This window comes from Ralstonia sp. OTU4908 (assembly GCF_038440115.1).
In the GTDB taxonomy this organism is placed as follows: domain Bacteria; phylum Pseudomonadota; class Gammaproteobacteria; order Burkholderiales; family Burkholderiaceae; genus Ralstonia; species Ralstonia pickettii.
Map to the genome: position 1 here is coordinate 1 of NZ_JASATD010000007.1, position 195,458 is coordinate 195,458.

Sequence of the window (195,458 nt, forward strand, 5' to 3'; positions counted from 1 at the left end):
GAAAAAGCGGCTTAGCGTCCGATATCGTGCGCCACGGCGCCGAGTTCGTCGTTCAGCGCGCGTTGCTCGTCTCCGGACAAGCCGCCGCGATGCTGGCTGGCCATGTCGTTGGCTTCCTGGCGGATGCGGCGCAGGCGGTCCCGCAGGCCGTCAGCGCGGTACGGATCGATGTAGCCCTCGGATTGGCGAACGTCGACACGATGGAATTCTTCCGCCAGGCGGCCCTGCACTTGATCAAAGCGCGCGCGCGGGTCCACCGGTGCAGGCGCCGGAACCGGAACCGGCTCACGCACCACCACCGTTCGCGTGGGCTGCGTCGGCGCCACGACACAACCGGCCAGAGAGGCCGCCAGTACAGCGCACAGGGTCAGACGCGGAAGAATCGACATGTTTGGGCTCGTATCGTTGTTGTAGAAACGCGCAGTCGCGCGAGAACTGGCGCTTATCTTACGAACCGCTTGCCGCAAAGCTGTGACGATTGGTAACAGCAGATTACCGCCGCGACAACTCCGGTGGCTCGACTGGCGGCGGTGGCTCATCGGGCGATGGTAGATCGGGTGGGATCCCCGGCGGTGAAGGCTCATCGGGTGGGGGAACAGTATGTGCGGGCAGCACGCAATTGACGGACATGGTTTCCCTCCGGGCAAAACGCATTGACAATCTAGTACGCGATTCCCATGCCAACAAGCCACCTTGCCCAGCCTATGCACGACCTGCCCACCGCCAGCTTCCAGGACCGCACGCTCATCCGCATTGGTGAGCCCCACGCCGAAGGCTCCATGCTGCTGCTCGCGCCGGAAGCCGGCGGCCGGCTGGTGCGCTGGCGCCATCGCGGCGAAGACATTCTCTTCTGGCCCGAACCGGCCGATTGGACAAATCCAGCCAAGGTGCGTGGCGGCAATCCGCTGTTATTCCCCTTTATCGGCCGACATTTCGTCGACGGCGAAGTCGGCCGCTGGCGCGACGCGCGCGGGCAACTTCACGAGCTGCCGCAACACGGCTTTGCACGCGACTTGCCGTTCGAGGTGGAAGACGCAAGCGACGCGCACATCGTCCTGCTGCTGCGCGACAGCCCCCAGACGCGTCAAGGCTATCCGTTCGCCTTTGAGTTTCGCGTGACGTACCGGCTGATTCACGATGGGCTGGAGGCGACCTTCTCCGTCAAGCATCTGGATGAAGGCGACACGCATGCCACGATGCCGTTCTACGCTGGTCATCATTTCTACCTGGCGTTACCGCATGCGTTGCGCGGCGCGACCGAACTCTTGATGCCGCCGTCGCGGCTGTCGCGACAGCTGGCCGATGGGAGTCTCGACCGACCCGAGCCCGGCCGCGGGAACTACCAGCTCGACGACCCGGCGCTGCAAGACCGCTATCACCTGCTCGATGACGCTGGCGCTGCAACGCTGGTCATTCCGCCGCACCCGGAAGCACCGCTCGGCCGTCGCATTCGTTTCGAAGTCGACGGCGCGCCGGTGCCCTGGCACGCCATCACCACGTGGGCGGAAAACGCCACGTCGGACTTCTACTGCGTCGAACCATGGATGGGCCTGCCGAATGCGATCCACCACGGTGAAGGCCTGCACCTGCTCGCCCCGGGCGAGGCGCGGCAAGCAACTTGCCGTCTGCGGATCGCCCGGTAGCCTACGCGCTCAGGCCTTCTCGTAGGCCTGCACCGCATCCAACACGCGCGCGGAATACACCAAGGCTGCCCCGGCATTGAGCGAGATCGCCACACTCAGCGCGTCGGCAATCTCCTCGTGCGTTGCGCCATGCTTGATGGCCTCCGCCGTGTGCACGGTGATACAGCCGTCGCAGCGGGTGGTCACCGCCACGGCCAGCGCAATCAGCTCACGCGTCTTCGCGTCAAGGCTACCCGTCGTGGCAGCCGACAACGTCTTGTAGCCCTTGACGGTATCCGGCGTGATCTGACCAATCTCGCCAATGCGCCCCAGCAATTCCTTCCGATACTCGACCCAGTTCAGCATGATGTGCTCCGGTGGTGTGGCGCTGGCCCGATGCCCGCGCCGTTGGAAAGAGTATTGTCTTGATGCGTGATTCGTTGAATACTTGATCAACGCAATTTCTGTCGAAATCGTCTCATGGACGCGCTCAGTCAATTCATTCAGCTCACCCGGCCGCAGGCCAGCCTCGATTTGCGCTGCCTGTTCCAGGGGCGATTCTCGATCCCGCACGCTCCGGAGCCGAATGGGCAGGCGCTGTTCCACCTCGTGCTGTCAGGTTGTTGCCGGGTCGACACCGGCGGCCGCACGCTCACGCTGCGCGAAGGCGATTTCATCCTGTTTCCGCGTGGTGAAGCACACACAATTCACGACCCGGTCAGCAAAGAGGCGCCCACCGCCAAGCCACGCACATCGCACGACGGCATGCTGCCGCTTCGTCAAACCGGCCGGGGCGCGGCTGACGTCGATCTGCTTTGCGGTCGCTTCGTTCACGAGCACGGCTCGACCACGCTGCTTGTACGCACCCTGCCCGATCCGTTGCATGTGTCATTGACTGATAGTGCGTCATTTACGGCGCTGCAAGCACTCATTGGGCTAATGCGCGACGAAGCCGAAACGCGCGCACCGGGCGCGCTGGCGATCGTCACCTCACTGAGCCAGGCTTTGCTGACGATGGCCCTGCGCGCCTATGGTCAGCGAGAAAACGCGAGCCCAGGCACGTTGACGCTGCTGTCGGACGCGCGCCTCGGCCCGTCCATACAGGCCATGCTCAGCGCGCCCGAACGTGCGTGGACCATCGACGCCCTCGCCGATCTGGCGGCCATGTCACGCGCTACCTACGCGCGACACTTCAAGGCCCGGGCGGACATGACGGTATGGGATTTCCTCACGCGTGTGCGCATGACGCTGGCCTGCGAAACGTTGGTCCATACACGGCTCAGCGTGGGCGAAGTTGGCACACGTGTGGGCTATCAATCGGAGGCGGCGTTCGGCAAGGCGTTCAAGCAGCAATTGAGGATGACGCCGGCGCGGTATCGAAGGGGATTGGTTAGTCATCCATAGAGGCCCCGCAACCATTAGCGCTCAAGCTTTCGATGCGTGCACTTCTTCGCACTGCTTTCCGGTAGGAAAAATCATCCGCGATGAGATCAACGAACGGCTTAACGTGGCTCACAGCGAGTTCGGCAAGAACGGCCCGCACGTTCTTCTTGTTCTCGAGCACGTTCGTGACGCGACTCCTAATGTGGACGCTCGGATTACAGAGACTACAGCGCACTCTAGCGCGGGGGGTTTCTATGCCACAGCGATGTGCGAGACGACCGCACCGCGCCCGATCGAACCGCGAGCGAACTACTAGTCATCGGCGCCACGCCTCTGTTATACTTTCAAGCTTCGGGGCGTAGCGCAGCCTGGTAGCGTACCTGCATGGGGTGCAGGTGGTCGGAGGTTCAAATCCTCTCGCCCCGACCAAAACAAAAGCCCGCGTAACGGATCACGTTACGCGGGCTTTTTCGTTTCTTTTTTTGCTTCCTGTCTACGCGCTAGTTGCCTGCAATTACGGCTTGTCGGTACGCAGTACTTCCAACACAGCGGACAGCGCGCGCCGCAAGTTCTGCACATCGACCGAACCTGTCACAGCGGCTGACATCGGCGCCGCAACTTCCGTCTCCGGCTCATCAGCTTCGACTTGCGAGGCCGCACTTACGCCATGTCGCAACTCATCCAACCGATTCCGCGCGCCATTGATCGTGAAGCCTTGCTCATACAGCAGCTCGCGAATGCGCCGGATCAGCAGGACTTCATGATGCTGGTAGTAGCGTCGGTTGCCGCGTCGCTTGACTGGCTTGAGCTGCGTGAACTCCTGCTCCCAATAGCGCAGCACATGCGGCTTGACGGCGCACAGGTCGCTCACCTCACCAATGGTGAAGTAGCGTTTGGCAGGAATCGGCGGCAGGTTGACCCGCTCCGTGTGTTTGTCGGCGGCCATACAGGGCTGGACTACAGGGCTGGCGAAAGAAACGGATTGAAAAGACGGCTGAGCGAATTCACGCAGCAGAATTACGCGACGTCGACCGGCAGCGGCTCGACGCGCTCTTCAACGAGCGCCTTGAGCTTCTGGCTAGCGTGGAACGTCACGACGCGGCGCGCAGTGATGGGGATGATTTCCCCCGTCTTCGGATTTCGGCCCGGGCGCTGCGGCTTGTCGCGCAACTGGAAATTACCGAAGCCAGACAGCTTGACACTGTCACCCTGCTCGAGCGCCTCGCGAATCACGTCAAAAAACGCTTCAACCATGTCCTTCGACTCGCGCTTGTTCAAGCCGACCTGCTCGAACAGCATCTCGGCAAGCTCGGCCTTCGTAAGCGTCGGCACGTCCTGAGCGCGCGCATCACGTGCGTCGGCCAATGCCGCCGAAGAAGAACCGAGCGAGTCGCCCAAGGATGCCGCCAACGCAGGCGCGTGTTGATCGTTCATAGGATTCGCTTAGCGTATTCGATCCGAATGCCGAGGTTCGTTCGAGCTGTCTCTAGCGCAGTGCGGACGTCTGAAACGTCAGGCACGCAGGCGCGCGCCGAATGCATCGCCGGCCGCTCGAATCAGTTGCTGTGTGGCGGCCTCGACAATGTCGTCCTGAAGGGTGCTGTCAGTATCTTGCAACGTAATTCTGAAGGCAAGGCTTTTCTCCTGCGCCCCAATGGCAGCCGTGGCGGCCTTCGGACGGAATTCATCGAACAGCACAACGCCTTGCAGATAGCGTTCCCAAGGCGTGCCAACAGCCGTCTTTTCGAAGATATCGACAAGGTCTTGCACCGCCACATCCTGACGTACGACGAGCGCAATGTCGCGCGTCACTGCTGGCACACGGGGCACTTCGCGATACTTCGGCAGACCGACAGCGGTGATGGCATCAAGCTCCAGCTCCCACACCACCGGCGCAGTCGGCAGGTCGTATTTTTGCAGCCAACGCGGATGCAGTTCACCGATCCAGCCGATGGCACGGCCATTCAGCACCACGCGTGCGGAGCGGCCCGGGTGGAGCGCGGGGTGCTCCGCGCGCTCGAAACGCGCCTGCAACGGCCACAGCAGCGATTCGACGTCACCCTTTACATCGAAGAAATCAACAGGGCGTGTCTGCACGCCCCACTGCTCTTCCTTGGCCGGACCATATGCAATGCCACCGGCCATCATCGGCTGTGCGTACCCGGCGATCGACAGACCACCATCGGCGACAGTCGCATCGCGGTGGAACACACGACCCACCTCGAACATGCGTACCCGCGAAGCCTTGCGGTTCAGGTTGTAGCGCACCTTGTCCAGCAAGCCGCCGATGAGCGTGCTGCGCATCACCGAGTACTGGCTGGCAATCGGATTCAGCAACGGAATCGGGTTGGTGTTGCCGGCAAAGTCGGCTTCCCATTCGGTCTCGACAAAGGCGAAGTTGACGACCTCGTGGTAATCACGTGCAGCAACGGCATGACGCACGTCGTGCATCGTGCGGTGCGCCTCGTCAGTCGGGCGCATCGCGTTCTCAGCCACGGGGGGCTTGGCGGGAATCCGCTCGAAACCGTAGATGCGGGCGACTTCTTCAATCAGGTCTTCTTCGATTTCAAGGTCGAAGCGATACGATGGCGGCTCGACGATGAACACATCGCCGTCCACGCTGAACGTGAGGCCGAGGCGCTTGAACACGTCCTCCACAACGTCGTGCGACAGCGGAATACCCAGGACGCGCGCGGCACGTGCGACACGCATGCGCACAGGCTCGCGCTTGGGCAGATTGACGATCTGGTCATCGATCGGTCCAGCCTGGCCGCCACAGATTTCGAGGATCAGCGCGCTGATGCGTTCGATGTGTTCAACGGTGGTCGCGTAATCAACGCCGCGCTCGAAGCGGTGGCCCGCATCGGTCGAGAAGTTGTAGCGGCGCGCACGGCCCTGGATGGCTTCCGGCCACCAGAATGCGGCTTCAACATAGATGTTCTGTGTATCGAGCGTGACGGCCGTCTTGTCGCCGCCCATGATGCCGGCGAGGCTTTCGATGGCCTGCTCGTCCGAGATCACGCCGACCTTTTCGTCGACCGTGATGGTGTCGCCGTTGAGCAGCTTCAGCTGTTCGCCAGCCTTGCCCCAGCGCACCGTCAGGCCGCCGTGGATCTTGTCCAGGTCGAACACGTGCGACGGACGGCCCAGCTCCAGCATCACGTAGTTCGAGATATCCACCAGCGCCGACACGCTGCGCATGCCCGCGCGCTCGATGCGCGACACCATCCAGGCCGGCGTCTTCGCGTGCGCGTTCACACCGCGGATGATGCGGCCCGAGAAGCGACCACACAGGTCCGGTGCTTCCACCTTGACCGGCAACTTGTCGGCCAGCGTTACCGCCACGGGTGCCATCGACGGCACGGTAATGGGGGCGCCCGTCAGCGCGGACACTTCACGCGCCACGCCATGGATCGACAGGCAGTCGGCCTTGTTGGGTGTGAGCTTGATGACGAAGATCTGGTCGTCCAGATCGAGCACCTTGCGGATGTCTTCGCCCACCGGCGTGTCTTCCGGCAGGATCAGCAGACCGCCGTGGTCTTCCGACAGCTTCAGCTCGCGCGCCGAACACAGCATGCCGTAGCTCTCCACGCCACGCAGCTTGCCGATCTTGATCTTGAACGGCTTGCCGTCCTCGCCCGGGGGCAGCTCGGCGCCGACCAGCGCGCACGGCACCTTGATGCCTGCCGACACGTTCGGCGCGCCGCAGACAATCTGCAGCAATTCGCCCGTGCCCGCATCGACCTTGCACACGTTGAGGCGATCGGCGTCCGGGTGTTTGTTCACCTCGACCACATGGCCGACGACGATCTGCGAGAACGGCGGCGCGACGGGGTCGACCTCCTCCACCTCGAGGCCAGCCATCGTCAGGCGATGGGAAAGCTCATCCGTGGTGATCGACGGATTGACGAAACTGCGAAGCCAGGATTCCGGAAATTGCATGGCGCGACAGGAAAGAGAATTCGATTAACGGGGCGATGAAGTACCAGTGCGAGCGCTCGGCGCTTACGCGAACTGGCGCAGGAAACGCACATCGCCCTCGAAGAACAGGCGCAGGTCATTGATGCCATAGCGCAGCATCGTCAGGCGCTCCAGGCCGGAGCCGAACGCGAAGCCGATGTAGCGCTCGGGGTCGAGGCCCATGTTGCGCACCACCGTCGGGTGCACTTGGCCGGATCCGGAAATCTCCAGCCATTTACCGTTGCCGAACGCCATATCGATCTCGGCCGACGGTTCGGTGAACGGGAAATAGGACGGGCGGAAACGCACCTGGATGTCGTCGCGCTCGAAGAAATTGCGCAGGAAATCGGTATAGACGCCCTTCAGGTCGGCAAAGCTGATGTTGTCTGCAATCCATAGGCCTTCGACCTGATGGAACATCGGCGAGTGCGTGGCATCGCTGTCGACACGATACGTGCGGCCCGGGGCGATAACCTTGATCGGCGGGATGCGGTCGAGGTGCTTGTACTTCTCCACGTGCATGCGGGCATAGCGCACCTGCATCGGGCTCGTGTGCGTGCGCAGGAGCAAGAGCTTGTCTTCGCTGTCGCGACCGTCGATGTAGAACGTATCCTGCATCGAGCGTGCCGGATGGTTGTCCGGGTTGTTCAGCGCCGTGAAGTTCATCCAGTCGGATTCGATTTCGGGGCCGTCAGCGACATCGAAGCCGATCGAACCGAAGATCTTGGCGACGCGCTCCCAGGTGTTCATCACAGGGTGCAGACTGCCCTCTGCCACGTCGCGCCCGGGCAGCGTCACGTCGATCGCCTCTGCGGCCAGGCGGGCATTCATCAGCGCATCGGCCAGCGCCTGGCGGCGGGCGTTGAGCGCTTCTTCTACCCGGCTCTTGGCTTGGTTGATGCGCGCGCCTTCGGACTTGCGGGTTTCCGGATCGAGCTTACCCAAGCCTTTGAGCAAGTCGGTCAGCACGCCGGACTTACCGAGAAAGCGGGCCTTCTCGTTTTCCAACGAGGCGTTGTCCTGCACAGCGGCAAACGCGTTTTGGGCATCGACGACGACTTGATCCAGATCCAGTGACATGGGAAGGCGAGCGAAAAAATTCTGGGGATTCGGGTCCGCGAAAATGCGCGGAATAAAAAACGGGGCTCGGTGAGAGCCCCGTCAGGGTGATCAGCCGGCAAATTTACTGGGCAATTCCAGCAACCTGCCCGGCTAATCCAATTCAGGCGACGTTGGCTTTCACCTGATTCACGATGGCAGCAAAAGCCACCTTATCGTGAATGGCCATGTCCGACAGCACCTTGCGGTCCAGCTCGATGGACGCCTTCTTGAGGCCGTTCATGAACTTGCTGTAGGTCAGACCATGCTCGCGTGCGCCAGCGTTGATACGTGCAATCCAGAGCGCACGGAACACGCGCTTCTTGTTGCGACGATCGCGGTAGGCGTACTGACCAGCACGCATGACCGCCTGCTTGGCGATGCGATAGACGTTATTGCGGCGGCCGCGGTAACCCTTGGCTGCGCTGATAACCTTCTTATGACGGGCCCGCGCTGTGACCCCACGTTTTACTCGAGGCATGAAATGCTCCTTTCGTAGTTAGTTAGGGTTAGGCGTACGGCATCATTGCGCGAACGGACTTCAGGTTCGTCTCATGGACGCCCTCGGTACCGCGCAGGTGACGCTTGTTCTTGGTGGTCTTCTTGGTCAGGATGTGACGCTTGAAGGCTTGGCCACGTTTGATCGTGCCACCAGGACGGGCAGTAAAGCGCTTGGAAGCGCTTTTCTTCGTCTTCATCTTCGGCATGGAACAACTCCGCTTTTGACATGAAGCCAGGTGGACGGCTGGCGCCGACACTTGCAAGACCCGGGCTCACTTGTTGTATCGCGGCAGGCTTTGAAACCTGCCGCGTCTTCCGACGTTTCCGTCTGGAACCTGCTCAGCGCAGCCGGAATCGCCCGGCCGCCGCTGCATTACTTTTTCTTCTTGGGCGCCAACATCATCACTGCCTGGCGACCTTCCATCTTCGGCATCTGCTCAACCTGACCGAATTCCTCCAGGTCAGACTTGATACGCTCCAGCACGCGCATGCCGAGTTCCTGGTGGGCCATTTCGCGGCCCCGGAAACGCAAGGTCACCTTGACCCGGTCGCCATCCTCAAGGAAGCGCGTTGCGTTGCGCAGCTTGACGCCGTAGTCGTTGTCGTCGGTGCCAGGGCGGAACTTGACTTCCTTCACCTGGATCACCTTCTGCTTCAGCTTGGCGTCATGGGCCTTTTTCTGCTCCTGATACTTGAACTTGCCATAGTCCATCAGGCGGCAAACGGGCGGCTGCGCAGTCGGCGCGATCTCGACCAGGTCGACGTCCTTTTCTTCTGCCAGACGCAGCGCGTCGAACAGCTTGACGATGCCGAGCGCTTCTCCCTCAACCCCGGTCAGCCGGACTTCCGGTGCGCTGATCTCGCGGTTGATGCGGTGAGATTTCTCAGTAGCGATGTTGATGTCCTCAAAGAATCAAAAAAACAGGCCGTGCCCAGCTCATGACTTGTTGGCGAGATCGTTCTGCAGTCGCTCAACGAACGCCGACAGCGGCATAGAGCCTAGATCGACGTTGCCACGGGCACGCACGGCCACCTGATTTTCATCCCGCTCTTTGTCGCCAACCACAATCTGGTATGGGACCTTCTGAACAGAATGCTCGCGGATTTTATACCCAATCTTCTCATTCCGCAAATCGACGACCGCCCTAAATCCTTGTTTTTGCAGGGATTGCACAACGGATTGCGCGTATTCGGCGTGCGAATCGGTGATACTGAGCACCGCAACCTGCACCGGCGAAAGCCACGTGGGCAGCGCTCCGGCATATTGCTCGATCAAGATACCGATAAAGCGCTCGAGGCTGCCAACGATGGCCCGGTGCAGCATGATCGGTCGATGGCGCGCGCCATCTTCGCCGACAAATTCAGCATCCAGGCGCTCCGGCAGGTTCGGGTCGACTTGGATCGTGCCGCATTGCCACTGACGGCCAAGTGCATCTTTAAGCACATACTCGATCTTGGGACCGTAGAACGCCCCCTCACCCGGCAGGTACTCAAACTCGCAACCCGACGCACGCAAGCCCTCAGCCAACGCAGCCTCGGCGCGGTCCCAGCTTTCTTCCGTGCCGATGCGCTTGTCCGGACGCGTCGACAGCTTGTAAAGAATTTCGGTGAAGCCGAAATCCTTGTAGACCTTCTGCAGCAACGTCGTAAACGCCGTCACCTCGGCCTGGATCATGTCTTCCGTACAGAAGATATGGCCGTCGTCCTGCGTGAAGCCGCGCACGCGCATGATGCCGTGCAGGCCACCCGAAGGCTCGTTGCGGTGGCACGCCCCGAATTCGCCAAAGCGGAGCGGCAGATCGCGGTAGCTCTTGATGCCCTGCTTGTAGATGAGGATGTGGCCGGGGCAGTTCATCGGCTTCAGCGCGTACTCACGCTTTTCCGATTCCGTGATGAACATGTTCTCGCGGTATTTGTCCCAGTGGCCGGTCTTCTCCCACAGCGTCTTGTCGAGAATCTGCGGCCCCTTCACCTCCTGGTAGCCGTTCTCGCGATACACGCGGCGCATGTACTGCTCGATCTCCTGCCAAAGGGTCCAACCCTTCGGATGCCAGAACACCGTGCCGGGCGAATACTCGTCGATGTGGAACAGGTCGAGCTCGCGGCCGAGCTTGCGGTGGTCGCGCTTCTCGGCCTCTTCCAGCATGTGCAGATAGGCTTCCTGGTCTTCCTTCTTCGCCCAGGCCGTGCCATAGATGCGTTGGAGCATCTCGTTATTGTGGTCGCCGCGCCAATACGCGCCCGCCACCTTCATCAGCTTGAAAACCTTCAGCTTGCCCGTGGACGGCACGTGCGGGCCGCGGCACAGGTCGACAAAGTTGCCCTCGCGATACAGACCAATCTCCTGATCCTCCGGAATGGAGGCGATGATCTCAGCCTTGTATTTCTCGCCCATGCCCTCGAACAGCTTGACGGCTTCGTCGCGGCTCAGCACTTCACGCGTGACTTTTTCGTCCTTCTTGGCGAGCTCCGTCATCTTCTTTTCGATGGCGACGAGGTCTTCCGGCGTGAAGGGGCGCTTGTAGGCGAAGTCGTAATAGAAGCCGTTTTCGATGACCGGGCCGATGGTGACCTGTGCGTCCGGAAACAGTTCCTTGACCGCGTAAGCCAGCAAGTGGGCCGTGGAGTGGCGGATCACGTCGACGCCGTCGGCATCCTTGTCGGTGATGATGGCGAGCTTGGCATCCCGGTCGATCGTGAAGCTCGTATCAACCATCTGACCGTCCACGCGGCCCGCCAGGGCTGCCTTGGCCAAGCCTGCACCGATGCTCTGCGCCACTTCAGCCACCGTGACCGGGCCGGGAAACTCGCGCCGGGAACCGTCCGGCAGGGTGATTGCGATCATGCTTGCTCCTGTGGAGTCACCGTCGCGCTTGTCGTCCACGCGAAGGCTGTCATTCTGTCGTGCGCCACGCCGGATCGACGAGGCAGTTTGTCGAATTAGATGCTTCGAAGCGTTTTCAGCTTGATCGCCACGCGTGACACGAAATCGCGGACGAAAAAAAACGCGGCCAAGGCCGCGTTTTCATTTGCGCTATCTCCCGCTTGGGCAGACCGCAAAGGGCGAAAACCGCACCTTGACTACTGTCGCTCCGAAGCGGTTGTAGTTCGCAGTGCCTGAATCATATTTCGCCTTGTGTTCAGTGGTACGGGACAAACCCGGGAATTACGAGGATGACGGCTTGGACACCCTACCCGACGCGTCCTGCTAAATGCGTTGGTAGGCTCGATTGGACTCGAACCAACGACCCCCACCATGTCAAGGTGGTGCTCTAACCAGCTGAGCTACGAGCCTGCCGAAGAACACGACTATACCGTCACTTCCTTCGGGCTGTCAATACCCCTTGCACTTCTTCGATCAAAGTCAGCGCGCGTTGCAGTTGCGTCGCCTCTGACACCTCCGCAGTGAACTGCATCTTTGCGACGCCCTTGCTCGACAGCGTACGCACGCCGGTCACATTGATCTTTTCGCGCGAGAGGATTTCCGAGATGTCGCGCAACAAGCCCTGCCGGTCCAGCGCCTCGACCTGGATATCGATCGGATAGACCGAATCGCTGCGTTGGCCCCACTCAGTCTGGATCACGCGCCCCGGCGCGCGGGCGGCCAGTTGCTGGAACGTCGCGCAACTCTGACGGTGGATCGAGACGCCGCGGCCACGCGTGACAAAGCCGACGATGGCGTCCGGTGGCGCCGGCTTGCAGCAGCGCGACATCTGCGTGAGCAGCGAATCGACGCCCACCACCAATACGCCGCTCTTCGCGCCACGGGCCACGCTGGTGGCGCGGCTCTTCTTGGTGATGGCGGCCTCGTCGTCGATGGGCACAGGCGGCGACGCCCCATCCGAACGCAATACAGCCTCGATGCGACGCAGGCTCAGCTCGTCCTTGGCGACCACGGCGTAAAGATCTTCCGACGTCTTGTAGCCGAGCTTCGCGGCCAGCTCTTCAAGGTTAACGGCGGTCTTTCCTTCGCGCTGCAATGTCTTGTCGATGAGCGCACGGCCTTGCGCGAGCGTCTCTTCCAGCTCCATCGCATTGAACCACGCGCGCACCTTCGTGCGTGCTCGCGGGCTGACGAGATAGTGCAACTCGGTGTTGAGCCAATCGCGCGACGGGCCACCCTGCTTGACGGTGACGATCTCGACAGTCTGGCCGTTCCTGAGCGGTGTGTTCAGCGGCACCATCGTGCCGTCTACGCGCGCGCCGCGGCAACGGTGGCCAAGATCACTGTGCAGGTAGTAAGCGAAGTCGACCGGCGTCGCGCCTTGCGGCAGGGCGATCACGCGCGCCTGCGGCGTCAGCACGTAAATGTGGTCATCCAGCTCGGTGTGCTTGAGTTGCTCCCAAGGCGAATCCTCGTGCGCGACGGTGTGCTCGGCATCGTCCTTCCAGGCGAGCAGTTGGCGCAGCCAGGCGATCTTCTCGTCGTAGCGCTCGCTGGCGGAGAACTGGCCGGCGTAGCCCTTGTTGCCCGCCTCCTTGTAGCGCCAGTGCGCCGCCACGCCGTACTCGGCAAAGTGGTGCATTTCACGTGTGCGGATCTGCACCTCGAGCGCGCGGCCGTCGTCGCCGATCACCACCGTGTGCAGCGACATGTAGCCATTGGCCTTCGGACGCGAGATGTAGTCGTCGAATTCCTTCGGGATCGGTTGCCACATGTGGTGCACGAAACCGAGCACCGTGTAGCAATCCTTGATGCCGTCGACGATGACGCGAAAGGCGCGCACGTCGTACAGATCGGCAAAGTCGAGCTCCTTGCCGCGCATCTTTTTCCAGATGCTGTAGATGTGCTTAGGCCGGCCGCTCACCTCCGCCTGGATGCCGGCGTCGTGCAAGGTCTTTTGGAGTTGCTCGATGGCCTGGCCGATGAACTTCTCGCGCTCGATGCGCTTTTCATCCAGCAGGCGCGCGATGCGCTTGTAGGTATCGGGATCCTCGAAGCGGAAACCGAGGTCTTCAAGCTCCCACTTCAGTTGCCAGATGCCCAACCGGTTAGCGAGCGGCGCATAGATATCCAGCGTCTCGCGCGCCATGCCCTCCGGCGCCGAGCGCTTCGTCTGCGCCAACCAGCGCAGCGACTGCAACCGCGACGCCAGCCGGATCAGCACGACGCGAATGTCCTGCGCGAACGCGAGCAACATCTTGCGCAACGCCTCGACTTGCGCGCGGCGCGCCTCGGCTTCGTTCTTGCGCGTGATGCTGGCATCGGTCGGACTGACGAGGCCGGCAATGGCCCCAATGCGCAGCAGTTGCCGCACATCGTGCACGAGCTTGACGACCTCGGCCCCGAACGCGGGCTCAAGCGCTTTTTCGTTGTCCATTGCCAGCGTCGGCAACAGAAACAGCGCAGCCGCCTGCAACGACGGCGTATCGACGCGCAGCCCTTCAAGGATGGCGACCGTGCCGCGCGCGTGCGACTCCAGCGGCTCGCCGGTCAGCGTGACGCTGTCTGCGGCATTCGCCACGAGGTATTCGATCGCCCGAGCGACCTGCTCTGCCGTCGATCCGGACCCCTCGGCCGGCCGTTCGGTCTTGTTCTCCATGATGCGTCCTGCTGGCGTCTCGCCTGTTGCGTGACGGGCTCAGCTTTTCTGCGCGGCCGTCACGACGATTTCGATGCGGTACTTCGGATTGGCCAGCGCGGCCTCAACGGTGGCGCGCGGCGGCGAGTCCTTGGAACCGGCGGCAACCCACTGGTCCCACACCTTGTTCATCTCGCCAATCTCGCTGATATCTTTCAGGAAGATCTGGCACATCAGGATGCGCGTCTTGTCGCTGCGATTGGCGGCCAGCACGCGATCTATGATGGCGAGCACTTCCGCCGTCTGCTCGGCAATGCCGGCGTCGAGCGTGGTCTCCGGCACTTGGCCTGCCACGTACACGACACCGTTGTAGACGGCTGCGTCGGAATAGCGATGTTCGACGTTGTAACGCTTCAGTTCAGTGCTCATCTTGCAAATCGAATGGAGTCGGACAAACGGTCATTGACCGAGGAAGAACTTGCGGGCGATCGCCACCTGATCGGGCTGGATGAAGGTCGGCGCATGGCCTACGTCGGGAATTTCCACCGTGTTCACGTGTTGGCCGCGTTGCATCATGGCCTCGACGGTCTCGCGCGTCAGCAAATCGGAATGCGCGCCGCGTACCACCAGCACCTCACCGGGAATCGCCTCAAACAGTTTCCACAGCGTGGCCTCGCCGGCCGCGACCATTTCGGGCGTGGTGTTCTTGAAGGGCTCCGCCAGCCGCGGATCGTAATGCAGGATCCACTCGCCGCCCTGGGGCTTCAGGATCGCGGTATTCAGCTCCCGCCATTGCTCCGGCGTGTGGGGACCGAATGAAGCGCTGATCGTCTTGAGGTATGCCAGCCCTTCATCAAACGTCTTGAAGCGAACGTTCAACCCGAGGTAAGCGCCGATGCGCGTCAACGACGATTCCGTCACGCGCGGGCCCACATCGTTGAGCAACAGCTTGCGGATCGGCGATTTCGGCAAGCCCGCTAAGCCAATGCCGATCAGGCCGCCCATCGAGGTTCCAAACCAGTCGACGGACTCGGCATTCAGCCGCGCGAGCAGTGTGACCATGTCGGACGCGTACTGAGACAGCACATAGCCCTTCGGGTCGGCCAGCCAATCAGAGCGCCCCCGGCCCACCACATCGGGGCAGATGACGCGATAGTCGTTGCACAGCGCCTGTGCCAGCACGTCGAAATCACGCCCCGTGCGCGAGAGGCCATGCACGCAAACCAGCACGCGCGGATTCTGCGCGTCGCCCCACTCGTGATACGCCATCCGGTGCAAGCCGGACGGGCTCAGACACTGCACGAAGGCAAGACGCGGCGAGACTGGCATGTACAACTCCTACACGTGAATGACGGAGACAGCGAAGCTTGATTGTACGCGGGCCTGCAGGCATGCGGCGGCGCAGCAGACATTCACGCCGGCCAAAAACAAAAAAGCCTCGCCGCAGCGAGGCTTCTTCAGAAGCAGATCGGCTTACTGCGCGACCCAGCCGCCATCCATGTTCCACGCCACGCCGCGCACCTGCTCAGCCGCATCGCTGCACAGGAAGACTGCCAGCGCGCCGAGTTGATCGGGCGTAACGAACTCACGCGAAGGCTGCTTTTCCATCAGCAGATCTGTCTTGGCTTCGAGCGCGGACAGGCCGTCCTTCTCGGCGCGCGCATCGATCTGCTTCTGCACCAGCGGCGTCAGCACCCAGCCCGGGCAGATCGCGTTGGACGTGATGCCCGTCTGTGCGGTCTCCAGCGCCACCGATTTGGTGAAGCCGACGATACCGTGTTTGGCCGCCACGTACGCCGATTTCTGCGCCGATGCCACCAACCCATGCACCGATGCGACGTTGATGATGCGGCCCCAGTTCTTGCGCTTCATGCCCGGCACAGCAAGCCGCGTCGTGTGGAAAGCCGAGGTGAGGTTGATCGCGATGATGGCGTCCCAGCGTTCGGTCGGGAAATCCTCGACATTGGCCACATACTGGATGCCGGCGTTGTTGACGAGGATGTCCACGCCGCCAAACTCTGCGTCGGCATAGGCGAACATCGCTTCGATCTCGGCTGGCTTGCTCATGTCGGCGCCGTGATATCCGATGCGGATGGCATTTTTGCCCGCGGCGGCGATCTGCGCCTTGGGTGCTTCCACATCGCCAAAGCCGTTCATGATGATATTGGCGCCCTGCGCGGCCAGCGAGCAGGCGATACCCAGACCGATCCCGCTGGTCGAGCCCGTGACGAGGGCGGTTTTTCCTTGCAGCATGCGTGTCTCCAAAGGTCAGCGATTACAGCAGGTTGACGCCAGTCTTAGCCTGGATCTCTTCGCGCGACACGCCCGGCGCGGTTTCGATCAGCTTCAGTCCCTGCTCGGTCACGTCGATCACGCCGAGGTCCGTAATGATGCGATCCACCACGCCCACACCCGTCAGCGGCAGCGTGCACTTGGGCAAAATCTTCAGGTCTTCGGTGCCGTCCTTCTTCTTGGCGGTGTGCTCCATCAGCACGATCACGCGCTTGACGCCGGCCACGAGGTCCATCGCGCCGCCCATGCCCTTGACCATCTTGCCGGGGATCATCCAGTTGGCGAGGTCGCCCGTCTCGCTCACCTGCATCGCGCCAAGAATCGACAGGTTGATCTTGCCGCCGCGAATCATCGCAAAGCTCTGGTCGCTGCCGAAGATGGCGCTGCCGGGCAGCGTGGTCACCGTTTGCTTGCCCGCGTTGATCAGGTCGGCGTCCACCTCATCCTCCGTCGGGAACGGACCGATGCCCAGCATGCCGTTCTCGCTTTGCAGCCAGACTTCCTTGTCGCCGGTGTGGTTCGCAACCAGCGTCGGGATGCCGATGCCGAGGTTGACGTAGAACCCGTCTTGCAACTCCTGGGCAGCGCGCGCCGCCATTTGGTCTTGTGTCCAGGCCATGTCGGTCTCCTTAGTTGGCTGCTCGGATGGTGCGCTTTTCGATGCGCTTCTCGGGCGTGGCATTGAGCACGATGCGGTGCACATAGATGCCGGGCAGATGGATGTCGTCGGGTGCAAGCTCGCCCACCTCGACGATCTCTTCGACCTCAACGATGCAGATCTTGCCCGCCGTGGCCGCAGCCGGATTGAAGTTGCGTGCGGTCAGGTTGAAACGCAGGTTGCCGGACTTGTCAGCCACCTGGGCTTTCACCAGCGCCACGTCGGGCACCAGCGAGCGCTCCATGACGTACGTCTCGCCGTCAAACTCGCGCAGCTCCTTGCCTTCGGCGACAAGCGTGCCGACACCGGTCTTGGTAAAGAACGCCGGGATGCCGGCGCCGCCGGCGCGCAGCTTTTCGGCCAGCGTGCCTTGCGGGGTGAATTCCAACTCGAGTTCACCCGCCAGATACTGGCGCTCGAACTCCTTGTTTTCGCCCACGTAGGACGAAATCATCTTTTTGATCTGGCGGGTTTCCAGCAGCAAGCCCAGGCCGAAACCGTCGACGCCGGCATTGTTGGAAATGCACGTGAGATTCTTGACGCCCGAATCGCGCAGCGCGGCAATCAGCGCTTCCGGAATGCCGCACAGGCCGAAGCCGCCCACGGCGATGGTCTGGCCGTCTTTGACGACGCCCGCGAGCGCCTCGCTGGCGCTGGCGAAGATTTTGTTCATGCGTGCTCCTTCCTTGGTAGTCCAACGAATCCAGCTGGTTTTGACCGCACGCACACTTGGGGTTTGTGCGGTGCAGCGCCGGAAAATTGTAACGGTACAATTTGGCGAGAATACGCAAGCGTCGCGCGACGCAGCAATACGTACGAATACATATGCCCGCCCTCGACTACCAGACTGCGTTCCAGCTTGCCCCTGTGGGCATGGTGATGTCCCGCGAGCGGGTGATGCTCGACGTCAACGACGAAGCCGCTCGCATCTTCGGTCACCCGCGTACGACCATGATGGGGCAATCGTTCGAACTGCTCTATCCGACGCATGACGAATACGAACGCACCGGCGCACGCATCATCCCCGTCATGAATGCGCGCGGCAGCTATTCCGACGAGCGCATCATGAAGCGCGCCAACGGCGAATTGTTTTGGTGCCACGTCACCGGCCGTGCGCTGGATCGTGCGAAACCGCTGGGCGAAGGAATCTGGACGTTCGAAGATCTCTCAGCACATCGCCCCGTCACAGCGGCGCTCACGCCGCGCGAACGCGATATCGCTGCGCAGTTGGTCGAAGGCAAGACCAGCAAGCAGATCGGCAAACAGTTGGAAATCAGCCCGCGCACGGTGGAAATCTACCGCGCGCGGCTGATGAAGAAGTACGCCGCCAACACCTCGCTCGAACTTGTGCAGCGGCTGATGGGGCATTAAGGCTGCTGAAGCGTTACACCATGCCGTCGTCGGCGTTGATGACCGCGCCGTTGATAAAGTCCGACTGATCCGACGCCAGCAGCAGAATCAGCCCATCGAGGTCTTCCGGCTTGCCAACGCGCTTGCGCGGCAACATCTGCACAAGCTTTTGACCCGGCTCGGTTTCCCAGTGGTGATGATTGATTTCGGTGTCGATGTAGCCCGGGCAGATCGCGTTCGTATTGATGCCGTAACGGCCCCACTCCAGCGCCATGGCCTTGGTCATGTGCACCACGGCGGCTTTGCTCATGCAATACACGCCAATCTGCGACAGCACCTTCAGCCCCGCCACAGATGCAATGTTGACGATGCGCGATTGCGGCAGCGGTGAACCGTTTTTCTCCGCACCCTTTGCGCGCGCAATCATGCGCTTGGCCGTTTCCTGCGCTACGAAGAACGCGCCACGCGTGTTGGTATCGAACACGAAATCGAAGTCGTCCGGGGTGACGTCCACCATGCGCTGCGTGGTCGAGACTCCCGAATTGTTGACCAGGATGTCGATCGTGCCGGCCTCGGTTTCAGCGTGCGCGATAGCGGCGCGGATGCTGTCGGGATCCGTCACGTCCAGGCGGACGACGTGGGCGCTGCCGCCCTTGGATTCGATGTCGGCGCGCAGCTCCTTCAGGCGCTCTACACGGCGGGAGGCCAGGACGACCTTTGCACCCGCGGCGGCCAGCGTGTGGGCAAAACGTGCGCCCAGGCCGCTCGATGCGCCGGTGATCAGCGCGACTTTGCCTTCCAGATTGATCGACAGACCCATGATGCGTGTTCCCCGTGTGTTGGTTTGGCAGGCGCCCGGCTGCTCGGAAGCAATATCGGCATGTGATTTGAGCGCAGCTTAGCAAAAAATCGAACGATCGTTCAGAAATTTCCCTTGCCGCATCCGGGCGTGTCCCGGACAATGCGGAAAATTCTAATGCAGCAATCCGTCATACCAATAAGCAAACGCCCCTAACTGTCCCCAAAGCAGCGAAGAGACACTTATGAACCAGCAGCAGCTCCTCGAACAATACGGCCCGCGAGAGTCCATGGAGTATGACGTCGTTATCGTCGGCGGCGGCCCTGCCGGCCTGGCGACAGCGATTCGCATCAAGCAACTGGCCGCCGAGACGGGAAAGGACGTGTCCGTCGTCGTGCTGGAAAAAGGTTCCGAGCCCGGTGCACACATTCTTTCGGGCGCGGTGATGGATCCGCGCGCGATCACTGAATTGCTTCCCAACTGGAAGGCGGACGGCGCCCCGCTCAACCAGCCGGTCACCGGCGACGACGTGCTCTTCCTGAGCGAAACCGACTCCAAGCGCACGCCCGACTGGCTCGTACCGCGCAATTTCCACAACGACGGCTGCTACGTCATCTCGCTGTCGAACGTGGTGAAGTGGATGGCCACGCAGGCCGAAGCGCTGGGCGTGGAAATTTTCCCGGGCTTTGCTGCAGCCGAAGTACTGTATGACGACAAGGGGGCCGTGCGCGGCGTGGCCACCGGCAACATGGGCATCGGCAAGGACGGCGAGCCTACGGAGAACTTCCAGCTGGGCATGGAGCTGCTCGGCAAGTACACCATCTTCGCAGAAGGCGCGCGCGGCCATCTGGGCCGCCAGTTGCTGGAGAAATTCAAGCTCAACGCCGGCAAAGATCCGCAGACCTTCGCCATCGGCATCAAGGAACTCTGGGAAATCGATCCGGCCAAGGCCAAACCCGGCCTCGTGGTCCACACCGCCGGCTGGCCGATGGAAGACGACACCTTCGGCGGCGGCTTCCTGTATCACCTGGAAGACAACAAGGTCACGCTTGGCTTCGTGATTGGGCTGGACTACAAGAACCCTTGGATGAGCCCCTTCGAAGAGATGCAGCGCTGGAAGGCTCACCCCGCCATCCGCGCGCACATCGAAGGCGGCAAGCGCATCGGCTACGGCGCACGCGCCATCAACAACGGCACGCCGCAGGCGCTGCCGAAAACCGTGTTTCCGGGCGGAGCCCTGGTCGGTTGCGATGCTGGCTACCTGAACGCGGCGCGTATCAAGGGCAGCCACGCGGCCATCAAGAGCGGCATGCTTTGCGGCGACGCCGTGTTCGAAGCTGTGACGGCCGGCCGTTCCGCTGATGAGCTTTCCGCATATCCTGCGGCCTTCGAACAGAGCTGGCTGAAGGAAGAACTGGATCAGTCGCGCAACTTCAAGCTCTGGTTCAAGAAGAGCCCGACACTGGGCAAGATCATGACCGGCATCGAACAGTGGCTGCTGCCCAAGATTGGCGTCAGCAATCCGCCCTGGACGCTGCACGGCACGAAGTCGGATAACCAGTCGCTCAAGCCGGCATCGGAATGCCCGAAGATCGAGTATCCGAAGCCGGACGGCAAGATCACGTTCGATCGCCTGTCGTCGGTGTTCATCTCGAACACGAACCACGAAGAGAACCAGCCGGCCCACCTGACGCTGAAAGATCCGACCGTTCCGACACGCATCAACCTGACGCAGTTTGCCGGCCCCGAGCAGCGCTACTGCCCGGCCGGCGTGTACGAATTCGTCAAGAACGACGAAGGCACCGAACGCCTGCAGATCAACGCGCAGAACTGCGTGCACTGCAAGACCTGCGACATCAAGGACCCGACGCAGAACATCGTGTGGGTCACGCCGGAAGGTGGTGGCGGGCCAAACTACGTCGGCATGTAAGTGCCGGGCAGTCGCCCAACAAAAAAGACGGCTTGAAGCCGTCTTTTTTGTTGCCTGCGCGAATCAATTCAGGACGCTTTTGCCGCGATGGCCGGCGTCTCGACCGACACGTCGCCGCATTGCGCACGATGGCGCAGCGCGTGGTCGATCAGCACCAGCGCGAGCAGCGCCTCGGCGATCGGCGTGGCACGGATGCCAACGCACGGGTCATGGCGGCCGAACGTTTCGACCACAGCCGGATCACCCGCCTTGTCGATCGAACGACGCGGCGTGCGAATGCTCGACGTCGGCTTGATCGCCAGCGACACGGAGATGTCCTGCCCCGTGGAAATCCCGCCCAAGATGCCGCCGGCGTTGTTGCCGACAAAGCCCTCAGGCGTCAGCTCATCACCATGCTCGGAGCCGCGCTGGCTGACCGCGTGGAAGCCTGCACCGATCTCAACGCCCTTGACTGCGTTCAGACCCATCATGGCGTGGGCAATGTCTGCATCCAGGCGATCGAACAGCGGCTCGCCCCAGCCGACGGGCACGCCCGTGGCCACCACTTCAATGCGCGCGCCGACGGAATCGCCGTCTTTGCGCAGTGCATCCATGTAGGTTTCCAGTTCGGGAACGATCTCTGCATTTGGCGCGAAGAACGGGTTGTTCGGAACTTCGTTCCAGTCCATGAACGGGATCTGGATATCGCCCAGTTGCGACATGAAGCCGTGGATTTCGATGCCGAACTTCTCGCGCAGCCATTTCTTGGCGACTGCACCTGCGGCCACCGTCGGCGCAGTCAGGCGTGCGGAAGAACGGCCGCCGCCACGCGGGTCGCGGATGCCGTATTTGTGCCAGTACGTGTAATCGGCATGGCCGGGACGGAATGTCTCGGCGATGTTGCTGTAATCCTTGCTGCGCTGGTCGGTATTGCGGATCAGCAGGCAGATCGGGGTGCCCGTGGTTTTCCCTTCGTACACGCCTGAGAGGATCTCGACGAGGTCTTCCTCCTTGCGCTGCGTCACGTGGCGCGAGGTGCCGGGCTTGCGCCGATCCAGATCGGGCTGGATGTCTTCTGCAGACAGCGTCATGCCGGGCGGGCAGCCGTCGATGACAGCGCCGATGGCCGGGCCATGCGACTCGCCGAAGGTGGTGACGGAAAACAGCAGGCCCAGGGTATTGCCAGACATGATCGTGCTCAGGAAAGCGCCGCGACTGCCGCGGCGCGAAACATCAGGAAAACGCTATTGTAAGGCCGATCTATCGGCCCTTTGGTCAGCCGCCGATACCGAGCAGTTCGACCTCGAAGTTCAGCGTCGAATTGGGCGGAATGGTGCCGGGAACGCCGCGCTCGCCGTAAGCGCTGGCCGCCGGGCACGTCAGCTTCGCCTTACCGCCCACCTGCATTTTCTGCACGCCTTCGGTCCAGCAGGGAATCACGCGATTCAGCGGGAAGGAGATCGGCTGGCCGCGCTTGTAGGAGCTGTCGAATTCTTTGCCGTCACTCAGGGTGCCGCGGTAGTGCACCTTGACCGTGTCGCTGGCCTTGGGCGACGGGCCGGTGCCCTTGGTCAGCGTCTGGACGATCACACCGGAGGGCAGCGTCTCGGAAGCCGGCGATGCGGCTTGCGCGCTAACGGCAGCCAGGGCAAGCAACGAAGCACACAGCAGCGGGGAAACGTGTTTCATGGGAGGTCACGGGAGAGTTGGAGGTCAGAAAAATACATGAAGGCCGATTGCGGGCCGACCGGCAGTGTATCGAAGTCCGGGGGCCGGCCACGCGCTAGAGCCGCTCGCCGCGCAGCGCCAGCACGGCGGCCTGCATCGTTTCCGGCGACACGGCATGCGCCGGCACAGGCGTGCCGATGCACAGCTCCAGCTTGTTGAGGAAACCGCGACGGAACGGGCGCGACATTGCCGCCCCGCCCTTGCGGGAGAAAAAGCTGCCCCAAAGGCCGCGCAGCGCCATCGGCACCACCGGTACGGGCGTGCGTTCGGTGATGCGGCGCATGCCGTCCTTGAACGGGTTCATCTCGCCCGTGGCAGTGATCTTGCCTTCGGGGAAGATGCAGACGACCTCGCCTTCCGCCAGTGCCGCGGCAATCGTGTCATAGGCGCGCTTGAGCATCTCCGGGTCTTCATGCATCGGCGCAATCGGAATCGCCTTGACCGTGCGGAAGAACCACGACAGCAGCGGCACCTTGAAGATGCGGTGGTCCATCACAAAACGCACGGGCCGGCGCACGAACGCGCCCACCACCACGGCATCGACAAAGCTCACGTGGTTGCAGACCAGCAGGCACGGACCTTCATCGGGAATCTGCTCCGAGCCCTCCACCTTCACGCGGTAAACGGTATGGATCAGCAGCCACATCACGAACCGGATCAGGAATTCCGGCACCAGCGTGTAGATGTAGATCGCCACCACGGCGTTGAGGATGCCGGTGACCAGAAACAACTGCGGGATCGTGAACCCGGCACGCGTGAGCACCATCGCCAGCACGGCAGAAGCGATCATGAACAGCGCGTTGAGGATGTTGTTGGCGGCAATGATGCGCGCACGATGCGTCGGTTCGCAGCGGCTCTGGATCAGCGCGTACAAGGGCACGCTGTAGAAGCCGCCGAACATCGCCAGCAGGAACAGATCGGCCAGCACGCGCCAATGGCGATGGTTCTGCAGGAACCCGGAAATGCCCGTCAGCACGTCGTGCGCGACCAATGCCTCGGCATGCGAAGCAAAGTACAGGTCCACCGCGAAGACCGTCATGCCGATCGAGCCAAACGGCACCAGGCCGATCTCCACCGTGCGGCCCGAGAGCTTTTCGCACAGCACCGAGCCCAAGCCGATGCCGACCGAAAACACGGCCAGCAGCAGCGTCACGACATTCTGGTCGCCGCCGAGCACGTTGCGCGCGAAGGCAAAAAACGACGTCAGGAACGTCGCGCCCACGAACCAGAGCCACGAGATACCCAGCAGGCTGAGAAACACCGCGCGCTGGTTGCTCGCCAGCTTCAGGTTGCGCCAGGTCTCGGAGATCGGGTTCCAATTGATGCGCAGGTCCGGCTGCGACGCCGGCGAGACGGGCACACCGCGCGCGGTCAGCCACCCGGCCACGGCAATGACAATGCACGCAATACCAGTAAAAAGCGGGCCGATCAGCTCGCCGTTGCGGGTGTAATTGGCCAGTTCGCCGCCGCCAATGGTGCCGATCAGGATGGCGACAAAGGTGCCCATTTCCACCAGCCCGTTGCCGCCCACCAATTCAGCTGATTGCAGATGCTGGGGCAGATATGCGTACTTCACGGGCCCAAACAGCGTCGAGTGCACGCCCATCAAGAACGTGCAGAGGTACAGCAGTTCAACGTGGCGCAGCGCGAAACCTGCACAGCCGATCACCATGATGGCGATTTCCAATGTCTTCACCAGACGGATCAGGCGCGCCTTGTCCATGCGGTCGGCAATCTGCCCGCTGGTGGCAGACAGCAGCACAAACGGCGCGATGAAGATCGCTGAAATCAGGAACGCTGCGGACGCCGGGTCCGCATTGCCGAACAGCGCAGCGTGGTACGTGACCAACGAGGAAAACGCCACCTTGAAAACGTTGTCGTTCATTGCGCCCAGGAACTGGGTCCAGAAGAACGGTGCAAAACGACGCTGCTTCAGCAGGGAAAACTGGCTCGATTGGCTCATCGGCAGGAGGCTATTGGTTCAACAAAAAACCCGCTCGCAACGGCGGGCGGGTTTCAGGAATGCGGTGAAGAGATCGCGTAGATCAGTCTTCGTTGGCCTTTTCTTCCGGCCAGTCACGAATGTACGCCTTGAGCATCTTGTTTTCGAAACTTTGGTCTTCGAGCACCGCTTTGGCGACGTCGTAGAACGAGATCACGCCCATCAACGTGCGGCTGTCGAGCACCGGCAGGTAGCGCACATGGTGCTCCAGCATGATACGGCGTACTTCGTTGACTTCGGTTTCAGGCGTGCACGTGACAGGATGATCGTCCATCACCTTACGGATGGTGGTGCCGTCGCCCACGGAACCGTGGTTTTTGGCGACCACCTTGATGATTTCCCGGAAGGTCAGCATGCCGACCAGTTCGCCGTACTCCATGACCACGAGCGAGCCGATGTCTTTTTCCGCCATCGTCTGCACGGCCACCTGGAGCTTGGTTTCAGGTGCCACGGTGTAGAGCGTGTTGCCCTTCACGTGGAGGATATCGCTGACTTTCATATTGCGTCTCCCAGAGTTCGGGGTGCCGGTCTGCCGGGGAGCGACCGCGCGCGGGTTGTGGTTATGGTTATGTTTCGATCCTAGCCCAAACCCGATCGCTTCGACAAGCATGCAGCGCAGAAAAAACCTGTCAAAAACGGCGCCCGCTCGGCGTTTGCCCGGAATGCGCTGCAACAGGGAGCAGTGCTAGCATGCCCCGTCCAAACCTGTTCCCGCGCCCTCTCCGGGTGCTTGAATCCATGTCCAAAGCCCGCTTCGACACGCTGGCCCTGCATGCCGGCGCCGCGCCCGACCCGGCTACCGGCGCGCGCGCCACGCCGATTCACCTGAGCACGTCCTTTGTGTTCCGCGACAGCGAACATGCGGCGTCATTGTTCAATATGGAACGCGCGGGCCACGTGTATTCGCGCATCTCCAACCCGACCGTCGCCGTTTTCGAGGAGCGCATGGCCGCGCTGGAAAACGGCGTAGGCGCCATCGCCACGGCTTCGGGCCAGGCGGCGCTGCATCTGGCCATCGTCACGCTGATGGGCGCCGGCTCGCATATCGTCGCGTCTTCGGCGCTGTATGGCGGCTCGCACAACTTGCTGCACTACACGCTGCGCCGCTTCGGTATCGAGACAACCTTCGTCAAACCCGGCGACATTGATGGCTGGCGCGCTGCCATCCGCCCGAACACACGGCTGCTGTTTGGCGAGACACTCGGCAACCCGGGGCTGGACGTGCTCGACATCCCGACCATTGCATCGATTGCGCATGATGCGGGCGTGCCCCTGCTGGTCGACTCGACCTTCACCACGCCTTGGCTGCTGCAGCCGTTCGCGCATGGCGCAGATCTCGTCTATCACTCGGCCACCAAGTTCCTGGGCGGGCATGGCACGACCATCGGCGGCGTGCTTGTCGACGGGGGCACATTCGACTACGTCGCCGCCGGTAAGCACCCCGAACTGACCGAGCCGTACGCTGGCTTCCACGACATGGTGTTTGCAGAGGAAAGCACCGTCGCACCGTTCCTGCTGCGCGCGCGCCGCGAAGGCCTGCGCGACTTCGGTGCGTGCATGAACCCGATGGCCGCGTGGCAACTGCTGCAAGGCATCGAGACCCTGCCGCTACGCATGGCCCGACATGTGGACAACGCCCGCCGCATCGTCGCCTTCCTGGCAAGTCATCCGATGGTGGCATCGGTCGCCTACCCGGAGCTGGAATCGCACCCCGATCACGCGCTAGCCAAGCGCCTGCTGCCGCGGGGCTGCGGTGCAGTGTTCAGTTTTGATCTGCGCGGCGACCGGCGTGCCGGCCAGCAGTTCATCGAATCGCTCGGCCTGTTCTCGCACCTTGCCAACGTGGGCGATGCGCGCTCGCTGGTCATCCACCCCGCATCGACGACGCACTTCCGTATGGACGCCGACGCGCTGGCCGCGGCCGGCATCAGCGAAGGCACGATCCGCCTGTCCATCGGGCTGGAAGACGCAGACGACCTGATCGACGATCTCAAGCGCGGCCTGAAAGCCGCAGAGCGCGCGATGTCCGCCGCGCCCGGCAAAGCGGACGCCAACGCAACGGGAGCCCGCTGATGGAATGGACCGTACAGGGCGAGCGCGCCTACGCCTACACCGGCGGCAAGCCGTTCAACGCAGAACTGCCGTGCGTCGTATTTGTGCATGGCGCGCAGAACGATCATTCCGTCTGGGGCCTGCAGACGCGCTGGTTTGCGCACCACGGTTTCAGTGTGCTGGCGGTGGACCTGCCTGGGCACGGCCGCAGCGGCGGCGCACCGCTTGAGACCGTGGAAGCCATGGCTGACTGGGTGATGGCGCTGGTGCACGCGGCCGGCGTCACGCAGCCGGTGATTGTGGTCGGCCACAGCATGGGTTCGCTGATCGCGCTCGAGTGCGCGGCACGGTACGCAGATCGCGTACGCCGCATCGCGCTGGTGGCAACGGCTTGGCCGATGAAGGTGTCGGATGCATTGCTGGATGCCGCGCTCAACAACACGGCGGGCGCCATTGAAATGGTGAATACGTGGTCGCATTCGAGCCTCGCCAACAAGCCCTCGTCGCCCGGGCCGGGTTTCTGGATGCATGGCGGCAGTCAGCGGCTGATGGAACGGGTGGCGCGCGGTACCGAGGCGCCCGTGTTTCACATGGATTTTGCGGCCTGCAACGCCTATGCACGCGGCGCCGAAGCGATGGCGTCCGTGAAGTGCCCATCACTCGTCATCGTGGGCGAAAAAGACCAGATGACGCCAGCGAAAGCTGGACGTCACGTGGCAGCCGGATTGGCCGGCAGCCGTGTCGTGGGGCTGCCAGGCGGGCACGCGATCATGGGAGAATGCCCTGACGGCACACTCGACGCGCTGATCGCCTTTGCGCGTGAACGAGACGCAGTCGCCGCATAAGTCGCCCCCTGGAGACGCATCATGGGCACCACCGACACCCGCAGCTTCGGCAGCTTCGCCGAGTTCTATCCGTACTACCTGAGCGAGCACCAGGATCGCACCTGCCGGCGCCTTCACTTTGCCGGCTCGACGGTGGCGCTGGTGTGCCTGATCCTCCTGGTGTTCACGGGCAACCTGTGGTGGTTGCTGGGGGCGGCCGTGAGCGGTTACGCGTTCGCGTGGGTCGGACACTTCGGGTTCGAGAAGAACCGGCCCGCCACCTTCCGCCACCCCTTCTACAGCTTGATGGGTGATTGGGTGATGTACCGCGACATCTGGACGGGCAAGATCCCGTTCTGAGACGTCAGACGCTGGCGTTGGCAGCTGCGGGCATCGCAGAAGCCGGCGCCGGTGCCGCAGCGGCCTGCGTGGCCGCCACCACGCCGCGTTCACCCGTCGCGAAAATGCTCTCCAACGTGGCGTCGAGCGCCGGATTCTGCAATTGGCTGACCAGCGCGTGCGTGTCTCCCAAATGGCGAGCCAGCGCGGTGCGCGGCAAACGTGGCAGATTCAGCACGAGCTTTTCATAGAGCGGCCGCAAGGTGGTCGTGTGCGCATCGCATAGCAGCGCCCAGTGGGCCTCCCCGCGATCCTGCTGCAGTTTGCCGATGAGGTGCAGCGCTTTAAGCTTCGTCAGCAGGTCAACCAGATAATCGGCTTCCAACTGCAGGCGCCGGCCAATATCGCGCTCGGCAACCGTACGCGGCGCCTGTTCTCGCGCGCGATACAGCAGCAACAGAACACCCAGCGCATCAAAGAACTCGCTGCCCGGAAATGTGCGCCGCTGCCAGTAGCCCTGCCGGATGATCGGCAGCGTCGAGGCGATGGTCGCACCGAGCAGCGTCACCAGCCAGCTCACATAGATCCACGTGAGGAAGATCGGCAGCGTGGCAAACGCGCCGTAGACGGCCGTGTAGGTCGGGATATGCGCGACGTAAGCGCCAAAGACGCGTTTGGCGATTTCAAATGCCCCGGCGGCAATCAGGCCGGCAATGAACGCATCGCGCCGTTCCACGTTGGTATTCGGCACGAATACGTAGAGCATCGCAAATGCAATCGCCGACAGCAGGATCGGGACTAGGCTGACGATCACGCCCAGACCAAACGGCAGCTTGTGCACATAGCCCGCCGAAATCGACACGAGATACGAACTGACCGACAGGCTTGCGCCAATCAGCACGGGCGCGAATGTCATCAGTGCCCAGAACACCAGAACGCGCTGCGCCAGCGGCCGACGATGACGCACGCGCCAGATGGCGTTCAATGCGTTCTCGACGGTGAGCAATGTCATTACCGACGTCACGACCAGGCCGATCAGGCCCGCTGCCGTCAGCCCCTTGGCGTTGCTGGAAAACTGGTTGAGATACGTCAGGATCGGCCGACTGATGCTGCCGGGCACGAGGTTGCTGAACATGTAGCCTTCGATGTCCGCCCGGAAGCTCTTGAACATCGGGAAGGCCGTGAACAGCGCAAACGCCACCGTCAGAATCGGAACCAGCGACAGCACCGTCGTGAAGGTCAGACTACCAGCCACTTGCGGCAGGTGGTCTTCACCGGCACGGCGCAAGGCATAACGCGCCAGCGCACGCAGCTTGGCGGCATTCCATTTGCGAAGCGCACGGGTGTGAAAAAGCATGAAAAATGAGGCGGGAGGCGGGGTTGGGGGGCGCAACTATAATACCGCGACGCTCTCCACGCTTTGTTATGAAAGATATCCTGGTCCTGTACTACAGCCGTCACGGCAGCACGCGCGCGTTGGCCGAAGCCATCGCGCAAGGCATTGAAAGCATCGACGGCGCTCAGGCACGTGTGCGCACGGTGCCTGCCGTCTCCACCGTCTGTGAAGCCACGCAGCCCGACGTGCCCGACAGCGGCCCACCGTATGTGGAAATCAGCGACCTGGAGGAATGCGTGGGCCTGGCTTTGGGCTCCCCCACGCGCTTTGGCAACATGGCTGCGCCACTCAAGTACTTCCTGGATGGCACCACGCCGCAATGGCTGGCGGGCGCCCTGGCCGGCAAGCCGGCCTGCGTGTTCACCTCCACGGGCAGCATGCATGGCGGGCAGGAAACTACCCTGCTCTCGATGATGCTGCCGCTGCTGCACCATGGCATGGTCGTGCTCGGCCTGCCGTATCAGCACAGCGAACTGCTTTCCACCGAGGCGGGTGGCACGCCATACGGGCCGTCGCACGTGGCGCACCGCGGCGATACCGCACCGCTGACCGCCCATGAACGCACGCTCGCCACCGCCATGGGCCGGCGGCTGGCACAGACTGCGCTGAAGCTCGCCGCATGAACCCCACCGACAACGCCGTCACCGAATCCCGAACGCTGGCTCTGCTGAGTGCAGGCAGCCTCATCGCATTGATCGTCCTGTGTGCCGCATGGGAGCTGTGGCTCGCGCCCGTGCGCCCGGGCGGCTCGTGGCTGGTGCTCAAGGCGCTGCTGCTGGCATGGCCGCTGCCTGGCGTGCTGCGCAAGAACCGCTACACGATGCAATGGGCGTCGATGTTCATCCTGCTGTTCTTTACCGAAGGCATCGTGCGGGCAACATCGGACGTTGGGCTTTCGCGCTCGCTGGCGTGGGGCGAGGTGGCCCTCAGCGTGGTGTTCTTCACGGCAACCATCTTCTATCTGCGCCCGTTCAAGCGTGCAGCCAAAGCCCGCGCCAGCCAAAGCACCTGACCCGCCATGACTCACGATGCCTTCCTGCAAGCCTGCGTTGATGCGATCGGTGCCACGCATGTCCTGACTGCACCTGAAGACCAGGCGCCTTATCTTACGGACTGGCGCAAGCGCTTTTCGGGGCGCGCACGCGCAGTGTTGCGCCCGGGGAGCGCAGACGAGGTGGCGGCGCTCGTGCGCGTGTGCGGCGAACACGGCGTGCCCATCGTCCCGCAAGGCGGCAACACCGGCCTGTGCGGCGGCGCCACGCCCGACATGAAAGGCGACGCGGTGGTGATCTCGTTGCAGCGCATGCAGCGCGTGCGCGCCGTCGACCCGATCAACAACACCATCACCGTAGATGCCGGCTGCATCCTGGCCAACGTGCAGCAGGCCGCCGCGGATGCCGACCGCCTCTTCCCGCTGAGTCTGGCTGCAGAAGGCAGTTGCACAATCGGCGGCAATCTTGCGACCAATGCTGGCGGCACCGCGGTCCTGCGCTACGGCAACGCGCGCGAATTGTGCCTCGGCATCGAAGCGGTGCTGCCCAACGGCGAACTGTGGAACGGCCTGCGCGGCCTTCGCAAGGACAACACCGGCTACGACCTGCGTGACCTGCTGATCGGCGCGGAAGGCACGCTCGGCATCATCACCGGGGCGATGCTGAAACTGTTTCCGCAGCCTCGCGCCAAGGTGACGTCGCTGGCGGCGCTGCAATCGCCGCGGCAGGCGTTGGCGTTTCTATCGCTGGCGCAGGGCCATGCAGGCACGTTGCTGACCGGCTTCGAGCTGATGTCGGCGTTTTGCCTGGAACTGGTGCGCAAGCATTACCCGCAGTTGCGCGTGCCGTTCACGCAGGCGTATCCGCAATACGTGCTGTTGGAATTGTCCGACCTGGAGAGCGAAGAGCACGCGCGCACGCTGTTTGAATCGCTGATGGAAGACGCGCTCGCACGCGGCGTGATCGACGATGCGGCAGTGGCCGAGTCGGTGGCCCAGTCGCGCGATTTCTGGAGCCTGCGCGAACACATTCCGCTGGCGCAGGCCGATGAAGGCAAGAACATCAAGCACGATATTGGCGTGCCAATCTCGCGCATTGCAGACTTCATCGACGTGACCGACTGCGCCCTGGCCACGGCCTACCCCGACATCCGCATGGTGACGTTCGGCCATCTTGGCGACGGCAACCTGCACTACAACGTGTCGCCGCCGGAAGGCCATGCGCACGATGCTTTCCTGGCCAACCAGGACGGCATCAACCGCATCGTGCACGACAGCGTGCATGCGCACGGCGGCTCCATCTCAGCCGAACACGGCATCGGCCAGCTCAAGCGCGACGACAACGCGCGCTACAAGAGCCCCGTTGAAATGGCGGCCATGCGCGCGATCAAGCAGGCGCTGGACCCGCGCGGCCTGATGAATCCGGGGAAGGTGTTGTAGGGCGATCCGGCCTTGCTTCAGCCGAATAGCTTGAACGTGTAGTTCGCCACCGCGAAGAGGACCGTGGCGGCCAGCAGCCACAGCAGCATGCGCGGTACGCCGCTGGGCGGCAGACGATGCTCGTTGGCGTTGGAACGATCGCCGATACGCCCGCTCTGGGCGCTACGAATGTATGTGGTGCGCGACGACCCTGCCGGGCGTCGTGGATGACGCATGCTCATTGTTGTTTCCTCCCTGCCCCATGGCTAGCGCCTCGCCCGGCTCCCTGCAGCCACAGCGAAACACAGCAGACCCATGGATCGCTCCATGGCTGCCCAAACAAGACTCCCTGATTTCCCGTCTAGTCGGAACCCAAAAGGCTTCGACACGCCCGTTTGGCGTGCATAGGCACGGCGTTCCGCGTCATTGCGCGGAATTTCGAATGAAACGTTATTGTTGTGTGGCACTACCCGACGCCACGAAATGTATCAAAAATCCCCCCAATTGGGGGGTACGCATTTTGGGTATGTGTCCTTTCGGATGATGCGCAGGAACGACGCTTGCGGAACAGGTCAGGGCAAACCCGGAATTCGACTCACATACGGAGGCAGCCCATGCCAGCTTCGCCTGATCTGACCAAGCGCGCCCACATCACGCCGCCGCAACCGGCCGAACAGCCACCGCACCCGCCGCCGGAAATGCCGCCCCCCGACGAACCGGCGCATGACCCAGTGCACGACCCCGAACCCCAAACGTCCCCAATCGAACTGCCCCCCGGCGAGCTACCGCCGGAAATCCCGCCCCAGCATTAGCGCGACGCAACATCCCATCTGTTAGAATCGCGGCCTCCCAGGCAACCGGAGGCCGCGCGTTTTTGGTATGCCTGGGCAGCCTGCACCTCTGCATTTCTGCCCATAGCTCAGTTGGATAGAGCATCGGCCTTCTAAGCCGACGGTCGGGGGTTCGAATCCCTCTGGGCAGGCCAATAATCCTTATGGATCAAGCACTTAGTTTGAGCGTCACTGCGACGGTTGAACGAGTGAGCACGAGGAAGTGTGCTCAAAGTGTGCTCGGATTTTACCCTTGGCACGTGTCCCACGATCCTGAAAGATCATCGCCGGACACGCCCTATCATTCGTCAGTGCATCTTCCTGATCCAACCCAGTTCACTGTCTGGCGGCGCAGCCATGCCCTACCTACACTGGGCCAATAGGTTATGCGACCACGTCAACACGCGAGCGGAAACCCTTGGTTGTCAGTTGGCACAGCACCTTCTCCAAGAGTAACAAGGGAGAAAACCCGTGAAGACGTTCCTGCGCATACTTGCCACCGCGTTCTCGGCCTCTCTCGGGTTGGTCGCTGGCGTTGCTCCACAAAAGCTTGTCCACCTGTATGGGCGGCTTGTCGGTATGGCGCTTGTGTCGGTCGCCTTCGCTGGATGTACAAGCGTGGCACCCCGCAGTTGGGAACTCCCTTCCGACGTAAAGGTACTGACGACGAACGGCTATGCGATGGCTTACGTGGAGCGGGGACAGGGTGCGCCTTTAGTCTTGGTGCATGGGACCCTCGGCGACTATCGCAATTGGGAGCCGGTGATGCCCATGCTATCGAGCCATTTCCGAACCATTTCGGTCAGTCTGAGGCACGCCTACCCGGAACCTTGGAATGGTCAAGGCAATGACGCTGCAATCGCACAACACGCCGCTGATCTTGCAGCTTTCATTCGGGCACTCGGCATCGGCCCGGTGCACTTGCTTGGGCACTCACGCGGCGGGGCTGTGGTGCTGCTGACCGCGTCAGCCCATCCTGAACTTGTGCGTAGCGTAATCTTGGCTGACCCTGCGCCATTTGTGACGTTGCTACCGGATCGACCGGAAGTACAGGCTGCTGAAGAGAAACGAACGGCAATATCCCAATCAATGCTGGAACGTTTTCAGAAGGGAGATTTGGACGGCGGTGCAGCGTTGTGGATCAATGCCGTTGGTGGTCCGGGAGCTTGGGCCGCAGCCTCTGCAACTTCACAGGGCATCTGGCGTTCGAACGCTTGGACGGCAAAAACACTGGTGGATGACGACCGACAGCCCTTTCACTGCAATGACGCAGCGCGTATCACTGCACCGGTTCTGCTCATCACCGGTGACAGAAGCCCACCGATCTATGGCTACATGCAGGAAGGACTGCGGCCATGCCTGAAGCAAGTCACCAATGCGGTGATCGCAAACGCTGGTCACGGCATGTTTCGCGCCAACCCTAAAGCATTCAGCGAACGCGTAGCTGAATTCGTGGCCGACCACTGAACCCACAGGTCTGGACATTGGCACTCAGTGCCGCGAAGCGGCGCACAGATCACGTCTCCATTGTCACCCGTTGACCCATGATGATGGTCGCAGGATACTGTATATCCATACAGTATTTGCGCATCATGGAAACGCCCCCGCCAACCCACATCGTCCACAAGTACCGCTATCTGGATGCCAGGACCGGTCAGTGGAGAATGACGCGGCACCACATGAGCGCCGAACAGGCGGCAAAGTTCTTCGACCCTGACAGGGACCCCGATTTCAAAGTCGAGCAATGGGAACCGGTGGAGTGCACACGCGAAGATCGTCGCACTGGCTATCCGATGCATGGGCCTGGGATTCAGTGCAACCCGCCGAAGAGCACAGCTTCTCCGCCAAGCAGGCTGAAGGTGGACGAGATTCGTGCGATATGGGAACGAAACAAGTGTGAGGACGTGAGGCGCCTGATGTGGGAGATTTGGTATCTCCGAAGCACCGTTGAATACGCCAGATACGTTGCTGAATGGTGCGAATGCGCCGACATCGAACCGCCGTTTGACAGGCGCTTCACAGCGCTTCGCATTGCACTGACCAGCCACCCATCCCCGGCGCCGCTGGAATGGACCAGTGCAGAATTGGTGATCATGAAACGCAACGCCCGTGCACGGCGCTGATCTATCATGGCCGCACCACTTCGGGGACCACCATGTGTTACTCCGCCCGTATTGAAGCCGACTACCGGCGCTTCGTGAAGGAGTACGGCGCCATCATGTCGCTGGATGACTTCTCGCGGATGATCATGGAGTACTTCCGCAATCCCAAGATGCGCGTCCCGAAGGCCATGACGGCCCCGTTTTTGGAATCACCGGAGACGGACGAGGAACGAAAGATTGCCGAGGTGCTGCGAGCACGAATGGCCGCTGACGAAATCGAGCTTCTGCAAGAACTGGCTAAGCAGACGGAGCGCTTGGACAAGGCCAAACAGGCGCTCGCCATAAAGGCGACCAAGAAGGCTGCCGAAGATGTGCGTATAGCAACCAACAAGATCGAAGCGGCAAAGGGCAAGCTAGAAGACCTGAAGAACACCGAACTGAAGCCGCGTGATTCGCGCATCTATCCGGGCTGGTACGCACCGGTCATGGTGATGGAGAACGGTCGGCGCACGGTCAAGCCAATGCGGTACGGATGCAGGCCCGCAGGTAAGCCAGCCTTCTATGACACCAAGTATCCGGGCACGTACAACGCACGGCGAGATAACCTGCGTGGGTTCTGGAAGGAACAGTACGGCCACACTCATGGCCTGATTCTCGTTGATGCCTTTTATGAGAACGTCGCTCGTGAAGATGGAACGAACGTGGTGATGGAGTTCCGGCCTGACCCGCCACAAACACTGCTGGTTGCTTGCTTGTGGTCGCATTGGACCGAACCCGGACAGAAGGACCTGCTCTCGTTTGCGGCCATCACAGACGACCCGCCACCGGAAATTATGGAAGCAGGACATGACCGATGCATCGTGCCGATCAAGGCTGAGAACATTGATGCATGGCTTACGCCCAATCCGAAGAAATTAGGCGCGATGGATGCGATTCTTGAAGACCGGGCCGCGCCTTTCTACTTGCACAAGTTCGCGGAGTGATTGCGCGTGCGTGGACCGCCATAAGGACGTTATGGCACTGCCGTCAGTTCGATTGATTTCGGACCCACCATCCGCAAGCTCAAAGTGCAGACTGCCATCCCGTAGTCGCCAACACCCAACAGGGGCGAATCCAATCTCGAACAGGCGATTCATTGGCTCTCCATTGGCACGACCATCGATGCATCGATAGCAAGTGGCCCAATAATACAAAAACCGCCTTGAATGGCGGCTTCAGCGTTGATAGCAGACTGTCAGTTCAGCAGCACGCCTCTGGCTGGCCCTGAGTCCACATTAGCAGGCACGGCAGCCGGACGACCAAAATCAATCAGCGCGTCGTCGTTGTGGGCATGCACAACGTATTCCAGCAACGACCCAAACCGGTTGACCACGGACATGAAGGCTGCGGCTACCAGACCTCCGGTGAACGGGAGTGAGTAGCTGACGGATAAGTCTTCATCTTGGTCGATGGTGAAAACCGGTAGGAATACGCCTTCGTTGAGACGCCGTGCCAGTTCCCGCCTGTCTTCAAGGGTCGCATCTCGCCGCAAGGGAAGATAGGTCATCAACTGGATGAACTTGCGATTCTCGATGATGGCAATGCGGAATCCAAGGCCTTGCGGCGACCTTAGCCGAATGCCGTCCGCGTCCACCATGTACGGCACCAAGCCGCTATCGCGGATGTGGGCTGCAAGGTTGTCGATGGTGATGTCGGATTCGTTGAAGATTTTCGTCAATAGGCCCTCCGGTTTGTATGGCAAGTCGTGACAAAAAAGGATGCCGGGCGGGCATCCTTGATTGTTGTGTGTGACGCGGTGATCGGTATGGTCAAACTGCGTGTTCTCGATGAGAGGCGAGGTCCTCTGCCATCAAGCGCCCAAGGAGAATCCCTGCACTCAGCGCCATTCCCAAGGAAACGTAACCTTCCGGCACCCCGGCGTGGTTCCACTCCGTTGTTTTCCCCGTGCAAGGGATGAAGCGATATTCACTTTCCCATCTGTTGTCGGTTCGCCGCGCCGTGCGTACTTCTACTGTTCCATTCTTCGCTTTCACTGTGGTTTGCACTGCGTTCTCCTAAGCCCCCTCAGGATAGGCCGCTATTGTGGTAGCAGTCCCTGCACGCACCATATGCTCAGATGAGGTGCACGTCTAGTGACCTATGGGTGCCTTTCCATCAAGACCCGCACCCAGCACGGGTCTTGATTTCTGCTGTGGAAACTCACGCACGTAGCTTGGCGCCATAGGTGCTCACTCCGGGACGACATCCACGCCAGCGCCGTCCCGGCGTCAATCATCAATCCCCGCCAGTGACGCAGTTGCACTCGATGGTCGCGCCCTTGGCACTTGTCAGTGACCGTTGAATGCCAGCCGGACAGGTCTTGTTCTTCGGAAACTTGATGGTCTTCGCCAAATCGGGGTTCTTCGCCTTGAAGTCGGCAACCGGGACATCCAGACGCACAGACACCACGCTGGAAGCACCACCATCAGCCGTATCCACGGCAGCCACCTTGATGCCGCGGAAGGCCACGTTGCCCGCACGAATCTGACCGTCGAGGTCTGCCGGTGCGGCAAATGGCGTGCAGGACTTCATCCAAGATTCGATGACCGGATTGTCCTTGGCCTGGACGGTGACCGGTTGTGAACCGCCTTGGGCTGCTGGCGTCGCCGGACCTGCCTTGATGTCGGCGGACTGGACGCAGGATGCATGCATACCAGTGACCACTGGCGCTTCGCACACATCATCCACGCGCTTCCGGTACAGATCGACCAGACATTGCTCAGTGGTGCACTTGTTGCGCTGACCGATCCATGCGCGCTGTTCCTTCTTCAACGACGCACCGCCATCACCTAAATCGGTCGCCAGCATGGCGTCATAGTTCTCCTTCAGTGCGTCGTCCAGCTTGCCAAGCAACGGACTGGCACAGATGGTCTTTTCCACGAAGGTCAATGCCTTCTTACAGTCGAATGAGGTGGCATGTGCCAGCGGCGACACGACAAGCGCGGCCAAAATCAAATGGCGAATGATCATAGGGTTCCCCGTTTTCAGTAGTCGAATGATGAAAAACCGCCGATGACGGCGGTTGGTATTGATCTTGGGTTGGTGCCTTACATCGCGGACAGGGCTTGGATGCGGGCTTCCGTCGTCTTCAGAAGACAGGCCGCGTCATCACAAACGTTCCGTTCCTTCAACCAATCGCGTTGCTGCTGCTTCAGTGCTGCGGGATCGGTCGATTTCGCCAGTGCAGCGCGGTACGATGACGCGAGGCGACGATCTGCTTCACCGGTCGCAGGCGTGGAACACGTCAAACGTTCGATCTTCGATTCGGCCCGTGAGCAGTCAAAGGACGCGACGATGGCAGCCTGTACGGGTTGCGCAGCCTGTGTCACAGGTACCGGCGCTGCTTCAGCTTGGACCACGGGTTTCACAGGTTCCTCAACCGACGTCGGTACAGCTTGCCCAGACGGCACAAGAACACTGGCGATGCCTTGCGGCAGAGGGCACTGCTTGGTCAAGGCATCCGACAACGCGATGAAGTTGGGGTACTTCGCCGGGTCCAAGGACTTGGTTTGCACGATGTAGCTGATGCGCTGAAAGTCGTCTTGGCCCCAGACCTGCTCAAACTGTGTCAGCCTGCACCGGCACAGGCCAACGTCCGACTGCTTGCCGCACTCCTGCGCAACGGCATCCTTGTACGCCTTATCCCACTTCACGCCATTCCGTTTCGACGCGGACACATCGGCGACGGTGTATGCCAAGGCACCATACGCCATGCCATACATACGGAAGTTGGTGGATGCCTCTTCGGCGTTCACGAAGACGATTTCAACAATCGGCCCGGTCTTCCTTTCCTCTTTGTCCGCTGGGGTCGAAACCTTGTAGCTGATCTCTTCATTGAACACCTGTCCTGTTTTGCGGATAGCCTCGCCCATCAGCGTGCCATCACCGAGCACCGCCCTCGCCTTCGCCAAATCCGCATCCGGGAAGGTGATGACAAGTTTGCCTTTGCACTTCACGAACTTCGATGCCGTGTTGCGGCCCGTTTCGGTGATCATCTCGACCCGGAAATTGATCCGCTTGCGCTCAATCGCCATCGTCAGATCGGGGATGTCTGCCCCCGCCAACTGTTCGGCATAGGTGTCGATGATCGTTTTCTTCACGTCCGGCGACGCGCAGTCCAGCTTGTTGCCACCGAACAAGGCTGCGACACCCGACAACGGCCCGCCAGTTGAAGCCTGACCGCCAGCCCTGTCGGCTGCATCACTGGCCCCTTGTGTGGCAACCAGAAGCCCGAAGACGGCGACGACGTACAGGACCGCTACACCGAGGGCCGCTAGTACCGGCCTCACCAACGACTTCTTCTCATAGGTCTTCCCAAAGCTGTCCTTCACATAGCCGATCTGCTTGCGCCCCGAAAACAGGTACCAGATGAAGAAGTAGATCAGTCCACCGATGTTGGCGAATCCACGACCGGCGTCAGTGTCACCACCAGTCTTGGCCTCAAAGCAGACCGCAACGGCCACCGCTGCCAGAACGAACAGGCTGACGTAGAACCATGCCTTCGAAGCTGAGGCCCGTTCTGGCTGACCGAGAGAACGCCAGTTCATCGACTGCATGAGGCTGCCGAACGCAGGTGTGAGTACGAAGCTAAGACTGGCGACAGTTGATGGATTCCAGATCGGTTGATTTTGGTTGTTCTGCATATTGGTCCCTTCCCATGTTGCGTGTTCTTCTGGATTGATGCGCCCGCCATACTACCAAATCGGTAGCATTCGAGACGAGCCAAAACCCGACGATCTTCGTCTTCAGTCACTTGAAGGCAAGCATGTCGGTATTTGCCCAACGGCTCAAAGCCGCACGCCTACGAACCGGACTATCTCAGGAACGTCTTGGCATCGAAGCTGGACTTGACCCGATGTCGGCCAGCACACGGATGAACCGTTATGAACAAGGGAAGCGCGTACCCGACGCACCGCTTGTCGAACGGATCGCCGCCGTGTTGGGCGTACCTGCTGCGTACCTTCATTCAAGCGACGACGACGAAGCGGAACTGCTTCTGAAGTTTCATCGCCTGAACAAAAAGCAACGCGCCAAGGTCATTGCCGTTGTAGATGAACTGTCCGGGTAGTTGCGGACGACGCAGGGTTATGAAGCGGCCTCGACGGCAGCATCTTCTTTGACCTGCCGTGCCAACCGCGACAACGTGGACCGGGAGCATCCCGTGGCGGCCACAATCGTGTTCCAGCTATCACCACGTTGCAGCATCTGCATGATGGCGGCGTTCCGCTGAACATCAGGTTTGCGGCCCTTATAGCCACCTTCAGCTTTCAGTTTCTCGATCCCCTGCGCCTGACGGCGACGCCGGTCGTCATAGTCTTTCCGTGCGATGGCGGCCAGCATGTCCAGCATCATGGCGTTCAGCGCATCCATCATCCGACCGGTGATGTCGTCGGTGTCGGTCGTCAGCATCCATGAAGTCGGCAGATCGAGCGCCACGACCCGTATGCGCCGTGATTGGAGTTCGAACTTCAGTTTGGCCCAATCATCCGCATTGAGTCGCGAGAGGCGGTCCACCTGTTCAATGAGGACCCGGTCGCCTTCGTGGCAGTCCGCCAGCAACCGAAACAGTTCAGGACGTTGAAGCGATGCTCCCGATTCGTTCTCGACGTAGAAGGCTGCGATCTGAAGTCCGCGTTCCTTCGCGAACTCGATCAGTTCATTCTTAGCCCGACTGGCATCTTGTTCTTTGGTGGAAGCGCGAAGGTAGGCACGGACGAACATGAACCACCCCCTTTCAGTTTGATTAGGATGGTTCGCATAATATAGGTTCGATTTGGGTTGTGTCAAGCCACATATCGAACCAATACCAAACCGGTTCGCCTGACCTATACCCAGTGAGAACTGGATCGCCACTGGGCGCTCACGCGTCGCAAAAAAGCAACAGCAAGAATATGTAGAATCTTGTTGCGACATTAACCCTTACAACAGCACGCGCCTACACCGCTTATCCGGTGGAGAGGGTGCTTCACGCCATTCGATCAAAATGAGAATAACTTTCGGCTCTCCGCATAAATCCATAAAATCCTTCCCCACCATCGATCTGCCAGATTTTGTCGTATTGACGGGAGTGAACGGCGCTGGAAAAAGCCATTTCCTACAGGCGCTTGAATCCGGGTTTCTTCGCATCGAAGAAATTCCGCACAATCCCCACACAAGGAATATCCGTCGATTCGACTGGTCCAACATGGTCCCCAACGACAGCGGATCATTTGCCGGATTCCAAGCAAAGCAGGAACGGTCACAACTGTGGACTCAATTTTCGTCCATTGCCACACCCCTACTGCAACAGATACAGCAGATTTGCGGTCAATATCCCGTGCTGTCCAAATTTACCGCGAAGCAACTAACCTTACTCACGCCAGAAAAATTAAACGCAGAAGGATTTACGGAATCCGAATCAGCGACAATAATCCAGCAGATTCAAAATCTAGCAAACAACGTAGATCAGACTCTAACCCAACAATTCACGCAACACGACCCACAAAATCGGTCACGACTTTTGTCTGGAATTCGGGCCTCGACCCCACTTCGATTGGCGGCATTTGAAGAGGAAGATTTTTATGAAAACTTTCCTCCAACATGGCAACCAGTAGATATGTTCCAGCAGTCATTCGCGCGACTATTTGCAGAATACCAAGAGAATAAAACAAGAAATAAATTCAAGAAATTCCTAAATTCGGAAGGCGAAAGCCATCGCGTGCTAAGCGAACAGGAATTTTTGACGCGATATGGAGTTGCCCCATGGGATTTTGTTAACAACATTCTTGAAATTGCAAAGCTTAATTTCAGAATTAACGCACCGGACAAATTTGATGATCGGCCATATGAACCCAATCTCATTGACCAAATCACTGGCGTTCGGGTTAAGTTCAATGACCTATCTTCAGGCGAAAAAATCCTGATGTCCTTCGCCCTATGCTTATATTACGCGAAAGACAATAGGCAGATTGTGGAATATCCACAGGTGCTGCTGTTTGATGAAATTGACGCGCCGTTACATCCGTCGATGACTCAATCGCTTCTGCGCACAATCGAGACCGTGCTAATAGGTCAGCACAAAATCAAGGTAATCCTCACCACGCACTCGCCCTCAACCGTAGCATTAGCACCCGAAGAATCGCTGTATGCAATGCGAAAAGGTGAAATCAGTCGTCTAGCAAAGACAACAAAGGACAGCGCCCTCTCCATCTTGATGGAAGGCGTACCGTCGCTGAGTATGAACTATGAGAATCGCCGTCAGGTATTTACGGAAAGTCATTACGATGCTGAGTTTTACGAAGGAATATACGACAAACTAAAACCGCATCTAAAACCTGAAATTTCCTTGGCATTCATTGCAGCCGGCGGCGCAAAAAATGGTGGGTGCGCCCACGTTCGCGATGTTGTGAATAAATTGCATGACGCCGGGAACAAAACCGTTTTTGGAATAATCGATTGGGATTCGACAAATTCCAGCACCGATAGAGTTAAGGTATTGGGCGAAGGATTACGATATAGCATAGAAAATTACATACTCGATCCAATTTTAGTGGCTGCACTCCTTTTCAGAGAGCGATTTGTATCGAGAGATGATCTGAACCTCACCGAAGAAGAAACGCATTTGGATTTTGCCCGGTTCGATGACAGCAAGTTGCAGGGCATAGCCAATTTTGTCGTAGGCAAAGTACAACAAAAACTATCGGCCGAAACAGCAGCCGATAGTATGGAGTGTCGCTACGTCGGCGGGAAATCAATTCAAGTTCCGCGATGGTACACAGCCATGCAAGGTCATGATTTGGAAGGTTTATTGAAGACGGTTTTTGGTGATCTAAATCGCTTCCATCGTGAAGGTGATCTGAAGAGAGCCATTATTGAGAAAGTGCTCGACGATCTTCGATCATTGATACCTGACTGTTTTCTCAAAACATTCTCATCGATACAGGCCACGTAGACCGAGATTTTTCCTAACCGTGGCGTGAGGCGTGGCGTTCGCCAGCGTGCGGGCACTTGGTCATGGAAGTCATCGGTGACAGATGAAGAAGGAGATCAAGGAGATAGAGGAGACAAAAGTCACTGGTCAAACATAATTTTTGTTCAAACCAGTTCTCTAGTGACCGATTTCTTCTCCTTTATCTCCTTCATCTCCTCATCAATCAGGACGACCCGTGACCCGCCACGTGCGACCGTTCTTGTTGTCGCTGACCACCGTCAGTCGCATGCCATCGCAAATGCGTTCCTTACGGTTTGCAAGGACCTTGCCCACACCGCCCGACGTAATCTTTGGGCTTGTTGAAACGGCCATCACCGCTTCATTCAGCTTGCCTTCATTCGATTCCGATAGGGAACCCCGCTGGCAGACCGATGCCACTTCGCTTGCGGTAAATACGCGATTCTCGAAGCACCCATACAGCCCCTGAAGAAGATTGCGCAGGGTCTCTTTCGTCGGGTCTTCGGCTTGATTCTTCTTGATCAATTCCATCACGTCGCCAAACTGACCCGGCGCGATGGTCTGATCCACATACACCACCGTCTGGCGGACCCAATCGTCCCACAATTCGAACGACGCCATGCGTCCCGGCGCGGGGCGGCTCACATTCGCGGACAAGTAGTATCGAATCAGCGTCAGTGCCGCCGCGATCATCTTCTGGCGATTCACCAAGCAGTACGAAAGCGGTTCCACGCTGAAAGAACGGTCGAACGGCGTTTCGCTTTGCGGGTCGATACGGCAAGGCACTACGCGGCGTGGCATATCACCGGCCAGCATCATGTTGTTGCCGGTCAGCAGGACCAAAGCACCTGTCGGAACACTTGGCGATTCCGACTTACCGAGCTTGCGGTCTTGCATGAACTCGCTGGTCAGCATGCTAGCCAGTGCAACACTGTCGAAATTGCCAAGGATATTGTCCAGCACGATTGTTCGCTGGCCTGCCAGCAGCGCCGAAAACAAGCGCTTTCGCATCTCACCATCATCACTGCCGGTGATGTGAGGGTAAAGCACAGGTGGGCTACCTGTCGCGAGAGACGCGGCACATTGCGCCAGCAATGTCTTGCCGCTGCCCTGCACTGGTGCGTCATACCCAAATGCCGGTGCGGTGGGCAATGATGCACGAACGGCTGCCGTCAGCAACGCCGCGAGATGAGCAGCCTTTGCAAGGTTGTCCACAAACGGAAAGTTCGTGAACGGGAACCACAGCGTCTCTAGTGCCTTGCGGGCTTGTGCCTCAGTTGGGGCCATCGGTACCGGGATGGCAGCATCTTCTTCGATGTTCAAAAACAAACCGCTGGTGGCGTCGTAGCCGGGATTCGACAGGACCGTGCCATCTTTACGCAGTGTTGGCGCCGTGATGATTGCATGCAATGGCTTGAAGTTGCGCTCATTGGGCAAAGCCAGCACTGTCTTGCAGATCGAATACGGTGGATCTTCCAATACGTCGTAGGCCGGACCGTTTGCAGCAGCCTTCGTATGGCAGAACTGGACTACACCAGCAATCCAGTAACGAATACTTTCCTGATTGAAGCCGATCATCTTGCCATCATGGACCTTCACCACAGATGTTCCGAAATCGAAGATTTCTGGACTGGTCCTCATGACCTGCAAAAGGCTATCAACCGCGTCGCGGGTGCGTCCTTGGTACATTTCAATTCGCACCACTTTGCTGGACAACGTGAAAGTCGCCCCGCCGTGGGCGAAGCTGTGCAGACGCGGTTGACCTGACAGGAACAGCTTACCGACTGGACGGCGACCGTCATAATCTGGTTCCAGTGGGTCTAGCGTCAGCATCAGATGATATTTCTCTGGGTCTTCGAGAATTTCATCGACGGACACCGACGACTCATTACCCTGATCATCAACGACAATGATCGGCCACGCGCCCATCAAGCGACGGTGATCATGGTCAACGGCAAGGTCCACCATCTTGGTGATCGCGTCCTGCGTCAGCGCAGGATTCGTGATCTTGATGCTTTCAGCACGGTCCTGCTTCCATGCTTCTCGCTTGCGGGCCGATTCTGCCGCAACAGCATTACGTGCCACAGACTTGTGATGGTCGGCGGCCTTAACAATCTCGTCAGGCGGATCGAGAACGGCCAAGGGACTATTGACCAAACGCTGCGCACCTTGAATGAGAAGCGGAACACCACGGTGCTGCTCCAAAGGTTCATCGCATAACGCACCACCAGCGAAATCAATTCGATTGGTTTGCCACACACTGGCGTCAAACAGGCCACGTTCAAGGACCTGCCCACTGGATGACACCTCATAGCGGCCATGGCCGGATGCCCAAAGGTGCGTAAGCAGTGCCTTTCCCGTGCGCGGAATGTCCGTGGCATTTGCCAGCATGAAGTAGATGCGCTGGCCTTTAATGCCCGCTAGTTGTTCACCCGTCTCCATGTTGTAGATTTCAGATGACGTGCTGGGCATCCAAAGTGCATCAGATTGCGCCAGCATCGGGCAGGCCGCATACAGGGCAGCAAACAGTTCCTCTCGCGTCAGTGCAGTCCCACTCTTTGGCGCGTCATAGTCCAACATCAGGATGCCGGGACCAGTCGGCCAAGTGAACGCTTCTTCCGTTCGCGGTGTGGAGATCGCAGGGCAGCCAGCACGCTCATGCGCGGCCTTGGTGACGAGGCACTCGGCACCATCAGGCGGCAAACCATAGGCGACGCATTGGTTCGGGTTCAAGCCATGCAGTAGATCGCCGAACCCTTCGAGAGAGGCAAAAGTACGTACTAATAAGTCCGCTTCGGAGAGTTGTGCGCTGGTGCACTTCTGAAGCTGGTTATCACCCGACAAGGAGAAGTGCTTTGTTACCGGATCGTATGCTGTGATCAGCGTAACGGCGGCTTGCGAGGTCTGACTGACTGCGCCAATGTAGTCAGGCGCGTGACCGTCCTGTGATACTAGGGATGTAGATTGGGTGCTGCGTTGGTTTTCGTGTTTAAAGGCTAGAGCCATGATTGCTAATGCGGTACTACCGCCTATCGACTTCAGCAATCCCGAACACAGACGTGACAATTCAAGGGCAATGGCGCGACACGGCCTGCCACATGATTGGCGATGTATTGGAACGCTGAAGAGGTCTTCAATACGTTCCCGGACATGGCTACATCGGGCGGCAGGAAGCCACCGGCATGCGCACAGGCGCAACGCAAGCCACATCAGGAACAACGGATTCAAATCATGTAGAGACGCGTACCGTGAACCGGTTGCCGCGTTGTGAGCATTCGATACGACTGAATGTCACATCAGAGATGTCCTATAAGGACATTCAATGTTCGGCGGGCAGAGGCACTACCGAACATGAAACGACATTCTATCAAATTTTTGCCGTTCCCGTCAACATATTTCTTGACGATTAGCGTTTTCTATGCGCAATTCTTTGATTGTGTCTCTCCGCGCCAACGGGTCATCGGCGCAACGATGCCTATGGACGTGCCCACTACGGCGCCACCAAGGCTTCGAATAGGTGTCCCGCGCACTGATTGGTAGATCTGCGCTGACCGATCAGTCGTCATAGGCAATCGAACACCACTGTCCGAGACCACATATAGGTACCGCTACAGCAATGCGGACCGCGTGGTCCACTGTCAGCCCACCCCCACGCGAGTGACCACCACCATCTGGACACCAATGCGGCCAGTGGGGAAGGGACAATTGGTGTCACCAATCGTGCAATTGGTATCTCTGGCCCCCATTGAACCAGTGTCAGGCGACGGGACAAATATCCAATTGGTGCTGCACACACCATTACAGGACCATGCCGGACACTGATTCGGTCCGATCCACTATCAGTGGTGCGACGTGACGGTGTCGGTCACAGCAGATCGTTGTCGCCCGCACTATCACCCATACCGTACCGCTATGCCGGTTGTGGCATTGACGGTGCGACCTTGTCACGGCCTGTTGCCTTGGCGTTGTACAGGGCCTCATCGGCGGCACGGATGACGGCTGTTACCGTCCGGCTTGAAACGATCCGGTTTCCTTGAACTGGTGCGCACGTATACCTACGCTATTTTTCCTGCCCGCGACACGCAGGTCGTCACGTCAATCGCTATGTGACACAAAGAAACCAATAAACGAACCGGAGACGACCGTGCTGAGTGCCCGTCAATTTGCGGTTTTGCTTGTGCTCACCGATAACGCGGAACCTGATGAACTGGACCGTGCGAATGTTGAGGCGTTGGTCGAACGTCAACTGACCCGATTTGAAGGTCGCGAATCCAGTCCGGAGGAAGGTGCGAGTATCGAAGCTTCCGGTCCCATCCATGCGCACGGACGAAAAGTATCCTCAACGGCACACTGAATCAGTGTCCTCCCTTCCGCCGCAACGACTTGCGAACGGTCGTGATAGTGATTCTTGGTGCGCGATCAAGCCACCCGGAAACGTTTGGTTAATCGGGAAACCTCGCACAAACCTTCTGCCCAACCCCATCAAGTGTGGACGGCGAGGTCGTTGATGGTCATTTGCACGCAGTGTCATCAGTGTCACTTTTCATCATCCACCGGCATAATTCCGCGTTTGCAGAATTATCTCGTTCGGGGATGGTGTGGAAGTCGATCAGGCGCATCACAACAGCGGTGTTGAGACTTGGAACGTCCAGCTTGCTGGCCATGAGCCATACGCGTTCATACGCCTGAAGCGTGCGTTCGCGTCCGACGATGCACGCCATCGGGTCGTGATGGTCGATGCCAAGAAGCTGCTCACTTGTGCAGACCGCGATACCACCGACTATGTGCTGTCACCCGTGCAGGAATGGTATCCGGGCAAGGTCCGTGGCATCCGTGAGTTCCTCGACCCAAGCCAGTCAAGAATTCCAGAGATGCCATACGTCAGCATCAAGACGCGCAGCAGACACATGCTGTTCAGCTTGATCGGCTTGGACAAAGAAGGTGTCGTTTCCTTCAGGAACGGCCAGCACCGTGCGCGTTATATGGCGTTTGCTGGTGCCACCAGCTTTCCGGTTGAGGTGTATGAAACGGAAGCGGCGTTGCTGGAACGATACTGCGGTGCGTGATGGGAGTTGATCAATCATGCCGATTCACTTCCCAACGACACTACTGATCGAAGAAGGCCGTGATGCAGGCGGTGCGGCACTGCGCCTTGAATGCGAAAGCATTACCGTCGCGACGGGTGGCATCACAGCCGATGGTGTCGAAGTGCGGCAGTTGCTGGCCTTGAACTGGACTCCGCGCCACCTGTCCTTCGAATCGGACGGCCAAGCCTATAGCTTCGACATCAAGGGTGTCGCGGTCATACGACCAAGCCACGCGATTTTCCCGTTTGCCTGATCTCGCCACCACGCAAGGTTGATGGCGTCAGCGCATCAGGCGACCACGTCAGCATTACCCTCTGAACTTCTGCACCAACGCAGCCGGGCGCAAAACTTGCTCATGATAATGACACACACCACCAGTGCACTGCACGGGCACATCATGAGACATCACATTCAACATTCGCATCGTGCGTATGGCACTGTCAGACCCCATTACGGCAGCCGCTACTACCTTGGCGTTGCTGCCTGCCTTATCGCCATTGGCCTGCTGTACCTTGCGTGGTCCCTGTGGTTGGTTCGGCAGTAGTCACGACCAATCCCATCGCTGCATCTCAATGGCGTCACAACATCGCGCTATGTTGGTGCAAGGATCGAATAGACGAGGTCAGGCATGAAGCAACGTCAAATGCTGGATGCTGTGACGGACAAACTCACACAACTGACGAATGCCTATCCCGGCAAGCGCATTCTCGTCATCGGCGAAAACGATACCGCTGTCCTCAAACGCTATGAACTCGGAAAGAGTGGCGTTGAAATGACCGTGTTACCCATCCACGGCGGTGAGCATGCAGTTACGATCCTGTGGAATCCGTCACGGCATATGCTGATGGTGGAAGAGGACGAAGCCGGGACCGACACGGAAGTGGTCTAATTCGCACCGCCCTGTGCATCTTCATGACACGCCACGAAGACCATTGCGCGGTTGTGTTGGCCGGTTCAGAAGGCGAAGCTTGCGGGCGCCACCTTATGCGCATCCACAAGATACCCTTCATCGCCTCATGCCTGCGTTTGCACGAATTCGCTGGTCTTCAATGACAGTAGCCTGTCTGCATCCGCCTGTGCCAAGTCGCGATTTGACCGTGCCTGATCGCACTGGTACGTCTCGATGTGCTCTTTGTTGTGGTCAGTGACCGTCAGCAGCGTGACGACACCATTGAAGCGTTCTGACCAGCCGTTATTCGAGCGGACGGTGAATGCCTTTGCGCGAACAATGTTCTTTTCCATGTGCTTCCCCGTTCGTCATATGTGTTGACGTTAGAAGCATGTTGCGCCGCGCATCACCAATGCGAAGCCCTACGAAAGTGGGGTGTTGTGGATGACACGTAAGAACTGAATGCCAACCAACACAGATGCGGTGCGACACCTTCTGGTCCACATCAACCGAGCTTCTTCGCCAAATCCTCTGCCCGAAGGTGCGTATATCGCTGAAGCATTGCTAGGGTCTTATGACCGGTGATACTGGCGACCTCCATGAGACCGAGTCCGTGTTCAAAGAAACGACTTGTCGCTTCGTGACGCAGGTCGTGCAGACGAATGCCAACAAGCCAACGCGGGTCCTCTTGTTGGTCCTGCATTTGGCACGTGGCTTCGTACTGCTTACGTGCGCGGTGCACAGATCGGCTGAAAGCCCGCGTAAAGGCATCGGGTGTGATGGTGAAGGGGGTCACATGTCCAGCAGCCCTGCGGGCTTGTAGTACCGCCACAGCCACGCTGGACAGTGGCACGGTACGTGGCGTGTCCGTCTTGGTTACGGGTAGATGTGCTGTACGCCGTTCGAGATTGATGTGCTCCCACCTCAGAGAGGCAACTTCGCTTCGACGCATGCCGGTGGCAACAGCAAGACGGATGAAGTCCCGTAGTTCCTTGGACTCAGTCGCATCGATGATCGCCTGCATTTCGTCTGGGTGCACTCGGCGATCCCGACCCTGCGGCGCACGTGGCTTGATGACCTTCGGCACGCCGCCGGGCAGCACAATGCCCCACTCTCTCGTGGCAAGCGTCAATACCCGGTTCAACAGATTCAGTTCGTGGATGACCGTCTGGGCGGAAACGACGCGAAGCCGGGCGTCGCGATAGGCGACAAGATGCGGCGAAACGAGAACGGATAGCTTGTACGCACCGATTCGCTTCGTCAGCGTCTTCACCCGGCCCTTGTCACTTTTGCCACTGCGCTTTGTTGGCGATACGTCTCGCAGGTAGCGTGCAAGCAGGTCAGCCACCGTGGTCCGTTCCGCTTCGTCTCGGTTGACGAACACGCCGCGTTCGATTTCCGATTCGATCATGCGGCCCCATGCAGCAGCATCAGCGCGGGTTTCAAATGTCTTTGTGCGTGGTGGAAATCCATGTTTACGAACTTGGCATTTCCACTTGCCACGGTACTTCGAAATTGCTGCCATCGCGTCTACCTCACGGTAGTCGCAGTGTGCTCAAAGTGTGCTCAGATTCATTGAGTGTCCCGCAAACCCTTGCTGCATAAGGGAACAGCGGCCAAAGCATGATCGCTTCTAAGCCGACGGTCGGGGGTTCGAATCCCTCTGGGCAGGCCAGCAAGAACAAAGGGTTGCGAACATTTTTCCAGCAACCCTTTTTCGCGTAGCCCATGCGTGTAGGCATCTTGTAGGCATTTTGCATGGATACGATGCCAGGCCTATCCATCTGTGCGCAGACATACCAAACCTCGTTGCCCCCCCGGCGCCGTGACATTAAACGACGCACCTGAGAACACGAGGAAGACACCCATTCACGACCGAGGCCGTTTCCCCTCCCTCAGATTGGAGCTCGTATCCAAAGCCCGGTCCTCGTGCACTTCTTGGGACATGAAAGACTCAGACAAGTAAAGCCCCATGCTCAAGGCCCGCGACGTAATGCTGCATGAGGCCGACGACGCGTCGCACGTAGGGGTCATCCGACTGTAACAGCCGCCGCATCAAGCCGGAATTCTTGTGAAGTAGTTCCGGCTTGGAGAAGCGATCGAACGAGTGATCGAGATTCGCCGGGGCCAACGGTTCGAGACGCGCACCTAGTCGTTGTTTCGCACGGAGGTACTCGTCCAACCCAACGGGGTCGTAGTCAGCGCAGTGCAGAAGCCGAGTCGCACCACTTGATTCCAGCCAGGCGAGCATCCGATCAGACGCACGACCGTTGTAGAGCACCACTGCGTCTACGCCGGCCGCTGGCCCGTCATAGCGCAGGAACAGTTGCGGCCCCTCGACCACGGCCACGCACCCTGCCAAGGTCGGTACTCCCGCGGCGCCCAGGACTACGGAGACGCAACCTAACTGGGACGTTTGCTGCGCCGCGCCTACCGGGGCGCCGGCCACTGTCAGCGCCTCATCCTTGTAGATTTGGGCGTGCATGAACTCGAAGTCTAGGCCTCCTTTCGCTCTCGTATCCCGGAACTGAGCTAGGGCCTGAGTCCGTGCGCCCAACTCTGGCGATGCGGCTACCACCAGGCCGCTCGGGTATCGGTTGTTGGCAAACGCCTGGACCGCCCTGTGATTCGAGGCAGTCCAAACGTTACCGCCACCGCTGCGGATTTGCCGAATGGCTCCGGCATCGATCAGCGGGGTCAAGATCCTCAAGCTGGCCTGGGACAAACCACTTGCCGGCACCCAGGCGCCGGCAAGCAATGTCGCTAGAGCCTTAGCAACCGGATCAAGCGGCTTCAAGATCGTCCCCTTGCAGCTCCCGCCGGCGGACACGATTCTTGGGCTCGATCACCGCACGGCCTTCCTTGGCCCATTGCACGTAGTAGAGGGTTTGAGTCACGGCTACCGCCATCGTGCTGGCGAGCACAGGTACGAAACCGAGAGACAGTGCGGTTTGGGCGAGGCCCTTCAGGTTAATCTCATCCACCATATTGCATTCATCGATGTAGAAAGGTACGGAGTACTTCCGATCCTTCTTCATCATGTCGCGCATCAGCACCATATTGACCAACGCTTTGATCATCATCGTGGTGCCCGTCGACTCGATGGCGTCGAGTTTGGCGAAGTGCTTGGTCTTGCCGTTGGCGTACTCGACTATGAACTCGATACCGAACAGTTCCTGTAGCGTTATCTAGGCAGGCGAGCCAGGTATGCCCCACCTCACAGCACCAGTGCAATTTCTCACGACTATTGCTGTAGCTATCAGACAGGCACTGCCCACCGCGCTTCCCCGAGCAAGTCCATCCTCGGCTTGAGATCGACGGGGACGTTGACCCTGGCGTTCGGGCCAATGCGCTCGCAACGCTGGTCGATCCGCAAGGGCTGTTAGCCGACGTGCGTGAAATTGCCCTGGGCAACAATGCCATGCGTCTTCAGATACGCGATATCGAGCGTGCGCTGGGCAAGTCACGCCCAGCCGATGCGCTTGCACCGGCATCAGTGCATCGGCAACTAGAAGCCCTACATAGCCAAGGAGCCCCTGAGATTGAGGCCATGCAGGAAGCCTGCGCGCTGGCGCAGTCCATTCAGCTGTGGTCCGAAACTTCACTGCCCAATCACGCGCCAGATCTAAAGCCGTTGATACGGCTGCTGCAATTGGCCGGGCGTCCTGAGCCGGCACAGCCTGTGACCATTGAGTACGCGCCGGCAAGTGAAATACCCCCTGCTGCTGCGCAGGTCCCTGCCCCCTCACGCGCCAACAATGCCCCGTTGCCGCCAGCAGACGCGCAACATGCCCCCTCCCAGAATGCCAACACTATGCCAACCAGCCGTCACGACGCTCTGACGCAAATCTGCTTCGCACGCACTTGGTTTGAAGCGCACGAGCCAAGCAGTCCGGTCGCGCTGTTGCTTCGGCAGGCAGAGTCGCTGGTGGGAAAACCGTTTGCGGAGGTATTTCAGGCGATTCCCGCGGATATCGTTGAAAGGTGGGCGCAGAACGAATAGTGGTGCCGTGCCCAGCACGTACAACACCGAACAGCAACTACCGTCTTCCCCGGCGTTCCTGCGAGGAATTTGCGATTGTGATGGTCGATGCGGACAAGGCCGCCGCTGCGGCCGTGATGGATGAACTCCGGCTTGCGGTCGAGCATTCGCCAAGAGAAGGCGTGCGCGGCACCTTCAGCGCGGGAGTCGAGTGCGTCATGCCTGGAGACACATTGGCAGCCACGCTCGCTCGCGCGGATGCAGCGCTCTATCTGGCGAAAGAGAAAGGGCGCAACCGGGTCATCATCGCCTCAAAGGCTCACGAAGGCGACGTCGAAACGCATGGCGTGACTGCCACGTCAAAACTGGCCTGCTGATGCTGGAATGGCCGCCACAAAGCCCCCATACAGTTCAGCCGCAAAAACTCCCTCAATCCCCCTGCCCAACGTCCCGCACCGGCAGCGCGGTCGAATACTTGATCTGCTCCATCGAGAACGATGAACTCACATCCGACAGCGGCACGGACTTGATGAGGTGTTTGTACACGCGGTCGTAGTCTTCGATGCCCGCCACCGCAACGCGCAGCAGATAATCCATCTCGCCGCTCATCCGGTAGACCTCCACCACCTCGGGCATATCGCGCACCACTTGCGTAAAACGCTGCGCCCACTTTTCGGTGTGTTGATCGGTGCGCACGGCCACGAACACCGTGGTGCCAACGCCCAGCTTGCGCGCGTCGCACAGCGCCACCTGGGCGCGGATGACGCCCGTGTCCTTGAGCCGCTGCACCCGCTTCCAGCACGGCGTTTGGGAGAGGTTCACGCGCTGCGCAAGTTCAGCGATGGGCAGCGTCGCATCGGTCTGCAGGAGCCTCAGTAGTTCTCGGTCAATGGCGTCCATTTCGGTGTAAAAATTATCTTCTATAGATTCTTAATTTTAGGGAATATTTTCTGCCACATCGAGCAACTCACAGGAAACTTTGAATTATTTTTCTGGGCTGTCCGCCGTATCATTTTCCCTGCCTCCACCGCAGCACAGAAACGAAATGAGCGACAGCAACACCCTCCACTACCTCGACTACGCAGCCACCACGCCGGCCGACCCACGTGTGATTGCAGCCATGACCGCCTGCCTCGGCATGGAAGGCGCGTTCGGGAACCCTGCGTCCAATTCCCATGCGACGGGCCGCGCGGCGCGGAACAAGGTCGAGCAAGCGCGCGAGCAAGTCGCCGCGCTCATTGGCGCCGATGCCGACGAGATCATCTGGACGTCGGGCGCAACCGAGTCCAACAACCTCGCGCTGAAGGGCTACGCAGAGGCCGCCACCGGCAAGCGCCACCTCGTCACCAGCCGCATCGAACACAAGGCCATTCTCGACACGATGGCGAACCTGGCGGCGCGCGGATGTTCGGTGACGTACCTGTCGCCAACACGCGACGGCGAAATTACGCCGGAGGCTGTCGCCGCTGCGATGACGCCCGACACCGGACTCGTCTCGCTCATGCTGGTGAACAACGAGCTGGGCACGCTGACCGACGTTGGGGCGATCGCACAGATCGTGCATGCCGCTGGCGCGCTGTTCCACGTCGACGCCGCACAAGCACTCGGCAAGACGCCGATCGATGTGCGTGCGCTCGGCATCGACATGCTGTCGATGTCCGCCCACAAGGTGTATGGCCCCAAGGGTATTGGGGCGCTGTATGTGCGCCGCGACATTGCCTCGCGCCTCGCGCCGCAAATTCACGGTGGCGGACACGAGCGCGGTCTGCGTTCGGGCACGTTGGCGACGCATCAGATTGTCGGCATGGGCGTCGCGTGCGAATTGGCGGCGGAAGAACTGGAACACGAGACCGCCCGCATTGCCGCGCTGAGCCAGCGGCTGAAGGCAGCGGTGCTTGCCCTCGGCGACGTGGTGCAGAACGCCGACGTGGCCCAACGCATTCCCCACACCCTCAGCCTGACGGTCAACGCCCCCGGCTTCATGCCGATGATGCTGGGCGACGACCTCGCCGTGTCGTCCACATCGGCGTGCAACTCCGCCGCAGGCACGCCGTCGCACGTGCTGACGGCGATCGGCCTGGATGCCGATGCTGCAGGCCGCACTGTGCGGATCAGCCTGGGCCGCTTTGCGACCGAGCACGACGTCGATTTTGCCGCCGCATGTTTCCAGCGCGCGATCGAGCAATGCCGCGCCACGGCATCCAGCGGGTTGACGGCGACGCGACAGATCATGCCTGCGGAACTGAAGGCCATCCGCAATGCAGGTTTCCGCTCGGTCATCTGCAACCGCCCGGATGGCGAGAGCAGCGACCAGCCCGCCTTTGAAGACATTGCCGCTGCCGCCCGCGCACTGGGCCTGGAAGCACGCTATCTGCCGGTCGAGCCGAATCGCATTGGCGATGCAGAGGTTGCCGCCTTCGGCCAACTCGTCGACACATTGCCCAAGCCGATCCTCGCGTATTGCAGAAGCGGCAACCGGGCCAGCATGCTGTGGAACCGCCTGAAGGATCAACGCAAGGGCTGAGCAGCCCCCTCCCTCGGTCAAGCCACCGGCAGTTCCGTCGTCGACAGCACCTGCTTGAGCACCATGAACGTCCGGATCTGCCGTACGCCTGGCAGATACAGCAACTGCTCGGCGTGGAGCCGGTTGTAGCTTTCGTTGTCTTTCGTGCGCACGAGCATGAAGTAGTCGAACTCGCCGGTTACGACGTGGCATTCAAGGCAACCGGGCACCTTCTGCACCGCTTTCTCAAATGCCGTGAACGATTCCGGCGTCGAGCGATCCAGCACGACGCCAATCATCACCAACGACCCCAGATCCAGCGCACGCGGATCGAGCAGCGCAACAATCCCCTTGATCAGCCCCAGCTCCTTGAGCCGTTCCACGCGGCGCAGGCAGGCCGGCGGGCTGAGGTTTACCTTGGCCGCGAGGGCCACGTTGGAGATAGACGCATCGCGCTGGAGCGCCCTGAGAATCGCGCGATCAGTGCGATCCAAGGCGTGGCGCGCAGAAGCCGCCGACGCGTCAGGGCGCTCCTGCAATTTTGTTTCGCTCTTTTTCATTTTCAAGAAATAAAGAGATTATTAATCCGATCTACGATCAGCTAAATTCTGGATAGTAGACGCTCTTTGCAACCTCATTTCGTAGCGCTCTGCGTACCATTGGTTTCCGACATCCCGCCATTCGCGGCACTGAAGGAGCCCCCTCATGAACCTGCAGCGATTTCCCCGTTATCCCCTGACGTTCGGCCCGACGCCCATCCAGCCGCTGAAACGATTGAGCGCGCACCTGGGCGGCAAGGTGGAGCTGTTTGCCAAGCGCGAAGACTGCAACAGCGGCCTGGCCTTCGGCGGCAACAAGACGCGCAAGCTGGAATACCTGATTCCGGAAGCGCTGGAAGGCGGGTACGACACACTGGTGTCCATTGGCGGCATTCAGTCGAACCAGACGCGCCAGGTGGCCGCCGTGGCGGCGCACCTCGGCCTCAAGTGCGTGCTGGTGCAGGAAAACTGGGTGAACTACTCCGACGCCGTGTACGACCGCGTCGGCAATATCGAGATGTCGCGCATCATGGGCGCCGACGTGCGCCTCGATGCCGCAGGCTTCGACATCGGCATCCGGCCCAGCTGGGAACAGGCCATGGAAGACGTCCGCAAGCGCGGCGGCAAGCCGTTCCCGATTCCGGCCGGCTGCTCCGAACACCCGCTCGGCGGCCTGGGCTTTGTCTGCTTTGCTGAAGAAGTCCGCCAGCAGGAAGCGGAGCTGGGCTTCAAGTTCGACTACATCGTCGTGTGCTCGGTCACGGGCAGTACGCAAGCCGGCATGGTCGTCGGCTTCGCAGCAGATGACCGGGCTGACAAAGTGATCGGCATCGACGCCTCGGCCAAGCCGGAACAGACGCGCGCGCAGATCCTCCGTATCGCGCAGCACACCGCCGAACTGGTCGACCTCGGCAGAAACATCACGGAAAAAGACGTGGTGCTCGACACGCGCTACGGCGGCCCGGAATACGGCCTGCCCAACGAAGGCACGCTTGAAGCGATTCGCCTGTGCGCGCGCCAGGAAGCCATGCTGACCGACCCCGTGTACGAGGGGAAATCCATGCACGGCATGATCGACATGGTCCGCAACGGTGAATTTCCTGCGGGCTCGCGCGTGCTTTACGCACATTTAGGCGGCGTGCCGGCACTCAACGCGTACAGCTTCATCTTCCGCAACGGTTGAAATTTGGCTCAACTCAACGAGATGGAAGCTCGACGTTCGAGGCCTTTTGCTCGACTGCCGAACCTTTTTCCTCGGACGTCGCGCTTTGCGGCCGGCGCGTGCCGCACTGAAGATCGGCCGCCAGTGCCGTCGATGTGTGGGCACAGCGAAATGGGCCGGGGGGGGGCGGTCTTCTGAAATCGCGCTTGCGGCCGGGTAAGCCAAGCGCGTTGCGTCAGCGCCCTTTTTCGTTTCGAAATGTTACGGCGTGCATCGAGGTCGACTTGGCCTAGCGCAAGCAGCGAGGCCGTGCAGTACAGTCCATGCCATGAAAAACGCCCTCACCTGCCCGTCTCTCGTCCTGCTGGCCTTGCTCGGAGCATGCGCATCGCACCCGCAGCAGCAGCCCGTTGATTCCACCACCGCCGCGGCGGCGGCCACAGATGCCAGCGCCGACATCGGCTGGCAGACGCTGCGTGCCAACTACATGGCGTGCGTCCAGCGCCAGGCCGACAGCGGCGTGTCGGGCGCCACGCAGACGAAGGACGTGGTCGCCTCCGCGCTCGACGCCTGCGAAGGTGCCCTGCGCACCATGCACGACGGTTTCCGCGATCACCTCAGCGCGTCGATGTCGTCGTCCGGCGCGCGCAAGGCAGCCGACCGCGTCACCAAAGACACACGCGACAAAGCCCGCGTCTACCTGATGGGCTACGTCGATCACGCGCGCTACCTGGCAAAGTCGCGCTGAGCGCTTAGAGCATCTCCAGCGCGCGCGGCCCCTTGGGCGGCGGGAAGATGGCGTCCAGCGTTGCCAACTGCTCAGCCGTGAGCGTATGGGACAGCGCGCCGATGTTCTCGCGCAGCCGGTCACGATGGCCGGTCTTGGGAATCGCGATGATGTCGTCATTCGCCAGCAGCCACGCCAGCGCCACCTGTGCCGGCGTCATGCCGCACGCCTGCGCGAAGCGCACCAGCTTCGGATGCCGAACGAGCCGCGCCTGCTCGATGGGTGAATAGGCCATCACCGGCACGCGGCGCTCACGCAGCCAGGGCAGCACATCCCATTCGATGCCGCGCCGGCTAAGGTTGTAGAGCAGTTGGTTGACGGCGGTCTGATCGCCGCCGGGCGCGTCCCACCATTCCTCCATGTCTGACAGGTCGAGGTTGCTCACGCCGTACTGGCGGATCTTGCCCTCGCGCTGCAGGGCCTGCAGGCCTTCCAGCGTCTCTTCGAACGGCACATCGCCCCGCCAGTGCAGCAGGTACAGATCGAGCCGGTCGGTGCCGAGGCGGCGCAGGCTGCGCTCGCACGCCGCGGCGATACCGCCCCGGCTGGCGTTGTGCGGATAGACCTTGCTGACGAGAAAGACCTCATCGCGCCGTCCGGCAATGGCCTCGCCAATCAGCGATTCAGAGAGGCCTTCGCCGTACATCTCGGCCGTGTCGATCAGCCGCAAACCCAGGTCGAGGCCCAGGCGCAGCGTGGCGATTTCTTCGGCGCGGGTGGCGCGGTCGTCGCCCATGTTCCAGGTGCCCATGCCGAGTGCAGGGACGCGTTCGCCGTTGGGCAGAGTGACGTGTTTCATGTCGTACTTTCCGATCGGAGGCAAAACATGAATCTACAAGAGACGCGGCGCATCGGTAAGGCTGCGCCGGTCCGGTCAGAAAATATGCGCTAGCGCGCCTGACGTTGCGCCGTCCATCGACGATAGCGCCGCGACTGGCACGCTGCGGCCAGTTGCTGCTGAATCAGCGCCCGCAGCGGCGACACGCGTGGGTCCGTCGTGCGCCCCTCGCTCAGCCGGTTGAGCTGAAACTTGACGACCGCCATGTTGGCCAGTGCCCCCAGCGCCTTGTTCTTCCACGTAATGGGCTGCAGCGCGGGCGCGTTGTTCTTGCCGCCAGCCCAGTCGCGCGGCAGGTTTGGATCGATGGACAGCGCCGTCGCAATGCCGACCATGTCGACACCGCTGTCGACCACCTGCTCCGCCACGGCCCGGCGCCGGATGCCGCCCGTGACCATCAGCGGCATGCGGGCAACGGTGGCGATGTCCCGTGCGAATTCCAGGAAATACGCTTCGCGGGCGAGCGTGCGGCCGTCGCGCGCGTGCCCTTGCATGGCGGGCACCTCATAGCTGCCGCCGGAGAGTTCAACAAGGTCGACGCCCAGCGGGTTGAGCAGCTCAACCACCTGCTTGGCATCGTCAGGGCTGAAGCCGCCGCGCTGGAAATCGGCGGAGTTCAGCTTGACCGCCACGACGAACTGCGGCGACACGGCGGCGCGCACGCTGCGCACGATTTCGAGCAGCAGGCGCGCACGGTTTTCGATCGGGCCGCCCCACTGGTCCTGCCGCCGGTTGGAAATCGGCGAGAGAAACTGACTCAGCAGATAGCCATGGGCGGCGTGGATCTGCACGCCGGTGAAGCCGCTCTGCTCGGCCAGTTGCGCGCTGCGCGTGAAGCGCTGCTGGACTTCGCCGATATCCGCCTCGGTCATCTCGCGCGGCACCGGAAACTGCTTGGACAGCGCGCCCAGCGCCAGCGGAACTGCCGAGGGCGCCAGCGTCGGCTGCCCGAGCGAGGCCGGCATCTGGCGCCCCGGATGGTTGATCTGCACCCACGCATGCGCGCCGTGCGCACGCGCCACCTGGGCCCAGCGGCGGAAGCGCTCGAGATGCGCGCCGTCTTCGAGGACGACGCCGTTCGGGCCGGTCATGGCGCGGTGGTCGATCATCACGTTGCCGGTCAGGATCAAGCCCGCGCCACCTGCCGCCCACGCCTCATACAGGCGCAGCAACGCGTCGGACGGCGCGTGATCGGCATCGGCCATGTTTTCTTCCATGGCGGCTTTGGCAAGGCGATTTGGGATCACCGCGCCGTTGGGCAGAACGAGGGGCGTGAAGAGCTTCATGGTGGCATCCGCGTGGGATTTGACATTTGACGAGACCTCAACCCTAAGCTTAAAGTCAACTTGAATGTCAAGTCTGCGGAGCACGCACATGAAGATTGGTGAACTGGCGCGCCTGAGCGGCGTGGCCGCCTCGCGCATCCGGTTCTATGAAGCCAGCGGCCTGTTGCAGCCGGCGGAGCGGCAGTCCAATGGCTATCGGGAGTACGCGCCGGAATCCGTCACGCGGCTGCAGATCATCCTGCGCGCGCAAAGCGCGGGGTTCTCGCTGGAAGAGATTCGCGCCCTCTTGCCCGGACACCAGGGCGCGTGGCCACGCGAAGAACTTCTGCAGGCGCTGCACAGCAAGGTCGCGGAAATCGGCGTGCTTGAGCAGCGCCTGGCGCAAAACAAGCGCGACTTGCTTGCGCTCATTCGCGAAGTCGACCACGAGCCCGACGGCGAAGACTGCGCCGACCGCGCCCGCCGCGTGTTCGACAAGATGAACCTCCGGCCGCTCGAGCAACCTGCCGCCGAACCGCAGATGCGCCATGCACGAAAGCGCGGCTGAGGCGCCTGCCTGGTCCGAGACACGCGCGAACGTGTCGGCGTTGGCCATCACCGGGTGACTTCGCCGCTTGTGGCCCGGTCCGACAGAACGTGCCAGACGGCTTCCGACCTGCCCGCACGCAGCACGCCGGTGAATGCGCACACCATGTCGCCCTTGGGCGTGGCACCGGCGAAGGCGAAGGCGAAGGCGATGCACTGGTTCTGCTGTGCGGCGACTCGCAACCACGTGACCTGGATACGCTGGATATGGAAACGCTGCTGGCGCTCCAGCTCATTACGCTGGAACGCCTGAGCCCCGGCGTGAGCGCGCCGCGCGTCACGCTGCAGGGGCATGCGCTGTTGAAGTCGGTGGGGGTCCTCCGCGCGCGCAAGGGCGTGCTGGCGGCGGTGGCGTAACGGCTAGCGGAATCGAATCAAAACCCGCGCAGGACGTGACGCAGCAGCAAGGCAGACAGCACCAGCATCGTCACGCCAATCAACCCATCCAACACCTGCCACGCCTTGGGCCGGGCAAACCACGGTGCGAGCCAGCGCGCGCCGAACCCCAGCGACACAAACCAGAACAGGCTGGCCGACCCCGCGCCCGCCACAAACCAGCTGCGCAATGCCGAGGCTTGCTGCGCACCAATGCTGCCCACGAGCAGCACCGTGTCCAGATACACATGCGGATTCAGCAGCGTAAAAGCTGCCGCCTGCGCCAACGCTGCGCGCCGGCTGAGGCCATCTCCGCCCGCGGCGGCCCGCAACTGGTTGGAATACCGCGCCCGCCGGAGCGCCTGCACGCCATACAGCAACAGGAATGCAGCGCCCGCCAACGCGAGGAATCGCGCGAGGCTGGGTCGTTCACCCAACGCCTGCGCCATACCGAGCACGCCCGCCAGAATCAGCAGCGCATCGGTCATCGCACAGAACAGCACCACGCTGCCCACGTGTTCGCGGCGCAGCCCCTGACGCAGCACAAAAGCGTTCTGCGCGCCAATGGCCACGATCAGACCAAGGCTCAGCGCCACGCCCTGCAGGAAGACGGATGAGGAAGTTGCAAGCGATGTGGTCATGCGCGCAGCTTGCCGGCCCGATTGAATGAAGACAAACTATCTTTCCTTGATTCAATTCAGTTTTCCTAACTTACGTGTTGGATTATTCCGCCCTGGCGGCTTTGGCTGCCGTCATTCGAGAAGGCAGTTTCGAGCGCGCGGCGCGCGCACTGCATGTCACGCCGTCGGCCATTTCGCAACGCATCCGGTTGCTGGAAGAACGCGTCGGCTGCGCGCTGGTCGTGCGCGATCAGCCGTGCCGCCCCACCGAGACCGGCCGGCGGCTTTGCCAGCACGTCGACCGCGTGCGCCTGCTCGAACAGGAACTGCAAGGCGCGCTTCCGACGCTGGGGCCAGACGGCGCGGCGCGCGTTGCGCTGCCCATTGCCGTGAACGCCGACAGCCTGGCGACGTGGCTCGCACCTGCAATCGCCACGTTCGCAGCAGCCCACCCGGTGTTGATGGAAGTGGCTGTGGATGACCAGGATCACACCGGTGAATGGCTGCGCAGCGGTGCCGTGCTGGCGGCCGTTACGGCCACCGCGCGGCCGGCTGCGGGTTGCAACAGCCGCCCCCTCGGGTCCATGCGTTATCTGGCAGCAGCCAGCCCTGCATTCGTCCAGCGACATTTCGCAGACGGCGTCGGCGCAGGAGAACTGTCGAAAGCGCCCTGCCTCGTGTTCAACACCAAGGATGCATTGCAGGCCACCTGGGCACGGCGCCTGTGCCATCGCCATGTGGAATTGCCGCGCCATCTGCTGCCGTCGTCGCAGGCGTTTGTGACTGCGGCCGTGGCCGGCATGGGTTGGGGGCTGCATCCGCATGCGCTGATTGCGCAGCATCTTGAAGACGGCTCACTGGTCGAGCTGGTGCCTAACACGCCGTTGGATGTTCCGCTGCATTGGCAGCATGCGCGGGCAGCATCCTCGCTGCTCGATGAACTCAGCCGTCAAGTGCTGACTGCCGCGCGTGCCGCGCTGCTCGCTCCCTGAGCCGTTACAGCGCGTTCAGCGGAATCTTGAGGTACTGCACGCCGTTCGGCTCGGCCGGAGGCAACATGCCCGCACGAATGTTCACCTGAATGGCCGGCAGCATCAGCGTCGGCATGCCGAGCGTGGCATCGCGCTTCGTGCGCATCTGCACGAACTCGGCCTCGGTCACGCCATCGCGCACATGGATGTTGGCGCGGCGCTGCTCGGCCACCGTTGTGTGGCACACGGCTTCGCGCCCACCGGGCGGATAGTCGTGGCACATGTAGAGGCGCGTGTCCGGCGGCAGATCCAGCAAGCGGCGGATCGACTGGTACAGCGTGCCCGCATTTCCTCCCGGAAAATCGCAGCGCGCGGTGCCCACGTCCGGCATGAACAGCGTGTCGCCCACAAACACCGCATCGCCCACCTGATACGCCATGTCTGCCGGCGTGTGGCCCGGCACGGCCAGCGCCTTTGCTTCGAGATTACCGATATGGAACACCTCGTCCGGCGCAAACAGGTGGTCAAACTGTGAGCCATCAAGCAGGAACGCGGGCTCGAGATTGAAGATCGGCTTGAACACGCCCTGCACGACCCGAATGCGCTCACCGATGGCGATACGCCCGCCGAAACGCCCACGCAGATACGGCGCAGCCGACAGGTGATCGGCATGCGCGTGGGTCTCCAGTAGCCATTCGATGCGCAAGCCCTGCGCTTCGATGAACGCCGCAACGCGGTCGGCCGAGCGGGTCGTCGTGCGGCCCGATTTGGGGTCGTAGTCGAGTACCGAATCGATCACGGCACAGGGCGAGCCGGGCCCCGCGTGCACGACGTAGGTCATGGTGCAGGTATCGGGGTCGAAGAATGATTCGATCTGGGCGTGCATGGTGGACTTTCCCGAACAATCTATATTTTTATAGAATATCGTCTGACATTCTGTCTGCCAATAGCGCAAAAGGCGCGAATACTCCCCTGCATCACACCGCGATGAGTCATTCCACTACCAGTCCCGACGTCGTGCCGCTGCCCGATGCGGCCATTTCCATGCTGCGCGCGTCTGCGTCGCAAGCGTGCGCCGTGCTCAAGGCCATGGCGCACGAAGATCGTCTGCTGCTGCTGTGCCAGCTCACGCAGGGCGAGCGCAATGTCGGCGAGCTGGAGGCGCTGGTCGGCCTGCATCAACCCAGCCTGTCGCAGCAATTGGGCGTGTTGCGCGACGAGGGCCTTGTCGCCACGCGGCGCGAAGGCAAATACATCTACTACCGGCTCGCCAGCTTCGAGGTCATCCAGATCATGCAGACGCTCTCCGAGCTTTACTGCGGCAAGGTCTTGAAGAAGATGGCAGGACGCTGACCATGTCGCCTGTGGAAGCGGGTTGGATCGTCAGCACCGGGCTGGGCTCTGTGGTCGGGCTCATTCTGGCGTTGACAGGCGCAGGGGGGGCCATTGTCGCAGTGCCGCTGCTGATTTTTGGGTTGCATCTGTCGGTGCCTGAAGCTGCGCCGATTGCGTTGCTGGCGGTGGGACTGTCTGCGGGGCTCGGTGCGATGCTCGGATTGCGCGAGGGCAAGGTCCGCTACAAGGCCGCGGGGCTGATAGCGCTGTGCGGCGTGGTGATCTCGCCGTTTGGCATCTGGGTTGCGCACCGCGTACCGAACACGCCGCTCACGCTGCTGTTTGCGGTGGTGCTCGCCTACGTGGCGGTGCGCATGTTCCGGCAAGCGCGCGCAGCACCGTCCACCGAGCCGCGCCCGAGGCGCACGGCACCGCCGTGCCACCTTGACAGCACCACGGCCAAGCTCGTCTGGACGCTGCCGTGCGCGCGCGCATTGGCTGCGTCGGGCGTGGGCGCAGGCTTCCTGTCCGGGTTGCTGGGCGTGGGCGGCGGCTTTGTCATCGTGCCCGCATTGCGCCGCGCGACCGATCTGCCGATGCAAACCATTGTCGCCACCTCGTTGGCAGTGATTGCGCTGGTGTCCGCTGGCGGTGTGGCCGCCTCGGCCATCGGCGGGCATGTCGATTGGCATATCGCACTGCCGTTTGCCGCCGGCGCCTTGACCGGCATGCTGGTGGGACGGCGCTTTGCGCAGCATTTGGCAGGGCCGGCGCTGCAGCAGGGATTTGCCGCGTTCGCGGGCTTCGTGGCGCTCGGGATGATTGTCCGAACACTCATTTGACCAGCTTGTTGCGAAAGCGGTACAATCGCGGTCTTCGGGGCGTAGCGTAGTCTGGTAACGCGTCCGGTTTGGGACCGGAAGACCGCGGGTTCAAATCCTGCCGCCCCGACCAGCATTGAGCAGCAAACAAAACGGCTTACGTTTCCTACGTAAGCCGTTTTTGTTTTGGAGCGATGCGCTGCGGCTCAGGGTGTCATCTGCCGATGCTATAAAGGCAACATTCGCATCACGCAATGCTTCGCATCTTCACCATGAACCTCATCCTGTGGCGCCACGCAGAAGCCGAAGACTTGGCCGCATCCTTGCGCATCCAGCGCAACACCGATCTGCAGCGAGAACTCACCAAGCGCGGCCACAAGCAGGCCGAGAAAATGGCCGATTGGCTGCGCCCCCGCTTGCCTGAAGACACGCTCGTACTCGCGAGCCCCGCGGTCCGCACACAGCAGACCGCACGCGCCCTCACCGAACATTTCCAGACGCTGCCCGCGCTCGCGCCTGGCGCAGATGTGAGCGCGATCCTCGATGCATTGGACTGGCCGTCGAATACGAACCTGCTACTAGTCGGCCATCAGCCGTGGCTCGGGCGCCTTGCCAGCCTGCTCATCGCGGGCACGGAAATGGACTGGAGCGTAAAGAAAGCCGGCGTGTGGTGGCTCTGCCGCCGCATGCGCGAAGACGAAGCACAGACCGTGCTCCGCGCGGTGGTGAACCCCGATCTCGCGTGACATATCACGTTGGTCACAGCATCGCCACGCAAAATTCACGTAACGGTCACGGTTGACACGCTTTTGTCGCGGATCTGTCACGTAGCGCCTCTAGAATCGCTTCGAAATCCACCCTTGGGGATGCACGAATGCGAGACCTGCCGACGCCCACCCAGCCATTGATCGACGCACTGCCGAGCCTGAACTTGGGCAACGCACGGAGGGGCCTTCCTCGCTCACCCGACGCTCTTCCGGCGCGTGACAAGCCTGTTCTGGCCGTTTCGTGGGCGCGCCATCAGGATGAAGTGACCGAAGCGCAGCGCCTGCGCTACAAGGTGTTTGCCGAAGAGATGGGCGCCCGCCTGCCCTCGGCCCACACGGAACTGGACGTCGACATGTTCGACGCCGTGTGCGACCACCTGATCGTGCGCGACCAGAAAACGCTCCGCGTGGTCGGCACCTACCGTGTGCTGCGCCCGGACGCTGCCAAGCAGATTGGTTGCCTGTACTCCGAATCCGAATTCGACCTCGTGCGCCTGGCGCACTTGCGTCCGAAGATGGTCGAGCTTGGCCGCTCGTGCGTGCACCGCGACTACCGCTCGGGCAGCGTCATCATGGCGCTGTGGGCCGGCCTGGGCGAATACATGCAGCGCTACGGTTTCGAATCGATGCTGGGCTGCGCAAGCGTGTCGATGGGCGATGGCGGTCACTTTGCAGCCAGCCTGTATCGCAGCTTCGTTGAAGATGGCTCGCTCGCACCGATCGAGTACCACGCCTTCCCACGCGTGGCACTGCCGGTGGACGAACTGAACCAGGATCTCGAAGTCGAGCCGCCTGCGCTCGTGAAGGGTTATCTGCGCTTGGGCGCACGCATCTGCGGCGCACCGGCCTGGGACCCTGACTTCAACGTCGCCGACTTCCTCACGCTGCTGCGCCTGTCGGACATCAACCCGCGCTACGCACGCCACTTCCTGCGCGGCTGATATCGCTCAGAACAGCGCCACACCAAATAAAACGGCCCGGGTCACTCCGGGCCGTTTTGCTTGGGAGGCTGCGCTACGCTTTACACGTACACCACCTTGTAGCGGCGGCCGATGCGCTGCCATTCATCGGCTTCCTTCGTCAGGCTGTATTCCACCAGCGGATTCTGCTCGATCCAGTTCTTGGGCAGCTCGACTTCGAAACCACCTTCGTTCAGTTCGCCTTCGCTATGGCGCACGCGCAAGCCCGGCAACTGGATCGCTCCGCGCCTGCGGCACAGCACAAACGCCAGACGCAGGCTGAACAGCATCCGCCAATCCAGGAACTTGCCGCCGCCCGAAAGCTTGCCCAGCTTGCCGGCGTGGCCCAGCAGCAGCGTCGCCAGGCGCGCCTGGTCTGTCCTGGAAAAACCCGGCATATCGGCATGGCTGGCGATGTACGCCGAGTGCTTGTGGTACCCGCTGTGCGAGATGCTCATGCCGATCTCGTGCAGGTTTGCCGCCCAACCCAGCAGCGCGAGGTTGTCTTCGCGGCGCTCATCGGGCGGATCGGGAAACTGCGACAGCAGCGCGGTCGCCGCATCGCGAACGCGGCTCGCCTGCGCTCGATCGACGTTGTAGCGGCGCATGAACTGCTCAATCGTCACCGTGCGCATGTCTTCGTGGTGCGTACGGCCGAGCAGGTCGTACAGCACGCCCAGGCGCAAGGCGCCATCGGTCACGTCCATGCGGTCGACGTCGAGTTCCGCAAACACGCCGAGCATGATCGACAGCCCGCCCGGCAGCACCGGAATCCGGTCCGCCTTCAGGCCGTTGAGCTTCAGGCGGTTGGTGTTCTCCGACTTGACGAGCGCGCGCTTCAGGCGCTCCAGCCCTTCACGCGTAATACCGTGTTCGTTGCTCTTGTCATTGAAGCCGTTCAGCTCGATCAGCTCGGCCAGCGCACGCGCCGTCCCCGATGACCCGACGGCCTGCGTCCAGCCAGCCGTGCGGTACTGCTGCACGAGCACCTGGATCTCGCGACGCGCGGCCAGCTCGGCCTGCTTCATCGCGTATTCATCAACGTTGCCGTTGGGGAAGAAATGCCGGCTGTGCGAAACGCAACCGATATACAGCGACTCCATCAGCTTGGGCTTGTAGCCGTTGCCGATAATGAACTCGGTGGAGCCGCCGCCGATGTCGACAACGAGCCGGTTGCCCTGGCACGCCGGTGCGTCATGCGATGCACCGAGATAGATCAGCCGTGCCTCTTCGCGGCCCGCAATCACCTCGATGGGAAACCCCAGCGCGGCTTCCGCCTCGATCAGGAATTCCTGCGCGTTCTTGGCTACACGCAAGGTGTTGGTGGCCACGGCGCGCACATGCTCAGGGGCAAAATCACGCAAGCGATCGCCAAAGCGGCGCAAGGCGTCGACGCCGCGCCGGCGCGCGGGCTGATCCAGGTACTTATCTTGCGTAAGCCCGGCAGCCAAACGCACCGGTTCGCGCAGCGCATCGACCTGGAAGATCTGGGTACTGCTGGCACCGTTGGCACCAAGGGTTTCGTCGACGCGGCCGATCATCAGCCGGAAGCTGTTGGAGCCCATGTCGACAGCAGCCAGCAGACGGGGGGTGGGACTCATGAATGAAAACGGGTGAGGAGCAGAATCAGGGGCGCGGGGTATTGTCGTTCGAAACAATGCGCAACAAAATATGTCTTTATTGTGTCCCGAACGTGACAAATTCAATGTGTCACAAATTTGACACTGAACTATGAAAAAGTGGCCGGATCGTCATCCGTCAGAACACAACATGTCGACATTGCCCGCGGGCGATCTGCTCAATCGCGAACTGGGCATCCTGGAATTCAACGCCCGTGTGCTCGCCCAGGCCGCTGACCCGGGTGTGCCGCTGATGGAGCGGCTGAAATTCATCTGCATCGTGTCGAGCAATCTCGATGAGTTCTTTGAAATCCGCATTGCCGGATTGAAGGAGCAGATGCGCGACAACCCTTCGTCGGTCACGCCCGACGGGCTGTCGGTGCAGCAGGCATTTGGCGTGGTCTCGGAGCGGGTGCGGCAGCTGGTCGCGCAACAGTATGCCATGTTGCAGGAGGAGATCCTGCCCTTGCTGGAGAAGGAAGGCGTCTTCTTCCACATGACCACCAATTGGAATGAAGCCCAGCGCGCCTGGTGTCGCAGTTTCTTCCAGCGCGAGCTGGTACCCATTTTGACGCCAATGGCTCTTGACCCTGCGCACCCGTTCCCACGCGTGCTCAACAAGAGCCTGAACTTCATCATCGAGCTGTCGGGCAAGGACGCATTCGGCCGTGAGGCAGAGCTGGCCATCGTGCAGGCCCCGCGCGCCCTGCCCCGGCTGGTGCAGATGCCGCCGGAACTGTCGGGCTACCCGTATGGGTTCGTGCTGCTATCGTCGTTCATGCAGGGCTTTGTGCATGAGCTGTTCCCGCAGATCGACGTACATGGCTGCTACCAATTCCGAGTGACGCGCAACTCCGACCTGTTTGTATCGGAAGATGAAATCACGGACTTGCGCGAAGCGCTGCAGGGTGAATTGTCTACGCGCCACTTCGGCGACGCAGTACGCCTGGAGATCGCACACGACACGTCGCCCGCGCTGGTGGTGCGACTGCTGCAGGAGTTCGGCCTGACCGACGCGGACTGCTACCGCGTTAAAGGGCCTGTGAACCTGGTGCGCCTGCTGCAGGTGCCCGACATGGTCGACAAACCGGTGCTGAAATACCCGCCGCACGTGCCGGCAACGGTCAGGCAGGTGGCCAACAGTTCCAACGTGTTTGACGCCATCCGCCAGGGCGACATCCTGCTGCACCATCCATACGAAAGCTTCACGCCAGTGCTGGAGCTGCTGCAGCAGGCAGCGCGCGACCCCGACGTGGTCGCAATCAAGCAGACCGTCTACCGCACCGGCAACGAATCCACGGTGATGGAAGCGCTCATCAAAGCTGCGCACAACGGTAAGGAGGTGACCGTCGTCGTCGAACTGCTCGCGCGCTTTGACGAAGAGACGAACATCAACTGGGCGGACCAGCTTGAATCGGCCGGCGCTCATGTCGTGTATGGCGTGGTCGGTCACAAGTGCCACGCGAAGATGCTGCTGGTGGTGCGCCGCGAAGTATCCGGCAAGGGCAAGGCCGTCAGGCTGCGCCGCTACGCGCATCTGGGCACGGGCAACTACCACCCCAAGACCGCCCGCCTCTACACCGACTTCGGCCTGATGACGGCGAACGAGCAGATCTGCGAAGACGTGCATCACGTGTTCCAGTTGCTCACGGGCACGGGCGCACAGGTCAAGCTGCATCATCTGTGGCACTCGCCATTCACGATGCACGACAACCTGATCGAGCACATTCGAGCTGAAGCACGCGCCGCTCGAGCAGGCAAACGTGCGCGCATCATCGGCAAGATGAATGCGCTGCTGGAGCCGGCCATCATCGACGAGCTGTACAAGGCGTCGCGGGCGGGCGTGAAGGTCGACTTGATTGTGCGCGGTGTCTGCGCCCTCAAGCCGGGCGTGCCGGGGCTGTCGGAGAACATCAGCGTTCGCTCCATCGTCGGGCGTTTCCTGGAGCATCACCGCGTCTACTACTTCCATGCCGGTGGCGAGGAGGTCGTCTACCTCTCCAGCGCCGACTGGATGGACCGCAACCTGTTCCGTCGCGTGGAAGTGGCCTTCCCCGTGCTTGATCGCAAGCTCAAGGCGCGCGTCATCAAGGAAAGCCTCCAGGTGCATCTGCGCGACAATGCGTCGGCGTGGGTCATGCAGCAGGATGGCCGTTACGTGCAGCGCCAGACGCGGGGCAAGCATGTGCGCGTCAGCCAGTTGGAACTGCTGAACCACTTCTCGCCGCAGGCTGCTGCTGCGGCGGAAACGGCGGCCGCAGTGGCAGCGGCAACGGCCGCGGAACCGACGGTTCGCGCGCCGGTGGAGATCTCCGCAGGCTGATCGCCAGCTTGCTTGCAAACAGAAACGCACGCTCAACAGCGTGCGTTTTTCATTGGCGCATTGGCGAAGGCTGCGATCAGCCGACGCGCTCGTCGGTCATGGTGGCGCTGCGCACGATCGTGCGCTCTGGCGGGAAGACGGCGCGGAAAGTGCTGCCCTTGCCGTGCTCGCTAGTCACCTGCAGCTCCCCACCGTGGCGCGACAGCACGTGCTTCACGATGGCCAAGCCCAGCCCGGTGCCGCCGGTATCGCGTGAACGGCTGCGGTCAACACGATAGAAGCGCTCGGTCAGACGCGGAATATGCTCTGGCGCAATCCCAATCCCCGTGTCAGTGACGGAGTACACCGCGTGCCCGTCGCGTACACCCCAATCGAGTCGGATACTGCCGCCATCCGGCGTGTAGCGCACGGCGTTGGACGCCAGGTTGCTGAACGCGGACAGCAACTCAAGCTCGGCGCCGCACACACTCACGGCCGGGTCGCATGTCATGCTGACGGTGTGCCGGCCCGCAGACAGCGCTTCGATATCGTGCTGGAGCTGGAGCATCATGCGCTGCATCGGCACCGGCGCCAGAGACGGCGGCTCGGGATTGCCTTCGAGCGTGGCGAGCGCCAGCAAGTCTTCTACCAGATGCTGCATGCGCATGGCCTGCGTGTGCATCATGTCCAGGTAGCGCCGCTTGTCTTCTTCCGGCAGCGGGATATCGCGCACCGTCTCGAGAAAGCCAGAGAGCACGGTCAGCGGTGTCTTCAGCTCGTGCGAGACGTTGGCCACGAAATCGCGGCGCATCGCTTCGGTGTTCTCCAGCTTGGTGATGTCCTGCGACACCAGCAGCTTGCGGTCTTCGCCATACGGCAAGATCTGGGCGGAGATGATGCTTTGCTTGTGCGGGCCCACGTCATGCATGGTGAGCGGCTCCTCGAACTCGCCGCGCGCCAGGTAGCGCACGAACTCCGGTCGGCGGATCAGATGGGTAATGCGTTGGCGCAGGTCACGCTTGGCAGAGAGGCCGAAATGCTCTTCAGCTACCGCGTTGCACCATTCGATCTGGTCTTCACCATCAAGCATCAGCACGCCGTTGGGCGATGCCTGAATGGCCTGAATGAAGCGGCTGTGCTGTTGCTCGACCTGCAACACCTGCGTGCGCCATCCCTTCATCAACCGGTGCAGGCGATAGTAGACCTCGCCCCACAGGCCAAGCGCGCTCGGAATCTCGCCATAGGCCGGCGAGTCCAACACACGCCACAGGCGCTGGATCTGGTAGATGTAATACAGGAGCATCGCCAACAGCATGGCGCTGAGCACCGCCAGCGCAGCGACGTGGTCGACGAAGATATACAGGCATGCCGTGACGATGCCCATGAGGGTGGCAAAGACGGCAAAGCGGGTCCAGAAGACGTTCATGAAGGCATTCTAAGCGCTGGACCGCGACGGGCGTGTGAACGCGCGATGGAAAAAAAACCGGCTCGCGCGTTCGCCTGACGGATGCGTTATTGCGTTACTGCCCCGGATTGCGCGCGAGGCGATAGCCGCTGCCCCGCACGGTTTCGATCATGTTGCTGTAGCCGCCCGGAGCGAGCGCTGCACGCAGGCGTTTGATGTGCACGTCCACCGTACGCTCTTCCACGAACACGTGGTCGCCCCACACCTGATCCAGCAACTGCGAGCGGCTGTGCACGCGCTCCGGATGCGTCATCAGGAAATGCAGCAGGCGGAACTCCGTCGGTCCGAGGTCCAGCTTGATCGGGTTTTCGGCCTCGACGTTCGTGGCCGTCACGCGGTGCGTGGCCGGGTCCAGCTTCAGGCCGTTGATCGCCACCACGTCGTCGGTCAGCTGCGGTGCGCGGCGGCGCAGCACTGCCTTGATGCGGGCCAGCAATTCCTTGGGCGAGAACGGCTTGGTAACGTAATCGTCCGCGCCGCTGTCCAGACCCATGATCTTGTCCTGCTCTTCGCTGCGAGCCGTCAGCATGATGATCGGGATCTGGCGCGTGCGCTCGTTAGCACGTAGCTCCTTGGCGAACATCACCCCCGATTTGCCCGGCAGCATCCAATCGAGCAGGACGAGGTCGGGCAACACGTCGCTCATCAGCGACAGCGCCTGCTCGGCGTTGTACGCGCGGATCGGGTAGTGCCCTGCGTGCTGCAGGTTCACGGCGATCAGCTCGGCGATCGCCGGTTCGTCTTCTACGACGAGAATACTGCTCGGCATGCTCACGTCTCCAGTCCTGCCTTCTTATTCGCCTTCGCCCAGGATCTCGCGCTCCAGCGCCTCGCGCCCGGCATGCCGGACGTCGGTTCCCTTGACGATATAGATAATAAACTCGGCGATGTTCTTGGCATGATCGCCGATACGTTCAATGGCCTTCGCAATGAACAGCAGATCCAGCGCCACCGAAATCGTGCGCGGGTTCTCCATCATGTACGTGATGAGTTCGCGCATGAAGCCGCGGAATTCCTCATCGATGGCCTTGTCTTCCTGCAGGATCGACACGGCGGCAGTGGTGTCCAGGCGCGCGAAGGCGTCAAGCGCGTGGCGCAGGATGGTTGCGGCCATCTCGCCCGAGCGATCCACGCCTGCGTAGTTCAGCGCGTGTGCGGACGGGTCCTGCATGAGACGTTTGGTGCGCTTCGCAATCTTTGCGGCCTCGTCACCGGCGCGCTCCAGATTGGTAATGGTCTTCGAGATAGCCATGACCAGACGCAAGTCGCGGGCGGTCGGCTGGCGGCGCGCAATGATGTTGTTGCAGTCGCCGTCGATCTCGATCTCGAGCGCATTGATCTCCTGCTCCACCGCGAGCACCTGATCGCACATCGCGGTGTCGAAGTTGGCCAGCGCGCGCATCGCGCGGGCAATCTGCGCTTCCACCAGACCGCCCATCTGCAGCACCTTGGTGCTGATGGTGGTCAGGTCGGTGTCAAACTGCGATGACAGATGCTTTTCAGACATCGGTTTCTCCTTGTCGCTTCAGCTTCAGCGTTGTTGCAGGTCAGCCGAAGCGGCCGGTAATGTAGTCTTCCGTTTCTTTGCGTTGAGGCTTGATGAAGATCTTTTCGGTATCACCGAACTCGATCAGCTCGCCCAGGTACATGTACGCCGTGTAGTCGGAGCAACGCGCCGCCTGCTGCATGTTATGCGTGACGATGACGACGGTGTAGTCGTCCTTCAGCTCGGCGATCAGCTCTTCGATCTTGCCCGTGGAGATCGGGTCCAGCGCCGAGCACGGCTCGTCCAGCAGCAGCACTTCGGGGCGGATGGCAATGCCGCGCGCGATGCACAGACGCTGCTGCTGACCGCCCGACAGGCCGTAGCCCGACTGGTTGAGCTTGTCCTTCACTTCGTTCCACAGTGCGGCCTTGGTCAGCGCCCATTCCACGCGGTCGTCCATCTCGGAGCGAGACAGACGCTCGAACAGCTTCACGCCGAAAGCAATGTTGTCGTAGATCGACATCGGAAACGGCGTCGGCTTCTGGAACACCATGCCAACCTTGGCGCGCAGCAGGGCGATATCCATGCGCGAGGTCAGCAGGTTTTCGCCGTCCATGCTGATCTGGCCTTCGGCACGTTGCTCCGGATACAGCGCGTACATCCTGTTGAACGTACGCAGCAGTGTCGACTTGCCGCAGCCCGACGGGCCGATGAAGGCTGTCACCTGCTTCTCCGGAATCTGCAGCGAGATATTCTTCAGTGCGTGGAACTTGCCGTAGTAGAAGTTCAGGTCGCGAACATCGATCTTCGGGCTTTGCGTGCGCACTTCGAGGGACGTAGCGGTCATGGTCATTTCTTGGTGAACAAGGCACGCGCGAGGACGTTCAGCCCCAGCACACCCAGCGTAATCAGGAACACCCCGGCCCAGGCCAATTGCTGCCACTCGGGGAACGGGCTCATCGCAAACTTGAAGATCACGGTCGGCAGCGTGGCCACCGGCTGATTCAGATCCAGGCTCCAGAACTGGTTATTCAACGCGGTGAAGAGCAGCGGCGCGGTTTCGCCGGCAATGCGGGCCACAGCCAGCAGCACACCGGTAATCACGCCGGCGTACGACGCCTTGAGCGTAATCGACAGGACCATCTTCCACTTGGGCGTGCCGAGCGCCATGGCGGCTTCACGCATCGCGTTGGGCACCAGGTTGAGCATGTTCTCGGTCGTGCGCACCACGATCGGAATCTGCAGCAGCGCCAGCGCGATCACACCGGCAATGCCCGAGAAGTGATGTACACGCGCCACCACGACGGCATACACGAACAGGCCGATCACGATGGACGGCGCCGACAGCAGAATGTCGTTGATGAAACGCGTGGCGCTCGCCAGCATCGACGTCTTGCCGTACTCGGCCAGATAGATGCCGGCCAGGATGCCCAGCGGCGTGCCGATCAGGGTGGCCATACCTACCAGCAGCAACGAACCTGCGATGGCGTTGGCGAGGCCGCCCCCCGCCGTGTTGGGCGCCGGCGTCATCTCCGTGAAGAGCGACATCGACAGGCCGCCCACACCCAGCGAGAGCGTGGTCCAGAGAATCCAAGCCAGCCACACCAGGCCGAAAGCCATAGCGGCAAGCGACAGTGCCAGCGCAATCCCGTTGACATTGCGGCGGCGGGCCTGCAGGCGGGCCTTGATCTTTTCAGAGTCGGCGCGAACGGCAGGGATGGAAGGCATACGCATGGTATTGGGTCTCATAGCGTCAGGCAGATCGTGTTGGTTCACTTCTGACCCTCGCTCTTCTGCAGGCGCAGAAGGAGCAGCTTGGAGGCCGCCAGCACGATGAACGTGATGACGAACAGGATCAAGCCCAGCTCCATGAGCGCCGCGGTATGCAGGCCCTGGCCCGCTTCCGCAAATTCATTGGCCAGCGCCGAGGTAATGCTGTTACCCGGCGAGAACAACGAGGCATCGGACAGCAGGTTGGTGTTGCCGATCACGAACGTCACGGCCATGGTCTCGCCAAGGGCGCGGCCCAGGCCCAGCATCACACCGCCGATCACGCCCGCCTTGGTGTACGGCAGCACCACGTTCCACATGACTTCCCACGTCGTGCAGCCCACCCCGTAGGCGGATTCCTTGAGCAGCGTCGGCGTGACCTCGAACACGTCGCGCATCACCGCAGAGATGTACGGAATGATCATGATCGCCAGGATCACCCCGGCACATAGCAGGCCGATGCCGATCGGCGCGCCCTGAAACAGCGCCCCGACGACAGGGATCTTGCCGACGGTCGCGGCCAGCGGCTTTTGAAAGTATTCGCCAAAAATCGGCGCAAACACGAGCAGCCCCCACATGCCGTACACGATGGATGGCACTGCGGCGAGCAGCTCAATGGCGGTACCCAGCGGTCGGCGCAGCCAGGCCGGCGACAACTCGGTCAAGAACAGGGCAATGCCGAAGCTCACAGGCACGGCAATGATGAGCGCGATCAGCGATGTGACCAGGGTGCCGTAGATGGGCACCAGCGCGCCATAGATGTCAGAGGGCGGATCCCACTCCGAATTCCACAGGAACGACAGGCCGAAATTCTGAATCGTGGGCCAGGAGCTGATGATGAGCGAGATGATGATGCCGCCCAGGAGCAACAGCGTAACGATTGCGGCAAGGCGGGTCAGACCGCCGAACATCAGGTCGCCAAGGCGGCTGGGTGCCCGCATACGGGAAGCGCCGGAGGAATCAGAGAACGTGGCCATGAGGGAAACCGGTCAGCCGTGAAAGAAGCTTTTGAAATGGTGCGGGCGGCCGATTCGTACCAACCTCCCGCACCTTGTGCTGCATCTAGTTACGAACCGTTATGCAGCTAGCAGCGGTCATTAGTTGTAGACAACCTTGCCCGATGCATCCTTCACGCTCGACTTCCACGTTGCGCGGATCTGGTTCTTCACAGCGTCCGGCAGCGGCACGTAGTCCAGGCTCTTGGCGGCGTCGTCACCACCCTTGTAGGCCCAGTCGAAGAACTTCATGACTTCAGCGCCCTGCTCCGGCTTGGCTTGCGTCTTGTGCAGCAGGATGAACGTGGCACCAGCGATCGGCCATGCGTCCTTACCCGGTTCGTCCGTCAGGATCTGGTAGTACGACTTGCTCCACTCGGCGCCAGCGGCTGCGGCCTTGAAGGCTTCTGCGGTCGGTTTCACCACGGCACCCGACTTATTCTGCAGGTTCACATACGTCATCTTGTTCTGCTTGGCGTAGGCGTACTCGACGTAGCCCACTGCGCCACCCAGACGCTGCACGAAAGCGGCCACGCCTTCGTTGCCCTTGCCACCCGTACCCGTCGGCCAGTTCACGGTCGTGCCTTCGCCGACCTTGCTCTTCCACTCGGCATTCACCTTCGACAGGTAGTTCGTGAAGATGAATGAAGTGCCCGAACCGTCAGCACGACGCACCACCAGGATGTCCTGGTCCGGCAGCTTGGCCTTCGGGTTCAGCTTGGCGATGGCCGGATCGTTCCACTTCTTGATCTTGCCCAGGTAGATATCACCCAGCAATTGGCCATTCAGCGTCAGCTCGCCCGGCTTCACGCCCGGCAGGTTGATCACGGGCACCACGCCGCCGATCACCGTCGGGAACTGGATCAGGCCATCCTTGGCCAGCTCTTCGTCCTTCAACGGCATGTCCGATGCGCCGAAGTCGACGGTCTTGGCGGTGATCTGCTTGATGCCGCCCGACGAACCGATACCTTGGTAGTTCACCTTGGTGTTGGTCGCCTTGTTGTAGTCGGCCGCCCACTTGTTGTAGACGGGTGCCGGGAACGTTGCGCCTGCGCCAGTGATGTCAACAGCAAATGCGGCACCGGCGAAAGCCAGTGCAGCCACGCCAGCGATTGCGGTTTTGACCAGTTTCATGAGTTCTCCAGAGGAGCGGTTGAGCGATGACAGATTTTTGACATCCGAACTTTAGGCCGCTCAAATGACAGTTCCGTGACAACACGAAAACTTCTCATAACCGCTCTGCAGGGCAGGAAAGTCGACCCACGCGCATAAAAAAAGCGGCCCGGAGGCCGCTTTTCCATATGTTTGCTTGATTGGGCAACAACTTACTGCAACGTCGCGGCAAGACGCTCCGCATGTTGGTTGGCCAGCTCAGCGTCCTGCGCTTCCACCATGACGCGCACGACCGGCTCCGTACCCGACGGGCGAATCAGCACACGCCCCTTGCCATTCAACTCGGCCTCGCTCGTCTTGAGAGCCGCCTGCAAGGCCGCGTGCGATTTCCAATCGAAACCCTTTTCGACCCGCACGTTGATAAGCTTTTGAGGGAACAGGCGCACGCCGTCGAGCATCTCGTCCAGCGTCTGGCCGCTGCGACGCAATGCCGCAAGCACCTGCAGCGCCGAAATGATGCCGTCGCCCGTGCTGTGCTTGTCCAGACAGAGCAAGTGGCCCGAACCTTCGCCGCCGAGCAGCCAACCATTCTTCTTCAGCTCCTCCAGCACATAGCGATCGCCCACCTTGGCGCGCACGAACTCCACGCCCTGCGCCTTGAGTGCGAGTTCCACGGCAAGATTGGTCATGAGCGTACCAACCGCACCCGGCACCGTCTGACCCGCCGCACGGCGCGCCTGCACCATCACATAGAGCAGCTCATCGCCGTTGTAAAGGCGCCCATTGCGGTCCACCACCTGCAGGCGGTCGGCATCGCCATCAAAGGCCAGGCCGATGTCAGCCTGATGCTCGCGCGTAGCCTCAGCCAACTTACCCGGCGCCGTCGCGCCATAGCCGTCGTTGATGTTGCGGCCATTCGGCTGGTTGCCGATCGATACCACGTCCGCACCCAGCTCGTGGAAGACGTGCGGTGCAATGTGATAGGCCGCGCCATGCGCGCTGTCCAGCACGACCTTCATTCCGAACAGGTTCAGGTCGCTCGGGAACGTGCTCTTGCAGAATTCGATGTAGCGTCCAGCGGCATCCTCGATACGACGGGCACGGCCCAGCGCATCAGAGGCAGCGTACGCCATCGGCTTTTCCAGTTCGGCTTCGATCTGCAGCTCGATTTCATCCGGCAGCTTGTCGCCGGTGGCCGAGAAGAACTTGATGCCGTTATCGTAATACGGGTTATGTGAGGCAGAAATCACCACGCCCGCCGACAACCGCAGCGCACGCGTGAGATACGCCACGCCAGGTGTGGGCAGCGGGCCACTCATCAGCACGTCCACGCCGGCTGCTGTAAAGCCCGCTTCCAACGCGGCTTCCAGCATGTAGCCCGACAGGCGCGTGTCCTTACCGATCAGCACGGTGGGACGGCCGTGGCCATGCGCTTCCCCACCGTGGGCCAACACACGGCCGGCTGCATAACCAAGGCGCAACACAAAATCCGGCGTGATCGGGCTTTCACCGACACGCCCACGGATGCCGTCGGTGCCGAAATACTTCCTGGACATTGGGAGTCTCTCCTGGAGAAATGTTTCTTTCTTTGTTTGTAAGACGCCGGCCATCGCTGGGCAATCCTCTGTTCGCTTGACCCCCAGCCGCGTGAGGCTGGGGCGGCTATCAAGCCATTGGCGGATTTACGCGTTCATGACGCATGGCCCACAAGAGTTGAATTGCCTCCACGGTCGGCTGCACGTCGTGCACACGCACGATGAACGCGCCCCGCTCCGCCGCCAGTAGCGCTGCCGCCACACTGGCGGTCACACGTTCGGCTGGCGGTTTGCCGTCCAACACCGCGCCCAGCGTCGACTTGCGCGACAAACCGGCGAGCAACGGCAAACCGATGCGCTGAAACTCCGCCAAGCGATTGAGCATGGTGAGGTTGTGATCCGGCGTCTTGCCAAAACCAAACCCCGGATCAAGGGAGATACGCTCGGCCGCCACGCCGGCAGCCATCAGCGCCTCCGTCTGCGTGCGCAGGAAGACCTCCACCTCGCCCATCAGGTCTACATAGCTGGGCGCTTCTTGCATCGTTTCGGGATCGCGCTGCATGTGCATGACACACAGGCCCGCGTTGCCCTTTGCCACCACCTCGATCGCGCCGGGCCGGCGAAAGCCCCAGATATCGTTGATCAGATCGGCGCCCGCATCCAGCGTGGCCCGCATCACCTCGGGCTTGTAGGTATCGATCGACAGCGGCTTGCCGCATTCGCGTAGCGCCTCGACGATAGGCATCACGCGGTCCAATTCGGCTTGCAGGCTCAACGGCTCGGCGCCCGGCCGGCTCGACTCTCCACCGATGTCGATCATATCGACGCCTTCGGCGATCAGCTGCTCGGCGTGGCGCAACGCTGCATCACGCGTGGCGTGCTGCCCGCCATCGGAGAACGAATCGGGCGTGACGTTGAGAATGCCCATGATGAGGGGACGGCGATCACGTGGGTAACGGAAGCGTCCGCACTGGAAGTGCGATGTGGTGGGAATGGAAGCGGACAAGATAGATCGACGGAAATGCTGTGCAGGACCGGAATCCTACGCCAGGCATGCCAGAATGCGCCAACAAAAAAAAGCCGGTGCACTTGCACCGGCTCTTTTGCGTCGCCGCCCGGGCGACAAACTAACGGCCCATCAACACATCAGGCCGTGGCAGGCACGTTGCCCGGGTTCACCCCAGCCGGCGTGCCTCCACCCGGCGGGGTGCTGCCACCGCCGGTCGAGCCGTAGCGCGGCGGGCGCGGCGGCTTGCCGTCCATGATGTCATTGACCTGATCGGCGTCGATGGTTTCCCACTCGAGCAGCGCCGCAGTCATGGCTTCCACCTTATCGCGATTCGCTTCCAGCAGCCCCTTGGCCAGGGCGTACTGCTCGTCCACGATGCGGCGGATTTCCGAATCCACCTTCTGCTGAGTCGCCTCGGACACCGTCTTCGATGCCATGCGACCGAAGAAGCCATCCTGTTCCGTATCGACGTAAACCATAGTGCCAAGCGCGTCGCTCATGCCATAGCGCGTCACCATATCGCGGGCCATCTTGGTGGCGCGCTCGAAGTCGTTAGAGGCACCGGTACTCATCGCACCCAGGAACACCTCTTCTGCGGCACGGCCACCAAACAGGATCGCGACCTCTTCGAGCATCGTGTCCTTGTAGGCGTAGTGCTTGTCGTGCTCCGGCAGCTGCCAGGTCAGACCGCCAGCCCAGCCGCGCGGCATGATCGTGACCTTGTGCACCGGATCAGCCTTCGGCAGCAGCTTCGCCACCACCGCATGGCCCGACTCGTGGTACGCCGTAGCGCGGCGCTCCTCTTCGCGGATCACGGCCGACTTGCGCTCCGGACCCATGTAGATCTTGTCCTTCGCGTCTTCGAAGTCCTGCATGTCCACCACGCGCTTGTTGCGGCGTGCAGCAAACAGCGCAGCTTCGTTCACCAGGTTGGCGAGATCGGCGCCCGAAAAGCCCGGCGTGCCACGCGCCAACACCGATGCATCGACGTCGTTGCCGATCGGCACCTTGCGCATGTGGACCTTGAGAATCTGCTCGCGGCCACGGATATCCGGCAGTCCCACGTAGACCTGACGGTCGAAGCGGCCAGGACGCAGCAGCGCTTTGTCGAGCACGTCTGCACGGTTGGTTGCCGCGATCACGATGACGCCCGAGTTGGCCTCGAAGCCGTCCATCTCGACCAGCATCTGGTTCAGGGTCTGCTCGCGCTCGTCGTTGCCGCCGCCCATGCCGGCGCCACGATGGCGGCCAACCGCATCGATCTCATCGATGAACACGATACAGGGCGCCTGCTTCTTGGCGTTTTCAAACATGTCGCGCACGCGGGCTGCGCCCACGCCAACGAACATTTCAACGAAGTCCGAACCGGAAATGCTAAAGAACGGCACCTTGGCCTCGCCGGCAATGGCGCGCGCCAGCAGTGTCTTGCCGGTACCCGGAGGCCCCACGAGCAGCACGCCGCGCGGGATACGCCCGCCCAGCTTCTGGAATTTCTGCGGATCTTTCAGGAAGTCAACCAGTTCGACGACTTCTTCCTTCGATTCATCGCAGCCCGCCACGTCAGCAAACGTGACGCTGTTGTTGTTCTCGTCGATCAACCGTGCCCTGGACTTGCCGAACGAGAAGGCACCGCCTTTCCCGCCGCCCTGCATCTGCCGCATCATGTAGAACCAGAACACGATGATCAGCAGCGTCGGGCCGAGGTAGTAAAGCGCGGTAAGGAGCACACCTTGCTCCTCTTCCGCCTTGCCGGTCACCTGCACGCCGTACTTCATCAGGTCGCCGACCATCCAGATGTCGCCCGGCGAGATGATCGAATACTTGTTGCCCTCGTTCGGTGTGACCAACAACGTACGGCCCTGGACCTCGACGCGCTTGACCTTGCCGGCCTTTGCATCGTCCATGAATTGCGAGTACGTCACACCTTCTTGGGCGCGGGGCTTGTCGAACTGCTTGAAGACGGTGAACAGCACCAAGGCAATCACCAGCCAGATGGCCGCCTTCTGAAACCAGTTGTTATTCAAGGCGAGACTCCTTTAGAAATGCCTTGACGGGATGCTTGGCATTGTAATGCACGGACACCGCCGCGGGTTGATTGCCCGCAAGACCGACGGACCGCCGTGCCAGCCGGGGCCCCTTCCTGAGTAACGTCCGTCAGCCGGAATGCTTGAGCTGGCGGCCCAACAGGAATGTTTCGGACGATTTGTCGCGGGAGGCTTTAGGCTTGCGCGGCGCCACGATCTTGAAATGACGCTTGAACATCTCGACGATCTGACTATAGCCGCTGCCATGGAAACATTTGATCAGCAGCGCGCCCTCAGGTTTCAGGTGTGCCATGGCAAATTCCACAGCCAGCTCGGCGATGTGCTCCATGCGCGCGGCGTCTGCCGACGCCACGCCAGAGAGATTGGGGGCCATATCGGACAAAACAAGGTCCACTTTTCCCCCGCCTGTGGCTTCCAGAACGATTTCTTCGAGTTGACGGAAAACGTCGTCCTCGCGGAAGTCACCCTGGATGAAGGTGACATCGGCGATGGCTTCCATCGGCAGGATGTCGATGGCGACGATCGCCCCGTCGATCCGGCCGTCTTTGGCGCGGGGCGAGGCGGCCAGCTTGTTGCGCACGTACTGGCTCCAGCTTCCCGGCGCGGCGCCAAGGTCGACGATGACCTGACCCGGCTTGATGAGCTTGTCCTGTTCGTCGATCTCTTTCAGCTTGTAGGCCGCACGCGCGCGATAGCCTTCGCGCTGCGCCAGCTTCACGTACGGATCATTGATGTGGTCGTGCAGCCACGACTGGTTGAACTTGTTCTTTGCCATCGAATTGGTTGCAATTTCGCCCGGATGTAGCGCCAAACATGGCGGCCAGGACTGGTTTTGGCGGATAATACGCGCCGTTTGTCTTTTTGCGCGATCTCGCCCCTATTTATGCCCGCCCTTATCCTCACCCCTGCCCAACGATCGGAACTGCGCTCAGAAGCGCACGCGTTGAACCCGGTCGTCATCATCGGTGCGGAGGGTCTGACGAAGGCCGTTCTGGCCGAAATCGACCGCTCGCTGGCGGCCCACGGGCTGATCAAGATTCGCGTCTTCGGTGATGATCGCGAAGCCCGCATCGAACTCTATGACACCATCTGCGCCCGCCTGCAGGCTGCCCCGGTACAGCACATCGGCAAGCTGCTGGTGATTTGGCGCGAGGGTCCGGCGTACTTGAAGGAAAACCAGCCGCGAGATCTCAAGCCGCCTCGCAAGGCGACAGTTGGTGCCGGTCCGCGCTCGGTCACCGTGCGCAAGCCGAACCCGAACAGCGCGCGTCGCCCTAAACCGGTCCGCCTCAGCGTGCTGGGTAACGAACGGGTCACGGCCGGCGGTAACGTCAAGCGTGCCAAACCGCGTCAAACCAGCCAGAAGAAGAAAGCGCTGTCCTGAACCTGCTCGGCAGCCCGCACAGAAAACGACCGGCTCTCCAGCCGGTCTTTTTTTTGAGGCCTCAGGCGGTTTGCCGAACGCCGGCCGCCTTCCAGATCAGGGCCAACCCCAGGAGGCTCTGCACCAGATAAAACACGCTCGATATGCCGTGCAACAAGCCGAACTGTGCGCGATAAGGCGAATCCCCCACCGCCACGCCAAGCGCATCGGCCTGTTCGCGCAGCGAGGCCATGAACGGCTGCAAGCCGAAATAGCCCACCAGCACACACAGCAGCATCGCCAGCACGAGCCAGCGCAGCCGCCGGTATCCGGCCTCACCGCGGCGTACCAGCGCCGTGGCAGCCAACAGCAGCAAACACCCAGTCGCCAGGCCGATCCACGCTTCTGCATGAAACAACCGACCGGCAATGGAGCCGGCCAACTGGCGATCTCCCAGCATTGCGAACAGCGTCGGCGCGACGATGTAACCGATGGTCCAGAGCGAACCACACCATACCGTGGCAAGCAACTGGAAGAAGCGCTGCGGCATGGTGGTTGTCCCGAATCAGGTTAGAGGTACTTGACGGCCAGCACTTCGTACTCGCGCTCGCCGCCCGGGGCGACCACGGTAGCGACATCGCCTTCAAACTTGCCGATCAACGCACGAGCGATCGGCGAGCTGATCGAAATCTTGCCCGTTTCCAGATCAGCCTCATCATCGCCGACGATCTGATACGTAACGGGCTTGCCCGAATCGAGATCTTCCAGATCGATGGTGGCGCCAAAAACCACGCGGCCGTCGGCATCCAGCGAGGCCGGATCGATGATCTGCGCAGCGGACAGCTTGCTCTCGATTTCCTGGATGCGGCCTTCGATGAAGCCTTGGCGCTCCTTGGCAGCATCGTAGTCGGCGTTTTCGGAAAGATCGCCCTGGGCACGTGCCTCGGCGATGGCATTGACGACGGCCGGACGCTCCTTGGTCTTCAGACGGTGAAGCTCTTCTTTCAGCATCTCGGCACCGCGCTTGGTAATCGGAATGGTGCTCATCGTAAGTAATTCGGAATCGCAAAAAAATCAGCCGCTGCGAAGCGGGAGGGCGCGTAGCGCACACCCGCCTGACGGCGGCTGTCGTTGTTTTGACACGGACGCTCTAGTTTAGGCGAACCGTCCGGAGGCGGCAACTGCTCCTCTCCGGCCGGCTCACCGCGACGCTATGCCGCGCCGCGGGCCCTGGCGATGGGCTTACAGGGTGGCGTGCAGGCCCTGCAGGTCATACACATCCAGGTGCTGCATGTGCTTCAGACCTTCCACCGCGGCGCGAGCACCGGCGATGGTCGTGTAGTACGTGACGCGCTGCGCCAATGCTGCCTGCCGGATCGAGCGCGAGTCAGCGATTGCTGCACGCGTCTCATCGACAGTCGTGAAGACGAGCGCGATCTCGCTGTTCTTGATCATGTCGACAATGTGCGGACGGCCGTCCTTCACCTTGTTGACCACGCGCACCGGAATGCCGGCGGCTTCGATGGCCGAGGCGGTACCGCGCGTCGCCACGATCGGGTAGCCCAGCGTATGCAGCGCGCGGGCAACTTCCACGGCTTGCGGCTTGTCGCTGTCCTTGACGGTCATCAGCACGGTGCCCTTCTCGGGCAGGCGCGAACCGGCGGCGAGCTGGCTCTTGAAGAGCGCTTCGCCAAACGTCTTGCCGACGCCCATGACTTCGCCAGTCGAGCGCATTTCCGGTCCGAGCACCGGATCGACACCCGGGAACTTGTTGAACGGGAACACTGCTTCCTTGACGCTGTAGTACGCCGGCACGACTTCTGTCTCGACGCCTTGCGACTCCAGCGACTGACCCGCCATGCAGCGAGCGGCAACCTTGGCCAGCGGCACACCGGTCGCCTTCGACACGTACGGCACCGTACGCGAAGCACGCGGGTTCACTTCCAGGACGTAGACGATGTCTTCGCCGCCCTTCTGCTGAATGGCGAACTGCACGTTCATCAGACCGACCACGTTCAGCGCCTTGGCCATCGCGGCGGTCTGGCGCTTCAGTTCGTCTACGGTCGCCTGCGACAGCGAATACGGCGGCAGCGAGCAAGCCGAGTCGCCCGAGTGCACGCCAGCCTGCTCGATGTGCTCCATCACGCCGCCGATGAACACGCGCTTGCCGTCGGACAGGCAATCCACGTCGCATTCGATCGCGTCGTTCAGGAAGCGGTCGAGCAGCACGGGGCTGTCGTTCGACACTTTCACAGCCTCGCGCATATAGCGCTCGAGGTCGCGCGGCTCATGCACGATCTCCATCGCGCGGCCGCCCAGCACATACGACGGACGCACCACCAGCGGGTAACCGATTTCTTCGGCCAGCTTGAGCGCTTCATCTTCAGCACGCGCGGTGCGGTTGGGCGGCTGGCGCAGGCCCAGCTCGTGCAGCAGCTTCTGGAAACGCTCACGGTCTTCGGCCGCGTCGATCATGTCCGGCGACGTGCCGATGATGGGCACGCCGTTGGCTTCTAGATCCAGCGCGAGCTTCAGCGGTGTCTGGCCGCCGTATTGCACGATCACGCCAACCGGTTTTTCCTTGTCGACGATTTCCAGCACGTCTTCCAGCGTCACCGGCTCGAAGTACAGGCGGTCAGACGTGTCGTAGTCGGTCGAGACGGTCTCCGGGTTGCAGTTGACCATGATGGTCTCGTACCCGTCTTCGCGCAGTGCCAGCGCGGCGTGCACGCAGCAGTAGTCGAACTCGATACCTTGGCCGATCCGGTTCGGGCCACCGCCCAGGACCATGATCTTCTTGTTGCCCGTCGGCTCGGCTTCGCACTCGCCATGCTCGGCTTCGTACGTCGAGTACAGGTAGGCCGTGTTGGTCGCGAATTCGGCGGCGCAGGTGTCGACGCGCTTGTAGACCGGCCGCACCTTCTCGGCGATACGCTTTTCGCGCACGGCCTTGGCTGTCGTCTTGGTCAGCTTGGCAAGGCGGCGGTCGGAGAAACCCTTCTGCTTGAGCAGACGCAGCTCGGCAGCCGAGAGGCTTTCCAGGGTGCGGGACTTCACCAATGCTTCCGTCTTGACGATGTCTTCGATCTGCGCCAGGAACCACGGATCCACGGACGTCTCGGCATAAACCTCGTCGATCGACAGGCCCAGGCGGAATGCGTCGCCCAGATACCAGATGCGATCCGGACCGGCTTCGCCGATCTCTTCGATGATCTCGTCGCGGTCGGTGGACTTTTCGTCCAGGCCGTCCACGCCGACTTCCAGGCCCCGCAGCGCCTTCTGGAACGACTCCTGGAACGTGCGGCCCATGGCCATCACCTCGCCGACCGACTTCATCTGCGTGGTCAGGTGGCTGTCGGCCTGCGGGAATTTCTCGAACGCAAAGCGTGGCACCTTGGTGACCACGTAGTCGATCGACGGCTCGAACGACGCCGGGGTCGCGCCACCGGTGATCTCGTTCTTCAGCTCGTCCAGCGTGTAACCGACGGCCAGCTTGGCAGCGACCTTGGCGATCGGGAAACCGGTGGCCTTCGAGGCCAGTGCCGACGATCGCGACACACGCGGGTTCATCTCGATCACGATCATCCGGCCATCCTTCGGATTGATCGAGAACTGCACGTTTGAGCCGCCGGTATCCACGCCGATCTCGCGCAGCACGGCCAGCGAGGCGTTACGCAGGATCTGGTATTCCTTGTCGGTCAGCGTCTGCGCCGGGGCCACCGTGATGGAATCACCGGTGTGGATGCCCATCGGATCCAGGTTTTCGATCGAGCAGACGATGATGCAGTTGTCGGCCCTGTCGCGCACGACTTCCATCTCGTATTCCTTCCAGCCGAGCAGCGACTCTTCGATCAGCAGCTCGTTGGTCGGCGAGAGGTCGAGACCGCGCTTGCAGATCTCTTCGAATTCTTCGCGGTTGTAGGCGATGCCGCCGCCCGTGCCGCCCAGCGTGAACGACGGACGGATCACGATCGGGTAGCCGCTCGTGCCGGTTTCCTTGGCGATCTGCGACTGCACGGCCACGGCTTCGTCCATCGAATGTGCGATGCCCGACTTGGCCGACCCGAGACCGATCTTGGTCATCGCGTCCTTGAACTTCTGGCGGTCTTCGGCCTTGTCGATGGCCTCGGGCGATGCGCCGATCAGCTCGACGTTGTACTTCTTCAGCACGCCGTGGCGATGCAGGTCCAGCGCGCAGTTCAGCGCGGTCTGGCCGCCCATCGTCGGCAGGATCGCGTCGGGGCGCTCCTTGGCGATGATGCGCTCGACGACTTCCCAGGTGATCGGCTCGATGTAGGTCACGTCGGCCGTGTTGGGGTCGGTCATGATCGTGGCCGGGTTGCTGTTGACCAGGACCACCTTGAAGCCTTCTTCACGGAGCGCCTTGCAAGCCTGCGCGCCGGAGTAATCGAATTCACACGCCTGGCCGATGATGATCGGACCCGCGCCGATGATCAGGATGGTTTTGATATCTGTACGTTTTGGCATAACCCGCTCGATTCGATTAATTCAGTGTGGCCGTCGCCAGCTTGGCGGAAAAGCCGATAAACATGGCGCCGACGCCGCTGCTCATACCGGCAGACAGACGTCGTCGCGCGCGGAACGCCGCGGCCAGCCGCGCGCCCACGAAGATGATGGTGGTCAGGTACAGGAAGCTGCAGATCTGGCAGACCAGCCCCAGCACGACGAACGACACGACTGGCAGCGCGTAGTGCGGATCGACGAACTGGATGAAGAACGAGATGAAGAACAGGATCGCCTTCGGGTTCAGCAAGCTAATGATCAGCGCCTTCTTGAACGGGTGCGATTCGTCGGCCGGCGCCGCGTCTTGTGCGACGGACTCGCCGGCCTTGCGCACACGCCAGTTGCGAACCGCGCCACGCAGCATCTGCAGGCCGATCCACGCCAGATACGCCGCGCCGATGTACTTCACGACGTAGAACAGCGCCGGACTCGCCTTCAACAGCGAAGCCACGCCCGCTGCCGACAGCACCATCAGGATGGCATCGCCCAGAAACACGCCGCACGCGCCCTGGTAGCCCGGGCGCACACCGCGGCGGGCCGCCACCGACAGCACGTACATCGAATTCGGCCCCGGCAGCAGCACGATGAAAATCGTGCCGAGCAGGAAAGTCCAGAATTCGGTGATGCCGAAGTGGGCGAGCATGAAGGCGTTCATGGCGATGCGATCTCGTTTGCTTTACTGCTTGGCTGCGTCCATCGCCGCCGTAAAGCGGTCAAACAGATACGCGATGTCGTGCGGACCGGGCGACGCTTCCGGGTGGCCCTGGAAGCAGAACGCCGGACGGTCGGTCAGCTCGAAGCCCTGCAGCGTGCCGTCGAACAGCGAGACGTGCGTCACGCGCGCGTTGGCCGGCAGCGATTCCGGGTCCACTGCAAAACCGTGGTTCTGCGAGGTGATGACCACGCGGCCGTCCTGCAGATCCTTGACCGGGTGATTCGCGCCGTGGTGGCCGGTCTTCATCTTGAGCGTCTTGGCACCGACAGCCAGGCCCATGATCTGGTGGCCCAGACAGATGCCGAACGTCGGCAGGCGACGCTCCAGGAACTCCTTGGTGGCGGCGATAGCGTAGTCGCACGGCTCCGGATCGCCGGGGCCGTTGGAAAGGAAGACGCCATCCGGGTTATGCGCCAGCACGTCGGCTGCGCTGGTTTGTGCCGGCACCACCGTCACGCGGCAGCCACGCTCGGCGAGCATGCGCAGGATGTTGAACTTGATGCCGAAGTCATACGCGACCACGTGGTACTTCGGGGCTTCCTGCTTGCCGTAGCCGCGACCCAGCGCCCATTCGGTTTGAGTCCACTCGTACGGCTGGGTCACGGACACGACTTTCGCCAGATCCATGCCCGACAGGCCCGGGAACGAGCGCGCGAGGTCGATGGCCTTCTGCACGTTGTCTTCGCCAGCGAGAATGCAACCGTTCTGGGCGCCCTTCTCGCGCAGGATTCGGGTCAGCTTGCGCGTATCGATCCCGGCAATGGCGACAACTTTCTCGCCCTTGAGGTAATGCGAGAGCGTGTGCTCCTTGCGGAAGTTCGACGCCAGGATCGGGAGATCCTTGATGATGAGACCGGCGGCATGGACTTTCGTAGCTTCGACATCCTCACGGTTCACGCCAACGTTACCGATATGCGGGTACGTGAGCGTGACGATCTGGCGCGAGTAGCTCGGATCGGTAAGGATTTCCTGATAGCCGGTGATTGCGGTGTTGAACACCACTTCGCCGATCGTATGACCGGCCGCACCGATGGAATAGCCACGAAAGACCGTGCCGTCTGCAAGCGCGAGAATGGCGGGCGGGAAAGACGGCAACACGGGTAGCTCCTGCTGGATTCACCCTGTGCCGACCTGATCACCTTGGCGCCGAAGCGGAATTCCGGCTATGCGGAATCCGGGCCGTTTGCGCGCCGAGAGTCGGGGCTGGGACAGAACTCACCAGAAATCACCGAGAAACGAGGCAGACGGGGCGGTAGGCGGGAGGTAGGAAGCGGTTGGCGCTAGGGTGATGGGTTTCTGAACTCAAACCCAACAAGTATACCCGGACACCGCAAAAAACTCAATGAAAGGAAGGACTTAACGGCGCGTGCCGCCCGATTTGTGACGTCCCGCCGTGCCCACGAGCCCGTGATCGAGCTGGCGAGAACGTCACTTTCTCATCATCTAGTCACCTCGCACGGCAGCCTGCACCTGAGCCAGCGCCGTGGGGTCTTCAATGGTCGTCAGATCTCCCGGGTCACGCCCTTCCGCTACGGCCTGCATCGCCCGGCGCAGCAGCTTTCCGGAGCGCGTCTTGGGCAGCGCCCCGACAAAGAACACGCGCGAGGGCCGTGCCACTGCCCCGAGCTGCATCTCGACTGTGCGCATCAACTCACCTTCGAGGGCCAGGCGCCCCGTCGGCTCGGCAATGCGCGAAGCGTCACGCACGATGGCAAACCCCATCGCCACCTGCCCTTTGAGCTGATCGGCCACGCCCACCACCGCCACCTCGGCGATGGCGGGATGCGACGACAGGCTTTCTTCGATCTCGCGGGTGCCCAGACGGTGGCCCGCCACGTTGATGACGTCGTCGGTGCGGCCGAGGATGGTCACGTAACCCTCCTCGTCACGCACGCCCCAGTCGAAGCTCGAATAGATGTGTCGCCCCGGGAACGCAGACCAGTAGGTCTTCAGAAAGCGGGCATCGTCGCCCCAGACGGTGGTCATGCAGCCCGGCGGCAGCGGCGCGGACACCGCGAGCAGGCCTTTCTCCCCAGGAGCACAAGGTTGCCCGGTGGCCTCATCCAAGATGTCGAGCTTGTACCCGTAGACCGGGAAGCCCGGCGAGCCAAGCTTTTGCTCGGAAGGCTCAACCCCTTGCGGAATGGCCAGCATCGGCCAGCCGGTCTCGGTCTGCCAGTAGTTGTCGACGATGGGCTTGTGCAGTGCCTCGCCGATCCAGCTTGCGGTGGGCTCGTCCAGCGGCTCGCCGGCCAGGAACAGGCGGCGCAGACTCGACAGGTCATGCCGCTGCAGCAGCGCAGGATCTTGTTTCTTGAGCACGCGAATGGCGGTCGGCGCGGTGAACATCACGTTCACGCGGTATTGCTCGACGATGCGCCACCAGACCGCCCCGTCCGGGCGAATTGGCGTGCCTTCGTACATGACCGTCGTCAGGCCCGCGAGCAGCGGCGCGTAGACGATGTAGCTGTGGCCCACGACCCAGCCCACGTCCGATGCAGTGAACATCGTGTCGCCGGGCTGCGTACCGAAAATGAGCGGCATCGACGCCGCGAGCGCCACCGCATAGCCGCCGGTATCACGCTGCACGCCTTTGGGTTTGCCGGTGGTGCCGGAGGTGTAGAGGATGTACGAGGGCTCGCTCGATTCCATCCATTCGCACGGCACCTCGGCGTTCGCGTGCTGGGCGGCGAGCGTTGCGTAGTCGACATCGCGCGGGTTGTGCTGCATGGGCGCGAGTTGGCGATTGACGAGCAGCACGCGCTCGGGCTTGTGGGCCGCCAGCGCAATCGCGGCATCGAGCAACGGTTTGTACTCGACCACCTTGCCCGCTCGCGAGCCCGCATCGGCACTGACGATCACGCGCGGCGTAGCGTCGTCGATGCGCGTGGCGAGACTGTTGGACGCGAAACCGCCGAACACCACCGAATGGATCGCGCCGATGCGTGCACAGGCCAGCATCGCAAACGCGGCTTCAGGAATCATCGGCAGGTAAATCAGCACGCGGTCGCCCCGCCTCACGCCCAGGGCCTGCAGGCTCGCCGCCATGCGGTTGACCTCGCGATGGAGCTGGCGATACGTGTACGTGGCCTCCAGACCGGTTTCAGTGGAGACATACACGAGCGCCGCTTGCTCGCCACGCGTGGCGAGATGCCGGTCGACGGCGTTGTGGCACAGGTTGGTGCGTCCGCCCACGAACCACTTGGCGAATGGTAAGCGCGAATCGTCGAGGACGGCAGAATACGGCCCCTGCCATTCGATGCGCTGGGCCTGTTCGCCCCAGAAGCCAGCGGGGTCATCAATGGAGCGCTGATACAGCGCGCGGTACGCGGCGGACATGGGCATGATGTTGTCTCCTGGCCATCGTACGCGATGGCTCAATCTTGGTTGTGCTTGATGCACCTACTTTGCGATCGCCAACTTACGCGGGTCTTACCGCCGCCCCAAAACAAAACGGCGCCCCGCAGGACGCCGTTTCTGTTGCCAGTCTCAGCGCTTCTTGCGCTTGACCGAACTGGATGAAGTTGCCACCGGCTTCGCCTTGACCACCGGCTTGCCGGCCACCTTCGCGGTTGGCACGCGTGTGGTTGCCGCTGTGGCGCGCGACGTTGTGGCCGATACGCGCATCACGCGCACATGCCCGCCACGACTGCCACCGCGCGCTGGCGGCAGCATCAGCACGACGCTGTGCCCCTTGGGAATGGCGTCGCCGGGGAGCTGGTTCCACGCACGAATCTGGGCAACCGACACGCCGTAGCGTCGCGACAGACCCGCAACCGTATCGCGCTTGCCTGCGCGCACGACCACCTTTCTCAGATCCGGCATGTCGGGTTCGACCGCCATGGTGGCGTTCTCGGCCAACTCCGGGCTGATGTCGGGAGCGTTTTCCTGGGCGCCGTCGGCACGCGGCACAACCACGGTGGAGCCGGCCTTCAGCCGCATGCCCTTCGGAATGCGGTTGATCTCGCGAATGGTGTCGGGGTCAACTTTCAGCCGGGCCGCCAATGCCTCAACGCGCTCGCGGTTGCCGACCGTCACGGCCGTCCAGCTCGAGAGGCCGCCGCGATAGGTGTTGAGGTTGTATTGGAACGTTTCCGCGTTGTCATACGGCAGAAGAATCTGCGGGTTCGACGCGCCGAGGATCACCGGTCGGTTGAACGACGGGTTCAGTGCCTTGAACTCATCCATCGGCAGATTCGCCAGCTTGGCTGCCAGCGTCACATCAATATCGCGTGACGTGGTGACGGTGACAAAATATGGATGGTTCGGAATCTCGGGCAGCGTGACGCCGTAGCGCTCTGGGTTGGCGATGATGTTCTTCACCGCCTGGAGCTTGGGCACGTACATGCGCGTCTCGGCGGGCATGTTCAGGTTGACGTAATCGGTCGACAGGCCGGCTGCCTGGTTGCGCGCAATCGCCCGCGCCACCGCACCTTCGCCCCAGTTGTAGGCGGCCAGCGCGAGTTGCCAGTCGCCAAACTGGTCGTGCAGCTTGGAAAGATAGTCGAGCGCGGCGTCGGTCGAGGCAAGCACATCGCGGCGCTCGTCCTGGAAGACGTTCTGCTTGAGGTTGTAGGTTCGGCCAGTGCTCGGGATGAACTGCCACATTCCGGCAGCCTTGGCGCTCGACACCGCCTGCGGGTTGAACGCGCTTTCCACGAACGGCAGCAGCGCCAGCTCGGTGGGCATGTTGCGCCGCTCCAGCTCTTCGACGATGTGATACAGGTAGCGGTTCGAGCGATCCACCATGCGGCGGAAGGCTTCCGGGCGCTGCGCATACCAGTCGGTACGATCATCCACGGCCGAGCTTTGCAGATCGGGCATGGAAAACCCTTGGCGAATGCGCGCCCAGAGATCCTTGGCCGGCCCTTTCAGGGACGCGACTGGCTGCTGATCGATATTGACGACCGGCGCAGACGCTTGGCCGGCGGCGGTGGAGGCGCTGGTGCTGGCCGTGTCGGCGTTCGGCCCGGGGGCCGTTGCACAGGCCGCGAGGAGCAGACTGAGCACAGTTGCCGCAAGAAGTCGCACGGATCGCATCAAGTTCTGAGGGGTTAGGGCTAAAAATTGCCCCAGATAGTAAGAAACGCATCCGACCGCGTCAACCCGCGTTCACCCGGCGTGCCGCTTGCCCAATGCATCACATCTGGCCGCCTTATCGCCGCGCGCCGAGCGTTCTCAACGGAAATCGTTCTTCCACTGGCGCAACGCGGCGAATACTGCAACGGGGTCATCCGCGTCGATGCCTGCATGGCGTGCCACGGCCTGCGTCACATTGGCGTCATCCGATCGCATGAAGGGATTGGTCGCCCGCTCGTGGCCAATGGTCGTGGGCACAGTCGAGCGGCCCTCGGCCCGCAACGCCGTTACCTCATCCTCCCAGGCTGCCAAGTCGGCGTTACCAGGTTCGACTGCGCGCGCAAAACGCACATTCGACGCCGTGTATTCATGCGCGCAATAGACACGCGTATCGGGCGCCAATGCCGCCAGCTTTGCCAGCGACGCGCGCATCTGCGCGGGCGTCCCTTCAAAAAGCCGGCCGCAACCGGTGGCGAAGAGTGTATCGCCACAAAACAGGCTCGCCGATGCGGCATTACCCTGAAGCTGACCCACATAGGCAACGTGACCGCTGGTATGACCGGGTACATCGATCACCCGGAATGTGGCGGCTGGCTGCGCGAGCGTCACCACGTCGCCTTCGCGCACGGCCTGCGTGCGGCACGGGATCGATTCGTGGGCTGGACCGATGACCGGCAGCGGCGCGCCCTCGGGATTGTGCGGATACGCGGCAAGCAGTTCGCGCACCCCGCCGACGTGATCGCCATGATGATGTGTGATTACAATGGCACCGAGCGCGAGCCCGCGCTCCTTCAGGAAGCGCAGCACCGGTTGCGCGTCGCCCGGGTCGACGACAGCAGCCACACGGCCATCGTGTAGTGCCCAAATATAATTGTCGGTAAACGCAGCGATCGCCTCCACCTCAAGCGCTACACCACGCGGCACACCACCCTGGACCATGTCCGACTCCTCTAACGATCGTCGCATTATAGATTGGCACCACTGGCTGGCTTCGCCGCCCGGGCAATATGTCCTGCGCTGGGAGCAGGCTCAATTCGATCGCACGGTGGCCGACATGTTCGGCTATCACGCGCTGCAGCTAGGCCACCCTGGCTTTGGGGCCCTGCGCGAGAACCGCATCCCGCTGATCGCCCGCGTAGTGGATGACATCGATCCGACAGCCCCCATCGAAACGCTCGACCCGATGGACGGCAACCCGGCAGAGTCCGCCGATACCGCCGACGCAGACCCGGACGCCAACACGCCGCAGCGCCAAGCCACGCCCCGCGTGATCTGCCGCTATGACGAGCTGCCCTTTGCTTCGCAGAGCATCGATCTCGTCGCCCTGCCCCACGTGCTGGAATTTACTGACGATCCGCACGAAGTGCTGCGCGAAGTGGCGCGCGTGCTGATGCCCGAGGGACGTCTCGTCATCACCGGCTTCAACCCGCTCAGCCTATGGGGCATGCGACAGGGCATGCGGCGCCTGGGCACGGAATCGTTTCTGCCTGCGCAGAGCCAGATGATTGCGTTCACGCGCCTGAAGGACTGGCTCAAGCTGCTCGGATTTGATATCGTGCGCGGCCGTTTCGGCTGCTACTGCCCGCCCAATCGCTCGGACAAATGGCTGCAGCGCACCGCCTTCATGGAAAAGGCCGGCGACCGCTGGTGGCCGATCTTCGGCGCGGTTTACATGCTGCAGGCTGTCAAGCGCGTGCGCACCATGCGCCTGGTCGGTCCGGCATGGAAGACGCGCAAATCGCCGGCGCTGGTGCCGGCCGGTACGCCGGTCGCGACACCTTCGGGCTCGCATTCGAGCAAGACGCCATCGGCGACCGCACGTGACGGCAAATCCGGCGTCTGAGCGCGCCCGTTCCACTCACTGATCACCCATCGTTTCTCAATGCAGGAAGTCACCGTTTATTCCGATGGCGCGTGCAAGGGCAACCCCGGCCTCGGCGGCTGGGGCACCGTGCTCGTCTCGGGCAGCCACGAAAAAGAACTCTTTGGCGGCGAAGCGCTGACCACCAACAACCGCATGGAATTGATGGCCGTGATCGAGGCATTCCGCGCGCTGAAGCGGCCGTGCCGGGTGCAGGTGTACACCGATTCGCAGTATGTTCAAAAAGGCATCAGCGAATGGTTGGCCGGCTGGAAGGCGCGCGGCTGGAAGACAGCCGACAAGAAGCCCGTCAAGAACGACGACCTCTGGCGCACGCTCGACGAACTGGTCGCCGGACATGAGGTGAGCTGGCATTGGGTCAAGGGCCATGCCGGCCACCCCGGCAACGAGCGCGCCGATGCGCTGGCCAACAAAGGCGTCGAGATGGCGCGCCAGGCGAAAGCCTGACGCAGCCGGGCGCACGCTCACGTGCCCGCGCAGCGCTGCGTCGGGATCTGCGGCGCATTTGCGGTGGTGGTCGTGACGTACTGCGGCTTGCCATCCTGCGCATAGATCAGCCGCAGCGGGCCACGCTTGGAAAGACCATCGTCGATGTCCGCCTGCAGCAGGCCGGTCGGCCCCCAAGGGTCACCGCCGATGCTGCGCTTCTGCATCATGACAGGGCGATTTGCACCCGGCTCCCAGTTGGCTTGGCGCTCGGGCACGTAGCGGTTGGGCAACGTGCCATAGGCGTAGAGCTGATTCAGGGTATCGGCCAAGTACCGCCCGGCTTGATCGTTGAACTTCGGAAGCTCTTGCCAGGCAAGTTCGCTGCGGATGCGCTCCGCTTCGACGGCGCAGGTTGGCGCGGCAATGTCGGCCGCGCGTGCATAGGACATGCCGATCGCAACGGCCGCGGCAGCAAGCCACGTCAATACGCGATACAGGCGGCGTGGGCGGGTGGTCGGAATCACGGACATCGGTTCGGTATGCATGCGAGCTTCTCCGGTGGAAATAACGTGGTTGTGAATCAGGACAGGAACAACTTGCGTTCGGCCTGGCGGCGCTTCGTCAGTCCTTTGAGCGGCTTGCCGCCGGCCTTGTCCCACAGCAGGAACTGATTGGCCGCGCCGGCGTAGTCGCCCGCGTTGAGCTTGCGCAGCAGCGTTGAAGAGCGAAGCCGCCCCGCCCCCAGGTTGAAGACAAAGGACGCCAGTGCGTCGAATTGACCTTGCGTAATCGACACGCGCACGGCCTTGGCAATGCCCTGCTCGGTGTCGGCCAGGTCTTTGCGCAGCAGCGCTTCGGCCTGCTGCTGCGAGATCGGCCCATTAAAGGTCTCGCCGGGCCGAATCAGGTGGCCGTAGCCGATGGTCGGTTTGCCGACTGCATCCAGATACGTCGACAGACGCAGCCCTTCCGATTCCTTGATCAGCGCGAGGCCTCGCTCGCCGGTGGCGCGCGGGTTGTGCTCAGTGCTCATCGCTCTTCTCCTGGGGCGTGCTGGGGTTGGCGCGGCCGTCTGGAGCCTCGGCATTTGGCTGCACAGGCCGTGGCACCAGCCGATTCGTGTATTCGTCGATGACGCGCATTACGGCTTCCGGCGCCTGCAACGCGGTGAACTTCATCTCGATGTCGATGTGCTCGCTGTCGCGGCCGGTGTCACGCTCGGAATGCGGCGCGAGCGAGACGTAGAACCGGCCAACACCGCCGGTGGCAGCGCCGTGCACGGGCAAGGTCTCGGCAATGTCGCTGCGCACGGTCATGTTCACCGTCATTTCATCGAGCGCGAGGCCACGCGGCATCGCAAGCGACACCAGCGGCAGCGCCAGCCGGTGCTGACTGTCGAGCGCAAGTTCGACCTCCCGCGCCACCAGCGTGCCGGCCTCGTCGGCATCGAAAAACTGATCGAGCAGCGCGGTGTACTGCTGCGCAAGCATCTGGTTGGCGGACGCGGCTGCGTGCTGCATGCCACGCGTAATGTCGTCCAGCGTCAGGCCATTCAAGCCCGGATGACCGTGGCTGTTACTGCCGCCACCTCCGCCAGGGGGCGATGAACCCGGAGGCGACGGCGGAGGCGCATCGGACGCTGCCTCGGAAAACGGCGCGGCACCGGAAGACCCAGGTGGCGCCGACGGCGAACTGGTGGGCGGTGCCGACGGTGTGGCGGGCGCTGACGATGCACGGTCATCGTCACGCCCGCGGCGGCTGAAGAGTTTGAACATGGGGTCGGGTCGGTCGGATCGATCAGATCAATGGGCGGCGCGCGGCAGGCGCGCACCGATCAGGACGCCGACCGTGGGGAGGCCGGCCGGCGTCCATCGCCGGGGCGGCTTACGGAGTTGCCGGAGCCGGGGCCGGCGCGTTACCGCCAGCCGGCACCTTTTCGCCGACCATCGTGCCGTCGGTCGGCGTGGCGGGCAGCGGCTTGACGTCGTTCTCCTTGCCCTTGACGACCACCGGCTTGGTTGCAGCGTCAGTCAAGAACTCCATCACGCGCATCAGCGCTTCCGGCGGGTTCTGGCGCTTGACCTGGGTGTGGAAGGAGTACTTGGCGCGCGTATCCGTGCTACGCGTCTGCTCCGACTTGTGCGAGGCGCGGCCCGACACCGATACGCTGAACGGGCCCCAGCCGAATTTGGCCTGGAAGGACCCTTCTGCCTCGGTGGTGGACGACGATTTCTCCGACTGCGTAATCTCCAGTTCGAAATCGATCGTGCCCTCCTCGATGGCGATCACCGGATGCACGACCGCGCACAGCAGTGGAATACGCATCGTCTTCTGGATCGTGCCCTGCGCCACACCCTTCTCGTCGACGATGGTTTCGTCGTAATCAAATTGCACCGCAACGGCTTTGCCGTTCTGAATACATACCTGCAGCAGAAAATCGGCATAGGATTTTGCCGCCGAGGTTTGCGCTGCGATCATCGCCTGCAGCGGCGCAGAGATCATCTTGTCGATCGGCAGCGCATTGATAACCGACCCGATAAGTCCGTTGTCCATTTAAAACTCCTCACATTGAATTAATCGGACGCGCAGGTTTGTGCGCCCGAATCCAAAGTAAGAGTTTTTCCTGCGGGGTTCGATGCCTCGAAAGTCCCAGTCATGGCCACGGAACAGCGGCCCAGTACATGACGATTGGCAGCCCGTGACTTTCGGCACTGCACTTCCGTTTCAATGCATCCGGACCGATCCCGCTCTACAAAATAATCGGTTTCGCCGAAAACAATTAACTGAAGTACGAGGGGTCGATGAATATTCTGGTAATCGATAGCTTGCCGCTTTTTGCGGCAGGTGTGTCCAATGTATTGAATGCACTCGACGCGCAGGGTGTGTTTATCGATACGCACTACACCGCGCAAATCGGACCGGCTTGCAGGCAAGCCGAACCCACAGCCGTCGTGATGGAATGGAGCGCAGAGGACGACGACGCGCGACAACGTTTATCGGAGTTGAAAGCGGTGCTGCCAGAAGTGCCTGTGTTGCTGACGGTTCAAGCGGTGGGCCGGCACGTGGTGGGCGACGCGCTGCGCTTCGGCGCCGCCGGCGTGGTCGACCGGCAGGCCACGGCCGATGTCCTGCTGGAGGCCCTGCAGCGCATTACCTCGGGCGCGGTCTACTTGCCGCCCATCAGCAATCTCTACCCCGATGATCCGCGCCACACCCCTGGAGAGAGCCCGGCCGAAATCTGGCGCCGCCTCACGCCGCGGCAGCACGAGGTGCTACAACTGCTTGCAGAAGGCAAATCCAACAAGCAGATCTGTCGCGTGCTCAACGTGGCTGAGGGCACCATCAAAAACCATCTGTACGCGCTGTTCCGGCAGATTGGCGTGAACAATCGGACCGAAGCGGCGCTCTGGCTGTCACGCTGCAAGGCAAGCCTTGCCCGACTGCAGATGTGCGCAATGTAGCGCGGCTCGCCTCCACATGCCCGTGGCATCCGGCGGGCTGATCGGGCGTGGTGCGTCAGGGCTTCGCCACCGGGTGAAAACACGCAGCGGCGACATTGCATTCACGCGACCACGCCATACACTGGTTGGAAGGCGGCGCACCGTGCGTCGCCGTCTTTTCATGGAGGCCGCCCATGGAAACCATCGAATTTCACACCAGCCCGCCACGCTATTGCGCTGCGGATCTCACCCTCACCTGCAGCGCCAGCGTCGACGGCGTCCCGGCCTGCTATGCGGTGACGGCGGAAGCGCTCGAGGAGCATTTCGGCGCCCGCTCGTGGCGCCAGGAAGATCTGCTGCAAGCGATGGAATCGCACCGCGGCACTATTGAAGACATGGCGCGCTCGCTGTTCAAGCTGACGGACTCGCACAACATCGTGCTGCGCAGCGGCCATTTCCGGTTCGGCATGTAGCTGTCCCGAGAGCAGCATGGCCGACATCCGCGCCTGCGGTGGAAAAGAAGAAAGCCAGCGCAAGGCTGGCCTTGTGGAAACGGACGCGTGCTAGTCAGGCCTGCACTCGTGCTTCATCTCGCGGCGCCCGTCTTCGTAGACGACTTCCAGCCGGCACGTAAAGCCCCACAGGCGCACGACGTGGCGCAGCATCTCCTCGTAGTTCGACGCGAGCGGGCGACGGCTGCTCTGCAAGTGCCGCAGCGTCAGTGAACGATCGCCGCCCACGTCGACGTTGGTCACCTGGATGTTGGGCTCGATGTTCGACAAGTCGTACTGTCCTGCCAACAACTCTCGGATCTTGCGATAGCCATCCTCGTCGTGGATGGCGGTGACGCGCAGCTTGGCATCGCGGTCGTCATCGAGCACGGAGAACAGCTTCAACTCACGGATCACGCGCGGCGAGAGGAATTGCAAGAGGAAGCTCTCGTCCTTGAAGTTGCGCATGGCGAAGTCGAGCGTCTTCTGCCAATCGCTGCCGGCAATCTCGGGCGCCCAGCGGTAGTCTTCCTCTTCCGGCGATTCACAGATGCGCCGAATGTCCTGGAACATCAGAAAGCCCAGCGTGTACGGGTTCAGGCCGCTGTAATACGGGCTGTTGAATGGCGGCTGATAGATCACGTTGGTGTGGGCCTGCAGCAGCTCGAGCATGAAGGCGTCGTTGACGAGTTTTTCGTCGTACAGCTTGTGCAGGATGGTGTAGTGCCAGAAGGTGGCCCAGCCTTCGTTCATCACCTTGGTCTGGCGCTGCGGATAGAAGTACTGCGCGATCTTGCGCACGATGCGCACGATTTCTCGTTGCCAGGGCTGCAACTTGGGCGCGTTCTTCTCGATGAAGTACAGCAGGTTCTCTTCCGGTTCCGGCGGGAATTGCGGATCGGGTTCCGGTATGTCGTCCGCCGTTGCGAGCGCGCGAGCGCGGTGCGTCGGCAGCGTGCGCCACAGGTCGTTCACCTGCGCTTCCAGGTATTTCTCGCGCTCCGCCTGGCGCGCCTGCTCTTCGTTGATCGACAGCTTCTTCGGCCGCCGATAACGATCGACCCCGTAGTTCTGCAATGCGTGGCAGGAATCGAGCAGCAGTTCCACCTCCTGTTCGCCGTAGCGCTGCTCGCATTCGGCCACGTAGTTCTTGGCGAAAAGCAGGTAATCGACGATCGCGTCGGCGTTCGTCCACGTGCGGAACAGGTAATTGCCCTTGAAGAAGGAGTTGTGGCCATAGCAGGCATGCGCGATCGTCAGCGCCTGCATCGGCATCGTGTTCTCCTCCATCAGATAGGCGATGCAGGGATTCGAGTTGATGACGATCTCGTAGGCCAACCCCATGAGCCCGCGCTGGTAGCCGCGCTCCGATGCAAGGAAATGCTTGCCGTATGACCAGTGGTTGTAGCCCAGCGGCAAGCCGGACGACGCGTAGGCATCGAGCATCTGCTCGGCGGTAATGATCTCGATCTGGTTCGGATAGGTGTCCAGGCCGAAGTCTGCGGCAATCTGGGCGATGCTTTGGTCGTAGCGCCTGATCAGCTCGAAGGTCCACTCCGAGCCCGTAGATAGATAGGCCATGCTCGTTCCCGTTGGTCCATCACACTGGGTCACAGATGGTGTGCTCGCCATGGCACACACCGCCACTGCACGGCGACAGTGCCAAGCTGGAGCAACCTGGCGCCGCCCGATCGGCGATCAGGCAGCGCGCTTCTGAAACAACTCGTGCAGTACCGGATAGATTTCGTCCGCCTTGAGAATGCGCTGCATCGCGAAGTTGTCGTGCCCCGCCTTCAACGTAAGATACTCCTCCCACAGGTTCTGGGGCTCCGTGGAAACCACCTCAACATAGGCGTAATACTGCGTCAGCGGCAGGATCGTTTCGCGCAGCAGCTTTGCGCATAGCTCAGAATCGCCCGCCCAGTTGTCGCCATCCGAAGCTTGCGCGCAATAGATGTTCCATTGGCTCGGCGAATAGCGCTCCTGCATCACTTCCGCCATCAGCTTGAGTGCGCTCGACACGACCGTGCCACCCGACTCGCGCGAGTGAAAGAAATCCTCCTCATCCACCTCCTTGGCCACGGTGTGGTGGCGGATGAAGACGACGTCGATGCGCTCGTAGTTCCGCTTCAGGAACAGATACAGCAGCATGAAGAAACGCTTGGCCAGGTCCTTGCGCGATTCGTCCATCGAGCCGGATACGTCCATTACGCAGAACATCACCGCCTGCGCCTGCGGCCGCTTGCGCAGCACGCGATTGTTGTAGCGTAGATCGAGCTTTTCGATGAACGGCACGCGATCCAGACACGAGCGCAGATGGCGCATCTCCTTCATCAGCTCTTGCGCGCGTACGCTGTAGGGGCCGTCGTTTTCCAGCTCCTCGTTGTACTCGCGCTCCAGCTCATGCAGGCGGCGCTGATACGGGCTGGACAACGCGATACGACGACCGATCGAACTGCGCATCGTGCGCAGAATCGACAGGTTGGACGGCGTGCCGTCGAGCGAGAAGCCCGCGCGCACCTTGCGCACCTCGGCGATCTTGGCCAGGCTGCGCTTGGCAAGATCGGGCAACGCCATGTCTTCGAAAAAGAAGTTGAGGAAGTCTTCGCGCGAGAGCGTGAAAATGAAATCGTCTTCGCCCTCGCCCGAGTCGCTGGCTTGCGAACCGGTACCGCCGCTGCCCTGCTGCGGACGGTCGAAGCTGTCGCCGCGAATGAACTCCTTGTTGCCCGGGTGCACGCCCTCGCGGCGCCCGCCCGAGCCGTGGTGGAACATGGGCTCCGAGATGTCCTTGACGGGAATGGACACCTGCCCGCTCTGCTCGATGTCCATGATCTTGCGGCCCGTCACGGCCTTGGCCACCGCGCGGCGGATCTGGTCTCGGTAACGCTTGATGAAGCGTTGCTTGTTGACGGTGCTCTTGCCGCCACCGTTCTCCCGCCGATCAATGATCGTGCCCATGTAACTGCCCTCGATTGGAAGTTCGCTGGGTGTGTTCGCCCTCTTCTGGTCTCCTTAAGATGACTTCCTGACGCGCAGATACCACTCCACCAGCAAGCGGACCTGCTTCTGGGTGTAGCCCTTCTCCACCATGCGATTGACGAAGTTCTCGTGCTTCTCCTTGTCGTCATGCGATGACTTGGCATTGAACGAGATCACGGGCAGCAAATCTTCCGTGGTCGAGAACATCCGCTTCTCGATCACCGCACGCAGCTTCTCGTAGCTCGTCCAGACCGGGTTCTTGCCCCCGTTCTTGGCCCGCGCCCGTAGCACGAAATTGACGATCTCGTTGCGGAAGTCCTTCGGGTTGGAAATGCCCGCGGGCTTTTCCACCTTCTCCAATTCGTCATTCAACGCACTGCGATCGAGAATCTCGCCGGTGTTCGGGTCGCGATATTCCTGATCCTGGATCCACAGGTCAGCGAACACCACGTAGCGATCGAAAATGTTTTGCCCGTACTCCGAATACGACTCCAGATACGAAGTCTGAATCTCCTTGCCAATGAACTCCACGTACGGCGACGTGAGGTACTCCTTGATGTAGGACATCAGCTTGGATTCCGTCTCCGGTGGGAACTGCTCGCGCTCGATCTGCTGCTCGAGCACGTAGAGCAAGTGCACCGGATTGGCCGCCACCTCCGTCCCATCGAAGTTGAAGACCTTCGAGAGCACCTTGAACGCAAAGCGCGTCGACAAGCCCGTCATGCCCTCGTCGATGCCGGCAAAGTCGCGGTACTCCTGATACGACTTCGCTTTCGGGTCGACATCCTTCAGGCTCTCGCCGTCGTACACGCGCATCTTCGAGAAAATGTTGGAATTCTCGGGCTCCTTGATGCGCGTGAGCACCGCGAACTGCGCCATCATCTTCAGCGTGTTCGGCGCGCAGGGCGCCGCTGCGAGCGAGCTGTTACGCAGCAGCTTGTCGTAGATCTTCACCTCGTCCGACACGCGCAGGCAGTACGGCACCTTGACGATGTAGATGCGATCCAGGAAAGCCTCGTTGTTGCGATCGGATTTGAAGCTTTGCCACTCCGCCTCGTTCGAGTGCGCCAGGATGACGCCATCGAACGGGATCGCGCCAAACCCTTCCGTGCCCTTGTAGTTGCCTTCCTGCGTGGCCGTCAGCAGCGGGTGCAAGACCTTGATCGGCGCCTTGAACATCTCGACGAACTCGAGCAGCCCGCGGTTGGCCAGGCACAGCCCGCCCGAATACGAATACGCATCCGGATCGTCCTGCGGATAGTCCTCCAGCTTGCGAATGTCGACCTTGCCAACCAGCGACGAAATATCCTGATTGTTTTCGTCGCCCGGCTCGGTCTTGGAGATCGCAATCTGCGACAACACCGACGGATGCAGCTTCACCACGCGGAAACGCGTGATATCGCCATTGAACTCGTGCAGCCGTTTCACCGCCCACGGCGAGGCAATCGAGTTCAGATAGCGTCTCGGGATACCGTAGTCTTCCTCCAGAATCTTGCCGTCTTCCTCAGGCGAGAACAGCCCGAGCGGGGACTCGTGTATCGGCGAGCCCTTCAGTGCGTAGATGGGGATCTGCTCCATCAACGACTTCAACTTCTCGGCCAGCGAGGATTTGCCGCCGCCCGGAGGCCCGAGCAGGTAAAGGATCTGTTTGCGTTCCTCAAGGCCCTGCGCGGCATGTTTGAAGAAGGAAACGATCTGCTCGATCGTGTCTTCCATGCCGTAGAACTCCCGGAAGGCCGGGTAGATCTTGATGACCTTGTTGAAGAACAATCGTGACAGCCGAGGATCGTGGTGGGTGTCCACCAGTTCCGGCTGACCAATCGCGGTGAGCATGCGCTCAGCGGCGGTCGCGTAGGCGGTCGAGTCTTTTTTGCAGATATCCAGATACTCCTGGATGCTGTACTCGTCCTCTTTGCGTGCTTCAAAACGCGTTGCGTAGTGGCGGAAAATATCCATATCTCCCCCGTAGATTTCTTCCCTACTCCACACCAACAAGCGAGAGCCAGGCTAGTTCTTGCGTGCGTTGCTGATTCCACTGTAGACGAATCACCGATGATCACAAGAACGGTTGATGGCACCGAACGGTGCACAACCAATCGCGATTGCGTTAGCGCTCGACTGCATGAAGTGCTAAACGGACCTTGCACGATGCATCAACACACACGCACCACGACGATCGGCTACCCGAGCACAGCAGAAAGCGTACCCATGCCGCCTTCCCGCGCTCGCAGGTTGGTACGTAACCGATCTGCGCGAGTTCCCGCGCGCACGCTGAATACAGGAGGGGGATATCCCTGCATTTCAGTGCGCCGCCAACTGTGATAGCACCGTACTGCGCATGGCGCGCGCCTGCGGCGTTACGTTTGTAGCGGCAGCCTTTCTTGCGGTGATGCAACAACCCAGTGTGCAAATCACGGGACGATATGCGTTTTATCGCCGGGCAGGCGCCCACAGCTCCTGTCGGAACGACCGAAACAGATCGACCGAAGGTGTCTCTTTTTTGCCCCAGAGGCAAGTTTTGCCGGACGCGATAAAGACGCTGTCCGAAAAGCCCGCACGGAGAACGCGGACAAAGAAGCGACTTCTCGTCAGTTTGGTGCGTGGTGCAGGGATCGAACCCTGTAACTCAGTCGTGTGAAACGAAAATCAGCGCTTCCTAACGCCGCCTCGCCTAGACGGCGCCTCGATCCTATCTCTCAGTCGCGAGTACCGATCCCGCCACTTTTCCGCCGACGGAAGCGACCGAACACATGGCTCACGATGCATCATTTCTGCCGGAGCACGCCCCGTAGCCGGATGCACCGCGCATCGCCCCCTCTGCGCTACGCCATCCCCGAAACGCGCTTGATTTCTTCGGTCACGATTGCAATCAACGCCTCGGTCGCCGTGCTCAAAGGCCGCTGAGGATGGCTGACGCAAACCAGATGCCGCACGATGCGCGGCGCAACAATGGTATGCATGCGCAGCCGTCCCTCTTCCACGGCACGCTGCACCACGATGCGCGGCAACACAGTGGCGAAACGCGTAGCTTCAACGAACTGCACGATGGTCCCAAGGATGTCAATTTCGAACTTTGGCGCCAGCGTGACGTCATGCGCCTGCGTGGCAGTATCCAATACCACGCGCAGGCCGTGCGACTTCGTCGGTAACACAAGCTCCAGTCCAGGCAGTTTCGCCATTTCCACCGATTCCGGTAATTCAGGGCCATTTGCGACACTCGTCACTAAAACCATCTCTTCGTCATGTAGGGACTGCACCTGCAGCGCCAGCCGACCACGTTGGCGATGGACCACCGCTGCATCGAGCTGGCCGGCGGAAACAAGGTTGATCAGTGCCGTGCTGAAGCCATCTGCCACAGACACCTCTACGTTCGGATAGCTCGCGTTAAAGCGTGCCAGGGCTCCGACCAGCACGCTCTCTGTCTCGGAAGCCACCATGCCGATCGTGATACGGCCGGCCATATTCTCCTCGCGCTGCATCATCTGCTGCCGGGCACTCGCGAGATCGCGCACGATGGGTAGAAACAGTCGGTGCATCATCCGGCCAGCGGCAGTTGGCGCCATACCGTGCGGGATGCGTTCAAAAAGCTTCTGTCCGAACTCATCCTCGAGCTTGGCTATCTGCATGCTCAGGGCCGGCTGCACGATATTCAACCGCTTGGCTGCCCGCGTGACAGAGCCTTCTTCGAAAAGCGCGATGAAGTACTGAATTTGCTTGAGATCCATATTCGGATGGGTATGAACGGTACCGCGTGCGGCATCAATCTTTGCGGTCCCTGCGACGATGGTCATGGCACCCCATGCCATCAATTATGAGACACAGCGGTTCCATCCCCGTCGGCGCCCGTGCTGGAAGTGCGCGAAAGCAGGTATCAGAATAAATTATTTTGTTGATCACAAAATAGTATTAGAAGTTATATCTTGCTCTCACTAATCTGCGATGCACGTTACGCGGTCGCGCCGATCCTCCGGCGCAATCCCGACGCGTACAACGGAGTCGCAAATGAAGAGATTCGATGCTGGCGAGACGACCGGCACGGCGCAGGAGACACAGCAGACAACGGGGCAGCCCTACGTCGGCCGCCCGATGCAGCGCGTCGAAGATGCTGCCATCCTCACGGGCCGCGGTCGCTATGCCGACGACCTCGGCGTAAAACCCGGCACCCTCCACGCCGCCATACTTCGCTCGCCACACGCGCACGCCGAACTCGGTCTGATTGACTTCGCCGCCGCGCTGAAGGCGCCGGGGGTTCGCGCTGTGCTGACCGGGGCCGACCTGCCAGCCTGGTCCAAGCCCTTCGTGGTGGGCGTCAAAGCGCCGATGGAGCAATGGGCACTGGCAATGGACCGCGTGCGATACGTCGGTGAGCCAGTCGCCGTGGTCGTGGCTGAGAGCCGTGCCTTGGCCGAAGACGCACTCGACCTTGTGCGGGTGGATTACCGTGTGCTGCCACCCGTGGTGTCAATCGAAGCCGCAATAGCCGACGCCGCGCCCCAACTGCACAGCGGCCTGGGTAGCAACGTCGCCAGCGATCGTCATTTCCGCTACGGTGACCCGGAGGCCGCCTTTGCCACCGCACCGCATCGCGTTTCGCTGACTGTGCACTACCCGCGCAACACATGCACGCCCATCGAGTGCGGCGTGGTCATTGCCGAGCATCTGCCGGGTAACGAGGGCTACCAGGTCACCTCGAACTTCATGGGGCCGTTCTCGCTGCACGCCGTGATGGCGATGGCCCTGCAGGTGTCGGCCAACCATCTGCGCCACATCGCTCCCCGCGATTCCGGGGGCAGCTTCGGCGTGAAGCAGGCCGTATTCCCCTACGTGGTCTTGATGTGCCTCGCCTCGCGCAAGGCCGGCGCGCCAGTGAAATGGGTCGAGGACAGACTCGAACACCTGAGTGCAGCGACCTCGGCCACCGCGCGTCTGTCCACCATCGAAGCTGCCGTCGAAGCGGATGGCCGGATCGTCGCTCTTGATTACGATCAGCTCGAAGACTGCGGTGGCTACCTGCGCGCGCCGGAGCCCGCGACCTTCTACCGGATGCACGGTGTACTGACGGGCGCTTACGCAATTCCCAACCTGCGCGTGCGCAACCGCGTTGTGCTAACCAACAAGACGCCTACCGGCCTCGTACGCGGTTTCGGCGGACCGCAGGTGTATTTCGCGCTTGAGCGGCTCGTGCAGCGGATCTCGATCGAACTCAACCTCGATCCGCTCGACGTCTACCGACGTAACTTCGTTCCGTCCAACGCCTTTCCCTACCGCGCTGCAGCCGGCGCGCTGCTCGATTCCGGCAACTACCAACTGGCGATGTCTCGCGCGCTCGAAACAGGCGCCTACGACGAACTGAAGCGCCGCCGAGACATCGCGCGGGCCGAAGGGCGGCTCTATGGCATCGGCTTTGCGGCGATTGTCGAGCCCTCGGTGTCGAACATGGGCTACATCACGACTGCCACGCCGGCCGAGGCACGCCGCAAGGCCGGCCCGAAGAACGGCGCCATTGCAAGCGCCACGGTCAGCGTCGACCTGCTGGGCGGTGTGGTGGTGACGATTGCGTCCACGCCCGCCGGGCAGGGCCACATGACTGTCTGCGCGCAGGTCGTGGCCGACGTGCTTGGCATCGACCCGGCCGAGGTCATCGTCAATGTCGAATTCGATACCCACAAAGACGCATGGTCGGTGGCCGCCGGCAATTATTCCAGCCGGTTTGCGGGAGCCGTGGCAGGCACGGTCCATCTGGCCGCAACACGCGTTCGCGACAAGCTGGCCCGCATCGTGGCCTCGCAACTCGACTGCGACCCAGCCGAACTGATCTTCGCCGAGGGGCGCATTACGCGCAGAGATGCCCCCGAGACCGCCGTGGTGTTTGCCCGCGCTGCGAGCAATGCGCCGCACTGGTCGCCGCAATTGCTGCCTGCCGGTGAGGAACCGGGCCTGCGCGAAACCGTGTTCTGGTCACCGCCAAACCTTGACGCACCGGACGAGCAGGACCGTATCAACACGTCCGCATGCTATGGCTTCGCGTTCGACCTGTGCGGCCTGGAAATCGACCGTGCCACCGGGCGCGTCCGCATTGACCGCTACGTGACAGCGCACGACGCCGGCAAGCTGCTCAACCCTGCGCTCGCCGACGGCCAGATTCGCGGCGCGTTCGCACAAGGGCTGGGCGCAGCGCTGATGGAGGAGTTCCGCTACGGCCCCGATGGCAGCTTCCAGTCCGGCACGTTGGCGGACTACCTGTTGCCCACAACGTGCGAGGTGCCCGATCCGATGATCGTGCATCTGGAGACACCGAGTCCGTTCACGCCGCTCGGGGCCAAGGGGCTCGGCGAAGGCAACAACATGACCACGCCGCCATGCATCGCCAATGCTGTAGCCGACGCCCTCGGAGTGCGGGATATCCGGTTGCCTCTGACGCCCGCCAAGGTCATGGCGATGATCGGTCTCGAAGACCCCCCGCCATCGCGCCTCGAACTGGCGGAAACGGCAACGGCTGCCGCCACCGGAGGCAAAGAAAGGTCCAAGGGCGCAAAGGCTCTGAGTGCACGCGGAACGGTTGATTTGGATGCACCGCCCGAGGCCGTATTCGCTGTTCTACTCGACCCGCAAGCTCTGGCCCAGGTCGTACCTGGTTGCCACGTGTTGGAGCCGATCGGAGACAACCGCTACCGCGCCGACGTGACCGTAGGGGTGGGCATGATCAAAGCGCGCTACGAAGCCGAGATTGCGCTGTCCGACCTGGAACCCCCGCACCGGCTGCGACTGTCGGGGGCCGGCCTGTCGTCGCTTGGCAGCGCACGTGGCTCGGGCATGGTCGAGCTGGCGCCGCACGAGGGTGGCACGCGTCTCACGTACGACTATGAGGCCGAGGTATCCGGCAAGGTCGCAGCGGTCGGCGGCCGCATGCTTGAAGGCGCGGCCAAGGTGGTGCTGCGCCAGTTGTTTGAATCCCTGGGCCGGCAAGCGGGCGGCAAGCCAGTACGCAAACCAGGTTGGATCGCGCGGCTGCTCGCGCTTTTTGGAGCCCGGCGATGAAACCCCCCGCCTTTGACTATCTGCGCGCAGAGTCCACGCAGCATGCGCTGGAAGCGCTCGCCCATGCAGGTGAAGACGCCCGTGTACTTGCCGGAGGCCAGTCGCTGATGGCCGTGCTGAACATGCGCCTCGCGCAGCCGCAACTGCTGGTCGATATCTCTCGCACGCATGACCTGAACGCCGTGCGAGTGGAAGACGGCCACCTGGAAGTAAGCGCTGCGGCCACACAGGGCAACGTGGAGTGGCGTCCGTCGCTCGCCAACGAGGTGCCGCTGCTGGCGCTGGCTTTCCCGCACATCTCGCATTTCCAGATTCGCAACCGCGGCACGGTGTGCGGCTCCATTGCCCACGCCGACCCGAGCGCCGAGCTGCCACTGGTGCTCACTGCGCTCGACGGACAAGTGGTGCTGCGTTCGCTGCGCCGCCGCCGCGTGATGCAGGCCACCGATTTCTTTCAGGGAATGCTGATGACCGCGCGCGAGCCTGACGAGCTGGTGGAAGCCGTGCGCTTCCCGTTGCGGCAGCCCGGTGCGCGCTACGGCTTCACTGAGTTCTCGGCCCGCCATGGCGACTTTGCCCTGGTGGCGTGCGCGGCCATCGTCACCGACGATGCCATCGCCCTTGCCGTGGGCGGAGTAGCAGACCGGCCGGTGCTCGAGCGTTGGCCGCGCCTGCAAGGCAAGGCACTTACGGAGGCCATCAACGATTTCAGTTGGAAATTGGGCGCGCAAGACGACGCCCATGTCAGCGCGCAGTACCGCCGCCACCTCGTGCGGCAACTGGGCATGCGCGCAATCGAGGAGGCAAGATGAGTAAAACCAAGAAAGGCGGCGCGCCATCCAATGCGCTTTCTGTGATGCGGCGACAGGAGCACCACCGCATCGCCCTGACATTGAACGGCAGCGCGCGTACCGGCCTGTGTGCGCCGCGCGAGTTGCTATCCGACTTCCTGCGCCATGAGCTCGGCGCCACCGGCACCCACGTTGGTTGTGAGCATGGCGTATGCGGTGCGTGCACGGTGCGTGTGGACGGCGTGGCTTCCCGCTCCTGCCTGATGCTGGCCGTGCAGGCGGACGGTCGTGCAGTCGACACCGTCGAAGGCCTCGCCACGCACGAAGGTTTGAGCGATTTACAGGAGGCTTTCCGCCGCCATCACGCCCTGCAATGCGGCTTCTGCACGGCAGGCATCCTGATGTCGTGCGCAGACTATCTGGAGCGCGTGCCCGAGCCGACTGAGGCGCAAGTGCGCGAGATGTTGTCCGGTCATCTGTGCCGCTGTACCGGCTACACACCGATCGTTGCCGCCGTCCTTGACGTCGCCGCCAGCCGCGCAGGGGCACGCCCGATTTCAGCGCCGGTTTCCGAGGAGACCAGCAATGCTTGATCTCGGCCGCACATTCCTGCAGAGCGTGGAGCGCAGCCCCCACGCTCTCGCCATAGTCGACGGGGACCTGAAACTCTCCTATGCGCAATGGCTGACGCGCATCCAGAGCGTGGCCGCAGGCCTGCTTGACCTTGGCCTGCGCCCTGGCGAACGCCTGCTTGCCATCCTGCAGAACCGCTGGGAGATGGCGACCCTTCACTGGGCTTGCCAGTTCACCGGGATCGTCATCGTCCCGCTGAATTGGCGCGCCAAGCCGGACGAGCTCGACTATTGCGTATGTGACGCAGACGCAAAAGCACTGGTCTTCGAGCCAGTCAGTGCAGACGCCGTTCTCGGCAGTCCTGCCGCGATGAAAATCCTCCGCATCGCACTGGACGGCGCACCACACTCTTCGCTGTCATTTGACACCCTGCTGGGCGCCGCGCCACGGCCAGACAGCGTCCTGCCCGAAGCGGATGACGTCTCGCTCATGTTGTACACCTCGGGCACAACTGGACGGCCAAAGGGCGTGCCCCGCCGCCACAGGCAAGAGCGCGCAGCTGCGTTGGCGCACGTCGCTCAGAACCTGTACCGGCGAGGCGAGCGTACGCTCGGGGTGATGCCGCTGTATCACACGATGGGCGTGCGCTCCTTGCTGGCGATGGCACTGGTGGACGGTCTTTTCGTCTGCGTGCGGCGCTGGAGTCCGTCTCAGACGCTGCAAGCTATCGCTGATCATCGCGTGACTTGTCTCTACCTCGTCCCCACGCTCTATCACGACCTGCTGGCCGATCCGGGCTTTGACGCGTTGCGCGTGCACTCAGTCAGCAAGCTCGGCTTTGCCGGTGCAGCGATGAATGACGGTCTGCTGAAGCGGCTGGAGCAGGCGTTCCACCCAGAGCTGTTCGTTAACCACTACGGCTCGTCCGAGGTCTACACGTTCAGTGTCGAACAGCGCGCGGCGGGCAAGCCCGGCAGCGCGGGTCGCGCTGGGCTCAATACACGACTGCGCCTAGTCCGCTTGGACACCGACTCGCCGGAAGCGGTGGTGGCTCCTGGCGAAGAAGGGCAGATCATCGTCGAACTGCGCGGCGACGAAGCCTTTGAGGGGTATTGGAATCGCGACGATGCCAACGCGAAGTCCCTGCGCCAGGGCTGGTACTTCACCGGTGACACCGGCTACTTCGACGCAGAGGGGGATCTATTCGTCAGTGGCCGCGTGGACGACATGATCATCAGCGGAGGCGAGAACATCTCGCCTGCCGATATCGAGTCGGTCCTCTCCCTGCACCCTGCCGTGGATGAGGTCGCCGTAGCCGGTTTGCCGGACCCGCGCTGGGGCCAAAAAGTCGTCGCTTTCGTCAAGCCGCACGACGACGTAGATGCCAACACACTGGATGCCTATTGCCGCGACTCCGAACTGGCCAATTTCAAGCGCCCGCGCGACTACGTATTCGTAGCCGATATCCCAAAGTCACCGGTCGGCAAGATCCTGCGCCGCAAGCTGTCGGAGGGTGAATACACCGCTCTACCCAGCCCTTCTTCCCACGATCTGAACAAGGAGTAACCACATGGATATGACCCAGGCCTTTGCATTGGCCCATCCCGATCAGCAACGACTTCAGGATCTTGACGGCTTTTTCGTTGAGATCGACCCGACACGCGAACGCGCGGACATCGTGTTGCACCGCCCGCCATACAACGTGATTTCAATGGCCGCCCGCGACCAGCTGCGCGCAGTGTTTGAGGCACTTGACGCCGACGACCGCGTGCGCGTCATCGTCGTGCGTGCGTTGGGCGCGCATTTTTCCAGCGGCGGCGATATCAAGGGCTTCCTGGAAGCCTCGCCCGAGCATGTTTCCAAGCTGGCGTGGAACGTGGCCGCACCGGCACGCTGCAGCAAACCCGTCATCGCAGCAAACCAAGGTTACTGCTTTGGCGTGGGCTTTGAACTGTCGCTGGCGTGCGACTTCCGCATTGCCACCCATACAACCGAATACGCGCTACCGGAGCAGAAGCTCGGGCAGATTCCGGGCTCTGGTGGCTCAGCGCGGCTGCAAAAGATGGTGGGCGTGGGCCGCACCAAAGACATCGTAATGCGCTCGCGCCGTATTCCTGGCCTCCAAGCGTACGACTGGGGTATCGCCGTGGACTGCGTCGCCGACGGCGACCTGACAGCCGCGACTGACGCGCTGGTCGACGAGTTGCGCGCCTTCTCCCCTTTGGCTCAGCGCACCGCGAAAAAGCTGCTGAACGACACAGAGGACGCTCCTCTGTCGATCGCTATCGAGCTGGAGGGGCACTGCTATAGCCGCCTTCGCAGCTCAGACGATTTCCGCGAGGGCGTAGAGGCATTCCATGGAAAGCGTAAGCCCGTATTTCGCGGCAGCTGACCGGATGGGCGGGCGGATCTGAACCGTCCGCCAAGCAAAGTGAGAAGAACGGATCGCGATGCTCATCGAGGCTTCTTAGGGCACCGCAGGTTCAGAAAACAATAGGAGACGACAATGGAAATGCTAGCTAACGATAAAGCGCCGCCCGATGGCGTGGGGAGCATCGAACCACCGACTGTGAGCAACCGGCAGGTGCTGGGGGCGGTCACGGCTTCATGCATGGGATGGGCACTCGATCTGTTCGACCTGTTCATCCTGCTGTTCGTAGCGCCGGTGATTGGCAAACTCTTCTTCCCGTCCGAGCATGCCATGCTGTCGCTGGCAGCGGTCTATGCATCGTTTGCGGTAACGTTACTGATGCGACCGCTAGGGTCGGCAATCTTCGGTTCCTATGCGGACCAGCGAGGGCGCAAGGGCGCAATGGTGGTGGCCGTAACCGGCGTCGGCATGTCGACGGCTGCCTTTGGGCTACTGCCGACGGTCGGCCAGGTCGGCCTTTTTGCTCCGGCACTGTTTATCTTGCTACGGCTGATACAGGGGGTCTTCGTTGGCGGCGTGGTGGCGTCGACGCACACCATTGGCACGGAGTCTGTCCCGCCTTCGTGGCGCGGCGCGGTGTCCGGGCTGGTGGGCGGTGGCGGTGCAGGCATCGGCGCACTGCTGGCATCAATCACGTATATGACTGTCACCATGCTGTTTCCCGGCGACGCTTTTGAGACCTGGGGGTGGCGCTGCATGTTCTTTGCCGGCATCGTCAGCTCTGTGCTCGGGCTAGTCATTTTCAACTCGCTGGAAGAGTCTCCACTGTGGAAACAACTCCAGGCTACCAAGACACACGCGAAACTTGAGGCACATCCGATACGGACGCTCTTCTCACAGGAGTATCGCGGAATCCTGCTGGTCAACATACTGCTGACCATAGGCGGCGGCAGTGCTTACTATTTGACGTCCGGCTATCTACCGACATTCCTGAAGGTCGTGATGAAAGTCCCGGCCGGAGAGTCCGCCGCATTGCTCATGGTCAGCAGTCTGGCCGTGATCGTTGCCTCGGTAGCGGCCGGCCACCTCAGCTCGCTGGTAGGGCGCAAGCGCTCGTTCCTGCTGATTGGCGCGACCGCACTGGTACTCCTGCCTCTGCTCTACCAATGGTTACCCGCCGCCTCGACCATGACGGCGAGGTTCGTTTATACCGCCTCGCTCAGCATGCTGGGATGCGCAGGATTTGCTCCGATCCTAATCTTCCTGAACGAGCGATTTCCCACAAGCATTCGTGCCTCTGGAACAGGACTCTCGTGGAATATCGGTTTCGCAATCGGCGGCATGATGCCGACACTGGCATCGCTGATCGCGCGCACACCAGCAGATCTTCCGCATGTTCTTGGCGTCACCATCGGCGCAGTGACATTGCTGTATCTGGCCGGCGCACTCATCGTGCCAGAGACCACCGGTCGGCTCGGTGACAGCTAGCAGTAGTCTCGGCCGCATTCAGCATGCGGCATAGCTATCAGCGGGTTTTTCTTCGCATCGCCAGCCAAATCGCGATCTCGATATAGAGCAATGCTCCGACCACTCAGCGCGAAGACTTTCAGCGCAGCGTTCAGGTCGGAGCGCAGCCTCCAAATAAGGAGGACATCGAGCACAGCGCCCTTCTTGCGAGCGGAGACCTTATCGTTGTAACGGAGGAGCGAATCGACGAAGGCGTTGCGTTCGGCCTCGCTCCAGTTCGCTTAGAGAGAGGAACATCTCGCCCCTCTCCGTTTTTGGTGTCGTGCAACTGGACAATTCCGTCGGCAAGATGAACATCGGGCCACCGCAGGGAAAGCAGCTTGCCACGGCGCATTGCGGTTTCGATGACGAAGACGTCGAGCGGGCGGACGTGCTCATTGCGCCAGTCCCCTCCCACGAAGAACCCCTCGGCCACCCCGGTCCATTTCGGACTCAACTTACCGCGCCCAAGCTTCGGCATCGGCATCGGCATCGGCTTTGGTGTCAAAGGTTCGACTTTGGTTTGGGTAACCCGCTGGACGGATCTCGCCCCGTCAGTAGCGACCGTGCTTCCAGATTTCGGCCATTCCTGCTGCAGACGATTCTTGGTTCTCGTGACGTCTGGGTTGAGTTTCGACTCCGCCTGTTCTCCGCCACATGGCGAAAGTTCGAGGAAATGGCGAAGCTCGAGGAATTCCGCACAAAGAAAAAGGCCCTCGGCGATTGCCTGAGGGCCTTGTTTCATGCGATTTCTCGCCAGTTTGGTGGGTGGTACAGGGATTGAACCTGTGACCCCTGCCGTGTGAAGGCAGTGCTCTACCGCTGAGCTAACCACCCGAATGCGGTGAAAGCGAGATTATGGCGAAAAGGTGCAGCCGTGTAAATACCCTGACCGCACATTTTTTTGATCAGGCAGCCGGCTGCGCAGATTCCACGGGTTCACGCGTCCAGACGGTCTTGCCGCCGCTGGCCTTGTCGATTTCCTTCAGCACGCCGGCGTGCGCTTCGGCCTCCGCTTCGGTTGCCAGCAGCACGGGCAATTGCAGCGCGCTCAGGTCGACGGCAACGGCTTCGGCCGATGCGCCCTCGCCCGACTCCAGCATGTCGATCACCAGCGTGTTCTGGCCGCGCGTCATGGCCAGGTAGACCTCGGCCAGCAGTTCCGCATCGAGCAATGCGCCGTGCAGCGTACGGTGCGCGTTGCTGATGCCCAGACGGTCGCACAGCGCATCCAGGGAATTGCGCTTGCCAGGGAACATCTGGCGCGCCTCGCGCAGCGTGTCGATGTGGCCCGACAGGTGCTCGCGGAATGGCGGCAGGCCCAGGCGCTGGAATTCCATGTCCAGGAAGCCCAAGTCGAACGCGGCGTTGTGAATGATCGCCTCGGCGCCCTGCACGTAGTCGCGGATCTCGTTGACGATCTCGGCGAACTTCGGCTTGTCAGCCACGAACTCGTTGGTGATGCCGTGCACAGCCATCGCGCCCGCATCGATCTCACGCTCGGGGTTGATGTAGAAGTGCAGGTTCCGGCCGGTCAGGCGGCGGTTGACCATCTCCACGCAGCCGATTTCGATCACGCGGTCGCCGGTGGCGGCATTCAGGCCGGTGGTTTCGGTATCGAGAATGATCTGTCGCATCGCGCGCTCCCCTACTCTGATTGGATTACTTGAAGACGACGGTCTTGTGGCCGTTGAGCAGGATGCGGTGTTCCGCATGCCACTTCACGGCACGGGCCAGCGCCACGCATTCCACGTCGCGGCCCACGGCGGTGAGCTGTTCCGGGTCCATGCTGTGGTCCACGCGCTCGATTTCCTGCTCGATGATCGGACCTTCGTCCAGATCGGCCGTCACGTAATGGGCCGTTGCACCGATCAGCTTCACACCGCGCTCGTGCGCCTGGTAATACGGCTTGGCGCCCTTGAAGCTGGGCAGGAACGAATGGTGAATGTTGATGGCGCGGCCTTCCAGCTTGCGGCACAGATCGTCGGAAAGAATCTGCATATAGCGCGCGAGCACGACGAGGTCGATCTGCTGCTCCTGCGCGATTTCCCAGATACGGGCTTCCTGCTGGGCCTTCTGCGCGTCCGTCGCCTGCAGCAACGGCAAGTGCATGAATGGCACGTCGTACGACGCGGCGAGTTGGTAAAAATCGCGGTGGTTCGACACGATGGCCGCAATCTCGATCGGCAGCTGACCTGCGCGGGCACGGAACAGGAGGTCGTTCAGGCAATGGCCGATCTTCGAGACCAGGATCATCACGCGCGGCTTGACCGCCGCGTCGAACATGCCCCACTGCATGGAGAAACGTTCGCCGATGGGCGCAAAGCGGTCACGCAGGGCGTCCAGGTCCAGCGGCTGGCCCTGCGGCACAAAATGCACGCGCATGAAGAAACGGCCCGTGAATTCGTCACCGAACTGGTCCGAATCGAGAATATTGCAGCCTTGCTCGAACAGCAGTCCCGACACGGCGTGGACAATGCCGGGCTGGTCCGGGCACGACAAGGTAAGAATGAAGCCGGAGTGACTCATGAAGCGTTTTATGTGTTGTTGTCGGGCGCAAACCGCTGTGGCGTAGGGGACGGGCCCAGCCGCGCCAGGGCGTCGAGGGTGACGAGCGTCGCGTCGACCGTCATCGCGAAGTCCGCCATGATATCAAGCGCTGTGTCGGGGCTGGCGCGCAGGTGACCGGCGACCTCCCCGTCCTGATTGACGGGGATGAAGCTGTCCGGCAGCGTCAGGTCGAAGGTGAACAGCGTTTCGCACTGGATGCCCTCGGGCACTTCGCGGAGCACATCCAGCGTGCCGCGGGGCGTCAGCGACGCTGCCAGATCGGCGCCGATGCCCGCCTCTTCCCAGCATTCCTTCTCCAGCGCACCACGTGCATCGAAGCCATGGCCGATGCCGCCGGCGACGAGGTTGTCCCACATGCCGGGGTCGATCGGTTTTGTCTCGGCGCGGCGGGCTAGCCAGAGCGCCGGCCCGGCACCATCTGCGCCGTCGATCAGGCCGTTCATGTGTGCAGCATAGGTGCGAATGCCGAAAAATCGCGCGGCGGCGCGTTCGATCAGCGCCAGCGTGGGCGTGCCCCAGCCGGTGTTGACGGCGAAACGCTCGTCGCGCCAGCCCCGCACGTGGCCTTCTTCGGCCAGGCGCATGATGACTTCGGCCAGTGCCGCGGTGCGCTGCGCCTCGGTGGCGACGGTTTCCCGCAGATCGACCCGCTGCGTCGACACATCGAACCAGTGCGGCCAGCGCGCAAGCAACGATGCGCGCTCTCGACTCAACCAGCCGACACGTTGCCCCGCAACAATCCACGGGATCAGCGCATCGGCATCGAACGCCTGCCGGGCGGCCAGCCCGTCCCGAATGCGCTGAATGCGCGGTTCCGTCATGTCGGCACCCCACAATGTCGGGCGTGCATTGTGCTTTCCGTGCAGCACGGGTCGCGCGATAATGCGCCGTTAATACAAGCCGTCATCAGACTGGAGAAACAAGGATGGATGAAATCGACGAGCTGTCGGATCTGCCGACCCCACGCTTTATTTGGGGCTTCGCCATTGCCGTCACACCGTCCGGCGAAGTGTCGCACGATGAATTCGAATATCTGACGCACACCCGCACACCGCGCTTCACCTGCCGCGTGGTCGAACTCGAAGACGCGCCCGCCGAGCCCGAAGACGAAGGCGACATCGACGGCCGCATCGTCCACTTCGACAATCCGAAGCGGATGTTCTACATCACCGATCTGGGCCTGGCCCTAATGAATTTCACCCTGTTCGACAAGGTGGATAACAAGGCAAAGCTGAAGGACGCCTGCGATCAAGCCATCGCGGACTGGCTCACCCGCCGCGAGTTTCTCGACTCCGAACCGGACGACGACGAAGACGATTGAGCCTCATCGCTTGATCGCGCGAGATCATTCAGCCCTGACCGGCAGCGCCGTCTTCGGCAAAGCGCAGGTCGGTCAGGCGCACATCGGTGTAGGAACGCCCGGCATCGAGCAAGGCCGAAACCTGCGCCTTCACCCGCTCCTTCTGGGCGCGCAACGCACGCGGCGGCACGGTCGAATCCTGACCGGTGTGGTGCAGATACAGCATCTTGTAGGTGAGTTGGCTCACCATCCACTGCCGCAGCACGCGGCGCCGGCCGGCATGGTCGGCCTCGAATCCATCGATTTGTCCAAGCAGCACAGAAAACGCCCGCGCGAGGCTCGCCGGCTCCGCGGTCTCGCCGGCGATGCAACGTTCGGCCAGGGCCCGCGCCTCCGCGGGTGACATGGTGTGGTCCGTTTCGACGAAGCGCTCGGTGGCAGGGTCTGGCCGCGGCATCGGTGGCCGATTTGCCAGCCGCGCCGACACCGCAGACAGCGCTTCCTGCGCACGGCGCATGGACGCTTCCAGCGATTGCGCATTGCCCGGCACGATGCCAATGGTGGTCGGCATATCGCTGGATTCTTCGTCGCGTTTTTTGACGTCCATCGCTCCCTCCGGTGATCGTCCGCGACCAGGGTGCCCGTCGGACGAAAACGGAATTGTAGAACGCGGCGCACATTTCGCTACAAATCGACACAGACGTTCCACATTATGAAGAGAGCGCAAACGATAACGCGGCGTCACAAAGCCACGGTGCACTGTTGGCCGAAGTCAACGCGGCGCAGCGCGGCCCCGGGTAAAATGCCGGTTTGCGCCAACAGCGCATGCACTCAATTGCTGACCGCCCTGTGCGGCAAGGAAATCGCCTTGATCAAGTGGATTATCGTGGCCCTGTATCTGGGCTCCATTCTGTACGTGCACTTTCGCGGCAAGGTGCGCCTGAAATTCTGGCGCCAGATGTTCGACCACTCGGCCGTGGTCGCGCCGGTCAACTGCTTCATGTACGCGTTTTCGGGCGTGCCGCAGACGCCGTATGTGCCGGTCGAGCGCTTTCCGGATCTGGAAAAACTGCAGGCCGCGTGGCCGCAGATTCGCGACGAAGGCCTGGCGCTCATCAACCTGCGCAAGATCAAGGCCGCCGAAAAGAACGACGATGCCGGCTTCAACTCGTTCTTCAAGAATGGCTGGAAGCGTTTCTATCTGAAGTGGTATGAAGCGCATCACCCCTCTGCCGAACAGCTCTGCCCGCAGACCGTCGCGCTGCTGCGCGATCTGCCCAGCGTGAAGGCGGCGATGTTTGCCGAGCTGCCGCCGGGTGGCAAGCTGAACCCGCACCGCGATCCGTTTGCCGGTTCGCTGCGCTACCACCTGGGCCTGTCTACGCCCAACGACGACCGCTGCTTCATTGAGGTCGACGGCCAGCGCCACAGCTGGCGCGACGGCCAAGGCGTGGTCTTTGACGAGACCTATCTGCACTGGGCCGAAAACGCCTCCGACAAGGACCGCCTGATCCTCTTCTGCGATATCGAACGCCCGATGAAATTCGGCTGGGCGCAGCGCATCAATAAATGGCTGGGCCGCAAGGTCATGACTGCCGCCAGCTCGCCCAACGACGACGGCGACCAAACCGGCGGCATCAACAAGCTGTTTCGTTATGTATGGGTGATGGGCCAGTACCGCCGCCGCTTCAAGGCCTGGAACCGCAAGGTCTACTACGTAGTGAAGTTCGGTCTGATCATTGGCGTGGCGGCGTTGATCATCTGGATCTGAGCGCTCACCCCCCTTCCGCTTCGCACAAAGAACCGGCCCACGCGCCGGTTTTTTGTTGCGGGTGAAAAAGCTACCTGTATTGCGGTCGGCTTGCGTTTTTACAAAGCAGTGAAGGAAAAAGCGCCACATGGGGCACAAATCTCGCCTAATGTCAGGAACTGAGCGCTCCGGCGCTTATTCGATATGGCGGGCACGCCGCTTGCTCTCCCCTCCTTCGACAACCCTTGCGCTTTGCATGGGACCGAGTCAGAGCCGGGACGCGTGTGCCTGTGTCCCTCGTCAACAACAAAGACAGTGAGATCAATCGCCATGAAAAAGAACCTCATTAGCCGCCAGACCATCGTCACCCGCGCCGCCGCGCTTGCTGCTGTCGCACTGCTCGGTACCCAGCTCGCCGCGTGTACCACGACCAGCCCGAATGCGCAGGGCTCCGACGTGATGTCGTCCACCAACAAGCACGCCACCACCAACTCGCAAGCCGATTCCGTGCTGTCGCGCCTGTACACCACGGCCAGCGGTTCGCGTGAGCTGGTGGCACGCGCCAAGGGCGTCCTGGTATTCCCGTCGGTGCTGAACGCCGGCTTCGTGGTAGGCGGCCAGTACGGCGAAGGCGTGCTGCGCACCGGCGGCGGCCGTCCGCTGGGCTATTACAACATCGCCTCGGCGTCGGTGGGCTTCCAGGCCGGCGCGCAGTCGCGTGCGCTGATCATCCTGTTCATGACGGACGAAGCGCTGCAGAAATTCCAGGCGAGCCAGGGCTGGACGGCCGGCGTGGATGCCACCGTGGCACTGGCAAAGATCGGTGCGAACGGCGCGGTCGATACCAATACCGCCCAGCAGCCGATCATCGGCTTCAACCTGACCAACGCAGGCCTGATGGCCGGCGCATCGGTCGAAGGCACGAAGATCACGAAGCAGAACAACTGATCGACGCTTCGCTGACCAGCCATGCCGCCGTCTCGTACGGCGGTTTTTTTTGGGCAGAACCCGGCAGGAAGCGGTGCGGCAAGGTGGCAGTCTTAGGGAAATTCAAAAGTCGCCGACACGCGGCTGTGTCGCAGGACTGGGATCAGCCGGCAAGATTGACATCGGTGGGTTGGACATTCGCTACGGCCCCAACCTGCGCAAAGGACCGAACGATGTCGGGTCGACGGTGATCGGGCCGAACGGCACGTTCGTCAATTAAAGTGTGGTCGCTGCTGCGCGGGCCTGCCTGGGCAGTTGCCGTACCGCACGAAATAGCGGTTGCCAGCGCAAAGCGCATGAGTACATAAGAAAATACTATTTGGAATTCGCATACTGCCTCTACCAGAATGCAGGAACCACATGCATGACTGGGATCAAACAGGCGGATGGAACTCCGACAACTCGAAGCGTTTGCCGCGGTCATGTCGACCGGCAGCGTCACTGCGGCGGGCAAGCTGCTGGGACGCTCGCAGCCCGCCATCAGCCGGCTCATCCAGGATCTGGAAGCCGAGATCGGCTACGCCCTGTTCACACGCGCGGGGCCGCGCGTCTCGCCCACCGAGCAGGGTTTCCTGCTGTACGAAGACGTTGAGCACACGCTGATCAGCTTACGTCAGATCCGCACCCGTGCCGAAGAAATCGCGCGCGGCGAGGCACGCCCGCTGCGCCTCGCGGCCACGTCGGCATTGGCGGCCGGTTTGTTGCCTGCCGCCTTGGCCGACGAGCCGGAACTCGCGCAACACGTCCAGATTCGCAGTGCCTCGCCCGAACAGGTGGTGCACGCCGTGCTGACCGGCGCGGCCGACCTGGGCATCAGCAGCCTGCCACTGGAACATCGCGGCGTCACGGTGCATTGGATCGGCGAAGCCGCGTGCGTGGCAGCAGTGCAGACACAGGACCCGCTGGCCGCCGGCAGCCGTGTTGCGCTGGCCGATTGCGCCGGACAGCGCATCATCACGATGCACAACCCGTATCGCCTGCGCCGCCGTCTGGACCAGGCGCTGGCGAAGGCCGGCGTGGAGCCCACCGCCCTCATCGAGACCAACGCCTCGCTGAATGCGCTGACCGCCGTGCGCGCGGGCCTGGGCGTCGCGTTGCTGGAGCCTGTGACGGCATATGGCGTGCCGATCGACGGCGTGACAGTGCGCCCGATCGACGCCGATATCCCTTTCTTCTTTGGCGTGATCACCCCCGAGGCCAGGCGGCCATCGGCGGGGGTGACCTCATTGACCGACGCCCTGGCGCGGGCAGCCCAGCGCCTGCTGCCGGACTGCAAGCTGCACGATCCGGCACGCCATGCCAGCATGCTGCAGGTGCTGTATGGCGAATCCATCAACGAAACCGAAGGCGCGTCCGCATGACCGCTGCACAAGAAGACAATGCGCTGCAAGTGACCGGGCTCGCAGCGCTCGAAGCGCGTTTGCACCAGGACCTCTCCTGGCTCGAACTCCCCGCAAAAAACTGGACGCTGCCCCACACGTTAGAAGGGCAACCCGTACTGGACGTGGCCGTCATCGGTGGCGGCATGGCAGGCCTGGCGGCCTCGGCATCGCTCAAGCATCTCGGTATCGGCGTGGTGGTGTTCGACCGCTCGCCCGCCGGCTTCGAAGGCCCATGGGCGACGACGGCGCGCATGGAAACGCTGCGCTCGCCAAAGCAGTTGACCGGCCCTGCGCTCGGCCTGCCGGCCTTGACGTTCCGCGCATGGTTTGAAGCGCAGTTCGGTACCGATGCGTGGGAGGTGCTCGACAAGATCCCGCGTCTGCAATGGATGGACTACCTGCGCTGGTACCGCCGCGTCCTGCAGCTCGACGTGCGCAACGAACACCACGTGAAGGCGATCCACCCGCGCGTGGATGGCGCCGTTGAATTGCTGATCGACGCGCCGGGTCAACCGACGCAGCGCGTGTTTGCGCGCCGCGTGGTGCTGGCCACCGGCCGGGACGGGCTTGGCGGCCCATCCGTGCCGGACTTTGCGCGCCGGCTGCCGCGCCGCTGGTGGGCGCATTCGTCTGACGAGATGGATTACGGCACGCTGACGGGCAAGCGCGTAGGCGTGATCGGCGCCGGTGCGTCCGCCATGGATTCGGCAGCAACGGCACTGGAAGCCGGTGCCGCCAGCGTCGACATGCTGATCCGACGCCCCGACCTGCCGCGCGTGAACAAGGGCAAGGGTGCGGGCAGCCCGGGGCTCGTGCACGGCCACCTGTATCTGCCCGACGCATGGAAATGGCGCATCCGCCATTACATCAATGTCGAGCAGGTGCCCCCGCCGCGCGGCAGCACGCTGCGTGTGTCGCGGCATCCGAATGCGCGCTTCAACCTGGGCTGCGGCATCCTGGGCGTCGACGAGCACGACGGCGTGCTGCACGTGGCCACAACCAAGGGCGTATTCCAGTTGGACTTCCTGATCTTCTCGACGGGCTTTCGCACGGACTGGGCCTCGCGCCCGGAGTTCAGCGCACTGGCACCGCACATTCGCCAATGGCGCGACCGCTACACACCGCGCCCCGGCGAGGAAGATGCAGAACTCGCCGATTCACCCGACCTCGGGCACGCGTTCGAATTTCGCGAGAAAACGCCCGGCACGCTGCCCGGCCTGTCCCGCGTGCATTGCTTCTGTTATCCCGCGTCCGTCACGCACGGCAGCGTCTCTGGCGACATCCCCGCCATCAGCGAGGGCGCGAAGCGCTTGGCGCAAGGCATTGCCGGCTTGCTGTACCAGGAAGACATCGACGGACACTACGCCGCCATCCAGGCCTATGCCGAGCCGGAAATCTTTGGCGATGAATGGACGTCTGCGCCGCCGCCCGGTGCGGAGGCGAATGCCACTTCCGGCCAGGAGGCTGCACGATGACAGGCTGGCTCATCCGCCGCATCGGCCAGGCGCTGCTGGTCCTGCTGGTGATGACGGTGATCGTCTTCATCGGCTTGCACGCCATCGGCAACCCGGTCGACATCCTGATCGGCCAAGACGTCGACCAGATCGACCGCGCGCGCATCATTGCCGAACTGGGCCTCGACAAACCGCTGTGGGAGCAGTACCTCGCCTTCCTGAACGGCGCGCTGCACGGCAATCTCGGCAAGAGCTTTGTCTACAACGAACCGGCCATCCAATTGATCCTGCAACGCCTGCCGGCCACGCTGGAGCTGGCGTTTTCTGCGCTGATCATCGCGGTGGTGATCGGGGTGCCGCTTGGGCTGTTCGCGGGGCTGTATCCGCGCCATCCGGTATCGCGCCTGCTGATGACGGGCAGCGTGGTTGGATTCTCGTTGCCGACGTTCTGGGTGGGCCTGATGCTGATCATGGCCTTCAGCGTGAGCCTCGGCTGGCTGCCCGCAAGCGGACGGGGCGAAACGGCGCGCCTGTTCGGCATCGAATGGTCGTGGCTGACGGTCGATGGCCTGCGGCACCTCGTGCTGCCGGCGGTCAACCTGTCGCTGTTCAAGCTCTCGCTGGTGCTGCGGCTGACGTCTGCCGGCGTGCGCGAGGTGCTGCCACTGGATTTCGTGAAGTTCGCGCGTGCCAAGGGCCTGTCGCCGCTGCGCGTGGTGCTGGCGCACGTGCTGCGCAATACGCTGATCCCGCTGGTGACGGTGCTGGGCCTGGAGCTGGGCTCGACCATCGCCTTTGCGGTGGTGACGGAAAGCATCTTTGCGTGGCCCGGCGCGGGCAAGCTCATTCTGGATAGCATCAACTCGCTGGACCGGCCGGTCATCGTGTCGTACCTCATCGTCGTGGTGTGCCTGTTCGTGTCGCTCAACCTGATCGTCGACATCCTGTATCGGCTGCTGGACCCGCGCGTGCGTGCGGCGGACGGCGCGGAGGCTGCATGATGAATACAACTCCGCAACCCACCACCGCAGCCGCGGTTGCCGCCCCGCGCAAGCAATCGCCGTGGCGCCGCGTGGTGTCCGATTTTCTGGCATCCAAGACCGCCGTCTTTGGGCTTGCCGGGGTCGTGATCCTGATGCTGGCCGCGCTGGCCGCACCGTGGATCACGCCGCAGAACCCATACGACCTGATGCAGCTCGACGTGCTCGACTCGCGTCTGCCGCCAGGTTCGCCGAATGGCTTGGGGACGTTCACGTACTGGCTCGGCACCGATGGCCAGGGGCGTGACCTTTACTCCGGCATCCTCTATGGCCTGCGCATCAGCCTGGGCGTGGGGATCGGTTCGGCCGCCGTGGCCGCCGTGATCGGCACGCTGCTCGGCCTCATTGCGGCATATGCCGGCGGCCGCGTCGACAGCATCATCATGCGCACGGTCGACCTGCTGCTGTCGTTCCCGTCGGTGCTGGTGGCGATGATGATCCTCGCCTATCTCGGCAAGAGCATCACCAACGTCGTGTTGACGCTCGTGCTGCTGGAGTGGGCGTATTACGCGCGCACGGTGCGCGGCCAGGCCCTCGTCGAGCGTCGCCGCGAATACGTGGAAGCCGCCCGCTCGCTCGCCCTGCCCGGCTGGCGCATTGCGCTCAAGCACATCCTGCCGAACTGCCTGCCGCCGCTGATCGTCGTGGGCACGCTGCAGGTGGCGCGCGCGATCACGCTGGAAGCAACGCTGTCCTTCCTGGGCCTGGGCGTGCCGATTACCGAGCCGTCTCTGGGCCTGCTGATTTCCAACGGATACCAATACATGCTTTCAGGCCAGTACTGGATCAGTTTCTATCCGGGCATCGCGCTGTTGCTGGCGCTGGTGGCTATCAACCTCGTGGGCGACCGCCTGCGGGAAGTGCTGAACCCGAGGACGCAGCGATGATGGCGCCCACCAACGCGACCACCCTCGAAGTCCGCAACCTGCGCACGCATTTCTTCACGCGTGAAGGCGTGCTGCCGGCGGTGGACGATGTGTCGTTCTCGCTCGCGCGCGGGCGCATCCTCGGGCTGGTCGGCGAGTCCGGCTCAGGCAAGTCCGTCACCGGTTTCTCCATCATGGGTCTGGTGGACCCGCCCGGCCGCGTGGTCGGCGGCGAGATCCTCTACCAGGGCCGCGATCTCACTAAGCTCGCCCCGCGCGAGCTGCGCAAGTTGCAGGGCAACCGCATCGCCATGGTCTTCCAGGACCCGATGATGACGCTCAACCCCGTGCTGCGCATCGATGCCCAGATGATCGAGGCCGTGCGCGCGCACAGCAGCATGAGCCACAAGCAGGCGTGGGACCATGCACGCGACACGCTCGGCCTGATGGGCATTCCAAGCCCAGAAGAGCGGCTGCGGGCGTATCCGCATCAGCTTTCCGGCGGGATGCGTCAACGCGTGGCGATTGCCATTGCGATGCTGCATCGGCCCGACCTGATCATTGCCGACGAACCGACCACGGCGCTGGACGTGACCATCCAGGCGCAGATTCTGTCCGAAGTGCAGAAGCTCTCGCGCATGCACGGCACGGCGCTGATCTGGATCACGCACGACCTGTCTGTCGTGGCCGGCCTGGCTGACGAGGTGGCTGTGATGTACGCCGGGCGCATCGTCGAACACGGTCCCGTCGATGCCGTGCTCGATGCCCCGCTGCACCCCTACACCGTGGGCCTGATCGACAGCCTGCCCAGCGAGAACCGCCGCGGCCAGCGCCTGCGCCAAATTCCCGGGATGACGCCGAACCTGCTGTCGCTGCCGGCAGGCTGCGCGTTTGCAGCACGCTGCCCGCGCGCCACCGAGGTCTGCGGCGTCGCGCCGGAAATCACGCAACCGCTGCCGGGGCGCCTCGTCCGCTGCTTCCATCCCGACGCGCAGCACGCGTCCTCGCAGGAGGTCGCGTGAGTACGCCGCTCGTTGAACTCAAGCAGGTCAGCAAACGCTTTGGCGATCGCAAGGTCGGTGCGGGTGATCGCGTCTTGCAACGCTTCGGCCTGGCGCATCCGCCTGCAGTCGTTCGTGCAGTCGACGGTGTCGACCTCGCGATCCAGCCCGGTGAAGTCGTCGGCCTCGTCGGCGAATCGGGCTGCGGCAAATCCACCCTCGGCCGCATTGCTGCGGGCCTGATGCCGCCATCGGCCGGCGAGGTGCGCGTGGACGGCAAGGCCATCGACATGCTCACGGCAGACGAAGCGCGCGCGGCCCGCCTGAAGATCCAGATGATCTTCCAGGATCCGTACGCCAGCCTCAACCCGCGCCTGCGCGTGGAAGAGATCGTCGGCGAGGCAGCGCGCGTGCACGGTCTGACCGACCGCGCCAACTTTGCCGATTACGTGGCTGCGCAGATGCAGCGCGCCGGCCTGGACCCCGCCCTGCGCGACCGCTATCCGCATCAGTTCAGCGGGGGCCAGCGCCAGCGCATCGGCATTGCGCGTGCGCTGGCGGTGCAGCCGTCGATGCTCGTCTGCGACGAGGCGGTGGCCGCGCTCGACGTGTCGATCCAGGCGCAGATCCTGAACCTGTTCATGGACCTGCGCGAGCAGCTCAACCTGACCTACCTGTTCATCAGCCACGACCTGGGCGTGGTGGAACACCTGTCCGATCGGGTGGTGATCATGTACCTCGGCCGCGTGGTGGAATCGGCTCCGGCGGAGGAAGTCTTCCGCCGCCCGAACCATCCTTACACGCAGACCTTGCTGGCGGAGATTCCGCGCCTGTCGGCCCGGCACAAGACATTCACCGCCATTCAAGGCGAGATGCCGAGCCCGCTGCATCCGCCTACGGGCTGCCATTTCCACCCGCGCTGCCCGCACGCCATGCCCCGCTGCAAGACCGAGACGCCGACGCTGCGCGGCATTGCGGTCAACCATGTCAGCGCCTGTCATTTGAACGACGCGAGCTGAACGACATTCAATAAGCCAACGATTCCAAAAACAGGAAATGGGAACCCACGTGAAACGCCTCCTTGCCTCGTCGCTTGCTGTTGCACTGTTTGCAGCTGCCGGCGCTGTCAGCGCGCAAACCCTGAACATCGCCTTTGCCGATCCGCTCTCATCGCTCGACCCGCAGTTGAACAATCACGCAGGCGACCGCTCAGTCGACGTGCACTTCTGGGATCTGCTGGTCGAGAATAAGTGGAACAAGCTGCAGCCCGGCCTGGCCCTGTCATGGAAGACGCTGGATCCGAAGACGTGGGAATTCAAGCTGCGCCCGAACGTGAAATGGCACGACGGCCAGCCGTTCACGGCGGATGACGTCATCTTCTCGTACCAGCGCGCGCGCAGCGTGCCGGGCAGCGTGGCAACGTTCGCGGGCTATCTGCGCACCGTGGAGTCCGTCACGGCCAAAGACCCGCTCACGCTCATCATCAAGACGACCATCCCGAGCCCGGATTTGCCGCTGAACCTGGCATCCGTACACATCGTCAGCAAGCACGTGGGTGAGAAGTCTTCCACCGAGGATTACAACGCCGGCCGTGCCGTGGTGGGTACCGGCCCCTACAAGTTCGTCTCGTATGTGCCCGGCGATCGCGTGGTGATGGCGCGCAACGACAACTACTGGGGCGACAAGCAGCTCTGGGAGAAGGTCAACTACCGCTACATCAACAACGCTGCCGCTCGCACGGCCAACCTGCTTTCAGGCGAAGTCGATGTCATCGACAAGGTGTCGGTGTCTGACCTGGCGCGCCTGCGTCAGTCGCCCAACGTGAAGGTGTTCGCCTATCCGGGCCTGCGCGTGATGCTGCTGCAACCAAGCTTCCGCAAGGGGCCGAACGACTACATCACCGGCAACGACGGCAAGCCGCTGCCGAACAATCCGCTGCTGGATGTGCGCGTACGCCGCGCGCTGTCGCTCGCGATCGACCGGAAAGCGATCGTCGACCGCATCCTGCAGGGCGCCGCCACCGTCGCCAACCAGTGGATGCCGTCCGACACGTACGGCTACAACCCCGATGTGAAGGACATCGCCTACGACCCGGCGCAGGCCAAGAAGCTGCTGGCCGATACAGGCTTTCCGCAGGGCTTCAACCTGGTGATCCACGTGCCGAACGACCGCTATCCGCAAGGCCCCGAAACGGCGCAGGCGGTGGCGCAGTTCTGGACCCGCATCGGCGTAAAGGCGCGCGTGGAAGTGGTGCCCTGGTCTGTCTACTCCGGCCGCGCCAACAAGAATGAATATGCGATGAGCATGCTGGCGTGGGGCAACGGCACGGGCGAGGCGAGCTACGCGCTGGTCAACGTGCTCGCCACGGTCGACACCAAGAAGGGCCTGGGCGCGTCCAACTGGGGCCACTACAGCAACGCGGCTGTCGACAACGCACTGAACGCCTCCACCGAGGAATTCAACGTGGAAAAGCGCGCGGCCATTCTTCGCCACTCGGTCAAGCTGGTCTCGGATGACGTGGGCGTGATGCCGCTGTACCACTACCAGAACGTGTGGGCCGCCAAGAAGGGCCTGAAGGTGACGCCGATGACGAGCGATCGCACAGCAGCCCAAATGGTCACCAAGGACGGCAAGTAAGCGCCATGGGAACGTTCGCGCTCGGCGTCACGCCAACAGATGACCTGATCGACGTATCGCGCAGCATCGTCGTGACCGGGCTTGCGCCCGGCGCGCAGGTCGGCATCGTGGCGCAAACGCGTCGCGGCAATGGCGTGTTGTGGCACAGCCGTGCGGCATTCGTTGCGGATGCGCAAGGCACCGTCGACCTCACGCGCGACGCGCCTGTCTCGGGTGACTACACCGGCGTCAGCGCGATGGGCGTCATCTGGAGCCAGCGACCGGAAGACGGCAAGGCGCGCGAGGTCTTTCCGCAGCCTGCCACGGAGCCGTTGACGACCACGCTCACGGCCACGGCCAACGGCGAGTCGATCCATGCGCGCTTCGTCCAACGGCCGGCCGCACCTGGCGTGACGCGCCACGATGTGCGCGCACCGGAGAATGAGCACGGTCTGGTCGGCACGCTGTACCTGCCCGATCCGTATGCGCACCCGGGGCCCCGCCCTGCCGTGCTGATCCTCAACGGCTCGGGCGGCGGCATCAACGAGCCGCGCGCGGCGCTGTATGCCTCGCACGGCTATGCGGCGTTTGCGCTGGCCTACTTCAAGGCGCCGGGGCTGTCGGACTACATCTCGAATACGCCACTCGAATATTTCGAGCGCGCGCTTGCCTGGCTGCGCAAACGCGTGGAGCCGCTGCACGACTTCGTTGCCGTGAGCGGCCAGTCGCGCGGGGGTGAACTGGCATTGCTGCTGGGTGCGACGTTCCCGGAAGCCGTTTCTGCGGTCATCGGTTACGTGCCGGGCGCCGTCGTGCACAGCGGGCAGAACGCCGCCGACCCCGCTGTCGGCCGCGAAGGCCCCACGTGGCTGTATCGAGGTCAGCCGCTGCCGCATCTGTGGGAAGGCAACCGCACGGCGACCTGGGCACCGTTCGACGAAGGCCCCGCGCCGCATCGGCATGAACGCGCCATCCGCACGGCGCTGCAGGATGCAGACGCGGTGGCACGCGCGCGCATTCGCATCGAACGCGCGCGCGGTCCGGTGCTGCTGCTCTCCGCCACCGATGACGGCTCGTGGCCCTCGAGCGATTACTCGCGCATGGTGACGACCAAACTGGCCGAGGTACGCCACCCCTACCCCGTCCAACATTTCGACTACGAAGGCGCGGGTCACGCCATCGTCTTTCCGTACGTGCCGACCACGCAGCTCGTCTATGCGCACCCGGTGTCGGGCCGCATCAGCACCGGCGGCGGCGAGCCGCGTGCCAACGCCCGCGCCGACGCCCAGTCGTGGGCAGCAGTGCTTCGCTTCCTCGCCAGCGCGGTGGCCGCGCGCGGCGCGTCCGTACCCGATTCTCGGAGCCTTTCATCAATGGATTTCACGCCCGCACAAGATGTGGTCGACCAGGTTGCCGGCCTGGAAGACGGCAGCGCCACGCATGCGCTGCGCCATGCCCGCGAAAAGGTGGCAACGGCCACGCAGGGCAGCTACGACGCATTGTTCGGTGCAGACCTGCCCGGCCTGACGTTGGGCGAACGCCTGCTCGTCGCGCTGTACGCCTGCCGCCTCACCCCGGCGCCCGAACTGGCCGAACACTACCGCGCACGCCTCGCGAATACGCCGGTCGACGCAGATGCGTTGCAAGCCGTCGACCACGGCGATATCGACACGCTGACCGACGCCCGCCTGCGCGCCATCCTCACCTTCACGCGCACGCTCGTCGAACGCCCCATCGAGGGCGACCGCGATGCGCTGTTGCGTTTGCCCGCAGCGGGCCTGGCCACGGCCGACGTCGTGACGCTCGCGCAGCTCATCGCCTTTCTGTCGTATCAGACGCGGCTCGTCGCCGGCTTGCGCGCCCTCCGCGAAGCCGCCGGCAGCGGCAGCGCCACCGCCTCCACGGAGACCGCAGCATGACGGAGATCATCCGCGCCCACGGCTTCACCAACGAATCGCTCGAGTGGCAAGCGTGGCTCGATGTGGTCGACCTCGACCGTGCTACGCCCGAGCAGATCGCCGTGCTGGAAGAAAGCCATCCGAAGGCGAAAACGTCCGACTACTACCGGTTTCTCGTTCACCAGCCCGAAATCCTGCGTCAGCGCTCGGCGGCGTTCAACGCGATCATGTATGCGCCGGGCGGCCTGTCGCGCGCTGAACGCGAACTCGCCAGCGCGGTGGTGTCGCGCGTCAACGGCTGCGTGTATTGCGCATCTGTCCACGCACAGCGCTTCGAGCAGCTTGCCAAGCGCAACGACGTGATCAAGCAGGTCTTTGAAGACCCGCACATCGCGGGCACGAACGCGCGCGAGCGTGCCATCGTGCTGTTCTCGATCGACCTGACGATGCGCCCGGGCGACGTACGTGGCGAAGACCTGCAGCCGCTCAAAGACGCTGGCCTGACCGACGCGGAGATTCTCGACCTGATACACGCGGTGGCCATCTTTGCATGGGCGAATCGGCTGATGCTGAATCTGGGCGAACCGGTGTCTCCGGGCGCGGCCTGAGCCAGGCGGCATCGCTCCAAAAAGAAAGCCGCAGGTTTGCGCCTGCGGCTTTTTCGTTCAGTGCAGCAGCATCACACCATTGGCAACTGCCGCACCGGCTTACCGGTCAACTGCGCCACGGCGTGCGCCACGGCCGGCGCGATGGGGGGGACTCCCACCTCACCCATGCCGCTGGGCTCCGCCGTGCTCGGCACGATGTGCGTTTCGATGACAGGTGTCTCGACCATCTTGAGCGCCGGGTAGTCGGTGAAGTTCGACTGCACGACCTGGCCGTCCTTGATGTCGATCCGGCCATACAGCGCCGCCGTCAGGCCAAAGATGACCGCGCTTTCCATCTGCTGCGCAACGATGCCCGGGTTGACCACCGTGCCGCAATCGACTGCGCACACAACGCGATGCACGCGTGGCTTGCCGTCTTTCATCGACACCTCCACCACCTGCGCGACCACGGAGCCGAAGCTCGGGTGCAGCGCAATGCCGCGCGCACGCGGTGCGCCGTCAGCGGCTGGTGCCAGCGGCTGCCCCCAGCCGGCGGCCTGCGCTGCCGTGTCCAGCACCTTCAGCTCGCGCGGATGGTCCTTCAGCAAGTTACGCCGCATCGCCAACGGGTCAAGCTTGGCCGCGGCCGCCACCTCGTTGAGAAAGCCCTCCATGAAGAACCCGTTGTACGAATGCCCCACGCTGCGCCAGAAGCCTACGGGAACCGGCAGATCGACCGCCAGATGCGCGATGTGCTCGTGCTCGATTTCATACGGCAGGTCGAACAGGCCTTCGGCGGTGTAGCGATCGATGCCCGCTGACGGCGCACCGAACAGTCGATCCAACTCACCAGCAAGAATCGATTGGCCGGCGCTGCGCGAGGCAATCGCGGTAACCTTGCCGCTCTCGACACGCGCCTTGAGCCGGGCGATGGCTTGCGGGCGATAGAAGTCGTGGCGGACGTCTTCCTCGCGCGACCAGATCACCTGCACGGGCTTGCCTTCGGTCTTGGTGGCGATGGTCACGGCCTGGCTGATGAAATCCGATTCCAGCCGCCGCCCGAAACCGCCGCCGATGAGCGGGATATCGATCTGCACCTTGTCGCCGCTCACGCCGGCCGCACGCGCCGCCACCAGCTGCGCCAGCGTGGCGACCTGCGTGGGCGCCCAGAGATGCACGCCCTCCGACGTCACCTGCGCGGTGCAGTTGATCGGCTCCATCGTGGCGTGCGCAAGATACGGCGCGGTGTACTCGGCCTCGACGATGGTGGCGCCATCGGTCTTGTCGAAGGCTTTCAGGCCGTCGCCCGTCGATCGATACGTGAAGCCGCCCTTGTCGCTGTCGAGCGCGCTGACGAGCTGCTGCCGAATGCCTGCCGAATCGAGCTTGGCATGCGGGCCGTTGTCCCACACGGGTTCGAGCGTTGCGAGCGCCTGCCGGGCCTGCCAGTAATGGTCTGCCACGACGGCCACGCCCGGCGCGCCGCCGCCTGCGCCCTCGAACGGCACCACGTAACGCACGCCCGGCATGCCAAGCGCCGCTTTCGACTGGAACGTCTTGAGCTTGCCGCCAAACACCGGACACATCACGACCGCGGCATACAGCATGCCGGGCAGGCGCGTGTCGATGGAGAAACGCGCGCTGCCATCCGTCTTCGCAGCGAGATCGTTGCGCGGCGCCGGTTTGCCGATCAACCGGAATTGCGAAGCCGGCTTGAGCGTCACGTTGGACGGCGCAGAAATACCGCGCGCCAACTTGGCCATCTCGCCGAACGTAGACTGTTTGCCGCCGGGGCCGATCAGCTGGCCTTCACGGATGCTGACGTCTGGAGCCGGCACGTTCCATTCGCGCGCGGCGGCTTGCACCAACGCTGCACGCGCCGTGGCGGCGGCCTCGCGCACGGGCTGCCAGCCATCGGCGGTGCTGCTGCTGCCGCCGGTAATGATGAGGCCGATCTCGCGCGCGCTCTTGGCCATGATCCAGTGCAGTGCGCGTGCCCAGGTCTTGTCCGCGCTATCGGGATGCAGCGGCAGCGAGCTGTCGCCCATGGCGACGACGTTGCCGTAAATGCGCTCCACCGGCGCGCTTTCGATGCGCACGCGCGAGAGCTGAATGTCCAGCTCTTCGGCCGCCAGCATCGACAGCGCGGTGTGGATGCCCTGGCCCATCTCCACACGCGGCATGGCGAGCACGACGTCGCCTTCGGGTGTGATCTTGATCCAGCCGTTCAGGGCAATCTCGCCATTGTGCTCGGGGAAGATGTCCGGATCGCCCACGCGGCTGCGCGGCGGCATCACGCCCCAACCGACGACGAGTGCGCCACCGATGCCGAGGGCGCCGAGCAGGAAACGGCGGCGTCCGCTGCGCGGTTTTGTAGTCTTCGCGTTCATGCGCGGCCCTCCCGCAACGCCTTGGCAGCGCGCTTGATAGCGGCGCGCATGCGCGGATAGGTTCCGCAGCGGCAGATGTTGGTCATGGCCGCGTCGATGTCGGCATCCGTCGGGTCAGGGCATTGGGCCAGCAAGTCGGCCGCGGCCATCAGCATGCCGGACTGGCAGTAGCCGCACTGGGGCACCTGCTCGTCTATCCAGGCTTGCTGCAGCGCGTGGCGTTTGCCCTCGCCGCCGGCTAGTCCTTCGATGGTGGTGATGTGCTTGCCGGCCACAGCCGCCACCGGCAGCACACAGGACCGCACGGCCGCGCCGTCCACGTGTACGGTGCATGCGCCGCACGCCGCGACGCCGCAGCCGAACTTCGTACCGGTCAGGTTCAGGTGATCACGCAGCACCCACAGCAGCGGCGTGGCCGGGTCGCAATCAACGCTGACCGGCTTGTGGTTGACGTCCAGTTCCATGGGGCGGTGGTCTCCTTGTGTTGCGATTTTCTGTTGCTGGCCAAGCGTACGTTCAAACGGCTGAGGTCAGCAATAGTGGTCCACCTCGACATGACAACGGCGGCGAATGCAAAAAGGCCCGAGCACTTGCGCACTCGGGCCTTGGATTCCTGGCGGAGAGAGGGGGACTAACAAAAATTGCTACCACCTCCCTTTAAAATCAAGGACTTAGCAGAGATTTTAGGGTAAATTTTGCTACCAAATTCGTTACCACTGGTAGCAAAGGCAGTGTACCACACGGGAAGAGAAGAAAAGCCAGCTACATAGCTGGCTTTTATTTTATTGAGAAGAAGATTTTTCTTCTGGTCCTTGGGTTGAGTTCTTGGCTTCAATCTCTTTCATTTTATTTTCCACCCAATTTCTAGAACTACTCATCAAATCCCTGAATGTTTGAGAGATTGATTGGTTTTTTAGTTCCGAATATTTAACCAATCTCTCATAATCAGACTTCTCAACAAAGATACTTCGCTTAATTAATTTCTCACCTTCTCTTCTTATCATTTTAGGTTCTCCTATATCAGAATATATATATAAGAACCTATCAGATAAACCGAGATTGTCAACACCCGGAAATTACAAAGCACACACGGAAGGACTAGGTGTCCTTCCAAGTGCTTTCTTTCTTCCAATCCTATACTTGTATTGTGTTTGTCGAAGGCTACCTACCTTCCAATCTTAATCTCGTCTTATTCCCAGAACCTAACAACGAGAACCCGTAGGGCTACACCTATGAGCCTATGAACGAGAACCCAACAATAAGAACCTAGGAATTTATAGACGAGAACCCGTAGGGCTACACTCTATCGAACCCCCCCCCCAAAAAATTGTTCTTCAATTTTTTTAGACATTTACACCACATGTAATGTGTTGTTATGCCAGTTGTCCTTTCAGGACTAACTAAATGGGGATTTTCGATAATGTGCTAGGTAATGTGTCTTTCAATGTGTCTTTGAAGAAATAATGTGTAGCCCCCTTGTGTTTACAAGGGGGTGAGATAAGAACCTAACACATTACACCCTACATTATTTTCCAATCAAAGAAATAATGTATGGTTTCACATTGAGATTAAACAACCAATCCGACACGAGAACCCGTAGGGAAGAACCTACATTTTTCTTCATTACCAAACTTGGCGATCAGCCAAGTTTCTATCATTGAAAATCTATCTTTGTGGTTCACTCATTGTGGAAATATCTTCGACACCGTATTGATAATTTGGTGAAAACTCTTCGAGTTTCCAATAAATTACCAACACTTTTCCACAACAACATATGGTTCACCAGGTTTCGATTTCCACCAATTTGATAAATTTTCAAATCTCCAAAAACAAGAAAGCCACCGATTAGGTGGCTTTTTCTATCTTCAATCATTTTTACTTCTTCATAAAGGACATTGACTCATGAGCCATTTTATCAAGTTCATCCCTCTTGTTTGCTGGTAGAACTTCATCAATTTCTTTGTAGGTTCTATTCAGAACAGTTTTATAGGCTTCTGTTTCTGTTGACTTGAATAAATCCCCCATACATAGATAGTTTGGATTTAAGAACAAGGATTTTTTCTCTCTGATAAAAATTCCAGACTCTGTTAGCTTCTTAAAGCTACGACTTATATTTGATTTATCAACACCCAAATCGTCTGATATGGTTTCTTGGGTTAGATTGATTACATTACCCCAAGAAACATAGTGAATAACCCTAAATAGAACCAATAAATCAGTTGTGGTTAGTTTGTTATCAACCATTGAATCAGCGAGCTTGTTATAGAAGAAAATTACAAAGGGTTCGTTGGTTTCTGCTTTTCTTTTCCCTTTGATTAGATTGACATTGACATCATCATCACCTTGCTTGTCGAAGAAATCTGACATCTCTTTCATAAATTCTTGTTTTTTCATTTTTGTTGTCCTTTTTACCAAGTTATATGGTAGAAATTAACTCGAATATATGAATTGTCAAGTATGTATATAATATATATTTATATATAAGTTAGATATAAAGAAAGAGATATAGAAGAGGCATTTTTACAAAAATCACGAAGAACCTAGATAAACAGACATCTTCGTGATTTTTTCAATCTTCGAAAGTTGGTAAATTTAACAACCTTTGTTGTCAAAATTGACAACTTCTGTTGTTAAATTTGCCAACTAGCACGATAGAAATTTTCAAGAAGATAGATTTTCAAAAACAAGAAAGCCACCTAATCGGTGGCTTTTCTCTTTCGAAAGAACATTCGTTCTTGTTGCGGGTCGTAGCCCGCTCCCTACGGGTCAATATTCAAAACTTGGTTTTTATCAACCCAGAGATCATCATCAATTTCTGGTTTGCTGGCTGGAGAATTTCAGCCAGTTGGTCTACCGAGAACTTTTTTGAATATGTAGCCACGTTCACATTGTCAATTTCGTGTCCGAAAAATTGACAACGTGGTTCAAACGGTACACCTTCTTTCATAAACAAGTCATTGGTAAATTTTCGCAGTGAATGAAAAACCAATTTCTCACGAGTAATTTTCAAATCTTCAAGCAGTCGCTTAAATTTCTTGCCAACAGCATTACCAGAACCCTTACCTAACCGAGTTGGGTACTTAAAAATCTGTTCTTTGTCTTTAATGAAATCACCAAATCCAAGCTCAAACAATTTCTGACTAATAGGAATATCACGTGAACCAGCCAGAGTTTTCGATTCTCGAATCCGTATGAAGTTTACACCTCGCTCACTTACCAGAATTTGATTGGAATTCAATGAAGTAATTTCACTAATACGGCAACCAGTAAACAGACCCAACATAAGCGACCAATAAAAATCTGGGTCTGTTTCTTTCTCTTTCAAGAAATTTCCAGACTGGTAGATTTTTTCAATTTCTTGTTCTTCGAAAATTTCGTACCCAGATTTGGCTTTGTCTGTTTTACTCATAATAGTACGACCCGTGGCTGGATTGTCATTGAAATAGTAGCCTTGTTTGATTGCGAAATAAAACAAGGTTCTCAAAGTCGCAATTTTGTTGTCTATTGTTCTTGGGCTATTGGTTTTTGCTATGAATTCTTGATATCGAGTAATATCAGAAACCCCAATATCTCCAATGATAGGATTGTCAAGGAACTTGGCAATCTCTTTGGCTGTATTTTTATAAGCGAGAACAGTAGACGGCTTTAATTGTTTCTTTAACTGAAAGAACTTGTCTACTAAATCAGGGAATTTAAGCCCACTTTTTGGGGTATTTTTAGCCGTTTCTCTTGTTTGAGCTACTACCCCACCAGCCCCAGCATTTCGAAGGGCTGTAAGGGCTGTAAGAGCTTCCATAAGCCTCTTATGATCTTCTGGATCATCAGCTTTGGCTATGCCACGAGCTTCATCAAGTTCGTACTTTCGGATTTTATTATCGGACATAGCAATCAGCTTGATTAAGGACAGAGCCTTAATCATAGCTTCTTGCTTGTTTGAAGTGTGTAGGGATCGTTTGAACTGGCGACCACTTACACGAGTGTGTATGTACCACGTGGTGCCACGGAGATAGACTGGCAGGTTGAGCATACTTTGCTACCAAAGTTGCTACCAGTCCTCGACGCCAATCTTTGATTTTTTCCTTAAAAATCAAAGACTTACGAAATTTGGCGGAGAGAGGGGGATTCGAACCCCCGATAGGTTATTAACCTATACACGCTTTCCAGGCGTGCGACTTAAACCACTCATCCATCTCTCCGAAGCCCGCGATTGTAGCACACTGCGCGGTCTCGCCAAGTTTCCCTCACAAACAAAAGGCCCGGTCTCCCGACAAGGCCTTTTGCATCCCACCGCCGACTCAACTTACCCGGTCGGCATCCCCTCGCGTAGCTCAATGCAGCGTGGCTTGTGTCTCATTCATCATCAGCGTCTGCGCAACCTGATCGCGAATCGACTGCGCTTTCAGCAGCAGTCGCAGGGCGATATCGGCACCACGGCTATTGGCAACGTGCTCGATAAACGCGTCGCGTGCGCGTTCATTCAAGGTGGCAACGTGCGCGGCCTCCGACCAGACCCGCCATGCGGAGGGCTGACCGGCAAACTGCTCGCGGCGGCGGAGCAGGTCCGAGTCGATGGCAGCGGCAATCTCGACGTCTTGAATGTTGCGATTCATGATGGCCCCCTTGCTGTCTGTGCTGTTGTTGCGCTCTTCGTGTGGCGCCCTGTGCCGGGCATGCAGCCTGAATATGCAACGTCCATGCCAACACCAATGAGCCGCTCAATGCGCGCGTTTTGCATGCATGCGTTGCTGTCTTGATCTGTTTGAAACACCCTGTTGGCGGCGCTTCGCGGGAAGCGTCCCTACGTCGGTGGGGTGTGAAATTCTCATCTGAAAACCGCTGCGTCAGGCGGCTCGTTACGCGGAACGTTACGTAACGCGGGCGGTGCTCCGGGCCCCAACACACGTGCCACACCGCCGTACGACGCCACTTGCGTGGCGACGTGCCGTGGGCATGCTTGGTGCTTCATCCGTGCGCCCAAGCCTGCTGGCGCGCTGTCGGCCGTGTCACCCACCCTCTTCTGCGCCGGCCTCTTCGCTTGCTTCGCTTCTGAACCGGAAGCGATCTGCCGCGTGCCGCCACCCTCGGCGCGCTGCCCCCCCCACACACAACAAAAGCATTCAAGAGGAGACACCCCATGCAAATGGGCACCCCACGTGTGCGGCACGGCCGCATGCTGATGTCGGCGCTGCTGTGCGCGGCGCTATCGCTGTCGGGCTGCGGCGGCAATGATGGCTCGACTGCCGCCAACAGCACACCCGCCGATTCAAACACCACCACGCAGCCAGCACCGCCGCTACCGCCGGCCGCAGTCAACTGGACCACGCTCGGTACGCGCGCCACGCCGGCGCAGCCGGGCACGTCCATCACGAGCAACGCTGGCGCCAAGTGGGTCGACTACAACCCGCCCGCGCTCTACGCAGGCGTTGCGAAGCAAGCCACGCAATACATCACGATGTCCGACGGCACAAAGCTGGCGGCATACGTGACGCTGCCCGCCGACGCATCCGGCAACGCCGCGACGGGCTCCTTCCCGACGGTGCTCGTGCAAACCTCATACAACGGCGGCAACGCGCAATACGAAGCCTCGATCGGTGCTGCGCTGGGCGCGGCCGATCCGTACATCGTCCAACACGGCTATGCGACGGTGGTGGTGGACGTGCGCGGCACCGGCCAGTCGCAGGGCGCGTGGGATGCGTTTGGCGCGGATGAGCAGAGCGACTACGGCCACGTGGTCGACTGGGTGACGCAACAACCGTGGAGCAACGGCGCCATCGGCCTTTACGGCGTGTCGTACCTCGGCATCACGACGGTCATCACCGCGGCGCAGAACCATCCGGCGGTCAAGGCGGCCTTCCCCATCGTGCCGATCGGCGACGGCTACCGCGACATCGTCTTCACGGGCGGGCAGACGAATCTCACGTTCATCCCTGCATGGTTCGGGCTGGTGTCGGTGCTGAGCCTGACCGATCCGACGCTGGTGACTGACCCGACCGTCGGTCTGCCAGCCGTGCTGCAACATCTGGTGTCTGCGGTCACGACATTCCAGCTGCCGACCATGTTGCAAGCGCTGCTTGGCACAACGGCCACCGCCTATGACGGCGCGTTCTGGGCGACGCGCTCGCCGCTGGAAACCGACGGCAAGATCAAGGTGCCAACCTTCGTGGTGGGCGGCTTGCACGATCTTTTCCAGCGCAGCGAGCCGCTCACGTACGAGAGCATCAAGACGAAGGCGCCGGCCAAGCTGCTGATCGGCCCGTGGACGCATCTGCAGGCCGGGTTGGGCAGCGGTTTGCCGGTCGATGGCGTGCCGCCGCTGAACCACATTCAGTTGCAATGGTTCGACCAGTACGTCAAAGGCATGAACGTGGGCGCCGATGCGCTGCCCAACGTCACGCAATACGTGACCGGCCTCGGCCACTACGCCACCGCCACGGACTGGCCGCATCCGCAGGTGCAGGCGCAGCAGCTCTTCCTGCGCGGCGACAAGAGCCTGTCGACCACCGCGCCGGCCGCCAACGAAACGTCGAACAAGGTCGCACAGCAGCCGCTGAATGGTGCGTGCTCCATCAGCCTGTCGCAATGGACGGCCGGTTTGACGGGCTTCATCCCGCTACCGTGCCAGACCGACGACACCCTTGCCGAAGCCGCCGATGTGAAGTTCGAAACGCCGCCCATGCCGGCCGATGTTTACCTCAACGGGCCGATTGAAGCGGATGTGTGGATCTCCACCACCGCGCTGGACGCCGGCGTCTCCGTACGCATTGACGACGTGGACGCAGCAGGCAATGTCACGCCGCTTACCGATGGGCTCCAGACAGCCTCGTTGCGCGCGGTAGATGCCAGCCGTTCGCGCACGATGAACGGCCTGTCGATCCAGCCATGGCATCCGTTCACCCCAGGCTCCGTTCAGGCGCTCATGCCGGGCCAGGCCGTGATGGTGCCGGTCGAGGTGTTCCCGACCAGCGCGCTCATCGCCAAGGGCCACAAGCTGCGGGTGGCCGTGGGCGCGAGCAACCTGCCGCAAGGTGTGCCGCCGCTACCTACGCTGCTCAATTCCCTCGTCGGCGTACTGACGATCTATAGCGATGCAGCGCACCCGTCCAAGGTGGTTTTGCCCGTGGTGCCCGCCACCGCGCTGTAGCAAAAGCAGCTTCTGGCAATCACCCGGCCCGCTTCGGCGGGCCGTTTTCTTTACACACCGGCCACCACACAAATACCTAGCGGGCTAAATGCATACGTAAAACTACGTACCCCAACTGAAGCGGAGAAAAATACGGATAACCGACATTAAATAACCCAAACACGGTAGGAAAACGTTGGCGCCACTCAGTTCGCATAATCCATCGCACGATTCGGAATGCTGATGAGCCAGCCCATGCCGCACAAGGTTTCACAGGCAAAACAAAACTCTTCAGTTGCATTAAGTGAAAACTCGCATAAGAAAGTTATTTAGGATTTTCTTTTCAATGCCGATAACCCCAGGGAGACCGAAAAATCCAACAAAGCCAATTCGGTCACACCATGACATAACCTGCATCTTTCTCAAGTACGCAGCACCTTGCATATAAAAAACGTGGTCGTCGACCGTCCTTCTCTAGCCGGTCGAGTGCGCGACCCCATCTCAATTCATTCAGCAAACCGGAGAACGCTGTGAACCTTTCTCAGATGACCATCAAGGCCAAGCTCACAACGGGTTTTGGCGTGCTGGCAGCCATTGTTGTCGTCGTGTCAGGCGTGTCGCTGCGGGCGCTGTCCGAATCAACCGAAGGATTCTCGAACTACGTGCACGGCATCAGCGCCCGCGCAGACGTCGCGAACGACGTGCGCACGGCGGTGGATCGCCGCGCCATTGCCGCACGCAACCTGGTACTCGTGGTCACCCAAAAAGACCTGGATCTGGAGAAGGCTGACGTCTTTCGTGCGCACGACGATGTGAAGAACAAGCTCAAGCAGCTCAACGACATGATTGCGGGCGCCAAGGACGTAACCGACCGCGCCCGTACGCTGGTGGAAGACATCAACCGCGTGGAAGCGCAATACGGCCCGGTGGCGACCGACATCGTCGGCCTGGCACTGGCCGGCAAACGCGACGAAGCCGTCCAGAAGATGGACAACGAGTGCCGCCCGCTGCTGGCAGCGCTCATCAAGACCACCGACGCGTACGCCACGTACACGCACGAGCGCCAGGAACAGCTCGTGCAGGCATATGAGGCGCAGTACGTGATGCAGCGCAACCTGCTAGCCGGCCTGTCGATCGGCGCGGTGCTGCTGGCAGTGATCGCCGGCATGGTCATCACGCGCTCGATCACGCAGCCGATCCGCACCGCCGTGAACGTCGCCCAGACTGTGGCACGCGGCGATCTGAGCAGCCGCATCGAAGTGCATGGCAAGGATGAGACGAGCCGCCTGCTCTCCGCCCTGCGTGACATGAATGGCCGCCTGACCGAGATCGTCGACAAGGTGCGCGACAGCAGCAGCAGCGTTGCCGGTGCAGCCAAGCAGATTGCCGCCGGCAATGCCGACCTGAGCCAGCGCACGGAAGCCCAGGCGTCGTCGCTGCAGGAAACAGCCGCCAGCATGGAAGAGCTGACGTCCACCGTGAAGCAGAACGCCGAGAACGCCCAGCACGCCACCGCGCTCGCCTCCACCGCGTCGGAGGTGGCGCTCAAGGGCAGCACGGTCGTCAGCCAGGTCGTGACCACCATGCAGGACATCAGCGACCGCTCGAGCAAGATTGCCGACATCACCGGCATCATCGAAGGCATCGCGTTCCAGACCAACATCCTCGCGTTGAACGCCGCCGTTGAAGCCGCACGCGCGGGCGAGCAGGGCCGCGGCTTTGCGGTGGTGGCCAGCGAGGTGCGCAGCCTGGCGCAGCGTTCGTCAACGGCGGCCAAGGAGATCAAGGAACTGATCGCCTCGTCGGTGGAGCGCATCCATGACGGCTCCACGCTGGCGGGCGAGGCCGGAGAAACGATGACGGAGGTCACGCAAGCTGTGGCCCGCGTCACGCACATCATGGAAGAGATTGCCGCCGCATCGGTGGAGCAGAAGCGCGGCATCGAGCAGGTCAACCAGGCGATCTCGCAAATGGATGAAGTCACGCAGCGCAATGCGGCGCTGGTGGAAGAAGCCGCCGCCGCATCGCAATCGCTGCAGGACCAAGGGCAGGAGTTAAACGCCACAATGTCGTTCTTCCGCGTCGATCCGCACGCCGTACACGCCTGATCCGGACACTGTCACTGTTGTAGCCGTCATCTCCAATCTGTCCTTCAGCCCGCCGCCGGAAGGCCGCGGGCGTTTTCTTTTCTCTGTCCTGTGTCTTTCGTTAGGCCGTCGTTCGTGACTTCCGCTGCATTGGCGGGCTCGCACGCGCGACGCAAAGTGAACTTGCCCAGTCTCTCATCTGCGACGGGGCAAGTTGGGGCCGCGTTCGGCCCGCCCTGCCGACGAAGGCCACCATGCGACACACAAGCCCACACCTGCAACGCGGCCCGCTTCCCACCCTCCTGCCGTGCACGCAGCTCGACGACCGGAGGCCGGCATGATCCGGCTGCGCCTCGCGCATTCGCTGCGCCCACGGGCAGTACCGCAGACACAACCCATCCCGCCGCTCGCTGAACAACTGCGTGAAGAGTGCGAAGCCATGACCCGCTTTGCCCTGCATCACGGGCTTCCCGTTGCGCCGGAACTCATCGCTCAGCTGGGCGCACTCATCGACGGTCAAACGTCTGCGCATGCCACACCGCACCACGCGCTGGCCGCAATCCACCGCAAACTTGCGGCAGCCATTGCCCCGGCCACACCGCAGGCCGTCACGCTGCTCGACGCGCAGCATCGCAGCGATCATCCATTCCCATGGCTCGGCCCGGTGCCGTTGATCCGGCTGCTGACCAGCGCCGCGATCGTCTTCCTGATCGCCGTGATTGCCACGGGCATGTCGCCCGACGTGTCGAGCGCGAACATCGACCGGGGCTTTCTGGATTCGGACGGCGCGCCCCTGCTGTGGAACACGCTGTTCCTGCTGTTCTGCGCGGGCTTGGGTGCGTCGTTTGCCACGCTGTTTCAGGCACATCGCTATGTGGCCGCGTCCACCTACGACCCCAAGTACGACGCCTCCTACTGCGCCCGATTGATCCTCGGTGTGATCGCCGGACTGATCCTGGTGGAGATGCTGCCCGCGCAAGTGTTCGACCGGGGCAGCATGCACAGTTTCGGCAAACCGGCGCTGGCGATGCTCGGCGGGTTTTCTGCCACGGCGGTGCACCGGCTGCTGCAGCGGCTGGTGGACGCGCTGGAAACGCTCGTGCGCGGTGATCGGTCCGCCGATACCGACGCGGCCATGCAGGCCTATCGAGCCCGCGCCGCCAGCGAGCGCACGCAGTGGCAAAGCGAACTCGCCGCCAACCTGATCGAGCTGCAGCAATCGTTCGACGGCACTGCTTCTCCCGAGGCGATGCGCAAGCGCCTGGCCGACTTCACGCGCGCCATGCTCGCCGCCAGCGACCCGGCGGCCGCCCCGCCGCCGTCTCTCTCAGCCGGCGTCCCTTCCAAGGAGTGACCTCATGCTCTTCCTCTACAACATCCCCGCATGGGCGATGGGCGCGGTCATCGTCTTCGCCACGCTGCTCATTGCATTGGGCGGCTACGTGCTGTTCCGTCGTGTTTTCCCGGTCACGCTCGACGCCGAACAGCGCAACATGACCATCGCCATGATGACGGCTGTCACCACCATCAACTCGCTGCTGGTCGCCTTTTCTGCCATCTCGGTATGGGGTGCCTATCAAGCCGCGACCGACATCGTGGCCGCGGAAGCTGCGTGTGCTACGGAACTTGCACGCGACCTCTCCGCGTTCTCGCACCCGAGCGCCACAGCCGCGCGCAGCGAGCTGGTCACTTATCTGCAGCACGTTGTGCGCGACGAATGGCCGAGCATGCAGCAGCACGCGCATCCTGATGCCAACACGGAGGCTGCGTTCGACATCATGTTCGCTACGGCCAACCGCATCACGCCACGCGACGACCGCGAGCGCGTGCTGCTGATCGAAGTGCTCGCCCGTGTCAACGAGATGGTGAAGTACCGGGAGAAACGCCTGCAGAACCTGGAAGCCGCCATGCCCGGCACGCTGTGGGGCGTGATGCTGATCGCCAGCGGCCTGTCGTTGTTGCTGCTCTACGCGCTGCCGGCCACGCGCTTTCACATGGCGCTGGTGGCGGTGTGGGCGACCACGCTCGGCCTGGCGTTCTTCTTTGTGCTGGCCGTGGACAGGCCCTTTGCCGGGGAAGTCAGCGTCAGTGCGACGCCGCTTGAGCGCGCCATCCAGACGTTATCGAGCGACAAGCCGCAGGCGCATCCCGGGCTCGACTGAGCGCGCGCCGCCTCGCCGCGATGCCCCGCTTGCGTTGTGAGGGCTGGCGGGAGAGGTCAGCCCCGGGGTCGGCGTCCCCACGCTTCGGCCCTGCCCTTTGCCGGCTCGTCGGGAGCCGGCTTTTTTACAGCGGATCGCGAATGTAGCCGACGAGTTTGTCGACCACCGGCCGGTTCGGCTTGGTCAGCAGGCTCACGACAATCGCCGCGACAAACCCCGCTGGCACGCCGAACGCACCCGAGGCAATGGGGTCGACACCAAACCACGGCTGGCCAAGCAGGCCCGTCATGCGCGTGAAGAACGGGTAATTGGCGATGATGTAGTACACGCTCACGGCCAGCCCCGTCAGCATGCCCGCGATGGCCCCGGCACGATTGGTGCGCTTCCAGAACACGCCCAGCACCAATACCGGAAAGAAGCACGACGCCGCCAGCGAGAAGGCCGCCCCGACCAGGAAGAGGATGTTGCCCGGCTTCAATGACGTCACATAGGCGGCCAGCAAAGCCACGCCCAGCAACACTACCTTGGCGCTCGTCACGCGCCGCTGGTGGCTGGCCGTGTTGTCGATCATGTGGAAGTACACGTCGTGCGAGAGCGCATTGGCGATGGTCAGCAGCAGGCCATCGGCAGTCGACAGCGCCGCCGCCAGCGCACCGGCCGCGATCAGGCCCGACAACACGTACGGCAGCCCGGCAATCTCGGGCGCGGCCAGCACGATCATGTCCGGCTGCATCATCACCTCGGCCCACTGCACGATGCCGTCGCCGTTGATGTCATGCAGCGCAAACACGGGCGGGTCGACCTTGCGCCAAGGCACAATCCATTGCGGCAGATCCGCAAACGGCGCACCCACGAGGTGCTGCAGCAGATCGAGCTTGACGAGCGCCGCCAGCGCCGGTGCCGACACATACAGCAGCACCACGAAGACGAGTGTCCAGCTCACTGAGTTGCGGGTCTCGCGCACCGACGGCGTGGTGTGAAAGCGCGTGAGGATGTGCGGCAGGCTCGCCGTGCCAACCATCAGGCAAAACACCAGCAGCACGAAGTTCAGCCGCTCGGTGCCGCGCTCGTTTTCCGACGCCGACGGGAATGGTTCGGTGGATGGCGGCCCTATACGGCTGCGCGCCAGCGCGTCTTCGCGCTGCTCGTTCCAGAGGATCGACGCGGTGGCCGCATCGGGCGGAAACTCTTCGCGCTGGCGCTCCAGCGCCTTGATCTCGCGCAGTGGCGCATTGCGTTCGCGTGCAAGCTTGAGCTGCGCATTCAGCGCTTCGCGGGCATGGTCGAACGACTGCGGCAGCTGCGAGATACGCTCCTGCAGCCCCTGAGCTTCGTTCAGGAAGTGGTCACGCACGTGCTGCTCGGCAGGGTCATGCGCGATGCGCCGCTCCTCTTTCTCGATCTGCACCAGCAGGCGGCCCGTCGATAACTGCGGCACCGGATCGTGATACCGATGCCAGCCGATGATCGACACCACGCCCAGAAAGGACACGATCATGATGATGTACTGCGCGACCTGGGTCCACGTCACGGCGCGCATACCGCCCAGGAACGAGCACACCAGAATGCCCGCCAGCCCGAAGAACACGCCCACCGAAAACTCGACGCCGATAAAGCGCGTGACCACCAGCCCCACACCCTGGATCTGCGCGACGAGGTAGACGAACGAACACAGCGTCGCCCCCAGCACCGCAATGCCACGCACGACAGAACTGCCGCCGCGTTCTCCGTTGCCGTAGCGGTTGGCGAGAAAATCCGGCACCGTGTAGCCGCCAAATTTGCGCAGGTACGGCGCCAGCAGGAAAGCGACGAGGCAGTAGCCGCCCGTCCAGCCCATCACATAGGCGAGACCTTCATAGCCCGAGGCGAACACGATGCCCGCCAGGCCGATGAAGGATGCCGCGCTCATCCAGTCAGCCGCGGTGGCCATGCCGTTGAAGAACGCCGGCACACGGCGCCCTGCCACGTAGTACTCGGTCAGATCGGCCGTGCGGCAGATCAGCCCGATGCACGCATAGATGGCAATCGTGACGAACAGAAACACGTAGCCGAGCCACACGCCGGGCCCGCGCACGTGCTCGATCGCGCCCATCATCACGATGAAGAGCAGCAGCCCTACGGTATAGAGCCCGTAATACAGAAACAGCCGCTTGCGGAAGCGGCTGTCTTGTTGCGAGTCGGTGGCCAAGATCGGCGGCCAGCGCTGGCGGTTAGCGCGTTTCCTTCAGTTGATCGAGGATGGCTGGGTTCTCAAGCGTGGACGTGTCCTGCGTGATGTCCTCGCCCTTGGCCAGCGAGCGCAACAGGCGGCGCATGATCTTGCCCGAGCGCGTCTTGGGCAGGTTGTCGCCAAAGCGGATGTCCTTCGGCTTGGCGATCGGCCCGATCTCCTTGCCGACCCAGTTGCGCAGCTCGTTGGCGATCTGCTTGGCTTCGTCGCCATCGGGGCGCGCGCGCTTGAGCACCACGAACGCGCAGATCGCTTCGCCGGTCATGTCGTCGGGGCGGCCCACCACGGCAGCCTCGGCCACGATCGGGTTCGCCACCAGCGCCGATTCAATCTCCATCGTGCCCATGCGGTGGCCCGAGACGTTCAGCACGTCATCGATGCGGCCCATGATGGTGAAGTAGCCGGTCTCCTTGTCGCGGATCGAACCATCGCCCGCCAGATAGAGCTTGCCGCCCAGCTCTTCCGGGAAGTAGCTTTTCTTGAAGCGCTCCGGGTCACCCCAGATTGTGCGGATCATCGACGGCCACGGACGCTTGACCACCAAGATGCCGCCCTGACCGTTGGGAACATCGTGCCCGGTTTCATCGACAACGGCGGCCATGATGCCCGGCAGCGGCAGCGTGCACGAGCCCGGCACCAGCGGCGTGGCGCCCGGCAGCGGCGTCATCATGTGGCCGCCGGTCTCCGTCTGCCAGAACGTATCGACGATCGGGCAACGGCCGCCGCCGATATTCGTGTGGTACCACATCCACGCTTCCGGGTTGATCGGCTCGCCCACGGTGCCCAGCAGGCGCAGGCTCGAGAGGTCGTACTGCTTGGGGTGGACCTTCTCGTCCGCTTCGGCGGCCTTGATCAGCGAGCGGATCGCCGTCGGCGCGGTGTAGAACGTGTTGACCTTGTGACGCTGGATCATGTCCCAGAAGCGGCCGGCGTTCGGATACGTCGGCACACCTTCGAACACGACCTGCGTGGCGCCGGCCGCGAGCGGGCCGTACGCGATGTAGCTGTGGCCCGTCACCCACCCGATATCTGCGGTACACCAGAAGATGTCGTCGGGTTTCAGGTCGAACGTCCACTGCATGGTGAGCAGCGCCCACAGCAGGTAGCCGCCCGTGCTGTGCTGCACGCCCTTCGGCTTGCCGGTCGAACCCGAGGTGTAGAGGATGAACAGCGGATGTTCCGCGCCGACCGGCGTGACCTCGCAGGTGTCCGGCTGGCCGGCTTCAACCTCGTCCATCGCGCGGTCGCGGCCTTCCACCCAGTTCACGTTGCCGTTGGTGCGGCGGTAGACGATCACGTGCTTGACGGCGTCCGTGCCTTCCATGGCGAGCGCTTCGTCGGCGATGGCCTTGAGCGGCAGCGCCTTGCCGCCGCGCATTTGCTCGTCTGCGGTGATGAGCGCCACGGCGCCCACATCGACGATGCGTTCCTGCAGCGACTTGGCCGAGAACCCGCCGAACACCACCGAGTGCGTCGCACCGATGCGCGCGCACGCCTGCATGGCGACGATGCCTTCCACCGACATCGGCATGTAGATCACCACGCGGTCGCCCTTCTTGATGCCCAGGGCCTTCAGGCCGTTGGCGAAGCGGCAGACGCGCGCGTGGAGTTCGCGATACGTGATGCGCGAGACGTTGCCGTCATCGGTTTCGAAAATGATGGCGACCTTGTCGGCGTTGCCGTTCTCAAGGTTGCGCTCGAGGCAGTTGTAAGACGCGTTGAGTTCGCCGTCTTCAAACCACTTGTAGAACGGTGCGTTGGACTCGTCCAGCACCTTGCTGAAGGGCTTGTGCCACAGCAGGTGCTCGTGGGCGAGGCGCGCCCAGAAGCCTTCGTAATCTTTTTCGGCTTCGGCGCACAGGGCACGGTACGCATCCATGCCGGCGATGTTTGCCTGTTTGACGAAGGATTCGGGCGGGTTGAAAACGCGCGTTTCCTGCAGGACAGATTCAATGCCAGCCATGGTGTCTCCTGATAGCGATGTCTGTAGTCGTTTTGCGGCGAATCTAAGGGGCTGACCTGACTCCAGCCTTACGCATTTCTGCGCCGCAAACCGACGTGAAGGGCATTACTATAATGCGTCACTTCCTGTTACGGCACGCATCGCAGCGCAACATAGCCGGCCAGAGAGCCGTGTCCCGTGCCGGTTTCCACTGATTTCTCATCGTGCCCATCCACGCCCTTTTCCTGATTGCTGCCATGGCACTGGTCGGCAGCAACGTCGGTTTCGGTAAATCGATCGTCGCCGTCATGCCGGTGATGCTGTTTGCGTTGCTGCGTTTTCTGATTGCCATCGTGTGCATGGCGCCGTGGTACAAGCCCGCGCGCATGCGCCGCGTGACGCGCGGCGAGTGGACCAACCTGTTCCTCCAGGCCTTTTTCGGTACGTTCGGTTTTACGCTGCTGATGCTGAACGGCGTGCGGCTGACCTCGGCGCTGGCCGCGGGCATCATCACCAGCACGATTCCAGCCGCGGTGGCGCTGCTGTCATGGCTGGTGCTGCGCGAAAAGCCTTCGGGGCGGACGCTGGCGTCGGTGGTGCTGGCGGTGGCCGGCGTCGCCATTCTCAACGCCTACCGCGGCGGCGAATCTTCGGGCGCTGCGCCTGCCGATGCGGCGCAGGCGTTGCTGGGCAATGCGCTGGTGATGGGCGCGGTGCTATGCGAGTCGATCTACGTGATCCTGTCGCGGCGCCTGACGCAAACGTTGCCCGCCATCGAGATCTGCGCATACACGCACCTGATCGGCGGCCTGCTGATGCTGCCGCTGGGGCTGATGCCGCTGCTCACGTTCGATCTGTCGGGCGTGCCGTTGCCGATCTGGGGCCTGGTGCTTTGGTACGCGCTGTCGGCCAGCATCTTCTCGTTCTGGCTGTGGATGAAGGGCATTCGGCACGTGCCGGCTCACCTTGCGGGCGTGTTCACTTCGGTGCTGCCGATAGCGGCCGCCACCTACGGCATCGTGGCGCTGGGCGAAACCCCGGGCTGGCCGCACGGCATTGCGCTGGCGTGCGTCGTGGCAGGCATCCTTGTCGCGAGCTGGCCAGCACGGCCGCGACAGCCGGCGCGCCGCCCCCGTGTGGCGGACCCGCTGGACCCGCTCGATCCGTCACTGGACCGCGAATAGCGCAGGCCGGCTGCAGCCGTCTTTCACTCAGCGATTCGGCAAACTTGGGACGCTACAATCGCCCGCTTTTCACCCGCCCCTGTTTGCCATGAAGTCGCCCATCGCTCCGCTGCGCCCGATTCCGCGCCTCATCTTCTTTTCCCGCTGGCTGCAACTGCCGCTTTACATGGGGCTGATCATCGCCCAGGCAGCGTATGTGTACCTTTTCGTCGTCGAGGTGTGGCACCTGGTTTCGCACCTGGGCGACATGGACGAAACCAAGATCATGCTGGCCGTGCTGGGCCTGATCGACGTGGTCATGATCTCCAACCTGCTGATCATGGTGATCATCGGCGGGTACGACATCTTTGTGTCCAAGCTCGGCATCGAAGGCCATGAAGATGAGCCCGAATGGCTGGACCACGTCAACGCCGGCGTGCTGAAGGTGAAACTGTCGATGGCGCTGATCAGCATCTCGTCGATCCACCTGCTCAAGACGTTCATCGACGCGGCCCAGAAAGACACGCACACGATCCTGTGGCAGGTGGCGATCCACGTGGCGTTCCTGGTGTCTGCGCTGGTGATGGCGTGGGTGGACCGCATCGTTTCGCACGCGCATCCGCACGGCGAGCCTGCCGACGCACATTGACGCTGCGCCCTTGTCGGCGCGGCGATTCCGACGAACGCGCTCGGACAATCCGCGCCCGACATTGGGTGTATGATCTCAGGCTGTTCTGAGCCTGCGGCGCCCGCCGTCCAGGCCACAGGCAGGGAGTGAAGGTCACTGACCACTGCCCTGCCGCACCGGCTTTTCATTCCTATACGTTGGTCCCCCACCATGACCGTCATTCGTCAAGAAGACCTCATCCAGAGCGTCGCCGACGCGCTGCAGTACATCAGCTACTACCACCCGATGGACTACATCACTGCTCTGGGCCGCGCCTATGAGCAGGAGCAGAGCCCGGCGGCCAAGGATGCCATCGCGCAGATCCTGACCAACAGCCGCATGTGCGCCGAAGGCAAGCGCCCGATCTGCCAGGACACCGGCATCGTCACCGTGTTCCTGAAGGTCGGCATGAACGTGCGCTGGGGAAGCGAAAAGGGCAACGCCACGATGAGCCTGGAAGACATGGTCAACGAAGGTGTGCGCCGCGCGTACAACGACGTCGACAACAAGCTGCGCGCAAGCGTGCTGGCTGATCCGGCCGGCAAGCGCACCAACACGAAGGACAACACCCCGGCCGTAATCAACATGTCGATCGTGCCGGGCGACACGGTGGACGTGATCGTCGCGGCCAAGGGCGGCGGCTCGGAGGCCAAGTCGAAGTTCGTGATGCTGAATCCGTCGGACTCGATTGTCGACTGGGTGCTCAAGACTGTGCCAACCATGGGCGCCGGCTGGTGCCCGCCGGGCATGCTGGGCATCGGCATTGGCGGCACGGCTGAAAAGGCCATGCTGCTGGCCAAGGAAGCCCTGATGGAGCCGATCGACATTCAAGACCTGATCGCCCGCGGCCCCAGCAACCGCGCTGAAGAACTGCGCATCGAGCTGTACGAGAAGGTCAACGCACTGGGCATTGGCGCGCAAGGCCTGGGCGGCCTGGCCACCGTGCTCGACGTGAAGATCCTGGACTACCCGACGCACGCAGCCAACCTGCCGGTCGCCATGATCCCGAACTGCGCCGCCACACGTCATGCGCACTTCACACTGGACGGCAGCGGCGTTGCCAAGCTGGAAGCGCCGGACCTGTCGCAATGGCCGAAGGTCGAGTGGGCACCGAATACGGAAACGTCGAAGCGCGTCGACCTGAACACGCTCACGCCGGAAGAAGTTGCCTCGTGGAAGCCGGGCCAGACGCTCCTGCTGAACGGCAAGATGCTGACCGGCCGCGACGCCGCACACAAGCGCATCGCCGACATGCTGGCCAAGGGCGAGAAACTGCCGATCGACTTCACCAACCGCGTGATCTACTACGTCGGCCCAGTCGACCCGGTGCGGGATGAAGTCGTGGGCCCGGCCGGCCCGACCACGGCCACGCGCATGGACAAGTTCACCGAGACGATGCTCGCCCAGACGGGCCTGATCGCCATGGTGGGCAAGGCCGAGCGCGGCCCGGTCGCCATCGAGTCCATCAAGAAGCACAAGTCGGCTTACCTGATGGCCGTGGGCGGCGCGGCGTACCTGGTGTCGAAGGCCATCCGAGGTTCGAAGGTGCTGGCGTTCGAAGACCTGGGCATGGAAGCGATCTATGAATTCGACGTGAAGGACATGCCTGTCACCGTCGCCGTGGACAGCTCGGGCACGTCGGTCCACAAGACCGGCCCGGCGGAATGGCAAGCGAAGATCGGCAAGATTCCGGTCGCAGCGGGCTGATCCGTTCATTCACGTTCAATATGACGACACGCGCGCAGGCACCGGTCGGGGTCTTTGATTCCGGCCTCGGAGGGCTCTCCGTCCTGCGCGCGATTCGCGCCGAACTGCCGGCCGAATCGCTTCTCTACCTGGCGGATTCCCGCCATGCCCCGTACGGGGAAAAATCTCCCGAGTACATTGCCGATCGCACGCTCCGTGTGTGCGAATGGCTGATCGAACAAGGCTGCAAGGCGTTGGTGATCGCCTGCAACACCGCCACGGCGCAGGCCGTGCACGTGCTGCGCGCAAAGCTCGCGGTGCCGGTGATTGGCGTCGAGCCCGGCTTAAAGCCAGCGGTTGCCACGTCGAAAAGCCGTGTGGTCGGCGTGCTCGCGACCGAAAGCACGCTGCGCAGCGAGAAATTTGCGCGCCTGCTGGCGGGTGCCTCTGGCAATTGCAAGGTGCTGAGCCAGCCCGGCTACGGCCTCGTCCCCCTGATCGAACGCGGCGATACCCACTCGCCTGCGGTGCTGGAACTGCTGCGCGCCTATCTGCAACCGATGCTCGATGCGAATGCCGACACGTTGGTGCTCGGCTGCACGCACTACCCCTTCCTGGAAGATGCCATCCATGAGATTGCGGGCGACCGGTTGACATTGATCGACACCGGACACGCCGTCGCGCGCCATCTGGGCCGCACGCTCGCGGCAGCGGGATTGCAGGCATCGGGCCAAGCCGCAACGCCATGCTTCATGAGCACCGGCGATGTGCTTCCGCTGCAAGCCATGGTGGCTGCGTTGCTCGGAGAGGCGCCAATGGCCCAGCGGGTCGACATTGGCGACGCGCCCCTGAGCCCCGTCGCGGTGTCGCTCGCTTCCCAGCCCGAATAACGCCGCCCGAAAAGGACAACGCCGCCCTGAAAGGCGGCGCATTGTCATCTTGGCTGAATGTCAGCCGACCGTCGGTTGCACTGCCGGTTCGGCAACGTCCGCCGCCGCTTCGTCTTCTGCCGGCTCGTACTTTGCCACCACGGCCGTGGCCAGGCTGTTGCCGATCACGTTGGTTGCCGTGCGGCCCATGTCGAAGAACTGGTCGATCCCGATGATCAGCAGCAGACCAGCTTCGGGCAGATGGAACATCGGCAGCGTGGCCGCCACCACCACCAGCGATGCACGCGCCACGCCGGCCATCCCCTTGCTCGTGAGCATCAGCACCAGCAGCAGCGTGACCTGTTGCGTGAAGCTCATCTCGATGTTGTAGGCCTGCGCGATGAACAGCACCGCAAACGCCTGGTACATCATCGAGCCATCCAGGTTGAACGAGTAGCCCAGCGGCAGGACGAAGCTGGAGATGCGCTTGGGCACGCCAAACCGGTCCAGCGCCTCGATCGTCTTCGGGTAAGCGGATTCGCTGCTTGCGGTGGCGAACGCCAGCAGCGTCGGCTCGCGAATCAGCCCCAGCAGACGGCCCAGCGAGCGGCCCAGCAGCACATAGCCCACCAGGAACAGGATCGCCCACAGCAGTGCCAGGCCCAGGTAGAACTCGCCGATCAGCTTGCCGTAGGTCCACAGCACGCCCACGCCTTCCACCGTGATCGCAGCGGCCATGGCGGCAAATACGCCCAGCGGTGCAAAGCGCATCACGTAGTCGGTAATGCGGAACATCAGCTTGGTCAGTTCTTCCAGGCCACGGCCGATCACACTGTCCATCGGATTCTTCATCGTCGACAGCGCGGCGCCGAAGAACAGCGAGAACACCAAGATCTGCAGGATTTCGTTGGTGGCCATGGCCTCCACGATGCTGCGCGGAAACACGTGCGTGATGAAGGCCTTGAGGGTGAAGTCACCCGTCTTCAGGCCCGACGTGGCCGACACATCCGGCAGCGCCAGGTTCATGTGCACACCCGGCTGGAAGAAGTTGACCAGCAGCATGCCCAGCGCCAGCGACGTGGCCGACGCGCACACAAACCAGATCATCGCGCGCAGGCCCACGCGGCCCACCGAACGCCCGCCGCTCATGCTCGCCAGGCCCGTCACCAGGGTCGAGAACACCAGCGGCGCGATGATCATCTTGATCATGCGCAGGAAGATGTCGGTGATGATGCTGAAGTACGAAGCGATGTCCTTGGCCGCCGCAGCGTCCTTGGCGTATTCGTGGCAACCCCAGCCGACGGCAATGCCCAGCAGCATTGCCAGCCCAATGTGGGAGGTCAGACGTTTGGTGTTCAAGACTTTCTCCAAGGAATACCGTGGCCGGAAGGCGGCGCGCGGCAGACGCAGATCTCATGGGGCCAAGGGCCGGCCCAAGTTCGTCATGCTTTGTAAAAAGCGACGATATTAGAGAAGCGCATGGCGATCGTTATGTCGATGTTGCATAGCATCATGCAATTTCTGCATACATTGATATGGCGCCGTTGACACCCTGCTGCAATGCCGCATGAGCACTGGAATTGGCCAGTGCGAAGCGGATTATTGAGCGACACGCAATGCCGTCGGGGCATACCAACAAGCGCTGTTTCGAGCACATGAAAAGCGACGCCTGTACCACGTATGCCGCTGATACCATCATGGGCTTATGTCACCACCGGAGCCCTGCAATGAAAATGGCGCCCTTCGCCTTCGGCACAACCGACTGGTCTACCGTTGAACCTACCGAACATGCCGGCGAAACCGGCATGGCGATCTGGCGCACGCGCTACTTTGGCGACGAGTCGGACCGCATCCGCGTGCGCATGGTGGAGTACACGCCTGGCTACCTGGCCGACCATTGGTGCAAGAAGGGCCACATCCTGTTCTGCCTTGACGGCGAACTGGAAACCACACTGGAAGACGGCCGCACGTTCACGCTCACGCCCGGTATGAGCTATCAGGTGGGCGACGATGCCGAAGCCCATCAGTCGACCACCAAAAAGGGCGCTCGACTACTCATCGTTGACTGACCGGGACACCCGGCTTGCGCATCGGCCCCGGCCCGGGTTGACCGGGGTCAAGCGATTCAAAGATCCAGGTCTTTAAGGCTCACAGACCACAATATGTAGTGCTAGTCTGACTCCATACCACTATATGGAGTACCTCATGACGGGCACACAGGTCACTGGGCAAGTCACCAAGCGCGACGGTTCATTGGCGCCGTTCGATGCGCAGAAGATTCGACAGGCCATCGCCGCAGCCGGCCAGGCCACCGGCGAATTCGACACCATCGAGGCGCAGCACCTGACCTCAGGCGTGGTTGCACATCTTGCGCCGCTCCCCTGCCCAGGTATCGAAATCATCCAGAACTGCGTGGAAGAGGTGCTGGTGGACGCCGGCTATTGGCGCACCGCGCGCGCCTACATCGTCTACCGCGAACAGCACGCCCGGCTGCGTTCGCTCAAGCACACGCTGGTCGATGTCGAAAGCACGATGGAGGAGTACCTCGAGCAGCGCGACTGGCGCGTCAACGCCAACGCCAATCAGGGCTACAGCCTGGGCGGCCTGATCCTGAACGTGGCGGGCAAGGTCACGGCCAACTACTGGCTTTCGCACGTCTACAGCCCCGAAGCGGGCACGGCGCACCGCGAGGGCGACCTCCACATCCACGATCTCGACATGCTCTCGGGCTACTGCGCAGGCTGGTCGTTGCGGCAGTTGCTGACGGAGGGATTCAACGGCGTGCCGGGCAAGGTGGAGGCAACGCCGCCGCGGCATATGTCCGCAGCCATCGGGCAGATCGTCAACTTTCTGGGCACGCTGCAGAACGAGTGGGCCGGCGCGCAGGCGTTCAGTTCGTTCGATACCTACATGGCGCCGTTCATCCGCCGCGACGCGATGTCGTATGCCGCGGTCAAGCAGTCCATGCAGGAACTGATCTACAACCTGAACGTACCCAGCCGCTGGGGCACGCAAACGCCGTTCACCAACCTCACGTTCGACTGGACTTGTCCGGCCGACCTGCGCGAACAGGTTCCTTACATCGGCGGCGAAGAGATGCCCTTCACCTACGGCGATCTCCAGCCCGAGATGGACATGATCAACCGCGCGTACATCGAGGTCATGATGGCCGGCGATGCGAAAGACCGCGCGTTCACGTTCCCGATACCGACCTACAACATCACGTCGGACTTCGATTGGGAGCACCCAAACACCACGTTGCTGTTCGAGATGACGGCGCGCTACGGGCTGCCCTACTTTCAGAACTTCCTCAACTCCGACCTGGAGCCGCACATGGTGCGCTCGATGTGCTGCCGCCTGCAGCTTGACCTGCGCGAACTGCTCAAGCGCGGCAACGGGTTGTTTGGCTCGGCTGAGCAGACCGGGTCCATCGGCGTCGTGACCGTCAACTGCGCACGACTGGGGTATCTCTACGCGGAAGATGAGGCAGCGCTGCTGGCGCGGCTGGACACGCTGCTCGCCCTCGGCCGCGATGTGCTGGAGGTCAAGCGCAAGTTCGTGCAGCGGCTGATCGATCAGGGGCTGTATCCATACACGCGCCGCTACCTGGGCACGCTGCGCAACCACTTCAGTACGCTGGGCGTGAACGGCATCAACGAAATGGTGCGCAACTTCACACACGATGCCGACGACATCACCACGCCATTCGGCCATGCCATGGCGGTGCGCCTGCTCGACCACGTACGTCAGCGCATGACGGAATTCCAGGAGGCGACCGGGCACCTGTACAACCTCGAAGCCACACCCGCAGAGGGCACCACCTACCGCTTCGCCCGCGAAGACCGCAAGCGCTGGCCTGGCATCCTGCAGGCCGGTACGACCGCGCAGCCGTATTACACCAACTCAAGCCAGTTGCCCGTCGGCTACACCGACGACCCGTTTGAAGCGCTGGCGCGCCAGGAAGCACTGCAGAGCAAGTACACGGGCGGCACGGTCCTGCACCTGTACATGAACGAAGCGATCTCATCGCCGCAGGCATGCAAGGAACTCGTGCGCCGCGCGCTGGCCAACTTCCGCCTGCCGTACATCACCATCACCCCGACGTTTTCGATCTGCCCGAAACACGGCTATCTGTCCGGCCATCACACGTTCTGTCCGAAATGCGATGCAGATCTGCTGGCCCAGCAGCCCCACGGCAAGTGCGGCTGCACAGCGGCAGGCACCCCAGGTTCTTCCACCCACCTCCATCACGAAGGAGCCTCCGTATGACCACCGTTGCACAAACCACCAACCGCACCGTTGCACTCGACGACAGCCAGCGCACGCGCTGCGAAGTCTGGACCCGCGTGATGGGCTATCACCGGCCCGTCAGCTCATTCAATATCGGCAAGCAAGGGGAATTCCGTGAACGCCGCTTCTTCGTTGAAGACCGCGCCCGCTGAGCCGCCACACTGCCCGCCGCCGGCCATCGGCGGCCTGGCACCTTTTTCCAGCGTCGACTGGCCCGGGCAGCTTGCGGCGGTGGTGTTCGTGGCCGGCTGCCCGTGGCGCTGTCATTACTGCCACAACCCGCACTTGCAGACCCGGACACGCACGCTGGATTGGAACGACGTCTTCGCCTTTCTGCAGCGTCGCACGGGCCTGCTCGATGCGGTGGTCTTCTCGGGCGGTGAACCGCTGAGCGAGCCGCACCTGCCGCAACTGATACGCGACGTGCGGGCGCTCGGCTACAAGATTGGCCTGCACACCGGCGGCATCTATCCGGCGCGCCTGACCGACGTACTGCCGCAGCTGGACTGGGTGGGGCTCGACATCAAGACCAGCGCACCGCACTACGATGCGCTCACGGGCCGCCGCGGCAGCGCAGCGCCGGTCGATGCGTGCCTGGATCTTCTGCTGCAGAACGGCGGCGCATTCGAATGCCGCACCACATGGCACCCCGACTGGTTGCCGGAACCGCAACTTCTTGCGCTGGCGCAAAACCTCAGCCGGCGCGGCGTGAAACACTACGCACTACAAGCCTACCGAAGTGCCCCCGGAACCCCGGCCATCACGCTGCCCAGCGAGGGCACCCAGCGCGCATTGGCTGCCAGCTTTTCTTCTTTCTGTTGCCGGTGACACCATGCAAGACCCCCTCAATGTGGGCGATCTGCTCAAGCACAGCCCGCTGTTCCTGGACTTCGACAACGATGACATTGCCTTGCTCGCGCGCGACAGCCACGCAGTGCGCGTGTCGCGGCACGACTTCGCGTTTCGCCGTGGCGACCACGCCGATGGCTTCTTTGTCGTGGTGGTCGGTGCGATCAAACTCGTATTGCCGGGGGCGCACGGCCAATGCAAGGTCATCGAGTTCTTCGGGCCCGGCGAGTGCTTTGGCGAGCCCTTCATGTTTCTGAACCGCCCCTACGCGGCAGATGCGCAAGCCATGGAAGACAGCCTGCTTGTCTGGATCGGTAAGCGCGCCGTCGACGATGCACTCCACGTGCATCCGCGCCTGGCGCGGCAGATGTTGACGGGGCTGTCCACCCGCCTGCACACGCTGATGTGCGACATCGAAACCGTGAACCTGCAAAGCGCCAATGAACGGCTGATCGGGTATTTGCTCTCGCTGCCGCGCAAGTTTGATCGCACGCGGTTTCCATGCAGCAAGAGTCTGGTCGCGTCCAAGCTCGGGCTGGCACCGGCCACGCTTTCCCGCACGCTGCGACAGTTGATTCGCGACGGGTTGATCCGCGTGGAAGGCCGCGAGGTCGTGATCCAAAACACCACGGCGTTGCAGCGTCAGCTCATGGCGGGATAGCAGTAGAAGCTCGACGCAGGTCAATCGCCTGCGGTGTCGGGCCGATGCTTGAGCGTGTTGACGGCATCATCCACCAGCGCGGCGGCAGCACTCAATTCATCGTCGCTGCAATCAGCGTGATAACGCTTCTTGGCGCCGCACTGGTTGAGCACGAGGTGAACGTCCGGTGCCACGCCCACCGTTGCCAGACAGGCCTTGACGCACGCCAGTGCACAACCGTCGAGCGCGAGAATAGGCCGTCCGCTGCGTGCTGTCTTGACGAGCGCGCGAACACCGCCGCCGACACCGCTGATACAAGACATCTCTGCCCTGCCTGCACGGTCCAAATCGACGGCCAGGCGGTTTGCCGCTTGCGCCACGCTCGAACAACCCGAGCAGGCGTAGACGAGGGGTAACGCACGTGATGACATGGCGCCCCTCTCCCTACCGCGATTGCCAGCGTGCAAGCCACGCCGGGCGTGCGGCCGCATCGAGCCAGTTCTTGACAATCAGCCCAAGCTCCGTTTCCCCCGCAATCTTGAGGCGGCGCTGGAAGAACAGCGTGTCCGCGTCGGCAGTGCCGCGAATGAGCGCAACGAAATCGCCCATGCCTGCACGCAACTCCAGCTCAGGTTCGGAGCTTGACGCAGAAAACATGTGGAACGCTCCACCGCGGCAGCAAAAACAGGCGCGCAAGCCCAGGTCCTCCACGGTGATGGCAAAGCGCCGCCCGTCCAACTCCGGGGGCGGCGTCAGCCAAGACAGGCGGCGGGCGAGATCGAGCCCCATCACAAAGGGGAACGATGTGAGCGGCACCGGTAGGCTGCGCGCCATGCGAACGAAGACTTCGGGTGGGCGCAGGCGCGTCATTGCGGCATCTCCAGCCACTCAATGCCGGACTGCCCATGCCAGTAGCCATTGCAGCGCCCAATGCCCTCCGGCGGCTGCACGTCCCGCACAGGCAGGCCCAGGCGCAGGGCATCCAGTGCTGCCACGGCGTCCAGCGTGCCGCGCGATTGCGGGCTGACACGCAACACCTTCACACCCAGCGCAGACAGCGCGGGCGCCTGATCGAGAATGTCGAGGCATTGCCCTGATTGCGTCTGGATACCGTTGATGGCGAGAAACTCCTGCCCTTCGCGCGTGCGCACCGCCAGGCCATCGGGATGCTCGATGCAGCGGAATCCGCAGTCGTCCTTGTTGAGGCGAAAGTGCCGCGCCGTAAAGCAGCGTGCGGAAAATGCCAGCGGCAAGCGTCCCCACACCATCGCTTCGATCGCCAATTCGGCTGGCTTCTCGCGCATCAGGCCGGCCAGTGTGGCCTGGCTCATCTCCAGCGGCATTACCGCACGCACCGCGCCCAGCCCAGCCAGCCACGCCAGGGTCGCGCCGTGATACGCGTTGCAATGCGGCCCGGCAACGAATGGCCGACCGTTCAGCAACCGCACGGCGCCAAGCTCGCCGGCTTCGACCATCCAGACGTCCTGCTGACACTGCTTGCGCAACGCCTGCGCCTCGGCACTGGTTTCGATGAGCGTGCGCGTCGACAGCACAACCGACTTGCCAGCCTCGCGCAGCATGGCGGCGATATCGAGCCAGTCGTCCGCGCGCAATTCGTGGCGGCGGCTGCAAACCGTCTCGCCCACATAGACGATGTCGACAGGACTGGCGGCCACTTCTGCGTAAAAGTCGAACGTCCGTAGCCGCGGCCAGTAGTACAGCAGCGGACCAAGCGAAATTTCGTAGGACATGATGTGCCTTCTATTTCCAGGGCCGATCAAACGCACCCTGCGTGACGTGCGCGCCTTCTGCGTGGCGCACGAGTGCGGCCTGCCAATCGGGCTTGACCGAGAAGCGCGCCGGGTCCGCCTGTGCAGCATCCAATGCGGCGCGCAATGTGGCCACCACCTGCGCAACGTACGCCGGACTGCGCTGGCGCCCCTCGATCTTGATCGCCGACACACCCATGGCGAGCAGCCTGGGCAACAGGCTGAGCGCATTGAGGCTCGTGGGTTCTTCGAGCACGTGGTCGACCTCACCGTCGACGAGGAAGCGCCCCTTGCACAGCGTCGGATACCCAGCCGGTTCGCCCGGTGCGTATTGGTCGATCATGATGTTGTTCAGGCGTGCATCCAGACTGCCGTCGCGCTCGACCCAGCGCACCGCGTGCGCCGGCGAACACACACCCTTGTTGTTGGGTGAATCCCCCGTGGCATACGACGACAGCAGGCAACGACCTTCAGCCATCACGCACAGGCTGCCAAAACCGAATACCTCGATCTGCACCGAAGTCTGCTGGATCACACGTTCGACTTCGGTCAAGGTCAGCACGCGCGGCAGGACGGCGCGGTGGATGCCGAACTGCTCACGCATGAGCTCGATGGCGTCGGCATGCGTTGCCGAACCCTGCACGGATAGATGCAGCCGAAGGTTGGGATAGCGCTCGCATGCATAGGCCATCAGCCCGGGGTCGGCCAGGATCACGGCATCGGCGCCCAGCATGTAGGCAGCATCGATTGCCATGCGCCACTCGATGGCACGGCCAGGCTGCGGAAACGTGTTGATGGCAAACAGCACCTGGCGCCCTTTCCGATGCGCAAATTCGACGCCGGCTCGGATGTCGCTCTCGGTAAAGTTCAGGCCGGCGAAGTTGCGCGCGTTGGTCGCATTCTTCAAGCCGAGGTAGACGGAGTCGGCCCCGGCTTCCACCGCAGCCTTGAGCGCGGCCAGGCTGCCGGCGGGCGCCACGAGTTCAATGGGGGAAGCGTTCTGTGTCATGGCGGCCAGTCTGCGACTTGTCCGCCAATGTGGTTTTGCGTTCCGTCAAGCGGGCGCAAACGCTCGCGAGACACGGCGAAACGTCAGCAGCGCTCGGCACAGCATCGCACCCAGCCACACGTGCGCCAGCGCGAACAGCAGGCCCGCGACCATCGCCATCCGCTCAGGATGCAGCGGCACCAGCAACAACGCCAGCAACACGAACAGCAGCAGGCGAGCATGCCAATGCTGTTGCCGCTCACCGATCAACGTTTGCATGGCCGGCAGCCGCACATGCCGCGGCACCCGCCTGCGCAGGTGCATCCAGATCATGAACGGGATGATCTTGCCAAGCATCGCGTTGACTGGCAGCACGCCACCGCCCACGACGGCCAGCGCGCCGATCTCCCATGCGATGGGCCAGTCTGACGGCAGCCAGGATGCGGTCAGCCCCAACATGGCAACCACGAGCCAGGCGACGGCAGCGGCCAGCCACAACCGCCAGCCCGGATCGTGCCGACGACGCGCGCTGCACACTGCACGCACGCCCACCAGCGCCAGCGCTGCCAGGGCGAGCCATCCCCATGTCTGCCAGAACACCGCATCGCCCACACCGCTGCATAGACTGCCAACGACCAGTGGCGCCCACAGCCACCACGGCATCAGCCGATGCCAAGGCTCAGGTAGACGCCGCGTCTGCCAGAACATCGGCAACACCGTCGACGCCACGCCCGCGACCAACGTTGCCAGCCAGCCGCCGAGGCCCCAACCGACATGCAGGTTCAACAGCACGGGCGATGGCGCAAACCATCCGCTAGCCAATGCCGTGCCAAGCGTTGCGCCGCTCGCCAGCGTGACCAACAAGGGCCAGCCGATGCGGCGCAGTGTCCGCACCGTCGCATGCGTTGCGCGTGTCTGCCCCACGCGCATGCCAGCAAGGATGATCAACGCAGCAGGGACCGCCAACAGCGGCGCACCCAACCAAGCAGCCAGCACGAACGCGCGATGGTCCGCGCCCAGGAAACCCGTTGCAAGCGCAGATGCCGTTGCCACGCATGAGAGCGCAACCCAAGGCGACACCCATTTCGCGCCGCGCACAGGCACACCGGCCACCACGGGAAGCAATTGAAATAGCGCACCAAGCATCGCCGACAATAACATGCCGACGACCAAGGCGTGAACCAGCGCGAGCGATAGCGGAGCAAATCGGTCGGGCAAACCCGCAGACGGGCCCAGCGCCAGCAGGAGACCGGCCGCCGCGCCCACCCACGGCACTGGCAGCAGGCAGCCGAACACCACGCCGGCGGGCGGCATGCGTTCGTAGAACAGCGTGGGGGCGGTTGGCATCGGGGCGGCTGAAGATCTGTCCAACCGACCACGTTAGCGCAGACGCGGCTGCATGCGCTTGATATGTATTAAGCGTCAGCGCGGTGTGAATCCAATGGAGCGCCGCTCGCGCAGTTCCGGCTTGATGGAATGCTCCTGCCGCAATTGTGCAAGGAAGGCCTCGGGGTCAAGCGTCTCGCCCAGCAGTACGGACTGCTGCTTGACCACCGCAAAATCACCCGGCGTGAGCATGTCGAGAGACGCCAACATCTCGCGCCACACAGGCTTGAGTGCCTCCGCCTTGCCCCCCAGCGCCTCGGCAATGAACATCTGCTCGCGCTGCGCACGCACCAGCGGCTTGAAGCGGATCTTGAATGCAAACCGCCGCAGCGCCGCCTCATCAATCCGATCAAACAAATTGGTCGTGCAGATGAAGATGCCGTCAAAGCGCTCCATGCCCTGCAGCATCTCGTTGACTTCCGACACCTCGTAATTGCGCACAGCGCCCTGGCGGCTCTGCATGAAGCTGTCCGCCTCGTCGAGCAGCAGCAGTGCGCGTTCCTCTTCGGCGCGCGAGAACATCGCCGCGATCTGCTGCTCGGTTTCGCCGACGTACTTGCTCATCAAGTCGGACGCGCGGCGAATCATCAACGGCATGTCAAGTTGCGCCGCGATGTGCTCGGCCAGCACCGTCTTGCCCGTACCGGGCGGCCCATAGAAACACAATGTGCCGCGTCGCCGCGCGCGCAGCGCCTCGATGATGCGCTCGACGGAAAACCGTGTCTCAAGGTTCAGATAGTCCAGCTTGTATTCGGTCACGACGCGGTGCGCTTGCACCTCCGGCCGCAGGCCCATCGCCTGATCTGCGTGGTCGAGCTGACGCTCGATCAGGGATTCGGCAGGCTCTTCCATTGCCGGCTGCGTCAGGCGCGCAAAGCGTGCGGCAGAATCGATCTGCGCGGGCGTGAGCGTCTTGCGCGCTGCCAACTTGGCCATGAAGGCGTCCGACACCTCCAGCCCTTCCAGATGCTTGCGGATGATGCTCTCGCGCACCGTCGGCGGCGGCACCTTCAACTCAAGATGGAACTGGAAGCGGCGCAGGTACGCCGGGTCAATCTGACGAATGGAATTCGACACCCAGATCACCGGAACGGGGTTCTGCTCCAGCGTCTGGTTCACCCACGCCTTGCCGTTGACGGAGCCACGCGGCTCTTCGTGGCCAAAGAGGCTCATCAGCTCGCGCGTCGGGCCGGGGAAGACGTCCTCCACCTCGTCGAACAGCAGCACCGCGCCGGGCCGCCCGCGCAGGAACGCCTGCGACACCTGCAGCGAGCGATAGCGGTCTTTGCCCGTAAGGCTGTTGCCGTCCTTGTCGAGGCAATCCACCTCGTACAGTTCGCAGCCAGCGTCGCGCGCCAGCACGCGGGCCAGTTCGGTCTTGCCGGTGCCAGGCGCGCCATACAGCAGGATGTTCACGCCCGCCGCGCGCTGCTGTGAGGCGTTCTCCAACAGCGCCGTAAGGTAGCGCGCATCGGTTTCCACATGCGGATAGTCGGACTGCGACAGCGTGGTCGACGGCGCGGGGCGCGTGAAGACGGCCATCATGTCGGCCTCGCAGGCGTAGTCGCCCAGCAGCACGTGCAGGAGGCGGTCGGAGATACGCATCAGATCGCCCAGGTCGGTGACGCTGTTTTCGGGCAGCGGCGGCTCGATCAGCCCCAGCGTCTCCAGCCGCGAACCTGGCCGCAATGACGCAGCAACTTCGGCCGTGCTGGCCCCCGCCAGGCTCGCGAGCAACTGGAACGCTTCCTGGCTGTGCGCGACCTTGCAGTCGACCATCACCGCGCGCAGGTCGCGCTTGTACTTCACCAGGGACGCAAACAGCAGCAGCGCGCGTTCGTGTGGTGGCAGGCCCAGCACACGGGCCAGCATGTCGATGTTGCTGACCAGCAGGACGCGCTCGCTGGCGAGCCGCTCGCCCAGCGCATCGCACGACGCGCCGAACACCGTGAACATGTCCTTGGCGTGATGCTTGACGTACTCGTCCAGGTAATAGAACAGCGAGCTTTCATCGAAGGCGCTGCTCCACTGGCCGTGGCGGTCCATGAAGGTGGGCAGGTCGAGCTTGCCGACAGCGCGCCAGCCCGGCATGTCGGCGCAGCGCGCAGACAAAAAGCGCTGCAGGCGCTGGATGACCGTGACGGGCCAGATCAGCTCCGGCGCGCAAACGGTGAGGATGTCGTTGATATTGGTGCGCAGGTTGAAGCGCAGTCCCATCGTGCAGACCGTGCGCAACGCAAACTGTGCGCACATGGAATCGAGCGAGGACAACAGCAGCGCCTGCGGCTGCCTGCCGCCCGTGGGGACGAACGTGCCATCGTCTTCAGCGTCGTCCATGTTGAGGTTGGCTTCATCCATGGTCGCCCCCTTCTTCCCCGTTTCACGGTTGGCCGGCCGGTCACCGTGTTTGAATGCCTTTCATCCTAGCGCGTTTGCACACACAGCGTACCCCGGGAGGACCCGTGTCTTTGCAAGTTGCGAGCCAACCGCTCCCGGAATCGCCAACCGCCCGCACAGGCAGTTTCATGCCATCAGTCGTCTGGACGTGATTCCTACCCCACGAAAGACAGGGGATTTTCACGCAAATAGGAATCATTATCGTTTATACTTCGCCTATCGACACAGTTGGCTGAACACAAACCTTGCTCGGTTGTCGCAACACTGTTGCAGTTGCAGGCCTACAATATCTGCCTCGCTGGCGACGACCCCGCCGGCTTCAACGCTAGGCGCCATGGAATTGCTCCTGAGTCTGCTCATCAGCATTGGGATTTCACTGATCGTCTTCGGCAAGCGCTGACGCTGCGCCGCTTTCGTTGGTCATCCCACCACCATCGCATCGCATTCCTTTTTCTGCTTTCGATTCCCGGTCGTTGATGATTCACCCTCGTACTCTCAAGATTCTCGTCGTCGTGCTGTTGATGCACGCGGGCGTGCTGATGCTGATTCAGCTTGGCCTGATCGCACCGCGCCCGACTGTCGAAGAACCGCTGGAAATCCAGGCGCACATCATTCCGGCCGCGCCTGAGCCGATCAAGCAGCCGGAGCCGCCCAAGCAGCAGCCGGTCAAGCAAGAGGCGCCCAAGCCTGTCAACATCGTCAGGCCGGTCGCGCAACCCAAGCCCATGCCGATGCCGATGCCGACGCCCATGCTCCCGCCATCGGACAACGCCCCCGTGGTGCCCGCCGCACCGCCCGCACCGCCGGCACCGGCCCCTGAACAAGCGCCCGCGCCGGCCCCCGTTTCGTCCGGTCCGATCAGCGTCGGCATCAACGACATCCAGTGCAGCGAGCCGCCGCTCGTCTATCCCAGCATGTCGCAGAAAATGGGCGAGGAAGGCCGCGCCATGGTCAAGATTTCCATCGGCACGGCCGGTGAGGTCACCAATGTTGCGGTCACGTCGTCGTCCGGCTCGCCTCGCCTGGACCGCGCTGCCGCCGATGCCGCGCGCGCCATCAAGTGCAGCCCGTACAAGCAGAACGGCCGCGCCGTGCCCGTGGTGGCCAGCAAGCCGTTCGTCTTCAAGCTCGACAACTAATTCGATTCCGCTTTTCGCTTAGCCTCTCGCTCAATTCAGGATATTCATCATGCAGGAACTCGGTCTTTCCCACCTCTGGACACAAGGCGACGTCGTCACCCGCGCGACGGCGATTCTGCTGCTCATCATGTCGCTCGCCTCGTGGATCGTCATCTTCACCAAGGCGTGGGACATCGTGCGTCTGAAGTCGATGGCACAAGGCGCTGAAAAGCGTTTCTGGCACTCGGATGATTTCGATCACGCCATACAGACGCTCGGCTCGCCCAAGGACAACCCTTTCCACACGCTCGCACAAACGGGCCGGGAAGCGGCGCAGCATCACCGCGCCAGCCAACCGCAGCTGCATGATGTGATGGACATTTCCGACTGGATCACCCGCTCGCTCAAGAGCGCCATCGATGAGGCCGTGGGGCAAATGCAATCGGGCTTGGCCGTGCTGGCATCGGTCGGCTCGACCGCACCGTTCGTCGGTCTGTTCGGCACGGTGTGGGGCATCTATCACGCCCTGCTCGGTATCGGTGCAGTGGGCGTGCCGACCATCGACAAGGTGGCCGGCCCCGTGGGCGAATCGCTCATCATGACCGCCTTCGGCCTGGCTGTGGCCATTCCGGCGGTGCTCGGCTACAACGCCCTCACGCGCGGCAACAAGGCCATCATCGCCAAGCTGAACCGCTTTGCGCACGACCTGCACGCCTACTTCGTGACCGGTGCGCGCCTGCGCCCGGGCGCCTCGCGTGAAGACGCCGGCGTGCGCCTGACTGCTGTCAAGCAGCAGTAAGGAGAGACCATGTCCTTCGGATCTTTCGACAACGATGACGAGGTGATGAGCGAGATCAACATGACGCCGCTGGTCGACGTCATGCTGGTGCTGCTGATCATCTTCATCATCACCATTCCGGTGATCAACCACGCGGTGAAGATCGACCTGCCGCGCGCGTCCAACAAACCCGACGACGCCAAGCCACAAAGCGTGAACGTCGAGATCAACGCAGAAGGCCAGGTGTTCTGGAACAACCAGCCGGTCGACGAGGCCACGCTGCAAGCCGACATCGCGCAGGCCGCGCAACAGCAGCCGCAACCTGAGATGCACTTGCGCGCAGACCGCAACGTGCGCTACGAGCGCGTGGCGCAGGTCATGGCGTCCATCCAGCGCGGCGGCCTCTCGCGCATCGGCTTTGTAACAGAGCCGCAGCACTAAGGTGGCATCACCACGCTGCCCGACCGCCGTTCTCGCAGAACGTCCGGCATCGCGGCACGGCTGACTCACAGCACGTCTACACGACCGGGCCTCGCGCCCGGTTTTGTTTTTCAGGCATGGATCAGCACATCGTCAGTCCGCGCTTGTAATGATAACGATTCTCATTTAATATATTTGGCATTCGCTGGAAACCCTTTGCCAGCCTACGTCTCAGCCCATGTTTCCGCCCGCCAGGACATCGCCATGAACGCTTCCGAACACCAAGACGCAGGACGTACCGTGAGCCGCCGTCGCCATGTCATTGTGGCCCGCAAGCGCCCCGCTGATCTGAATGCCGCGTCCGCAACGTCTACCGCATCGACTGCATCCGAAGCTGTTCGCGACATTCCCACCGCCATCGGCGACACGCGGATGGTGACTTCCGAACAACTCTTTGCTGGCCAGAACGCGGTGGCGATCCGTCACAACGGCGCGGTCTACACGCTCCGCGTGACGCGCTTCGGCAAGTTGATCCTGACCAAGTAACACCGCAGCACGCACGGCTTTGTGGGGACGTCTCTCTCAGGAGACATTCGGCCGTAGCCAGTCCTCGTCATTTCGCATTGCCGGACGAACGCCAGCCGCGCCGTTCTTTGCCAGCATCGTGCACGCCCAAAGAAAAGGGCGCGACTGCTGCCGCGCCCTTCCCTTTGTTGGTTAGTCTTGCGTGACTGCAGATCAGCAAATCACGTGCAGCGCGGCAATGCCCGCCTTGGCGATCACGACATCCTCGGTCGACTTCACGCCTGACACGCCCACTGCACCGGCACACGCGCCTTCCACCATCACCGGCACACCGCCCTCGAGCATGCCCTGCAGATGCGGCGCCGACAGGAACGAGATGCGACCATTGTTGATGATGTCTTCGTAGATTTTCGACTCGCGACGACCGAGCGCTGCCGTACGCGCCTTTTCCGGGGCGATGTACGCCGAGATGGTGGCGCAGCCGTCCATGCGGCGCAGGCCCATCAGATGCCCGCCGTCGTCCACCACGGCAATCGTCACGTTCCATTGGTGCGCGCGCGCTTCTTTCTCGGCAGCGTCAAGGATCTTGGTGACATCGTCCTGGCACAGGCACGGTTTCGTTTTCATGGCGTTCTCCTTGGGGGTTGTAGTGCAAAGGCGCAAAGGCTGCGTAAAGCCCGTATCAGGCAAAAGTATGCCATCGGTAACGATCGCTCCCACCGCATGATCCTGCACTAAAGACGCAAAAGAGCCGATACATTCCTGCTTTTCAGTATCGTTGAGTATCGTTCCGCCTGCGTGGTACGCCTGCGTTTGCTGCGCCCCAGCGCAGCCAACCTTAACCCGCGGCGTGCGCCAGAAAGATGCGCAAAGAAAAAGCCCGGGTATCGCCCGGGCTTGATGTTGCGATGCGGCAGCGATTCTGCCGCCGACCCTTTACGGTTGACGGTCCGAGCAGGCGCCGTCCGTATATGGATCGGCACGCCCCATCTTGGCGCCGTCGGTATAGGGGTCCGTGCGGCTTACCTTGGCACCGTCGGTATAGGGATCGGCGCGGCTCACCTTGTGGGCGGGCTGATACGGATCGATCGAGCCGGCGTGCGCGACCGCCGCGCTTAGCGCCAGCATCAAGCCGCTTGCGGCTGCAACCAGGGAGCGCGTTGCAAAGCGTTGCGTGGTGATTTGCATGAAGACTCCTTCGGTCATGACACTGCGAACATGACGTGCACCGCTGCGGCACACGTGTCCACGTTGTTCACGCGGACGTCATAGCGACCAGGCAAGTGAGCCACCAGTTCTGCACCGCGGTGCTTTGTCACGGGGCTGGTTGCGCGCGTACCCGTCATCCAGAGAGACGCAGATGCCGTGCCACGGCGTAGACGTACCGCCAAAGAAAAAAGCTCCCGAAGGAGCCTTTCTCTTGGCAGGCATGCCGCTTACCGCCAGTGGCCCCAGTGACGGCCGTCGTACCAGCGATAGCGCGGTCCCCAACGGTACCAGCCAGCGCCAACCACAACCGGTGCCGGGCCATAAGCGGGCGGACCGTAATACACGGGCGCCGGGGCGTAGTACACCGGAGGTGGCGGCGGCGCGTAATAAACCGGCGGCGGTGGGTAATACACCGGCGCGGGTGCCACATACACCGGCGCCACGGGCACCCCAAACCCGATGCCGACGCTCACGTGCGCCGACGCCATCTGCGGCACGGCCAGCACTGCCAGTGCGGCTGCACCTGCAATCCACAGCACATTGCGTCGAATCATGTTCATCACCTGCAGCGAGAGCGCCGGACAAATCCGTAGCCGGCGCTGAATACGGTATTTGTATTGTATTCAGGGCCGCTGACACAGGTGATACGGCGCTGGCGAATTAGTAACAGAACGTAACGCCACATCGCACACGACGCTCCCCCGTCAGTTCAGCGCGGGGCTGCAGTCGAACTCACCGGAGGCGATCATCGCTTCGGCATACGCTCGCGCGGCTTCCAGGGCGCTGGCGGCGCTCCGATACGTGTTCGCCGATTCGCGCACGGTTGTACGGGCTAACAGGGTCTCACCGTTGCTGACGCGAAGGATGCTCACTTCGGCGCGCCACACTTGCGGCGAGAGTTCATAGGCAGATACCTCGATTTTGCAGTCGTCTCGGAAAGTCATGTGTCCTCCGGGTTGTATGGGGGTAAGCGAAGCTGCGCGTCAATGCACGAACAGCCAGATCACCAGCAACACAAGCGCGGGAACACCCAAGAGCCACGCAACGAGATAGGACATGACGACCTCCTACATGGTTGATAGGCATGTAGGAAGTGTAGAGAGACGCGCACGGGCGGAATGTCGATCTCCGCCCGTACCGTTTTGTAGGACTGTACCGAAATGACTGTCGGCACACGCCGACGCATCTCACCCGGACAGAGGAGCTTCAGCGTGTCGTGGTGTCCAGGGCGCCCACGTCACTTGGCATTAGGATTCGGCTCGCGCCGACTTCTTCAGCCGCCTCGGCTGCTGCCACTTCCAGGCCGACAGATGCTTTGAAGAAATTCACCGCCGCCTCGGCTCCAGGAGGCGCGGCGTCCACAAAATTTTCGGCAACGAAACCCCACTGGCGGCGGACTTCGTCACCATGGCGCTGCAACGCACGAGCGATTCCGTTTTGCGTCTCCACACCAATTTCAACAAAGTTGCGCGTGTAGCCTGAGACGCGTTCCCCAGCGGGTTGCAGATAGCGCGCTTGAGCGTTCCACCATTCGCCCGCGTCTTGCGCGCCAACGGCTTCGTGCAGGCAGTGCTCCGTCTCGCCGAGCCCCGCCTTGATGGCCTGCAGATTGAGCCCGATCAGGCGATTGACGCCGCTCACCGCTTCGTCAGTGACAGCCATCCAGATTTCGAGTTGTGATCGCTGCAGAACGCCGAGTTGCTCCAAAGTCATCATGTCGGTTGCTCCCTGGTGAGGTCGATGATTACGGCCACAATGTGCCGAGCGTTTCAGTGTAGTTGCGTGCGGAACCGATTTCCGTGACATCACCCGTTTGTCCTACAGGCATATCGGACGCACTCGCCTGCGCCGGCGGCCATGTGCACGGTAGAGTCGAGCGCATCTTTCACCAGACCATGGAGTCACGATGAAACGTCTCGCTGCTGCCCTGATCGCCACCGCTTCCATTGCTGCCGCGCCGCAGGCTTTCTCGCAAGTCGCGGGCCACGCTGCACTCGGTGTATCCGTGACCGAACTGGACGCGGTCATCAAGGGCGTGAGTGTGAAGAAACAAGTGCTGGGCAAGACCATCTATAACGAAGCCAACGAGAAGGTCGGCAGTGTGCAGGACCTGATCGTGACGCCGGAGAACGCCGTCTCGTTTGCGATCGTCGGAGCGGGCGGCTTTGTTGGCGTGGGGCGCCACGACGTCGCCATCCCTGTGAACCAGTTCAAATACGACCAGGGCAAGATCGTGCTGCCTGGCGCCACCAAGGATGCCATCAAGGCGCTGCCGGAGTTCAAATACGAGCGCCAGCAGAAGCCCGCCAAGGCCTGATGATCGGCGGGAACTTTGCTGCCGGAAGCGGCGCCGGAACTGTGGGAATTGGCTGACACGCCTTTCAGGCAACGTCACCTGCACATAACGGCGCGCAAGACCTTCAATAGAGGGACACAAACGACAAAAGGAGTTGGTTATGCGTGCCTTCGTATCCTTGATTCTGGCGGCCGCACTGGCATCCGTCAGCGGATGCGCGGACATGACGCCAAAGCAGCGCAATACCGCGTTGGGCGCAGCCGCAGGTGGTGTCGCCGGGGCGGCCATCTGGGGTGGTCCGGGCGCTACGCTGGGCGGGGCCGCACTGGGTGGTGTGGTCGGTAACGCAGTGACGAAATAAATCCCGCGCGCCGCATGTGCGCTGCAGGCACGGGTCAGGCGATGACGCCTGGCCCTTTTTGTTGGCTGAGAGCGGCGCCATGCCATCGCACATTCCCCTCATACGCCTATGCGAATGCCGGCGCATAATCGGCGTTTTGCAACGGAGGCAATGTGCGATACGAGCAAGAGGGTTTTGGCGTGAGCAGCACACCGATCCTGAGCGTCGAAGGCCTGCGCAAACGTTACGGTGACCAGACTGTCGTCGACAACCTCAGTTTCCACGTTCGGCGCGGCCAGTGCTTCGGCCTGCTGGGCCCCAACGGCGCCGGCAAGACCACCACGCTGCGCATGCTGCTCGGCATGACGATGCCCGATGCGGGCAGCCTGCGACTGTGCGACGAGCCCGTCCCCGAAGCCGCGCACCGTGCACGCATGCGCGTGGGCGTGGTGGCGCAGTTCGACAATCTGGACCCCGATTTCTCCGTCTCGGAAAACCTGCGCATCTTCGGGCGCTACTTTGGCCTGTCGGCAGCGACCATTCGCGGGCGCATTCCCACCCTGCTGGAATTTGCGCGGCTCGAACAGAAAGCCGATGCACCCGTGCGCGCGCTCTCAGGCGGAATGAAGCGGCGGCTGACGGTCGCGCGCGCGCTGATCAACGATCCCGACATCCTCGTCATGGACGAGCCCACCACAGGCCTCGACCCGCAAGCGCGGCACCTGATCTGGGAGCGCCTGCGCTCGTTGCTCGCCGCCGGCAAAACCATCTTGCTGACCACGCATTTCATGGAAGAAGCCGAGCGCCTGTGCGATGAACTCTGCGTGATCGACAACGGTCGCAAGATCGCTCAAGGCAAGCCGCAGGAACTCATCGCACGCGAAATTGGCTGCGACGTGGTTGAAGTCTACGGCGACGATCTCAACGCCCTTCGCACGCTGCTCACACCGCTGGCCGACCGCGTGGAAATCAGTGGGGAGACGCTCTTCTGCTACGCACGCGATCCGCAGCCGCTGGTAGCCGCACTGCGCACGCAGGCAGAAACCCACACCATGCCCGGCCTGCGCTATCTGCATCGCCCGGCCAATCTCGAAGATGTGTTCCTGCGCCTGACCGGCCGCGAAATGCGTGACTGAGAGAACCGCACATGCCCACTGAAACCGCACTCACTCCCACGCAAAAACAGGCCTTTCCGCAGCCGCTGCTGCCGCTCAACTTCCGCAACTGGCAGTACGTCTGGCTGCGCAACTTCATGGTGTGGCGCAAGCTGGCCATTCCGTCGATGGCCGGCAACCTGGCCGACCCGCTGATCTATCTGTTCGGGCTCGGGCTCGGCCTTGGCCTGCTGGTCGGGCGCGTCGACGGCGTGTCGTACATCGCATTCCTGGCGGCCGGCACCGTGGCGTCCAGCACAATGATGTCGGCGAGCTTCGAAGCGATGTATTCCGCGTTCTCGCGCATGCACGTGCAACGTACATGGGAGGCGATCCTGTATGCACCGCTCAGCCTGGGCGACGTGGTCCTTGGCGAGCTGTTCTGGGCCGCCAGCAAGTCGGTGCTCTCGGGCCTGGCGATCATGCTGGTCGCGGGCGCACTCGGCTATGCGTCGATGCCGCAGGCACTGCTGGCCCTGCCCGTCATCGTCTTGACCGGCTTCACCTTTGCCTGCCTGGCGATGAACATGACGGCGCTTGCGCCCAACTACGACTTCTTCATGTTCTACCAGACGCTGGTGATCACGCCGATGATGCTGCTCTCGGGCGTGTTCTTCCCGCTGTCGCAACTGCCGGCGCCTGTGCGCGCGGCGACGCGCGTACTGCCACTGCCTCACGCGGTGGATCTGATCCGCCCGCTGATGCTCGGCCGCACGCCCGACAACATCCCGCTACACCTTGGCGTGCTGCTCCTGTACGCCGTCGGCGCCCTGCTGCTGTGTCTCTGGCTGCTGCGTCGTCGCATGCTCAAGTAAGGCGCGATAGCAACGCCCAACAAAAAAGCCCGTCACGATGACGGGCTTTTCTTTTGCTGCGTGCGAGATCACTCGTTCACGGCGGAGCGCTGCAGATGCAGTTGCGTGCGCGGATCATCGTTCTGCGCGTTTTCACGATCGGCTTTGGCGGAATTGTTGCGCGCGGCCTCCAGGCGATCCAGGTACGCCTCGTCAATGTCGCCCGTCACGTACTTGCCGTCAAAGCATGACGCATCGAAATCCTTCAGTGCCGGATTGACGTCGCGCACGGCACGCTTCATGTCTTCCACGTCCTGGTACACGAGCTGGTCGGCGCCGATGATCTTGGCAATCTCTTCGTGCGTGCGACCATAGGCCACCAGTTCGCCGCGCGTCGGCATGTCGATACCGTACACGTTGGGGAACTTCACCGGCGGCGCGGCCGATGCGAAGATCACCTTCTTGGCACCGGCATCGCGCGCCATCTGCACGATCTCCGACGACGTCGTGCCGCGCACGATGGAGTCATCGACGATCAGCACGTTCTTGTCCTTGAACTCGATGGCCATGGCGTTGAGCTTCTGGCGCACGGATTTCTTGCGTACCGCCTGACCCGGCATGATGAAAGTGCGGCCCACGTAGCGATTCTTGAAGAAACCTTCGCGGTACGGCACGCCCAGGTGGTTGGCCACCTGCATGGCAGCCGGGCGGGACGAATCCGGAATCGGCATCACCACGTCGATCCTGTCGGTCACTTCACGCTTGATCTTCTCGGCCAGGTAGTCGCCCATGCGCAGGCGCGCGTCGTACACCGACACTCCATCCATGCGCGAGTCCGGACGAGCCAGATAGACGTATTCAAAAATGCACGGCGAAAGCACCGGGTTGGCAGCGCATTGCTTGGTGTGCAGCTTGCCCTCGAGGTCGATGAAGATGGCTTCGCCGGGCGCCACATCGCGCTCGAACTTGAAGCCAATGCCTTCCAGCGCGACCGATTCCGAAGCAACCATGTATTCGATACGGCCCTCCGGCGTTTCCTGGCTACCCAGTGCAAGCGGGCGGATGCCGAACGGGTCGCGCACAGCCAGCACGCCGTAGCCCGAGATCTCGGCAGCAATAGCGTACGAACCGCGCACGCGGCGGTGCAGGCCTTCCACCGCCGTGAAGATCGAATCGCGATTCAGCGGAATATCGTTGCTGGCACGTTGCAGCTCGTCGGCCAGCACGTTCAGCAGCACTTCGGAGTCGGACTGCGTATTGATGTGACGGCGATCGCGTCGGAACATCTCTTCGCGAAGCTGATCCGAGTTCGTCAAGTTGCCGTTGTGTGCCAGCACGATGCCAAAGGGCGCATTGACATAGAACGGTTGAGCCTCTTCCTCGCTGGAAGAACCCGCGGTCGGATAACGCACTTGGCCGATGCCGCTCGTGCCCGGCAGACCGCGCATGTTGCGCGTGCGGAACACGTCGCGCACCATGCCGTTGGCCTTGTGCATGTGGAAAGTGCTGCCTGATGCGGTGGCGATGCCCGCCGCGTCCTGCCCCCGGTGTTGCAGGAGCAACAGGCTGTCATAGATCAGCTGATTGACGGGCGTGGCGGAGACCACCCCAACGATACCGCACATGTCGAACTCCAGCGAGAACGTATTTGGTGGCGCCCACACCCGTTGCGGGCGCCGAGGAAGCTTCCCGAATTGCCTAGCTTGTGGCCAGACGCTCCAGATCAATAGTGAACATACTTTGCGACATCCGGTGGCAACAACGGCTTGGCAGCTTGTGCTGCCTGCTCCGCATAGGGCCGCGTGATCGCATCGCGCCAGAACGGTTGCTCCGGCAGGCTGGTAAAGCCGGCCACGGTCATCAACACGAGGATGATCACGCCTCCGCGCGCCAACCCGAACACCATACCCAGACCGCGATCCGCTGGCTTGAGCCCCGCGCTCGCCAGCGCCGCCGAAAGCAGTGCCCCCACCAGCGAAGTCGCAATCACCGTCACGATAAACAGTAGGACGAAACCGAGAATGGTGCGTGCGACCGGGCCGCCAGGCAGCGTTTCCGGCATCCAGCCCGCCGCCACACCGGAAAACGTGTACGCCACCCATGCGGCAAACAGCCACCCGAGCAGCGCCAGCACCTCACGGATCAGCCCGCGAAACAACCCAATCAGCGCCGACGTGACGATGATGAACAGCACACCGTAGTCAAAGAACGTCGGTTGCATCGGGCTGCGGCTTGGATGGACTGTGGCGGAATGCAGCGTGAACCGTCAGCAAATCCGACGAGCGCGCTGGGTACACGTTCGGCCGCATCGTTATTGCTGCACGAGTTTAGGCGTCAGGCCGATCTGTTCGGCGCGCTTCTGCGCCGCTTCCGCAGATGCCCGATCGTTGAACGGCCCCGCGCGCAACAAGGCCAGATCGCCCTTCTCAGGCACCTTCTTGTGTTCGATGTAACCAGGGATCTTCTCGCCCTTGAGCTTGCCCAGCCAATTGCGGGCACGGTCTTCGGACGCAAAGGCACCAATCAGCAGGATGAACTTGCCGCCATTTGCATCGGTGCTCGGCGCCGCGGCTTGATGGGCGGGCTGAGCGGGCTGAGCGGCCGATTGGGCGGGTTTCGTTGCGGACTTGGACTCAGCGAGCGGCGTCACGCTCGCGACCGTCTTAGGAGGCGTCGCAGGCTTGGCTGCGGCAGGGGTATCCTGAGCCGCCGGCGCATCCGTGCTGGCAACCACCTCTTCGCCCTGGTCAAGCGCTTGCGCCTGATCCGTCGACGAAGCCGCAGGACGCGACGCAGAACGCCGGCTGGCGACCTTCGGCTCATCGGTGGAGACCTTGGCGCCACGATCGACCGGCTGATCCTGGATCTGCACGGCCACGGGATCGGTCACGGGGCGCGGCTTGGCGTCGAACACGAGGGGCAGCACGATCACGGCAGCGCCAACCAGTACCACCGCGCCGATCAGGCGGCGGCGAGCGCGTTGTTTTTGCGGGAGTTCGGGGTCAAGGCCGTCGTCATCATCGTCGGTTCGACGGGAGGCGCGGCTGCGAGCATTCGACGATGCGCGCGAACCACGCACCGCATCGCGGGCCACATCGGCAGCACTGCCGGCGGTTGCGCCGCGTGTGCGTTCGCCTTCAGCGTTCTTGCGGGAGGAGAAGATGGAAAACAGTCCCATGAGGGCCCCGGGTTTAGTGCGCGCGACTCTTGCGCTCCGCCAGCACGCCGGCAACGGTGTAGAACGATCCGAAGACCACGATTCTATCATCCTCGGTCGCCCGCTCCATGGCGTTGCGATAGGCTGTGGCGGGATCGCTGAATGTGCTCACGCTGGACTCCTTCCCTGCGCGGAAACCGGCATCGGCCAGCGCCTGGGCCAAGCTCGCGGCGCTCGCCGCACGCGGCGTAGGCAAATCGGTCAGGCACCAGTGGTCGACCTTGTCGAGCATGTGGCCCAGCACACCGGCGACGTCCTTGTCCTGCATCGCGCCGAACACCCCGTAGGTGTAGCGGGAGAAGCCCATGTTCTCCAGGTTCTGACCCAGCGCTGCCGACGCGTGCGGGTTGTGCGCGACGTCCAGGACGACGGAAGGACGCCCCGGCAGCACCTGGAAACGCCCCGGCAGCACCACCTGCGACAGCCCCAGACGCACGTCCTGCGCCGAGATCGGCAACCGGTCGCGCACCGACTCCAACGCTGCCAGCGCGGCCGATGCATTCAGCAGTTGGTTCGCCCCGCGCAATGCCGGGTAGCCAAGGCTCGGCCAACGACGCCCGCGCCCACTGAAGCCCCACTGCTGCTTATCACCCTGGAAGTTGAAATCGCGGCCGATCAGCCAGAGGTCTGCGCCGATCGCTTCAGCGTGTTTGACCAGGGAGACCGGCGGCACCGGGTCAGAACAGATCGCCGGCTTGCCTGCGCGGAAGATACCGGCCTTCTCAAAGCCGATGGCCTCGCGAGTGTCCCCCAGGTAGGCCATGTGGTCGAGATCGACACTGGTGATGACGGCGCAATCGGTATCGACAATGTTGACCGCATCCAGCCGACCGCCCAGGCCGACTTCCAGGATCACCGCGTCGAGACCCGCGCTGGCGAACAGATGCATGATCGCCAGCGTGGTGAATTCGAAGTACGTCAGGCTGACGGGCTCGGGAAAGCTGCAGCGCACGCGTTCCACCGCCTCGAAGTGCGGCAGCAGCATCGCGTCGGTCGCGATCTCGCCATTCAAGCGTGCACGCTCGTTGAAATCGATCAGGTGCGGCGAGGTATGGCAACCCACTTTGTAGCCAGCGGCCAGCAGGATCGCCTCCAGCATCGCGCAGGTCGAGCCCTTGCCATTGGTGCCGCCCACGGTGAAGACGACTGATTTGAATTCCAGCCCGAGCGCATCGCGCACGCGACTGATGCGTGCCAGACCCATGTCGATGCCGACCGGGTGTGCGGTTTCCAGATGAGCGAGCCAGTCGGGCAGCGTGTCGAATGTAGGCATGCGAAATAGGTGGCGCGGCGTCAGCGAATCGGGCCGCGCAAAAACAAGAAGCGCGGACTCTCGCCCGCGCTTCGGTTCAACAGGTGTGCGGCATCAGGCCAGTGCGTCGGCCGGTTGCTTCTGCAGGAGCGCCAGAAGCTCGGCGATCTCGCGGCGCATGTTACGGCGATCGACGATCATGTCGATCGCACCCTTCTGCAGCAGGAACTCGGCGCGCTGGAAGCCTTCCGGCAGCTTCTCGCGAACGGTCTGTTCGATCACGCGCGGGCCGGCAAAGCCGATCAGCGCCTTCGGCTCGGCGATCACCACGTCGCCCATGAAGGCGAAGCTGGCGGACACGCCGCCCATGGTCGGATCGGTCAGCACGCTGATGAAGGGCAGCTTGGCTTCAGCTAGCTTCTGGATCATCGACGTCGTCTTCGCCATCTGCATGAGCGACAGCAGGCTTTCCTGCATACGCGCGCCACCGGTGGCCGACACGCAGATGAACGGCACCTTTTGCTCCAGCGCCGTCTGTGCGCCGCGCGTGAAACGCTCGCCCACCACGGAGCCCATCGAGCCGCCCATGAATTCGAACTCGAAGCACGCCACGACGACCGGCAGCGCGTGAATGGCGCCACCCATCACGACCATGGCGTCGGTTTCACCCGTGTCGTCCATCGCCGCCTTAATGCGGTCGGGGTACTTCTTCGTGTCCTTGAACTTGAGCGCGTCGACCGGGAGGATCTCCTGGCCCAGCTCATAGCGGCCTTCGGCGTCCAGCAGTGCGTCCAGGCGGGCGCGGGCGCCGATGCGCATATGGTGATCGCACTTCGGGCAGACGTGCAGGTTGGCCTCGACGTCGGTCCGATACAGCACCGACTCGCAAGCCGGGCATTTGACCCACAGGCCTTCGGGAATGCCCTTGCGCTGCGACGGGTCGGTCTGTTGGATCTTGGGCGGAAGCAGTTTGTCCAGCCAGCTCATGCGTGCTCCTTGAATGCAGTGTCGCGCAGATCAGGCGTCCAGCGCCTGGCGGATCTCCGCGATGAAATCAGTCAAGTATTGTACCGCTTGTTCGCGAGGAGCTTCCTCCAACAATTGCACAATGCGGGATCCGATGACCACCGCATCCGCAACACCGCCGATCGCACGTGCAGTTGCCGCATCACGGATGCCGAAACCGACGCCCACCGGCAGCCGCGCGTGCTGGCGGATCTGCGGGATGCGCTCAGCCACCGCGTCCAGGTCGATGGTGGCCGCGCCCGTCACGCCTTTGAGCGAGACGTAATAGATGTAGCCGCTTGCCACACGGGCGATCTGCGCGATGCGTGCTTCGGTGGAGGTGGGCGCCAGCAGGAAGATCGGATCGATGCCGGCGGCGCGCATGGTCTTGGCAAAGGCCTCGCATTCTTCCGGCGGGTAGTCGACCACGAGCACACCGTCCACGCCTGCTTCGGATGCCGCCTTGGCAAAGGCTTCGACGCCCATCCGCTCGATCGGGTTGGCGTAACCCATGAGCACCACGGGTGTCGTCGAGTCGGTGGTGCGGAAAGCACGCACATACTCCAGCACCGTGCGCAGGCCCACCTTCTTGGCCAATGCGCGCTCGGACGCACGTTGGATCACCGGACCATCGGCCATCGGGTCGGAAAACGGCACGCCCAGTTCGATGACGTTGGAGCCGCCCTTGACCAGTGCGTGCATCAGGTCGACGGTCATCTCGGGGTACGGATCGCCCGCCGTTATGAACGGAATCAGGCCCTTGCGGCCCTGCGCAGACAGTTGTGAGAAGGTTTGAGCGATGCGGGACATAGGGGGATCAGGTTTCAGGCGACCTTGATGGTCTCAGGCGCCTGCGATTCAGTCGGTTGCGCGTTGGCGTCAGCGGCGGCATGCACAGCAGCCACCCGTTCGCGCGCCACGCGGCAATAGTCGGCGTTGATCTCGAAGCCGGCGAAGCGGCGGCCAAGCCTTGCACACGCGGCCGCCGTGGTGCCGCTGCCCAGGAACGGGTCCAGCACCAGGCCGCCCGGCGGGCAGCTTGCCAGGATCATGCGTTCCACCAGTTCCAGCGGCTTCTGCGTCGGGTGCTCTGCGCGCTCCGGGTCTTGCCGGTGCAGGCGCGACACGCTCCACACGTCCTTCGGGTTGTAGCCGACTTCCAGCCACTTCTTGCCCTCGAAACGCTTGCGGCTGCGCGCCTTCTTCGTTTCGGCGTCGTACGGAATGCGCACGGCGTCGACATCGAAGTAGTAATCGCGCGAAGCGGCAAAAAAGCCGATGTTGTCGTGCACCGACGAGAACTTGCGCGTGCTGCCGCCCATGCTCGGCACCCGGCGGTCCCAGATGATCTCGTTGACCATGGTCAGGCGCTGCTTGAGCATCACGAACAGTTCCGGCGCGTATTGCCACGTGCAGAACAGGTAGAGCGATCCGTTGCGCGCCAGCTTGGGCCGCACCGCATCGATCCAGCGTTCGGACCAGGCGAGGTAGGCATCGCCCGACAGTTTGTCGGAATCGTTGCCGTAATCCTTGCCCAGCCCGTACGGCGGATCGGCGATGACGAGGTCGACGCTACCGTCGGCCAGATGCCCGACCCCGGTAATGCAGTCCTCGTTGAAGATGCCGTCGATGGCGCGCTCGGTCATGCGGCGTCCGTCAGAGCTTGATGCCGGAGAATTCGGCGACGGTATGCATATCCTTGTCGCCGCGGCCCGACAGGTTCACCAGCAGGATCTTGTCCTTCGGGAGCGTCGGCGCCAGCTTGCACGCGTACGCCAGTGCGTGGCTCGATTCCAGCGCCGGGATGATGCCCTCCATGCGGCACAGGTCATGGAAAGCCTGCAGCGCTTCCTTGTCGGTAATGCCGACGTATTCCGCGCGCTGCACATCCTTCAACCAGGCGTGCTCCGGACCGACGCCCGGATAATCGAGCCCCGCCGAGATCGAATGCGTCTCGATGATCTGGCCGTCTTCATCCTGCAGCAGATAGGTGCGGTTGCCGTGCAGCACGCCAGGCGAGCCGCCCGTGAGCGACGCGGCGTGGCGGCCGGTCTCGATGCCCTCGCCCGCTGCTTCCACGCCGATCAGCTTCACGTCGACATGGTCGATGTACGGGTAGAAGATGCCCATGGCGTTGGAGCCGCCGCCCACGCAGGCGATCACGGCGTCCGGCTGGCGTCCGGTCATCTCGGGCATCTGCACCTTGCATTCCTCGCCGATCACGGCCTGGAAGTCGCGCACCATCATCGGATACGGGTGCGGGCCCGCCACCGTGCCGATGATGTAGAAGGTGTCGGCCACGTTGGTCACCCAGTCGCGCATCGCTTCGTTCAGCGCGTCCTTAAGCGTGCGCGATCCCGATTCCACTGGCACCACCGTCGCGCCCAGCAGCTTCATGCGGTAGACGTTCGCGGCCTGGCGGCGCACGTCTTCGCTGCCCATGTAGACGACGCATTCCATGCCGTAGCGCGCAGCAATCGTGGCGGTGGCGACACCATGCTGGCCGGCGCCGGTTTCGGCAATCACGCGCGGCTTGCCCATGCGGCGCGCCAGCAGCGCCTGGCCGATCACGTTGTTCACCTTGTGCGCGCCGGTGTGGTTCAGGTCTTCGCGCTTCAGGTAAATCTGTGCGCCGCCGCAGTGTTCGGTCAGGCGGCGTGCGTGATAGATCGGCGACGGCCGGCCGACGAAGTGCTTCAGCTCGTATTCGTATTCCTTGATGAACTCGGGATCGTGCTGGTAGCGCGCATAGGCGTCGCGCAATTCATCCAGCGCGTGGGACAGCGTTTCCGCAACGAAGGTGCCGCCGTAGGGGCCAAAATGGCCGTGGGCGTCGGGCAGGTTGTACATGGCAGTCTCTCGAGGCGTCCGCCGAGGTCAGGATGGAAGACCCGTCAGCGGAGATATTCAGGAAGGCGTGCGTCGCGAGAGACCAGCCAGATCGGCTCAGGCTTGAACCGATGCGCCCAGGGCAGCATCGGCCTCGCGGACCGCACGCACAAATGCGGTCATCCGGGCGTGGTCTTTCACGCCCCGTGCGGCTTCGATTCCGCTGCTGACGTCAACAGCGTACGGCCGCACGCGTTCAATCGCGCCAGCGACGTTTTGCGCGCTCAACCCACCACTCAAAACGAGCCGAGGAGCGGCGCTTGTGGTTGGCAAGGATGGCGATTGCGGGAGCCATTGCGGAGGAATGAGGGTCCAGTCGAAAACATGGCCGCCGCCGCCATAACCCTCGACAAATGCGTCGAGCAGCAGGCCTTGGGCAGCGGCAAACCGATCCGCGAATTCTACCAAATCGGCCCCGGGCTGAACACGCAGGGCGCGCAACCAGGGCAGCCCTACCTTTCCGGCGATCTCGGCGCACAGCTCCGCCGGCTCATCACCGTGGAACTGAAGCAACGTCAGCGGCACTTGGTCGAGCACGCGTGCCACATCATCGGCACTGGCGTTGACGAACAGGCCCGTCACGGTGACGAACGGACCGGCGCGGTGCGCCAGCTCTGCCGCCCGCTCGATGGTGACGTAACGCGGACTGGGCGGATAGAAAACGAGCCCGATCGCATCGGCGCCGATTGCGACGGCGTGATCGACATCGGCCGGCTGGGTCAGGCCACACAGCTTGATACGGGTACGGTGCAACGGCATGGCGGAAGCGGGATTCACAGGCCGGCGTGCTCGTCGAACACGCCGCGAAACAGGCTGGACGAAGCCGGAGACGCCGGCAACGAGAAGGCATCAGGATAGCCGACCTCGGCCAGATACAGGCCGTCGGGCATGAAAGTTGGCGCGGCGGCCACGCGGCTGCGGGCGGCCAGCACGTCGCCCATCCAGGACACCGGCTGGCGGCCGCGCCCGATCGCCACGAGGCAGCCCATGATGTTGCGCACCATGTGGTGCAGGAACGCGCTGCCGCGAATGCGCACGAACACCCATTCGCCCTCGCCTCGCACCTCCACTGAATACATAGTTTTGACGGGCGACTTGGCTTGGCATTCGGCCGCGCGGAAGGACGAGAAATCGTGCTCGCCGACCAGTACCTGGGCCGCCTCGTTCATGGCTTCCACGTCAAGGGATTGGCCTGGCGGAAGCATCACGTAGCCCGCCTTGTCTTCGAGCAGCGGTGCCCGCGTCGGACCAAAGGTCAGTGCGTAGTAATACGTGCGGCGGTGCGCGGAGAATCGCGCGTGGAAACCCTCCGGCATCTCCTGCGCCCATCGCACGGCCACCGTGGGGGGCAGAAAGGCGTTGGTGCCGCGCACCCACGAAAACGGCTCGCGCACGAGGTCGGTATCCAGATGCACCACCTGGCCCAGCGCATGCACACCTGCATCGGTGCGGCCGGCCACCGTAGTCGGCAGCGCCACGCCGGCAAATTGCCGCAGTGCCGACTCCAGCACGTCTTGCACGGTATTGCCGTGCGGCTGCGATTGCCAACCCGAAAACGCGGCACCGTCGTACTGGATGCCAAGCGCGATGCGCGTCATGCCGTGTGAATCCTCGTGCGGAAAGAAAAACGCCGGCAGGATACCACCCTGCCGGCGCTGTCGATGGCGTAAGACGCGTGGCGTCAGCCGATCTGGCGCATCAAGGCTTGCGCCTCGGCGTGGAACGAGGGATCGCCCAGGTCCAGCACTTCCTGCAGCAGTTCGCGGGCACCTTCCTTGTCGCCAATCTCGATGTAAGCCTTGGCCAGATCGAACTTGATCTGCAGATCGCGTACACCATCGGCGCCATGCTCGCCCGACAGCGTGTGCGGCAGGTTGGTGTCCAGACGGATGGCCGATTGCGGTTCGTCGTTGGCGACTTCAGCGTGCTCTGCGTGATGCGGCTCGGATTCGAAGTGCATCGGGGCCTGCGACAGGTCGGTTGGCTGGGCCCAGCTCGGCAGGCTGTCCTCTGCGGCAACCGAGGCTGCAGGAGCAGCCGTTTCTGCAGCAGGCGGCGTCGGGTTCAGATCCAGCGACAAGTCCGACAGATCCATATGCAGCGGGGGCGCGGCAACGGGCTGATAAGCCTCGCCAGCGTGCGCGTTGAACTGCGGCAGATCCGCTTCAGGTTCGGCATGCACCTTGAAGATGTCCGAAGCCTCTTCGGGCGCAGTGATCGGCTCGCCTGCCGCCGGCGCCGGGAACGACTCCAGCGGCAGATCGAAATCGGCCAGTTGCGGTGCCTTGGTCGACGGCGCGGACGGATCCAGATCCGGAGACAGCGTGGTCCAGTCGTCACCGCGACGGGTGGTCTGGCCCGTCACCGTTGGGCTGAAGGCCTCGGCGGCCACCGCGGCACCCACACCTGCCAGCGCAGCCGCACCTGCGACTGCGGCACCTGAGTGGCTCGGTTCAGCATGCGCTTCGGCACCGGGATGGTGTCCATCACCCTGCACCGTCAGATACAGCGGGTTGGCCGGATCGAACTTGCGGCCCATTGCGGCAGCCTCTGCCCATTCAGGCGAGGCCGCGCCAACTTGCGCCAGCATCTCTTCAGCAATGGTCTGGAAGCCGTGGGCATCCTGACGATTGGCGTAAATTTCCATCAACTTCAGGCGAATGGCTTGGCGCTCCGGATGCTGCTCCAGTGCCTCGCGCAGGATTTCTTCGGCTTGCACGTCGCGGCCGTAGGCGATGTAGACATCGGCCTCAGCAATCGGGTCGACTTCATTGCTCTCGTTGCCGCCGCCAATGCGGAAATCCGCACCGAACACGCTGTGCTGCGAGGTGTCGACGCTTTGACCGCCGGCCGCACCAAACAGAGAGTTGGCGCCCGCCATCACAGTGCTTTCCTGTGACAACAGGCTGTCCTGGAAGCCATGTGCCTGCTCAGGTTTCTGCTGGCGACGGCGATACACCACCAGACCACCCAGCAGCGCGATCACCAAGCCGCCCAGACCCAGGGCCATCGGGTTGCCCAGCAGCGATGAAAGGAACGATTCTTCTTGAACCGGGGGAGGCGGGGCCACAACCACTGGCGCCTTCTTCGGCGCGGCAGCCGGAGCCGACGCAGCAGCAACCGGTGCACTGGCAGCTGCTTGCGGAGCCGAGGCTGCAGCCACAGTCGCCGATGCGGCCTCCGGTGCGGAAGCCGCCGCAGCAGCCGTCGCCGACGAAGCCGGGGCAGCAGCCGCCGTTTCCGCCGGAACCCCTGCAACAGGAGCCGGGGCAGACGCAGCCGCCGGTGCCGGCGCATTGGCCGCGGCCACTGCCGGCGCGGCCGTCGACGGCGCAGCACCAGCGGCCGGCTTGGCAGCACTGGCTGCCTTGGCCAGTTCAGCGTTCTTCAATTCAACCAGGCGCTGCATGTCGGAGAGATTCTTCTGCAACTGTGCAACGCGTGATTCCATTTCCTTGAGCGCACGCTCCTTGGCGACGAGTTCCTCATCGCGAGCCGCGGCCGCACCGGCCTTGCCTGCGCGGTCGGCCTTGGAGAGACGCAGTTCGTCACGGCCGCTGGCAGCCGGCGTGGCTTGATCTTGCACACGGGCCGACACACTGCCGCTCTGTTGGCGGGCGGAGTCGGTATCCGTCGCTGCGTTGGCCTCAGCCGCCGTTGCGAGGCGGTTGCGGTAGCCGGCAAAGCCGGACGTCTGCGCGATGACTTCGCGGCGGGCTTCGCGCGCCGGCGTTTTCTGCGCCTCTGCCTGCGACGGCACCTTCAGCACCGAGCCGGTACGCAGCCGGTTGATGTTGCCGCCAATGAAAGCGTTGGGGTTGTTGCGATACAGCGCCAGCAGCATCTGGTCGAGCGACACGGCGTCCTGACCTTGCGCGGCCGTCGATGCCACGTCGTACAGGCTATCGCCACGCTGCACCGTATACGAACCGCCTGGCGTAGCATCGGGCGCAGCGGCAGCAGGAGCAGCTTGCTGGGCACGCGCGGTTTGGCGAGCGGCGCGAGGCTGGCGCGACGGTGCCGGCGCGGCAGCGGCCGGAGCAGCCGCTTGCGGTTGGGCAGCCGAAGCAGCCGGCGCCGACTCAACGGCGCCCGGCGTCGTGGCCTGCACCACCGGCGTCGGCGCAAAATTCTGTGCGGTATTGCTGGAGCCCACCGGGTCCAGCAGGAACGTATAAGCGCGCGAAACGTGGCCGCTTGCCCAGTTCAAGTCGACCAGAACATCAACGAACGGCTCTGCGACGGGCTGCGTCGAGCGCAGACGCACCACGTAATTGCCGCTCGACTGGCGTTCCAGCGAGGCACGCAGCGAGGAGACGATCGGGTTGTAGGTCAGTCCGGCACGCGAATAGGCATCCGGCGCAGCCAGCTTGGCGACCAGGTTTTGTGCCTCTTCGGGCGTCACGCCGGTCAGATCGATTTCGGCCTGCAGCGGCTGGCCGAGGCTGGAACGCACATGCAGCGCGCCGAAACCGGCCGCTTGCGCAGCGGGCTGAATCAGCAGCAGGCTCGCCGCGGCAAACGCGACGGCCGACCAGCGAGGACTGCGATGGGACGATTCTCTCCGGCGGTATTGGCTCACCCTCACCTTCGACTCCGTTATCTTTTAATGTGCAAACGAACTTAACATCAACGAGTTAGCGCAGCAAGTTCACCCAAAACGTGAAATGCTGGATAAGAACCGCCGTCAATTCTTATGAAACGACACAATTGGCGAGATTCTGAAGCACCCGACGTACCCCCCGGAATGCGCGTGCTTCATGTGGCGCTAACCCTTCCCCGTGCCCCGTCCACCCCACGAATGGGCGGACAGCGTTCCGGCCGCTATTGTGTACCAACGTTACAAGCCGTGGGCATCCAGATGGCACAACGCCGCGCAGGCCGCGCGGCGTTGGTTGAAAAAGCACACTTTCTGTTGTCAGGCCGCAACGACAACGTCGGATACGCGGCCCGATAACGAAAGCAAAGCCTTGATCACTTGCCCAGCAGGATACGGAGCGTGCGGCGCAACGGCTCAGCGGCACCCCACAGAAGCTGATCGCCGATCACGAAGGCGCTCACATATTCCGGCCCCATGTTGAGCTTGCGCACGCGACCCACACCGATTTCCAGGCCACCCGTGATGGATGCCGGCGTCAGTTCCTTCTCGGTGATGCTGCGATCGTTCGGGACCCACTTCACCCACGGGTTGCCGGAGCGGATGATCTGCTCGATTTCGTCCAGCGGCAGGTCGCGCTTGAGCTTGAGCGTCAGGCCCAGGCTATGGCAGCGCATCGCACCAATCCGCACGCACAGGCCGTCGACCGGAATCGTCTGCGCTGTGCCCAGGATCTTGTTCACTTCGGCCTGGCCCTTCCACTCTTCCTTCGACTGACCGTTATCGAGCTGCTTGTCGATCCACGGGATCAGGCCACCCGCGAGCGGCGCCGGGAAGAATTCGGTCGGCACATCTTCGCGGATGGTCTTGGCAACCTTGCGATCGATGTCCAGGATGGCGGACGCCGGGTTGGCCAGCTCGTCAGCCACGGCGCCGTGAATTACGCCCATGCCCTTGAGCAGTTCGCGCATGTGGTTCGCACCACCGCCCGAAGCCGCCTGGTAGGTCATCGAGCTGACCCATTCGACCAGGCCTTCGCGGAACAGGCCGCCCACGCCCATCAGCAGGATGGAGTTGGTGCAGTTGCCGCCGATGAAGTTCTTGGTGCCAGCCGCCACCGCATTCTTGATAAGCGACAGGTTGACCGGGTCCAGCACGATCACGGCATCGTCTTCCATGCGCAGCGTCGAGGCGGCGTCGATCCAGTAGCCGTTCCAGCCGGCAGCGCGCAGCTTCGGGAAGACTTCGGTCGTGTAGTCACCGCCCTGGCACGTGATGATCGTGTCGCATGCCTTCAGTGCTTCGATGTCATTGGCGTCGGCCAGAGGCGCATCCGTCTTGGCGAATGCCGGTGCCTTACCGCCAGCATTGCTGGTACTGAAAAACACGGTGTCGATCAGGTCGAAATCCTTTTCTTCCTGCATGCGCTGCATCAGCACGCTGCCGACCATGCCGCGCCAACCGACGAGACCTACCTTCATGATTGTGAACCTCTAGTGATTTTCCCCGCCTCGGTCGCCCGGCGTGACCGCGCGGGGAAGGCGAACGGACACGACGGACGATCTACGAGATCGTTTTTTTGGTAATGATTTTGGTGGTCGTGCGAATCTCGACAGGCGTCATGCGAGCGCGCGCGGCGGTGCCCTTGGCGGCGATAGCCAGGGTACCCAAAATGCCCAGTACAAGGACGGGGAGCGCGATCGAAATCATCTGCAAAAATATACACGATTTGGCGGGCACACAATGCACTGCAGCATGTGTCCACCGAAAAAACGACGATTGCGACACCGGATGTGACGGCACCGCAACGCCCGTTTCGTTACAGCGCAGCGACCACCGCGTCACCCATCTCCACCGTCCCGACCTGCTTGCAACCCGGCGTCAGGATGTCGCCCGTGCGATAGCCCTGGGCGAGCACCTTTTTGACGGCGTTTTCGATGCGATCGGCCTGCTCGGCCTTGTTCAGCGAGTAGCGCAGCATCATTGCCGCCGACAGGATCGTCGCCAGCGGGTTGGCGATCCCCTTGCCAGCGATGTCCGGCGCGGAGCCGTGCGACGGCTCATACAGGCCTTTGTTGTTCGCGTCGAGCGACGCCGACGGCAGCATGCCGATCGAGCCCGTCAGCATGGCAGCCTCGTCCGAGAGGATGTCGCCGAACATGTTGCCGGTGACGATTACGTCGAAGTTCTTCGGCGCCTTCACGAGCTGCATGGCCGCGTTGTCCACGTACATGTGCGACAGCTCGACTTCCGGATACTCCTTGTGGACGTCGATGACGATGTCTCTCCAGAACTGGAACGTCTCGAGCACGTTCGCCTTGTCGACGCTGCACAGCTTCTTGCCGCGCTTGGCGGCAGCCTGGAAGGCGACGTGCGCGATGCGGCGGATTTCCGGCTCGGCGTAGCGCATGGTGTCGAAACCTTCGCGCGCGCCGGCGAACAGCCCGTCGGGCGCCGCGCGCACGCCGCGCGGTTGGCCGAAGTAAATGTCGCCATTCAACTCACGCACGATCAGGATGTCCAGACCGGCAACGATTTCCGGCTTGAGGCTCGATGCGCCGGTCAACTCGGGGTAGCAGATCGCCGGACGGAAGTTGGCGAACAGTTGCAGGTGCTTGCGCAGACCCAGAATGGCCTGCTCCGGACGCAGTTCGCGCGCCAGCGTGTCGTACTTCCAGTCGCCCACGGCGCCGAACAGGATCGCATCGGCTTCCTTGGCGAGCTTGAGGGTGTCTTCCGGCAGCGGATGGCCCTTGGCCTCGTAGCCCGCGCCGCCCACCGGGGCAAATTCCATCTCGAATGGCTCGCCCAACACCTTGAGCACCTTCACGGCCTCGGCGACGATTTCCTTGCCAATGCCGTCACCCGGCAACACTGCAATCTTGGTCATGTGGTTGTCCTTGTTGTTCTGGTGCCAGCTCAGCCGACGAGCTTGTGCGCGAGCCACGGCATTCTGGCCAGGCGCTGCGCTTCGTAAGCCTTGATCTGGTCGGCGTAGCGCAAGGTCAGGCCGATGTCGTCGAAGCCGTTGAGCAGGCAGTATTTGCGGAACGCTGTGATATCAAACGGATAAGCCGTCCCGCCCGGCGTGACGACGACCTGCTTGTCCAGATCGACGGTCAGTTGGTAGCCCGTAAACGCTTGCGTCTCGTTGAACAGATGGTCGACCTGCGACTCCGTCAGCACGATCGGCAGCAGGCCGTTCTTGAAGCAGTTGTTGAAGAAGATGTCGGCAAAGCTGGGCGCGATGATGGCGCGAAAGCCGTACTGCTGCAGTGCCCACGGTGCGTGCTCGCGCGAGCTGCCGCAGCCGAAATTCTTGCGGGCGAGCAACACCGATGCGCCCTGGTAACGCGGCTGGTTCAGCACGAAATCCGGGTTCAGCGGTCGCTTGCTGTTGTCCTGGCCAGGCTCCCCGATGTCCTTGTAGCGCCACTCGTCAAACAGGTTCGGGCCGAAGCCGGTGCGCTTAATCGACTTGAGGAATTGCTTCGGGATGATGGCGTCAGTGTCGACGTTCTCGCGATCGAGCGGCGCCACGAGGCCTGTGTGGATGGTGAATTGTTCCATGATTGCTCTCTCTATCCTGCCGCTCAAGCGAGCTTGCGCACGTCGACAAAGTGGCCTTCCAGCGCCGCCGCAGCGGCCATCGCCGGGCTTACCAGGTGGGTGCGGCCACCCGCGCCCTGACGGCCTTCGAAGTTGCGGTTGGACGTGGACGCGCAGCGCTCGCCGGGCTCGAGACGGTCAGCGTTCATTGCGAGACACATCGAGCAACCCGGCTCGCGCCACTCAAAGCCCGCCGACTTGAAAATCTTGTCGAGCCCTTCGCGCTCGGCCTGCTCCTTCACAAGGCCCGAGCCCGGCACGACCATCGCCAGCTTCACGTTCGGCGCAATGCGCTTGCCCAGCTTCTGCACGACCCACGCCGCGGCGCGCATGTCTTCGATGCGGCTGTTGGTGCAGGAGCCGATGAACACCTTGTCGATGTTGATGTCGCTGATCGCAACGTTCGGCTGCAGACCCATGTATTCGAGCGCGCGCTCCATGGCATTGCGCTTGTTCGGGTCCTTTTCTTTGTCGGGGTCCGGCACGCGGTCTTCAATGCTGACCACCATTTCCGGCGACGTGCCCCAGCTCACCTGCGGGCGAATCTCTTCCGCACGCAGCTCGACCACCTGATCGAAACGCGCACCCTCGTCGGAATGCAGCGTGCGCCAGTAGACGACGGCCTGCTCCCACTCAACACCTTGGGGCGCGAACGGGCGGCCCTTGATGTACTCCAGCGTGACATCGTCCACAGCGACCATGCCGGCGCGGGCGCCTGCCTCGATCGCCATGTTGCACACCGTCATGCGGCCTTCCATCGACAGCGCGCGGATGGCCGAGCCGCCGAACTCCATGGCATAGCCCGTGCCGCCAGCCGTACCGATCTTTCCGATGATGGCGAGCACGATGTCCTTGGCCGTGCAGCCGCGAGGCAGCGTACCTTCCACCTTCACCAGCATGTTCTTGCTCTTCTTGGCGAGCAGCGTTTGCGTGGCCAGCACGTGCTCGACTTCCGACGTACCGATGCCGTGCGCGAGCGCGCCGAATGCACCATGCGTGCTGGTGTGCGAATCACCGCAGACCACCGTCATGCCCGGCAGCGTCGCGCCCTGCTCCGGCCCGATCACGTGCACGATGCCCTGACGCTTGTCGTTCATCTTGAATTGCGTGATGCCGTAGCTGTCGCAGTTGGCATCGAGCGTATCGACTTGCAACTTCGAAACCGGATCGGCAATGCCGTGCGAGCGATCTGTGGTCGGCACGTTGTGGTCCGACACGGCCAGGTTGGCGCTGATGCGCCACACCGGACGCTGCGCCAGCTTCAGGCCTTCGAACGCCTGCGGGCTCGTCACTTCGTGCAGCAGTTGGCGATCGATGTAGAGGACGGTCGTGCCGTCTTCTTCGGTATGAACGACGTGATCGTCCCAAAGTTTGTCGTAGAGCGTCTTGGCCATGATGCGATCCGTACACAACGGGCCATCTGAAATCAGGGCCGTTGCGCGAGCAGTTTCGTGGGGAGTGATCGATTATGCCACCCGGTGCATCGGGCACCGGACGTGACTGACGAAAGGGGGTTTCGCCATTTCGCGAGGGCCTTTCCCGGCACCTCAAGCGGCGCGCAACAAAAAACCCCGCCGGTTTCCCGAGCGGGGTTTCTGCAGGGCGAACAGCTTGGCTTAGCGCTTGTCGATCGACGGCACTTCGCGGGTGGCTGCACCGTTGAACAGCTGGCGCGGACGGCCGATCTTGTATTCCGGATCGGTGATCATCTCTTCCCATTGCGAGATCCAGCCCACCGAGCGAGCCAGCGCGAAGATGCAGGTGAACATCGAGGTCGGGATACCCAACGCGCGTTGCACAATGCCCGAGTAGAAGTCGACGTTCGGATACAGCTTGCGGCTGACGAAGTACTCGTCTTCCAGGGCGATCTTTTCCAGCTCCATCGCCAGCTTGAACAGCGGGTCGTTATGCAGACCCAGCTCGTTCAGCACTTCGTGGCAGGTTTCGCGCATCAGCTTGGCGCGCGGATCGTAGTTCTTGTACACGCGGTGACCAAAGCCCATCAGGCGCACGCCGCTGTTCTTGTCCTTCACCTGCTTGATGAACTCGGGCACCTTGTCCACGGTACCGATTTCTTCCAGCATGTTCAGCGCAGCTTCGTTCGCGCCACCGTGCGCCGGACCCCACAGGCAGGCGATACCGGCAGCGATGGCAGCGATCGGGTTGGTGCCCGAGGAACCCGCCAGGCGCACCGTCGACGTCGAGGCGTTCTGCTCGTGGTCTGCGTGCAGGATGAAGATGCGGTCCAGTGCCTTCTCCAGCACCGGGTTCACCTTGTAGTCTTCGCAAGGCGTGGCAAACATCATGCGCATGAAGTTGCCCGTGTACGACAGGTTGTTCTGCGGGTAGATGAGCGGCTGACCGATGTTGTACTTGTATGCCATGGCCACCAGCGTCGGCAGCTTGGCAATCAGGCGGATCTGCGAGATTTCACGCTCGCGCGGATCATTGATGTTGGCAGCGTCCGGATAGAACGCGCTCATGGCACCAACCAGGCCCGTCAGCACGGCCATCGGGTGGGCATCACGGCGGAAACCGCGCAGGAAGAACTGCATCTGCTCGTGGACCATGGTGTGATTCGTCACCACATGGTTGAACTCTTCCTTCTGCTTGGCGTTGGGCAGCTCGCCCTTCAGCAGCAAATAGCAGATTTCCATGAAATCGCACTTGCTGGCCAGATCGTCGATGGCGTAGCCGCGGTACAGCAGCTCACCTTTGTCACCATCGATGTAGGTGATCTTGGAATTGCACGACGCAGTCGACATGAAGCCGGGGTCGTACGTGAACTTGCCCGTCTGACCGTACAGCTTGCGGATGTCGATCACGTCCGGGCCAACCGTGCCCTTGTAGATCGGCAGCTCGACGCTGGGCGAGCCATCGGAAAACGATAGGGTGGCTTTCACTTCGGACGGCGTCATGTCGGTTTCCTTCTCTGCTGTTTATAAAAATGAAGTCGGGAGACTCCCGCCAGACGGATCGAGGTCGCCGGCCGGGGGCGGCTGGACCGATTCGTCTTGCGGCAACCTCTCGCGCGCCGGTTCAGACCGAGCGCAGCAAGGTCAGGACGTGCTGAATGTGGGGCACGTCGAGTTCGCCCTCCGGCTCCTTGCGTGCAAGCAGGAGATCCATCAGGTCGTTGTCGGGCAGCTCGAACAACTGCGAGAGTGCGGCAACGTCGTCATCCGACAGTTCCGTCTCGTAGCGGTTGAAAAAGCGCTCGACGATGATGTCGTTCTCAAGCAGGCCGCGTCGGGCACGCCAGCGCAAACGGGCACGCTTGTGCGGATCGGACTGATGGGAGAACGTCGGAGTGTTCACAGCAACCATACTTTCTAGAAATGTGTCGCCGGAGAAACCGCTCCGGCGACACACAATGCCAAAGTGCCCTGACTCGCG

The 195,458-nt window shown here is 62.1% G+C and carries 184 protein-coding genes and 6 tRNA genes; 79 read left to right on the forward strand and 111 right to left on the reverse strand.

The features are described from left to right. Nucleotides 1–11: 11 nt before the first annotated feature. The gene (locus tag AAHM38_RS08190; RefSeq protein ID WP_009240813.1) at nt 12–389 is read right to left on the reverse strand and encodes a hypothetical protein; all 378 of its coding nucleotides are present in this window, start codon (nt 387–389) and stop codon (nt 12–14) included. A 315-nt stretch (nt 390–704) separates the two neighbouring features. Between AAHM38_RS08190 and AAHM38_RS08195 the strand changes: the two genes are divergently transcribed. Then, nucleotides 705–1,643 carry an aldose epimerase family protein gene (locus AAHM38_RS08195; RefSeq protein WP_116576109.1) on the forward strand — a complete coding sequence of 313 codons (939 nt, stop codon included), beginning with the start codon at nt 705–707 and terminating at the stop codon, nt 1,641–1,643. A gap of 9 nt (nt 1,644–1,652) precedes the next feature. On the opposite strand, the gene AAHM38_RS08200 is transcribed toward AAHM38_RS08195, so the two are convergent. Continuing rightward, nucleotides 1,653–1,988 (reverse strand): carboxymuconolactone decarboxylase family protein, encoded by a 336-nt coding sequence (locus AAHM38_RS08200; RefSeq protein WP_009240815.1) that lies wholly within the window; start codon nt 1,986–1,988, stop codon nt 1,653–1,655. Between the two features lie 114 nt (nt 1,989–2,102). Here AAHM38_RS08200 and AAHM38_RS08205 point away from each other — a divergent pair, with 114 nt between their 5' ends. Together AAHM38_RS08205 and AAHM38_RS08210 are read left to right on the forward strand one after the other, a co-directional pair. Continuing rightward, on the forward strand, nt 2,103–3,026 hold the full coding sequence (locus AAHM38_RS08205) for a cupin domain-containing protein (protein WP_116576108.1): 924 nt from the start codon (nt 2,103–2,105) through the stop codon (nt 3,024–3,026). A 331-nt stretch (nt 3,027–3,357) separates the two neighbouring features. Further along, nucleotides 3,358–3,434: transfer RNA gene (locus tag AAHM38_RS08210), tRNA-Pro, on the forward strand. An 85-nt stretch (nt 3,435–3,519) separates the two neighbouring features. On the opposite strand, the gene AAHM38_RS08215 is transcribed toward AAHM38_RS08210, so the two are convergent. From AAHM38_RS08215 to AAHM38_RS08285, 15 genes are all read right to left on the reverse strand, one after another. Then, nucleotides 3,520–3,951 (reverse strand): MerR family transcriptional regulator, encoded by a 432-nt coding sequence (locus AAHM38_RS08215; protein ID WP_009240839.1) that lies wholly within the window; start codon nt 3,949–3,951, stop codon nt 3,520–3,522. Nucleotides 3,952–4,022: 71 nt separating this feature from the next. Next, nucleotides 4,023–4,439, reverse strand: a complete 417-nt coding sequence (locus tag AAHM38_RS08220; RefSeq protein ID WP_012762121.1) for an integration host factor subunit alpha — start codon at nt 4,437–4,439, stop codon at nt 4,023–4,025. Nucleotides 4,440–4,517: 78 nt separating this feature from the next. Beyond that, nucleotides 4,518–6,947 (reverse strand): phenylalanine--tRNA ligase subunit beta, encoded by a 2,430-nt coding sequence (gene pheT, locus AAHM38_RS08225; RefSeq protein ID WP_116576107.1) that lies wholly within the window; start codon nt 6,945–6,947, stop codon nt 4,518–4,520. 63 nt (nt 6,948–7,010) lie between these two features. Then, nucleotides 7,011–8,045 carry a phenylalanine--tRNA ligase subunit alpha gene (gene pheS, locus AAHM38_RS08230; RefSeq protein ID WP_065856437.1) on the reverse strand — a complete coding sequence of 345 codons (1,035 nt, stop codon included), beginning with the start codon at nt 8,043–8,045 and terminating at the stop codon, nt 7,011–7,013. 142 nt (nt 8,046–8,187) lie between these two features. After that, complete coding sequence (gene rplT, locus AAHM38_RS08235; RefSeq protein WP_012762124.1) at nt 8,188–8,544, reverse strand: 50S ribosomal protein L20; 357 nt, start codon at nt 8,542–8,544, stop codon at nt 8,188–8,190. 28 nt (nt 8,545–8,572) lie between these two features. Next, nucleotides 8,573–8,770 (reverse strand): 50S ribosomal protein L35, encoded by a 198-nt coding sequence (gene rpmI, locus AAHM38_RS08240; protein WP_004636003.1) that lies wholly within the window; start codon nt 8,768–8,770, stop codon nt 8,573–8,575. A 167-nt stretch (nt 8,771–8,937) separates the two neighbouring features. Continuing rightward, nucleotides 8,938–9,459 carry a translation initiation factor IF-3 gene (infC, locus tag AAHM38_RS08245; protein WP_012435921.1) on the reverse strand — a complete coding sequence of 174 codons (522 nt, stop codon included), beginning with the start codon at nt 9,457–9,459 and terminating at the stop codon, nt 8,938–8,940. 42 nt (nt 9,460–9,501) lie between these two features. Then, a complete protein-coding gene (thrS, locus tag AAHM38_RS08250) occupies nt 9,502–11,409 on the reverse strand; it encodes a threonine--tRNA ligase (RefSeq protein ID WP_012762125.1) in 1,908 nt (635 codons plus the stop codon). 373 nt (nt 11,410–11,782) lie between these two features. Next, a tRNA-Val gene (locus AAHM38_RS08255) sits at nt 11,783–11,859 on the reverse strand. A gap of 22 nt (nt 11,860–11,881) precedes the next feature. Beyond that, the gene (locus AAHM38_RS08260) at nt 11,882–14,107 is read right to left on the reverse strand and encodes a RelA/SpoT family protein (RefSeq protein WP_116576106.1); all 2,226 of its coding nucleotides are present in this window, start codon (nt 14,105–14,107) and stop codon (nt 11,882–11,884) included. Nucleotides 14,108–14,146: 39 nt separating this feature from the next. Further along, entirely contained in the window at nt 14,147–14,515 is a 369-nt protein-coding gene (locus AAHM38_RS08265) for a RidA family protein (RefSeq protein ID WP_012762127.1), read from the reverse strand. A gap of 30 nt (nt 14,516–14,545) precedes the next feature. Then, nucleotides 14,546–15,415, reverse strand: a complete 870-nt coding sequence (locus AAHM38_RS08270) for an alpha/beta fold hydrolase (RefSeq protein WP_012762128.1) — start codon at nt 15,413–15,415, stop codon at nt 14,546–14,548. 144 nt (nt 15,416–15,559) lie between these two features. After that, complete coding sequence (locus tag AAHM38_RS08275) at nt 15,560–16,339, reverse strand: 3-hydroxybutyrate dehydrogenase (protein WP_004636015.1); 780 nt, start codon at nt 16,337–16,339, stop codon at nt 15,560–15,562. A 22-nt stretch (nt 16,340–16,361) separates the two neighbouring features. Continuing rightward, nucleotides 16,362–16,997 (reverse strand): CoA transferase subunit B, encoded by a 636-nt coding sequence (locus AAHM38_RS08280; RefSeq protein WP_012762129.1) that lies wholly within the window; start codon nt 16,995–16,997, stop codon nt 16,362–16,364. Between the two features lie 10 nt (nt 16,998–17,007). Next, nucleotides 17,008–17,709 carry a CoA transferase subunit A gene (locus tag AAHM38_RS08285; protein WP_009240847.1) on the reverse strand — a complete coding sequence of 234 codons (702 nt, stop codon included), beginning with the start codon at nt 17,707–17,709 and terminating at the stop codon, nt 17,008–17,010. Nucleotides 17,710–17,861: 152 nt separating this feature from the next. On the opposite strand from AAHM38_RS08285, the gene AAHM38_RS08290 reads away from it, so the two are divergent. After that, nucleotides 17,862–18,407 (forward strand): LuxR C-terminal-related transcriptional regulator, encoded by a 546-nt coding sequence (locus AAHM38_RS08290; RefSeq protein ID WP_009240848.1) that lies wholly within the window; start codon nt 17,862–17,864, stop codon nt 18,405–18,407. 13 nt (nt 18,408–18,420) lie between these two features. On the opposite strand, the gene AAHM38_RS08295 is transcribed toward AAHM38_RS08290, so the two are convergent. After that, the gene (locus AAHM38_RS08295; RefSeq protein ID WP_012762130.1) at nt 18,421–19,206 is read right to left on the reverse strand and encodes an SDR family oxidoreductase; all 786 of its coding nucleotides are present in this window, start codon (nt 19,204–19,206) and stop codon (nt 18,421–18,423) included. A 223-nt stretch (nt 19,207–19,429) separates the two neighbouring features. Here AAHM38_RS08295 and AAHM38_RS08300 point away from each other — a divergent pair, with 223 nt between their 5' ends. After that, a complete protein-coding gene (locus AAHM38_RS08300; protein WP_012762131.1) occupies nt 19,430–21,115 on the forward strand; it encodes an electron transfer flavoprotein-ubiquinone oxidoreductase in 1,686 nt (561 codons plus the stop codon). Nucleotides 21,116–21,183: 68 nt separating this feature from the next. Here the strand turns inward: AAHM38_RS08300 and aroC are convergent, their stop codons facing one another. From aroC to AAHM38_RS08320, 4 genes are all read right to left on the reverse strand, one after another. Continuing rightward, nucleotides 21,184–22,284, reverse strand: coding sequence for a chorismate synthase (aroC, locus tag AAHM38_RS08305; protein WP_012762132.1), 1,101 nt, complete (start codon nt 22,282–22,284; stop codon nt 21,184–21,186). Between the two features lie 85 nt (nt 22,285–22,369). Next, nucleotides 22,370–22,783 (reverse strand): FKBP-type peptidyl-prolyl cis-trans isomerase, encoded by a 414-nt coding sequence (locus AAHM38_RS08310; RefSeq protein WP_012762133.1) that lies wholly within the window; start codon nt 22,781–22,783, stop codon nt 22,370–22,372. Between the two features lie 94 nt (nt 22,784–22,877). After that, nucleotides 22,878–24,785 carry an MFS transporter gene (locus tag AAHM38_RS08315; protein WP_116576105.1) on the reverse strand — a complete coding sequence of 636 codons (1,908 nt, stop codon included), beginning with the start codon at nt 24,783–24,785 and terminating at the stop codon, nt 22,878–22,880. Nucleotides 24,786–24,867: 82 nt separating this feature from the next. Next, entirely contained in the window at nt 24,868–25,323 is a 456-nt protein-coding gene (locus AAHM38_RS08320; RefSeq protein WP_009240853.1) for a CBS domain-containing protein, read from the reverse strand. A 239-nt stretch (nt 25,324–25,562) separates the two neighbouring features. Between AAHM38_RS08320 and AAHM38_RS08325 the strand changes: the two genes are divergently transcribed. Genes AAHM38_RS08325 through AAHM38_RS08335 form a run of 3 tightly spaced genes read left to right on the forward strand, consistent with a single transcriptional unit; the run spans nt 25,563 to nt 28,060 of the window. After that, nucleotides 25,563–26,897: an O-acetylhomoserine aminocarboxypropyltransferase gene (locus AAHM38_RS08325; protein WP_116576104.1), complete on the forward strand. Its 1,335-nt coding sequence runs from the start codon at nt 25,563–25,565 to the stop codon at nt 26,895–26,897. Further along, on the forward strand, nt 26,897–27,721 hold the full coding sequence (locus AAHM38_RS08330; protein ID WP_116576103.1) for an alpha/beta fold hydrolase: 825 nt from the start codon (nt 26,897–26,899) through the stop codon (nt 27,719–27,721). Before AAHM38_RS08325 ends, AAHM38_RS08330 begins: the two co-directional genes overlap by 1 nt. A 21-nt stretch (nt 27,722–27,742) precedes the next feature. Then, nucleotides 27,743–28,060 carry an Mpo1-like protein gene (locus tag AAHM38_RS08335; protein ID WP_116576102.1) on the forward strand — a complete coding sequence of 106 codons (318 nt, stop codon included), beginning with the start codon at nt 27,743–27,745 and terminating at the stop codon, nt 28,058–28,060. A 4-nt stretch (nt 28,061–28,064) separates the two neighbouring features. On the opposite strand, the gene AAHM38_RS08340 is transcribed toward AAHM38_RS08335, so the two are convergent. Then, nucleotides 28,065–29,396, reverse strand: a complete 1,332-nt coding sequence (locus AAHM38_RS08340) for a YihY family inner membrane protein (protein ID WP_116576101.1) — start codon at nt 29,394–29,396, stop codon at nt 28,065–28,067. A 68-nt stretch (nt 29,397–29,464) separates the two neighbouring features. On the opposite strand from AAHM38_RS08340, the gene wrbA reads away from it, so the two are divergent. Genes wrbA through AAHM38_RS08355 form a run of 3 tightly spaced genes read left to right on the forward strand, consistent with a single transcriptional unit; the run spans nt 29,465 to nt 31,866 of the window. Further along, on the forward strand, nt 29,465–30,058 hold the full coding sequence (gene wrbA / locus AAHM38_RS08345; RefSeq protein WP_009240858.1) for an NAD(P)H:quinone oxidoreductase: 594 nt from the start codon (nt 29,465–29,467) through the stop codon (nt 30,056–30,058). Next, nucleotides 30,055–30,447: a DUF2069 domain-containing protein gene (locus tag AAHM38_RS08350; protein WP_116576100.1), complete on the forward strand. Its 393-nt coding sequence runs from the start codon at nt 30,055–30,057 to the stop codon at nt 30,445–30,447. The genes wrbA and AAHM38_RS08350 overlap by 4 nt, the downstream gene beginning before the upstream one ends. 6 nt (nt 30,448–30,453) lie before the next feature. Then, complete coding sequence (locus AAHM38_RS08355) at nt 30,454–31,866, forward strand: FAD-binding oxidoreductase (protein ID WP_116576099.1); 1,413 nt, start codon at nt 30,454–30,456, stop codon at nt 31,864–31,866. Nucleotides 31,867–31,883: 17 nt separating this feature from the next. On the opposite strand, the gene AAHM38_RS08360 is transcribed toward AAHM38_RS08355, so the two are convergent. Then, nucleotides 31,884–32,087 carry a hypothetical protein gene (locus tag AAHM38_RS08360; RefSeq protein ID WP_012762140.1) on the reverse strand — a complete coding sequence of 68 codons (204 nt, stop codon included), beginning with the start codon at nt 32,085–32,087 and terminating at the stop codon, nt 31,884–31,886. A 372-nt stretch (nt 32,088–32,459) separates the two neighbouring features. Here AAHM38_RS08360 and AAHM38_RS08365 point away from each other — a divergent pair, with 372 nt between their 5' ends. The 5 genes from AAHM38_RS08365 to AAHM38_RS08385 all read left to right on the forward strand — a co-directional run bounded on the left by AAHM38_RS08365 (nt 32,460) and on the right by AAHM38_RS08385 (nt 35,760). After that, a complete protein-coding gene (locus AAHM38_RS08365) occupies nt 32,460–32,657 on the forward strand; it encodes a hypothetical protein (RefSeq protein ID WP_009240862.1) in 198 nt (65 codons plus the stop codon). Nucleotides 32,658–32,753: 96 nt separating this feature from the next. Further along, nucleotides 32,754–32,830: transfer RNA gene (locus tag AAHM38_RS08370), tRNA-Arg, on the forward strand. A 316-nt stretch (nt 32,831–33,146) separates the two neighbouring features. Further along, nucleotides 33,147–34,142 (forward strand): alpha/beta fold hydrolase, encoded by a 996-nt coding sequence (locus AAHM38_RS08375; protein WP_310735567.1) that lies wholly within the window; start codon nt 33,147–33,149, stop codon nt 34,140–34,142. A 77-nt stretch (nt 34,143–34,219) separates the two neighbouring features. Further along, complete coding sequence (locus tag AAHM38_RS08380) at nt 34,220–34,798, forward strand: hypothetical protein (RefSeq protein ID WP_116576098.1); 579 nt, start codon at nt 34,220–34,222, stop codon at nt 34,796–34,798. Nucleotides 34,799–34,830: 32 nt separating this feature from the next. Continuing rightward, the gene (locus AAHM38_RS08385) at nt 34,831–35,760 is read left to right on the forward strand and encodes an SOS response-associated peptidase family protein (RefSeq protein WP_116576097.1); all 930 of its coding nucleotides are present in this window, start codon (nt 34,831–34,833) and stop codon (nt 35,758–35,760) included. 251 nt (nt 35,761–36,011) lie between these two features. Here AAHM38_RS08385 and AAHM38_RS08390 read toward each other — a convergent pair whose 3' ends face one another. The 3 genes from AAHM38_RS08390 to AAHM38_RS08400 all read right to left on the reverse strand — a co-directional run bounded on the left by AAHM38_RS08390 (nt 36,012) and on the right by AAHM38_RS08400 (nt 39,459). Next, nucleotides 36,012–36,494 (reverse strand): YbjN domain-containing protein, encoded by a 483-nt coding sequence (locus AAHM38_RS08390; protein ID WP_165835790.1) that lies wholly within the window; start codon nt 36,492–36,494, stop codon nt 36,012–36,014. Between the two features lie 557 nt (nt 36,495–37,051). Beyond that, entirely contained in the window at nt 37,052–37,786 is a 735-nt protein-coding gene (locus tag AAHM38_RS08395; protein ID WP_116576094.1) for a lysozyme inhibitor LprI family protein, read from the reverse strand. Between the two features lie 77 nt (nt 37,787–37,863). After that, nucleotides 37,864–39,459: a lysozyme inhibitor LprI family protein gene (locus AAHM38_RS08400; protein ID WP_207775325.1), complete on the reverse strand. Its 1,596-nt coding sequence runs from the start codon at nt 39,457–39,459 to the stop codon at nt 37,864–37,866. A gap of 122 nt (nt 39,460–39,581) precedes the next feature. Between AAHM38_RS08400 and AAHM38_RS08405 the strand changes: the two genes are divergently transcribed. Continuing rightward, nucleotides 39,582–39,884 carry a helix-turn-helix domain-containing protein gene (locus AAHM38_RS08405; RefSeq protein ID WP_116576116.1) on the forward strand — a complete coding sequence of 101 codons (303 nt, stop codon included), beginning with the start codon at nt 39,582–39,584 and terminating at the stop codon, nt 39,882–39,884. Between the two features lie 17 nt (nt 39,885–39,901). Here the strand turns inward: AAHM38_RS08405 and AAHM38_RS08410 are convergent, their stop codons facing one another. Then, nucleotides 39,902–40,537: a recombinase family protein gene (locus tag AAHM38_RS08410; protein WP_116576093.1), complete on the reverse strand. Its 636-nt coding sequence runs from the start codon at nt 40,535–40,537 to the stop codon at nt 39,902–39,904. 262 nt (nt 40,538–40,799) lie between these two features. Here AAHM38_RS08410 and AAHM38_RS08415 point away from each other — a divergent pair, with 262 nt between their 5' ends. Beyond that, nucleotides 40,800–42,746 (forward strand): ATP-dependent nuclease, encoded by a 1,947-nt coding sequence (locus tag AAHM38_RS08415; RefSeq protein WP_116576092.1) that lies wholly within the window; start codon nt 40,800–40,802, stop codon nt 42,744–42,746. A gap of 198 nt (nt 42,747–42,944) precedes the next feature. Here AAHM38_RS08415 and AAHM38_RS08420 read toward each other — a convergent pair whose 3' ends face one another. Then, nucleotides 42,945–45,749, reverse strand: a complete 2,805-nt coding sequence (locus tag AAHM38_RS08420) for a hypothetical protein (RefSeq protein ID WP_125472845.1) — start codon at nt 45,747–45,749, stop codon at nt 42,945–42,947. Nucleotides 45,750–47,341: 1,592 nt separating this feature from the next. Here AAHM38_RS08420 and AAHM38_RS08425 point away from each other — a divergent pair. From AAHM38_RS08425 to AAHM38_RS08435, 3 genes are all read left to right on the forward strand, one after another. Further along, the gene (locus tag AAHM38_RS08425; protein ID WP_116576090.1) at nt 47,342–47,809 is read left to right on the forward strand and encodes a plasmid fertility inhibition factor family protein; all 468 of its coding nucleotides are present in this window, start codon (nt 47,342–47,344) and stop codon (nt 47,807–47,809) included. 16 nt (nt 47,810–47,825) lie between these two features. Next, nucleotides 47,826–48,083 carry a hypothetical protein gene (locus AAHM38_RS08430; protein WP_116576089.1) on the forward strand — a complete coding sequence of 86 codons (258 nt, stop codon included), beginning with the start codon at nt 47,826–47,828 and terminating at the stop codon, nt 48,081–48,083. A gap of 375 nt (nt 48,084–48,458) precedes the next feature. Next, on the forward strand, nt 48,459–48,719 hold the full coding sequence (locus AAHM38_RS08435) for a hypothetical protein (protein ID WP_116576087.1): 261 nt from the start codon (nt 48,459–48,461) through the stop codon (nt 48,717–48,719). 125 nt (nt 48,720–48,844) lie between these two features. On the opposite strand, the gene AAHM38_RS08440 is transcribed toward AAHM38_RS08435, so the two are convergent. The 4 genes from AAHM38_RS08440 to AAHM38_RS08455 all read right to left on the reverse strand — a co-directional run bounded on the left by AAHM38_RS08440 (nt 48,845) and on the right by AAHM38_RS08455 (nt 51,802). Then, nucleotides 48,845–49,072 carry a hypothetical protein gene (locus tag AAHM38_RS08440; protein WP_116576086.1) on the reverse strand — a complete coding sequence of 76 codons (228 nt, stop codon included), beginning with the start codon at nt 49,070–49,072 and terminating at the stop codon, nt 48,845–48,847. Nucleotides 49,073–49,224: 152 nt separating this feature from the next. Continuing rightward, nucleotides 49,225–50,244, reverse strand: a complete 1,020-nt coding sequence (locus AAHM38_RS08445) for a site-specific integrase (RefSeq protein WP_116576085.1) — start codon at nt 50,242–50,244, stop codon at nt 49,225–49,227. Nucleotides 50,245–50,673: 429 nt separating this feature from the next. Next, nucleotides 50,674–51,204, reverse strand: a complete 531-nt coding sequence (locus AAHM38_RS08450; protein WP_259393911.1) for a hypothetical protein — start codon at nt 51,202–51,204, stop codon at nt 50,674–50,676. A gap of 298 nt (nt 51,205–51,502) precedes the next feature. Further along, complete coding sequence (locus AAHM38_RS08455) at nt 51,503–51,802, reverse strand: hypothetical protein (protein ID WP_257019866.1); 300 nt, start codon at nt 51,800–51,802, stop codon at nt 51,503–51,505. Nucleotides 51,803–52,110: 308 nt separating this feature from the next. On the opposite strand from AAHM38_RS08455, the gene AAHM38_RS08460 reads away from it, so the two are divergent. Then, the gene (locus AAHM38_RS08460) at nt 52,111–52,722 is read left to right on the forward strand and encodes a hypothetical protein (RefSeq protein ID WP_257019865.1); all 612 of its coding nucleotides are present in this window, start codon (nt 52,111–52,113) and stop codon (nt 52,720–52,722) included. 2 nt (nt 52,723–52,724) lie between these two features. Further along, complete coding sequence (locus tag AAHM38_RS08465) at nt 52,725–53,078, forward strand: diguanylate cyclase (RefSeq protein WP_310735576.1); 354 nt, start codon at nt 52,725–52,727, stop codon at nt 53,076–53,078. Between the two features lie 52 nt (nt 53,079–53,130). Here the strand turns inward: AAHM38_RS08465 and AAHM38_RS08470 are convergent, their stop codons facing one another. Continuing rightward, entirely contained in the window at nt 53,131–53,601 is a 471-nt protein-coding gene (locus AAHM38_RS08470; RefSeq protein WP_009240872.1) for an Lrp/AsnC family transcriptional regulator, read from the reverse strand. 145 nt (nt 53,602–53,746) lie between these two features. Here AAHM38_RS08470 and AAHM38_RS08475 point away from each other — a divergent pair, with 145 nt between their 5' ends. Further along, nucleotides 53,747–55,225: an aminotransferase class V-fold PLP-dependent enzyme gene (locus AAHM38_RS08475; protein ID WP_116576084.1), complete on the forward strand. Its 1,479-nt coding sequence runs from the start codon at nt 53,747–53,749 to the stop codon at nt 55,223–55,225. Between the two features lie 17 nt (nt 55,226–55,242). On the opposite strand, the gene AAHM38_RS08480 is transcribed toward AAHM38_RS08475, so the two are convergent. Then, the gene (locus tag AAHM38_RS08480) at nt 55,243–55,764 is read right to left on the reverse strand and encodes an Lrp/AsnC family transcriptional regulator (protein WP_116576083.1); all 522 of its coding nucleotides are present in this window, start codon (nt 55,762–55,764) and stop codon (nt 55,243–55,245) included. 145 nt (nt 55,765–55,909) lie between these two features. Between AAHM38_RS08480 and AAHM38_RS08485 the strand changes: the two genes are divergently transcribed. Both AAHM38_RS08485 and AAHM38_RS08490 read left to right on the forward strand, forming a co-directional pair. Beyond that, nucleotides 55,910–56,926, forward strand: a complete 1,017-nt coding sequence (locus tag AAHM38_RS08485; RefSeq protein WP_116576082.1) for a 1-aminocyclopropane-1-carboxylate deaminase — start codon at nt 55,910–55,912, stop codon at nt 56,924–56,926. A 307-nt stretch (nt 56,927–57,233) separates the two neighbouring features. Then, a complete protein-coding gene (locus AAHM38_RS08490) occupies nt 57,234–57,653 on the forward strand; it encodes a hypothetical protein (protein ID WP_012762167.1) in 420 nt (139 codons plus the stop codon). A gap of 4 nt (nt 57,654–57,657) precedes the next feature. Here the strand turns inward: AAHM38_RS08490 and AAHM38_RS08495 are convergent, their stop codons facing one another. Together AAHM38_RS08495 and AAHM38_RS08500 are read right to left on the reverse strand one after the other, a co-directional pair. Further along, nucleotides 57,658–58,491 carry an aldo/keto reductase gene (locus tag AAHM38_RS08495; protein WP_116576081.1) on the reverse strand — a complete coding sequence of 278 codons (834 nt, stop codon included), beginning with the start codon at nt 58,489–58,491 and terminating at the stop codon, nt 57,658–57,660. A gap of 89 nt (nt 58,492–58,580) precedes the next feature. Beyond that, nucleotides 58,581–59,816: an NADH:flavin oxidoreductase/NADH oxidase family protein gene (locus AAHM38_RS08500; protein ID WP_012762169.1), complete on the reverse strand. Its 1,236-nt coding sequence runs from the start codon at nt 59,814–59,816 to the stop codon at nt 58,581–58,583. Between the two features lie 88 nt (nt 59,817–59,904). Between AAHM38_RS08500 and AAHM38_RS08505 the strand changes: the two genes are divergently transcribed. Together AAHM38_RS08505 and AAHM38_RS08510 are read left to right on the forward strand one after the other, a co-directional pair. Continuing rightward, nucleotides 59,905–60,363 carry a MerR family transcriptional regulator gene (locus AAHM38_RS08505; protein WP_012762170.1) on the forward strand — a complete coding sequence of 153 codons (459 nt, stop codon included), beginning with the start codon at nt 59,905–59,907 and terminating at the stop codon, nt 60,361–60,363. Nucleotides 60,364–60,452: 89 nt separating this feature from the next. Beyond that, on the forward strand, nt 60,453–60,758 hold the full coding sequence (locus tag AAHM38_RS08510) for a hypothetical protein (protein ID WP_041668178.1): 306 nt from the start codon (nt 60,453–60,455) through the stop codon (nt 60,756–60,758). A 17-nt stretch (nt 60,759–60,775) separates the two neighbouring features. Here AAHM38_RS08510 and AAHM38_RS08515 read toward each other — a convergent pair whose 3' ends face one another. Next, nucleotides 60,776–61,417, reverse strand: coding sequence for a LysE/ArgO family amino acid transporter (locus tag AAHM38_RS08515; protein WP_012762172.1), 642 nt, complete (start codon nt 61,415–61,417; stop codon nt 60,776–60,778). Between the two features lie 74 nt (nt 61,418–61,491). On the opposite strand from AAHM38_RS08515, the gene AAHM38_RS08520 reads away from it, so the two are divergent. After that, nucleotides 61,492–62,388 (forward strand): LysR family transcriptional regulator ArgP, encoded by an 897-nt coding sequence (locus AAHM38_RS08520; protein ID WP_012762173.1) that lies wholly within the window; start codon nt 61,492–61,494, stop codon nt 62,386–62,388. A gap of 4 nt (nt 62,389–62,392) precedes the next feature. Here AAHM38_RS08520 and AAHM38_RS08525 read toward each other — a convergent pair whose 3' ends face one another. Then, nucleotides 62,393–63,253 carry an MBL fold metallo-hydrolase gene (locus AAHM38_RS08525; protein WP_012762174.1) on the reverse strand — a complete coding sequence of 287 codons (861 nt, stop codon included), beginning with the start codon at nt 63,251–63,253 and terminating at the stop codon, nt 62,393–62,395. Between the two features lie 101 nt (nt 63,254–63,354). Here AAHM38_RS08525 and AAHM38_RS08530 point away from each other — a divergent pair, with 101 nt between their 5' ends. The 5 genes from AAHM38_RS08530 (at nt 63,355) to AAHM38_RS08550 (ending at nt 66,231) form a co-directional block, all read left to right on the forward strand. Further along, nucleotides 63,355–63,720 carry an ArsR/SmtB family transcription factor gene (locus tag AAHM38_RS08530; protein WP_012762175.1) on the forward strand — a complete coding sequence of 122 codons (366 nt, stop codon included), beginning with the start codon at nt 63,355–63,357 and terminating at the stop codon, nt 63,718–63,720. A 2-nt stretch (nt 63,721–63,722) separates the two neighbouring features. Continuing rightward, entirely contained in the window at nt 63,723–64,544 is an 822-nt protein-coding gene (locus AAHM38_RS08535; RefSeq protein ID WP_012762176.1) for a sulfite exporter TauE/SafE family protein, read from the forward strand. A gap of 35 nt (nt 64,545–64,579) precedes the next feature. After that, nucleotides 64,580–64,656 (forward strand) — tRNA-Pro (locus tag AAHM38_RS08540). A gap of 139 nt (nt 64,657–64,795) precedes the next feature. Then, a complete protein-coding gene (sixA, locus tag AAHM38_RS08545) occupies nt 64,796–65,269 on the forward strand; it encodes a phosphohistidine phosphatase SixA (RefSeq protein WP_041668499.1) in 474 nt (157 codons plus the stop codon). A 128-nt stretch (nt 65,270–65,397) separates the two neighbouring features. Then, a complete protein-coding gene (locus tag AAHM38_RS08550; protein ID WP_009240886.1) occupies nt 65,398–66,231 on the forward strand; it encodes a GNAT family N-acetyltransferase in 834 nt (277 codons plus the stop codon). Between the two features lie 80 nt (nt 66,232–66,311). Here AAHM38_RS08550 and ppx read toward each other — a convergent pair whose 3' ends face one another. Then, nucleotides 66,312–67,850, reverse strand: a complete 1,539-nt coding sequence (gene ppx, locus AAHM38_RS08555) for an exopolyphosphatase (RefSeq protein WP_012762178.1) — start codon at nt 67,848–67,850, stop codon at nt 66,312–66,314. 169 nt (nt 67,851–68,019) lie between these two features. On the opposite strand from ppx, the gene ppk1 reads away from it, so the two are divergent. Continuing rightward, the gene (ppk1, locus tag AAHM38_RS08560; protein ID WP_009240887.1) at nt 68,020–70,191 is read left to right on the forward strand and encodes a polyphosphate kinase 1; all 2,172 of its coding nucleotides are present in this window, start codon (nt 68,020–68,022) and stop codon (nt 70,189–70,191) included. 76 nt (nt 70,192–70,267) lie between these two features. Here ppk1 and phoR read toward each other — a convergent pair whose 3' ends face one another. The 11 genes from phoR to AAHM38_RS08615 all read right to left on the reverse strand — a co-directional run bounded on the left by phoR (nt 70,268) and on the right by AAHM38_RS08615 (nt 82,363). Further along, nucleotides 70,268–71,596, reverse strand: coding sequence for a phosphate regulon sensor histidine kinase PhoR (phoR, locus tag AAHM38_RS08565; protein ID WP_116576080.1), 1,329 nt, complete (start codon nt 71,594–71,596; stop codon nt 70,268–70,270). 94 nt (nt 71,597–71,690) lie between these two features. Further along, nucleotides 71,691–72,404 carry a phosphate regulon transcriptional regulator PhoB gene (gene phoB, locus AAHM38_RS08570; RefSeq protein ID WP_004634238.1) on the reverse strand — a complete coding sequence of 238 codons (714 nt, stop codon included), beginning with the start codon at nt 72,402–72,404 and terminating at the stop codon, nt 71,691–71,693. A 24-nt stretch (nt 72,405–72,428) separates the two neighbouring features. Beyond that, on the reverse strand, nt 72,429–73,142 hold the full coding sequence (gene phoU, locus AAHM38_RS08575) for a phosphate signaling complex protein PhoU (protein ID WP_009240889.1): 714 nt from the start codon (nt 73,140–73,142) through the stop codon (nt 72,429–72,431). Between the two features lie 40 nt (nt 73,143–73,182). Next, a complete protein-coding gene (pstB, locus tag AAHM38_RS08580; protein ID WP_371316229.1) occupies nt 73,183–73,974 on the reverse strand; it encodes a phosphate ABC transporter ATP-binding protein PstB in 792 nt (263 codons plus the stop codon). Then, entirely contained in the window at nt 73,971–74,855 is an 885-nt protein-coding gene (gene pstA, locus AAHM38_RS08585) for a phosphate ABC transporter permease PstA (protein ID WP_037028546.1), read from the reverse strand. The genes pstB and pstA overlap by 4 nt, the downstream gene beginning before the upstream one ends. Before the next feature lie 38 nt (nt 74,856–74,893). Beyond that, a complete protein-coding gene (gene pstC / locus AAHM38_RS08590) occupies nt 74,894–75,868 on the reverse strand; it encodes a phosphate ABC transporter permease PstC (RefSeq protein WP_041668183.1) in 975 nt (324 codons plus the stop codon). Nucleotides 75,869–75,988: 120 nt separating this feature from the next. Then, nucleotides 75,989–77,020, reverse strand: coding sequence for a phosphate ABC transporter substrate-binding protein PstS (gene pstS, locus AAHM38_RS08595; RefSeq protein WP_012762183.1), 1,032 nt, complete (start codon nt 77,018–77,020; stop codon nt 75,989–75,991). Nucleotides 77,021–77,211: 191 nt separating this feature from the next. Next, complete coding sequence (gene glmM / locus AAHM38_RS08600; RefSeq protein WP_116576079.1) at nt 77,212–78,555, reverse strand: phosphoglucosamine mutase; 1,344 nt, start codon at nt 78,553–78,555, stop codon at nt 77,212–77,214. A 109-nt stretch (nt 78,556–78,664) separates the two neighbouring features. Next, nucleotides 78,665–79,528 (reverse strand): dihydropteroate synthase, encoded by an 864-nt coding sequence (gene folP, locus AAHM38_RS08605; RefSeq protein ID WP_125472847.1) that lies wholly within the window; start codon nt 79,526–79,528, stop codon nt 78,665–78,667. 152 nt (nt 79,529–79,680) lie between these two features. Beyond that, nucleotides 79,681–81,567 carry an ATP-dependent zinc metalloprotease FtsH gene (gene ftsH / locus AAHM38_RS08610; RefSeq protein WP_009240894.1) on the reverse strand — a complete coding sequence of 629 codons (1,887 nt, stop codon included), beginning with the start codon at nt 81,565–81,567 and terminating at the stop codon, nt 79,681–79,683. Nucleotides 81,568–81,697: 130 nt separating this feature from the next. Next, the gene (locus tag AAHM38_RS08615; RefSeq protein ID WP_009240895.1) at nt 81,698–82,363 is read right to left on the reverse strand and encodes an RlmE family RNA methyltransferase; all 666 of its coding nucleotides are present in this window, start codon (nt 82,361–82,363) and stop codon (nt 81,698–81,700) included. Between the two features lie 108 nt (nt 82,364–82,471). On the opposite strand from AAHM38_RS08615, the gene AAHM38_RS08620 reads away from it, so the two are divergent. Further along, nucleotides 82,472–82,972 carry a YhbY family RNA-binding protein gene (locus AAHM38_RS08620; protein ID WP_065856527.1) on the forward strand — a complete coding sequence of 167 codons (501 nt, stop codon included), beginning with the start codon at nt 82,472–82,474 and terminating at the stop codon, nt 82,970–82,972. Nucleotides 82,973–83,033: 61 nt separating this feature from the next. On the opposite strand, the gene AAHM38_RS08625 is transcribed toward AAHM38_RS08620, so the two are convergent. The 8 genes from AAHM38_RS08625 to gloB all read right to left on the reverse strand — a co-directional run bounded on the left by AAHM38_RS08625 (nt 83,034) and on the right by gloB (nt 94,208). Further along, nucleotides 83,034–83,501: a DUF4149 domain-containing protein gene (locus AAHM38_RS08625; RefSeq protein ID WP_065856529.1), complete on the reverse strand. Its 468-nt coding sequence runs from the start codon at nt 83,499–83,501 to the stop codon at nt 83,034–83,036. A gap of 20 nt (nt 83,502–83,521) precedes the next feature. Further along, on the reverse strand, nt 83,522–83,998 hold the full coding sequence (gene greA / locus AAHM38_RS08630; RefSeq protein WP_009240897.1) for a transcription elongation factor GreA: 477 nt from the start codon (nt 83,996–83,998) through the stop codon (nt 83,522–83,524). 195 nt (nt 83,999–84,193) lie between these two features. Beyond that, nucleotides 84,194–87,439 carry a carbamoyl-phosphate synthase large subunit gene (carB, locus tag AAHM38_RS08635; RefSeq protein WP_116576077.1) on the reverse strand — a complete coding sequence of 1,082 codons (3,246 nt, stop codon included), beginning with the start codon at nt 87,437–87,439 and terminating at the stop codon, nt 84,194–84,196. Nucleotides 87,440–87,455: 16 nt separating this feature from the next. Beyond that, nucleotides 87,456–88,130 carry a leucine efflux protein LeuE gene (gene leuE / locus AAHM38_RS08640; RefSeq protein WP_012762189.1) on the reverse strand — a complete coding sequence of 225 codons (675 nt, stop codon included), beginning with the start codon at nt 88,128–88,130 and terminating at the stop codon, nt 87,456–87,458. A gap of 21 nt (nt 88,131–88,151) precedes the next feature. Next, the gene (carA, locus tag AAHM38_RS08645) at nt 88,152–89,288 is read right to left on the reverse strand and encodes a glutamine-hydrolyzing carbamoyl-phosphate synthase small subunit (RefSeq protein ID WP_012762190.1); all 1,137 of its coding nucleotides are present in this window, start codon (nt 89,286–89,288) and stop codon (nt 88,152–88,154) included. Nucleotides 89,289–89,633: 345 nt separating this feature from the next. Beyond that, nucleotides 89,634–91,535 (reverse strand): propionate--CoA ligase, encoded by a 1,902-nt coding sequence (gene prpE, locus AAHM38_RS08650; protein ID WP_116576076.1) that lies wholly within the window; start codon nt 91,533–91,535, stop codon nt 89,634–89,636. Nucleotides 91,536–91,679: 144 nt separating this feature from the next. Next, complete coding sequence (locus AAHM38_RS08655; protein WP_012762192.1) at nt 91,680–93,230, reverse strand: transglycosylase SLT domain-containing protein; 1,551 nt, start codon at nt 93,228–93,230, stop codon at nt 91,680–91,682. A gap of 138 nt (nt 93,231–93,368) precedes the next feature. Beyond that, nucleotides 93,369–94,208: a hydroxyacylglutathione hydrolase gene (gene gloB, locus AAHM38_RS08660; protein WP_116576075.1), complete on the reverse strand. Its 840-nt coding sequence runs from the start codon at nt 94,206–94,208 to the stop codon at nt 93,369–93,371. On the opposite strand from gloB, the gene AAHM38_RS08665 reads away from it, so the two are divergent. Continuing rightward, nucleotides 94,207–95,112 (forward strand): class I SAM-dependent methyltransferase, encoded by a 906-nt coding sequence (locus tag AAHM38_RS08665; protein ID WP_165835789.1) that lies wholly within the window; start codon nt 94,207–94,209, stop codon nt 95,110–95,112. The genes gloB and AAHM38_RS08665 overlap by 2 nt on opposite strands. Before the next feature lie 39 nt (nt 95,113–95,151). After that, nucleotides 95,152–95,598: a ribonuclease HI gene (rnhA, locus tag AAHM38_RS08670; RefSeq protein ID WP_009240904.1), complete on the forward strand. Its 447-nt coding sequence runs from the start codon at nt 95,152–95,154 to the stop codon at nt 95,596–95,598. A gap of 17 nt (nt 95,599–95,615) precedes the next feature. On the opposite strand, the gene AAHM38_RS08675 is transcribed toward rnhA, so the two are convergent. From AAHM38_RS08675 to AAHM38_RS08690, 4 genes are all read right to left on the reverse strand, one after another. Beyond that, nucleotides 95,616–96,125 (reverse strand): hypothetical protein, encoded by a 510-nt coding sequence (locus tag AAHM38_RS08675; protein ID WP_116576073.1) that lies wholly within the window; start codon nt 96,123–96,125, stop codon nt 95,616–95,618. 35 nt (nt 96,126–96,160) lie between these two features. Beyond that, nucleotides 96,161–96,613 (reverse strand): lysozyme, encoded by a 453-nt coding sequence (locus AAHM38_RS08680; RefSeq protein ID WP_009240906.1) that lies wholly within the window; start codon nt 96,611–96,613, stop codon nt 96,161–96,163. After that, nucleotides 96,603–97,355, reverse strand: a complete 753-nt coding sequence (locus tag AAHM38_RS08685; RefSeq protein ID WP_116576072.1) for a DUF2589 domain-containing protein — start codon at nt 97,353–97,355, stop codon at nt 96,603–96,605. The genes AAHM38_RS08680 and AAHM38_RS08685 overlap by 11 nt, the downstream gene beginning before the upstream one ends. Before the next feature lie 109 nt (nt 97,356–97,464). After that, nucleotides 97,465–98,133, reverse strand: coding sequence for a DUF2589 domain-containing protein (locus tag AAHM38_RS08690; protein WP_116576071.1), 669 nt, complete (start codon nt 98,131–98,133; stop codon nt 97,465–97,467). 248 nt (nt 98,134–98,381) lie between these two features. Between AAHM38_RS08690 and AAHM38_RS08695 the strand changes: the two genes are divergently transcribed. Next, nucleotides 98,382–99,041 carry a response regulator transcription factor gene (locus AAHM38_RS08695; RefSeq protein WP_065856550.1) on the forward strand — a complete coding sequence of 220 codons (660 nt, stop codon included), beginning with the start codon at nt 98,382–98,384 and terminating at the stop codon, nt 99,039–99,041. 173 nt (nt 99,042–99,214) lie between these two features. Further along, complete coding sequence (locus tag AAHM38_RS08700; RefSeq protein WP_065856552.1) at nt 99,215–99,493, forward strand: DUF1488 domain-containing protein; 279 nt, start codon at nt 99,215–99,217, stop codon at nt 99,491–99,493. A 90-nt stretch (nt 99,494–99,583) separates the two neighbouring features. Here AAHM38_RS08700 and AAHM38_RS08705 read toward each other — a convergent pair whose 3' ends face one another. From AAHM38_RS08705 to AAHM38_RS08720, 4 genes are all read right to left on the reverse strand, one after another. After that, entirely contained in the window at nt 99,584–101,092 is a 1,509-nt protein-coding gene (locus AAHM38_RS08705) for a SpoVR family protein (protein WP_116576070.1), read from the reverse strand. 117 nt (nt 101,093–101,209) lie between these two features. Next, entirely contained in the window at nt 101,210–102,472 is a 1,263-nt protein-coding gene (locus AAHM38_RS08710) for a YeaH/YhbH family protein (RefSeq protein ID WP_009240912.1), read from the reverse strand. A gap of 54 nt (nt 102,473–102,526) precedes the next feature. Beyond that, nucleotides 102,527–104,449 carry a PrkA family serine protein kinase gene (locus AAHM38_RS08715; protein WP_004634293.1) on the reverse strand — a complete coding sequence of 641 codons (1,923 nt, stop codon included), beginning with the start codon at nt 104,447–104,449 and terminating at the stop codon, nt 102,527–102,529. Between the two features lie 866 nt (nt 104,450–105,315). After that, the gene (locus tag AAHM38_RS08720) at nt 105,316–106,218 is read right to left on the reverse strand and encodes a LysR family transcriptional regulator (protein ID WP_116576113.1); all 903 of its coding nucleotides are present in this window, start codon (nt 106,216–106,218) and stop codon (nt 105,316–105,318) included. 277 nt (nt 106,219–106,495) lie between these two features. Here AAHM38_RS08720 and AAHM38_RS08725 point away from each other — a divergent pair, with 277 nt between their 5' ends. The 6 genes from AAHM38_RS08725 (at nt 106,496) to AAHM38_RS08750 (ending at nt 114,754) form a co-directional block, all read left to right on the forward strand. Then, complete coding sequence (locus AAHM38_RS08725) at nt 106,496–109,531, forward strand: xanthine dehydrogenase family protein molybdopterin-binding subunit (protein ID WP_116576069.1); 3,036 nt, start codon at nt 106,496–106,498, stop codon at nt 109,529–109,531. Next, a complete protein-coding gene (locus AAHM38_RS08730; protein WP_024972552.1) occupies nt 109,528–110,343 on the forward strand; it encodes an FAD binding domain-containing protein in 816 nt (271 codons plus the stop codon). Before AAHM38_RS08725 ends, AAHM38_RS08730 begins: the two co-directional genes overlap by 4 nt. Further along, entirely contained in the window at nt 110,340–110,915 is a 576-nt protein-coding gene (locus AAHM38_RS08735; RefSeq protein WP_009240916.1) for a (2Fe-2S)-binding protein, read from the forward strand. The genes AAHM38_RS08730 and AAHM38_RS08735 overlap by 4 nt, the downstream gene beginning before the upstream one ends. Beyond that, complete coding sequence (locus AAHM38_RS08740) at nt 110,908–112,461, forward strand: AMP-binding protein (protein ID WP_116576068.1); 1,554 nt, start codon at nt 110,908–110,910, stop codon at nt 112,459–112,461. The genes AAHM38_RS08735 and AAHM38_RS08740 overlap by 8 nt, the downstream gene beginning before the upstream one ends. Before the next feature lie 10 nt (nt 112,462–112,471). Continuing rightward, complete coding sequence (locus tag AAHM38_RS08745; RefSeq protein ID WP_179817586.1) at nt 112,472–113,287, forward strand: enoyl-CoA hydratase/isomerase family protein; 816 nt, start codon at nt 112,472–112,474, stop codon at nt 113,285–113,287. A 114-nt stretch (nt 113,288–113,401) separates the two neighbouring features. Beyond that, nucleotides 113,402–114,754: an MFS transporter gene (locus tag AAHM38_RS08750; protein WP_009240919.1), complete on the forward strand. Its 1,353-nt coding sequence runs from the start codon at nt 113,402–113,404 to the stop codon at nt 114,752–114,754. Nucleotides 114,755–114,884: 130 nt separating this feature from the next. Here the strand turns inward: AAHM38_RS08750 and AAHM38_RS08755 are convergent, their stop codons facing one another. The 5 genes from AAHM38_RS08755 to AAHM38_RS08775 all read right to left on the reverse strand — a co-directional run bounded on the left by AAHM38_RS08755 (nt 114,885) and on the right by AAHM38_RS08775 (nt 118,164). Next, complete coding sequence (locus AAHM38_RS08755; protein WP_179817584.1) at nt 114,885–115,517, reverse strand: tyrosine-type recombinase/integrase; 633 nt, start codon at nt 115,515–115,517, stop codon at nt 114,885–114,887. 17 nt (nt 115,518–115,534) lie between these two features. Next, nucleotides 115,535–115,609 (reverse strand) — tRNA-Val (locus AAHM38_RS08760). Between the two features lie 71 nt (nt 115,610–115,680). Further along, nucleotides 115,681–116,409 (reverse strand): DNA polymerase III subunit epsilon, encoded by a 729-nt coding sequence (gene dnaQ / locus AAHM38_RS08765; RefSeq protein ID WP_009240940.1) that lies wholly within the window; start codon nt 116,407–116,409, stop codon nt 115,681–115,683. Between the two features lie 25 nt (nt 116,410–116,434). After that, entirely contained in the window at nt 116,435–117,301 is an 867-nt protein-coding gene (purU, locus tag AAHM38_RS08770) for a formyltetrahydrofolate deformylase (protein ID WP_116576066.1), read from the reverse strand. 8 nt (nt 117,302–117,309) lie between these two features. Then, the gene (locus AAHM38_RS08775) at nt 117,310–118,164 is read right to left on the reverse strand and encodes an NUDIX hydrolase (protein WP_116576065.1); all 855 of its coding nucleotides are present in this window, start codon (nt 118,162–118,164) and stop codon (nt 117,310–117,312) included. A gap of 104 nt (nt 118,165–118,268) precedes the next feature. Here AAHM38_RS08775 and AAHM38_RS08780 point away from each other — a divergent pair, with 104 nt between their 5' ends. Continuing rightward, nucleotides 118,269–118,664, forward strand: a complete 396-nt coding sequence (locus tag AAHM38_RS08780; protein ID WP_009240943.1) for a hypothetical protein — start codon at nt 118,269–118,271, stop codon at nt 118,662–118,664. A 28-nt stretch (nt 118,665–118,692) separates the two neighbouring features. Here the strand turns inward: AAHM38_RS08780 and AAHM38_RS08785 are convergent, their stop codons facing one another. Continuing rightward, nucleotides 118,693–119,250 carry a hypothetical protein gene (locus AAHM38_RS08785; RefSeq protein WP_116576064.1) on the reverse strand — a complete coding sequence of 186 codons (558 nt, stop codon included), beginning with the start codon at nt 119,248–119,250 and terminating at the stop codon, nt 118,693–118,695. Between the two features lie 261 nt (nt 119,251–119,511). On the opposite strand from AAHM38_RS08785, the gene lpxO reads away from it, so the two are divergent. From lpxO to AAHM38_RS08840, 11 genes are all read left to right on the forward strand, one after another. Next, the gene (lpxO, locus tag AAHM38_RS08790; RefSeq protein WP_116576112.1) at nt 119,512–120,414 is read left to right on the forward strand and encodes a lipid A hydroxylase LpxO; all 903 of its coding nucleotides are present in this window, start codon (nt 119,512–119,514) and stop codon (nt 120,412–120,414) included. A 309-nt stretch (nt 120,415–120,723) separates the two neighbouring features. After that, nucleotides 120,724–121,341, forward strand: a complete 618-nt coding sequence (locus tag AAHM38_RS08795; protein ID WP_012762212.1) for a BPSL1445 family SYLF domain-containing lipoprotein — start codon at nt 120,724–120,726, stop codon at nt 121,339–121,341. A 425-nt stretch (nt 121,342–121,766) separates the two neighbouring features. Further along, nucleotides 121,767–122,741, forward strand: a complete 975-nt coding sequence (locus tag AAHM38_RS08800) for a LysR family transcriptional regulator (RefSeq protein ID WP_116576063.1) — start codon at nt 121,767–121,769, stop codon at nt 122,739–122,741. Further along, nucleotides 122,738–124,237, forward strand: a complete 1,500-nt coding sequence (locus AAHM38_RS08805) for an NAD(P)-binding domain-containing protein (protein WP_116576062.1) — start codon at nt 122,738–122,740, stop codon at nt 124,235–124,237. Before AAHM38_RS08800 ends, AAHM38_RS08805 begins: the two co-directional genes overlap by 4 nt. Further along, nucleotides 124,234–125,217: an ABC transporter permease gene (locus tag AAHM38_RS08810; RefSeq protein ID WP_116576061.1), complete on the forward strand. Its 984-nt coding sequence runs from the start codon at nt 124,234–124,236 to the stop codon at nt 125,215–125,217. Before AAHM38_RS08805 ends, AAHM38_RS08810 begins: the two co-directional genes overlap by 4 nt. Next, nucleotides 125,214–126,143, forward strand: coding sequence for an ABC transporter permease (locus AAHM38_RS08815; RefSeq protein WP_116576060.1), 930 nt, complete (start codon nt 125,214–125,216; stop codon nt 126,141–126,143). The genes AAHM38_RS08810 and AAHM38_RS08815 overlap by 4 nt, the downstream gene beginning before the upstream one ends. Further along, nucleotides 126,140–127,144 (forward strand): ABC transporter ATP-binding protein, encoded by a 1,005-nt coding sequence (locus tag AAHM38_RS08820; RefSeq protein WP_116576059.1) that lies wholly within the window; start codon nt 126,140–126,142, stop codon nt 127,142–127,144. Before AAHM38_RS08815 ends, AAHM38_RS08820 begins: the two co-directional genes overlap by 4 nt. Next, nucleotides 127,141–128,142: an ABC transporter ATP-binding protein gene (locus tag AAHM38_RS08825; protein ID WP_116576058.1), complete on the forward strand. Its 1,002-nt coding sequence runs from the start codon at nt 127,141–127,143 to the stop codon at nt 128,140–128,142. The genes AAHM38_RS08820 and AAHM38_RS08825 overlap by 4 nt, the downstream gene beginning before the upstream one ends. A gap of 49 nt (nt 128,143–128,191) precedes the next feature. Then, nucleotides 128,192–129,760: an ABC transporter substrate-binding protein gene (locus AAHM38_RS08830; protein ID WP_116576057.1), complete on the forward strand. Its 1,569-nt coding sequence runs from the start codon at nt 128,192–128,194 to the stop codon at nt 129,758–129,760. A 5-nt stretch (nt 129,761–129,765) separates the two neighbouring features. After that, complete coding sequence (locus AAHM38_RS08835; RefSeq protein ID WP_116576056.1) at nt 129,766–131,658, forward strand: acyl-CoA thioester hydrolase/BAAT C-terminal domain-containing protein; 1,893 nt, start codon at nt 129,766–129,768, stop codon at nt 131,656–131,658. Then, on the forward strand, nt 131,655–132,245 hold the full coding sequence (locus AAHM38_RS08840) for a peroxidase-related enzyme (RefSeq protein WP_116576055.1): 591 nt from the start codon (nt 131,655–131,657) through the stop codon (nt 132,243–132,245). Before AAHM38_RS08835 ends, AAHM38_RS08840 begins: the two co-directional genes overlap by 4 nt. A 71-nt stretch (nt 132,246–132,316) precedes the next feature. Here the strand turns inward: AAHM38_RS08840 and AAHM38_RS08845 are convergent, their stop codons facing one another. The 7 genes from AAHM38_RS08845 to AAHM38_RS08875 all read right to left on the reverse strand — a co-directional run bounded on the left by AAHM38_RS08845 (nt 132,317) and on the right by AAHM38_RS08875 (nt 139,224). Next, on the reverse strand, nt 132,317–134,614 hold the full coding sequence (locus AAHM38_RS08845) for a xanthine dehydrogenase family protein molybdopterin-binding subunit (RefSeq protein ID WP_116576054.1): 2,298 nt from the start codon (nt 134,612–134,614) through the stop codon (nt 132,317–132,319). Continuing rightward, on the reverse strand, nt 134,611–135,078 hold the full coding sequence (locus AAHM38_RS08850) for a (2Fe-2S)-binding protein (protein ID WP_116576053.1): 468 nt from the start codon (nt 135,076–135,078) through the stop codon (nt 134,611–134,613). The genes AAHM38_RS08845 and AAHM38_RS08850 overlap by 4 nt, the downstream gene beginning before the upstream one ends. A 318-nt stretch (nt 135,079–135,396) precedes the next feature. After that, nucleotides 135,397–135,618, reverse strand: coding sequence for a hypothetical protein (locus AAHM38_RS08855; RefSeq protein ID WP_182552933.1), 222 nt, complete (start codon nt 135,616–135,618; stop codon nt 135,397–135,399). Nucleotides 135,619–136,489: 871 nt separating this feature from the next. Next, nucleotides 136,490–137,008, reverse strand: a complete 519-nt coding sequence (locus AAHM38_RS08860; protein WP_182552932.1) for a replication/maintenance protein RepL — start codon at nt 137,006–137,008, stop codon at nt 136,490–136,492. A 379-nt stretch (nt 137,009–137,387) separates the two neighbouring features. Beyond that, nucleotides 137,388–138,533 (reverse strand): phage integrase SAM-like domain-containing protein, encoded by a 1,146-nt coding sequence (locus AAHM38_RS08865; protein WP_182552931.1) that lies wholly within the window; start codon nt 138,531–138,533, stop codon nt 137,388–137,390. A gap of 186 nt (nt 138,534–138,719) precedes the next feature. After that, nucleotides 138,720–138,810: transfer RNA gene (locus AAHM38_RS08870), tRNA-Ser, on the reverse strand. A gap of 132 nt (nt 138,811–138,942) precedes the next feature. Next, nucleotides 138,943–139,224: a DUF7696 family protein gene (locus AAHM38_RS08875; RefSeq protein ID WP_009240959.1), complete on the reverse strand. Its 282-nt coding sequence runs from the start codon at nt 139,222–139,224 to the stop codon at nt 138,943–138,945. 524 nt (nt 139,225–139,748) lie between these two features. On the opposite strand from AAHM38_RS08875, the gene AAHM38_RS08880 reads away from it, so the two are divergent. The 4 genes from AAHM38_RS08880 (at nt 139,749) to AAHM38_RS08895 (ending at nt 145,983) form a co-directional block, all read left to right on the forward strand. Then, nucleotides 139,749–141,755, forward strand: coding sequence for a CocE/NonD family hydrolase (locus tag AAHM38_RS08880; RefSeq protein ID WP_012762223.1), 2,007 nt, complete (start codon nt 139,749–139,751; stop codon nt 141,753–141,755). A gap of 524 nt (nt 141,756–142,279) precedes the next feature. After that, the gene (locus AAHM38_RS08885) at nt 142,280–143,842 is read left to right on the forward strand and encodes a methyl-accepting chemotaxis protein (RefSeq protein WP_116576052.1); all 1,563 of its coding nucleotides are present in this window, start codon (nt 142,280–142,282) and stop codon (nt 143,840–143,842) included. 316 nt (nt 143,843–144,158) lie between these two features. Further along, a complete protein-coding gene (locus tag AAHM38_RS08890) occupies nt 144,159–145,175 on the forward strand; it encodes a hypothetical protein (protein WP_116576051.1) in 1,017 nt (338 codons plus the stop codon). A 4-nt stretch (nt 145,176–145,179) separates the two neighbouring features. Then, nucleotides 145,180–145,983: a bestrophin-like domain gene (locus AAHM38_RS08895; RefSeq protein ID WP_116576050.1), complete on the forward strand. Its 804-nt coding sequence runs from the start codon at nt 145,180–145,182 to the stop codon at nt 145,981–145,983. Between the two features lie 124 nt (nt 145,984–146,107). On the opposite strand, the gene AAHM38_RS08900 is transcribed toward AAHM38_RS08895, so the two are convergent. Together AAHM38_RS08900 and acs are read right to left on the reverse strand one after the other, a co-directional pair. After that, complete coding sequence (locus AAHM38_RS08900) at nt 146,108–148,174, reverse strand: sodium:solute symporter family protein (protein ID WP_037028526.1); 2,067 nt, start codon at nt 148,172–148,174, stop codon at nt 146,108–146,110. A gap of 19 nt (nt 148,175–148,193) precedes the next feature. Further along, complete coding sequence (acs, locus tag AAHM38_RS08905) at nt 148,194–150,176, reverse strand: acetate--CoA ligase (RefSeq protein ID WP_116576049.1); 1,983 nt, start codon at nt 150,174–150,176, stop codon at nt 148,194–148,196. Nucleotides 150,177–150,379: 203 nt separating this feature from the next. Here acs and AAHM38_RS08910 point away from each other — a divergent pair, with 203 nt between their 5' ends. The 4 genes from AAHM38_RS08910 to murI all read left to right on the forward strand — a co-directional run bounded on the left by AAHM38_RS08910 (nt 150,380) and on the right by murI (nt 154,561). Beyond that, nucleotides 150,380–151,339 carry a DMT family transporter gene (locus AAHM38_RS08910; protein ID WP_116576048.1) on the forward strand — a complete coding sequence of 320 codons (960 nt, stop codon included), beginning with the start codon at nt 150,380–150,382 and terminating at the stop codon, nt 151,337–151,339. An 88-nt stretch (nt 151,340–151,427) separates the two neighbouring features. Beyond that, complete coding sequence (locus AAHM38_RS08915) at nt 151,428–151,967, forward strand: TIGR00645 family protein (RefSeq protein WP_116576047.1); 540 nt, start codon at nt 151,428–151,430, stop codon at nt 151,965–151,967. 189 nt (nt 151,968–152,156) lie between these two features. Further along, nucleotides 152,157–153,692 (forward strand): fumarate hydratase, encoded by a 1,536-nt coding sequence (locus AAHM38_RS08920; protein ID WP_116576046.1) that lies wholly within the window; start codon nt 152,157–152,159, stop codon nt 153,690–153,692. Between the two features lie 20 nt (nt 153,693–153,712). Then, nucleotides 153,713–154,561: a glutamate racemase gene (gene murI, locus AAHM38_RS08925; RefSeq protein WP_116576110.1), complete on the forward strand. Its 849-nt coding sequence runs from the start codon at nt 153,713–153,715 to the stop codon at nt 154,559–154,561. A gap of 60 nt (nt 154,562–154,621) precedes the next feature. Here the strand turns inward: murI and AAHM38_RS08930 are convergent, their stop codons facing one another. Beyond that, entirely contained in the window at nt 154,622–155,899 is a 1,278-nt protein-coding gene (locus AAHM38_RS08930; protein ID WP_009240970.1) for a dicarboxylate/amino acid:cation symporter, read from the reverse strand. A gap of 368 nt (nt 155,900–156,267) precedes the next feature. Between AAHM38_RS08930 and AAHM38_RS08935 the strand changes: the two genes are divergently transcribed. The 5 genes from AAHM38_RS08935 (at nt 156,268) to AAHM38_RS08955 (ending at nt 160,340) form a co-directional block, all read left to right on the forward strand. Next, nucleotides 156,268–156,609, forward strand: a complete 342-nt coding sequence (locus AAHM38_RS08935; protein ID WP_009240971.1) for a DHCW motif cupin fold protein — start codon at nt 156,268–156,270, stop codon at nt 156,607–156,609. Nucleotides 156,610–156,745: 136 nt separating this feature from the next. Continuing rightward, on the forward strand, nt 156,746–158,809 hold the full coding sequence (locus AAHM38_RS08940; RefSeq protein ID WP_116576045.1) for a ribonucleoside triphosphate reductase: 2,064 nt from the start codon (nt 156,746–156,748) through the stop codon (nt 158,807–158,809). Then, complete coding sequence (gene nrdD, locus AAHM38_RS08945) at nt 158,806–158,982, forward strand: anaerobic ribonucleoside-triphosphate reductase (RefSeq protein ID WP_004634363.1); 177 nt, start codon at nt 158,806–158,808, stop codon at nt 158,980–158,982. Before AAHM38_RS08940 ends, nrdD begins: the two co-directional genes overlap by 4 nt. Further along, a complete protein-coding gene (locus AAHM38_RS08950; protein ID WP_037028529.1) occupies nt 158,945–159,658 on the forward strand; it encodes an anaerobic ribonucleoside-triphosphate reductase activating protein in 714 nt (237 codons plus the stop codon). The genes nrdD and AAHM38_RS08950 overlap by 38 nt, the downstream gene beginning before the upstream one ends. Before the next feature lie 4 nt (nt 159,659–159,662). Then, on the forward strand, nt 159,663–160,340 hold the full coding sequence (locus AAHM38_RS08955) for a Crp/Fnr family transcriptional regulator (protein WP_012762234.1): 678 nt from the start codon (nt 159,663–159,665) through the stop codon (nt 160,338–160,340). A gap of 20 nt (nt 160,341–160,360) precedes the next feature. Here AAHM38_RS08955 and AAHM38_RS08960 read toward each other — a convergent pair whose 3' ends face one another. The 6 genes from AAHM38_RS08960 to AAHM38_RS08985 all read right to left on the reverse strand — a co-directional run bounded on the left by AAHM38_RS08960 (nt 160,361) and on the right by AAHM38_RS08985 (nt 166,820). Beyond that, nucleotides 160,361–160,750 carry a putative zinc-binding protein gene (locus AAHM38_RS08960; protein WP_116576044.1) on the reverse strand — a complete coding sequence of 130 codons (390 nt, stop codon included), beginning with the start codon at nt 160,748–160,750 and terminating at the stop codon, nt 160,361–160,363. Nucleotides 160,751–160,763: 13 nt separating this feature from the next. Further along, a complete protein-coding gene (gene ubiT / locus AAHM38_RS08965) occupies nt 160,764–161,189 on the reverse strand; it encodes a ubiquinone anaerobic biosynthesis accessory factor UbiT (protein WP_116576043.1) in 426 nt (141 codons plus the stop codon). After that, complete coding sequence (locus AAHM38_RS08970; RefSeq protein ID WP_116576042.1) at nt 161,186–162,070, reverse strand: U32 family peptidase; 885 nt, start codon at nt 162,068–162,070, stop codon at nt 161,186–161,188. Before AAHM38_RS08970 ends, ubiT begins: the two co-directional genes overlap by 4 nt. A 10-nt stretch (nt 162,071–162,080) precedes the next feature. After that, on the reverse strand, nt 162,081–163,097 hold the full coding sequence (gene ubiU / locus AAHM38_RS08975; protein WP_116576041.1) for a ubiquinone anaerobic biosynthesis protein UbiU: 1,017 nt from the start codon (nt 163,095–163,097) through the stop codon (nt 162,081–162,083). Between the two features lie 45 nt (nt 163,098–163,142). After that, nucleotides 163,143–164,423, reverse strand: a complete 1,281-nt coding sequence (locus tag AAHM38_RS08980; protein ID WP_116576040.1) for a hypothetical protein — start codon at nt 164,421–164,423, stop codon at nt 163,143–163,145. A gap of 75 nt (nt 164,424–164,498) precedes the next feature. Next, entirely contained in the window at nt 164,499–166,820 is a 2,322-nt protein-coding gene (locus AAHM38_RS08985) for an AAA family ATPase (RefSeq protein ID WP_116576039.1), read from the reverse strand. 515 nt (nt 166,821–167,335) lie between these two features. Here AAHM38_RS08985 and AAHM38_RS08990 point away from each other — a divergent pair. The 4 genes from AAHM38_RS08990 (at nt 167,336) to hemP (ending at nt 169,721) form a co-directional block, all read left to right on the forward strand. Continuing rightward, a complete protein-coding gene (locus tag AAHM38_RS08990) occupies nt 167,336–167,998 on the forward strand; it encodes an energy transducer TonB (RefSeq protein WP_009240981.1) in 663 nt (220 codons plus the stop codon). 49 nt (nt 167,999–168,047) lie between these two features. Continuing rightward, nucleotides 168,048–168,776: a MotA/TolQ/ExbB proton channel family protein gene (locus AAHM38_RS08995; RefSeq protein ID WP_116576038.1), complete on the forward strand. Its 729-nt coding sequence runs from the start codon at nt 168,048–168,050 to the stop codon at nt 168,774–168,776. Nucleotides 168,777–168,785: 9 nt separating this feature from the next. After that, complete coding sequence (locus AAHM38_RS09000) at nt 168,786–169,196, forward strand: ExbD/TolR family protein (protein WP_009240983.1); 411 nt, start codon at nt 168,786–168,788, stop codon at nt 169,194–169,196. 243 nt (nt 169,197–169,439) lie between these two features. Next, nucleotides 169,440–169,721: a hemin uptake protein HemP gene (gene hemP, locus AAHM38_RS09005; protein WP_012762242.1), complete on the forward strand. Its 282-nt coding sequence runs from the start codon at nt 169,440–169,442 to the stop codon at nt 169,719–169,721. A gap of 192 nt (nt 169,722–169,913) precedes the next feature. Here hemP and AAHM38_RS09010 read toward each other — a convergent pair whose 3' ends face one another. The 5 genes from AAHM38_RS09010 to AAHM38_RS09030 all read right to left on the reverse strand — a co-directional run bounded on the left by AAHM38_RS09010 (nt 169,914) and on the right by AAHM38_RS09030 (nt 172,625). Further along, nucleotides 169,914–170,327, reverse strand: coding sequence for a GlcG/HbpS family heme-binding protein (locus AAHM38_RS09010; protein ID WP_009240985.1), 414 nt, complete (start codon nt 170,325–170,327; stop codon nt 169,914–169,916). A 309-nt stretch (nt 170,328–170,636) separates the two neighbouring features. Further along, nucleotides 170,637–170,888, reverse strand: a complete 252-nt coding sequence (locus tag AAHM38_RS09015; RefSeq protein WP_012762243.1) for a hypothetical protein — start codon at nt 170,886–170,888, stop codon at nt 170,637–170,639. 248 nt (nt 170,889–171,136) lie between these two features. Continuing rightward, nucleotides 171,137–171,469 carry a hypothetical protein gene (locus AAHM38_RS09020; RefSeq protein ID WP_041668200.1) on the reverse strand — a complete coding sequence of 111 codons (333 nt, stop codon included), beginning with the start codon at nt 171,467–171,469 and terminating at the stop codon, nt 171,137–171,139. 144 nt (nt 171,470–171,613) lie between these two features. Beyond that, entirely contained in the window at nt 171,614–171,853 is a 240-nt protein-coding gene (locus tag AAHM38_RS09025; protein ID WP_009240988.1) for a hypothetical protein, read from the reverse strand. A gap of 262 nt (nt 171,854–172,115) precedes the next feature. Next, nucleotides 172,116–172,625: a phasin family protein gene (locus AAHM38_RS09030; RefSeq protein ID WP_116576037.1), complete on the reverse strand. Its 510-nt coding sequence runs from the start codon at nt 172,623–172,625 to the stop codon at nt 172,116–172,118. Nucleotides 172,626–172,815: 190 nt separating this feature from the next. On the opposite strand from AAHM38_RS09030, the gene AAHM38_RS09035 reads away from it, so the two are divergent. From AAHM38_RS09035 to AAHM38_RS09050, 4 genes are all read left to right on the forward strand, one after another. Further along, nucleotides 172,816–173,226, forward strand: a complete 411-nt coding sequence (locus tag AAHM38_RS09035; protein WP_009240990.1) for a PRC-barrel domain-containing protein — start codon at nt 172,816–172,818, stop codon at nt 173,224–173,226. A 139-nt stretch (nt 173,227–173,365) separates the two neighbouring features. Continuing rightward, a complete protein-coding gene (locus tag AAHM38_RS09040; RefSeq protein ID WP_004634401.1) occupies nt 173,366–173,566 on the forward strand; it encodes a glycine zipper 2TM domain-containing protein in 201 nt (66 codons plus the stop codon). 152 nt (nt 173,567–173,718) lie between these two features. Beyond that, nucleotides 173,719–174,681, forward strand: a complete 963-nt coding sequence (gene nodI, locus AAHM38_RS09045; protein ID WP_116576036.1) for a nodulation factor ABC transporter ATP-binding protein NodI — start codon at nt 173,719–173,721, stop codon at nt 174,679–174,681. Nucleotides 174,682–174,692: 11 nt separating this feature from the next. Next, nucleotides 174,693–175,514 (forward strand): ABC transporter permease, encoded by an 822-nt coding sequence (locus AAHM38_RS09050; RefSeq protein WP_116576035.1) that lies wholly within the window; start codon nt 174,693–174,695, stop codon nt 175,512–175,514. A 68-nt stretch (nt 175,515–175,582) separates the two neighbouring features. Here AAHM38_RS09050 and purF read toward each other — a convergent pair whose 3' ends face one another. The 17 genes from purF to AAHM38_RS09135 all read right to left on the reverse strand — a co-directional run bounded on the left by purF (nt 175,583) and on the right by AAHM38_RS09135 (nt 195,389). Further along, nucleotides 175,583–177,118, reverse strand: coding sequence for an amidophosphoribosyltransferase (purF, locus tag AAHM38_RS09055; RefSeq protein WP_116576034.1), 1,536 nt, complete (start codon nt 177,116–177,118; stop codon nt 175,583–175,585). Between the two features lie 98 nt (nt 177,119–177,216). After that, on the reverse strand, nt 177,217–177,714 hold the full coding sequence (locus AAHM38_RS09060) for a CvpA family protein (RefSeq protein ID WP_009240994.1): 498 nt from the start codon (nt 177,712–177,714) through the stop codon (nt 177,217–177,219). 90 nt (nt 177,715–177,804) lie between these two features. Beyond that, the gene (locus AAHM38_RS09065; protein WP_116576033.1) at nt 177,805–178,671 is read right to left on the reverse strand and encodes an SPOR domain-containing protein; all 867 of its coding nucleotides are present in this window, start codon (nt 178,669–178,671) and stop codon (nt 177,805–177,807) included. A gap of 13 nt (nt 178,672–178,684) precedes the next feature. Beyond that, entirely contained in the window at nt 178,685–179,983 is a 1,299-nt protein-coding gene (folC, locus tag AAHM38_RS09070; RefSeq protein ID WP_116576032.1) for a bifunctional tetrahydrofolate synthase/dihydrofolate synthase, read from the reverse strand. Nucleotides 179,984–180,076: 93 nt separating this feature from the next. After that, complete coding sequence (gene accD / locus AAHM38_RS09075) at nt 180,077–180,949, reverse strand: acetyl-CoA carboxylase, carboxyltransferase subunit beta (protein WP_027681093.1); 873 nt, start codon at nt 180,947–180,949, stop codon at nt 180,077–180,079. A 30-nt stretch (nt 180,950–180,979) separates the two neighbouring features. Next, nucleotides 180,980–181,777, reverse strand: a complete 798-nt coding sequence (gene trpA, locus AAHM38_RS09080; protein ID WP_102067530.1) for a tryptophan synthase subunit alpha — start codon at nt 181,775–181,777, stop codon at nt 180,980–180,982. A gap of 14 nt (nt 181,778–181,791) precedes the next feature. After that, entirely contained in the window at nt 181,792–182,613 is an 822-nt protein-coding gene (locus tag AAHM38_RS09085; protein ID WP_009240998.1) for a DNA-methyltransferase, read from the reverse strand. A gap of 10 nt (nt 182,614–182,623) precedes the next feature. Beyond that, a complete protein-coding gene (gene trpB / locus AAHM38_RS09090) occupies nt 182,624–183,817 on the reverse strand; it encodes a tryptophan synthase subunit beta (protein ID WP_116576031.1) in 1,194 nt (397 codons plus the stop codon). A gap of 96 nt (nt 183,818–183,913) precedes the next feature. Next, nucleotides 183,914–184,615, reverse strand: coding sequence for a phosphoribosylanthranilate isomerase (locus tag AAHM38_RS09095; RefSeq protein WP_116576030.1), 702 nt, complete (start codon nt 184,613–184,615; stop codon nt 183,914–183,916). 14 nt (nt 184,616–184,629) lie between these two features. Continuing rightward, the gene (gene truA, locus AAHM38_RS09100) at nt 184,630–185,454 is read right to left on the reverse strand and encodes a tRNA pseudouridine(38-40) synthase TruA (protein WP_009241001.1); all 825 of its coding nucleotides are present in this window, start codon (nt 185,452–185,454) and stop codon (nt 184,630–184,632) included. An 83-nt stretch (nt 185,455–185,537) separates the two neighbouring features. Beyond that, nucleotides 185,538–188,444: a FimV/HubP family polar landmark-like protein TapV gene (gene tapV, locus AAHM38_RS09105; protein WP_116576029.1), complete on the reverse strand. Its 2,907-nt coding sequence runs from the start codon at nt 188,442–188,444 to the stop codon at nt 185,538–185,540. Nucleotides 188,445–188,830: 386 nt separating this feature from the next. Continuing rightward, the gene (gene asd, locus AAHM38_RS09110; RefSeq protein ID WP_004634424.1) at nt 188,831–189,934 is read right to left on the reverse strand and encodes an aspartate-semialdehyde dehydrogenase; all 1,104 of its coding nucleotides are present in this window, start codon (nt 189,932–189,934) and stop codon (nt 188,831–188,833) included. A gap of 338 nt (nt 189,935–190,272) precedes the next feature. Then, on the reverse strand, nt 190,273–191,343 hold the full coding sequence (gene leuB, locus AAHM38_RS09115) for a 3-isopropylmalate dehydrogenase (RefSeq protein ID WP_012762256.1): 1,071 nt from the start codon (nt 191,341–191,343) through the stop codon (nt 190,273–190,275). A 29-nt stretch (nt 191,344–191,372) separates the two neighbouring features. Beyond that, a complete protein-coding gene (gene leuD, locus AAHM38_RS09120; protein WP_012762257.1) occupies nt 191,373–192,023 on the reverse strand; it encodes a 3-isopropylmalate dehydratase small subunit in 651 nt (216 codons plus the stop codon). Between the two features lie 23 nt (nt 192,024–192,046). Continuing rightward, nucleotides 192,047–193,456, reverse strand: a complete 1,410-nt coding sequence (gene leuC, locus AAHM38_RS09125) for a 3-isopropylmalate dehydratase large subunit (RefSeq protein WP_116576028.1) — start codon at nt 193,454–193,456, stop codon at nt 192,047–192,049. Nucleotides 193,457–193,678: 222 nt separating this feature from the next. Then, on the reverse strand, nt 193,679–194,980 hold the full coding sequence (gene gltA / locus AAHM38_RS09130; RefSeq protein WP_004634431.1) for a citrate synthase: 1,302 nt from the start codon (nt 194,978–194,980) through the stop codon (nt 193,679–193,681). Nucleotides 194,981–195,101: 121 nt separating this feature from the next. Next, nucleotides 195,102–195,389, reverse strand: a complete 288-nt coding sequence (locus AAHM38_RS09135) for an FAD assembly factor SdhE (RefSeq protein ID WP_009241006.1) — start codon at nt 195,387–195,389, stop codon at nt 195,102–195,104. Nucleotides 195,390–195,458: the final 69 nt, after the last annotated feature.

Bases quoted from the DNA above. Each gene is read 5' to 3' on its own strand.
- AAHM38_RS08190 (WP_009240813.1), bottom strand. From the start codon at position 389: ATGTCGATTCTTCCGCGTCTGACCCTGTGCGCTGTACTGGCGGCCTCT.
- AAHM38_RS08195 (WP_116576109.1), top strand. From the start codon at position 705: ATGCACGACCTGCCCACCGCCAGCTTCCAGGACCGCACGCTCATCCGC.
- AAHM38_RS08200 (WP_009240815.1), bottom strand. From the start codon at position 1,988: ATGCTGAACTGGGTCGAGTATCGGAAGGAATTGCTGGGGCGCATTGGC.
- AAHM38_RS08205 (WP_116576108.1), top strand. From the start codon at position 2,103: ATGGACGCGCTCAGTCAATTCATTCAGCTCACCCGGCCGCAGGCCAGC.
- AAHM38_RS08215 (WP_009240839.1), bottom strand. From the start codon at position 3,951: ATGGCCGCCGACAAACACACGGAGCGGGTCAACCTGCCGCCGATTCCT.
- AAHM38_RS08220 (WP_012762121.1), bottom strand. From the start codon at position 4,439: ATGAACGATCAACACGCGCCTGCGTTGGCGGCATCCTTGGGCGACTCG.
- pheT (WP_116576107.1), bottom strand. From the start codon at position 6,947: ATGCAATTTCCGGAATCCTGGCTTCGCAGTTTCGTCAATCCGTCGATC.
- pheS (WP_065856437.1), bottom strand. From the start codon at position 8,045: ATGTCACTGGATCTGGATCAAGTCGTCGTCGATGCCCAAAACGCGTTT.
- rplT (WP_012762124.1), bottom strand. From the start codon at position 8,544: ATGCCTCGAGTAAAACGTGGGGTCACAGCGCGGGCCCGTCATAAGAAG.
- rpmI (WP_004636003.1), bottom strand. From the start codon at position 8,770: ATGCCGAAGATGAAGACGAAGAAAAGCGCTTCCAAGCGCTTTACTGCC.
- thrS (WP_012762125.1), bottom strand. From the start codon at position 11,409: ATGATCGCAATCACCCTGCCGGACGGTTCCCGGCGCGAGTTTCCCGGC.
- AAHM38_RS08260 (WP_116576106.1), bottom strand. From the start codon at position 14,107: ATGGAGAACAAGACCGAACGGCCGGCCGAGGGGTCCGGATCGACGGCA.
- AAHM38_RS08265 (WP_012762127.1), bottom strand. From the start codon at position 14,515: ATGAGCACTGAACTGAAGCGTTACAACGTCGAACATCGCTATTCCGAC.
- AAHM38_RS08270 (WP_012762128.1), bottom strand. From the start codon at position 15,415: ATGCCAGTCTCGCCGCGTCTTGCCTTCGTGCAGTGTCTGAGCCCGTCC.
- AAHM38_RS08275 (WP_004636015.1), bottom strand. From the start codon at position 16,339: ATGCTGCAAGGAAAAACCGCCCTCGTCACGGGCTCGACCAGCGGGATC.
- AAHM38_RS08280 (WP_012762129.1), bottom strand. From the start codon at position 16,997: ATGGCCTGGACACAAGACCAAATGGCGGCGCGCGCTGCCCAGGAGTTG.
- AAHM38_RS08285 (WP_009240847.1), bottom strand. From the start codon at position 17,709: ATGAACAAAATCTTCGCCAGCGCCAGCGAGGCGCTCGCGGGCGTCGTC.
- AAHM38_RS08290 (WP_009240848.1), top strand. From the start codon at position 17,862: ATGCCCGCCCTCGACTACCAGACTGCGTTCCAGCTTGCCCCTGTGGGC.
- AAHM38_RS08295 (WP_012762130.1), bottom strand. From the start codon at position 19,206: ATGGGTCTGTCGATCAATCTGGAAGGCAAAGTCGCGCTGATCACCGGC.
- AAHM38_RS08300 (WP_012762131.1), top strand. From the start codon at position 19,430: ATGAACCAGCAGCAGCTCCTCGAACAATACGGCCCGCGAGAGTCCATG.
- aroC (WP_012762132.1), bottom strand. From the start codon at position 22,284: ATGTCTGGCAATACCCTGGGCCTGCTGTTTTCCGTCACCACCTTCGGC.
- AAHM38_RS08310 (WP_012762133.1), bottom strand. From the start codon at position 22,783: ATGAAACACGTTTCCCCGCTGCTGTGTGCTTCGTTGCTTGCCCTGGCT.
- AAHM38_RS08315 (WP_116576105.1), bottom strand. From the start codon at position 24,785: ATGAGCCAATCGAGCCAGTTTTCCCTGCTGAAGCAGCGTCGTTTTGCA.
- AAHM38_RS08320 (WP_009240853.1), bottom strand. From the start codon at position 25,323: ATGAAAGTCAGCGATATCCTCCACGTGAAGGGCAACACGCTCTACACC.
- AAHM38_RS08325 (WP_116576104.1), top strand. From the start codon at position 25,563: ATGTCCAAAGCCCGCTTCGACACGCTGGCCCTGCATGCCGGCGCCGCG.
- AAHM38_RS08330 (WP_116576103.1), top strand. From the start codon at position 26,897: ATGGAATGGACCGTACAGGGCGAGCGCGCCTACGCCTACACCGGCGGC.
- AAHM38_RS08335 (WP_116576102.1), top strand. From the start codon at position 27,743: ATGGGCACCACCGACACCCGCAGCTTCGGCAGCTTCGCCGAGTTCTAT.
- AAHM38_RS08340 (WP_116576101.1), bottom strand. From the start codon at position 29,396: ATGCTTTTTCACACCCGTGCGCTTCGCAAATGGAATGCCGCCAAGCTG.
- wrbA (WP_009240858.1), top strand. From the start codon at position 29,465: ATGAAAGATATCCTGGTCCTGTACTACAGCCGTCACGGCAGCACGCGC.
- AAHM38_RS08350 (WP_116576100.1), top strand. From the start codon at position 30,055: ATGAACCCCACCGACAACGCCGTCACCGAATCCCGAACGCTGGCTCTG.
- AAHM38_RS08355 (WP_116576099.1), top strand. From the start codon at position 30,454: ATGACTCACGATGCCTTCCTGCAAGCCTGCGTTGATGCGATCGGTGCC.
- AAHM38_RS08360 (WP_012762140.1), bottom strand. From the start codon at position 32,087: ATGAGCATGCGTCATCCACGACGCCCGGCAGGGTCGTCGCGCACCACA.
- AAHM38_RS08365 (WP_009240862.1), top strand. From the start codon at position 32,460: ATGCCAGCTTCGCCTGATCTGACCAAGCGCGCCCACATCACGCCGCCG.
- AAHM38_RS08380 (WP_116576098.1), top strand. From the start codon at position 34,220: ATGATGATGGTCGCAGGATACTGTATATCCATACAGTATTTGCGCATC.
- AAHM38_RS08385 (WP_116576097.1), top strand. From the start codon at position 34,831: ATGTGTTACTCCGCCCGTATTGAAGCCGACTACCGGCGCTTCGTGAAG.
- AAHM38_RS08395 (WP_116576094.1), bottom strand. From the start codon at position 37,786: ATGATCATTCGCCATTTGATTTTGGCCGCGCTTGTCGTGTCGCCGCTG.
- AAHM38_RS08400 (WP_207775325.1), bottom strand. From the start codon at position 39,459: ATGCAGAACAACCAAAATCAACCGATCTGGAATCCATCAACTGTCGCC.
- AAHM38_RS08405 (WP_116576116.1), top strand. From the start codon at position 39,582: ATGTCGGTATTTGCCCAACGGCTCAAAGCCGCACGCCTACGAACCGGA.
- AAHM38_RS08410 (WP_116576093.1), bottom strand. From the start codon at position 40,537: ATGTTCGTCCGTGCCTACCTTCGCGCTTCCACCAAAGAACAAGATGCC.
- AAHM38_RS08415 (WP_116576092.1), top strand. From the start codon at position 40,800: ATGAGAATAACTTTCGGCTCTCCGCATAAATCCATAAAATCCTTCCCC.
- AAHM38_RS08420 (WP_125472845.1), bottom strand. From the start codon at position 45,749: ATGGCTCTAGCCTTTAAACACGAAAACCAACGCAGCACCCAATCTACA.
- AAHM38_RS08430 (WP_116576089.1), top strand. From the start codon at position 47,826: ATGCCGATTCACTTCCCAACGACACTACTGATCGAAGAAGGCCGTGAT.
- AAHM38_RS08435 (WP_116576087.1), top strand. From the start codon at position 48,459: ATGAAGCAACGTCAAATGCTGGATGCTGTGACGGACAAACTCACACAA.
- AAHM38_RS08440 (WP_116576086.1), bottom strand. From the start codon at position 49,072: ATGGAAAAGAACATTGTTCGCGCAAAGGCATTCACCGTCCGCTCGAAT.
- AAHM38_RS08445 (WP_116576085.1), bottom strand. From the start codon at position 50,244: ATGGCAGCAATTTCGAAGTACCGTGGCAAGTGGAAATGCCAAGTTCGT.
- AAHM38_RS08450 (WP_259393911.1), bottom strand. From the start codon at position 51,204: ATGCACGCCCAAATCTACAAGGATGAGGCGCTGACAGTGGCCGGCGCC.
- AAHM38_RS08455 (WP_257019866.1), bottom strand. From the start codon at position 51,802: ATGATGATCAAAGCGTTGGTCAATATGGTGCTGATGCGCGACATGATG.
- AAHM38_RS08470 (WP_009240872.1), bottom strand. From the start codon at position 53,601: ATGGACGCCATTGACCGAGAACTACTGAGGCTCCTGCAGACCGATGCG.
- AAHM38_RS08475 (WP_116576084.1), top strand. From the start codon at position 53,747: ATGAGCGACAGCAACACCCTCCACTACCTCGACTACGCAGCCACCACG.
- AAHM38_RS08480 (WP_116576083.1), bottom strand. From the start codon at position 55,764: ATGAAAAAGAGCGAAACAAAATTGCAGGAGCGCCCTGACGCGTCGGCG.
- AAHM38_RS08485 (WP_116576082.1), top strand. From the start codon at position 55,910: ATGAACCTGCAGCGATTTCCCCGTTATCCCCTGACGTTCGGCCCGACG.
- AAHM38_RS08490 (WP_012762167.1), top strand. From the start codon at position 57,234: ATGAAAAACGCCCTCACCTGCCCGTCTCTCGTCCTGCTGGCCTTGCTC.
- AAHM38_RS08495 (WP_116576081.1), bottom strand. From the start codon at position 58,491: ATGAAACACGTCACTCTGCCCAACGGCGAACGCGTCCCTGCACTCGGC.
- AAHM38_RS08500 (WP_012762169.1), bottom strand. From the start codon at position 59,816: ATGAAGCTCTTCACGCCCCTCGTTCTGCCCAACGGCGCGGTGATCCCA.
- AAHM38_RS08505 (WP_012762170.1), top strand. From the start codon at position 59,905: ATGAAGATTGGTGAACTGGCGCGCCTGAGCGGCGTGGCCGCCTCGCGC.
- AAHM38_RS08515 (WP_012762172.1), bottom strand. From the start codon at position 61,417: ATGACCACATCGCTTGCAACTTCCTCATCCGTCTTCCTGCAGGGCGTG.
- AAHM38_RS08525 (WP_012762174.1), bottom strand. From the start codon at position 63,253: ATGCACGCCCAGATCGAATCATTCTTCGACCCCGATACCTGCACCATG.
- AAHM38_RS08530 (WP_012762175.1), top strand. From the start codon at position 63,355: ATGAGTCATTCCACTACCAGTCCCGACGTCGTGCCGCTGCCCGATGCG.
- AAHM38_RS08535 (WP_012762176.1), top strand. From the start codon at position 63,723: ATGTCGCCTGTGGAAGCGGGTTGGATCGTCAGCACCGGGCTGGGCTCT.
- sixA (WP_041668499.1), top strand. From the start codon at position 64,796: ATGAACCTCATCCTGTGGCGCCACGCAGAAGCCGAAGACTTGGCCGCA.
- AAHM38_RS08550 (WP_009240886.1), top strand. From the start codon at position 65,398: ATGCGAGACCTGCCGACGCCCACCCAGCCATTGATCGACGCACTGCCG.
- ppx (WP_012762178.1), bottom strand. From the start codon at position 67,850: ATGAGTCCCACCCCCCGTCTGCTGGCTGCTGTCGACATGGGCTCCAAC.
- ppk1 (WP_009240887.1), top strand. From the start codon at position 68,020: ATGTCGACATTGCCCGCGGGCGATCTGCTCAATCGCGAACTGGGCATC.
- phoR (WP_116576080.1), bottom strand. From the start codon at position 71,596: ATGAACGTCTTCTGGACCCGCTTTGCCGTCTTTGCCACCCTCATGGGC.
- phoB (WP_004634238.1), bottom strand. From the start codon at position 72,404: ATGCCGAGCAGTATTCTCGTCGTAGAAGACGAACCGGCGATCGCCGAG.
- phoU (WP_009240889.1), bottom strand. From the start codon at position 73,142: ATGTCTGAAAAGCATCTGTCATCGCAGTTTGACACCGACCTGACCACC.
- pstB (WP_371316229.1), bottom strand. From the start codon at position 73,974: ATGACCATGACCGCTACGTCCCTCGAAGTGCGCACGCAAAGCCCGAAG.
- pstA (WP_037028546.1), bottom strand. From the start codon at position 74,855: ATGCGTATGCCTTCCATCCCTGCCGTTCGCGCCGACTCTGAAAAGATC.
- pstC (WP_041668183.1), bottom strand. From the start codon at position 75,868: ATGGCCACGTTCTCTGATTCCTCCGGCGCTTCCCGTATGCGGGCACCC.
- pstS (WP_012762183.1), bottom strand. From the start codon at position 77,020: ATGAAACTGGTCAAAACCGCAATCGCTGGCGTGGCTGCACTGGCTTTC.
- glmM (WP_116576079.1), bottom strand. From the start codon at position 78,555: ATGTCCAGGAAGTATTTCGGCACCGACGGCATCCGTGGGCGTGTCGGT.
- AAHM38_RS08615 (WP_009240895.1), bottom strand. From the start codon at position 82,363: ATGGCAAAGAACAAGTTCAACCAGTCGTGGCTGCACGACCACATCAAT.
- AAHM38_RS08620 (WP_065856527.1), top strand. From the start codon at position 82,472: ATGCCCGCCCTTATCCTCACCCCTGCCCAACGATCGGAACTGCGCTCA.
- AAHM38_RS08625 (WP_065856529.1), bottom strand. From the start codon at position 83,501: ATGCCGCAGCGCTTCTTCCAGTTGCTTGCCACGGTATGGTGTGGTTCG.
- greA (WP_009240897.1), bottom strand. From the start codon at position 83,998: ATGAGCACCATTCCGATTACCAAGCGCGGTGCCGAGATGCTGAAAGAA.
- carB (WP_116576077.1), bottom strand. From the start codon at position 87,439: ATGCCAAAACGTACAGATATCAAAACCATCCTGATCATCGGCGCGGGT.
- leuE (WP_012762189.1), bottom strand. From the start codon at position 88,130: ATGAACGCCTTCATGCTCGCCCACTTCGGCATCACCGAATTCTGGACT.
- prpE (WP_116576076.1), bottom strand. From the start codon at position 91,535: ATGCCCATGTCCGCCGCGTACCGCGCGCTGTATCAGCGCTCCATTGAT.
- AAHM38_RS08655 (WP_012762192.1), bottom strand. From the start codon at position 93,230: ATGCGATCCGTGCGACTTCTTGCGGCAACTGTGCTCAGTCTGCTCCTC.
- AAHM38_RS08665 (WP_165835789.1), top strand. From the start codon at position 94,207: ATGTCCGACTCCTCTAACGATCGTCGCATTATAGATTGGCACCACTGG.
- gloB (WP_116576075.1), bottom strand. From the start codon at position 94,208: ATGGTCCAGGGTGGTGTGCCGCGTGGTGTAGCGCTTGAGGTGGAGGCG.
- rnhA (WP_009240904.1), top strand. From the start codon at position 95,152: ATGCAGGAAGTCACCGTTTATTCCGATGGCGCGTGCAAGGGCAACCCC.
- AAHM38_RS08675 (WP_116576073.1), bottom strand. From the start codon at position 96,125: ATGCATACCGAACCGATGTCCGTGATTCCGACCACCCGCCCACGCCGC.
- AAHM38_RS08680 (WP_009240906.1), bottom strand. From the start codon at position 96,613: ATGAGCACTGAGCACAACCCGCGCGCCACCGGCGAGCGAGGCCTCGCG.
- AAHM38_RS08685 (WP_116576072.1), bottom strand. From the start codon at position 97,355: ATGTTCAAACTCTTCAGCCGCCGCGGGCGTGACGATGACCGTGCATCG.
- AAHM38_RS08690 (WP_116576071.1), bottom strand. From the start codon at position 98,133: ATGGACAACGGACTTATCGGGTCGGTTATCAATGCGCTGCCGATCGAC.
- AAHM38_RS08695 (WP_065856550.1), top strand. From the start codon at position 98,382: ATGAATATTCTGGTAATCGATAGCTTGCCGCTTTTTGCGGCAGGTGTG.
- AAHM38_RS08700 (WP_065856552.1), top strand. From the start codon at position 99,215: ATGGAAACCATCGAATTTCACACCAGCCCGCCACGCTATTGCGCTGCG.
- AAHM38_RS08705 (WP_116576070.1), bottom strand. From the start codon at position 101,092: ATGGCCTATCTATCTACGGGCTCGGAGTGGACCTTCGAGCTGATCAGG.
- AAHM38_RS08710 (WP_009240912.1), bottom strand. From the start codon at position 102,472: ATGGGCACGATCATTGATCGGCGGGAGAACGGTGGCGGCAAGAGCACC.
- AAHM38_RS08715 (WP_004634293.1), bottom strand. From the start codon at position 104,449: ATGGATATTTTCCGCCACTACGCAACGCGTTTTGAAGCACGCAAAGAG.
- AAHM38_RS08720 (WP_116576113.1), bottom strand. From the start codon at position 106,218: ATGGATCTCAAGCAAATTCAGTACTTCATCGCGCTTTTCGAAGAAGGC.
- AAHM38_RS08725 (WP_116576069.1), top strand. From the start codon at position 106,496: ATGAAGAGATTCGATGCTGGCGAGACGACCGGCACGGCGCAGGAGACA.
- AAHM38_RS08730 (WP_024972552.1), top strand. From the start codon at position 109,528: ATGAAACCCCCCGCCTTTGACTATCTGCGCGCAGAGTCCACGCAGCAT.
- AAHM38_RS08735 (WP_009240916.1), top strand. From the start codon at position 110,340: ATGAGTAAAACCAAGAAAGGCGGCGCGCCATCCAATGCGCTTTCTGTG.
- AAHM38_RS08740 (WP_116576068.1), top strand. From the start codon at position 110,908: ATGCTTGATCTCGGCCGCACATTCCTGCAGAGCGTGGAGCGCAGCCCC.
- AAHM38_RS08745 (WP_179817586.1), top strand. From the start codon at position 112,472: ATGACCCAGGCCTTTGCATTGGCCCATCCCGATCAGCAACGACTTCAG.
- AAHM38_RS08750 (WP_009240919.1), top strand. From the start codon at position 113,402: ATGGAAATGCTAGCTAACGATAAAGCGCCGCCCGATGGCGTGGGGAGC.
- AAHM38_RS08755 (WP_179817584.1), bottom strand. From the start codon at position 115,517: ATGAAACAAGGCCCTCAGGCAATCGCCGAGGGCCTTTTTCTTTGTGCG.
- dnaQ (WP_009240940.1), bottom strand. From the start codon at position 116,409: ATGCGACAGATCATTCTCGATACCGAAACCACCGGCCTGAATGCCGCC.
- purU (WP_116576066.1), bottom strand. From the start codon at position 117,301: ATGAGTCACTCCGGCTTCATTCTTACCTTGTCGTGCCCGGACCAGCCC.
- AAHM38_RS08775 (WP_116576065.1), bottom strand. From the start codon at position 118,164: ATGACGGAACCGCGCATTCAGCGCATTCGGGACGGGCTGGCCGCCCGG.
- AAHM38_RS08780 (WP_009240943.1), top strand. From the start codon at position 118,269: ATGGATGAAATCGACGAGCTGTCGGATCTGCCGACCCCACGCTTTATT.
- AAHM38_RS08785 (WP_116576064.1), bottom strand. From the start codon at position 119,250: ATGGACGTCAAAAAACGCGACGAAGAATCCAGCGATATGCCGACCACC.
- AAHM38_RS08795 (WP_012762212.1), top strand. From the start codon at position 120,724: ATGAAAAAGAACCTCATTAGCCGCCAGACCATCGTCACCCGCGCCGCC.
- AAHM38_RS08800 (WP_116576063.1), top strand. From the start codon at position 121,767: ATGGAACTCCGACAACTCGAAGCGTTTGCCGCGGTCATGTCGACCGGC.
- AAHM38_RS08805 (WP_116576062.1), top strand. From the start codon at position 122,738: ATGACCGCTGCACAAGAAGACAATGCGCTGCAAGTGACCGGGCTCGCA.
- AAHM38_RS08810 (WP_116576061.1), top strand. From the start codon at position 124,234: ATGACAGGCTGGCTCATCCGCCGCATCGGCCAGGCGCTGCTGGTCCTG.
- AAHM38_RS08815 (WP_116576060.1), top strand. From the start codon at position 125,214: ATGATGAATACAACTCCGCAACCCACCACCGCAGCCGCGGTTGCCGCC.
- AAHM38_RS08820 (WP_116576059.1), top strand. From the start codon at position 126,140: ATGATGGCGCCCACCAACGCGACCACCCTCGAAGTCCGCAACCTGCGC.
- AAHM38_RS08835 (WP_116576056.1), top strand. From the start codon at position 129,766: ATGGGAACGTTCGCGCTCGGCGTCACGCCAACAGATGACCTGATCGAC.
- AAHM38_RS08840 (WP_116576055.1), top strand. From the start codon at position 131,655: ATGACGGAGATCATCCGCGCCCACGGCTTCACCAACGAATCGCTCGAG.
- AAHM38_RS08845 (WP_116576054.1), bottom strand. From the start codon at position 134,614: ATGAACGCGAAGACTACAAAACCGCGCAGCGGACGCCGCCGTTTCCTG.
- AAHM38_RS08850 (WP_116576053.1), bottom strand. From the start codon at position 135,078: ATGGAACTGGACGTCAACCACAAGCCGGTCAGCGTTGATTGCGACCCG.
- AAHM38_RS08855 (WP_182552933.1), bottom strand. From the start codon at position 135,618: ATGATAAGAAGAGAAGGTGAGAAATTAATTAAGCGAAGTATCTTTGTT.
- AAHM38_RS08860 (WP_182552932.1), bottom strand. From the start codon at position 137,008: ATGAAAAAACAAGAATTTATGAAAGAGATGTCAGATTTCTTCGACAAG.
- AAHM38_RS08865 (WP_182552931.1), bottom strand. From the start codon at position 138,533: ATGATTAAGGCTCTGTCCTTAATCAAGCTGATTGCTATGTCCGATAAT.
- AAHM38_RS08875 (WP_009240959.1), bottom strand. From the start codon at position 139,224: ATGAATCGCAACATTCAAGACGTCGAGATTGCCGCTGCCATCGACTCG.
- AAHM38_RS08880 (WP_012762223.1), top strand. From the start codon at position 139,749: ATGCAAATGGGCACCCCACGTGTGCGGCACGGCCGCATGCTGATGTCG.
- AAHM38_RS08885 (WP_116576052.1), top strand. From the start codon at position 142,280: ATGACCATCAAGGCCAAGCTCACAACGGGTTTTGGCGTGCTGGCAGCC.
- AAHM38_RS08890 (WP_116576051.1), top strand. From the start codon at position 144,159: ATGATCCGGCTGCGCCTCGCGCATTCGCTGCGCCCACGGGCAGTACCG.
- AAHM38_RS08895 (WP_116576050.1), top strand. From the start codon at position 145,180: ATGCTCTTCCTCTACAACATCCCCGCATGGGCGATGGGCGCGGTCATC.
- acs (WP_116576049.1), bottom strand. From the start codon at position 150,176: ATGGCTGGCATTGAATCTGTCCTGCAGGAAACGCGCGTTTTCAACCCG.
- AAHM38_RS08915 (WP_116576047.1), top strand. From the start codon at position 151,428: ATGAAGTCGCCCATCGCTCCGCTGCGCCCGATTCCGCGCCTCATCTTC.
- AAHM38_RS08920 (WP_116576046.1), top strand. From the start codon at position 152,157: ATGACCGTCATTCGTCAAGAAGACCTCATCCAGAGCGTCGCCGACGCG.
- murI (WP_116576110.1), top strand. From the start codon at position 153,713: ATGACGACACGCGCGCAGGCACCGGTCGGGGTCTTTGATTCCGGCCTC.
- AAHM38_RS08935 (WP_009240971.1), top strand. From the start codon at position 156,268: ATGAAAATGGCGCCCTTCGCCTTCGGCACAACCGACTGGTCTACCGTT.
- AAHM38_RS08940 (WP_116576045.1), top strand. From the start codon at position 156,746: ATGACGGGCACACAGGTCACTGGGCAAGTCACCAAGCGCGACGGTTCA.
- nrdD (WP_004634363.1), top strand. From the start codon at position 158,806: ATGACCACCGTTGCACAAACCACCAACCGCACCGTTGCACTCGACGAC.
- AAHM38_RS08955 (WP_012762234.1), top strand. From the start codon at position 159,663: ATGCAAGACCCCCTCAATGTGGGCGATCTGCTCAAGCACAGCCCGCTG.
- AAHM38_RS08960 (WP_116576044.1), bottom strand. From the start codon at position 160,750: ATGTCATCACGTGCGTTACCCCTCGTCTACGCCTGCTCGGGTTGTTCG.
- ubiT (WP_116576043.1), bottom strand. From the start codon at position 161,189: ATGACGCGCCTGCGCCCACCCGAAGTCTTCGTTCGCATGGCGCGCAGC.
- AAHM38_RS08970 (WP_116576042.1), bottom strand. From the start codon at position 162,070: ATGTCCTACGAAATTTCGCTTGGTCCGCTGCTGTACTACTGGCCGCGG.
- ubiU (WP_116576041.1), bottom strand. From the start codon at position 163,097: ATGACACAGAACGCTTCCCCCATTGAACTCGTGGCGCCCGCCGGCAGC.
- AAHM38_RS08980 (WP_116576040.1), bottom strand. From the start codon at position 164,423: ATGCCAACCGCCCCCACGCTGTTCTACGAACGCATGCCGCCCGCCGGC.
- AAHM38_RS08985 (WP_116576039.1), bottom strand. From the start codon at position 166,820: ATGGATGAAGCCAACCTCAACATGGACGACGCTGAAGACGATGGCACG.
- AAHM38_RS08990 (WP_009240981.1), top strand. From the start codon at position 167,336: ATGATTCACCCTCGTACTCTCAAGATTCTCGTCGTCGTGCTGTTGATG.
- AAHM38_RS08995 (WP_116576038.1), top strand. From the start codon at position 168,048: ATGCAGGAACTCGGTCTTTCCCACCTCTGGACACAAGGCGACGTCGTC.
- AAHM38_RS09000 (WP_009240983.1), top strand. From the start codon at position 168,786: ATGTCCTTCGGATCTTTCGACAACGATGACGAGGTGATGAGCGAGATC.
- hemP (WP_012762242.1), top strand. From the start codon at position 169,440: ATGAACGCTTCCGAACACCAAGACGCAGGACGTACCGTGAGCCGCCGT.
- AAHM38_RS09010 (WP_009240985.1), bottom strand. From the start codon at position 170,327: ATGAAAACGAAACCGTGCCTGTGCCAGGACGATGTCACCAAGATCCTT.
- AAHM38_RS09015 (WP_012762243.1), bottom strand. From the start codon at position 170,888: ATGCAAATCACCACGCAACGCTTTGCAACGCGCTCCCTGGTTGCAGCC.
- AAHM38_RS09020 (WP_041668200.1), bottom strand. From the start codon at position 171,469: ATGAACATGATTCGACGCAATGTGCTGTGGATTGCAGGTGCAGCCGCA.
- AAHM38_RS09025 (WP_009240988.1), bottom strand. From the start codon at position 171,853: ATGACTTTCCGAGACGACTGCAAAATCGAGGTATCTGCCTATGAACTC.
- AAHM38_RS09030 (WP_116576037.1), bottom strand. From the start codon at position 172,625: ATGATGACTTTGGAGCAACTCGGCGTTCTGCAGCGATCACAACTCGAA.
- AAHM38_RS09035 (WP_009240990.1), top strand. From the start codon at position 172,816: ATGAAACGTCTCGCTGCTGCCCTGATCGCCACCGCTTCCATTGCTGCC.
- AAHM38_RS09040 (WP_004634401.1), top strand. From the start codon at position 173,366: ATGCGTGCCTTCGTATCCTTGATTCTGGCGGCCGCACTGGCATCCGTC.
- AAHM38_RS09050 (WP_116576035.1), top strand. From the start codon at position 174,693: ATGCCCACTGAAACCGCACTCACTCCCACGCAAAAACAGGCCTTTCCG.
- purF (WP_116576034.1), bottom strand. From the start codon at position 177,118: ATGTGCGGTATCGTTGGGGTGGTCTCCGCCACGCCCGTCAATCAGCTG.
- AAHM38_RS09060 (WP_009240994.1), bottom strand. From the start codon at position 177,714: ATGCAACCGACGTTCTTTGACTACGGTGTGCTGTTCATCATCGTCACG.
- AAHM38_RS09065 (WP_116576033.1), bottom strand. From the start codon at position 178,671: ATGGGACTGTTTTCCATCTTCTCCTCCCGCAAGAACGCTGAAGGCGAA.
- folC (WP_116576032.1), bottom strand. From the start codon at position 179,983: ATGCCTACATTCGACACGCTGCCCGACTGGCTCGCTCATCTGGAAACC.
- accD (WP_027681093.1), bottom strand. From the start codon at position 180,949: ATGAGCTGGCTGGACAAACTGCTTCCGCCCAAGATCCAACAGACCGAC.
- trpA (WP_102067530.1), bottom strand. From the start codon at position 181,777: ATGTCCCGCATCGCTCAAACCTTCTCACAACTGTCTGCGCAGGGCCGC.
- AAHM38_RS09085 (WP_009240998.1), bottom strand. From the start codon at position 182,613: ATGACCGAGCGCGCCATCGACGGCATCTTCAACGAGGACTGCATTACC.
- trpB (WP_116576031.1), bottom strand. From the start codon at position 183,817: ATGTACAACCTGCCCGACGCCCACGGCCATTTTGGCCCCTACGGCGGC.
- AAHM38_RS09095 (WP_116576030.1), bottom strand. From the start codon at position 184,615: ATGCCGTTGCACCGTACCCGTATCAAGCTGTGTGGCCTGACCCAGCCG.
- truA (WP_009241001.1), bottom strand. From the start codon at position 185,454: ATGACGCGCATCGCGCTTGGCATCCAGTACGACGGTGCCGCGTTTTCG.
- asd (WP_004634424.1), bottom strand. From the start codon at position 189,934: ATGAAGGTAGGTCTCGTCGGTTGGCGCGGCATGGTCGGCAGCGTGCTG.
- leuB (WP_012762256.1), bottom strand. From the start codon at position 191,343: ATGACCAAGATTGCAGTGTTGCCGGGTGACGGCATTGGCAAGGAAATC.
- leuD (WP_012762257.1), bottom strand. From the start codon at position 192,023: ATGGAACAATTCACCATCCACACAGGCCTCGTGGCGCCGCTCGATCGC.
- leuC (WP_116576028.1), bottom strand. From the start codon at position 193,456: ATGGCCAAGACGCTCTACGACAAACTTTGGGACGATCACGTCGTTCAT.
- gltA (WP_004634431.1), bottom strand. From the start codon at position 194,980: ATGACGCCGTCCGAAGTGAAAGCCACCCTATCGTTTTCCGATGGCTCG.
- AAHM38_RS09135 (WP_009241006.1), bottom strand. From the start codon at position 195,389: ATGGTTGCTGTGAACACTCCGACGTTCTCCCATCAGTCCGATCCGCAC.